Raw genomic sequence first — 171,420 nt, 5'->3', positions numbered from 1 at the left:
GAAGGAAATAGTCTAACCAAAACGGTTAACCCATAAAAAGAAGTAAAAACGGCTTCTTGTATTAAGTATGCCCAAAAAAGGGAAAAACAGCTTGGGACTTGACAGTTTTGTTCATATCAGCGGAACGAGGATCCGAACCCAAGCTTAAAACGAGGGTTTTTTAGGAAATAGCGGAATGAGGATCCGTCAAATCAGTAACCGGATCCTCATTCCATTAAAAAAGGGTCCTTCAACATAGGGGACTGAACTGCTTACTATCAGAATACACCTTTTAAAAAAGAAAAATGCAGGGAATTATAAGTAATAGAAGCTAGCGATTCTATCGAAAGGGGCAACATTAGAATGAAGCGGAATATTATATTAATGGTTTTATCAATTTTAATATTAACTGGCTGTGGGTCAGGGACTACGGAGGATCAATCAATGGGAGGAGAAAAGGAGACCACTAATCTTTCTTTCAAAACAATTAAAGTTGAAAATGCCCCGGATAGGGTTCAACAATGGATTTCTAAAAACAAATCAAAAAAGGCGGAAAAGGTATTCAATGTCGAAGGGATGACGTATGCAATTATCCTACTTGGTGAAAAGCCAACTGGCGGCTTTAATGTAGAAATTGAACAAATACAGAGGGTGAAAACTAATTCCTCACAATCAGATGGGCTTAACACTGTTAGCTACAAAGTGACAGAACCTGAAAAGGGAAGTATTAATATACAAACCCTTACGTATCCGGTGACAATAGCGGAAATGGAGGGTGAAACAAGTCGATCGTATCGGTTTCAAACATCAAAGCAAAAAGAATCTAAAGATACAGTTCTTATTGCGCCTCAAGAATTGACGAGTGATGGGGAAGTTAAATAAAAGTGACCATTGATAAAAGTGCAGGAGGAATTACATATGAATAGGCGAATTATCTTAGATTATGACCCAGGCCATGATGATGCGATGGCCATGATGATGCGATGGCCATGATGCTTGCTGCGTCAAAACTTAGCAACTTGAAGCTTGAGGCGATTACAACCGTAGCAGGTAATGTTGATGTGGAAAAGAATACAAAGAATGCTTTAAGGCTATGCGATCTTCTTGGATTAGATGATGTCCCTGTAGCAAAAGGAGCTGCACAGCCACTGATGCGTAAAATGAAAGCTGCTGCACATGTTCATGGTAAGAGTGGGCTGGATGGAACAAGTCTTCCCGAAGAGCCGATTAAACAAATAATTAATCAGCATGCTGTGGACTTAATCATTGAAAAAGTTACAGGCTCGGATGGAGATATTACAATTGTGCCAACCGGGCCATTGACGAATATTGCACTGGCAATTAGAAAAGCACCGCAAATCATTCCGAAAATAAAGGAAATCGTATTAATGGGTGGCGGAACATACGGCAATAGAACACCTGCAGCAGAATTCAATATATATGTCGATGCTGAGGCAGCTAAAATTGTCTTCGAAAGTGGTGTGCCAATTGAGATGTTTGGTCTTAACGTTACACACCAGGCGTTGGCAACTTCAGATAGAATGAAGGAAATGTCTGTTATCAACAATCCAGTTGCAAAAGCTGTTATGCAAATGATGAATTTCTATTCGCAAATATATCAAGGTAAACTTGGGTTTACTGGAGCTGCTGTACATGACCCTTGTCCTGTTGCTTATCTTATCGATCCCACAATGTTTGAAATGGAGCGCGTACGTGTAGACATTGAGACAAAAGGGGAATTCACCTACGGGATGACATGTGTGTACACAAACGGAATGACAGATAGGGAACAGAACGTGAATTTTGCTCGCACGTTGAATCAGGATAAGTTTTGGGATTTATTTATTCGTTCGTTAAAATCGTATTCCTAATTAAACATGCCCTGCATTTAGAGAAAAAATCAAGCCTTCTAAAATTATCTTTAGAAGGCTAACTAAATTAAATATGATGCGGTTTTAAGAAGTGCTAGTTCCAGCAAGCACTTCCTCGGCCTGTTGCAGTTGTTTACGAACCTGGTTTTCTGCCGTGCCGCCTGTGCTGTTTCTGGCATCTACAACATGCTTTGGCTCGAGTACAACAAAAATGTCTTCCTCAAATAGATTACTAAAGGACTGATATTCTTCTAGTGTCAACGCAAGTAAATATTTCTTATGCTCAATTGCATAAAGCACGATTTTTCCAATTATCTCGTGAGCCTGGCGAAATGGTAAGCCTTTCGTTACCAGGTAATCCGCAATATCAGTTGCATTGGAGTAATCCTGATCAACTGCATTGTACATGTTATCTTGTTTAACCTGCATCGTTTCAATCATTGGTGCAAGCAACCGCAACGATCCATCAATTGTCTTTACCGTATCAAGAAGACCTTCTTTATCTTCCTGCATATCCTTATTATAGGCGAGTGGGAGACCTTTCAGGACAGTTAATAACCCTAATAAGTTACCATGGACGCGTCCGGTTTTTCCACGTAATAGTTCCGGCACGTCAGGGTTTTTCTTTTGTGGCATAATACTTGATCCCGTACAAAAAGAGTCATCCAGCTCGATGAAATCAAACTCTTGACTCGACCATGTGACAAGTTCCTCTGATAACCGGGAAATATGCGTCATCATAATCGATGCAATGGATAGAAATTCCATGACAAAATCGCGGTCACTAACAGCGTCCAGGCTGTTTGGATAAACTGTGTCAAACCCTAGTAATTCTGCGGTACGTTCTCGATTAATAGGAAATGTCGTTCCAGCTAGCGCACCAGCGCCTAATGGCGACCAGTTAACCCGCTGTAAACTATCATTCAGGCGTTGTTTATCCCTTTCCAGCATCCAGAAATATGCAAGCAGATGGTGCGAAAATAATATGGGCTGTGCACGTTGCAAGTGTGTATACCCTGGCATAATGACAGCAATATTTGCTTTTGCTTGCTTGATAAAAGCTGCTTGGACGGATTCAACAAGTTTAATGATTTCTTTTGTTTTATTGTTAACGTAAAGATGGATATCTGTCGCAATTTGGTCATTACGGCTTCTTCCAGTGTGGAGTTTGCCGCCAACAGGTCCAATTTCGTCAATTAGCATTTGCTCAATGTTCATATGGATGTCTTCATTCTCAACCGCGTAATCGACCAGGCCGTTATTGATTTTCTCTTCAATGATTTTTAGGCCTCTAATAAGCTGGCTTGCTTCATCTCTGGTAATGATTTCACATTCGGCAAGCATGGTTACGTGGGCAATGCTCCCTTCAATATCTTCCATTGCAAACTGCTGATCAAACTCGATGGACGCTGTGAATTCTTCTACTAGTTCGTTGGTCGATTTAGTGAAACGTCCGCCCCATAGTTTTGACATTTGTAATCCTCCCTACTGCTTAACCGGATCAGTTGTTTTTTTATTGATTTCAGCGTGTACTTTCGTTGGTAATCCCCACAGTTTGATAAACCCAACTGCTGCTGTATGATCAAACATGTCCCCTTTTTCATAGGTAGCCAGCTCTTCGTTATATAAGCTATATTCGGACTTCCGGGCAACAACGAATTGATTTCCTTTAAAGAGCTTAACACGTACTTTTCCGGTTACAGTTTTTTGAGTCTCCAAAACAAATGCATCAATAGCGGGACGTAACGGTGAATACCACAGACCTTCATAAATCATCTTTGCATATTGCTGTTCAACTGTTTTTTTATATTGACTTACTTCTCTTGCATGTGTTAAAAACTCCATTTCCTGGTGGGCGTTGATAAGGATTAATGCTGCTGGGTTTTCGTAAACCTCTCGTGATTTAATCCCAATTAAGCGATTCTCAATATGATCAATTCGCCCAATACCATGTTTGCCACCAGCTTCGTTCAATGTCTCAATTATATCAACAAGTTCCATTGGTTCGTCATTTAGTGCTACTGGGATGCCGCCTTCAAAGGTGATATCAACATATTCAGATTCATCCGGAGTAGCCTCGATTGGATTGGTCCATGCAAATGCTTCCTCTGGTGCTTCGTTCCATGGGTTTTCCAGTACACCTGCTTCACAAGCTCTTCCCCAAATATTTGCATCAATCGAAAATGGATTGTCTAAATTAGCTGAGACCGGAATACCTTTTTCTTTTGCATAAGCAATTTCTTCATCCCGGGTCATTCCCCATTCTCTTACAGGTGCCACCACTTGGAGGTCAGGATTAAGCGCATTAATGGAGACCTCAAAACGTATCTGATCATTTCCTTTTCCGGTACAGCCGTGAGCAACAGCTACTGCGTTTTCCTGTTCTGCTATATCGACAAGTAACTTCGAAATTAATGGTCTGCTTAACGCTGAGGATAATGGGTACTTGCCTTCGTATAGTGCATTTGCTTGCAATGCTGGCATTAAATATTCTTTTGCAAGCATATCTTTAGCATCGATGACGATTGATTTAATGGCACCAACATTTAATGCCTTTTGACGAACTGTTTCTAAATCCTTTTCTTCTCCTAAATCAATTGCCAGTGCAATAACATCATAATTATATTTTTCCTGTAACCATTTAATCGATACAGATGTATCTAAACCACCTGAATATGCTAACACTATTTTTTCTTTAGTCATGGTTAATCCCTCCATCTTCTAATAATAATTTTAACAAAGCTTTTTGTGCATGCAGGCGATTTTCCGCTTCATCAAACACTACTGAATGCGGTCCATCAATGATGCCTGCTGTAACTTCTTCTCCGCGGTGGGCAGGTAAGCAATGTAAAAAAATGAAATCCGATTTTGCGTTTTCACACAGGCTTTCGTTTACCTGATAAGGTGTAAAAATTTTATTTCGCTGATCATTTTCATCTTCGTGCCCCATACTCGACCATACATCGGTAACAATAATATCTGCATCTTTTACCACTTCATATGGATCTTCACCGTATTCTACTTTCGTATCATTTTGCTCAGCTTCTTGCTTCATTTGCTCGAGTATCTCCTGATTCGGTTCATAACCGGTTGGACAGGTAATAGCGATATCCATTCCAACTTTTACTGCACCTTCGATTAATGAATGACACATGTTGTTATTTCCATCACCGAGGAAGGCAAGTTTTAATCCTGAAAGTTTCCCCTTATGTTCATAAATGGTTAAGAGGTCAGCAAGCACCTGTGTTGGATGATGCAAGTCGGTCAATCCATTAATAACAGGGACAGTTGCATGCTGTGCATAGGATTCAACAGTGTCGTGACTGAAGGTTCGGATCATCAAGCCGTCAACATAGCGAGATAACACGTTTGCCGTATCAAAAGTTGATTCTCCGCGACTAATCTGACTGTCATTGGAACTAAGGAAGATGGCCTCTCCTCCAAGCTGAAGCATGCCTACTTCAAATGAAACTCTTGTACGGGTAGATGCCTTTTCGAAGATCATTCCAAGAACTTTTCCTTTTAAATAGGGCTCCAGTGTTCCTTCCTTTGTCTGTTTTTTTAAAGCAACAGCCTCGTCTAACAGTCCAGTTATTTCTGCTTTACTTAACTGGTTTAACGTTAAAAAATCCTTTTCCTTTAATTGCGGTTTTGAAATTGTGCTGGCCACTAAAATCAAATCCTTTCCGGTTCATTATTAGATTATGTATCATTATACATAGTTGTGTATAAAAATACAACAGTTATTTTACAAAATTATTAATTTTTTTGATAAACTTGAATTAATCAAATATATGATGAGGTGAAGAGTGAATGGGAAGTGGCTTATATGAATGGGGGAACAGAGAAAATACGACATTGGTGTTTCTTCATGGAATGGGGAGCACGGGGTTAAGCTTTGGAGAATTGGCACAGTATTTAACTGACTATCATGTCGTTTCATTTGATCTTGTCAGGAATGGAAGAGATAAGTCTTTGTCAGAGGAAAAAGCGTTCTGGCCATCTTGTATGGCAGAAGAGGTTGAGAAAGTCGTTAAGGGCTTAGGGAAGTCGGAAATTTACCTTGGCAGATAAGAAAGTATAACTACTTTCTTACTGCATAAGTACAACTAAGGCAATTCGCCCAAAGGCTTGGCGAATGCCAAGTTTTCTAATCGGGCATTCATGGGGGGCACATCTTTCTTTGTATTATACGAAAGGCTATCCGAAGCAAGTTAAGGGTGTGATTTTGCTTGATGGGGGTTATATACAGGAAATAAAGAGTGACACGTTGGAGGATGAGCTTGTAAGTATAGAGAAATTCCATAATAGTGTTCGCTTTTCTTCGTGGGAGGCATTTATACAATCAGAGAAGAGTGAGATGTCAAGATGGTCACCTGAGATTGAGGCAGCAGCCAAGTCGCAGGTTACGGAGGTAAACGGAGAAATCCGGTTAGCTCTACCAGTTTCTGATGCGAAAGCAATTGTAAAAGGAATTTATGCCGAGCCAACAAGTAAGATTCTGCAACAGATTATATGTCCGGTACTGTTGTTCAGAAGTACGCTTCCGAAAGAAATGGAAGGTTTTCGGCAACAGCAAGCTAACCACTTTTTAGAAAACACACCGGATGTACAGGTTCGTCCGATACCCAATACAACGCATAATATTTATGTTGATGCTCCTGGTGAAGTGTCCAAGACTATTAAAGAATGGATTCAACATAAGTCTGACTAGACATGTAGGCGTCGTGTAGCGTGATTTCTTCCCCATTCTGATTAAATTTGTCGTTATCTTCATTATAAAAATAATCCATAATTAATAGATAAACCATTGAAGCGATGAACAAAAATAGTAGAATAATAGCGGTCCAAGCTACGGAGGTTGTAAAAATCTTGAAAAACCTTGAGTCTTTCATTAGTTTTAATAAATGCATATTACGTCCCTCAATTCAGGTTCTTATTTAATCCTATCAAATAATAGTTGATGAACGAAATGTTTTTGTTTTTTTTACGGTAATAAAAAACTGTTAGGGGAGAAATGATAAAAATGAATCAAACGAAAATTGGAATTGATGCTGGCGGCACACTTGTAAAAGTAGCCTATTGGGAAAATGATAATATTGTCTATCAAACATTCCCTTCACAAGCTATTGGCGATGCTATCTCATGGCTATATAATACCTTTAAGAATCCCGCTGTTTGTATCACTGGCGGGAAAAGCCAGTTATTTGCGGAAAAACTGACAGCTCCTGCTGAAATGGTGGTTGAATTTGACGCAACTAACCGTGGGATACAGTTTTTGGCTGATCAGCAACGATATGCAATCGAGAATAATTTTATGTTTGTAAACGTTGGTACTGGGACATCAATTCACCTTGTTAGTGATAGGGAACAACAGCGGATTGGAGGATCTGGTATTGGCGGTGGAACTTTAATCGGACTTGGCTACTTATTAACCGGAGTTGAGGATTATGCATGGATGGTACAGTTAGCTAGTAACGGTGACAGGGGCAACGCTGACCTTAAAGTGAAGGATATCTTCGAGGGGGCGCTATCGCCAATATCCGGAGACTTGACTGCCAGCAACTTTGGGAAAAAGGAGTCAATGATAGCGCAGCCCCCCTCAAATGCAGACAAGTTGGCAGCAGTAATTGGGATGATAGGTGAAGTAATCGTTACGATAAGCTTGCAAATGGCAGCCCAACATAACGTCGACTTCATCGTTTATATCGGTTCGTCGTTTCGGTCAAATCCTCTTCTGCAGGATATTATTGAAGAATACACTAGACTGGCAGGAACAGAGCCAGTGTTTCTGGGAAATGGTGAATATAGTGGAGCTATTGGAGCCTTGTTATCACCTGATTGAAAAAGAGCTTGGATCGTCGTCCAAGCTCTTGTATATAACTATTATTGATTACCCAGATACTGTTCCAGCGTAGTATTATTGCTGTCAATGTATTTGGCGGCTTTCTTGCCGACGTAACGAAGGTGCCAAGGTTCGTATTGATAACCGGTGATACTAGTTTTACCTTTTGGGTAGCGGATGATAAAACCGTACTCACTAGCATGTTGTTTAACCCATTGCCCTTCATCGGTATTTGCGAATTTTGTATTCAGACGGTAATTGATATCAGCGCTTGTGACATCCATTGTCAGTCCTGTTTGATGCTCACTTTCCCCGGCTTGTGCACTAAATTGGTTTGCTGCTTCGCGCCCGTGCTCACGAGCATTTGCCGCGAAAATTGCTTCTTGCCTATCGTATGAACGGTAACCAGACTGAGCGAAAAGGTCAACCCCTGCCTTATCTCCAGCATTAAACATATTCTCAAGTGCATTTGCTGCTACTTGTCGCATTTGTTTTTTGGGCAAGTCTTCTGTAAATGGAAACCTTACATTTGGATTAACGAGATTACCTGGGACATAGTCTGCTGGTAATTGGTTATTTTTATTAACCAAAGCAAGAATACTTGATGGGTTAGATACTATATTACTATTGTTTTCATTGTTGTCTTGCTTTTCTTTAGTATCGTTATTTTTTTCCAGACCAGTGCCCGGATCTATTTCTAATTCACCATCTATTGCTTTTTGTATATATTCACGTGTACCCTCCCCGTAAATACCGTCAATTTTCAAGGCAGATACCTGCGCTTGAAAATCTTTTATCGCCCAGACAGTGGTCCATCCTAGATCGCCATCAACTGTCAACGAATAACCTAATCGGTTTAGGGCTTCCTGCATCATACTAACTTTTTCGCCATTATCTCCATGTGATAATGTTCCGACAGGCAGGAGTCTTTCTTCAGTACTGCCATCATCTTCAATTTTCTGTTTTTCGGAAGAATCATCCTGTTCTTCTGATGAGTCATCTGACGAGTTATTATTTTTCTTATCATCTTTTTCTGGTTGGTTTTTTGTTTCTTTATCAGACTTGTTATCTCTCGGGGATTCATCCGACTTTTCTTTATCTTCCGTTACATTTTCCTGATTAGATTCATCCTGATCACTTGCAGATTCAGGCGAATCACCCTGGCTACAGGCCGTTAAAAATAGACATAACAATGATATAATAATTACTAATAACGCTTTTTTGTTAGACATGTAAATCTCCCCTATTACTTTTTTAACCCTTCATTTATATAGACGATATAAAAAGCTAAAACATTCATTATTTCCATAGAAAAGAACAGAAGAAATAAGAATTATCTATCTCTCCTGTTCCAATTTTTTAAAATACATAATGATTCCCCAGCATATTATGCCTAAAAGCCAGTAAATGGGGAATGAATAAATATGTTTCCAGTATATTGCTTTGTAAAGGCCTAGCCATACCATAATCGGCTCAGCAGCAAAGGCTAAAAAAGCAGCTAGCAGTCCTGAAAATATGAGGAATTTTTTAAAATTGTCACTCCACAGCTGATAACAAAACATATAGGAAATGATTACAACACCAACATCATAAGGATATAATTGCGGGCGTAAATATGGTGAAAGGATGTAAGGATAAGTCCAGGCTAGGGCGTTGCTTCCAATAGAATCAAGAATAATTGCTGCAACACCATAGAATAATCCGAATGCTGTAATCTCGATAATTCTTTTCTTATTAACTAACATCCACCAGATAATCGCGGGCAGTAAGCTGAGCATAACCAAGAACCACCATCTAGGTGTTAAATATACTTTCTGATGCCAATATGCTTTAAGTGTGTCATTGAATTCTCTGTGGTCTTCAATTAATTGGGACAATGAAACATTCAATAGGCTTAATTCGTAGAGTGGGATAAGATTTTGAATGATTATCACTACCATTAAACTCACCGCAATCCGTTTTTTACTAGTTGCTTTTCTGTATGTTTTACTGCTCTTTAACCCTCTGAGTTGCTATAAACTGCAACGTAACTGCTGGAATAATCTTTATAAACTCTCGTCCCACCGTTCGGGATCGCTACGGGCGGATGCTTTCCGCGGGAAGGGCCTTCATTTAGCTACTCTGCGGTGTCTTCGGACCGTGCTTTCACACATTTATTCTATAGCGAATCATACTCCAGTCAACAGCGGAGGAAATACACGTAGACTCCTGTGGGAACTAAGGCCTAGATGAGACTTCGCACCGACGTAGGAGCAAGAAGGCTGATCAGCCGCCCTTGGTGCGCGAAGTGTATTTCCGAAGCGGTATAACAGCGCTAAACTGTTTAAAAAGTATGTCGCAGTTTATAATCACTACGGTATGATTTCATTACTTTGATAAGGCAACAAACTTTTAGAAAACAGCCTTTATAGTAGTGTAACCCAACATCGATGAATTAATGTGCTGGTGATTATGTATTGAAATATCATGAAAATTCATATATACTTTATGTAAGTGAATAGCTATCAAGAGTGATCGAGAGAACTGGCTCAACGACGTCACAGCAACCTGCAAATGTAAGGTGCTCCCACCAGCAAGGCCTATGCTTTGAGTGATAAATCGGTAGAAAACCCCTTTATGCATCCAACGCATGAAGGGGTTTTTAATATGTGAAGGAGGAATTATTATGAAACATTTTATTGTCGAAAATGGCAAAGTAACATGGATGACAAAGGAGGAGTTTGATGAACTCCCGGGGCGTCATGTGTCGGAGGTAACGAAGGATATGACGCCAGAGGAATTAGAGAGATTCAAAAAGGAACGTTATGAGAAATTTGTTAAGCCTTTGATGGAGTATAATGTTGAGAGTATAGAAAGGAAGAGAGCATCTCAGAAATCTGACTTGAATCGTGAGTGAAATTTAATAGAGGTTAGCTTTTAAGAGTCTTTAAAGGCTGCGTATATAAATTTCCGCAGCAATAGGTAAGCTGAGTAAGAGGCATATGCCTTCTACTCAATTAATCTAGGCAAATAGTTCAGGAAATTGTTTTACTACTGCAGTTGAAATGGCGTCCGACATCGTTAAAGCTTGTTCCTCAATTTCATCATATATTTGAATATCTTTCTGGTAATCCATATTTATCATAAATACTGCTTCCTGTTTTGTTAAATCTAAGTGCTGATAAAACATATCTCTAACACCCTTCTCGGACAAATAAGGATTTACACTGCTCCAGAACCTGGCAATCTCATCTGCATTAGCGTACCATTTTTGTTCAGCGGCCATTGCTGCTTGCTGATCACCTGCTACTGCAGCTTTAACAAGGTCAGCGGCAAATAAGAGATGTTCTTTTATCAAATTAGCGTATATATCAGCTAGACGGTCACCATAGCAGGGTCTGATTGCATCCCCCATGTCTGTAGCATTTTGCAGAAGACGTGCGATAACAAATTCCACATCCGGTAGATTAAACGTCAAACTGATAATTGTCATTCTGGTCCAAGCAACATGCTCTTCCCAAAGTTTACGATTACTGCTTCTAAATTCGAATTCTGCTTGACTGATACAATCATCCTGCCTGAAAGTGGATTGTTTCACTGGAATAAGCAGGCGTTTCCCCACTCGAAGATTGTACGGGTCTATCCCGGGATTATCTTTGAAAATCTGTTCTGCTGGTGTACGGAATCGCTCAGCCAGCAACCCGAGATGATCACCTGGCTGAACAGTGTAATAAAATTCTCTATTCATGTTGGTCTTTCACTCCTCCGTTTTGAATATCGTAACAGCCTATTCACAGACAGAGGAATGGGTGAGTGTCATTGGAGTCCATTAATGGTATAATAATTCTGAAAATAATTATAAGAAGGGGAGTCACAGGAATGTTTAAAAAATTAGCTTCAGATGCACTGGGTTTATCCGATATTGGCAGGATTATTGGCCCCGAGGACTATGATAAGACAGACGCGGATGATTACGTCCGACACGAAGATGATGAAAAAATCTACTTCCTTATTAAGACAAAAGCAGATGAATATTGCTTCACCAACCTGGCACTAATTCATGTGAATGGGGAAAATGCTGCTTCTTCTAAACGAACGCTAAATCGTTATCCATACTCACAATACAAGATATCAGATGTATCCCTTGAGACAGCAGGGAAAATCGATTTGGATATCGAAATTAAATTTACGTTAGGAAAAGAACCGCTAAGCATTGATGTGCATAAAGACGAGATTGTTAAATTAAAAGATTTATATAAGGCGTTATTATTTATAGCTGAAACAACCCACGAAAATGCAATTATTACAGAAATGGCTGGGGAGAGCTTAAATAAAGCCGTGACAGTACTGCAACACTCAAGAACTTCTGAAACGAAACTTGCAGAACAGTATAAAGAGTTAACGGAGTTTGGATTCGACTGGCTGAAATCAATTCGTGAAGAATATCATGAGAAAGACTTCGGAGACGTTTTTGAGAAGTATATTAATAACTAGAGGTTGAGTGGAGCACTGTTCCGTCTTTCTTTTAGCTAAATGAGATGAGAATGTAAGTCAACAGAGAACTATCAAATAAAACAAAATGAGCGGCCGCCATAATAGCGGTCGCTCATTATTGATTCAGCTTCCTGTTTCCCGATATCCAGTATTTGCTTTTACCTTAACTTCAGCGTATCGTTTCGCACTGGTGTCTTTAGAGAATATAGTACCAAGGTAGCCTCCAAGGAAACCTAGTGGAACTGAAACAAGTGCAGGGTTTGAAATAGGGAAGATTGGATCCCCGACAAATAATGCTGCACCCTCTACCGGCGAAAACACACTTGGACTAATGGACACAAGGATTAACGCTGAGAACAAACCTGTTAACATTGCTGTAACGGCACCAGCTGTATTAAACTTCTTCCAGTATACCGTATAAAGAATGACTGGAAGGTTTGCACTTGCTGCAATACAGAAGGCTAGCGAAACAAGGAATGCCACGTTTAAGTATTGCGCAAATAATGCCAGAATAATTGCAAGCACAGATACTGCCAAAGAAGCATAACGTGCTGCCCGCATTTGCTGTAAATCAGACGCTTTTCCTTTTTTAATAATTTGTCCATATAAATCATGGGCGAATGCTGATGCACCTGATAGGACCAAACCGGCAACTACTGCCAGAATGGTGGCAAAAGCAACTGCAGATATGAATGCGAACAGGATTTCTCCGCCTAATGCTTCGGCCAGCAGTGGTGCCGCCATGTTACCGCCAGGATTCGCTGCAAGAATATTTGATTCGCCAACAAATGCAGCTGCACCAAACCCAAGGAATAAAGTCAGTACATAAAATATACCGATTACCCATGTTGCGGTAATTACAGAACTTCTTGCTGTTTTAGCATCTTTAACCGTGAAGAAACGCATAAGTATATGTGGTAAACCAGCCGTTCCAAGTACTAACGCAATCATTAGGGAAATGGTTCCCAGTGGGTTTGTATACTTGAGACCTGGCTTCAGATAATCTGCTCCATTACTCGTAACAGTTTTAACATCATTGAACATATCGACAATGTTAAAGTTAAACTTCAATAAAACAAGGAACGAAATAATGACCATTCCAGCCATAAGCAGAACAGCTTTTACGATTTGAACCCAACTGGTGGCAATCATTCCACCAAATAATACATAGATTGTCATCATAACACCAACAATCAGAACAGCTATCCAATAAGGTATGTCAAATAATAGCTGGATAAGGGCTCCTGCTCCAACAAGTTGTGCAATCATATAAAAGACAGAGATTGTTATCGTGTTAAGGGCTGCAGCTCCCCTGACTTTCTTTTCATCGAACCGTGCCTTAAGCATATCTGCAAGTGTATATTTTCCAAGATTCCGAAGCGGCTCTGCCACTAAGAATAGAACAACCAAATAGGCAATAAGGAAACCGATACTATAAAAGAACCCATCAAAGCCATATAATGCGATTGCGCCGGCAATTCCAAGGAAGGAAGCGGCTGATAAATAGTCACCTGCTATTGCAATCCCATTTTGCCAACCCTTCAATCCGCCGCCAGCTGTATAAAAGTCAGTAGTTGACTTGGTATTTTTAGCAGCATAGTACGTAATAATGAGTGTTAGTACGACAATAGCAAGAAAAAGAATTACGACAGTTGCATTCATCAGCTATTACCTCCTTTGTTGTTAATTTGCTCGTCAATGATTTCATCTGTCAGCCTGTCAAAGAATGCTGCTTTTTTTACATAGATCGTACAAAGAACCCACGTCATAACAAATTGCGCAAAGGCAAATATCCAAACCCATGAAATATCACCGATCACCGGTGTGTTCAGGAAAGTTGTATAGGATGTTAGAACGGGAAGTAAAAAATAAAAGACAAGGAAAAATATAGTTAAGGGAACGATGAACTTTTTCCTGTCGTTCATTAAACGTTGAAACTTCTCACTTTGCTCTATTTTCACAAAATCGATCTTGCCATCTGTCTGATCATCTGCCTTATAGTCGCTTACATTACTCATAATCACACTCCTCATCTGTAGTTAGAGAGGCTTTAGCTTCCCCGTGGAAACCTCTCCTGATTTTAAAACTATTCTTCCATTGTTGACAGGTCGCCGGTTGGAAGACCAAGATCCCATGCTTTTAAAACGCGACGCATTATTTTTCCGCTTCGAGTTTTTGGTAAAAAGTCGCGAATTTCAATTTCCCTTATTTACCTTGGATCTGCATGGGCTGCTAATCCTTTCTAACGAACAGCCTGCCAACTGATTAGCCGACTTGAATCACCTCCGCATTTATCTGAAAGCGCTTACTAAACAGTATAAATGACCGGAGTATTTTGGAGAGCAAAATTGTATCAATTGTAACTATTTGAGTCTGAATAGTCTAAAATCAATCATCAGTGGTTATTGTTTAAATACATCTAGAAGTACTTTTCTTGCTGAGCGACTTACAGGTAATGATGTGCCGTTTTTATCGTTAAGTGTTACATTACTCGACCCGTTAAACCATGGCGTAATTTCCCGGACGTGATTCAGGTTTACTAAATAGCTTCGATGTGTCCGAAAGAAAGAAAGTCCATGCAATTTTTCCTCCAATTCCTGTAATGTCATCCGGCTTTCGATCACTTCATCCTTTGTATGGATTTCAAGCATTCGTTTGAATGGGACCGCATAATAGATGGAATCCGGTGACAAAACAACCATTCGTTCCCCGTCATCAACGAGCAATTTTGATGCAGGGGAATGGACTTCAAGCTGGAGGGGCTTGTCTTCGTTGGTATCCAATTGTGCTATTTGTTTTCGGATTCGTTTCATCGTCTTTTGAAAACGCGTATCATCATAAGGCTTTAATAAATAATCGACAGCTTCAATTTCAAATGCGTCAATCGCATATTCATCGTAAGCGGTTGTGAAGACGAATAATGGTGGCTGAATATAGGAAAGTTCTTTAATTCGTTTTGCAGCTTCAACTCCAGCCATCCCCGGCATTTGAACATCAAGGAAAATAACGTCAGGTTCATGCTCCACGTATAGATCTATTAATTGCTGACCGTTCTCAGCACTTGGATATGTAGTGACATCCTGTTCTTTTTTCAGTAAGTCGATTAGTTCTTCACGGGTAAACTGTTCATCTTCAGCAATCAGGGCATGAATATTTTTCATGATAATAAGTACCTCCTCGTACCATTAATCTTTATACGGAATTTTAAAATAAACTTCACTTCCATTAGAGGGTAAGTTACGGATATGCAAACGTGCTGATTCTCCCAGTAAACGGGTTAAGCGCTGGTTAACATTATATAACCCCGCACCCCCATCTTGATTTGCCGACAATGAAGCATTCCCTGCTATGTCTATAATATCTTGAGGAAAGCCACAGCCATTGTCACTGACTGTTACTTGGATACATGTATCCAACTTTTCGATTGTCACATTTATGATTCCGTCTTTTGAAACATTTTTTAACCCATGCTGTACACTGTTTTCAACTAGTGGCTGAATCGTTGATGGTGGAATGAACACCTCTGAAATGCCATCCGTTTCTGAAAAAATAATTTGCAGCTGACTGGAGAAACGGGTTTGAACAATTTTAATATATGCTTTCACATGCTGGCATTCTTTTTCCAGATGTACTAGTGATGATGAAACAAGTCCGATATTAAATCGCATATAGTGTGCCAGGTTTACCGTGATTTGGCGTGCCTTTTCCGGATCTTTTCGAAATAATGCCGCAATCAAGTGAAGTGTATTAAATAGAAAGTGCGGATTAATCTGTGCTTGTAGATTTCTCAGTTCTGCATCTCGTATGTGTGTTTTCATCTTTTCCGTTGCAATCGTATTAAGCTGGTTGGATATTAACTGCCCCAATCCTTGTGCCAGCATTAGCTCTACCGGACGAATGTGCTGTGCTTTGCGAAAGTAAAATTTGATAAGTCCTGTTGCGTCATTTGCATCCATAATAGGAATAATGATGGCAGCTTCCAATGGGCAATTTCTGTGCTTACACTGAATTTCCGTACGTGAATGGGCAATTTGCATCTGTTTTGAATAAATTGCCTGGTGGGATAATGCGGTAATAATCTCATCCCCCACCTGGTGATGATCTTCAGCAAGCCCCTTATGTGCGAGAACTTCTTTTTCATTCGTTACGGATACTGCGGCTAGTTTCAAACGGTCATATAGTAAATTAGCTATTCCAGACGCCATATCGTGTGAAGAGTCTTTTTTTAAAAAAGGAAGAGCTTCTTCTGCGATGGTTAAAGCCTGTTTGGTTGCCAGTGCAGCCTCATTCTCCTGTTCACGCAGTACAATGCTGATCATCGCCGTAAATATGGCAATGGCAATACTGTTGGATAAAACAAGCGGCAGGCCAATCGTATTTACAATGGCGATGATATTATCTGAATGTGGCTCAAATATGAGCAGCAACTGCATCTGCAGAATTGGTGGAAATACGCCGATAAATAACGCCTTCCAAGGGGAAATTACTCGTTCGTTTGAAAAAAATTGCGCGGTTAATCCTGCAAGTAACCCTGTCAGTGGATTGACCAGACTATTTGCTAAAAAGCCGATACCCCCAAGGTAAAAAAGGTGGGTGCCGGCAATCAGTCCTGCCCCAAGTCCTACAATAGGTCCGCCTAACAATCCAGCTATAACGATAGCCACCAAGCTGGAACTGACCGCCATTTGGTCATCACCGACAGACCAGATAAATGCCCGGCTAACAACAACACCCTCTTCCATGACAATCCCGGTCACCGTGCCGGCAATTCCGAAAAGGCCAAACATACAGGCATGTACAAGTGACATTCGCTTCGAATATTCACGATAAAGTAATGACTTGAAACCAGGGATTCGTGTAAGCACGAAAGCAAATACCAGCAATAAGCCCAGTCGTTCAAACAAAGTAATTGTCAAGTACTTCACTGGTTGTCCTCCTTCGTATCAATCCCGGTCTGTGCTTTTACATGAAATCGTCTGAATTCACGGCTGCTATGCTGTGGCTCACGTGTAAATATAGAACCAAGATATGCACCTAAAAATCCAATGGGAATAGCAATGATGCCAGGATTATGCAAAGGGAAGAGAGGTTCGCTCGGTATCCAGCCACCATCCGGATTCATAATATGCGGGCCGAATATTAAAAGTATAAGAGATGCAGTTAATCCACATACCATCCCGGTAATTGCTCCTGATTGTGTAAAGCGCTTCCAATAGATCGTAAATAAAAGGATAGGCAAATTACTCGAAGCGGCAACAATGAATGTTAAGGAAACAAGGAATGTAACATTAATATTCCGCAGTCCAAGCGCAAATAATGTGGATATGAGCCCAACGACAAATGCTGTCCATCGCGCAGCACGTATTTGTTTATGTTCAGTAGTTTGTCCTTTTTTAATAATGTGGTAATAGATATCATGGGAAAAAGCAGTTGTAGCAGAAATCACCAAGCCAGCGACTACCGCAACAATGGTCGTAAACGATATTGCTGCAATGAAGGCCATTAGGAAGTCCCCGCCCAGCTCACCAGCTAATAATGGTGCAGCCAAATTCCCGGTTGTATCATGTGCAATCAGTTCCTCGTAACCGATAAGCGCAACCGTACCAAGTCCAAGAACAAGTGTAATGATATAAAATATCCCTATAATCCAGCTTGCAGTTAACAGTGACCGTCGAACCTCAAGCGTATTTCGAACGGTAAAAAAGCGTATTAAAATATGCGGGAGACCTGCCGTTCCAAGGACTAAAGCCAAATGAAGCGATAGCGTTTCCAGTGGATTGCCGAACAAATTACCGGGCATGAAAAATTGATCACCTAAAGGAGTACCTAGTTTAACTTGTGTAAGCAGCTCCGCAATGCTCCAATCAAAACGTGAGAATACAATTAATGAAAGCAGAAAAGTCCCTGACAAAAGCACAACCGTTTTCACGATTTGCACCCATGACGTCGCAAACATTCCTCCAAACACCACATACACTGTCATTAAACTCCCGATTATAAGTACCGAAGTGGAATAATCAATATCAAGAAGTAAGCGAATCAAAAGTCCAGCAGCAACCAGTTGCGGAATCATATACAAAATAGAAATGATAAACGCGCCAATCGCCATCATCCAGCGCATCTTATAACTTGGAAAACGTGAACAGACCACATCACCAAGCGAATAAGTCCCCAAATGATGTACAGGTTCTGCTATAAAAAACAACACTATTAAATAAGAGACTAAAAAACCAATCGCATACAGGAAACCATCAAAGCCATTGATTGCAATTGTACCCACAATCCCTAAAAAGGAAGCAGCACTTATGTAATCACCTGCAATCGCCATCCCATTCTGCACCCCTGTTAAGCTTCCAGCTGCAATATAAAATTGGTTTGTTGTCTTGCTTTGCTTTGCCGCCCAATAGGTAATAATTAATGTGCAAACAATAATACATGAGAAAAACAGGAAATAGGTAAGGTTCATGGAGCCACCTTCTTCTTTCAGAAATCTATATATGTCTATTTATATACTAATTGGAATAGTTTAAATTTAACAAATTTTGTTCTACTTTAAATAGTACTTTAATTGCCGTTATAAGTAAAGATTGAGGGAGGGTGTCTCTTCCTTCCATAACATGGTGCTTTATTCACACAGAAATTTAGGAATTATTTACGTACCATTAATACTAGATTAATAACTTACCTGTAGTGTAGACAACCAGTTGCAATAATTGAGTTAAATACTGGAGAAAAAATAAGTTGGGAAGAAGAATTTTATCTGGAACATCTAAACGGAGAATTTGATCCTGGGCAAGAGAAGACAGGAACGATGGGGTTTATTGTTGACGAAACGAATATTGAGGCTATCAAATCTTTTAAACTATCAACAAGCGAAATTCTTGATGTAAACAAAGATATTATTGAAAAACCAGAAACTGTACATATTGAATTTTAAACAAGAGTATGAAAATCAGTTGGATTAGTGAGAAGGTTAGGTGGATAGTGCTTCGTATTATGTTTTTAGTGACTTTTGTCATGCTACTAATCTCGTGGTTTTCTTTGCAAAAAATTATTTTTGCATTCATTCGAAATTAATAATCTCTCTTTAAAATGATAGATGACAGACAAATAAACGATAAGGGAGAGGATTATTAATGAGACTTATTTTTTCTACTTTTTTGATCGGAACAGTTTTTTTGAACGCGTTCGGTGCATCAGCTTATGCGATGGAGGATACTCCTTCCAAACAGCAAGAGGTTGCAAATGTTGCACACCGTGGTGCTTCTGCCCATGCACCTGAAAATACGATGGCCGCATTTGAAAAGGCAGTTGATATGAAGGCAGGTTACATCGAAATTGATGTTCAAATGACGGAGGATGAAGAATTGGTTGTAATCCATGATATAACAGTAAACCGTACTACTGATGGCAGAGGTTTTGTCGGGGATTTATCGCTTGAAGAAATTCAAGCACTGGATGCAGGAAGCTGGTTCGGGAAAGAATTTGCGAATGAACAGATTCCTACATTTGAAGAAGTCATCGATGCATATCGTGGGAAAATAGGGATTTTGATCGAACTGAAGTCACCGGAGTTATATCCTGGTATTGAAGAAAAAGTTGCAGATGTCTTAATCGAACGTAATATGCAACATCCTCAAAACGAGAAAATCATTATCCAATCATTCAATCATGAATCCATGCAAGTATCCAAGGAACTTTTACCGAATGTTCCTCATGGCGTACTAGCCGGTATGACTTGGGATGGAGTAACCGAGGAGCAGTTAGCCAACTTCGCAACCTATGCCGATTATTTTAATCCTAATTTGAATATAGTTACAGATGAGCTTGTGACAAGTGTACATGAAGAAGGTATGGAGATTTATCCTTACACGGTACGGGCGCAGAAAGAAGCTGATAAGTTAATCAATCTTGGTGTCGACGGGATTATTACCGATTATCCGGAATATGTGTATAAACATCCGGTAAATAATTAAATTTTAATAGGCATATAGAATCTGCCGAACTTGCGAGGGTTTGGCAGATTCTTTGTGGTTTCCAAGGGATATGAAGGAACTGTTACTCTGTTTAAGCTTCTTTGTTTGGATTAGTATAAAACGGGTATTATAAGGAAAATAGTCGAAAATAACGTATGTACATAGCAGCAGGGGAGGTTCTTGATATGAAAAAAATGACTGTAGGAATAATCCCAGCTCCGGAACTACCAGAATCGATTGCTTATAAATTAGTGGACAAATTGCCGGATGCATTCTCCGGCCATATTGATAAAGACCTCTCGTGGGAGGTTGAAATAGTTCGTGATCCACTAACAGGCGCTGCCGAAAAAGTGGACGAGATTATTAATAGAGCAGCTGATTTAAAACAGGAACATAATTGGGATTACGCTGTATGCCTGACAGATCTTCCTATCTTTTCGGGGAAAGATGTCGTACTAGGTGATGTTAATGATAAAGAAGGAGTAGCTCAAATTTCTATTCCAGCTTTCGGAATTTTGCCAGTTGGTAAACGTGTGGAAAAAGCAATCATTCAAATGGTTAGTGAATTATATTATCGAGTGAACGGTCATGGTAAGGTTTTAAATAAGGATATAGATAGTGCAGCCATAAATAATTTGCGTTTATTACGAAGTGATTCCGCTTTTTCTCCAATTCGTAAAGTCAATCCGCCTGATAGGATAGAAAAGGCTGATGTACGCTTTATTGTTGTTCCTAGAGTTAATGGACGGCAAAGATTACTCTTTGGGATGGCTCATGCGAACAGACCCTGGACAATTATTCCTGCATTTAAACGTGTAGTCGCCATAGCATTTGCCACTGGCGCTTATGGACTAGTATTTCCCTCCCTTTGGAATCTCAGCGTGGCTTACGGATCTACACGTTTCATCGTTTTAATGCTGGGAGCTATACTAGGTATGATTATTTGGGTAATTTTTGCACATAATTTATGGGAGAAGCCAACTAAGAAAAGTCACAGGAAATTAAGGCTGCTATATAATACAGCTACAGTAATAACCCTGGGGATTGCTGTATTGGTATACTATACAATGCTCTTTATACTGTTTCTGGTTGCGGTAGCCTTTTTTGTGCCACCAGAAGTATTTGCCGAAACAGTAGGACTGGAAGGAGAAGTCAGTTATAAATATTATTTTCATTTGACGTGGCTTGTTACCTCTGTTGCAACTGTAGTAGGCGCAATCGGCTCAGGACTTGAAAGTGATAAGGTTGTACGAAATATTATGTACGGTTATCGCCAACAGCAACGTTATAAGGAAATGGAGCATTACGATGATTTTTTAAAGGATGAAGAAGATTATAAATAATGTGGAAGGCTGAATGGTAGGTGGAGCGTACAATTTTAACTAAATTAATTGCAACCATTGCTGTTGTAAATAGATAGGAGCTATCTGCAAAATGCTTAGTAACATTTGTTACTAGGCATTTTTATGTTTATTTTAATAACCTATTAAATTTCTAATGAATCTAGAATACTATCTTGTTATAATTGAAGTAATTATAGTAACTGTAATTTAGAATAGCTTTAAATAAACCAAACGAAATGAGAGTGTCAAATGCCAACATACAACAAGCTAATACGAGACAAAATACCGGGAATCATCGCAATAACGGGAAAGAAGGCAAATACTGCAACGCTTTCTGATGAAGATTATATAAATGAACTTAGAAAGAAGACTAAAGAGGAACTGCAGGAATACTTAGCTGCTGAAAATGACGCAGATGCGTTAGAAGAGTTAGCTGATCTACTGGAATTAATGCACGCATTGACAAATGTGCATGGTAGCACGATAGAAGATGTTGAGAAGATCCGCGAGAAAAAAGCAGAACAACGTGGAGGGTTTAATGATAGAGTATACCTGGTCGATGTAGAGTAGCAAGAGGTTAAGACAGATTAAAAGAACACTATAAGTAGTTAAGTAGTATATATATAATGAATCCTTCAGAATACGGAGAAGGGTTCATATTTTTTTATTACCAACATGTTCTAACGAATAAATATTCATTAAAATACTAATTTAATGACCTTTACGCTTGCATTATTTATATTTATAAGGATTTATGTATAAAAACAGTGTTATTCAATTTGTTCTGTGATATAATATGGCATAAATCTTTTGAATATTTCTAAAAAGTGAATAATCCAGGGGGTAAAAAAATGAAGAAAAAATGGCTAACTTTTCTAATTATAGCTTTGATTAGCTTACTAACATTGGCTGCTTGTGGAACCAGTGAAGATGCTGAAGGTGAGCAAACTTCAGGATCAGGAGAAGCAACAGATCAAAATGCTGATCAGGAAGAGGAAAAGCAGTCCTATACAATAGGGGCTACTCAAATTGTTGAACATCCATCATTGGATGCTGCTTACAATGGATTTAAACAAGCGGTTGAAGAAGCGGGTTTGGATGTAGAGTTTGATCTGCAGAACGCACAGAATGATCAAAACAATGCAAGTCTTATAGCACAGAACTTTGTGGCAGATAATGTTGATTTAATCTTTGCAAATTCAACACCGAGTGCCCAAAGTGCATTGCAGGCGACACAGGACATTCCGATTATTTTTACATCTGTTACGGATGCAGTGGGAGCAGGTCTAGTAGATGGGATGGATCAACCCGGAGAAAATATCACGGGGGTACTTGACCTTCACCCGGATGCGATTAAGAACACGGTAAATTTTATCGATACGTACTTTGAGGGTTCAAAGGTTGGGCTTATTTACAACGCTGGTGAGCAAAACTCTGTATCTCAGATAGAAGCGGTGAAGGCAGAAATTGAAGGTTCAAGCTTGAGTGTAGCTGAGCGTACTGTTTCAACATCTGCTGAGGTACAACAGGCAGCGACAACACTTGTAGGTGAAGTCGATGTTATGTATATTATTACGGATAACACAGTTGTATCGGCATTAGATAGTGTCGTTGGTGTAGCAAATGATCAGGATATTCCATTGATTGTTGGTGAACCAAACTCACTCAAAAAAGGTGGTTTTGCCACATACGGAATCGACTATCATACAATTGGTACTCGTGCAGGTGAAATGGCGGTAGAAGTATTAACAGGCGAAAAGACAACTGCTGATATTCCGGTAGAATACCCAGCAGAAATGCAACTGTTTATAAATAAAGAAGCAGCAGAGGAACAAGGCATCGAGTGGAACGAAGAGTGGGATGAAAAAGCTCAGTTCGTTGAGCCTGAATAAAGAGATAGGAATTTGGCCCCTTTCTTAGAGGGGCCAATTGTATCCTTTGCTGTAGAGGGAGGACATCTTGTGTTTATATCAATGTTTGGAGCAGTTGAATCAGGAATAATATACGCGATAATGGCGCTTGGTGTATACCTATCTTTTCGTATTTTGGATTTTCCGGATTTAACAGTAGATGGAAGTTTTGTAACGGGCGGTGCTGTCGCTGCCATTTCAATTATAAATGGAACAGATCCTGTAACAGCTACGATTCTGGGTACAATAGCCGGATTTGTAGCAGGCAGTATAACAGGTGTTCTTCATACAAAGGGAAAAATAAATCCATTATTATCAGGTATTATCATGATGATTGCACTTTATTCTATTAATTTACGGATAATGGGTCGTCCAAATTTATCCCTTCTCAATGAAACAACCCTTTTTACACAGGTTGAAGGATTTTGGAAAGGAACGGGTTTTGATCAAGCGCTCAATGGTCTGATGAAAACGATAGGTTTAGCGCAAGTTCCCAGTACATGGGCTATTCTTATTTTCATGATATTCGTCAGTATTCTAATTAAGCTATTGACCGACTATTTTCTTAAAACAGAGGTTGGACTGGCGATCAGAGCTACTGGGGATAATCAAAAAATGATCCGAAGTTTATCGGCTAACACCGATACATTAATCATTCTGGGTCTTGGTGTTTCCAACGCATTTGTTGCCTTGTCCGGCGCATTAGTTGCCCAATACGGCGGTTTTGCCGATGTTGGTCTTGGAATTGGGATGATTATTACTGGTCTTGCCTCGGTCATTATTGGGGAAGCCCTATTTGGAAAACGAACAATCGCCATTACAACGATTGCCGTAATCGGTGGTGCAATTATTTATCGTATTGTGGTAACACTTGCTTTACGTGTTGAGTTTTTAGAAACGGGTGATATGAAATTAATAACCGCACTACTTGTTGTTGCTGCGTTAATTACACCAAAAATAATGAAGGCACAAAAAGAAAAAAAGCGGCGCCGGCAAAAACGAAAAGAACTAAACAGTTCCACGGCGGAGGGGGCTTAGTATGTTAGATCTTCATGATATTTCCTTAACATTTAATGAAAATACACCTGATGAAAAAAAGGCGTTGCAGCAGGTGAATTTAACAATGGATAAGGGTGAATTTGTTACTGTTATCGGTAGTAATGGAGCCGGAAAATCAACCCTGATGAATGTCATTTCCGGGACACTAATTCCAGATGTAGGATTTGTTACTATTGGGAATAAAAAAGTGACCGGTTTACCAGAATATAAACGGTCAAAATTAATTGGAAGGGTTTTTCAGGATCCGATGGCAGGTACAGCCCCAACCATGACAATTGAAGAAAACTTAGCCATGGCCTACGCACGTGATAAAAAACGCACACTTCGCATTGGGGTAACCAAAAAGCGAAAAGAATTGTTTCGTGACTACTTAAAAACACTCAATTTAGGCCTGGAAGATCGTCTGACAGCAAAGGTAGGATTACTTTCTGGGGGAGAACGACAAGCATTATCGCTGTTAATGGCTACGTTTACCGAGCCAAATATTCTTATGCTAGATGAGCATACTGCTGCACTTGACCCATCCCGTGCAGAGTTAATTAAAAATCTAACAAAAGATGTAGTGGATAAATTCAATTTAACTACATTAATGGTCACTCATAACATGCAACAAGCATTAGATCTAGGGAATCGTCTGATTATGATGGATAAGGGTCAAATCATTTTGGATGTAAAAGGGGAAGAAAAACAGAAACTGACAATCGAAAAGTTATTACATGAATTCAAGCGAATTAGAGGAGAACAATTTGAAAGTGATCGTGCAATCTTAGGATAAGTGAAAAGGTGGTTCAAATGCTCGCGGTAAATGCGGGCTATTGAACCACCTTATTTTTTTAAGGGTTAGTCATTGAGTTCCATGCGGATATATTTTCTTGTATTAGGCCCATAGATTCCGTCATTAGCGAGTGCTGCGTACATCGACTGGAATCGGCGGACAGCATCCTGCGTATTTGGTCCATAAATACCATCGATTACACCGGGATTAAAATTAATTTCTTTTAATGCACGTTGAACTTGTTTAACAGCCTCCCCTTCTGTTCCTTGTGACAATACTTTATCTGGTAATGGAAAATCTATAGCTGGAGAACTGGATCCAAGGACTTCTTTTAATTTGGCGAGTGTATTAGGTCCTACCAACCCATCAACTTGTAGTCCATAAGCGCTTTGGAACCGCATGACGGCACGCTGGGTTTCTTCACCATAGATTCCGTCTGCTCCAAAGACCGGTAAAGGGAACCCTGCTTGAATTAAATCCTGTTGAATTTCCTTCACAAATTGGCCCTCATCACCAATATCTAATGGTAATTCCACGGATGTCCCTTTTACTTCAGGTTCAGCAGGTTCAACTGTATCCCCACTGCCTGAGAACTCAGTTTGATAAACTTCTTTTACATCCTGGATAAATTCCCCCCATGAGATACCATGTTGATGCAAAGCATTTTGCGGATCTGTACGACGTTGGGGATCGAGCGTGCTATGGGCAACAATATCTGTGTCAGGGTTAAGTCCATATTTATCTACTAAATAGGCATGATACCAAACATAGCGGTTATAAGCCTCCTGAAAATCAATGTTACTTCCATAAGCCAACTCAACACCAATGGCAGCATCATTAGCGTCTTCACCGTAAAGTGTATTATCTTTTGGAGTATTTGATCTAACATGCCACGCCTTTTCCTCAAGTGGGATTATTTCCAAAATATAATTATCATCAATAAAGGTATGGGCAGAAGCTAAAGGCTGAATACGGTCAAAATAATTCCGATTGTTATAGGCTGTCGAACCAGGGTTCCCTGTATCGTGACTGACGATATATTCCACGTTATGAAGTTCTTCACCTGACCTTGAATCCCCGTAGTCGATATAATCTTGGGTAATATTATATTTCGCCATTTTGATTTATCACCTCGCTTTTTGTTTTCCCACAATCAATATATGTAGAAGAACGTGATATAGGAAGGGTTTTAAGCAAAATGGTCTGTCTAATTCATCACCACTTTCTGGGCGGATGCATAGCATAGTGCATGAGAGGTGGTGAGGATATGGGAAACAATCATTCAGCTGTTTCGCTTGAGCGTGCTGAGTGGCAAAAAAGGCAGCGTAATCAAAGGTTGAAGAGTTTATTAACAATCTCATCTCCTATATTTATTTTAATTCTATGGGAAATTTTATCACGAACAAGTGTTATGGATCCGCGCTTTTTCCCTCCACCTACCGAAATACTGACAACTTTAGTATCTATGGGAACAAGCGGCGAGTTATTCATGCACGTTAAAATTAGTTTGTATCGTATCTTTTCGGGATTTGTGCTTGGGGTAGCCCCAGCTATTGCTCTCGGGTTGTTAATGGGAATGTATTCACCGATCCGACATTTCTTCTCACCTTTAGTTATGGCATTAATGCCAATTCCAACACTGGCAATGTTACCAATTATTTTAATTATTTTTGGGATTGGTGAGTTTTCTAAAATGTTGATCATTGCAATAAGTGTCTTTTTTCCTGTTGTAATTAACACAGCTGCAGGGGTAACAAATATTGATCGGATTTATATCGATGTCGCCCGGAACTACGGTGCAAGTGCGAAAGACTTTTTCTTTAAAATTGCATTGCCCGGATCTTTACCAGTCATGCTGGAGGGAATTCAAATGGGGCAGGCGATTGCATTATTAACGATTGTGGCTGCTGAAATGGTTGCAGCAAATAGCGGGATTGGTTATCTGATTTGGGTAAATTATAAGGCCTTTTTATTAACCGAAATGTATGTAGGTCTTGTGCTCATTTCCTTCTTTGGCTACTTCTTCTCCTTACTGCTAAGGGGACTGCAAAGTAAATTGATTCCGTGGAGATAGCCAACTAAACAGTAAGGAGGGTAACTCTGACAATGGTACAGCCGAGTAAGATTACAATTAACCAGCTAACAAAAGTATTTTATAAACGAAATGAAAGTGTAACAGCGTTAAAGGATATATCACTTACTATTGGAGACGGTGAATTTGTCTGTTTGCTGGGGCCAAGTGGATGTGGGAAAACAACTTTACTAAGAATGTTAGCCGGATTGGAAAAACCGAGCACAGGAACATTTAAAATTCACCAGTCAGACGATGCGAAACCTCTCCAATCAATGGTATTTCAGGAACGTGGCGTAATTCCATGGCAGACAGTTGAAGAAAATGTTGCCTTTGGATTAAAGATGCGCCACCTTCCAAAGAAACTAGTGAAAGAGAAGACGGACTACTATTTGGAAAAGGTAGGATTAAAGCAGTTTGCAAAGTTGTTCCCAAAAGAATTATCGGGCGGAATGAAGCAGCGGGTAAGTATTGCTCGGGCTTTTGCAAACGACCCGGAAATATTATTAATGGATGAACCGTTTGCAGCATTGGATGAACAAAATAAGTTTATACTCCAGGAAGAGCTGCTAGCCATCTGGGCAGAAACAAAGAAAACCGTATTATTCATTACACATAGCATTGATGAAGCGCTATTATTAGGCGACAAAGTATTACTAATGAGCTCTCAACCGGGACAGATTTTGAGTGAAAAGAAGATAGATTTACCACGTCCAAGAACGATTGAGGATGTTCGCTCGAATCCGGAAATGGCAGAGCAGTTCGTTGATATATGGAAGCATCTACAAACAGAAGTACAAAATGATCGTAAAACTAAAGAACAGAAAGGTTGATTAATCATGAGGGGAAAATGGTTAAAGATAATTGGTGTCTTTTTCCTAATTGTTACGCTTGCCTTAGCAGGTTGTGCTAGTTCAGAGACGAAACCAAAAGAAGACACGCAAGATGACCAGAATTCAACGGATCAAACGAAGGAGCAAGAAAGTACGACTGAAGATACTAGTTCAGAAGGGGAGCTTGAACCACTTGAAGAGCCTGTCACGGTAACAATTGCTGAGGATGGTTCAGCTTCTGGTGCAGGTTTTTATATCGCAAAAGAAAGAGGTTATTTTGAGCAATACAATATAAATGTTGAATTCGTTAAATTTGGTAATAGTGACGAAATGCTGCCGGCACTAGCAGCAGGAAAAATTGATGTGGCTGGTGGTATATCGTCAGCATCATTTTTCAACTCCATTGCACAAGGTATTGATGTCCGCATGATTGCTGATAAAGGTCATAATGTGATGGGTGATTCTTATTTCACCTTTGTTCTCCGAAAAGACCTGCAAGATGAAATTAAGGATTATAAAGATTTAAAAGGAAAGCGAGTTGCGGTTTCTACAAAAAATGCAGTTGATGATTATATTTACGGGAAAATGCTGGAGCATGCCGGCTTAACAAGGGATGATGTGGAGTTCACATTAATGTCCGACTTCGGTAACATGATGTCTGCGATGGGTAATGACCAAATCGCTGCAGCCCTGCAAATAGAACCCTTGATTACGCAGGGAATTGAGGAGAACTTACATGTGAAATTTGGTGATGTTACTGACTTTGCACCAAAAGCTCAAATTGCGATGGTTTTAGGATCGCCAAAATTCCTTAATGAGCGCCGTGATGTTGCATTACGATTTATGGCAGGTTATTTGGAAGGTGTTCGTGATTATAATGATGTATTTGTCAAAGGTGAAGGTGAAAAGGAAGAGATCATCAACATTATGACAAACCATACAGCGCTTAAGGATCCAGCCATATGGAACAAGGTCGCCGTTACAGGCTTGAATCCAAATGGCCGTATGTTCATTGAAGATATCAAGAAACAATACGATATGTATAAAGAAAATGGTGCAATTAAAGGGGAAGTAGACTTCGATAAGGCTGTAGATCCGTCATTAGTAGAGGATGTACTGAAGATAATTGGAGAATATTAAATCAAGACCCTTCTAAACAGGAAGGGTTATTTTTTTGATCGTTTTTCGTCATGAAGAAGAGCGAACAGGGTAACAATAAGGCGTAGTATTCTTCTTTCGCAGTTAAGAAAGCATTTCCTACTTTCTTACTGCATAAGTGCAACTAAGGCTTTTGCCATAGGGCTTGACGATAAGCCAAGTTTTCTAAAAATAGGAGACGAATTAACGATGAAATTACAATTGCTTGAAATTTATGCACCACAGGACTTTTTAGATATTGAAGATATTGAGGATAATTTCTCTGTTGTTTCGTATTGGGTTTCTGAAAAATTTAAGGAGCAGAAACTGACTCGGATTCTTGTGGAGACAAATGATGTTGAAGAAATACTTAATTATTTGGAGAAGCTACCCAGTGAGGACGATACTTATCAAGTTATGCTGCTGCCTGTTCAAACGTATCTTCCCAGGGAAAAAAAGGAACCTCAAGAAGAAGAGAAAGATTTGCAGCGAGCAAGCCGGCACGAATTATTCACGACCATTACCGGAGCAAGCCATATGAGTGTCAGCTACATGTGGTTTATTATTTTTTCAGCATTTGTTGCGACGGTGGGTGTTATAAAGAGTAGTCCTGCTGTTGTGATCGGTGCTATGGTGATTGCACCGATTATTGGTCCTGTTACTGCTGTATCGTTTGCTTCTGTATTAGGTGATTTTAAGTTACTGCGCCGGTCTATATTGACATCGTTATTTGGGTTGGGCGTTCCGGTACTAGTTGCGGGTGTGTTCAGTTTTCTCTTTAATGCGCCGGTAAATAGTGATGAGTTTATTTCCAGGACAATAATTCAAATCATTGATGTGATTGCTGCCTTAGCTTCTGGTGCTGCAGGGGCGCTTTCTTTTATTAAAAGAAATGAGGGGGCTCTTGTTGGTGTTATGGTTTCAGTTGCTTTAGTACCCCCAGCTGTTGTATTAGGTATGAACCTTGGAGCGGCCAGATGGGAAGAGGCTCTTATTCCGTTCATTCTGTTAATGGTAAATGTTAATTCTATCATGCTCTCAGCTGTTATCGTGTTTTGGCTAAGTGGTATTAAACCAAATAATTGGCAGGATCTGCAAAAAGCAAATATTTCACGTAAGTATTCGCTCTTGTATGTTTCAATTATTGCTCTAGTGCTTATTACTGCTATTATTTTTATAAATTTTGTGTAATCAGTACGTTTAGTGCTTAACCTCGATTAATCGGTAACGCCCGTATTTATTAATCCTTGTGTTGTTGGGAAGCCAACTGAAGTATAAATTCTTTCATATCTACAAATCGCCGAAATTTTGGTTTAGCAGTGGTTCCTGCAATTAACAACGGTACAAGTGATTCTTGTTTATGCAATGAGCCATGTGCTGCACCACCGAGATGGAATGGTGTGGACTGGGCTTTAAATTCACAGCCCGGTTTTGCGTTAACCACAATAAAACGCCCAGAATGGGAATGTAATGCACTGGATAATCTTGCTAGTGCATCCGGATAATCACCATAGATTAACTTTTTGTCATCGGATACAGTCAAATCCAGTAGCTCTAGTTCTCCATCAATGCTCCATGTTTGTTCATACATATCCATATATGCCCCATCTGGACTATAATTTAATGATCCGCTTCTCATACCTGATTCGATGTGAATGTTATCTTCATTTTTCCAGGCAATGATATCGATTCGGTTATCACTTTTTAAACGTTCGACAATAGCGGGTTGCGAAAGGTTTTTATCAAGTATATAAACATAAGCCATACGCTGGTTTACACAAAAAACGAGCTGATCTTTTTTGTGGACGTGGCGTTGAATCCGGGCTATACGATATTTTTTTAGTATTTTGCGTAAGTCAATTATAAAGCTGCGGTACTTGGAACCCATTGGTGCATGACCGTTATCTCCCATAACCATCCATATATTTTGGTTAAGAGCTTCTTCCCAGCTTGAATATAAATTTAATGTTTTTTGGATTTCACGATCAATCTTGGCAATCCCTTTTAAATCCATTGGTCCTCTAAAATGAATGCGGGCATCCATATCCTGGAATATACAAAAGGTGAAACCTGGTAGTCTGTTCTTGCGAATTAAGTATTGTAGTTCCCGAGCGGTATACTTATAGTTTCCTGCAGCTATTTGTGTTGCGATACTTCGTGGACGCAGTTTGGAGAAAGATCCTAACGAGAATATAGATGTAGCTTCGGTTGTCCATGCGCCGTTTTCGAAGTGGGTTAATGTGCTAAGTAACTTGGGAGTGTGTAACCGCTTCGGTGTATTTCCACGATAGACAAATGCATTAATGGAAGCTGAAGGAGTTCCTGATTTAGCCAATTCCTCATAGATTGTCGTAACTTCATCACTCAAATGCACATTATTCAAATTGTAGAGCATGTTATGGATGGAACGCCGCATCCCTAATCTAAACGTTTCCCGGAAACCGGTACCGTAATTAATCACCTCTTGCTGGGAGTTGTCAAACCAGTTTAAGCCAGGTATGTGATGTTTATCCGCATATGTTCCTGTCAGAAGGGTGCTATCAATCGTTACCGACATTGTAGGAAATGAACTGACCATATTGGATAGATAGCTGCCGTTCTCCATCAGATATTGTAAGGCTGGGGCACGGCCGGTTTGGATAGCTATTTCCAGTGGTCTTGGCATCAATGAATCGATATTGAGTAAGATTACTGGTTTTGTTTGCTGTGTGTTCTGATTCATACTGTTTTTCATCCTCACTTATCTGTATCATTCTACCTGTTACGTAATTTTTCATATTCCTAATTATACTTTGATTGATTTACATAAATATACTATCTATTTTTTCCGAATGAACTACTTTGCAGTCAGCCATAATAAGAACAAATAAGGATAAGGAGTGATTGAGATGGGTGAATACAGTCATTTTCGTTTTGGGCAAAAAGCACCGAACAATGGTGTGTATAGAGAAATTGGGGAGACAGGCAGCAATGTTGCTGATCCGAAAAGAGTTGAGTTAAAGGCTGGAGAGAAGTTTCCGCAAAACTCGAACTTTGATCGTGTTTGGACAAATGAAAAACATTAAGGTAAAAAACTTACTGGTTCAGTTACTGGACACATTGAAAAGAGGTTTCAGCATATAGATCTTTCCATCTATATCATTGGATCTAATACGTAGTTGATATAAACTGCGAACTAGTGAAGTTTTCACTGGTTCTAATGATGGTTAAGCGCTTAAATTCGTTCCGGCAGAATACTTCGCTTTCCATGGGCACGATCTCAGCCCCGGCAAGGGGTATGCCGACGTTGTCCGCAAAGGACGGTTTTAGTCGGCCTTCATTTAGTTGCTTCTTCCGGGGTCTTCGGAACGTGCTCTTCCCATAGGACAAGGAAAGCCTCGGCAGCATTACATCGCACGAAGAAAATTGGTTTTTATTTTCGAGGGGTCTACGTATTCTGCCTCCACTGAAGAGACTTTCTTGATTAGAGGCTGTAGTGTTCCTTATGGCTAAGAAGATTAAGGTGAAAACAATCCTAGCGGAGGAAATACATGGAGACTCCCGCGGGAAAAGCAACAGCTGAAGATCCCGCAGGAAGCAATTTTGCTTCCGAGGAAGCTGAAGCGTTCCCGCGGAAAGCGAAGTGTATTTCCAGAGCGGCGTCATAGAACACTATGTCGCAGTTTATATCTAGCTAGCAACAAAAAAATCCGAACTAATTCAAATTCTGTTTCAAGAATTTTGAATGATAGTTCGGATTTTGCTTTGACTAAGTGGAAATTAACAAGCCTAGCACATTTACAAATAGTATGGATTTACTTCGTATATTTTTCTACTCGAGCCCTTGATTTGAAGACCAGATGAATCCTCATTCCGTTATTTCCTCCAAAACCCTCACTTTGGACCTGCTTTAGGATCCTCGTTCCGTTATTTGTCTTTTTAAACCTCCTATTCGATTGATTTTGTCTATTTAACGGAACGAGGATTCACTTCACCCCTGTTTGAGCAGGTTTTTGCCCCTTTAGCGGAATGAGGATCCACATACAAACGTGGATAATTATGACAGCCAAGCACTAAGATATGGTATAATAATGTTTTAAATATTTTGATAAAATAAAGCACGTTGCAGGGGGTTTTTCATTACTAGAAGTCCTTTTACCCTTCGCAGCCCATTCCCGATAATAGATAGAGGTGATATCTTGAACCATATGCAATCCCAACAGCGGCAGAAGATTGTAGAAGAAGAGCTGAAGAAGCTGGATGAGAAACAATACATAGATAAAGATACATATTTGGATGTTTTGCAAGCCCATAGTCAGTATTATACGGATCAGGAGAACAAGCAACAGCTATCGGAACAGAACGCGGAAAAGGTTAAAAAGCAGTCAGAACCAAAAGTACCGAAGCCAAAAAAGGTTAAAAAAGTATTGTCCTCACAGGAAATTCGTGACCGGAATATTACGTGGTCTCTAATTCTTGGGGTGGTTTTACTGCTGATTGGAGGACTGGTTCTTGCTACAAGCACTTGGGATACGTTGACGGACTGGAAGAAAACGGGGCTAATTGGTCTTGTATCTTTACTGTTTTTTGGTTTGGCGTATTTTACAACACGTGTCGTAAAAATTGAAAAGACTGCATTTGCATTTCATGTGCTTGGTAGTTTGTTTCTGCCGATTGTCATATTGTCTGCTGGCTATTTTGAATTGTTTGGCCCTTACTTTTCTTTTTCAGGTGAGGGACGCTACCTATATGGAGCAGCTGGGAGCCTAGTAATTCTGCCTGTGTACTTACTACTCTCTATAAAGTTAGCATCACGTTTATTTGTGTGGTTTTCTTTTGTAACCTTTACGGTGTTTGCCGGATTCCTTATAGCAACTTTAGAAATGCCTGTCGACGGGTTTTATTTAGGAATTATGGCATTTAATGCTGCGCTCATCGCAGGTTACCATTATGCAAATAAGCAGGGACGTTTTCCGTTGTTTACACAGGAATTTGTCCGCTACATTCAGGCGAGCTTAATATTATCTACCTTGCTCATGCTTGTATTTTATGAAAACGAACTTTTTTATAGCTTTAACCTGATGCTTACAGCGGTTATCTATTTTTCCATGATATTTGTTTCAAATCATAAGGAATATCACATCGTATTTAGTGCGATGTTAGTTTATGGTGCCTATCAATTGATTGAGTTCTCCGTACTGAATGAGGTTGGGGCTATTGTATATGCACTGCTTGGGATTGTATTTGTAGTGCTGCCGAATTTTATAAAGGATAGCAGTTCACTGCATAAAGCATTCCAGTATACGAGTGCAATCGTTTCTGCTGGTGCATTTCTTTTTATAAGTTTTAAAGGAATACTCTTGAACATGAATGAGCCATCGTTTGTGTTACTGATTGCGTATCTGATCATATCCTTGAATTTTGCATATTTAACATACAAGGTAAAACGGACGCTGTTTTCCTATCTAAGTCCAGTATTTTTTACGGCTGGGTTGTATGAAGTGGTTTTACTTGGCCGCGATCTGTTTGGTTATGCGTACATAGGTCTGCCAATGTTTATTGCAGGTCTTTTCTTATACATTGTTTTCGGTTGCTTCATGAAGCTTGGCTTTTTCCAACCGATTAAAAAGAGCTCCCGTGATATTGGTGTCGTTGTGATGGTGCTTTCTATCCTGCTCAATTTAGGAATCGTCAGCTTGTGGCAGATAGGTACTATGTTTGTGCTGCTAGCTGTAGCTGCACTATTCATGGACCGATTTGAACAACGAGCCATTTTTAAAGATACTGCGAGTGCATCTTGGATTCATGCACTATCAATAGGATGGGCATCCGTAGCGTATTTTACAAAGATTCAATTTTCCGATGCAGCCTTTTTTGTGGATGCCGGGCATCTTGTTATAGCAGGAATTATTATTCTGATTGTAAGTGTTTTATGGAAAAGGAATAAAAAGAAGTCCTTTTATGACAGCTCATTCTATGTTTCACAAGGATTTTACGCTATTGGAATGGTGAGGACTTTCTTATATGACTTTGATGATAATTTTCGTGCATTGATTGTCCTTGGTGGAGTTGGAATGGCCTATTTGCTGTACAGAAAGACAATGTGGATCGTCATGCCTTATCTGATCGGTGGAGTTTCGTTACTATTTTATTTTACCGTGTTATATGCAGTTCATACGCAATTTACTATCCAGTCTGATCTGTATCAATCGCTTCAATTTGTTGTTGGATCACTTCTGGTTTTAGGTACTGGAATAATTATCGGAAACAAGGACCGCAAACTCGTGAAAGGCTTTTGGTGGATAGGGCATATTTATTTGCCTTTCTCCTTATTAGTTACGTACATGTTTAATGGTGAGAAAGCATTTTGGGCCTTTCTTTTGGCTGCTGTAATCTATGGTGTAAGTGTTCTAAAGGTAAACGTTGGATGGAGGGTAAACACCTTTTTATACGCCAGCTTCACGTCTGGATGGATGACGGTTAGCCTAGCAATGCTTTTGTTGGATTTGGATAATCATGTTCATTATGCCTTCTTAATAACAAGCGGTGTGCTTGCTGTGGGATGGTATCTCAGTAATAGATCCTTGGGGCGAAGAATTGCCTTTTATATAGTACCTTTCTCTCTAATCGGAATCAGGGTTTTCATATCGGTAAACCCATTCGACTTACTGTTGTTCGTTGTAACAATTATATATGGAATTGGTCTGTTATGGATTTTGCATAAGGAAAAATGGGATGTTTTCAATGCAGTCCCCCTTCTTCTTTTATTCCAAGGATTGTTGTTATACAGCTTCGAGCAACTGGAATGGGAGTATACAATGCAGGTTACGGTGACAGGATTTGCGCTAATTGCTTTGCTAGTTGGAAGGCGGTTTTATCAGTTGGTTTTTCAAGGTGCAAAGGAAAAAGGAGAGCAGCTGTGTATTGATTGGTATACATTTGTTGGCTTCATTGCAGCAGGCAGTTTATATCTCTGGATGACAGAAGACTTATGGACCAAGCTGTTGCCAGGGCTGTTGCTAGTTGGAAGCTTGTTGCTGCAGCATAATCGTATTCCTTCTGTAGCGCCGAAATGGATTCTATTTGTTGCTTGTGCTTATTTACTGCAACCCTATTACACGATATTAGTTAATAGCGAGCTGCTGGAGCTGATAGAAAGGGAATTGTATGTTCTGCCGTGGATCGTTCTCGTTATTTCGCTTAAAAAGGTTGCGGATAAATCTTTAAAGACTCTCATCAACAATGTTCAGTGGGCAGTCCTGATTATCGTTTCCCTTCTTCTTATTCAGGATGGAATGGCAAGTTCAACGATTTACGACGCGTTGATTGTTGGGACACTCGCTCTTGTATCCATTATTGGTGGTATGGCCTATCAAATGAAATCCTTTTTCTTTGTTGGAACAGGAGTACTGCTATTAAATGTATTTCTGCAAACCAGACCATACTGGGGAAACCTTCCATGGTGGATGTATTTGCTCATTACAGGGTCCGTATTGATTGCAGTTGCGAGTTACAATGAATGGCACAAACAAAAGACATCTGATGGAAAAGAAACGCTAATTTCAGTTTTCAATAAAAAAGTTATTCAAAGGATCAAAAAATGGGATTAAAATTTTAAAAAGGGGTGTTGTTGATGAGATTAGTAAGCTATAAATTAAAAGGAAAACCAAGTGCATTACGGGTTGGGTTTATGCTGGATGAGAAGGTAATTGACCTACAGGAAGCCTATCGTCAGGTGCTTCTTTCAAGGCAGGATAAGGATCTTAGTAATGCTATAGAAAACGTGCTTCCCTCTGACCCAACGCACTTTTTTGCTGCAGGAAATAGAACTATTGATAAAGCAAAAGAAGCGTATACGTATGCTCAGAAGAATAGCACGGAAGGATTCAGCCTATTGTACGAGGAGGTATTACTATCCACACCTATTCCCGCACCAGCTAAAATTATTTGTGTAGGGAAGAATTATGCCGAGCATGCAGTTGAAATGCAGAGTGATGTTCCTGAGTTTCCTGTTCTTTTTGCAAAATTTTCAAACGCGTTGATTGGACCTGAAGATACTATTGAGAAAAGGGATGTTACCGAAAAACTCGATTATGAAGCTGAACTGACAGTTGTAATTGGAAAAGAAGCATCACAAGTCAAAAAAGAGGATGCCCTTGATTACATTGCCGGTTACACGATTGGCAATGATATATCTGCACGTGATCTGCAAAAAAGAACCCCCCAGTGGCTGCAGGGGAAAACACTGGATAAGAGTACTCCAGTTGGCCCATGGGTCGTTACAGCTGATGAAGTAGGGGATCCTGGTAACTTATCGATTCGTTCAACTGTGAATGGAGAGGAACGTCAATCTTCCAATACAAATAAGTTTATATTTAATATTCCGTATCTAATTGAATTTATTTCTAATCTCGTTACATTGGAGCCGGGAGATATTATCCTGACGGGAACGCCAAATGGTGTCGGTGTGGCGATGGACCCACCACAATTCTTGAAGGATGGGGATGTCGTTCAAATAGAAGTAGAAAAGGTTGGTCAGCTGAAAAATAAAATAACGGAACGGTAGATTTTTAAAGGATTAATCTTCTGGTAGTAGAATATAGTTAAATAAGTCATAAATTATATTTGGGAGGAATTTAAATGTCAAAAAGAGTTTTAATCATTGCCGGTGATGCTGTTGAGTCGTTAGAAATCTATTATCCTTATTTTCGCTGTCTAGAGGAAGGTTACGAAACAACGATTGCAGCGGGTTCGGCTAAAAAGCTCCATACCGTTGTCCATGACTTTATTGGTTGGGAAACATACACCGAGAAAGAAGGCTATATGATTGATGCAACAGCCAGTTTTGATGAAATCAATCCTGAAGAGTATGATGCATTAATAATTCCTGGTGGACGTGCCCCAGAGCATGTTCGCTTAAACGAGCATGTGCCAGCTATCGTGGGTCACTTTTTCGAGACGGAAAAGCCGATTGCAGCAGTCTGTCATGCCAGTCTCGTGTTAACGACGGTCAGGGAGCATCTGCAAGGTCGGGAGATGACGGCTTATATTGCCTGTAAACCCGAAGTGGAGGCTGCTGGCTCAACTTATATTGAAGAGCCGCTGCACACTGATGGGAACTTAATTTCAGGACATGCTTGGCCAGACCTGCCAGGGTTGATGAAAGAGTTTGTTCGGCAAGTTAACCAGGAATAGTATAGGGTAATCGCACCATTTAACTTAAAAACTCCATACATGCCCTTACAAAATAAGGTAACTGTCATACTATAAATGTAATCCTAATCATAAAGGAGGTATGACTGTAATGGGTTATGGATATGGTGGTAATAATGGATTTGCGTTAATTGTTGTACTCTTTATCTTGCTAATAATCGTCGGAGCAAGTGGATTTGTTCGTGGATTTGGCGGCGGATATTAAGAGAGGCATAAGAATGCCGTTGTGATTTACCACTCATTAATAATGCGTCTTAAGCCTCTTTCTAGAAAGGGCTTTAGGCGCTTTTTAACGGTTAAGATCTGCACAAGAACAATTAAGGCAATCACCATTAAGGCTGTGTATAAGGGATTCTAAAAAGTGAAACACGTTTTTATAAGAGTCCCTTTTACGAATCCCAATCTTTCTAAATTTTACTGTAATTAACTTCTGAAATTATTCGGTGAGTTTCCGGGGGACATTTTGGAAAGCTTTTTACGATCAGCAGCTGTTGGAGGTTCCTCTAACCAGCCATTATTAATGGTAATATTTATGCCTTCATTTGAGTATTTGGCAATACCTGCTGTAAGTGTAGCAAGTTTTGCATGGATATCATGTCTCATAATTTTGGAAACAGCCAGTCCATAGTATTGTATTCCGATTCCATTAGACAATGTTGTATGATAAAGCATTAATTTATCCGAAAATGGTGGTGTGGTAGAATCAGTCACGTGTGCGTCCATGAGTTTTGGAGAAGGCAAGTTATCTTCTATAAGGAAGGAACCCAGCTGTTTAATTTGCTTATCGGCTAATTGTGCACCTTGATAGAAGTATCTTCTTAATTTATCAGAAGAAGCAACTTGGCTAAATCCAAGCATGAAGGATTTACCTAGTGAATTTGAGTTAATATTAACTTGCAGATGCTTAATTTCCTGTGCAGATAAGGGTCTGTTCTTAGCGTTTATAGCTGAAGTAAAGGATTTCCTGTCAATAAAGTCGACTTTTGAAGGGTAAGGAATATTAGGTGGCAGTATATCCATCCCTTTTGCCAGTAATAACTCAATCCCTCTTTGGTAAGTTATAGAAGAGTCCTGGATGCACATATCAAAGTATTCGACGATATCTTGTCTAGATGAACTTGATAGCGCACCACCATACGTTAATAACCCGGCTCTTGTCATTTCCGTAATATAAAAAACCATAAACATATCACTAAACAACCGTGGTGCTTCTTTTCTAATATCTTGTTCCCCAAAGCCAACTGGAATAGGAATATTCTCCTTTGTATATATCTCTTTAATCATAGTCAGGTGTTTTGTTGATATATCCAAAGCAAACTCAATAAAATCCTTAATTTCCTCATCTTCTACAACTTGCAGATGGTGCTCAAATACACATTTAAACAGAGAATCTCCAAGGTAATTTTCAAATAAGTCGCCTAATTCTGATGCTGCCAGCTTTTTATGCTGTTGATGTTCTTCCATGCGTTTCTCCATTTTATCACGAGATGATCCTTCTGATTCCATCTTTAAACCTCCTTAACATATCTGCTGAGGTTTAGTTTGTGTAATTTAAATTATTTTATTATAAAAATTCAACTTTCGCAGCGTAGAACGAACGCATATACTTGAAGGAATAAAAGGCTGAAGATACACTACTTGAGTTGACTATGGATCAACGGTACGTAGTTGATACAATACTGCGAAGTACTTTTTAAGAAGTATGAGTGCTATAATACCACTCCGGAAATACACTTCGCGCACCTAGGGCGGCTGATGAGCCTCGTGGTGAGCCCACGGAAAGCGAGTATATTCCAACTGCGTGTTTAGAGAACTACACAAAATACTACGAATCGGTTACCTTCAGTTTACTTCGGAGTTGATATCTTATGTGTACAAAAAACTTTTATCAATGTTGTCAATGAAACGTTCTGAGATTAACAAGATAGCTGTTTGAGCTTTTTCTATAATGCGAAAGTTGAGTAGAAATATTAATAAAATAATTCATGCTATACTAGTAGAAAGGGAGGGTAAAACAGATGAAGCAGGAAGTAAAAAACGCAATTCAAGATGAGTATCCGTCTGATTTTTCTCATTGCTATGGCTGTGGTAGATTAAATGAAAAGGGTTATCAATTTCGGACTGGCTGGGATGGTGCTCAAACGATCACTGTATACATACCACGACCTGAGCATATGGCAATTCCGGGATTTGTATATGGTGGGTTAATTGCATCATTAATAGATTGTCATGGGACAGGCTCAGCATCATTGGCATTACACCGCAAGAATAGGCATGAACCTGGTGATGGTGCAGAACCACCACGTTTTGTAACTGCATCACTCGAGGTGAAATTCGTTAAACCTACGCCGCAGAATGTTCCGCTGAAAGCAGTTGGTAAAGTAGAAGAGATACATCCCAAGAAGTTCAAGATACATACGGAAGTTTATGCAGGCGAACTATGCTGTGCAAAAGGTGAAGTCGTTGCCGCACTTATGCCCGATACATTTGGTAAATAATAATATCTTGGTAAACCCGTTTTTAACTACTATCGATTTTGGGGGCGATTTGGCGGCATTAACATTGGAATTATATTAAATGGGATTAAAAATATTTGAAGAGAAGTTACATTGGCGGACATCAGGTACGCTATTTTACAGAAAACGAACAATATTAAAGTGTTAACGGACACCAGAGACCTTATTTAGCAGAAATGCTCCTATTTTATTTGGTGGATGTTAAATAAGGTCCTGTGTGTCCAGCCTATCCACTAAAAAGGCCACTTTTTGTTGAAATAATGGATCTAGAGTCCGCTTACTGAAGTTCAATACTAGTTTTTATGCAGCGGATATAGTTCATCGATCGTTTGAATATCTTCTGAAGAAAGTTTCACATCTGCTGCTTTTAGATTATTTACTACTTGTTTGGAATTTCTCGCTCCTGGAATAACAGAATCAATCTGATCACGGGATAAATAAAATGCCAGTACAACATGTGAAACGTCCACATTGTGTTTCACAGCAATCTCCCGGATTTTTTCAACTTTTTCTAAATGACGGATGTATGTTTCACCCTGGAATTGAGGTCGTTTCTTTTGTGATTCAGAAAGGACCGTATCTTTTGCATACTTTCCTGCTAATAGACCTGATGCTAAAGGGAAATATGGAACAAAGGATATTTGTTGTTCCGAAAAGTATGGGAAAAGTTCACTCTCTGCAGTGCGGTCAAGCAGGTTATAGTTCCCTTGTACAACATCTAAATAACCGTCCTGATTTGCTTCCTTTAACTGATCAATAGAAAAGTTGGAAACACCAATCGAGCGGATTTTCCCGGCTTCCTTTAATCGATTTAATGCTCCGATAGCTTCATATTTAGGTGTCTTATCATCAGGAAAGTGAATATAGAATAAGTCGATAACATCTGTTTGCAGGCGTTTGAGGCTATCTTCTACCGTTTGCTTTAAAAATTCGGGTGAGTTATCGGTGATTACCTGATCGCCGTTGTACTTATGAGCTCCTTTTGTTGCTAGTACAACGTTATTTCTCCAGTTATTTTCTTTTAATGTTTTTCCGATAATTTCTTCAGAAAGTCCTTTACCGTACATAAATGCAGTATCAATAAAATTCAAGCCGTTTTCAATTGCTGAAGAAACAATTTTACCGCCATATTCCGTATTCGATTCTTTATTTTCTTCCCCAATCTTGTTTGCTCCTAATCCAACCGGATGAATAGATAAACCTGTTTTACCTAACTCGACTTTAATACCCATTATAAACCACCTTTCTGATGTTCTGTTTTATAAATGCGGCGTTTTTAGGATTCGATGTATCCAGGACCATTCTCATTAGTATCAATTTCACGATCAGTAGTGTGATCATCGGTTTCTTTCGTCTCTTTAATGCTATAAGTTCCTGCTAGGATTAATAAAATACAAGGTATTACGTGAAAAAAATTAATAACTGCAATTCCTATGCCTGTCCATAAAAACCACAATCCAGTCAGCCTAGTCTCATTTTCCAGGTTCTCTGGTGTTGATTTAACTAAAGTAACGATGAAAAAGGAAATCGTTATGATACTTTGTATGAATGCAATTATTAAACCTGTTTTCATCGCTTTATCAGAGAGCTGAAAAGGGGTGGACTGTATGTCGCCATCAATCCATCCGCCAATAAAGGATGTCCCATAGTAAATCCAGCTTACTGATCCAAGAATCCCTATAATAGAGCCAATTAAAGCCATGAGGTATATATAATTTTTGTTCAATTCAACATCCCTCCATATGTATCTACCCAATCTGTATTTCATACTAACAGTATACTAAACTTACAATTATTTTGGCAGTAACTTTTTATTGATTGGGGTAATCACAGTATTCGATAATTGTTCCATCCGTGTCTGCCGGGTTCAAGTAAATTAGTCGTCTTCCATGCTTATTAGTGCGTAGGGAATCTTCTAATACACGGATATCCTTGTTTTTAAGGTCATCCAGTGCTTTATCAAGATCACCGACATGATAAGCAATATGATGAACACCTTTCCCTTTTTGTTTTAGAAAACGGGCAATCGGAGAAGTGGTGTTATTAGTTGGTGCCAGCAATTCGGTCCGATTTCCGCCAATTTCCAGAATAGCAATTTCACTTTCCACCCCTTTTGCATCGCTTTTATACCGGTCAATTAACGATCCGCCTAATATGGTTTTGTAGAAGTATATACTATCTTCTAAATTTCGAACGGCAATTCCAATGTGATCAAGCTTATAATCCATTACTATTCTCCTCCTGAAGATGATAGTATTATTTTAGCATATATAAGGCTGTGTAAATAAATACATGTTCGGGAGAAGTCTTTTGGGTTGTTTATATAAGTAAATTATTATATAGTTATGTTCGATTGTTAAGGGGGTGCTCCTTTGCTGAAAACAGAGATTGAAATAGATAGTGCTGCATTAATATTAAAGTTATTGGGTGATAAAACAAGGCTGACCATGGTTAAAATACTTGATAATCATGACTGCTGTGTTTGTGAGTTTGTTGAAATTTTTAACGCAAGCCAGCCAGCTATTAGTCAACATCTTCGTAAACTGCGAGATGTAGGGTTGGTAAAAGAAGAAAGAAGAGGCCAATGGATTTTTTACTCGATCAATAAAAGTAATGATTATTATCCATTTGTTGAGCAGCTTCTCAATCAGCTGCCTGACCAGGATTTCAGATTAAAAGAATTAGAAGAACGAGGTACACGAATTACATGTTGTTAATTGGAGGGAAAGTGTTTTGTTATCATCGGTTATACTAGCATCACTAATCTTTTTGGTAACGCTTGTTTTAGTTATTTGGCAGCCAAAAGGGTTATCAATCGGATGGTCCGCATGTGGCGGAGCTGTTCTAGCTTTACTAGTAGGAGTAGTTGGTTTTAGTGATGTAATAGAAGTTACACAAATAGTATGGAACGCAACATTAGCATTTGTTGCTGTTATTCTTATTTCATTAATATTAGACGAAATTGGTTTCTTTGAATGGGCCGCTCTTCACATGGCAAGAGCTGCAAATGGCAACGGGGTCAAGATGTTCGTATATGTGAGTTTGTTAGGTGCAATTGTTGCTGCACTTTTCGCTAATGATGGTGCAGCTTTAATACTGACACCAATTGTTTTAGCAATGGTCCGCAATTTAAATTTTCAGGAAAAGATGATATTTCCGTTTATTATGGCAAGTGGATTTATTGCAGATACAACATCATTACCGTTTATAGTAAGTAACTTAGTTAACATTGTGTCAGCAGATTTCTTTGATATTGGATTTGTGGAATATGCTTCCAGAATGATAATCCCGAACTTATTTTCACTAACTGCAACCATAGTAGTATTATTAATTTATTTCAGAAAGAATATCCCGGATAAATACGACCTGTCCCAGCTAAGAGAACCAGTTGAAGCGATAAAGGATCAAAAGATGTTTCGTTTGTCATGGTATGTTCTTGGTGTATTACTGATTGGTTATTTTATCAGTGAGTTTATTAATGTGCCTGTTTCGATCGTTGCTGGTGTAATCGCAATTTTCTTTATCCTAATGGCTAGAAGAAGTAAAGCTGTTAATACAACATCAGTAATTAAAGGCGCACCATGGGATATCGTTTTTTTCTCAATTGGTATGTACGTTGTTGTATACGGATTGAGAAATGCAGGGCTTACTGATTTATTAGCTCAGGCCCTTCAGGCAAGCGCTGAACAAGGATTATTTGTAGCTACCATTTCAATGGGCTTTATTGCTGCTATCCTGTCGTCAATTATGAACAATATGCCAACGGTGATGATTGATGCGCTGGCAATTGCCGAAACGAGTACTTCCGGTGTGATGCGTGAAGCACTTATTTACGCGAACGTCATTGGTTCTGACCTAGGGCCGAAGATTACACCGATTGGTTCTCTGGCAACGTTGTTATGGCTGCATGTTTTGTCCCAAAAGGGAGTCAAAATCTCATGGGGAACATACTTTAAAACGGGAATTATATTAACTATTCCAATTCTGCTGGTAACCTTAGTAGGACTATATCTAACGTTATTGATATTTTAAATTAGGAGAGTGAGCAGTTATGTCTAAAAAAACGATTTACTTCCTATGCACTGGGAATTCCTGTCGAAGCCAAATGGCAGAAGGCTGGGCCAAAAAATACTTAAGTGAAGAATGGGAAGTGAAGAGTGCAGGAATTGAAGCACATGGATTAAATCCAAAAGCAGTTAAAGCAATGAATGAGGTGGATATCGATATTTCTGAGCAGAAGTCAGAAATTATTGATACGGAAGTTTTAAATAATGCTGCAATGGCAATAACGCTTTGTGGAGATGCTGCAGATAAATGCCCAATGACTCCACCCCATGTGAAGCGAGAACATTGGGGATTTGATGACCCGGCAAAAGCGGAAGGAACAGAAGCGGAACAGTGGCAAGTTTTTCAGTGTGTCCGCGACCAAATTGGCGAGCGAATCAAACGTTTTGCCGATATAGGTGAATAATAACAATCCTGCTTAAAGGGGTACAATCGAACGTCGATTAGTACCTCTTCTTTTTGGCCAAACTCCTAAGACGGAATGAGATCCGACATAGGCCAGCACAGTGAATCCTCATTCCGCTAAATGGGCCAAAATCTGCTCTAACAGGGGTGAAGCGGATCCTCATTCCGCTAATAGCACAAAATCAAGTGGAAACGAGGTATAAATGGTCAAATAACGGAACGAGGATCCTATGCTATGCTCCAAACAAGTAATTTACAGGAAATAACGGAACGAGGATCCGTCAGACAGCAAAAATTACCCTGGCCTATGTCGTAAGCATTGAAAAGCCAACTGCAACTAGTTTGTTCTTTAACCGAAAAGATCTTCTCACAACAGGATTATGTTCTGTTGATAACCTTCTGCCGGAAAGACTCACTTGTCAGCATCATTTCTACCTGTCTCCCCCAAGTATTTACCGCCTCAGTAGTGGTGTTTTCCTGGATGGCAAGTTCACTTACGGTGATACCACCGATAATGTGGTAATAGATCCACTTCCATTGATTTAGCGTAAGACTTGCTCTAAGCTGGTACCATAACCCTGGATCATGTAAGATGACAGGCAGCGATACGTATGTGTAGGATGTTTTTTCGAATAGTAGTTTCATAGTATTTTCCTCCTAGTAATTGTTTTCACAATTACTATCGTTTGCGGGAGGACCGAGGTGGCATCGAAATTAAAAAAACTTAAAGTTGTTATGCCTGGAACGTAAATTTGACAAAAATGAAAGTAAATTGTAAAATGAATGATAGTCAGTCATCAACGGAGGGCTTATAAATGGATAATAAAAAAGAAAGTATTATACAATCAGCTATCGAGGTTTTTCGCGAGAAAGGTGTAGAGAATACCAAGGTCTCAGATATCGTTAAAGGCGCCGGTATTGCTCAAGGTACCTTTTATTTATATTTCTCATCTAAACTATCTGTAATGCTATCAATTGCGGAAGTTTTGACAGAAAAAATACTCACAAAAATAAATGACAATGTTCAGGATGACTCACCTTTTACGGAAAAATTGGAGGTAGCAATTGATATCGTTTTCGACGTAACCAATGAATACCGTGATTTGTTTGCTTTAACATATGCAGGGCTTGCGTCAACCGAGTATTTGCAGGAATGGGAAACGATATATGAACCATATTATGAGTGGCTTAGCAAACAGCTGCAAAAAGCGCAAGCGGATGGTGTCGTTCGAGAATCGTTACATCCACAGCGCACGGCAGAGATATTAATCGGATTAATTGAAGCTGCAGCAGAACAGTCTTATATGTATGGCAATGAAGATGAGAAGGTTGCTGATCTCAAGAAAAAAGAAGTATTGGAATTTGCGGGGCATGCACTCGGACTCTAATCGGATGCAATGTCCTTTTACATTATTCTGGGCAAAAATGACTGAACGTCAGTCAAAAGAGGAGGTGCTCGTGATGAATAAAGCTTGGATCTATGTATTATTAACATGCTTATTTGAGATGCTTTGGGTTCTTGGGTTTAATTTTGCTGTGAGCTGGTGGCAATGGGGATTGGTGGTTATGGTAATTATAATGGATTTTCAATTCCTAAGAAAAGCTTGTGAAGAACTACCGACTGGCACTGTTTATGCGATTTTTGCATCAACGGGTACAATCGGAACAGCGTTAATGGACGTGTACTTGTTTAATGGCAGCTTAAATTTGGGGAAAATGTTTTTCATCATGCTCCTGATTGCAGGTGTAGTAGGATTGAAACTTGCAGATACGGCAGATGAAAAACGTACTAAAGGAGGTTCTCATTTATGGGAGTAATCTTAGTATTGTTAGCTTCTGCTTTTGAAATTTGTGGTGTCATTGGTTTGAAGTTGTTCAGTCAAAAGAGCACATTTCGAAATGGGATTTTGTATATTGGCGGTTTCAGCACATCACTGGGAATGCTTTTAGTTTCCTTCTCGTTTTTACAAGTTAGTGTTGCATATGCCATGTGGGTAGGCGCTGGTACTGCTGGTGCAGTGTTGGTAAACATGATTTTTTTCGGCGAATCCAAGAGCCTGTCTCGTGTTTTAAGTCTTGTTGCGATTATTATCGGTGTGGTCGGATTGAAGGCATTATCATAAAAACCTGTTGCGGAATACTCATGTCCACAACAGGTAGTTTAATATGGATTATTCTGCTTCACCTACAACGGTAAAACGTTCATTAACATGCTTTGGACCTTCTATTTCATCGACAACCGCGGTTGCGTAATCTGCATAGCTGATATAGCTGTCGCCTTTTGAATTTACAAGTAAATGATCTTTACCGGACTGATAGGAACCAGTTCTATTTCCTTCAGGGTCAAAGAATGCAGAAGGGCTGATAAAAGTCCAAGTGATATCAGGTGTCTCCTGTAATTCCTGTAAGTTTCGGGCTTGCCCGTTCGCTGTCCCTTTTAATGCATCAGGAAAATCGGGTGTATCGACTACTTGAGTAGTTTTATTTTCGTCGACAAAAAGGCTTCCTGCTCCCCCAACAATAATTGCTGTCGTATTAATACCTTTAAGCGATTCGATTAGTGCATGTCCTGCGTCAACATGAGGCTGTTCTTCACCAAGTGGTGCGCCGAATGCATTTACTACGACATCAAATTGCTTTATATCATCTGCAGTTAGATCGTATATGTTTTTTTCAATAACTGGTACGTTTTTGTCTGCAATTTTTGCTGCATCGCGTACAATCGCTGTAACTTCGTGTCCTCTATTGGCAGCTTCATTTAAAATAAAATTGCCCGCTTTTCCACTTGCTCCAATAATTCCTACTTTCATAAAAGGTCATCCTCCTAAAAGTATAATTGTAACAACGACGGTTACATTATGGTGATGAAAAAATCCCTTTTAATCAAAGAGATCGTGAATTACAGCCATTAATGTTTCGTTAGCTAATTCATTTTCCATTGCTTGTTGTGCAGCATTGAATTTTTTCTCCAATGTGAACTGAATATTGCTTCCAACTGGGCATTTAGGGTTGGGGTTTTCATGCATTGCGAAAGTTCCTTCGTCTTTTCCTTGAACCGCCTTATATATATCCAGCAAGGAAATTTCGGTTGGATCTTTTGTTATACCAACACCAGGGATTCCTGCTTGAGACGTTAACATTCCGGCTTTCTTCAGCATACTGCTTATTCGTCGTATGACTACCGGGTTTGTATTTACACTGCTGGCAATATATTCAGATGTAAGTTGTTCCCTTGGTTGAACAGACGTTAGAGCAAGGATATGAATTGCAATAGCAAATCGGCTATTTTTCATATAATCACCACCATTTGTAACCATTATAGTTACATTTAGTTTCAGAATCAAGTTCCATGCCTTAAAAAAATCGGGCAACCCTTTAAGGGACTGCCCGATCGTTCATTTTAGTGTCGTTTATTTAGCCACAGGATACCGGATTTTGCAACACGTGGTAAATAACCGGTTAATGACTGTGACATCATTTCTCCAAAGCCTTCGGAACTTCCGAGTGAACCGAGCGTTCCTTTGAGTTTAAGTTTCTTTGGCTTACTTGGTTTATTTCCTTTGAATACATCCATTAAAACTTCCACGACCTGCTCACCTTGCTGGCGTGCAAGCTGGGCACTTGGGGAGTGTTCGGAGGAAGCACAATCACCTACTACATATGTGTTTGGCTGTTCAGGTACCTGGTAAAAGTCATTAATAACAATCTTCTCCTGCTCATCCTTTTTAAAAGGCAATTCACGTACCAGATAATTCGGCCGTACACCGGCAGTCCAGATGGTGACGTCATTAACAAAACAAACGCCATTATTGCACACCCCATCTTTTTCCACGTACTCAACGTTAGCGCCATGTACTATTTCAACGTCATTTTTCAAAAACCAGTCTTCCACATAGTTTTGAATTTTTGTATCAAACGCTTTTAATACTGTGTTACCACGATCGAGCAGTCGAACATTCAGGTCTGGTCTGCTTTCACGTATTTCAGCTGCTGCTTCTATACCACTCAATCCTGCACCAACGATTGTAGCTTTACCATAGGCTTTCAAATTACCAATAGCCATTCCAGTATGACGGGAGCGGCCAAATGTCTGGATGCTTTCTGTAAACTCTGGTGCACCTTCAATTCCATGATAGTTGTCTTCACAGCCAAGCCCAATCACAAGATAGTCATATGCTACCGGTTCACTTCTTTTTTCAAAAAGAATTTGCTGGTTTTCGGTATCTATTTTACTGACTTCAGCATAGACATAATCCACTTTTTCATGCTCAGGGAAATCAATACGGACATCCTTATCAGCGGAAGTCCCAGCTGCTATTGTATAAAATTCTGTTTTAACTGAGTGGTAAGGGTTACGATCGATAACGGTAATCCGCACATCCTCAGGCAGGTTCTGATCAATTAAACCCAATACAATATTAATTCCACCATAGCCGCCACCTAAAATGACTAAATTTTTCATAGTAAAAACCCCTTATGTACGTATAAATAGTTCTATTAATAAGATTACCAAAAGTTGCCCATGAAAACTAGGAAAAGCATGGAATTGTTGTTTTTCGTTTGATAATGATACATTATGTAAAGAAAATCAACGGTAAGAAAGGTGCTTACACAATGCACGTTTGGCTATTTTTGTAACAAAATCTATTGCTAAAAATGGCGACATCTCAAGTATTGTTCCGTTCGCCTCCCATATCGACCACACGGATCATGATGTCGGTGTTGTTGTAACTGAGCAGGGCTATGCAGATTTACGTGGGCTCGTCCCACGCGAACGTGTGCCGTTGATTATCGAAAACTGTGCACATCCAATGTATCGCGAGCAATTGTGGGGATATTATCAGGAAGCACTTGAACGTGGTGGACAAACACCGCATGTACTGGAAAAAGCATTATCATGGCATACAAATTTTAAAGAAGATGGTACAATGCGAAAGCTTTCTGCTGAAACAGTATGAAAAGTGGCTGGAACAAAAGTGTTATAGTAAAAGTGAAATCCGAACTATGATTCAAAATTCTTGAAATAGAATTCGAATTAGTTCGGATTTATTTTGCTTATTAGATATAAACTACGTGGTCTTTTTAAAAGTTTGAGTACTACTATGCCGCTCCGGAAATACACTTCGCGCACCTAGGGTGGCTGATGAGCCTCCTTGCTCCTACGTCGCTGCGTAGTCTCATCTCCCACAGGAGTCTACGTGTATTTCCTCCGCTGTATTTTGCTCACTATACCACTAAACTAGTAGTTGTAATATGTGAGACTCCTGTGGGACAGCAATCCTAAGATATCCCACGGAAAGCGAGTATATTCCAACTGTGTGGTTACAGAACTACACTAAATACGACGAACAGTTACCTTCAGTCTACTTCGCAGCAGTTTTATATAAACTACGTAATCGATCCAACATTGAAAACGTTCTAAACATCCTATACCTTGTTATTGCTCGTCTTTAAAGTAGAGATTTTTTAGCTATTTCCCAGCTTCTTTTAATACTTTCATACCCTCATAAGTACGGCCATGTTAAAGAAGCTATTTAGTTTCGATAACTCTTTCCATCGCATGAATTTGTCCTAGATGATTGGCCTCGTGATATGTTGTCATAACTGCCAATTCACCATATGTTTCATTACCCATCATTGGTTTTGGCAGTGTTTCATTGAACTTTTCCGGTGGTATTTCTTTAATACGATTGAGCTGGTCCGTTAATTGACTTATTAGCTCCTCAACTGATGGAACATCATCTGACCAATCGGCAGGATTTGTCCCATAAGCAAATAGTTCTTTGTAATGGGAAGGTAGATGCTGGGATTTGCTTGGGAAACCAAATAAAATCTGCTCCGTTACTGTTAGTACATGACCGATATGCCAATGAATCGTGTTATTGAAACCAGCAGGCTGAATATCGGCAAGGTCCTTATCCAAACCGTCTATTTTCTTTATAAAGGCTTTTCGCGTTTTATCAAACTGTGTATACATTAATTCATTCATATACGTATCCTCCTCTAATGTAGTTAACCTAATTATACCAATTTGATATCCAATTCTAAAATCCGAAACATTGCGAAGATGAATCCGTAATTTGGAGGCTGAGTTTTCATACTTAATTTAGAAAAGTTTAATATGGACTGGCTATCAAAAGCGGGTGTAGGTGAAATGGGCTCGGCTTAATGACAAGATAAATCCCTGCCAAACTCAGCAGGGGTACTTCGATTAATATTTCTTTTTAGGGTGCCAGTCTGCTTCTTCTTCTGGTAAAAGATCCAGGAAGGACCACATACCACAGAAGTCATCACCCGGACCGAAATTGGCCTTGGAATAATGATATATCGTGCCATCATCTTTAATTTTTAAAATTGAGACCCCAGGCTGTGGTGAACCTGGTTTTGGCTCAAAGTCCAATGATTGCTTAAACTCGGATCCTGCTGTTGAAATTAAGTGGAATTTCCAGTTTCTGCTTTTAGCAAATTCAGCCATCACAGAAGGCTCATCAGGTGATGCTAACACTACTGGTGCTATGCTTTCCATATGGTGGAGTATTCCATTGATTTCATCAGCCCACAATGTGCAATAACTACAGCCTTTACCCATATTTTGAATGACGAATAATGTTTTATGATCACCGAATAATTTGTTTAGCTGAACTTTTCTGCCGTCTGCTTCGCGCAGTTCATAATTAGTAATATATTTTTGCTCATCTTTCTTTCGCAACTCTGCTAAAGCCCTTTTCTTTCTAAAAATCTCCTGTTCCAATTCTTTGATTTGCTGTTTAATTACTGTGGTCATACCGTTCATCCTTTCTATTAACAAACCTCATTTTGAAATCACGTAATAAAAATGTCCCTACTTAAATAAAGTTCGATGTGAGTTGTTAATTTCCTTTCAAAAAATAAAAAAACCACCAATTTATGGTGGGTAGTACAATTTATGAATGAGCGTTTGAACGTTTGTGCCTCCACATCATGTAGCGGTAACGAATCGTGCAGCCGATACAATACCCCATTAATGCAACTCCTGAAGCAACTAGAACCATCAGACTAAATACGAATCCAAGTACAGTTAGATTGACGTAAAAGAATATGATGGAGAGACCTAAGCAAACTGTTGCAATCCATTGGTTGAAAAGCTGCTGATCTTTATCTTCTTGTCTATATTTTTCAAAAGGCTTGCGTAAAAACCGCTTACTAAATGAAATAATTGGATTTTGCTTTGTAAGCAACGTGTAAACACCAATAGCAAATGGTATGAATAAAATCGCTAGGTGAAAAATAAGCCCTGATAAAACAGAAATTACAATAAATGACTGATTGACTTGAACAAGTGGTTTTGGAATAAACATGTTCATCCCCTTCCATGTTAATGCTTATTATACACAGTAGTTTACTCAGAATAAAGTTATTTGTGTTTAATTTGGTTTGTTGTCCATTGAAAAGCTTTCTGGGTAATAAATATTAGTAATTGGGTAAGATAAATATAAATATGGGATCGGTTTGAAAGGTAGGGATGAAATTGACCGAAGAACATGCGCCATTAGCATCCTCTGAGCTCGCAACTCTTTGGGTTGTTTACCAAAAGAAAACGATGTTAGTAAGAGTTATGGACCATTTTTTAATAACAAATAAAGATTCAGAAGCACTAGAGATATTAAGGAATTTTCACGAAAGAGAACAGGGCTTTGTAAATGAAATCAGGGATATTTTTAAGCGGGAAGGGGTCGCAGTTCCAGTTGCCTTTACAGAGAACGATGTGAACTATAATGCCCCGCAGTTGTATGATGATATCTTTGATATTATGTATTTGCGAATGATGATGAAAATCGCTACTGGTCTCCATGCTTTGCATATGACGATGGCCTATCGAAAAGATATTATTGACTTATACAAAAGGTGTTCTGCATTCTCAGAAGATTATTATGAAAAAACGACAACGTATTTATTGGAGAAAGGTGTTCTTCCTAGATCTCCGGCTGTTACATTACCAAATCATGTAGCTTTTGCAAATGATAAGGAATACCGTGCAGGATTTAAGTTTGCCGGTAACAGGAGGGTATTAAACACTGTTGAAGTTTCCTATATTTATCAAGGTATTGAATCTAATGTTGTAGGGATGAAATTAATGACAGGCTTCGCTCAAGTGGCTCAAGAAAAAGATGTTATAAAGTACTTTTTCCGAGGAAAAGAGTTGGCGAAAAAAATTATATCAAGATTTGGTGAAATATTAATGGATAGCGATATCAATATTCCATCGACATCGTCTGGGAGGGTTACAAACTCAACTACATCTCCTTTCTCAGATAAACTTATGATGTATAATACATCATTATTAAGCACTTTCGGTTTAGGAAGTAATGCGTTAGGAACCTCCTTTAGCCTAAGAAATGACTTACCGTTTAAGATGGCGATGTCCGCTAAAGATATAATTAACTTTGCAAGCGATGGAGGTAATCTTATGATAACACATGGCTGGACAGAGGAGCCTCCTCAAATGGAGGATAGAGGGAAGTTATCAAATAGATAGGTAAATAAAAGTATCAAGGGTTCACTTTAAATGTGCAAACATTAATAAATACACACGGGATTTCGATTGTGAAATCCCGTGTGTGTTTTTATTGGCAGATAAGAAAGTATTAATCCTTTCTTACTGCATAAGTTTAACTAAGGCTTGGCGATAAGCCAAGTTTTCTAATGATGTCCTCTATTTGATCTAATGATGTCCTCTATTTGACTAACGGTAAATCCAGGTGTACACTATAAACAAATGTTTAAATGACAAACAAGTGTTTAAGGAGGTGAATTCATCACATGAATGAAAATGAACAGAAGATTATTGATTTAATTAAGAAAAATGCGTACATATCTCAGCAGGAACTGGCAGACTCCCTTGGACTTTCACGCCCATCTGTGGCTAATCTCATTTCAGGTTTAGTTAAAACAGGATATATCCGGGGTAAAGCATATGTACTGAATGACTTAAAACAGGTTGTCTGTATTGGCGGTGCAAACTTGGACCGAAAAGTTTATGTCAAAGACAAAATGCAATTGGGGACATCCAATCCAATCCGGACAACAAAAAATGCAGGTGGAGTTGCGCGTAATATCGCTGAAAACCTGGGAAGGTTAGGTTTGGATACTACATTACTTACTGTCAGTGGATCGGATTCGGAGTGGGACTACATTGGAGAGCAATCACTTCCATATATGAACCTGGAAGATGTAACTCATTTTTCAAATGCAACAACTGGGTCGTACACTGCTGTTCTTGATGAGGGTGGTGACCTTGTTGTGGGTCTTGCTGATATGGAAGCATTCGATTTAATGATTCCTGAGTGGATACAGCAGCATGTTTCACTATTGCAGCAGGCAAAATGCATTCTTGCTGATCTAAACTGTCCCAAAGAAACACTTCAATTTTTATGCAATTTTACCAAAAGCCAGGATATAGCACTTATATTAGTTGCAGTTTCAGCCCCGAAAATGAAGCATATTCCAGATAAGCTTGATGGGCTGAGCTGGATGATCACAAATCTTGATGAGTCAGAGGCATATTTCCATTGTGACCTTACACCGACAGAAGCTGTTGGAAAATGGCTGGATTTAGGTATAGAAAATGTAGTAATTACAAAAGGAAAAGAAGGTGCTGTAGTTGGAAATAAAACCGAGGGTATTTCCCATGTAGCAGCAATTGAAACAAGCGAGATTATCGATGTGACTGGGGCAGGTGATGCCTTCTCGTCAGCTGTCACGTATGCATGGCTGGAAGGGAAAAGCCTAATTGATACGACAAAGGCTGGAATTGTCAATGCAACGAAAACATTACAGACAGCATATACGGTTCGCCGTGATTTAACGGAGATACAACTACAAGATGACATGGAGGAGCTATTATGAAAAATTATATTGTATTATCGGAAGAGGTCCGCACAGCAAAAGAACAGGGAAAACCCGTCGTAGCACTGGAGTCGACAATTATTTCACATGGAATGCCATATCCGCAAAATGTCCAGACGGCTCGTGAAGTGGAACAAATTATTCGTGATCATGGAGCAGCGCCTGCGACTATCGCAATCATGGATGGGAAAATCAAAATAGGCTTAAGTGATGAAGAACTGGAGAACTTCGGTAGTAGTAAAGATATTGCAAAGACTTCCAGACGTGACTTGCCTTATTTATTAGCTACTTGCAAAAAGGGTGCAACGACAGTGGCGGCAACAATGATTTGCGCTGAAGCAGCTGATATCAAAACGTTTGTTACAGGTGGTATTGGCGGTGTTCATCGTGGAGCGGAAACGTCAATGGATATCTCAGCAGACCTTGAGGAACTCGCAAAAACGAATGTTGCTGTTATTTGCGCAGGGGCGAAGTCAATCCTGGATCTTGGGTTAACAATGGAATATCTTGAAACAAAAGGGGTTCCTGTGATGGGATATCAAACAGATGTACTTCCGGCATTTTATACACGGACAAGCCCATTCCCGGTTAATTTTCGGACAGATGATGCGGATACAGTTGCTGCCACATTAAAAGCGAAGTGGGATATGAATCTGACAGGAGGGGCTGTAATTGCTAATCCGATCCCAGAAGAATATGCGATAGCTGAAAAAGATATCACCGCGGTGATAGAAACAGCATTAAAGGAAGCCCGGGAAAATAATATATTCGGCAGGGATGTAACACCATTTTTGTTAGGCGAAGTAAAAGAATTAACTGATGGCAAAAGCCTGGATGCTAATATTGCATTGGTGAAACATAATGCACATGTTGGAGCTGAAATAGCAGTAAAATTAGCCGAAATGGAATAGCCATTAAAATATGTTTTCAAAACCTTCTGTTCACAATCGTTAAATCCAAAAAAAGCCTCATATTTAATACTGATTTAGTAAATGGTACTAATGAGGTGAAGATATGAACAAGGAAAGATTAAAACTCACATCCTCTGAAATAGGATCATTGTGGGGACAGTATATGAACGGAACGATGACTGATATGGTAAACAGATATATGATAACTATTATAGAGGATAAGGCCATAAAGGCCACTTTTCAGGATGCTATTAAAACTTTTGCTAAACAAAAGAAACAATTAGTATCTTTTATAGAGAATGAAGGCTTTCCAGTGCCAATTGGGTTTAATGAATCTGACCTTAATAAAGGTACGAAGAGATTGTTCAGTGATATTTTTTGTCTGAATTATTTACATATCATGACGATACACGGTTTAGTTGGTCACGCAACTTCATTTGGAATCGCCGTTAGAGAGGATTTACGGTATTTTTATGATTCATGTGATACAGATGGTAAAAGGATGTACCATCAAACAATTGATTTATTACTTAAAAAAGGAGCCTTTCAGAGAGATCCGTACTGTTATCCTGGAGAATCCCCGGAGTTTATTACAACTAAAGATTTTACGGATGGATTTTTTGGAAAAGGAAGGCGATTAGCTTCAACAGAAATCATAAGTATGTCACTTAATATTAAAAAAAGCATTTTAGCCAAGACACTTTGTGTTGCATTCAGTCAGGTTGCTCAATCAAAAGATGTAAGAAAGTTTATTACTGATTCCCAAAAAGTTGCCGAGGCTAACATAAAATCTTTCTCAAAAATTTTGGACGATGACAATTTATCGGTTCCAAAATCGTGGGAGACAGAGGTGACAACTTCAACTGCATCTCCTTTTTCCGATAAATTACTGATGTATCATATTGGCTTTTTGTCTCAAGTTGCACAGGGTTATTATGGTAAGGGCTTAGCCTCAGCAATGCGAACAGATATTTTAACCGCTTATGAACGTGTTATTTTAAGAAATCTGAGGGTAACCCAAAAGTGGTTTAATATTATGGTGGAAAATAAGTGGCTGGAGCAACAGCCTCTGGTTCCAAATAGACAGGAACTTGCGAAAGAAAAGTAATGAAGAAATTATTATATGGCTGATAAATCTATAGGATTTGTCAGCCATTCTTTTAGTTTACATCGTATTCAGGATATTTGTGTTAAGCTAATATAAAGATTGTGTGAGATGCCAGTTAAGGTGGTGGATTCCATGAGAAGTAAGATTTTTATTAGTGTCGTAGTAGTTGTCTTATTTGTTATTGTTGTAATTTTCACTACCAATGATGAGGATAAGGTTGCCAATTCCGAAACACAGGCCTTAATAACAAGCAGGGCAATTGATGTGGCTAGAGATTTTAAGAAGGAGCAATTTACGATTGATTATGATGAAAGTTCTGATTATTTTAGTTACGACAATCTGTCTGACAGGCGGAAGCAAGCGGAAGAAAAGTATAGTGAGTATGTTACAGAATCTCATATGACAAAAATCTTGATGACGGCATTAGACATCATTGGCCCCAATCTAGCTCAGGATTCAAAGAGTAATTTATCAGTTAAGGATATTTCATTTAAAATTGGCAATATGGAAACAGAATCAGAAGTTAGCCTTGACTATGATATTGAAATTGAATTTGAACGAATTGAACAGGGTAGTGAAAATAAAATTATATCGAATTTTGGACAGTTACGTGTCATTAAAACAGATGACGGCTGGAAAGTGAGTAAAGATATACAACGAATAGAAGGTTTGCATGAGGTGAGGTAAGAAAGAAATCTAAGGAGTCAATGTATGAGAGCTAGTAATCCAGCTCGTGACTTCATAACGGGAACCGTAAGTGACAGACTACCTTCCAGAAAAATTATAATAAAATAATTTACAGTAAAATAGCTCAGTTGGTGCTGGGTTATTTTTAGTGAACGACTTTCGGAATTCCATAGTTGACATTATTAGTAATTCGAGATAATATAGTTACATAAAGTAAGTTAGTGATTAATTATTACTTTACATACTCTTTAAGCAGTTAAGAAAGTATAAATCCTTTCTTACTGCATAAGTGCAACTAAGGCATTCGCCATTAAGGCTTGCACTCCAGAGTATAAGGGGTTCTAAGAAAGTAAATGACGCTTTCATAAGAAATCCTTTAGCGAATGCCAAGTTTTCTAATAATAAAGGAGTGTTTGAGACAGAATATATAAGTGAGAGGATTGGGAACATATGGGCTTCTTAGAAAAAATATTAGGTAAGTCAACTACAACTACAAAGGAGACAAAAAACATGACAAACGTAAATTTGGCAGTTATTTATTACAGCTCTACAGGAACAAACTATCAAATGGCTCAATGGGCGGAAGCTGCAGCGGCAGAAGCAGGTGCTGAAGTGAAAGTAGTCAAAGCACCCGAACTTGCGCCAGAAGAAGCAATCGCTTCTAACCCAGCATGGAAAGCTCATGCTGATGCAACCAAAGACGTGCCGGAAGCAACTTCAGAAGATGTTGAATGGGCAGATGCAATTATCTTTAGTGTTCCAACTCGCTTTGGAAACCTTCCTGCTCAAATGAAACAATTCATTGACTCGCAGGGTGGGCTTTGGGCTTCTGGTAAGACAGTTAACAAAGTAGTAAGTGGAATGACGTCTGCACAAAACCCTCATGGGGGACAAGAGGCAACAATGCTTAATTTATATACTTCCATGATGCATTGGGGTATGATTATCGCTACGCCAGGATACACTGACCCAGTATTATTCGGTGCTGGTGGTAACCCATACGGTACAAGCGTATCTGTCGACCAGGACGGCAATATGGTAGAAGATGTAGAAGGCGCAGTCAAGCATCAGGCAAAACGTACTGTAGATATTGCAACACGTATTAAATCAGGAAGCTAATTTCAATTTAAAAAAAGCACTCATTCGTAGTTAAGTACGAATGAGTGCTTTTTAATTGAGAGACAAAAAATACCTACAAGTCAACTTTAAAGCCAAATTCCGGGTGTTTATATATTTGTCTGAAGCGGTTGTCACTTTGAAGGGTTGTAGCGAGGTCCTCTGGTGCAAAAAGGAAGAAATCATTATCAAATGTTATATTAGCCCCTTGGTAATAACTATGCCAGACAAGTTTTGAACAGTAGAGACCTGTCTCCAGATCATCCAAGGGAATTTGGCTGCTGAAAGTGAAGGGTGGAACAGCTAATCCATTATCTAATTTATCATTATAGCTCTGCAGGAAATCTTCAGCAAAATTTGCTGCTTTATTTCCTGAATCCGGGTCTTTACTTCGATAATGAACATGGATTGGATGGATAGTTAGAAACTCGTCAATGGGACTTTTTTTAACCTGAGGATAAGAGGTTACAGCTTCAATAATAGAGTCTTGATCAACTACTATAGCGGAGTGCCCCATATATCCTGGCGGCAGGAAGTCCCCATAATTATCACTGGCACATAAGATGTCACCAGGTTTAAATGCCCTACCAGCTGTATCGACTTCAGGCTGTCTGAAATCAGGGGCGAAGGCAGTAGAATGCTTGTAGCCACTGACAAATACACAAACAATTGTTAGAAGAAGTGGTTCATTCTTGCTTTGCAATTGAATCATAGGGGTGGGCGGATATGTTCCAACTAAATGGCTGCCACGATACACCTGAATATATTGAATTGAATAACTTAAATCTATATAAATGTTGATCTTATTACCATTAGTGAATCCTGTTACAACAAGATTATTCATAGAAAACACCTCTATTTGCTTTTAATACAACATATAGGTGTTTGACTGTATTTGTGCTTAATTTAATGAATTTTTGCAGGTAAGAAACCACATGGCTTCCGATTGCACAGCCGCCATCTATCATGAAATGAATTTGTATTCGAATTAGCGAGGTAATTTCAGATAGAGGTTTGGGGTTTTGCGGACACCAGAGACATTATTTGGGACAAATGACCTCTAAACTCTATTAACCATGATATGGGTAAAATAAGGGCTTCTGTGTCTGCTCATTAAGATTTTTATAGAAGTTCAAAGTACTCGCGCCTCTGCAGCAGTATAGTTTGTTTATTTAGCTGCAAGTGAAAATTCAGACTTTATCCACAGAGCACCAATCAAAATTGATGGTGGATGGACAGTTAAATAATATATTAAAATGCCCCCTCAATGTAATAGTTGAAGGGGCATTCTATCGTTTTAGTCCATCAATTCTCCAACGATCTCGTAAGAACGTTTCCGGGCTTCTTGATCAAAAATTTGTGAGTTAATAATCATTTCATCAGCTTGGGTTTCTTCCAGGAACTTTTCGAGTCCTTGTCGTACCGTTTCCTTACTTCCGACAATGGTTGAGCGTGAATTAATTGATTGTTCGACTGCAGCTTTTTCCATTTCGGTCCAAACGCTCTCAATATCGTCAATTGGACGTTGCAGTTTTGTAGGTTTTCCCTGCCTTATACTTAAGAATTGTTGCTGCTGTGATGTTGCCAGGTACTCTGCCTGTTCATCTGTGTCGGCTGCTATTACATTTACACCGACCATTGCATAAGGTTTTGCTAGTGTGTCGGATGGTTTGAAATTGTCACGGTAAAGGTTCAATGCTGGGATCGTGTAATCTGGTGCAAAGTGACTTGCAAATGAAAATGACAAGCCTTTTTTAGCAGCTAATTGTGCACTGAATCCACTTGAGCCTAATAACCAAATTGGAATATTTAATCCTTCTCCTGGAACAGATCTGACGCTGGCGGTCCCCTCGAAATATGCTTCAAGTTCATCAACTTGTAGCGGAAAATCCTCTACACGTTGATTCAATGTACGGCGCAAGGCATATGCTGTTGCCTGATCACTACCAGGTGCCCGGCCTAGTCCTAAATCAATTCGTCCAGGATACATGGATTCCAGTGTACCGAATTGTTCTGCAATAACTAATGTTGCGTGGTTTGGTAGCATTACTCCACCTGCGCCGACACGCATGTGGTTGGTTGCTCCAGCGATATGCCCTATTATTACTGATGTTGCTGAACTCGCAATCCCAGGCATGTTGTGATGTTCTGCAAGCCAAAAACGGCTAAAGCCGTATTCTTCAACATTTTGAGCTAAGTCAACACTATTTTTAAATGATTCGGCTGGATTGCTGCCCTCCAATACAGGGGCAAGGTCCAAAACAGATAGCGGTATATTGTTAAATGTTTTATTAGTCATGTTATTCACTCCTTATTGAGAAATGATACGACGATATGAAAAGAACGTCCAATTATTAGCTTAAACAAGCTTCTCTTTTTCTATTAGAAAACTTGGCTTTTCGCCAAGCCTTAGTTGCATTTAAACATTATCATCTCCCTAATAGGGTGGCTGCGCATTTGGCAGCCATGTTGACTTTTTATCTGCTAAAAAAGCCATCAAAAGCTCTTAACTTTTGATGGCAACTATTTAATGTTTTAAGGTTTCCTTTATTTCCTTATACTCCTCTAGACTAACCTCGCCTTTAGCGAGTCGATTATCCAAGGTTGCCATTGCGTTGGGGCTACTACTATTATAATAGCACTTCTCACTGTTTCTGCGCTTCCAGATGATAATATTTGTAATGAAAAATGTGATTAGTAATATAAAGAGAAAAAAACCGATTGGATGAAAATATTCTCCATACATAATGATCAACTCCTATTGTTTCTTATTTTTTTGTATCATTTCCATAGTTGCTTTTACAGTAACAAGCGATCTCCAGAATAATACCATGGCTATGACTGGATGGATTGCGGCTACAAAGGGTGCGCTTGCAGTTAACTGTGTTGTCACATATTGCATAATGATTAAGAGGTAAAGACCGGCATAATCCCACCGTATTTCTTTAGGGAGACTTACAAAGAATGAAAGAAACAGCATGATAATTGGAGTAAATTCAAAGTAATGAATGAAAGTTGTATGCAGCTCCCAATTACCATAATTAACAAAGGTTGCAATGCCAGCAAGAAATACCTGAATAACTACACAAATGAAAAATAACAGTGAAAGTACTACTAAGATTCCTCGAACTAAACGATTGGTACTCGAAAGTGTTTCAGTTTTCATGAATTCCCTCCTTTTTTATATTCATTTAGAAACTGTAGTACGCTTTCCCCATGGCTTAAATACAGATAGTCCAAACATAAGAAGTAGTGAAATGAGTTGGATGATTATCCCTATCCATAGCTCTGCCTGTACGATAAAAACATCTGTACGAGCGCCTGAAGATTCCATAAGCTTAAATGCTTGTAATGTCCAGTAGTACATTCCCCACAAATTTAACGCGAATACTGGAATTGTTAATAACTCTTTTGCGATAATCCAATAAAAATTAAATAGCCCCCATTTTGTCCAGATAGAAAGAAGGATGCCGGTGATAATCGTTCCGAAAGTCGATGCTTTAACGGATGTTTTGGATAATAAATGCATGACTTGGTAACTGCTTTCGATAAGCTGTCCATTTTCGGAAATAGCTATGGTTATACTCAAGAGCAAGAAGGTTACCATATTACCTAGCATGATTGCCGCAAACAGGATATGGCCAGTTAATAACCACCTTTTAGGCGTAATTGAGAGTTTCATTTTTTCACCACCTGTTAAGGAAATGTTCTACTATTCTAATGTAACAAGCAGATATAAACCCCAACTAAAGCATTTATAAATTTTTTATAAACACTTGATGAAAAAACGAGAAAGAACAAAAGCGCAAGCGCCTGTTCAGTTTTCCCTGAGATAAAGGATACACGAAGAGCGTAAGCTGCCCCACAGGATGTGGTGGTTTTAGTCGAACATCCTTAATTTCTTGTCGTAGACACGGGGAAGGAAGTCCACTAGGCACTAGTACGTCCTGTACGTCGGAGCTGGACGTGGCTGATTCGGGCGTCCAGTTATCCAAAGCACTTAAAATTTAGAGTTTCCTAAACAACAAAAAAACCACCCCGTAACGGAATGGTTTAGCCTTTAAAACGATATCCGGATCCCCACACTGTTTGAATAAATTGTGGATTAGCAGTATCCTTTTCAATTTTCTTTCGTATTTTTTTCACGTGAACGGTTACGGTAGCTGTGTCACCAATTGATTCGATCCCCCATATTTTTTCAAATAAGTGCTCTTTACTAAAAACCTGGTTCGGGTGCTTAGCCAGGAATGTTAATAAGTCGAATTCGCGAGTGGTAAATGGAACTTCCTTTTCGTGGATAAAGACTTGTCGGGATGCTATATTTATTCGAAGCTCGCCTTTATGAATATCCTCGGTAGTGTCGTTCGTCTTAATCAAGCGTTCATATCTGGCTAGATGCGCTTTTACTCGTGCCACCAATTCGCTGGGACTAAACGGTTTTACAATATAATCATCAGCACCAAGTCCAAGACCGCGTACCTTGTCAATATCTTCATCCTTAGCTGTAACCATGAGTATAGGAATATCGGAATTTTTTCGTATTTTTTTACATAATTCAAAACCACTTATATTAGGAAGCATTAGATCTAGCAAAATAAGGTTATAGTGCTGTCGCGATGATACAGCTTCTAAACCGGTTTCTCCATCTGAAGCAATTACGACTTCAAAACCTTCTATTTCAAGGTAATCCTGTTCCAATGCTGCAATGCTTTTGTCATCTTCAATGATTAATATCCTACGCATGTTTATCACCTTCAGTTTTATTAAGGGTGAAGCAAATAGTTAATCCCCTATTTTGAGGGCTTGTAGCACTGATTGAACCACCATGTGCTTTAATAATTTGTGAAGCTATCGCAAGACCAAGTCCACTTCCCCCTTTATTTCGTGATGGATCTGTTTGGTAAAATCGGTTAAAAATGTTGGCAAGGTTGCCTTCCGAAACTCCTGGACCGTTATCACTAATACATACTTCCACCATATTACCAATATCCTTAAGTGAAATTTGTATGATACATTCGCTTTTGTCGATATATTTTATACTGTTATAAATAATATTGTTCATCACACGAATGAGTTTGTCTCTATCCAATGAAACAGTTGTTTGCGAAGCTGTAATCTCGTTAAATGTTAATTGAACTTTGTTGTCTAAAAGTTCTGGCTTCATTTCTTCCAGATAATCTTTCATAAATGCTTTAATATTTACTTCCTCAAAATGAAACGGTAGGCTTTTTACATCCAGTTTGGAATATAGGGATAGTTCTTTAATCAACATATCCATATATTCAGCTTTTGCATGTATGGTTTCCAAATACCTTCCTCGTTTCTCTGTTGTATTGGCAACACCATCCTGTATGCCCTCCACGTAGCCCATTATTGAAGTGATAGGGGTTTTCAAATCATGTGAAATATTAGCAATCAATTCTTTACGGTTATTTTCATAATTATCACGTAGCTCCATTGATTCCTTCAATTGTAACCGCATGTCATCAAAAGATTTCACTAATTCACCTAACTCATCCTTGCTTACTGGTTTTACAGAAAAATCCAGATTTCCATTGCGGATATTTGCCGCAGCATTTGATAGTTGACGGACCGGATTTAGGATGCCTTTAGACATAAAATAAGATAACAGCACATTAGTAAGGATTAGCAGGAGTATTAAGCTAATAAATAATAGCGGAAAAAATGTTTTGGCGAATTGTGCGAATGATGAAGATTCACTTAATAGAAATATAGAACCTTCTGTGCCATTGTCAAAATAAAAATCATACTGCTTAACAGTATATCTATCATGCCCAAATGGAGGTCTGGTGTTGAACTCATTTTGACCAAATCGCGGCAAATCATGATATGAGATATCTCCTATATGATTTGACGTGTAAGAAAGCTCTGAACCCTTTCGAATAATTATTCCGCTTTCATCGCCTTCTAGCTGATTTGTTAGTGATTGGAGATAGGCAGGGTCATCTAATTTTCCCTGTTCTAATGATGCCATTTTTTTTAAGTTATTAAATATTTCTATATTATTTCCCTCCGCCGAATTCCATCCTCCTTGCTGAGATTGATTAAAACCGCCGCTAGTGACGACGTTTAATAAAATAACGATAACTATAATAAAAATGATTGGCATAACAATCATTGCTGCATTTGACAGAAATAGCCGTTTACGTATTGACATAATATCCACCTTCAGTTGTTATATTCATTAGCATAACTCAAAAATCTAAACAAGTTCTAAAAAAATCTAAAATTTTTATAAAAAAATTTCAATTTTAGTTACAGTTCACTCTCAATCCCTTGTCATTAATGCATTAAAGATGCATAAAAAGTTTTGTAAATACTAAAATGACAGCGTTTACAATCATCTGTTTTGCATACTTATGTATGTAAATAACTTATCTGAATATTGAGGTAAAATTGGATTTATGATATACTGAAGGACACCGTTTTAAAAGAAACATGAACAATGCTCGGTAAATATCGAACAAAAACCGGGTGATAAAGGCACTGCAAAAGAGAGGAGTTGTTGTGATGACAAGAACTAAAAATGGATTTCCTGAAGCACAGGGACTGTATCATCCAGATATGGAACACGAAGCTTGTGGTATTGGGATGATTGCGAATATAAATGGAGAAAAGACACATAACATCGTACAAAATGCGATCAACATTCTGTGTAATTTAGAGCATCGAGGTGGTCAGTCAGCTGATACAAGTACAGGCGATGGTGCTGGTATACTTACACAGATCCCACATCGTTTTTTCCAAAAGCAATGCGAAAAAGAAAATATCACTTTACCTGAGGCTGGTGAATACGGCATTGGGATGACCTTTCTCCCGCAGGATCGTGAGACCAGATTAAAGAGTAAAGAAATATTTGAAAATATAATCCGTGAAGAGGGGCAAACCTTTCTAGGCTGGAGGCCAGTGCCAATAAACGAATCATTTATTGGAAAAGTAGCGGCAAAGCGGAAGCCGTTTATCCGGCAAGTGTTCATTCAAAAATCGGATGACCTGACAGATCAAATGGCATTTGAACGTAAATTGTATGTGATTCGTAAACGGGTGGAAAAGGAACTTGCCAGCCTAACAGGATTTGAGGACGTTTACGTTAGTAGCTTGTCAACACGCACAATCGTTTATAAGGGCATGCTAATACCTGAGCAGCTGGATTCCTTCTATATTGATTTAAACCATCCGAATTTTAAGTCCGCGTTAGCATTAGTACACTCTCGATTTAGTACGAACACCTTCCCAAGCTGGAAACGGTCACATCCAAACCGATATACCATTCATAATGGTGAGTTTAATACATTGCGAGGAAACGTAAATTGGATGCATGCACGTGAAAAGCTTTGTTCATCAACGTATTTTAGTGATGAAGATATAGAAAAGATATTGCCCGTTATTGATGACGATGGCAGTGACTCATCGATTTTTGATAATACATTTGAATACTTACATTTATCAGGTCGTTCACTTGCTCATACTGCAATGATGATGGTGCCTGAGCCATGGGCGAATGATGAAGCAATGAATCAGGAAAAACGTGACTTTTATGAGTATCACAGTACATTAATGGAACCATGGGATGGACCTGCAGCACTTGTGTATACGGATGGTAATCAGATTGGTGCATGTTTGGACCGAAACGGGCTAAGACCGGCTCGTTATTATGTTACAAAAGGTGGCATGATTGTACTTGGATCAGAAGTAGGTGCTCTGGACATTTTTTCTGATGAGGTCCTGTATAAGGAACGACTGCATCCAGGGAAAATGCTGCTGGTTGATCTGGAAAAAGGAACTATTATTCCAGATGAACAAATTAAAATGGAAATTGCAGCTGAAGAGCCATATAAAGACTGGCTTAAAAATATGAAAGATCTCGAGGATATTCCTGAAACTAAGGTGCAGCAACCACCGTATCGTGATGATTCCTTATTGGAACAACAGCTTGCGTTTGGCTATACACGTGAAGAGCTCAATAAGATTATCAAGCCACTTGTCAGTGATGGAAAAGATCCGATCGGGTCAATGGGGTATGATTCGCCACTTGCTGTTCTTTCACAAAAACCACAGCTCTTGTATAACTATTTCAAGCAGCTTTTTGCCCAAGTAACAAATCCGCCAATCGATGCAATCCGCGAAAAGATTGTGACGATGGCACAAACGACGATTGGTGCTGAAGGGGACCTTGTTAATCCAGGGCCGGAGAGCTGTAAGCATATTAGGTTAGAAACACCTATTGTAACGAATGCCCAGTTGGAGAAGCTCCGTGCAGAACATGTGCCTGGGTTCAAGGCGGCAACGCTATCCACGCTATTTGATGCAAAAGAAGGCAGTTTGGAAACTTCACTTGATCTTCTTTTCGATAAGGCAGATGAAGCAATAGCTGATGGTACGACCCTGCTCATTTTATCTGACCGTGGCGTGCAGAATGATAAAGCAGCTATACCAGCATTATTGGCAGTTTCCGGATTACATCACCATCTGATTCGTAAAGGCATCAGAACGAAAGTTAGTCTGTTGTTAGAGTCAGGTGAACCAAGAGAGGTACATCACTTTGCTACATTAATAGGTTATGGAGCAGAAGTGATAAATCCTTATTTGGCATTTGACACAATTAGTGATCTTGTTGAAAAAAATGATATGGAAACTGTTTCATCTAAGCATAAAGCAATTGAACAATATATTTCCTCTGTTACGGATGGCATTATTAAAGTTTTATCCAAGATGGGAATCTCTACAATTCAAAGTTATCGTGGTGCCCAGATTTTTGAAGCGGTTGGTATCAGAAACGATGTAATAGATAAGTACTTCACTCGGACAGCATCAAGACTTGGTGGTATCGGGTTGAGTACAATTGAACAAGAAGTCTTGCTCCGTCATCAGATAGCTTATACCGAGAATCGCGGCGGTAACAAGGCATTAGCTGCTGGAGATGAATTTCAGTTTCGAGGCGACGGGGAGGATCATCAATATAACCCTAGCACCATTCATATGCTGCAGCATGCATGCCGGACGAACAGCTATGATGTTTTCAAGAAATATTCCAAGCTTCTGACTGATGAACGAAACAATTTGCAGTCACTTCGCGGATTAATGCAATATAAAAAACAATCATCAATCCCGATTGAAGAAGTTGAATCGGTTGAAGCGATTTGCGCAAGGTTTAAAACTGGTGCAATGTCATACGGGGCAATAAGTCAGGAAGCCCATGAAGCACTGGCCGTTGCCATGAACCGGATTGGCGGAAAAAGTAATTCCGGTGAAGGTGGGGAAGATCCGAATCGTTTTACACCTGATGCTAACGGCGATACAAGACGGAGTGCAATTAAACAGGTAGCATCCGGCCGGTTTGGTGTGAATAGTCATTACCTTGTCAATGCAGATGAAATTCAAATCAAGGTAGCTCAAGGTGCGAAGCCCGGTGAAGGTGGACATCTTCCAGGTAAAAAAGTTTATCCGTGGATTGCCGAGGTTCGTGGGTCGACACCTGGCGTTGAATTAATTTCGCCGCCGCCGCATCACGATATTTATTCAATTGAGGATTTGGCCGAGTTAATTCATAATTTGAAAAATACGAATCCGGATGCACGGATTAGTGTAAAACTTGTATCGGCAGTTGGTGTTGGCACGATCGCAGCTGGTGTAGCAAAAGGTCGTGCGGATCATGTGTTAATAAGTGGATATGATGGTGGAACCGGTGCAGCTCCAAGAACCAGCCTAAAGCATACAGGGCTGCCATGGGAAATCGGACTTGCTGAAACCCATCAGACTCTTTTATTGAACGGTTTACGTGACCGTATTGCTGTAGAAGCTGACGGAAAAATGATGACCGGTCATGATGTTGTTTATGCAACATTACTTGGAGCAGAAGAGTATGGATTTTCAACAGCACCACTCGTTGTACTAGGCTGTGTAATGATGCGGGTTTGCCATTTGGATACGTGTCCAGTTGGCGTGGCAACACAAAATCCCGAATTACGTAAAAAGTTCACAGGCGAAGCAGAACATGTTGCTAACTTCATGCGGTTTATCGCACAGGAAACACGTGAGATTATGGCAGAATTAGGATTTAGAACTATAAATGAAATGGTTGGTAATACCGATTCGCTGGAGAGAAATGAAAACATTGATCACTGGAAAGCCAAGGATGTTGATTTATCTGCGCTTTTATACCAGCCAGATTTGCCAGCAAAGGTCGGTAGATATAACAAGATTAAGCAAGATCACGGAATAGAGAAAACCCTTGATTATCAAGAACTTATTCCAAGCTGTCAGCGGGCAATAGATAAGAAGGAGCCTGTGCAGTTCACAACAGCGATTCGTAATATTAACCGGGTAACTGGAACGCTGCTGGGAAGTGAAATCACCCGTCGATACGGTGAGGAAGGCCTGCCTGAAGACACGATTGATCTAACCCTTAAAGGTTCTGCTGGTCAAAGCTTTGGTGGATTTATTCCACGGGGTATGACATTACGCCTTATTGGCGATGCCAATGACTTTGTTGGAAAAGGGTTATCAGGCGGAAAAATCATCGTACACCCTGATACAGTTGCAACATTCCAGCCAAAAGATAATATCATTGTCGGAAATGTTGCTTTTTATGGAGCATCAGCCGGTGAAGCATATATTGAAGGAATTGCTGGAGAACGCTTTTGTGTTCGGAATAGTGGTGCTAACGTAGTTGTAGAAGGAGTCGGTGGACATGGTTGTGAGTATATGACTGGCGGGAAAGTAGTCGTATTAGGCCAAACTGGTCGTAATTTTGCAGCGGGTATGTCTGGTGGCGTCGCATATATTTTTGATGAAGAAGGTACTTTTGATGACAACGTGAATCCTGAGCTGGTAAGCGTAGATCCACTAACAAATCAGTCAGAAATAAATGATGTTCGGGAAATGATTGAACGGCATACCCTTTATACTGGAAGTAAACATGCTAAACGAATACTTGCATATTGGGAGACATACGCAGCAAGTTTTGTCCGTGTTATCCCTAAATCATACGTTAAGATACAAAATCGGATTCAGGAACTTAAAAATAGCGGGTTAACAAAATTTGATGCTGAAATGAAGGCATTTGAAGAAAGTAAAAATGGAGTAAGTATAGTGAAAACAGAAATAGAAAAACTGGAACCTGTTATGAAGTGATTCTTGTTAAAGACATATAGAAGGAGGAGTCTAATGGGGAAACAAACGGGATTTATGGAATATAGCCGACAAGCACAAAAAGAACGCGACCCAGCCGAACGTACGAAAGACTGGGTCGACTATACAAAACCATTGTCAGAGCAAGAAGTCCAGGAGCAAGGAGCACGCTGTATGGATTGCGGTGTTCCAACATGCCATACCGGGATGGAAATCAATGGTGTAACAACCGGTTGCCCTGTTTATCACCTTATTCCTGAATGGAATCATCTTGTTTACGAGGGTAAATGGAAAGAAGCATTAGAACGTGAACATGAAATGAACAATTTCCCTGAATTCACAGGAATCGCTTGTCCTGCTCCATGCGAAGGAGCATGTGTATTAGGTATAAATGAACCTCCTGTGGCAATTAAAACGATTGAACGCTCGATTATCGAAAAGGGTTTCGACGAAGGATGGGTGGTGCCAAACCCTCCCGAGAAAAGAACAGGGAAGAAAGTAGCAGTCGTTGGATCTGGACCAGCCGGACTTGCTGCGGCTGCACAGTTGAATAAAGCAGGACATACCGTTACGGTATTTGAACGTAGTGACCGTGTAGGTGGATTACTGACATACGGAATCCCTGAGATGAAACTATCATACGAGATTGTAAAACGCCGTGTGGATATTTTGGAACAGGAAGGTATAACATTTGTAACAAACACCGAAGTTGGTAAGGATATAACAGTTTCTGAGCTTGAATCAGATTACGATTCTACTATTCTATGTGGTGGCGCGGCAGTTCACCGAGATATCGAGGTAGAGGGCAGTAAATTAACAGGCGTTCACCATGCGATGGATTTTCTGCACGCAAATTCAAAAAGCTTACTAGACTCAAATTTGACGGATGGCAATTATATCTCTGCAACTGATAAAGACGTTATTGTCATTGGTGGCGGTGATACTGGAACTGACTGCCTTGCAACATCAGTTCGTCACAACTGTAAGAGTCTTACTCAGTTTGACATTTACGATAAAAAAGGGTCAACACGCGATGTGGAAACAAACCCATGGCCGCAATATCCTGTCATTCACCGAGTTGAGTACGGGCATAAGGAAGCAGCAAGTACACTTGGAGAGGATCCTCGCGCATATGCCGTTATGACTAAGAAGTTTGTTGGCGATGATAATGGCCATATTAAAGAAGTTCATACGGTGAACGTCAAACTTCGCTATGAAGGCGGGAAGAAGATTCGTGACGAAATACCAGGTACCGAAAAAGTATGGCCAGCAGATCTTGTTTTGATTGCAATCGGTTTTACCGGTCCAGAACAAGACTTGTTGAATCAGCTTGATGTTGAGCGTAGCCCAAATTCAACCATCAAAGCTGAGTATGGCGAATACACAACCAACGTTGATGGCGTATTCGCTGCTGGTGACATGCGCCGCGGCCAAAGCCTGATTGTATGGGCTATTAATGAGGGCCGTGAAGCTGCACGTGAATGTGATCGATATTTAATGGGTGAAACTGTATTACCTTAGAATAAAAATGGCTGGGACAAAAGTGTTTTAGTCAAAGTAAAATCCGAACTATGATTCAAATTCTTGAGAAAGAATTCGAATTAGTTCGGATTTTTGCAGTTAAGAATGTATAACTACCTTCTTTCTGCAAAAGTACAACTATGGCATTCACCAAAAGGCTTGGTGAATGCCTGGTTTTCTAATGTTGCAGATTAGATATATGATGCGACGTACTGTGGAAAAATAATTTCAGTCTAGGACACCGCTGCGGAAATACACTTCGCTTTCCGTGGGCGGCTGATGAGCCTCCTTGCTCCTACGTCGCTGCGAAGTCTCATCTAGGCCTCAGCTGGCCTCAGCTCCCACAGGAGTCTACGTGTATTTCCTCCACTGGTGACTGGAGTAGAAATCGCTATAGAATAAATGTGCGAAAGCTACACTAGTCCGGGTGAGCGGAGGGCGGTGACTCCTGCGGGAACCGGCTAAAACCGGTCACGTCCTGTGACCAACGCCGGCACTAGAACGTCCTGTTCGTCGAAGCAACAGCTGAAGATCCCGCAGGAAGCGGTTTTGGCTTCCGAGGAAGCTGAAGCGTTGCCCTAAGGTGCGCATACGCCCGCAGCGACCCCGGACGGCGTGACGAGAGGTTTTAAGAGATTATTCTAGCAGTTACTTCGCAGTTTATATCAACTACGTAATAAATCCAACTATTGAAAATGAATGTTATATACATTCTGCCTGTTATTTCGTCCCAGCCTCTTTTATTTTCGTTAAAAACATAATAAACAAGATGGTACGGGCATATGTTCTTTATTGAGTGTAATTTAGCAAAAAAATTTGTATAATTTTTTAAAAAACTGTTGACTTGTTCATTATAAAGAACTAAACTAAGTAATAATAACAAAAATCATATCCTCACAGGTGGGGAGAATTTTTTTGGAATAAATGTTCTTTATAAAGAATATAATGTGCTTTATGCAATATACATTAAATTTCAGGTGAAGGTGGTTGGTCTATTGAGCAGATTAAAACAAAATCGTTACACAGATCGAAGAGCAGCTAAAGAGGTGAATTTAAAAGATTTTATTATTCTAATCAAAAAAAGGTTTTGGATTATTGTCTTGATTACCATTATCACTACCTTGGCTGGACATTTTTATGCAAGTAACAATAGTACTCCCATTTATCAAACATCAACAGATGTCATTATTGGTTCAGAGGCTAAATCTATGAGTACGATTATGGTTATGGTTACAGATCCACTTGTTATGAATAAGGTGAAAGAAGACTTGGGAATATCACAGCCACCGGGGAGTATCAAAAGTCAGATAGAAGTACAAAGAGTGGATGATTCCCAGATTATTAATATAGCTGTTACGAATACTGATCCGCAGTTGGCTGCTGCAATTGCCGATTCAACAGCAGTGGCATTTAAAAACAGAGTAGCAAACATACTTGAGTTTAGAGATGTACAGATATTAAATGAAGCGGCAGTGAATTCTGTTCCAATAAATGGAGGTCAAAATAAAACCGTCATCATTACATTTGTATTTGGAATCATTGCTGGAACGGGACTGGTGTTTTTACTGGACTCCATGGATGACACAATCAATAAAGAACTTGAAATTGAAGAGGTTTTAGGAGTACATGTACTTGGAACTGTTTCCAATATGAATAAAAAGAAATTAACGGCCCAGCAAACGAAACATAAACAACTTGAAGTTAGAGGTGAAACAGTTGATGTTAAATAAAAGGACGCAAACAGCCAAGTTAAAAAAACAAAATCTAATCACATATACTAGTTCTAATTCCATTATTTCCGACCAATTTAGAACAATACGCACTAATATTAAATTCTTAACGGAAGAGAAAGAAAAAAAGACCTTTCTTATTACCTCTCCAGAATCAGGTGAGGGAAAAACAACATTAATTGCAAATCTGGCAGTTTCCATGGCCCAGCATAAAGAGAAAGTATTATTAATTGATGCCAATCTGCGAGATCCGAATATCCATAATGTATTTAAAACATCAAATGAAATTGGCTTAACTGATGTACTTATTGGGAAGATATTGCTTGAAGAAGCAACGTACATTCCGGGAATCGGGAAACTGAAGGTGCTTACAAGTGGTTCCACACTGGTTAATCCTGCTGAATTACTAGGAAATGAGATGATGACAGACCTATTAAAGAAAGTCAAAAATGAGTACGATATGGTGCTGATCGACTCTCCCACAGTTTTAGGTTCTACTGAAACCAGGATATTGGCGAATCTATTGGATGGTGTTGTTTTAATTTTGCAGCGTGGTAAGACTGGGATGGAGAAAGCCATTGAAGCAAGAAGGGTATTGGACCTTGCCCATGCAGAAATAGTAGGTGTGATTGTAAATAAGTAGTTTCATAAAATATTTTTTTACTCTAAATGTTCGTTATTAAGAATTAAGTGACTATTATTATTTTTTATTAAGAATTTTTGGCGATGTCTACTAGCCATTATCGATGTAGGCACTCGATCATGCTGTGGGTTTATCCAATATAAACCTTAGACGCCAGTCGTCGGTGGTGTGGTGTGAGGACGGGTTAAATGCCCATACATACATAACTTTAGCAGTTAAGAAAGTATAAATACTTTCTTACTGCATAAGCGCAACTAAGGCTTGGCGATAAGCCAAGTTTTCTAAAATTTATCATCCTTAATAGAAAGGAGGACATGTATGACGTACCGGCAGCGATTATCTCTGTTTATCATTATTGACTCGTGTATTGTATTATCAGCTATATTTATTAGCAGCTTCCTCGTTAATGCCAGTATTCATGTTATAACCTTACCGTTAACGGTAATTTCACTAGCAATATTGCTGTGTCATTACTTTTTCTCTATAAAATACAAACTCTACAAAAAAGTCTGGGAATATGCCAGTACCAAAGAATTACTGATTATCTTTAAAATTGTATCTTACTCTATTCTCACCGCTGTTATTATTCAGCTAACTTTTCTGCAAGAAATTTCTTTTAGACTATTAGCTGTTACATGGCTGCTTGATATGTTCCTAATAGGTGGTTCACGATTTGTATGGCGATTATACCGTGACACGGTTATGAATAAGCAGGACAATAAAACCAGGACATTAATTATTGGAGCAGGATCAGCAGGGACAATGGTTGCAAGACAGCTGTTAAAGCATAATGAGGGTAACCTTTTACCAATTGCTTTTATTGATGATGATATTAGAAAACATCAGCTTGACATTCTCGGACTCCCAGTTGTAGGTGGAGTGAAACGGATAGCAGAATGTGTGGAAGAATTTGAGATTGATAATATCATTATCTCGATTCCCTCCCTTAGTAAAAAAGACCTGAACATCATTTTTCAGGAGTGTGCCAAGACAAAAGCCCAAACGAAAATTCTTCCACTACTGGAGGATTTGATCACAGGGAAAGTTTCCGTTAATCAATTTCGTGATGTTCAGGTAGAAGACTTGCTCGGGCGAGAGTCTGTGGAAATGGATATCGAGAGCATTTCAGACAGCATTAGAGATAAAGTTGTAATGGTAACAGGTGCTGGAGGTTCTATCGGATCTGAAATTTCTAGACAAATTTCGGAATTTAACCCAAGACAGCTTATTTTGCTTGGTCATGGTGAGAACAGCATCTATACGATTGAAATGGAGCTCAAGGATAAATTTAAAAATGGGAGAATAGATTTTGTAACAGAAATAGCTGAGATACAGGATGCTAAAAAGATGATGTCGGTTGTCAGTACATATAATCCTGATGTTATCTATCATGCTGCAGCACATAAACATGTTCCTCTAATGGAACGTAACCCCGAAGAAGCCGTTAAGAATAATATAATCGGAACAACAAATATTGCGCAGGCCGCTCATTTAAATAAGGTTGACACATTCGTAATGGTGTCAACAGATAAAGCCGTTAATCCAACAAGTGTTATGGGTGCATCAAAAAGACTTGCTGAAATGGTCATCCAAAACATGGATCAAAATAGCAATACAAAGTTTGTTGCGGTCAGGTTCGGCAATGTATTAGGAAGTCGCGGAAGTGTTATTCCACTATTTAAAAAGCAAATTGAAAAAGGTGGCCCGGTTACAGTTACCCACCCTGAAATGGTTCGATATTTCATGACGATCCCTGAAGCATCGAGATTGGTTATTCAAGCCGGTGCATTGGCAAGAGGAGGAGAAATCTTTGTTCTGGATATGGGAGATCCTGTGAAGATAGTTGAGCTTGCCAGAAATCTTATCAAACTATCGGGTAATTCCATTGCTGAAATTGGAATAGAATTTACTGGGATAAGACCAGGTGAGAAACTTTTTGAAGAATTATTAAAGGAAGATGAAGTTAACGAGAAGCAAGTGTATTCCAAGATTTATATCGGAAAAACCACAAGTGTTTATGTAGAAGATATTGAAGAGATTGTTTCAAGTTATTCCAAATTAGAAAGAGATATGCTCAGGAAGAAATTAATAAATCTCGCAAATAATGATGTTGTTCAGCAACAAAGAAAAGCTATTTCATTATAAAGGGGGCAAAACAAAATGAAAGTAAAAAAAGCCATTATACCAGCGGCAGGATTAGGAACAAGATTTCTCCCGGCAACGAAGGCAATGCCAAAAGAAATGCTGCCAATTGTTGATAAGCCAACGATTCAATACATTGTTGAAGAAGCCATTGAATCAGGAATTGAAGATATTATTATCGTAACAGGTAAAGGCAAAAGAGCTATTGAGGATCACTTTGATAATTCGTTTGAACTGGAGCAAAATTTGTTCGAAAAAGGGAAGTTCGACTTATTAAGTGAAGTACAAAAATCCTCCAAAATGGTGGGTATTCATTATATTCGTCAAAAGGAACCAAAAGGCCTTGGCCACGCAATCTGGTGTGCACGTAAATTCATCGGAAATGAACCTTTTGCCGTTCTGTTGGGAGATGACATCGTTAAATCTGAAACACCATGCCTCAAGCAATTAATGAATCAGTATAATCGCTACAGCGCCTCCATCTTAGGCGTACAAACCGTTAAAGATGAAGATGTCTCCAGGTATGGAATAGTAGACGGGAGCATGATAGAAAACCATCTCTATAATATTCATAGCCTAGTTGAGAAACCAAAACAGGAAAATGCGCCATCCAATCTGGCTATCTTAGGCCGATACATACTAAGCCCGCAAATCTTCGAAATTCTCGGTAACCAAAAGCCAGGAACCGGCGATGAGATACAGCTGACAGATGCTATCGCAGAGCTTAATAAGCACGAGACGGTTTATGCATATGATTTTGAAGGGAAGCGCTATGATGTTGGAGAAAAGATGGGATTTATCCAAACAACTCTAGAATTAGCATTGGACCGGGAAGATTTGCGTAAAGACTTATTGGATTATCTTTCAACAGTTGTCGAAACAGAATTAACAAAATAGAAACAATAGCGAAAGGGGGGATGTTCATGACGAAAAAAATACTGTACTGTGCGACAGTTGATTATCATTTCAAAGCTTTTCATTTGCCTTATATGAAGTGGTTTAAAGAACAGGGGTGGGATGTTGATGTTGCTGCAGCGGGAAACATAAATTTACCTTACACGGATAATCAATATAATATTCCAATTGAACGATCCCCTTTTAGCAAATTAAACATTGAAGCCTATAAGCAGTTAAAGAAGGTTATGAGTAAGAATAAATATTCCATTATTCATTGTCACACCCCCTTAGGAGGAGTGCTGACCCGGCTCGCTGCTAAGCAGACAAGAAAACAAGGAACAAAGGTGATCTATACAGCACATGGATTTCATTTCTGTAAAGGTGCACCACTTATTAACTGGCTTATCTATTATCCAATTGAAAAGTATTTATCTCGTTACACGGATAGTTTAATCACTATTAATCAGGAAGATTATAATATTGCCACTAAACATCGTTTTAAAGCAGAACGAACAGAACAAATTCATGGTGTAGGAGTAGATACCGTACGTTATAAACCAATCGATGAAAATAAACGGACAGAACTGAAAAAGTCATTTGGCTATCATGCCGATGACTTTTTGTTATTTTATGCTGCTGAGTTTAATAAAAATAAAAATCAGCAATTTCTCCTTCGCTCATTAGCTTTACTAAAAGAGAAAGTTCCAAATGCAAAGCTACTGCTTGCTGGAGAAGGAGCTTTATTAGAGGACTGCCAGCAATTAGCAAATACCCTTGGAATAAGCCATATGGTTGATTTCCTTGGCTTTCGAAAGGATATTGATCAGCTGCTGCCAATGTGTGATATAGCAGTTGCATCAAGCTACAGAGAAGGCCTCCCCGTCAATGTCATGGAGGCAATGGCCTGTGGTCTTCCTGTCGTAGCAGTTGACAATAGAGGACATAGAGAACTTGTTCAAAATAATAAAACAGGCTGGTTATTAGCTGATTGGGAGCCGCTGGCATTTGCTAATAAAATAATAGCCCTGTCAAGCGCGGTCAATATGAAGGGTCAGCTCGGACAAAATGGAAGGAATGCAATTATCTCGAAGTATTCTATAAATAAGGTATTGGCTGAGAAGGAAATAATTTATCGATCCTATATGGAGGAAGAGGGGGAACCTGTATGGGCAGCCCATTAAGGGTATTACATGTTGTCGTTAATATGAACAGAGGTGGAGCTGAAACCCTAATCATGAACCTCTACCGAAACATAGATCGCACAAAGGTACAATTTGATTTTTTAACGTGCAAAAAGGGGGCCTTTGATTCCGAAATAATAAGCATGGGTGGAAAGATTCATCGTATCCCATATGTTACGGAGGTTGGGCATATTGGTTTTAATCGTGCATTAAAACAATTTCTGAAAAAACACCATGAGTACAAAATTATCCATTCCCACATGGATAAGATGAGCGGATTTGTGTTAAGAGCTGCTAAAAAAGTGAACATCCCGGTAAGAATTGCTCATAGTCATAGTACGGAGAGTGAGGGGGGATTTGCATCAAGGTTTTATAAGTGGTACGCAGGGAGCCACATTAATTCATGCGCGAATCATTTGTATGCTTGTTCTCATGCTGCTGCTAACTGGTTATTTAAAAATAAATCTGAAAAGGCATATATCCTGAAAAATGGCATTGAAACAGAAAAATATCACTATACACAGAAAACTTATTACAACATCAGAAAAGAGTTTCAAATTGAGAAAGACACGTTGGTTCTGGGCCATGTTGGAAGATTTTCAGCACCTAAAAACCACCTTTTTTTATTAGAAATTTTTGCTGGAATAAATAAAAAAGTGCCAAACTCAGTTTTATTATTAGCTGGAGATGGACCCTTAAAACCAAAGATTGAGGAAAAAATAAGAGCATTAAATTTGGATGGAAAAGTGAAATTACTTGGAGTAAGGCAGGATATACATCGATTGCTTAAAGCTTTTGATATGTTTATTTTTCCTTCTTTATATGAAGGCTTACCTGTAACTCTAATAGAGGCACAGGGTACAGGACTGCCATGTTTGATTTCTGATACGATAACAAAGGAAGTTGATATGGATGTCGGTCTTGTGGAACGTCTTCCTTTAACTGATAAAAATAATTGGATGAATTGTATATTAAAGATAAAAGCAGGGGTTAAAACGAGAGTTATAGATCAAAATGCCTTATCTAAAAAAGGCTATGACATAAGGGAGACAGCTAGGCAGACACAAGCATCCTATCTGGCATTAGGAGATGAGGTTATATGAAACAGCTAACTGTATTCACTCCTTCCTATAACCGAGCATATTGTCTCCATGTTTGTTACGAAAGTCTGAAACGACAGTCATGTAAAGACTTTATTTGGCTAATTGTTGATGACGGATCAACGGATGATACGGAAGGGCTGGTTAAGACGTGGATCAAGGAAGGCATCCTTGAAATAAACTATTACCGTCAAGAAAATCAAGGAATGCATGGTGCACATAACACCGCATATGAACTGATAAAGACGGAATTAAATGTTTGTATTGATTCAGATGATTACATGCCAGATGATGCGGTTGAAAAGGTTCTATCATTCTGGAAAAAGTATGGAAGTAATAAAGTTAGTGGCATTATTGGTCTGGATGTCTTCAACAATAATAAAATAGTCGGTACTAAATTACCGAAGCATATAAAATATTCAACGTTATTTGACCTGTATAACAAATATGGTGTAACAGGTGACAAAAAGTTGGTTTATAGGACAACATTAACAAAAAATTACCCATATCCTATCTTTAGGGGCGAGAAATATGTTGGGCTTGCATACAAATATTATATGCTCGATAAGGATTACCGAATGTTACTGATGAATGAAGCCATCTGCTCTGTTGAATATCTTCCAGATGGATCTTCCCGCAATATGTTTCATCAATACAGGAATAATCCAAATGGCTTTTCCTTTTATCGTAAAGAATTAATGAACCTACCATTTACGAGTTTTGTATTTAAATTTAAGCAAGCAATCCATTATGTATCCAGCAGTTTATTAGGCCGAAATTGGTCATTTTTACAAGAAACGCCAAGTAAAATGCTTACTATCCCGGCGTTGCCAATAGGAATTCTATTATATCTATATATAAAAACCAAAACGAGAACAGTTTAATGTTTTAGATTGAAAGGAAACTTAAGATGACAATTCTATGGATAAACCTTGCCATTGTATTCAGTTTTTCTCTATTTGCACGTCACTTTGCGTCCCCTGCACGAAGAATTGAATCACCTGTTCCTATCAAACCGAATAAAGTACTGATGTTTGGTGCATTAGCATCATTAGTGCTTGTTTCAGGGCTTCGCTCAAATATTGGAGATACATTTGTTTATAGGAGAATATTCGAGGAAAGTGATTTTTCATGGGAATATATCAAATCCCATGGTGATATGGGGTTTGGCGTATTACAGAGAATGCTGAAGAACTATATATCAGAAGATCCGCAAATTATGATCTTTACTGCAGCTTTAATAACAAACGTGCTTATTGTAATGGTTTTATATAATTATTCCAGGATGATAGAGATTAGCCTATACGTTTATATAACCGGTGGGCTATTTTTAGTATCAATGAATGGAATAAGACAGGTGCTTGCAGCAGCAATTGCCTTCACAGCCACAAAGTTTTTAATTGAAGGAAGCTTTGTAAAGTATGCGTTGATTATTATTTTGGCTTCTTTATTTCATCAGAGTGCACTTATTTTATTGCCAATCTACTTTTTAGTAAGGTATAAAGCATGGTCAAAAGCTACCGTAGCATTGCTGATAATTTCTGTGTTTATTGTTGTTGGATTTGAGTACTTTTCATCATTATTGTTTTCAGCGCTGGAAGATACGCAGTACGGTCATTACCAAAGCTTTTCTGAAGGTGGAGCTAACTTTCTGAGGGTTGCGGTAGCAGCAGCCCCAATAGGTATTGCCTATTTAGGCAGAGATAAACTGAGGCGCATATTCCCTGAAAGTGATTATATCGTAAATATGGCGATACTTGGATTGGTATTTATGATTATATCAACCCAAAATTGGATTTTTGCCAGGGTTTCCATTTACTTTGATCTATACCATATAATTCTTATTTCATGGGTTGTAAAAGTGTTTACTAAAAAGGATCAGAAATTTATCTATTTTGGAATTGTTGCATGTTACCTTGCTTATTATTTCTTTGAGAATGTTATTAACCTCAATATTATGTATAGAAGTGACTACCTAATTTGGTAGCTGAAAGGGGGAGAGTTTAATGGCTATTCTTGTAACAGGTGGAGCAGGATATATCGGAAGTCATACTTGTGTGGAGCTTCTTAATGAGGGTTACGAAATCATTGTCCTGGATAATTTATCGAATAGTAATGATGAAGCGTTAAGGCGGGTAAAAGAAATTACAGGAAAACAGTTTAAAGCATACAATATTGATTTACTGGATAAAGAACACGTTACGAATGTGTTTAAGGAAAACAAAATTGATTCAGTCATTCATTTTGCGGGTTTAAAAGCAGTTGGTGAGTCAGTTAGCGACCCGCTTCGCTATTATAAAAACAATGTTACAGGAACTATTACATTGTGTGAAGTGATGCAACAATTTGAAGTAAAAAAACTTGTGTTCAGTTCATCAGCGACTGTATACGGAGCTTCGGGTAACAACATACCTATTACAGAAGAAGCAAGGATTGGAGCGACAAATCCATACGGTCGTACAAAGCACATGATTGAGGAAATTTTGCAGGATGTATATCGTTCAGACAACGAATGGAGTATTGCTTTACTAAGATACTTTAATCCAATTGGAGCTCATAAGACTGGTCGTATTGGAGAAGATCCGAGTGGTATTCCAAACAATTTAATGCCATATATAGCACAGGTTGCGGTTGGGAAAAGACAGGAACTACAGGTGTTTGGGAATGATTATCCAACAAGAGATGGAACAGGAGTCAGAGATTATATCCATGTAGATGATTTAGCTGCTGGTCACATAAAAGCCTTGAAAAAAATTCAGATTACCAATGGTGTAGATGCGTTCAATCTTGGGACCGGTAAAGGTTATAGCGTACTGGAAATGGTCAATGCATTTGAAAGGGCTACAAATCAGAAAGTCCCGTACCGTATGGAAGAAAGGCGTCCAGGTGATGCTGCAATATGTTATGCAAACCCTTCAAAGGCAAGGAAACTACTCGGCTGGCAGCCAACCCGAGACATAGATGTTATGTGTGAAGATACATGGCGGTGGCAATATAATAATCCGAATGGTTACGAAATAGTTAAGGAAACAAATAAAGCAAGTAAATCTCCGGTGCAGCAACATGCAGCGGATTTTTTAATGCCTAAATAATCTCCTGGGAGTGAGAGGTGAATGAAACGTCTGTTGGATAGTGTCATGTCGATAGTGATTGTTACATTGTTTTCTCCATTAATTATTGTATTGGCGATAGTTATTCGGATTCGAATGGGAAAACCGATATTGTTTAAACAAAAGCGTCCCGGATTAAACGGCAAACCCTTTTATCTTTATAAATTCAGGACAATGACGAACGGATTTTATCATAATAGTAAGCAATTATCTGATGATGTCAGGCTAACACCACTAGGGAAATTTCTTAGGAAGTATAGCCTGGATGAATTCCCGCAGTTGTTCAATGTTTTAAAAGGAGATATGAGCTTAGTTGGACCCAGGCCATTATTGATGGAGTACTTACCGCTTTACACGAAGGAGCAATCCTTACGTCACACCGTGAAACCAGGCATTACTGGCTGGGCGCAAATAAATGGCAGAAATGCAATCACCTGGGAAGAAAAGTTCAGACTTGATGCGTGGTATGTCGTAAACCGAACACTATTTCTTGACTGCAGAATTCTGCTGAAAACTTTTTTGAAAGTAGTCAAAAAAGAAGGTATCACAGGCAGGGATTCTGTTACGATGGAAAAATTTAATGGCACGAAAGAGGTGCTTTAGCATGAGTGTCATTATTATAGGCGATGGTGGACATAGCAGAGTCATACAGGAGATGTTATTTCCTAATGTGAAGTATCAAGTCACTGCTATTTTAGATGATAAGCAAAAACGCGGATTTAAACAAAATGGCATTATTTATGCACCGATAGCGTACTTAGCTAAATTACTTCAACAGGATACCCGAGTCGTGGTTGCTATTGGAGGAAATAAGATAAGAAAGAAGATAGCAGACCAAGTAAATTTACTTCCAGAGCAATTTTTATCAGTAATTCATTCAACAGCGGTTGTCAGCAGGTCTGCTGCAATTGGCTATGGAACTGTGATTATGCCAAATGCAGTTATTAATGCAAATGCCAAAATAGGGATGCACTGTATTATCAACACAGGAGCAGTGATTGAACATGACAACAATATCGGTGACTACACACATATTTCACCAAACGCAACGTTGACAGGGAATGTTACATCAGGTGAAGGGGTTCATGTTGGGTCAACGGCTACAATAATCCCTGGAAAGCATCTTGGCAGCTGGTCCGTAATTGGTGCAGGATCTACAGTGATAGAACATATACCAGCATATAGTAAGGCTGTAGGAAGCCCGACAAGAATAATCGAACGGATTATGATTTAGAAAAGGTGGTGGTTGTTTGACTAAGTCGAGAATTAATTTATCTCTCCCACACATGAGTGGCAGGGAGCAACAGTATATCAATGAAGCATTTGAAACAAATTGGATAGCGCCTTTAGGGCCTAACGTGGATGCGTTTGAAAAAGAAATAGCAGAAAAAGTTGGAGTCAAAGATGCTGCAGCCGTAAGTTCGGGCACTGCTGCTATTCATTTGGCTCTTTCTTTATTAGATGTAACAAAGGATGATTATGTTTTTTGTTCAACTTTTACATTTGTAGCAAGTGCAAATCCGATTTTGTATCAAGGAGCAAATCCAGTTTTTATTGATTCAGAACCTGAGTCATGGAACATGTCACCACAAGCACTTGAAAGGGCGATGCAAGAAGCATCACTTGCTGGAAGGCTGCCAAAGGCCGTAATTGTAGTGAATTTGTATGGCCAAAGCTCTAAGATGGATGAACTTCTGGAGATTTGTGACGCATATGATGTGCCTATTATCGAGGATGCAGCTGAATCACTTGGAACGACCTATAAAGGAAAAGCCAGTGGTACATTCGGCAAATTTGGCATCTATTCCTTTAATGGGAATAAGATTATTACCACATCAGGTGGAGGCATGCTTATATCGAATGATGCTGAGGCCATACAGCGATCAAGATTCCTGGCAAGTCAGGCACGTGATCACGCTCCACACTATCAGCATAGCACGGTCGGATTTAATTATCGGATGAGTAACCTATTAGCCGGGGTTGGCAGGACACAGTTACAAGTACTTGACGACCGCGTTTCTGCAAGAAGAAGCATTTATGAAATCTACAATCAGGGGCTTGCTAACCTTCCAGGGATTTCGTTTATGCCGGAATTGGAAGAAACCAGGATGAATCGTTGGCTTACAACCTTAACCATTGATGAACAAGAAGCAGGGGTTACGGTAAAAGAATTGTTAGCTGCCCTTCATCATGAAAACATCGAAGCCCGTCCTGTATGGAAGCCACTTCATATGCAGCCACTCTTCAAAGAAGCAAATTACTATCCTCACGAGGGAAATGAACATGTAGCTGAACAGCTATTTTCCACAGGGATTTGTCTCCCGTCCGGGTCAAACCTGACAGATGACGATCAGCAGCGAGTTATACGATGCGTTCAGGATAAGCTTCGTAAAACCGACCGAAATAAACATTATTTTATCTTAGGAAAACATGAGGTATAAACTATGATAGGAGCAAAAATTCAAAGCATACGTAAACAGAAAGGACTCAGTTTATCTGAGTGTGCCCAGCGAGCAACAATATCAAAATCATATTTAAGTAATATTGAGCGAGGTCTCAATCAAAACCCTTCAATCCAGATTATTGAACGAATCGCAACCGTTTTGGACGCAGACCTTCGAACATTATTAGGCACAAAACCAGTTGATGATCTATTACCGGAAAATGAATGGCTGGAGTTTGTTGAGGAACTGAAGGAGTCAGGAGTTGATAAAGGTGAGCTCCAGAAATATAAGACAGTTATTGAATTTGCTAAATGGCAGAATGACAAATTTGGAAAGAAGACGTGAAAAGAGGATAACAAAATGAGGATTCTTCACGTTGTCGGGGCAATGAACAGAGCAGGAACAGAAACAATGCTGATGAATATTTACAGAAATGTAGACCACGAGAAAGTACAGTTTGATTTTATTTCATATAGTAATCAAGATGCTCACTATGACGATGAAATCAAAAATCGCGGCGGAAGAGTTATTAAGCTATCAAAGACCAATTCGATAAAAGAAATCTATCATGCCATTAAAAAATATGGACCATATGACGCTGTTCATGCACATACATTGTTTCATTGTGGAATTGCTGTAATTGCTGCCTATTTAGCTGGTGTCAAAATCAGGATTTCACACGCACATACAACGATGGACAGCAGTAACAGTCTTACAAGAAAGGTCTATATAACAGCAATGCAATTCACCATCAATCGTTTCTCTACAAATTTACTGGCTTGCAGCAGTGGAGCAGGTACGTATTTATTTGGGAACAAGGGGTTAGCGAAATCGAAGTATTCGTACTTCCCTAATGCGATCGAGTATTTAAGATTCCTGGTAAATCCGCAAAAGAAGGTCACGACATTTAAAGTAAAGGAAGGCTTAGGAAAGAGCATCGTAATTGGTCATATTGGCAGGTTTATAGAAGCAAAGAATCACATGTTTATAGTGGAAATTATGAAGCATGTCATCAAAAGAGACCCCACTATTAAACTATTATTAGTAGGAGATGGAGATTTAAGACAGCAAATAGAAGAAAAGGCCGAACAGGAAGGAATCCTTGAAAATATACGATTTACAGGGATAAGAAATGACATATCCACCATATTGCATAGCATGGATGTATTTATTTTTCCATCCCATTATGAAGGATTGGGTCTGGTGTTGCTTGAAGCGCAAGCATGTGGATTGCCCGCCGTGGTATCAGAAGCTATCCAGCCAGAAGCGGATTTGGGAATAGGTTTACTAGCAAAGCTTTCATTAGCTGATGGACCTGATATTTGGGCAGGCAGAATAGTTGAATTGGCAGGTCAGAAAGAAAAGAACACCTATAATATCATAAATGGATTTGAAAAAAGCGGGTATTCCTTAAAACGAGCAATAGACACGTTGACAGCTATATATCAATCCAGCTCAGGAGGACAATATGAAAGAGATATTAATCGCCAGCTTTGATATGGAGGTTGGAGGCGTTGAAAGAAGTCTGATAAGCATGTTAGATAATTTTGATTACAGCAGAAGCCATATCGATCTTATGCTATACAGTCATACTGGTGACTTAATCGATCTGCTCCCTGATGAAGCAAATTTACTGGAAGAGTCAAATGCCTATAAGACCTTTCGAATGCCGATTGGGCAAATCTTAAAATCTGGCAAAGTAACACTAGGTCTGACAAGGCTAATGGCAAAGTATAAAGCAAATAAGAGCAGCGTGTCAGAACCAGGATATAGGCAAATGCAATTTATGTGGAAATACGCATTGCCATTTCTGCCAAGCTTGGAAAAGAAATACGATACTGCAATCAGCTATTTATGGCCGCATTACGTTGTAGCAGAGAAGGTAGAAGCCAAGACAAAGATAGCCTGGATACATACTGATTTTTCAACAGTAGAAACGGATATAAACATGGATTTAAACATGTGGCGCAAATTTAACTATATTGCAGCAGTATCCGTAGCGTGTAAAAACGCATTTATCAAAAAATACCCCAGCTTAAAAGAGAGGGTTATTGTTATCGAGAACATCGCATCACCAGAGATTGTGAAAGCATTATCCAATGAGAAAGTTGAAAATCCGATGACAGCTGATCCGCGATTCAAACTGATAACAGTAGCAAGACTTTCGCATGCAAAAGGAATTGATAATGCAGTGAGGGCTTTAAAGCTACTTAAGGATAGAGGTTATGTTGATATTTCCTGGTATGTTGTTGGTTATGGTGGCGATCAGGAAATGCTGGAGAAGTTAATTGCGGAAAATGGTTTACAAGACAGTTTCATTTTATTGGGGAAACAAACCAATCCATATACTTATTTAAAAGAAGCAGATCTTTATGTTCAGCCATCCCGATATGAAGGAAAGGCCGTAACGGTTGGGGAAGCTCAGATACTTAGTATGCCGGTGCTAATAACCAATTATCCAACCGCGGAAAGCCAGGTGAATGATGGGGTTGACGGAATGATTTGCGACTTATCAGTTGAAGGTATAGCAGATGGAATAGAAATGTTATACAGCGATAAGGCATTGCGAGATAGACTCGCAGCGAACTGTAGCAGCATCAATTTTCATAATGGCAAGGAACTCGAAAAACTATACGAATTAATATAGAGGGGGCAATACAGGATGCAAAAGGGAAAAGTTAGCGTTATTGTCCCAATCTATAAGGTGGAAAAATATATCCATCGCTGCATCGAAAGTATTCTTAACCAAACATACTTTAACTTAGAGGTCATCCTTGTAGATGATGGTTCTCCAGATAATTGTGGAGCTATTGCAGCTAATTATAAAAAATCAGACCCCCGGATAAAGGTGATTCACAAGGAAAACGGAGGTTTATCTGACGCAAGAAATCATGGAATGAAGCATGCGACAGGTGAATTTACTATGTTTGTTGATAGTGATGATTGGCTGGAAAATAACATGGTTGAAAACCTGATTAACTGTAGCCTGGCATATCAAGCTGATGTTGTTCAATCAGCTTTTTATTATGCTCATAACGATAAATTACTTTTGGATAATAGGCATCATCACAAAAATGATACTCCAACACAACTGGATAATAGAAAGCTAATGTATGAGTTAGTTATTAATGAACGGGTGAAGAATTTTGCCTGGGGTAAGCTTTATAAAACAAAGCTGATCAACGATATTCCATTTCAAAAAGGGGTATTATTTGAAGATGTATTTTGGGCACACCAAGTGATGCATCGGGTTGAAAAATTTGTGCTTTTGCATAAGCCACTATATTACTATTATCACCGGGATGATAGCATCGTAGCAACCTACACCCCAAGAAACCTCGATCTCATTATGGGGTTAAAGGAAAGGCATCTATTTATCGAGAAGTTTCATCAGGGGCTAACAGATGAGTCCTATAAGGCTATATTAAAAATGAGCTTTATTCATTATAATCTGTTGCTGTTTAACAGAGAGAAGGATAAAAACGGGGTGCATCGAAAAGAAATACAATCCTACATAACTGACAACTACAAAGAGCTGAGAAGAGCAGTAATAGACGACAAAGCGTTAAAAAAGCAATTATATTTATTTTCCCTCCATCCTTATTTAAATGTTCTTTTTCCTGGAGTAAGGAAAGTGATGAGGACGGCGAGAATATTGCCTAAACCAGTTGGACTAAAGCAGGAGGTGTCATCTGAATGAAGAAATGGATCGCGTTAATCATTATTTATCTATGTAACTATCTTCCGATTAAACAGAACAAGGTATTCTTATTTAGTTATTATGGAAGTCAGTATGGATGCAGTCCAAAGTATATTACCGATTATATGATGCGGTATTACCCAAAAGGTCGATTTGACGTTGTCTGGGCCTTTAATGACCCGGATTCCAAAAAACACCTGGACCATGTGAAAAAAGTGAAGATCATGTCATTACAATATTTTTATGAATTGTGCACATCAAAAGTGGTCATTACAAATTATCGAACCACCGGCTTATTTATTAAGCGAAAGAAGCAGTATTACATTCAAACCTGGCACAGCTCACTTCGATTGAAGCATATTGAAAAAGATGCGGAATCTGTGCTCCCATCAAGCTATGTCAAAATGGCGAAGAAAGACTCGGTAAAATGTGATCTATTATTATCCGGGTGTAAGTACAGCACAGCTATTTTCAAACGTTCCTTCTGGTATGGTGGAGAAATTTTCGAGCATGGAACACCAAGGAATGACTTATTATTTCAGCGTAATCCAGACAAGAGAGCGGATGTGTTGGAAAAGTTACATGTAAATCCTGATTCTAAAGTATTGTTATATGCACCAACATTTAGAAAAAATAAAAGCCTGGAAGCTTATAATATTGACTGGTCCCGGTTAGTACGCCAGCTCGAAAGCAGATTTGGTAATGAGTGGACAATATTGGTTAAACTCCATCCACACTTAACCGCAGAATCAGGCAAACTTATTTATGGAGATCATGTGAAGGATGTTACGTCATACGACGATATACAGGAGTTACTGCTAACAGCAGATGTGCTAATTTCCGACTACTCTTCACTAATATTTGATTATTCGATAACCAAACGGCCATGTTTTCTCTATGTACCGGATTTAGAGGAATATACAAGACAGGACAGAAAGCTGTATTTTGATATAACAGACCTTCCGTTTATTAGTGCAACAAGCAACAATGACCTTTTAGAAAAAGTTGCAACATTTGATTACGTAACATATCGAAAAGAAATAGAAAAGTTCCTCTATAAGATTGGCAGTTTCGAGGACGGAAATGCAAGCAAACAATTGGTGAAACGGATCGATCGTATTTGCCATGGCCAAAAAGGGAAAAGGAGTGAAGAAATATATGAAGCAGTATAAAGTCGGCTATACAACAGGGGTATTTGATTTATTTCATGTTGGCCACCTGAACATTTTAAAGAAGGCAAAAGAAAAATGCGAATTTCTCATTGTAGGGGTAAGTACAGATGAGTTAGTAAGGGACTACAAAAATAAGCAACCCATTATCCCTTATGAGGAAAGAATAGAAATTGTAGAAGGAATTAAATATGTCGATGAAGCAGTACCACAGAAAGACAGAGATAAATATCGAGCTTGGGAGCATTTACTTTTTGACGTCATGTTTGTCGGTGACGATTGGAAAGGAAATGCTCTTTTTAATGAACTGGAAAAAAAGTTTAACAAAAAAGGGGTCGACATCGTCTATTTTCCCTATACAAAGGGTGTCTCGTCGACGATTGTGAAGCAGAAGGTTGAGTTGTAAGGGGGATGAAATGAAACCGACTATTAGTATTATTGTCCCTGTTTATAATATTGAGTTGTATATAGGTAAATGCCTGGACAGTATCATTAAACAAACCTTTACAGACTTTGAAGTTATTGTTGTAAATGATGGTTCTACTGATGAAAGTGGAGTTATTTGCGATGAGTATGCAGGAAGAGATAAGCGAATCAAAGTTTTGCACAAGGGTTATGGTGGGGTTAGTTCAGCTAGAAATGCTGGGGTTGAAACGGCAAGTGGAGATTATATTGGTTTTGTTGATGGTGATGATTATATAGATGTAAATATGTATAAATGTCTTTATACATTATGTCAAAAACAAAATAGTGACATCTCCATTTGCCATCTTGGAAGGGAAATTAAAGGAAAATTAGTAAACAGAACGAATGAGGAATTTACGGAAGAGATGGATAACGTAGAGGCAATGAAGCAGCTGTTTAAGGGGGTATTATATAGATTTTCTTTATGTAACAAACTATTTAAAAAAAATTGTTTTGATCAAATTTGTTTTCCAGAGGGAAGAATTCATGAAGACTTATCAACGACATATAAGCTTTTTTCAAAAGCAAATACTGTATTCTTTATAAATTATACAGGATATATATATGTGAAGAGGAATAATAGCATTCTAAGTTCAGATTACTATGAAAAGAGACTAGACGCGTTTGTTGGCTGGGATGAAATATTGCCGTTTATGAAGAAGCATTATCCGCAACTGTCTGAAGAAACAAATGCTTGTTTTACCTATGTTTGCGTAGACCATATTTATTATATTTTAAATCAAGTAGAAGATAAAAAAGAAAGAGAAAAATACTTAAGATCAGTTCGCACATACGTCAGAAAGTATTATAAGCAAATACGTGGGAACGGTACAGTAGCTGTTAATTGCACATTAATAACTACAATATTATATTATAACGTTAAATTACTAATTTTAGCCAATAGTGTAAAGAATATTCGTAAAGGATTTATTGTTAGGAGTTGAAATAAATGAGCCCTAAAATTAGTATTATTGTTCCGATTTATAAAGTGGAGCAATACATAAATAAATGCATTGATTCTATTCTAGCCCAAACATTTACTGATTTTGAACTTATTCTTGTTAACGATGGATCTCCTGACATATGTGGCGAAATTTGTGATAGTTACTCGGAAGCCGATAGTAGAATAAAAGTAATTCATAAAGGAAATGGCGGGCTATCAGATGCAAGGAATGCCGGAATAAACGTCTCTGAAGGTGAGTACATAGGTTTCGTTGATAGTGACGACTATATTCATGAAAAAATGTATGAAACGATGTTAAACAACGCCTTGACATATTCATCCGATGTAGTTATTTGCGATTTCTTTGATGTTAATGAAAATGAATCGACTAATAAATTAAATCTTGATGAAAAGTACCAATTAATGCACTTAACAAATTTAGAAGCTTTAGAGCAATTGTATAAATCTAAACCAGGTATTTATGTCTACGCATGGAATAAGCTATACAAAAAGCACCTGTTTAACAATATTAGGTTTGATAAAGGAAGAATTTATGAGGATGAATTTATTACTCATAAGATTTTGTTCAAAAGCAATTTAATAACTTATATTTCTTGTTGTTTGTATTATTATGTTAAGAGAACAGATAGTATTTTAAATTCCCCATTTACTATAAAAAGATTTGATAAGGTTTATGCACTAAAAGAAAGGGCTGAGTATTTCAAAAATAAAAAACAACCTTATTTATTTTATTTAACTTCTAAAAAATATTTAGAAGTTTTTTTCTGGAACTATTTTGCAGCAAAGTCAAGCTTGACCAATGTTAAGAAGGACTTAAGGGTACTTAAAAGAACTCTATATTTTAGTTTAATTGATCTAATACGAAATCCTCTATTAGGATGGAAATCTAAAGTTGCATTAATAATATTTGTAGTAAATCCTTTTATATTTGAGTTGTTTAAAGATTTTAAAAATAGATAAATAAATTTCAAACTAGGGGGAATGGGTAATGGATGTAAAAATTTCTAAGGTAATGGCTGAATTGAAGAAAAAACTAAATGTCATAAATTCAGTAATACCCACGGGTTCTACGGTATATTATTTTGATTATCCAGTATATGGAAATTTAGGGGATTTGCTTATTTGGAAAGGAACTGAAAAATTTTTTAGTGAGAATAATATTATTGTTAAAAAAAGATACAGTAATTATGAATCAATCAGAAAACTGGAATCAAACATAAAAATTAAAATACCAAGAGATGCTACTATTGTATGCCAAGGAGGTGGAAATTTTGGAGACTTATATAATGACTTTCAAAAGCTTAGAAAATTATTGGTTTCTAATTATCCTTCACATCGAATTGTTTTTCTTCCACAAACAATTTATTATATGGACCCCAAAAAAATGGAAGAGGACTTCAAATTGTTTAGATCACATAAGGACTTGCACGTTTATACAAGAGATGAAAAAAGTTTTACTCTAGCAAAAAGTTCTTTGATGAATACGTACTTATGCCCGGACATGGCACATTCCTTATACCCAATTATAGAAACATCACAGCCTGTGCCTATGTCTAATAAATTATATTTTATTAGACAGGATAAAGAACGTGTTGAGAGTCAAGTCAGCTTGGTAGAGAAGCATTCGTCTATCTTCGATTGGCATTTACTTTTCAGTCCAAAGGAAAAGAAAATATTGAATATGTATAAAATAATTCATAGGTCTTCTAAGGTTGCAAAAGTAACTCCTAATTTTTTAATACCAAGACTTTGGTCATTGTATGTTAGTTACCTTATTAAAAAAGCAATAGTACTTTATAGCCAACACAAAACAATAATCACCTCTAGGTTACATGGTCATATCCTTGCTTGTCTTATGAATAAGAGTAACGTTTTGATTGATAATTCTTATGGAAAAAATCTCAGCTATTATCAATGCTGGACGAAATACGAAGAAAACGTTACTTTTATAGATCACTTTGAATTCGAGAAAAAATATGGTAATGGAGGATCACCAAATGACTGATAAATCTGAACTCTATGTTGACAAAATTGAAGTGCTGAAGAACAAAGTGTCTGTGTATTATCATAGCACGGGAGAAATTGCGAGATGTTTGAAAGGAAATGTTTTTTGGGTTGAATATGATTTTAATATTCAGGAAGTACCAGAAAGTATTTTAGTTATTCCGTTTTTAGCAAATATTTGCCCAATCGCATGGATTACAGATAGTTATGTTTATTGTAATGAAATAGATACTCGTTTTTCAAAATCTATTGAGAAAATACGGAGATCATTTCAATCGATGTATCCCGAAAAGGAATGGAAAGGTGAATTAATACCAGAAAGGTTTATAAATAATCAGGAAAAATTTGAAGCTGACAAATCAAAGTCAGCTCTTTTCTTTAGCGGAGGTGTTGACTCCTTAGCATCTTATATAATGGCTAAGAGAGAAAAACCTATGTTAATTACTGTTTGGGGAGCAGATGTAGAGACAAACAATGATAATGGATGGAGTAGAGTTGAGAATAGTATAAAAAAATTTGCAAATTCAGTTGATTCTGAAACAGCCGTAATAAAGTCGAACTTTAGAGAATTTTTAAACTATCAATACCTAGATTTTTTTGGTTTTGTAAAACGTAATTGGTGGCAGAATGTGCAACATGGTTTAGGATTTATTGGATTGGCTGGACCTTTAACTTATGATAGTCAAATAAGCAATTTGTATTTTGCTGCCTCTCATAACTTTTTAATCCAGGTACCATATGGTTCTCATCCGACTATAGACAATAACATATCATGGGGGAGTGATGTATTTCGAGTATATCACCATTATTATGTCTTAAGATACCAAAAAGTGGCTCTAATTAGTGACTACATAAAAGAATATAATCCGAATTTAAAGATAAGAGTGTGCTTTAGAACTAAGGATGGAAGAAATTGCTCAAACTGCTTGAAGTGTACAACTTTAATAATTTACATGATGTTAGCGGGTCTGGTTCCAAGTAATCATGGCTTCAAACCAATTGATGAACAAGTTTTAAATGAAATTCGCTATAGTCTAGAAAACAGGGGTTGGGTGAACAAAAACACTAAACATAGGCTTAACATTATGAAAGAGCTTATACCCAAAAGAAAAGATTCATTACCTGATTTTTCATTGGATTTTTTCAATTGGCTTGAGAAAGCCGATTTAAATAAGATTGAAAAAAGGAACGAAATAAAAAGGAAATGGATTTACCTTAAAGGAAAAGTAAAAACAAAATTTAGTAACTAGTGTTTTGTCAACCTAATTATATAAAAGTGGATGTTATTTATTAACCCAATTGTTGCAATTAACTACGAGGAGGTAAAAGTATGCAACCAAAGATAAGTATAATAGTACCAGTATACATGGTGGAGCAATACTTGGAAAAATGTATTGATTCAATATTGTTACAGACATTTACAGATTTTGAACTTATTTTAGTTAATGATGGATCCCCGGATAATTGTAGAAGTATTTGTGATTCCTATGCAATGAAGGACCAAAGGATTAAAGTGATTCATAAAGAAAATGGAGGGCCCTCTTCAGCAAGGAATGCTGGTATAGAAATTGCTTGTGGGGAATATATTGGATTCGTGGATAGTGACGATTATATACACGAGAGAATGTATGAAATACTATTTGATATAGCTTCTAAAAACTTATCAGATATAGTAGTTTGTGATTACTATAAAGTCAAAAATAGCGAAACGCATGAAGATGGGTTAAATCCAGGTTATACAGAAACTAAAGGTTTTGTAAATTATACAAACTTACAGGTTTTAAATTTATTAATTGATTCAAATCTGGGAACTTTCATTGTTGCTTGGAATAAATTATATAGAAGTAGTTTATTTAATTATTTAAAATATATTGAGGGCAGAGTCTATGAAGATTTATTTTTAGCACATAAAATTATACATAAATGTACCAAAATAACATACACTCCTTTTAAATTATATTATTACCTTCAAAGGGAAGGCAGTATAGTAAACTCTCAATATACTGTTGAGAAATTTGATAAACTGTATGCTATGAAGGATAGGGCTAATTTCTTTAGAAATATAAAGGAGTATCAACTGTATGAAGAAGCCATCAGGCAATATACAGAAGTATTTTTTTGGAACTATTATAAAGCAAAACAGGAGTTACCTCATATAAGAGATGAGCTAAATCTATTAAAAAAAACAATGGATGAGAGTATCCTTTTAATTATGAAGAACAAACTAATAAGTTGGAAACAAAAAATAATGATATTATTATTTGTAATAAATCCTTCACTTCATGAATTCTGCAAGAAGGCTTCAGAAAATAACTAAAATGGGGTTCTTATTATGAGAAAAAAAATACTGTTTTCTATAGACTCACTAGATTGTGCCGGTGCAGAAAAAAGCCTTGTAACTTTACTATCACTTATTGATTACTCAAGATATTCGGTGGACTTAATGTTATTTGCACATGGCACAGTATTAGAAAAATTAGTACCAAAAGAAGTCAATATACTAAAACCGCTAAGGTATACTGAATTTTCAAACCTAAGTCTAAAAGAGGCTATTTTTGTCACTTTAAAGGATAAGGACCTACTACTTCTTCTTTCTCGGTTAAAATACTCTTATGAATTAAGAAAAAACAACAATTCTAATATCCAAAAGGCTCGACTATTTTGGGAAAGTGTTTCTAATGTAGTTGAAACAAATAGTAAAGAATACGATATTGCTATAAGTTATGCACAGGGGGTACCCAGTTTCTACATAGCAGAGAAGGTAAAAGCTAAGAAAAAGTTTACATGGGTAAATGTGAGTTATCGCTTGGATGAAAGAGAAAGGGAGTTTCAAAAAAATTTCTATGATCATTATGACAAAATTGTTGCTGTATCTGATTCAACCAAAGAAATATTTTCTCAGAATTTCCCTGGCATTTCAGAAAAAATGCAAGTTATATATGATATAAATAATCCTCATTTTATTTCCCGTATGGCTGATATTGGAAAGAGTTATGAGGATTCTTTTAATGGGATTAAAATCTTAACTATAGGCAGGTTAGCTAGGCAGAAAGGGTATGAAATTGCTTTAGAAGCTTGCAAGAAAATGAAAGATAACAATGTTAATTTTAGATGGTATGTACTAGGAAAAGGACCATTGGAAGAAGAAATTAAACAAAATATTAAAGAAAACAATTTAACTCATAATTTCGTTCTATTAGGAGTGAAAGCAAATCCGTACCCCTTCATTAAAAATGCAGATATTTATGTTCAGACATCCAAGTTTGAAGGTTTTGGCCTGGCTATTGCAGAAGCAAGGATGTTAAACATACCAGTCGTAACAACCAGGTTTGATGCTGTCTACAATCAAATGGTTCATAAAAAGAATGGTCTAGTGGTAGATATGAATGCCGACGCTGTCTATGAAGGTATTACTGAATTAATAAATAATAAGGAATTAAGAGAGAGTATTGTTCAATACTTATACTCTGAGAAAAAAGGGAATATTGAGGAAATTACTAACTTTTATAAATTAATTGATGAAAGAGAGCAGGAATATGAAGAAAAAAATCTTATTCATGACTATTAACATGAACGTAGGTGGAACAGAAAAAGCATTACTCAACATGATCGATGAAATACCTGAGGAGAAATATGAAATAACCATATTAATGTTAGAGGAAAGGGGTGGTTTTCTGAAGTACATCCCTAATGGTGTAAAAATAGAATACCTTAAGGAATATAATGAAATTAATGAAATTCTTAATAATTCGCCTCGTAAAACTGTATTAGACCTATTTAATAATCATAATGTAGAAAAAGGATTTAGCTTTGCTTTGTACCATTTAGTATCTAAAATTACCAAAGACAAAACGTATTTATTTAAGTATATTTTTAGGAAAACCCCAAAATTAAAGGGTGAGTATGATGTCGCTATTGCTTATGCTGGTCCCATGGATTTCATAAGCTATTTTATTGCAAATAAAGTGACTGCTAAGAAAAAAGTGCAATGGATTCACTTTGACATTAATAAAATTGGGTTTAATAAATTATTTATATCTAAGCTTTACAAAAAATTCAATAAGGTATTTGTTGTGTCAAAAGAAGGCAAGGATAAATTACTTCATCAACTACCTGATTTAACAAACAAAACAGAAGTTTTCTCAAATATAATATCATCTAAACTAATTACTCAAGAGGCTGAGTCTGGAATAGGTTTTCAGGATGATTTTAAAGGGGTGCGAATACTGACTGTTGGGAGGCTATCAGATGAAAAGGGGCAGGACATTGCCATCAGGGCATTGTCAAAGTTAATTACTGACGGATTTAATGTTAAATGGTACTGCATAGGAGAGGGGAAATCCAGAAAAAAATATGAAATGATGCGGGATGAGCTTAATTTAACAGATAAATTTATGTTGCTGGGGGAGGAACTTAACCCTTACAACTATATAAAACATTGTGATATTTATGTGCAGCCATCTAGACATGAGGGTTATTGCATTACATTAGCTGAGGCAAGAGCTTTACAAAAGCCAATTGTTACAACTAATTTCACGGGGGCAAAAGAACAAATAGTTAACAATAAAACGGGGTTAATTGTAAGAATAGATGAACATGATATTTATCAAGCTGTAAAAAAAGTAATTAAAGATCCTTTACTGGGTGGGAAATTCAGCGAAAATTTAGGTGAACAACCAATAGAGTATAATTTTGAAATGGAAAAACTATATGAACTTTTATAATTTACCTGGAAGGATTGACCAATGACCTAATCAATTATAGTTCTATATTGTATAATCTACTGGTTTTCCGTATTTTTATAACCGTACTGGTCTCCTTTAGTACAGATGTTTATGTGAATATCAGGGATGGCTAAAATATGATATTTAAGTTTGAAAACTAATGTGTATTGAAGTATCCATCTGTTTCTGCAATATTAGATGGCAAATACATAATTTCTGATTTAAAGTGACTTATGGAGGTTAAGAAATGAAGAAAGTTTTGTTCATGTTAAGTAGTATGAATATTGGTGGTGTGGAAAAGTCTCTATTATCTCTTCTGTCAGTTATGCCAGTGGAGAAGTATGATATTACGGTATTGTTATTGGAGAAAAAAGGCGGTTTTATAAAGCATATCCCTCAATTTGTAAAGGTGGAGGAAGTTTCATGGTATGGAACAGTGAAACCTATAATCATGCAACCACCGCAGCAAACCATAATGAATTACATGAACAGAAGAGAGTTTGTCAGGATTCCTTCCTTCCTAAATTCATATATTCTCTCTGAAAAAATTTTAAAAGATAGATATATATATTATAAAAATATTTTCAAGCGTATACCCCTTCATTCTAAAGAATATGACATTGCTATCTCTTTCCAGGGGCCGACAGATATAATAGATTTTTATATTGCTGAAAAGGTGACTGCTAGAAAGAAAATATCCTGGGTCCATTTTGATATATCCCAACACACGATTAATGAAAAACTATATAACAGGTTGTACAGAAAATTCGATAAGATATTTGTTGTTTCCAACGAAGCACGTAAGCGATTGATAGATAAAATACCGAATATCAAGGCTAAATCAGAAGTGATTAAGAATATAATTTCTAAAAAGGTGATTAACAATATGGCTAGAATGCCTGTAGAATTTGACGGGAATTCTAAAGGTATGAGAATTATAACAGTTGGCAGGCTTTCCAAGGAAAAAGGCCAGGATATGGCAATTAAAGCGTTATCTCGATTACGGAAGGATGGATATGAAGTGAGGTGGTATTGCATTGGTGAAGGAAAACAAAGGAAAGAATATGAACGCCTAATAGAAACGCATGGTTTAAAAGACCATTTTATTTTAATGGGTTCCATCCCAAACCCATATCCATTTATTGCAGAGGCAGATTTATATGTTCAGCCCTCAAGGCATGAAGGGTACTGTTTAACTTTAGCTGAAGCAAAATGTTTAGATAAACCAATAGTTACAACAGATTTTATTGGAGCAAAGGAGCAGATTAACGATGGATATAACGGATGGATAGTTAAAACAAATGAAGACGATTTATATGAAAAAATAAAATTTCTTATTGATAACCCCAATCAAACCAATGAGTTAAAAATAAAATTATCCGAATCTGATTTGGATACAACGACAGAGGTAGATAAATTATTAAAATATATTAGTTAGGAAAGGTATGAGAATGTTGAAGGAAGCAATTAAAAAATTACTAAAGCTTTTCAATAAAAGAGAAAAGAAAAAGTTAATTATATTATTCTTCATGATGGTAGTAGCAGCCTTATTTGAAGCGATAGGTATAGGTCTAATTGTTCCATTTGTAGGAATTGTAACAGATCCTGATATTATTCAAGAACAAGCAGTTTTATCTTTTATGTACGATTTGTTTAACTTCCGGTCAACAACTTCATTTGTTATATTCTCTGTTGTGATGCTACTGGTAGTATTTCTTTTTAAAAACCTATACTTATTGCTTTTCAACTATGCACAGTTTAGAGTGATTTTAAATCAACAAGTTAAGTTATCTCGTGATTTATTTAGAGAATATTTAACAAAACCATATACTTTCCACTTGCAACGAAATACGGCAGAGTTATTACGTAATGTAAATGGAGAAGTGTCTAAGGTGTTCCGGGGAATTGTGATGTCAGGATTTCAGTTAATTACAGAGGTCCTCGTTACTACTTGTATTTTGATTTTACTATTAGTGACAGCCCCAGTTGCAACTACAGTAGCTTCTATCTTATTAGGTGGAAGTGTTTTTTTGTTTTTTACATTACTTCGTAAAAAAATTAGTCGTTTAGGAAAAGAGCAGCAAGAAGTGAGCGGTACAATGATTAAATGGGTTAACCAAGGTCTAGGAGCAAGCAAAGAAGTTAAAGTATCAGGTAAAGAAAGTTTCTTTATTAATTCTTATACTGGCCAAAGCCAAATTAAAGCAAATAATAGCAGATATATGAAAATGTTAGAACTAGTTCCTAGGCTATTTATTGAAACATTGTTGGTATCTATTGTTTTAATTACGATGCTTATTCTCGTTTTTCAAGGAACAAGTACAACAGAGGTTGTTTCAACGATGGCACTGTTTGCTATGGCTGCTTTTAGGCTGATGCCGTCCATTACAAGAGTCACATCATTGATAACCGCTATTAGATATAATCAACCTGCGTTATCAGTTGTTTACGATGATTTATTTTTAAATAAAGATGAGAACACAAAAATTACGAGTAATAAATATTCAGTAATAATTAATCGTGGTGAAAGAGTGTTTAAAGAATCAATCAGACTAGATGATATTTCTTTTCGTTATCCTAACCAAAAAGACTATGCAGTGAAGGATGTATCGCTAACTATACCTATTGGACATTCAGTTGCATTTGTTGGGGAATCTGGTGCCGGAAAAACAACGATTGTTGATGTTATTTTGGGCCTGTTTAAACCAGAACAAGGTATTGTTTCACTAGATGGAAAAAATTTACTTGATCAGAAAGCAATGTGGCAGCAAAAAATTGGCTACATTCCACAATTCATATTTCTTTCAGATGATACTATAAGGGGTAATATAGCTTTTGGTATAAACCAAGATAAGATTGAAGATGAGGAAGTTTGGAGGGCATTGGAACAAGCGCAATTGAAAGAGTTTGTAGAAGAGCTTCCAGATAAACTAGAGACTACAGTAGGAGAGCGAGGAGTGAGACTTTCTGGTGGTCAAAGGCAGCGAATAGGTATAGCCCGTGCCTTATATCATAATCCAGAAATATTATTTATGGATGAAGCAACATCAGCATTAGATAATGAAACAGAAAAAGAAATTATGAAAGGTATTGATGGCTTAAAAGGTGAAAAAACATTAATTATCATAGCGCATAGATTAAGTACTATAGAAAACTGTGATACTGTATTTAGAATAAGTAATGGTAGATTGGCCTCAATTGATCATGATTTTAAACGTTCAGTTATGTAATAAGGGGGTAAGTGTAAATTGAAATTAGAAAATAACCTAAAATATGTGAAAGTAAAGGGTTTATTTATTTGCTTAGATAAGAATTATGTTATTTTAGCATGGTTGCTTCTATTTAAAACAAGGCCATTTAATTTACATTTACCTGCTCATAATAAGTATTTAAGGATCTTTCCAGGGAAATTTATAAAGGTTTTAAGGGTTTTTAATATAATTCAAAGACTTTTGGTATTTAAGAATAAAAAATATGAATCAAATGACGATGATATTATTAGCGTTCCTTATAATGGTCATATACTTATAAAGAAGTCAGGAGGATATAAAGTTTTTAATCTTAAAGAGGGCATCGTTGCTACTCAATACAATTTAGATGTAGAAGAAGACGATTTCTGTAGTATAACTAAAAATTTAAAGTACATTTCACAATTAAGCTTTGTCCCTCTTATTAAAGCTGTGGATTATCAAAATAAGTGCGTTTATGAAGAATATATAAACCTACGTAAAGCGAAAGGGTTTTATCCCATTTCGGCTTATTTTTACGATCGAATATTACCGGTTTGGGAAAGAAATATTACAGCATTGCCTAATAAAAATAAAAGTTTAGAAGAGTATATTTCGAATCAGAAAGCCATCATTTTAGGAAATATAAGTTATCTTACAAAAGGGAGCAGTAATGATGAATTAATATATATAGAAACATTTGTAAAGATGCTTTTAAAAAAGATTAGTTTTAATTACAACGAGAAAAACATACAACTTACATTATCACATGGGGACCTTCATGCATGGAATATCTTATTAGATGGCAAAGATTCTAAACTCATTGATTGGGATACACTCAAAGAAAGAACTGTGCTTCATGATTTGTTTTATATGTTATTTTATAACCTATTTGGAATGGAAACAAAAAATTATAATGAGTTCCTGAAGCAGTTAGACAAAGTCCTTAGTAGATCTTGTTTAAAATTAGACATAAATGAGAACGGACTCACTAAACCGAATCAAGATTTATACAGAATGCTATTTTATTTAGAGTATATAACTCTCTATATTGAAAAGAAAATCAATACTTATCCTAATAGGAAACTGATTCAAGATGGTATAAAGAAGTTAAATAATGATATTTTAGTTTTTAAAGAAGTAGAAGAGTATATATTCCATTATCAATAGCAAACTGTGAGTTAGAAGTTGTTTTAATCTAGTATACAAAATGGAACAATATATGGTAAAACATACCATAATGTAACACTAGTAAGTATTCGTATAGTGGATCTGAGGAAGTGAGCCTTATCGAAACAAGAATTCCAAATGATGGTAAATAGGCTAGATATAAAAAATAACCATCAGCGAAATACAAATATTGACTCGGTTTGGAGGGAAGTTATGTACATTGAAATAAGTATTATTGTCCCCATATATAATCTTGAACATTTACTACAAAAGTGTGTTGATTCGATACTAACTCAAACTTTTGTCGATTTTGAATTAATACTTGTTGATGATGGATCTACAGATAGAAGTGGTGAGCTTTGTGATGAGTATGCTAATCGTGACAATAGGGTAAAAGTTATTCATAAAAAAAATGGAGGAGTTGCATCCTCACGAAATGCGGGTTTAGAGATTGCGGCAGGTAATTATATTGGATTTGTTGATAACGATGACTATATCAATAAATATATGTTTGAAAGATTGTATAACAAGGCAATCGTTCATTCTTCAGATATAGTAGTTTGTGATTACAAAAATGTTGACGAAACTGAGTTACTTGATCCAGAAACAATTAATACAGACTATAAAGTACAACATTTTAATAATATAGAGGCATTAAATTATATTTACATTAATAAGAATAAACCCACATTTATATATCCGTGGAATAAATTGTATAAAAGAGATTTGTTCGAAAATATAAAGTATGAAGATGGAAACATATATGATGATGAGACTGTAGCTCATAAACTCCTTTATAGAAGTGATAAGATAACATATATTCATATTGAATTATATTACTATGTTAAAAGAAAAGGTAGTATGGTAAATTCGCCATTCCATATTAAAAAGTTCGATAGAATATACGCCCTTAAAAACAGAGAAGTTTTCTTTAGAGAAAAAAAGGAATTTGAATTACAACAAAAAGCACTTATGCATTATATGGAAACATTTTTTTGGTACTATTATTTGGCGAAGTCAAATCTGGATGGGGTCGACAAGGAGTTGAAAGAGTTAAAATGTACTTTCGATAAAAGTTTGATTCATCTGTTTAACCATAGGGCAATTGGTTGGAAACAAAAAGTCATGTGTGCATTGTTCAGTGTGAATCCATCTTTATTCGAGGTAGCCAAAAATACTGTAACAAAAGAGGTTGAGAAATAGAATAGTGCAGAAGGAGTTCAGTTACAGATGGTGAGGCTCAGTATTAATACTTAAGTCTAGATTTTAATATTAGTCAGGAAAATATAATCTTTGATAATTCCCCTAAAAATTATGAAATTCCTTATTGATTGAGGACTTATGAGTATTGGACCTTCATGGTGTGATATAGCTGGATTTTTAGGAGAGTCAAAGTATTCATTTGAAAGAATTCATACAGAATATATAAACAGTGAGGTCAGCAGTCATTTGGAGCCAATCGAAAAGTTATTTCTTGTATATACCATAATTGTTTTGTGGTTTACAGAGTTTAGTAAAGAGGAGTTTGATAATAGTCACGATATTTATCTTCGTCCAGCAATTGAGCTTCTGGAAGAGATGGCAACAGAATTAAACGAGAACCGATTAAAAGATGCTACGCCTACACAATTATATCTTACATAGAGCAGCAACTCATTCTAATTTGAGATGCTGTTTTTTTGTTTTTATTTTATTAAAAAAGGTGGTCTACTATGAAAGGAATTATTCTGGCAGGTGGAAGCGGAACGCGGTTATATCCATTAACAAGATCAATATCCAAACAGTTGCTGCCGATTTATGATAAGCCGATGATTTATTATCCTATTTCGGTATTAATGTTGGCTGGGATCAGGGATATCCTGATCATATCGACGCTGGAAGATACACCACGGTTTGAGCAGTTATTAGGTGATGGTGCGGAGTTAGGAATTAATTTATCTTACACCATTCAAGATGAACCCAATGGGTTAGCGGAGGCTTTTATTATTGGAGAAGAATTTATTGGCGATGACGATGTTTCCTTAATTTTAGGTGATAATATTTTCTATGGTCATGAATTCACTTCCCACCTCGAAAGGGTAACGAAGCAGCTAAGTGGTGCTACTGTTTTCGGATATAACGTTAAAGATCCTGAACGGTTTGGCGTAGTGGAGTTTGATCCGAATGGGAAGGCGCTTTCTATTGTAGAGAAGCCTAAGACGCCTAAATCTAATTATGCGATAACAGGCTTATATTTCTTTGATAATCAGGTTGTAGATATAGCCAAAAGAGTAAAGCCATCTGCAAGAGGTGAACTGGAAATAACTGATATTCTTCAAGAGTACTTAGAGCGAGATCAACTAAAAGTAGATTTACTCGGCCGAGGATTTGCCTGGCTAGATACTGGAACACATGAGTCATTGTTAGAAGCGTCACAGTTTATTGAAATTATCGAAAAGCGACAGCGATTAAAAGTGGCATGCTTGGAGGAAATTTCCTTTAATAAAGGTTATATTTCTGAGTCTAAGTTATTAGAGTTAGCGGAGCCTCTTAGGAAGAGTGAGTACGGTCAATATTTGATTCGGTTAGTGGAGATGAACAGGAATAAGGAGAGAGAAGGATTACATCTGATGAAGTAAATTAATAAATATCTTGGGGGAAAAAAATGAAACTAATTGATACAAAGCTTGATGGTGTGAAAGTTATTGAGCCAAAGGTTTTTAAGGATAATCGGGGTTTTTTCATGGAAAGCTTTAATTTTAAAAGGTTTGAAGAACTCGGGTTAGAATTTGATTTTATTCAGGATAATCATTCGCTTTCAGTAGATAAGGACGTTATTCGAGGGCTTCATTATCAGTTAAATCCAATGGCCCAAACCAAACTTGTTAGGGTAATTACTGGAGCAATTTATGATGTAGCAGTAGATATTCGTCAAGGTTCCCCAACATTTGGTCAATGGGTAGGGGTTACGTTGAGTGAGGATAATCACCGGATGTTTGTCGTTCCAAAAGGGTTTGCTCACGGATTTTGTACATTGAAGGAAAACACACATGTTCAGTATAAGGTAGATGACTATTACTCGGCGGAGAATGATAAGGGCATACTTTGGAATGACTCTGCATTTGGAATTGACTGGCCTGCTTCTAACCCAATTTTATCCGAAAAAGATGCTAAGCAGCCCTTGTTAAACGATGCGGAGATTAACTTCCAGTATCAGTTTAAAGAAGGTGTTGATCATGGAGTCTTATGATTACTTGATTGTCGGGGGTGGCATCATAGGACTGTCGATTGCAAGGGAATTGAAGAATAGATTTCCAGATGAATCTGTTTGTATTTTAGAGAAGGAATCTGATGTAGCTCATCACTCCAGCGGTAGGAATAGTGGCGTGTTACATGCTGGGTTTTATTATACTGCTAATAGCTTGAAAGCAAAGTTTACGAGAGAAGGCACCAAGGAATTGACGACGTATTGTGATGAACATGGTCTGAAGATAAATAAGTGTGGAAAGCTTGTGGTAGCCACAAATGAGGAAGAGTTACAGGGATTAAAAGAATTAAAAAAGCGGGCAGAGAAAAACGGCGTTAAACTTAAGTGGCTCAAAGAACAGGAAGCACAGTTGATTGATCCTAATGTAAAGACCTGCAAGTGGGCACTTTATTCACCAACAACCTCTTCTGTAGATCCAATTGAGGTATGTCAGGCAGTTAAAGCTGAAGTCATAAAAAAGGGCGTGGACATCAGGTGCAACACCCAATATAAGGGGAAAGTAAATAAAGATATTCGAACAAATAATGGAACCTTCACATGTGATTATTTTATAAATGCAGCTGGGTTATATGCAGATAAAATTGCTAAGGATTATCAGTTCGGTGAGAAGTATACAATTATTCCGTTTAAAGGAATCTATCTTATGTATGCCAAGAATAAATCGGATGTGAAGACAAATATATATCCGGTTCCGAACTTAGCTAATCCTTTTTTAGGTGTACATTATACGAAGACAGTTAATGATTCGATAAAAATAGGCCCAACAGCTATCCCTGCTTTATGGCGGGAAAACTACAATGGACTTCAGAATTTCAAATTTAACGAGTTTTTCAACATATTATTTTATGAGGCAAAGTTGTTTTTAACCAATTCGTTTAACTTCCGATCATTGGCATTTGAAGAAATAAAAAAGTATAAGAAAGCTTATTTTATAAACTTATCCTTAAAGATGGTTAAGGATTTAAATCCTAAAAACTTTGGTGAATTTATGAGACCCGGAATTCGTGCTCAACTATTGAACAAGGATACATTAGAGCTCGTACAGGATTTTGTTGTTGAAGGAGATAGTTGTTCCTTTCATATATTAAATGCAGTTTCACCAGGTTTTACCTGTGCATTTCCAATTTCACGATATGTTGTAGATGAAATTGTTAAAAAACAGGGGAAAAAGCTAGAGAAGGATAAAATCTCGTAAGGGGGAAGAAAGAGTGAAAAATGTGCTCGTAACTGGTGCTGGTGGATATATTGGAAGTATTTTAGTACCGAAGCTATTAGAAAATAATTATACAGTTACGGTAATCGATCGTTTCTTTTTTGGAGTTGATAAATTGCAACCTCATTCCAACTTAACAATTATTCATGAGGATTGCCGGCGGTTAAAAGAAGAGCATTTCTTAGATATTGATGCAGTTATTGATCTAGTAGCTATCTCAAATGATCCAAGTGGTGAGTTATTTAAAGAAGTTACGTATCAAGTTAACTATTCGGCAAGAGTGAACACGGCTATGCTTGCAAAAAAAATGGGTGTACAACGGTACATATTACCTTCTTCCTGCAGCATTTATGGGTTTCAGGATAAGGATACAATCGTTGATGAGTATGCTGAAACAAATCCATTAACAGTCTATGCAAAAGCAAATGAGAAGGCTGAGAATGGGGTTCTTCCATTAGCTGAGGATAATTTTATAGTGACTGTGATGCGGCAAGCAACTGTTTATGGCTATTCACCAAGAATGAGGTTCGATCTAGCGGTAAATGGGATGACTTATGGTGCATGGGAAAATGGAATTATTCCTTTAATGCGGGATGGATCACAATGGCGGCCAATGGTACATGTGGAAGATACGACTGATGTAATGTGCCTGTTGTTAGAAGCGGATGCTCATATCGTTAATGGTGAGATTTTTAATGTAGGATCTCAGCGAAATAATTATCAATTAGGGCCACTAGCGGAGGAAATTGCTGACGCATTGCCAGTTGATGTAAAGATTGAGTGGTATGGCGAACCAGACCAGCGCTCTTATCGCGTTAATTTTGAGAAGATCGAGAGCGCTCTGAATTGGGAGGCTAACTATACAGCGGCAGATGGGGCTCTTCAAATTTATAAAAAGTTGGAAGCTGGAACACTCGAAAAGACGGAGCAGACGATAACGCTAGATTGGTATAAGGAACTAATTAAATGGCAGGAGATAATGAAGCAGGTTAATATGTATGGAGGCGTTTTAGAAATACCAAAAAATGACCAGTTAAGTATAGCTCACCGGAGTCGGGGAGTGTTTTTTTAAGTTTGATTGTTCTTTATTGAGAAAGGTACTTTTATTAGGAGGCTAATGAATGGATAAAATAACGCGAGTTGGTATTGCTGGAACAGGGCTGATTGGTAAAGGAATAGCGTTGGAGGTTGAAAAGCAATCTGAATTAAGTTTAGCAAAAGTTCTCACGCGCCGTGATATTACTACTATGAATGATTATCCCTTTCCTGAAACACTTACAAATTCCGTAGAGGATTTTATTGGAAATTGTGACTTAGTAGTCGAATGCAGTGGTGATGTTATTTATGGAACTGAAGTTATCGATCAGGCAATTAAAGCTTCCTTACCTGTTATAACAATGAATGCTGAACTTCAAGTGACAACTGGTTCATATTTTGCAAAGAGAGGATTCATTACTGAAGCAGAGGGAGATCAACCAGGATGCCTGGCATCATTACATGAGAATGTCGTAGGAATGGGATTCAAACCATTAGTATATGGAAATATAAAAGGGTTTCTAAAACTTGATCCGATACTTGAGGATATGGAGTATTTTTCAAAAAGGAATGGTGTTCGTCTTGACATGACAATATCGTTTACGGATGGCACAAAGGTTCAAGTAGAACAGGCGTTAGTTGCTAACGGTTTGGGTGCTGGGATTGCTGTTGATGGTCTTCTTGCACCCAGTTCAAATGACTTAAACGAAACAGGTGCTGAATTAGCTGAAGAGGCTAAACAGTTAGGGTATCCTATCTCTGAATTTTTATTAGCACCAAAAGCTCCTCCGGGTGTATTTATCACAGCGGAACACGACAGCCGTCAAAAAGATGCACTTCGTTATTTTAAGATGGGAGCAGGACCGTATTATACAATTCTGCAAAACTTTCATCTCTGCCACCTGGAAGTTGTAAAAACAATCAAACGGGTTATTAATGGGGGTGGTGTTCTCTTAAACAATGGAGAAAATCCTTCTGTAGGAGTCGCTGCTATTGCAAAGAGAATACTTGAACCTGGGGAGAAAATCGAAAAGGGAATTGGCAGTTTTCAGGTAAGAGGAGAAGCCGTTAGAATGACTTCAAATCAAAATCACGTTCCAATTGGTTTGCTGGTAAATGCAGTCATGAAAAGAACAGTTGAAGAAGGGCAAATCATTACGTTCGATGATGTTGAACTACCCGAGAGTTTAGCTTTAACAGCATGGCTGGAGACGATTGAAAAGTTGCCAATTAATAGTTAATAAATAGCCCCTTTTAGCGGCGAGATAAAATTGATTTATATATGAAGGAGGTGCTCTCACTTGGAAAGAAACACTACAATTGATGTTGTAAAATGTTTTGCCGTTTTTATAGTTGTCTGTTTGCACACCGTTACTTTTGGCTACGATTGGCAAAGCAGTCAACATATCGCCTTTATAATAGGTGTTTTTCCAAGATGGGTGATACCCTTCTTTTTTATTGTTTCAGGATACTACTTTGGCCAAAAAGTGATGAATAACCTTACCTCAAAAGCCTATTTTGGCCGCTATATGTTTAAGCTAATTGGTCTGTTTCTTACTTGGTACATATTTTATTTGGTTTATGATCTTATGTTACAAACTGTGCTAGCTATTTATATGGGTTCAAACATCAGCTCTGAATTGAGCCAATACATAAAAACTTTCGTAAATATAGATGCTATTTATTATGGAGAAGGAATGACGTCCTATCATTTGTGGTACTTGACAGCGTTGATTTGGTCGATTGTTATCTTATATGTATTTATCAGACTTCGGAAGATAGGTGTGCTACTGATTTTAGGTGGTGTCTTAAATCTAATTGGTCTCTTTGGACAAATATACTCCAGTATATTCCACCTGCCAATACAAACAACAGACGCTTTATTTTTTGGGCTATTTTATACAACAATTGGCTGTTACATTGCCTATCATTATAAATGGATAATGCAGAAAGTCAGTGGAATTAAAGCAAGATACTTCATTTACTTGATCCTCCTGTTTTCAATAATTCAGGTTGTGGAGAGATTAATTACTGTATTTGTGCTGGAAGGTGAACGGACCTTTGGGGATTATTACTTATCAACTGCCCCTCTAACATTATGTCTTTTATTTATAACATTGAAAAACACATCGATAGGTCAAAATACATTTATAGCAAAACTGGGGAAAAATGCGGTTGGAATTTACGTTGCTCATTTGTTTGTAATAAGTGTATTGGCTTTATCTATTAACTTTGTCGGACTGGATTTTTTGAGAAGTGATATTTTATTTAATCTTCTATTTTCACTTGTGGTGTTTTTTACCTCTTATCAATTCTTTATACTATTTAATAAATTTATTCTTGGAATAAGATTACTATTTTCAAGGGTCCGGTATAGTAACTATATTTTTAGAACGAAGAAACAAGTGGATCAAGGTAAAAAAACTGCTATTTAATATATTAGAGGAGAGATGTAATGAAGAAGAGGTTAACTCAAATTGATATGGTTAGAGGAATGTCAATTATAGTAGTTGTAGCCGCTCATACTGACATGCCTTCAGCTTTAGGAAAGGTTTTAAGTTTATTTTGTATACCTCTTTTTTTCATGGTTAATGGTTACTTGTTTAGCCCCTCTAGATATTTATATAATTTTTCCGTCCTGGTTAAGAGGCGTCTGGTAAATTTAATAGTTCCGTATTTTTCTGCCTGTCTGCTTTCTTATATTTATTGGCTTACTGCTAGCCAAATTGGTTTTAAAGAAAAGATTATTTGGTATGAACCTCTGTTAGGCTCGCTAAACGGTAATGTAGGTCAACTTATTAATTTTCCACTTTGGTATTTGACCTGTTTGTTCTCCGCCCAATTATTATTTTGTTTAACTCAAAGAGTTTTAACGAGGTATAAGTGCAGTTTAAGTGTTCAAGTAGGCGTTTACTTTATATTAGGCTTGATTGGCTATTTAATAAGTAAGCTTGTGTTTTTACCGTGGGGATTAGATATAGCATTTACTGTACAATTGTTTCTATTTATAGGTTTAAAGTTTAAGGAGCATAAAGTGTTGGAAAATATGAAACCTGTAAGCATGTACACAATAGGAATTGCACTCATATTCATTTTTACTTTGGTTATTGACTATAATGAAATAGTAAGCGTAGCTACAAGGGATTATAATAATCTTCTAATGTTCTATGTTGGAGGGATAACTGGTAGTATTCTAATATTAAATCTAGTAAGAATGGCATCTAAATACCGGCTTATTGTAAATACACTTACTTCTATTGGCAGTAGATCATTGTCAATATTGATATTCCATGTCGGTGTTTCGTTTATTTTCTTAAGCTACGTAAATCGTTTTCTGTTTGGAGGAATTGAATTTAATTGGATCGTTAATACGATTGGTGGTGTATTAATTTCAATTATTCTAGGGGAATTGCTACGAAAACACCCTGTATCAAATTTGTTATTTAATGGGAGAAGAGAAAGTTACAAAACAATTGAGAATAAATCTGTTGAATTAAAAAGTCATACCGTGTAATGAAAATATAGAAGAGGTGATAACAGTGAAACTAGCATTTATTTCAGATATCCATGGCAATGCACTTGCTTTGGATGCCGTGTTGAAAGACATAGAGCAGAAAGAAATTGATAAGATTTATGTCCTTGGCGATCTGTGCTATAGAGGACCAGAGCCAAAGCGTTCACTTGATCTAGTCAGGTCACTGAAAACGGATGTCATCAAAGGAAATGCCGATGAATGGGTAGTTCGTGGTGTTCAAAACGGGGAAGTACCTGATCAGGCATTCGAAATAATGACTAAGGAAAGAGACTGGACTTACTCTAAGCTTAATTCGGATAGCATCGATTATCTTAGTCAGCTTCCAACAGAGTTAAACCTAGATTACAGTAACTTCAAAATTCATGCATTCCATGCGACGCCGTTAAGTTTGTTTGATGTGGTTCAACCACATGAGCTTGATGATGTCACAGAGGAAAAATTAATGAAACGAGATGCTGATTTATATATATATGGGCACATTCATAAGCCTTATATTCGGAATGTAAACGGGAAATGTATTGTGAATACGGGGAGTATTGGCTTGCCGTTTGACGGCCTGAGTATGGCTTCATACGTTGTGGTGAATGTTGAAAAGAATAGTTTTCAAGTGTCTATTGTTAGAGTTAAGTATAACGAACATGATGTGATTAACCAGTTTAGAGAATCAGATTACCCAAATAATAATATGATGGAAAATATTTTAGCAAACGCCAGAGTTTAAGGTAAATAGTAAGCTCTACAACGCCATTAATGATATTAATTTTAAAAATACGTTGTGTTTTGGGTGTGATCATTCTGGTTATTTTGATAACAACTTTAGAAGACGTAAAGTTTCTTAAAAAAATAACGACAATTTGGCTGTTGCATTTAATAAATAGTTGTAGTATTGTTCTTTATAAGGAACAATACTACAACTATATTGGGCGTTTTGGGATTAAAAATGATTTGTATGTACTTGATTAAGAATAAATGTACTGGAGGACGTTATGAGTGCAATTGCTGGAATTTATAATATAAATAAAGAACCAGTAACACAAGAGCATAGTCTTAGCATGATGAATTCACTGCAAAAATTCCCCGCTGATGATATTCAAATATGGCAAAAAGAGAATATTTTTTTAGGCTGTCATGCCCAGTGGATAACACCTGAATCAGTTGGGGAGCAGCTACCTTACTATGACTATGAACGGCAATTATCAATAACAGCAGATGCTATTATTGACAATCGCCAAGAATTGTTTCAGAAATTGCAAATTGATAAAGAAGAAGGAAAAATCATGCCTGATAGCAAGTTAATTTTACTTGCCTACTATAAATGGGGGGAGGATACTCCTAAGCATTTAATTGGTGATTTTACATTTATGATTTGGGATGAGAGAGAGCAAAAACTATTTGGTGCTAGAGACTTTTCTGGTTCTAGAACCCTATACTATTCCGCAAATGGTCAGAAGTTTGCATTCTGCACGGTAATACAGCCATTATTAACGTTACCTTATATAGAAAAGCGTATAAATGAACAGTGGCTTGCGGAATACCTTGCTATACCTAATATGATAGATGTTGTGGATAACTCATTAACCGTCATTGAAAATATTCATCAAATTCCTCCATCACACTCGATTTCAGTAGAGGATGGAAAGGTAAGTATAACAAGGTATAATATACTGTTCTCAGTTAAAAATCTCAGCTATAAAAAGGATGAAGATTACGTTGAAGCATTTAAAGAAGTATTTCAAACAGCGGTAAACTCACGCTTACGTACATTCCACTCAGTAGGATCTCAGCTAAGTGGTGGTTTAGATTCGGGTGCAGTCGCTAGTTTTGCAGCAAAGTCTTTGCAAAAAGAAAATAAACAATTACATACATATAGTTATATTCCAGAGAAAGACTTTATAGATTGGACACCTACTCACAGAATGGCTAATGAACAGGATTATATTAAATCAACTGTTAAATATGCTGGTAATATAGAGGGTCACTATATGCGTTTCGAAGGCAGAAGCTCCATTTCAGAAATCGATGAATGGCTTGAAATAATGGAAATGCCCTATAAATTCTTTGAAAACTCTCTCTGGGTAAAAGGAATATATGAGGAAGCAAGCCGGCAAGGGATTGGAGTGCTTTTAAATGGTGCAAGGGGGAATTTTTCAATATCTTGGGGACCGGCATTGGACTATTATGGACTCCTCCTGAAACAGATGAAATGGGTTCGCCTTCGTGACGAATTGCGTCATTATAGCTTAAACACAGGAATAACTAATAAATCCCGGTTACTTTCGGTTATTGGGAAGAAGGCATTTCCGTTAATGAGTCGATTGGGTGGATCACAAGAAGTTTATCAATTGCCGATGCTAATAAATCCTGAATTTGCAAATAAATATAATGTCTCTAACAGGCTTCAAGAAAACGGGATTGATATGGATGGAGTCTCTAAATATAACATTTATGAAATAAGAAAAAGACACTTTGAAAAGGAATTTATGTGGAATGCAACTGGAACTTCTGGAACGAAATTATCGTTGCGTTATGGGGTTTGGAACCGAGATCCGACCAATGATATTAGAGTAATTCGCTTTTGTTTATCATTACCGGAAGAACAGTTTGTGAAAGATGGATTAGACCGAGCACTTATTCGCAGGGCAACCGATGGATTTCTTCCTGATAAAGTTAGATTGAATCAAAAACTAAGAGGGATTCAAGGGGCTGATTGGATTCATCGAGCAGCTCCATCTTGGGATTTGTTTTTAGAAGAATTAAAAGAACTTGTGAAGGACCCTATAGTCTTGGATTTCCTAAATGTAGAAGTTCTCGAAATAGCTATTTCCAAGGCTGAGAAAGGACCACGACCGGAATATGCGTTTGATCCAGAACTCAGGGTTTTAGTACGCGCCTTAATTGTTTATCGGTTCTTAAAGACATTTTACTTTGAGGGGGGTGATATTTATGCAAAAAGAATGGCAGAGGCCAAAGTTGGAAGTATTAGACATTAACAATACAATGCAGGGGCCAGGAGTTAGAGATGTAGATGCTACATTTGAAGACGACGATGAGTTAGTTCAGCTTCATGAAAGTTAAATCTGGTTTTTACAGCAAGATGATGGATATACAGCCCTTATACATATAGGTAGGTATGAGGGCTGATTTCATACTTTAATCTTATTAATTGATTGACACTGTAACCGAAGAGTGGTAATTTTATGTTAATATTGTATTTTATAAAGAACAAAAATTCTTATAGTAGGGATTCCCGCATATATTTTTAAATCATTTGTTCTTTTGTGAGAACAAAGCCTTGGTGTGATTGATAAGGAGGACCCAATGAGTGCAATAACCGGAATTTTCCATGCTAATAGAGATCCCATACCATTTGACCATACGAATAACTTGATGAAATCCCTCTTACAATACCCCTCCGACGATATTAATACATGGAAAAACGATACTATTTTCTTAGGGTGCCATGCCCAGTGGATAACACCAGAGTCAATAGGTGAGCCCCTGCCATATTATGATTATGAAAGACAGCTAGCAATTACAGCTGATGCCATTATCGATAATCGGGATGAATTGTTAACTATGCTACAGGTTGATCGAGAACAAAGGAAGTCAATGCCTGATAGCCAATTAATTTTATTGGCATATTACAAATGGGGAGAAGAAATGCCGGAGAGGCTGCTCGGTGACTTTGCATTTATGATATGGGATGAAAAAGAACAAAAGTTATTTGGGGCCAGAGATTTTTCAGGTGCCAGGACTCTTTATTTCTACCGTAACGAGAGCAGGTTTGCGTTTTCTACGACGATGGAGCCATTATTCACATTGCCGTATGTTGACAAAGATCTGAATGAAGAGTGGCTTGCTGAGTTTATAGCAATCCCAACGATGGTTGAAGCGGTTGATATGTTCTCAACAGTTTACAAATCCATCCAACAAATTCCGCCTTCACATCGTATAACGGTTAAGCATGGTAAGGTTTCGTTTTCAAGATATTGCACAATTGAAGTGAATGAAACACTAAAGCTTAAGTCCAACGAAGAATATGAGGAAGCATTCCGGGACGTGTTTCAGAAGGCAGTAAAAGCTAGAGTTCGTACGCATGGTGAGGTCGGTTCACACTTAAGTGGAGGACTGGATTCTGGCTCTGTTGTCAGCTTTGCAGCACCAGAACTTAAAAAGGAAAACAAACAATTACATACTTTTAGTTATATTCCTGAGGATTCTTTTGAAGATTGGACTCCTAATTACTATGTAGCTAATGAAAGTTCGTATATAAAGGAAACTGTAAATCATGTAGGTAATATATCGGATAACTATTTAAGTTTCGATGGCATCAGCCCATTATCAGAAGTCGATGATTTTCTCGAAATTATGGAGATGCCTTATAAGTTCTTTGAAAATGCTTTTTGGTTAAAAGGAATAAATGAACATGCCCAGAAAAAAGAGATAAAAGTAATGTTAAACGGGGCAAGAGGAAATCACTCTGTTTCATGGGGGTCCATGAAATTAACGTACGATTTTTATACAGATTTGTTTAAGAGGTTAAGGTGGGTCAGACTTTATAACGAATTAGATGCATACTGTACTAATCATAATACTGGAAAGTCAGTAGTATTCCCATTTGTAGCTAAAAGAGCTATGCGGTCATTCGTGACAAAGAAGAAACAACATAATGACAATTTCCCTGTATTTATAAATCCTTCGTTCGCAAAAAAGACGAATGTTTTTGAAAAGCTTGAAGCTAATGGATTCAATTTGAACAGCAATCCTACTAATCTAACGAAATACAGAAATAATTATTATAAGCAGCTATTTACTTGGAATAAAAGTGGGGTGGCTGAAACAAAGTTGTCTTTACGATATGGAATATGGAATCGTGACCCAACCAACGATCTAAACGTCATACAATTTTGCCTGGCGCTACCAACTGAGCAATATGTAACAGGTGGTATGGAAAGGTCGATCATTCGGAGGTCAATGAAGGATTTCCTGCCTGATGAGGTAAGGCTGAACCAGAGAAAACGCGGGATACAAGGAGCAGATATCATCCACCGAATGAAAGCAGATTGGAATAGTTTAATTAACGAATTACATGCGCTTTCTAAAGACAGTAAAGTTAACGAGTTTATTAACGGGAAGGCGATTAAAGAAGCATTATCAAATATAGGGAGTGACCCAAAGCAAGAATTATTGTTTGATACAGATTTTAAATTTTTGACGCGGGGTTTGGTCTTTTCCCGCTTTATTAAACGTTTTGAATAAGAAGGAGGTGATAAGGTGAAAAAAGTATGGAAACAACCAATGCTTGAGGTGCTCGACGTTAGCATGACCATGAATGGACCAGGAAACGCAAATGCTGATTGTTTTGATGTTTCGGATGGGAAAGAGGAAACACATGAAGGTATGTCCAATGCTAGTTGTTTGGGTAGTTAACCGCACTACTTAAGAAAGTCGGCCCTTATACTTTAATAGGTATAAGGGCCACCATAAAAATGGGGGAACCGACATGATGATTAATACGCTAAAAAAATTCACATACAGAGCTTTTGGCTTAAGCATATTCAGTGAATTTTTTTTACCGGAATTGCCGCAAATAGACATGGAAGAACATTTAGCTAGTGTGAAAGTTCATAAGGCTGATTTAACAGGGCTGTGGTCTGAACTTTCCGAGGGTGCTAGATATTTTGTGGTGGAGAAGGACTTCACTATGTTTCATGTGCCGGATACCGCTATCTATTTAGTTAAAAACGGGCGGGAGATTTTCGTTTCACCCATCGAGGGTTCCGAGGAAGATCAGATACGTCTTTATATTCTCGGCACATGTATGGGGGCATTACTCATGCAAAGAATGGTTCTCCCATTACACGGCAGCGCATTAGTAATCTATGGAAAGGCATATGCAATTGTTGGTGATTCTGGTGCTGGAAAATCAACACTTGCTTCAGCATTATTAAAGCGGGGGTATCAGCTTTTAAGTGATGACGTGATTCCAGTCACCCTTTCTGAAAAGAATGTCCCGATAGTTACCCCAGCATATCCGCAGCAGAAATTGTGGCAGGAGAGTCTGGATCAGTTTGGAATTGAATCAAAACAGCTTCGGCCAATAATAGACAGAGAGACTAAATTTGCTGTTCCAGTTCTTGAACAGTTTGCTGAAGAGTCAGTTCCTTTAGCAGGTGTTTTTGAACTAATCAGATCAGATGTTAATGAGATTGAGGTTACTCCGATTCAGAAACTGGAACGGTTTCATACATTATTTCACCATACATATCGCAACTTCATCATTTCTCGTTCAGGGATGATGGATTGGCATTTCAGTACTTCTGCAAGCATGGTTAATAAAATAGATTTCCACCGGTTGATTCGGCCGACAACTCACTTTACAGCCGATAATCTAGCCGATTTAATTTTAACTAGGGTTAACAAGAAGGAGGAGATTGTATGATTAAAAACCAAAGTCTTTCCGTTCAACATCTGGTTAGTCAAAAAGAAGGAAACATCGTGAGTGATATGGATGGAGAAAAAGTGATGCTGAGCATTCACAATGGCAAGTATTATAATTTAGGCGAAATGGGCGGCGAGATATGGGAGCTACTAAAGGAGCCAATCACCATTCAGAATCTGGTTGCTGCTTTAACCGAACAATATGATGTCGAACATAGTGAATGTGAAGAGCAGGTCCTGTCTTTTTTAACCCTTTTACTAGAGGAAGGCATAGTAGACGCTACCTAATTAAGAAAGGAAAGACCCTTATGAAAAAGTTAGGTGTTTTTTTAAAATTAAATAGACAGTCGAAGCTGCTCTTATTTGAGTCTTATTTTTATTTAGGATGGGCACGTATTATTAAAGCCCTTCCATTTGCTAAAGTTGCACCTTCACTGGGGGATATTATGGTGGAGACACCGTTTACGCTGCAGACAGACAATAAAGTACTTCTGGCACATATATCCCAGACTATTCAAATTACCAGCCGTTACACGTTATGGGAGAGTCAGTGTCTTGTTAAAGCAATCGCTGCAATGAAAATGCTGGAACGAAGGAAAATCGCAAGCACGCTTTATCTTGGTACTGCCAAGGATGAGACCGGCCAGTTAATCGCACATGCATGGTTACGAAGTGGTCCATTTTATATTACCGGTTCTGAAGGAATGGAACGCTTTACTGTCATCAGTAAGTTTGCCAAAAGTGTTTGAGCAGGGAGGATAACTGCCAATGATTGATAAGTTCAAACTTGATCTAATAGATATACCAAAAGAATTACAGCTTATTTTTATGATGCTGAAGAGTGATTCACCTGCTCACCTTATAACACAACACCCTGAACTGTTAACAGATATTGATTGGGAAGAGTTCATTGATTTAACGATGCATCACCGTGTCTATCCAGTGTTAAGTCCCAAGTTAAAACAGATGGATAACGATATAATTCCTCAATATGTGAAAGAATTTCTCCACAAACAATATAAACGAAATACGTTTCAGATGCTTTATTTAAGTAGTGAAATGGAACAGGTAGGTAGGATGTTTGCTGACGACGAAATTCCACTGATTTTCCTGAAAGGGCCTATTCTTGCGCATGAGCTATACGGAGACATTTCGCTTCGTACTTCTAGTGACTTGGATATGCTGATTCCGATCAATCAATTGGAAAAGGCGGAAACCCTTCTTGCAGAACAAGGGTATGAAAAGGATGATTATATTCAAACGGTGCTAAATGACTGGAAGTGGCGGCATCATCATGTTACCTATTTTCACCCGCAAAAGAAGATTAAGCTTGAAGTGCATTGGAGGCTGAATCCTGGACCAGGAAAGGAACCGAGTTTTAATAACTTGTGGAAGCGAAAGTGCATTAGTAATCTTACCAGCTTTCCAGTTCATGTTCTCAGTAAAGAAGACATGTTTTTATTCCTTGTGTCTCACGGGGCACGCCATGGCTGGTCCCGTATGCGGTGGCTGCTCGATATTCGTGAATTACTCCATCAGCAAATGGATTGGCAGCTAACCAAACGTTTATTAAAAAAATACCAACTATATCAAACTGGAGGGCAAGCGTTAATTTTAGTAGAACAGCTGCTAGATAAAAAGCTTACTAGAGGGATGAAAGCATTAACCAATCATACCTGCCCAAAGGAACTAGCGCAAAAGGCACTATTTTATTATAAACAACAGGTCAACTTACATACCGATCCTGTACCTGGATCCATTGCCAGCTATCATAAACATTATTTATTTTCGTTAATGAGTACACAGCATAAGTTAATTTTTATAATGAGCTTTCTTTATCCATATCCAGAAGATGAGAGCACTTTACCATTACCAAAGGCAGTCCATTTTCTCTATTTTCCGTTGCGGCCATTTTTGTGGGCCTGGAGAAAAACAAGAAAGCATGCTTTATCCTAGGGGGATTATAATTGAAACATGTATTTTATTTTTTAAAACAAATTCATGCGTATTCCGGCAAAATCCTGTATATTAACCTTTTTGCAATGATAGGCATCGGGTTGCTTGAAGGGATTGGGATAATTTTACTGATTCCCTTAATTAGCATGAGTGGGATAGTCGATATGGATGCTGGAGGATCGCCATTGCTAAGTATGTTTAGTTTTCTGCAGGATATTCCTAGTTCGTTTGGTTTGCCGTTAATTTTAGCGATATTTGTGCTTGTTGTTGTTGGACAAAATGTTATGAACAGGCAGTTAACCGTAAGAAATACAGTTATACAGCAAAGGTTTTTAAGGCATATGCGAATGGAGACTTATCGGTCGTTACTTCATGCAAACTGGGATTTTTTCATTAAGCAGCGAAAATCTGACCTTATCAATATATTAACAGCTGAAATAGCTCGTGCCAGTGCGGGTACATACTCATTTTTACAATTTGCTGCTTCACTTGTATTTACGTTAATCCAGATCGGGCTTGCATTCTGGCTATCACCGAATATAACTGTATTTGTATTACTTTGTGGATTAGTACTTATCTTTTTTAACAGGAAGTTTCTTAAAAGGTCGCTTGCACTAGGAAAAATGAACTTTGAACTGGGAAGAAGTTATCTTTCGGGTATTACCGATCAGGTTAATGGAATCAAGGATATCAAAAGTAATACATTGGAAGACTCCAGATTAGATTGGTTTGGCTCGATAACGGAAAAAATGCAGAAGCAGCAGGTGGATTATACGAAATTGAAATCAACCTCGCAATTATATTATAAAATTGCATCTGCAGTTCTAATTGCTGTATTTATTTATATTGCGGTAACCATGTTTAGTGCGCAGGCAGCTCAACTAATGTTAGTTATCGTCATTTTTTCAAGGCTTTGGCCCAGAGTTGCAGGGATTCAGTCTTCTATGGAACAGATTGCAACAACGATCCCATCCTTTAAATCTGTAAATGCGCTTCAAAATGAATGTGAGACAGCTAGAGAATTTTCGATGGGTGGGAATCAGAATGTCCAGCCGCTTGCTATTAGAGAAGGCTTGCAATGTGATGGTGTTTATTTCCGATATAACCAAAATGAACCTCATTATGCGTTGCAAAATATCAACTTAAGCATCCCTTCCAATCAAATGACCGCATTTGTCGGACGTTCTGGTGCAGGTAAAAGCACATTAATCGATATACTGATGGGACTTAATCAAGCCGAAAAAGGGCAGGTGTTAATTGATGGAACCCCCTTAACGAGTGACAATCTTCTATCATTAAGGCGGTCGATTAGCTATGTGCCACAGGATCCGTTTCTATTTAATACGAGTATAAGGGAAAATTTGTTGTTAGTAGAATCAGACGCGAACGAACAGCAAATGTGGGATGCTTTGAAGTTCTCCTCAGCAGCTGAATTCGTCAAAGGACTTCCGGACGGTATTGATACATTGATTGGTGATCGTGGGATTAAGTTATCAGGCGGCGAAAGGCAACGTCTTGTATTGGCTCGTGCAATTCTGCGTAACCCGTCCATTCTTGTGCTGGATGAAGCGACAAGTGCACTTGATACGGAAAATGAAGCGAAAATCCAGGAAGCGCTGGATAGGCTAAAAGGGAAGATGACCATTATCGTGATCGCGCATCGTTTATCGACCATTCGGAATGCGGATCAGGTTGTTGTACTCGACGAGGGGGAAGTTATTCAAAAGGGTGGATTTACGGAGCTGGCCAGAGAAAAAAGAAGCACATTCAGCTATTTATTGCGAAATCAGACAGAAGTAACACAATAATGAGCATTGGGGTGGGTTATCATTGAAGAAGATTGGAGGCAGAATTTTACTAGGGGCTTTACTCGGTATTTTCATCTTTATTGGTTATATAGTTTGGGATAACAATCGAATTACCGTCACAGAGGAAGATATCGCAATTTATGATATGCCAAAAGAGCTTGAAGGCTTCCGGATTCTTCAGGTTTCTGATCTGCAGGAAAAAGAATTCGGTAACAACCAGAAGCGCTTGGTCGGTGCTATTAATGATATTGACTATGATGCGATTGTGTTTACAGGAGATATCCTCGACAATACAGAAAGCACTAATTATAAGTCCTTTTATTCGATAATTGATGGGCTAAGAGATAAAGAAAATGCCTGGTTCGTGCCAGGGAATGATGACCCCTATAGTTATCAACTTACCCCTGACATAGAAAAAAGTGAGTTTATTAAAGGTATGGAACAAAGAGGCGTTGAATTATTAGAGTCTGTTGAAACGGTTAAACTGGAAGGGACGAATATTCATTTTGTAAACTTCGAGTTGTCGATAATAAGCAGTCCTGAATATGTGGGCACAAGTGAGGGGATCGTCACACCACCGTATAATTCAAATCAGAACTATCTTACATATCAAAAAAAGTTATGGCAGGACATGAAATTCCTTGACGATATCAATGAAACAGATGTTGTAATTGCTCTTAACCATTATCCAGTGGCAGATAACCGGATTGATTTCATCCAAAAAAATGATAAAACAATTTGGAGGGATTATGACCTGATAATGGCAGGACATTATCATGGGGGGCAATTTCGACTGCCATTTGTTGGAGCAGTTTTCGTGCCGGAACCATGGAATAGAAGCAGTTTTTTCCCATCAAACAATCGTGTGAAGGGACTGTGGGAGTATGAACAAACGAAACAATATGTCAGTGCAGGCTTAGGAAGCAGTGATGCATTATCCTTTTTAAAGTTTCGATTGTTTAATCCGCCAGAAATTAATCTTTTAACGTTGAAGTGATGATTGATTATCAGGTTTGTATTTGCGACGTTGCGATTGATGCAGTAATATAGTACAATATAAGAATTGCAATGTTTGAAATGAGGGTACAAAATGAGTAAAACATCCATTTATGGACTAACATATGAACAATTAACAGACTGGTTAATGGATAATGGTCAACTGCGATTCCGTGCTGATCAGGTGTGGAACTGGCTTTATAAAAAACGCGTCACTGCGTTCTCTGAGATGAAAAATGTGAACAAGGAAACGATCGCACTTCTGGAAGAGAATTTCGTTCTTCACACATTGTCAGAGGAAATCAAGCAAGAATCAGCTGATGGTACGATTAAATATTTATTCAAGCTGTCAGATGGTAACATAATTGAAACGGTCTTAATGCGTTTCAATTATGGATTGTCTGTTTGTGTAACGACACAAGTAGGCTGTAACATTGGCTGCACATTTTGTGCGAGTGGTCTATTGAAGAAAAGTCGCGACTTGAATGGTGGCGAAATTGTTGAACAGATCATGAATGTACAAAAGCATCTTGATGAAAAAGATGAAGGTGAGCGCGTTAGTCATATCGTTGTTATGGGAATTGGTGAGCCATTTGATAACTTCACAAATCTGATGGACTTTATTAATGTCGTGAACGATGACAAAGGTCTATGCATTGGTGCAAGACATATCACTGTATCAACAAGTGGTATTGCAAACAAAATCTATGATTGGGCTGATGCTGGCACACAGGTCAACCTCGCCATCTCATTACATGCACCAAATAACGAACTCAGAACACGAATTATGAAAATAAACAGGGCATTTCCAATTGAGAAGCTCATGGATTCTGTCGATTACTACCTGGAAAAAATAAATCGCCGCATAACGTATGAGTATATCATGCTGAAGGATGTAAACGATCATCAGACAGAAGCAAGACAGCTTGCTAAACTGCTTGGTGATAAGAAGCACCTGACATATGTGAATCTGATTCCATATAATTCAGTTGATGATAATCAATATCAGCGAAGTGATTCAGAAACTATTCAGGCGTTTTATGAAACATTGAAACAAAACGGCATTAACTGTGGTGTTCGCTGGGAAAACGGAGCAGACATTGACGCAGCATGCGGACAACTTCGAAGCAAACAAATTAAGAAAAATAAAGAAAAGAAAACAGTATAGTTGCTAAGCAAAAAACCAATCGTCATTTTCAGCGATTGGTTTTTTTATGCTATTCAAAAATGCTATGTCCTAGTCACTTGTTGAGTGTTTTCTAATGGAAAACCGCATACTCCCTAATTCATTCAAGATAATAGCGACAATAATCAACGACGTTCCTAGCCATTGGACAAGTGTGATGGATTCGGAGAGGATGATACTTGCCGATATAATAGCGACTGGTAATTCAAACGAACTAAGAATATTTACGAGACCACCTGAAATCAGATGCGCTCCAAGCGCGAAAAATAATGGAGGCATAACAGATCCAAATAAGGCAACCCCTGCAGTTACCATCCATAGAGACCCATCAGTCACTGGGATAGACGGTATATCCCTTATAAAAATCAAAAGTACCAGTACGGTAGAACCTGTAACCATCAACGAACTACGGACCCAGGGGTCAACCTCTGTTGCTACTTTTCCGCTGAAATTAATAAATCCTGCATATGTGAATGCCGCAAGAATCCCATATACAAATCCCATCGCAGGCAACTTTTCCAGACTGCCATTTAGAATATTTGAGGCAAAAAATACACCTATTAATATAAGAGCCATTGCCGATAATGTCACCATTCCTGGTCTTACTTTACTTAAAATCCATTCAAATAGGATACCAATCCAAACGAATTGAAATAATAATATAATTGCTAATGAAGCTGGAAGGTATATCATCGATCCATAGTAAAAAATGCTTGTTAGTCCGACAAATGAGCCTGTTATCATAATTTGTTTCATGTTCTTTTTGTTTAATCCCCTGAATGAAGAGCGCTTTACGATGACGATAGCCCAAAGTAAAACAAGGGATATAAGCATTTGAACAATATTAATTTGCCCGAGTGTGTATCCATTGCTGAATCCTAGTTTGGCAAAAACAGGCGTGAACCCAAAACTGCCTGCACCTATTAATACAAATAAAATTCCCTTTTTGTCACCCATCTGCTACGCCTCCTGCTATAAACATAACAATGATAACATAGTTGATTAATCTATGGCGATTGAGGTTTTATGATTCTTCTATAAAGATGTATGAATAGGGTTATTGCAGGAAAGAATGCTAGCAGAATAGAGGCTGATAAAGGGGGGGGGGGATCGCCATGCTGGATACAGTAAAAGAATTACTTATTATTCTTGGCAGGATTGTTACTATTTCGCCGTTATTACTCTTCTTAACAATTTTTATGGGTAAACGTGCGATAGGGGAGTTACCAATATTTGATTTTCTGATTATCGTAACCTTATGTGCGGTGGTAGGTGCTGATATAGCAGATCGGAATATACACCATCTTCCAACTGCAGTAGCAATTATTGCTATTGCTGTACTTCAAAGAATTGTAGCTAAATGGAAAATTTCCAATCGAAAAATTGGCAGACTACTGACATTCGAACCTACCATCGTTGTCCAAAGTGGCAAACGGTTGCATAACAATATGAAGCAGATACGTTATTCCATTGACAATATCCTGGAGATGCTCCGCGAAAAGAATGTATTTGACTTAAATGAAGTTGAGACGGCTATTATTGAAGCGAATGGTTCACTAAGTGTGTTGAAAAAAGCATCCAGTAATCCACTTACTGCACAGGATTTGGACATCGTCAAAACAACCTCATCGATAACCTTTCCTGTTATTGTAGAGGGAAATATATATTCTGATGTGCTGCACCGTTTAAATCTGGATAAAAGCTGGTTGATGAGGCAATTATCCAACAGGAATATTGACAACATAGACGACGTTTTTTATGCCTCGATTAATTATGCACACGAGCTTCAAATCTCACTATTAGATGAACAGGGTGGAGAACCCCCCCATTCGGCATTAGGTTCTTCACTCCGAGTATCTCACAGACAGTGGCAGATCGACCATGCCATTCTTTACTGAAACAAGATTTTTACCGAGTTCCTTTGAACGAAGTAATAGGTGGTCGGCATAGATATAACCTTTTTCAATTGGTAAGTACTTACTAGTTTTATAGAAATATAATCCAAATGAAGCGGTATATGATATAGATACATTTTTTGAATGAAATTCTGCATGTACCGGGCTTTTCACCACACCATCTCGCATTTGTTCAACAAGTACCGAGCATTCTTCAAATGTTCTGTTTCTCAAGAATATCGTAAATTCTTCACCACCTGTTCTGAACAGGAAGTCTTCCTCGTCTAGGTATCTATGCAAAGTGGTAGCAAAACTCTGAATAACCTTATCCCCGACAGCATGATTATAATTATCATTATATTGCTTGAATTTATCTATGTCCGCAACAATTATCCCCAAATATTCACCAGATAAATTAAATTCCTTCATTTTCTTATCCATAAAGGCACGGTTGTAAACCTCTGTCATAAAGTCGGTATACGCCATTTGTTCAAACTTGTCACGCTCTACTTTATGTTGAATACTAAGCGACTTATCGACAAATGAACGACTAACCAAATAGTTTAAGATAAATAGGGCGATAACCATTTGCCAGCTTTCTGATTGTAAGAATACGAACAGGAACCCGTTTGAGAAAGCTATTTTACCCAAATCCGTTATACTGCGGCTCTTAATGAAGTTAATTGCTTCTTTGGGTGATCTAATATCACCGAAAAAATAGGATATGGTTATTAGATATATATCTGAAAGAAGGGCAACAACCATTGCTAGTATAATAATTAGCAGCCAAAATCCAAATGGTATGCTTTGAAATTTGGGATAGAGATAAAAAAATAAGTAGAAGGCAATGGTGTTATTAAGTGCAAACGAGCCTATATTATAAAATGTATGTAAAAATTCATCCGGATCACCGGTTTTCGTTACTCTTCGAATGATATATACAGAAAAACCGTAAAGAGCTTCATAGATAAATAGTCCAAGCGGTCCAGCGAAAAGTCCAATTGACATGCTATAGGAAACACCGTAATCCATACTTAACTTTCCGCTCGATGATTTCACTCTCAGGTGTGTGTAAAGGGTTGAGAAGAGCCAATACAATGCAAGGGCCTTCATAAATGTAGAGGATTCTATGGAAAGTGGTCCTGACATTAAAGCCAGAACGAAGGAAGTTAAAAATAGCATTATGATGAAGATTTTGACTCGCAACATAGAGAGGCCTCCCTTTGTAGATGCATAGGCCATACAACCTATATAATAATCTTTATCATACCATAACTGTCTTTTTTATGGCAGATAATTATAAAAATAGCGTAATCAGTAGCTTGAGTTTTAAAAGTACACAATATTGTATACATGTTTGCAAAATGAATTCAAAACGTTTGCATTTACGTTTTCTTGTACACAAAAACGTGTTCAAGTTGTTGTGAAGGTGTTTGCAATAGTGAAAACATGTATACAAGAAAGAATACGATAAAAGTCCGATTGCGTAATTCCAGCAAATCTATTAACGTTATAGTTGTAAGTCATTTTCACGAGAGGAGAAATACAAACATGACAAAATCTAGAATTGCAGCAGTCGATGTAGGAAATGATGCATTAAAGGCAAACTTTGGGAAAATGGAAAGTAATTGCTACATACCAAATGTAATTGCGAGGGATATGGAGGACAGGCCGGTTATTGGTATTGAAGACCTTGATAAAAAGGATCCAATAGATAACCTGCATATTCGTGTCCACTCCCCTGCCCTGGAAGAAAACAATGCGGTATATCGAGTCGGTAACCTTGCGACGAAAACGAATAATTCAACAGAACTTGATCCAGGAAGCAGCAAATCAGAGGAAGACCAGACATTAATAATGCTATTTGCTTCTATCGCTTATGACGCAGTAAGCAGTGATGCATTTAAGGCAACAAAAAAAGATGTAATTGATGCAAACTATACACTTGGGACAGGTCTTCCATTACGAGAAGTAAAGGAAGGGAAAGATGTAGGGTACCGTTCCCAGTTACTTGGTTCCGTCCATCAGGTTGAGTTCTTAGTAACCCCGCAACACCAAGGGAAAAAGGTAAATATTAAATTTGATGAAGTAAAAGTTTATCCGGAAGGCTTTGCAGCATATGTGAACCTGATTATGGATAATGATCTTAACGTAATTAATAAGGAATTAATTGATAAACAAATTCTGATTCAAGATATTGGCGGACTTTCAACGGATATCGCTGTTATTCGCGACCGAAATGTTGACGATGATAAAGCACAAGGATTCCATCTTGGTGTGGCCGAGTCTCTAGAGGAGATCCGTGAAGAAATTCGTACCAGACATGGTGTTGAACTCGACAGCCGCCGTGATGTGGTTGATATAATTACACGGAAAAATGACCGTCATCACATTATGGTGAAAGGAAGTCGGACAAACGTCCATGACATTACCGATCGAATTTTGCTTGAGCTTGCTAAAAAAGAATATCGTTATCTGCGTAATGTATGGCAAAAAAATTCCCAATCGGAAATCTGTTATTTTGTTGGTGGCGGATCAGCGGTTCTGAAGGATTATCTGAAGGCGCTTAATAACAAACTTGATGGTTATAACCTGGACTTTTTTGAAGATGAAAATGAGAGTATCTGGATGATGGCTAATGCGTACTACAAGTTAATTACTGAGTTTACAAATAAAAATGCTCCAAAAGAAGTAAAGGAACAAGAAACAACGAAAGAAAAGTAGGGTGATAGTATGCGAGATTCCAAAAAAAGCATCGAACGCGGGCAATCCATCACATTTCGTGTCCCGTCAGATACACCTGATTACTTATTAAAGCAACTACAGCGACTCAAGGAAACGGAACGCCGGAATTTTTCGAGCGAAATCGCACAATATGTGCTTAGAGGCGTTAACGAGACCTTTGCAAGAGAACGGGAAACATTAACGGTTCCACTTCCAAAACAATTGACCAAAGAGCAGAAAAGCTGGTTGAAGCATGAGCATTCCGAAGCTTTAATTGGCAGTATTTTATACCAGCTGCTTCAGGACCCGATGCGGGCAACAACCTTGCTAGCGTCGTTAAACAGTAATTCCCGTGATGTGGAAGAGGCACTTTATTTACAGGAAGAAGAAACTGCTGCCTCAAATGAAGAACAGGAAATTAATTTAGACGCGGTGGATTTGGATAAATTAGATGATCTTCATCAGGAAAAAGAAGAGCCTAAGGAAAATGAGGAAGACCCATTAGGTGATTTTTTCTCTAAAATGAATAAATAGTGGAAGAGGCCGGGAGATAACTAAAACTCTAATCTCTATAAACTCCCGTTCCGCCGTCAGGGGTCGCTACGGGCGGATGCGCACCTTAGGGCAACGCTTCAGCTTCCTCGGAAGCAAAAACCGCTTCCTGCGGGATCTTCAGCTGTTGCTACGACGAACAGGACGTTTTAGCCGGTTCCCGCAGGGAGTCACCGTCCTTGGTGCGTGGAGTGTATTTCCGGAGCGGTGTCATTGCATTCAGCTTTTTTCTAGGTTACGTCGCATTTTATGTCTAATTAGCAACAAATAAATCCGAACTGATTCGAATTCTATTTCAGGGATTTGAATCTTAGTTCGGATTTTACTTTTACTGAAACACTTTTGTTACTGTCTTCTTTCGTATAATAATCGCCAATCATGTCAAACTAAGCCTATCAAATGATAAAGGAGTTTGGTTGATGGAGCTTGATTGGATTTGGAAGGCAGTACTCATCGTTCTAGGCGGAACATTCCTATTAAGGTTCGCGGGGAGAAAGTCTATTTCACAAATGACGCTTCCGCAAACAGTAATTATGATTGGTATTGGCTCACTGCTTATACAACCGGTCTCTGGGAATAACATATGGGAGACGCTTGCTGTAGGGGCAGTACTGGTTTTCACATTATTTCTAATGGAATATGCACAAGTTAAAGGAAATATATTTGAAAAGATTATTACCGGAAAATCCAAGGTTCTAATTAAAAATGGTCAGTTGCAGGAAAAAAACCTTAAAAAATTAAGGCTAACCGTTGACCAGCTTGAGATGAACCTCCGACTTAAAAATGTGTTAAATATAAGTGACGTAGAATGGGCAACATTGGAGCCGAATGGTCAGGTAGGATTCACATTAAAAAAAGAAGCGCAGCCAGTAACAAAGAAAGAATTTCAGCAGCTGGCAACTGATATCCAGGGAACATTGAATCAGTTAGCGCCAAGTAAAGAACTTCAGCAGCTTAATCAGCAATTAACACAACTCAATAACCAACTGACACAAGTAACCAACCAGAAAGATATTTTTAACGAATTGGATGACGATAGTCCGAAAACACCCTCGCCAAAACATTTACAATAAGGCGGGGGTGTTTTACTGTCTATACAAAAAAGAATCCGGCAGCAAGATATATTCCAACAGCAATTCCTACACCTATTGAACAAATCTTTAATTTATAACGCGCATAATCGACTAAAGGCATTTCCAGGATGGAGGCAGTTGTTATGGTTGTGTCCCCAAGTGGAGATGTCATGGCTCCAAATGAACCACTTGCAAATACAGCCCCAACCGTCAAAGGAATTGACGCGCCTGTCGATACTGCCAGCGCTATTCCGAGTGGCATGAATAACCCCCAAGTCCCCCAAGATGATCCAATAAAATAGGCAACAACCGATCCGAGGAGAAATATGATAGCCGGAATAGTAAAGCTTGGTAAAAAAGAGCCGAGCGTCGAGCTGATGAACTGGGAAAACCCAAGATCCTCTGCAACGAGCGACAATGCCCAAACGAGTACAAGCAGAATAATTGCTTGCATCAATTGGTTTCCTCCGTCAAAGAAGTGGAAGATTGTTTCCCCCAATTCCTGCTTACGTAGCATGTAAAAAACAAAGGTGATTATTAGTGTGATAAATACCGCCAGCAGCATGACGAACGTTGCATCAGCCTCTGAAAACGCCTGGAAAATAGTGTCCGCCCCTTTTGCAACGCCATCTTGCCATAAAAGGAATAATGACAAGCCCAGCAATAAAAATAAAGGCACAATCAGGTTCCAAGGCTGTGCTTCTACCATCGATAACTCCTTTTTAATTCCTTTACGATGATAGCTTTCTTCCTCATTTGATTTCTTTTTTTCCACTTCTTTCTCAGAAGATGACCAGAATGTTCGGATCAGACCAATGATCAGCATAACGATGGCGAAAAAGTTAAACGGAATACTAAGCAGGAAAACTTGATATGGATCCATATCCAGATTATGTTTCTGAATTCCACCTTCCACAAGTGAGACCATAAAACCGACAAATGCAGTCGCTACAGGTAACAGGACAATTACCGAACTGGTCGATACATCCATCGTGAAACCGACCTTTCGCTTGGATATCTTCATTTCACTCATTAGCGATTTTACCACTGGACCGATCATCATAATCCGAAACATTGGCATCATGAACGTAAATGGAAGTGTAAGCCAAATCAGGCTGAGCAATCCACGCTGCGAGTCTATTTTATCGCCAATCCACTCAGAAAATCCCTTAATTCCACCTGAGATGTTCATCATGCCTATAAGGCCACCAAATAAATAAAGAAAGGCGATAATCTTAATGTTATTTTCGTCTGATAAAGTCGTTACGATGTAATTGACCGTTTCCTGGGATCCACCTAACACACTAAATTCAATAAGCAACGCTCCGACAAGGAGGCCAAGCACTAGTCCAGGCAGGATTCTTTTAAGCCAAATGGACAATCCGATAACGATTATAAATGGAATTAAAGATAGCCAAGCATGTTCCATTGTAACTGCCTCCTTCCAAGTTACGTTTTCCAATAGACATTATTTGATTCTGTGTTACTTAACGTATTAGTTGTACTTGGGTATTCAAACAACCAATCGTTTTTTCCTCACATAAACTAGATATTATTCATAGTTAGTTAGGAGGCAAATATATGGAAAAAAAGCATAGGAATTTACGTCCGCGGATTTGCCTTTTTCCAGGATACAGATGGTGCGGGCCACGCTGCAGCGGACCAGGTTCCCCGATTAACGCTGTTGATGCTGCCTGTAAAGAACATGATATGTGCTATAGACGGTATGGTCCCTCATGTAAATGTGATGAGGAATTTCTTTGCCGTCTCCGCCCTCTAATCAACCCTTATACCCAACAAGGAAGACATGCAAGAACACTTTATTACGTCATGAAAATACAAACAATATTTTGCTAATTTAAGAACACTTACCCATTGAAAGGATAGTAGCTGTAAATCATGCTGAGAAATCGCCTCTGCATGACAATGGTCTATTTATCACGATTATTATCTTTATTTATATCCTTACCTTCCAGGGCTTCCAGCGCAGATCGCCGTTCTTTTCTTTTTCTTCGGCTAAGCTCTTTTGTTTCACGATGATCAATGTGAATTGTTGGTGGCTCATAATCCTTGGATGCCCTTATGTCTTCATTGGACGCTTTCATAAATGACCAGGCCATCAGGGCCATGATGAAAATGACTGGAAAACCGGCTACAATACTGGCTGTTTGCAGCGTCTGGAGGTCCCCGGCAATCATCAGAACAAGTGGCATTAGACAAAGTGTGAATGCCCAGAACAGGCGATTCCAGCGGAGGGGTTCTCCCTTCACTTCCTTCTGTACAACAGCAGACAATATATAGGATGATGAATCGAAAGTCGTTGCCAGGAAAATAATTGCAAGAATGGTGAAAAGGGTAACCATTATGCCGGACATTGGAAGCTGGTTCATAATGGCAATGATAGCTGCAGGTGCACTATTTTCATTCATAAAACCAATAACATCAAAGCTTCCAGTCAGCTGCAAATGCAGTCCATAGTTCCCCATAATTCCAAAGAACAGGATACAGCCTATCGTGCCATACATCATCGTGCCAAAAATCATTTCCTGTATGGTTCTCCCACGGGATATACGAGCGACAAACAAACCAACAAATGGTGCATAAACAACCCACCAAGCCCAGTAAAATACAGTCCAAGCTTCAGGGAATTCGGTTTCGGTAAATCCGTTTATATTTCCAAATGGTTCTAGCCATGTCGCCATTTTAAAGAAGTTATCGAATATAAGACCGATGCTTGTCAATGTCGTTTCACTAATAAACAGGGTTGGACCAAAGATAAAAATAAATAAAAGAATGAAGATGGCAAGCCATAAGTTGATATCACTCAACACTTTGATGCCGCGACGCAAACCGGAATAGGCGCTTACAGCAAAAATAGCAGTACAAATCAGCATAATCACAGCTTTTAAGGTTAGATTTACTGGTAAGCCGGTGATAGAATTGACACCTTCAGCAATCATCGGGGTCCCGAGGGCGAGTGTAGTTCCTGCACCACCCATTAGTCCAAACATGAAAAGGACATCAATAACTACTCCTAGTGGTGTATCAACTAATCGTCCGAGGACAGGTCTTACTGCTTCACTTATTTTCAAAACAGGTTTTTTTCTCACATAATAAAAGTATGCAATCGGTAGAGCTGGAAGCGTATAAATTGCCCAAGCGATTGGGCCCCAGTGGAAGATACCATATGCAGGTGCCCAGTTGATCGCTTCACGAGAGTTTCCCTCTATGCCAAATGGCGGACCTTGATAGTAGTAAGCCCATTCAATCATCCCCCAGTAAAGAATACTCGAACCTATTCCCGCAGCAAAAAGCATTGCCGCCCATGAAATGGTACCAAATTCCCTTTCATCATCTTCGTCTCCAAGTTTAATACGGCCGTTTTTGCTGAACGCAACAAAGATCAGAAATGCGAAAGCTGCGAGTCCGCCTAATAAATAGAGCACACCAAAATTCCCTGTCATGAATTCATTTGCAGCACTTACAATCTCTTTGCCCGCTTCAGGGAAAACGGCAAGTGGAATGGAAACAGCGAGGAGTAATATTAGTGCACCTATAAATGTTGGCCAGTCAATCAAATTTTTGTTCATATCGATATCACCCTTTCTAAAGATAGCTTTTCTATAACGGAGTAAGATATACACAATCATTAATCTTTCTTAGCAGTTTGCAGAAGACATACAGTACTGTGTGAGTCGATGTGGAGATAATAAAAAAGTGTTTTTAGTAAACAGTAAGCAGGAAAGAAAACTTATTAAAATGGACAACTGTTAGGAGGGATTTATATGAATAAAAACGTTATCTTATCATGTGCGGTAACAGGTGCGGGGGATACTACTTCAAAAAACCCGGATGTACCTGTAACACCAAAGGAAATTGCGGATTCATCCATTAAAGCGGCAAAAGCAGGTGCAACGATTGCTCATGTTCATGTACGCGATCCTAAGACAGGACAGCTAAGTCATGATGTGGAACTTTTTAAAGAAGTAGTGGAACGAATACGTGAAGCAGATACTGATGTAATTATTAACATTACTGCTGGTGGTGGTGGCGACTGGGTTCCGAGTGATACTAATCCTGCTAAGGGCGGTGAGGGTACCGACATGCAAACCCCTGAACAGCGCCATGAGCCTGTGGGGATGCTGCTGCCTGAAATTTGTACGCTTGATTGCGGAAGTGTTAATTTTGGAAATCAGGTTTATGTCAGCCCTACAGATTGGCTGCGAAAACAAGCAAAGCTAATTCAGGAAAGTGGTGTTAAACCAGAACTGGAGTGCTTTGATACCGGTCATGTTCGATTTGCCAATCAATTGGTGGAAGAGGGGTTGATTGATGGTGATCCAATGTTCCAATTTTGCCTAGGAATTCCGTGGGGAGCAGAAGCTGATGCAGAGACACTGGCATATATGAAAAGCCGCGTCGCGGAAAATGCTAGCTGGGCAGCGTTTGGTATCGGACGAATGCAAATGCCAATGGTAGCTGAATCAATCCTTCAGGGAGGTAACATACGGGTTGGATTGGAAGATAATATGTATTTGAAAAAGGGCACTCTGGCAACCAATGAACAATTGGTCGATAAGGCAGTTGGAATTGTCCATAGTTTAGGATCAAAAATCATGAATCCACAGGATGCGCGAGAATTATTAAATCTACGTAAACAAGACGGGAAGACGGTTTAACATGGGCGGGCAGAATACATCACAAATTAAAAACATTACAATCGTCGGAACTGGTGTCATTGGAAATGGCTGGATCACACGATTATTAGCGAACGGCTATCATGTTACAGCAACAGACCCTGACCCTGCAGCAGAAGGGCGGATGCGTGATGTAGTAGAACAAGCCTGGCCAGCAATCGAAAAAATGGGGTTAACAGATAAGGCTTCGCTGCATGACTTATCATTTGATACAGACCTTGAACGTGCTTTGCGTCATGCTGATTTTGTTCAGGAAAATGTACCGGAGCGTGAACAGCTTAAGCGAAAAGTTATTGCTGAAATAGACCAATTCGCGCCTGAAGAAGCAGTGATTGCGTCAAGTACATCCGGTATATTGCCAAGCATACTCCAGGCCGATTGCACCCATCATCCGGAACGCATTATGGTTGCCCACCCGTTTAACCCTGTTTACTTAATACCTTTAGTAGAACTGGTTGGCGGCAATAAAACAGCGTTATTTTTTATCCAAAAAGCAAAAGATTTTTATGATAAGATTAATATGAAACCACTTGTTGTTCAAAAAGAAATCGAAGGACATGTCGCCGATCGATTAATGGAAGCTATTTGGCGTGAATCACTTCATATTGTTAACGAAGGTATTGCTACAACGGAAGAGGTCGATGCCTCTATCATCTACGGACCAGGTTTACGCTGGGCATTGATGGGACCGTTTCTAACATTACATATGGGAGGCGGAAAGCAGGGCATGCGTCATTTGCTCCACCAATTCGGACCTTCGTTAAAGCTGCCGTGGACAAAACTTGTAGCACCAGAGTTAACCGATGAACTGGCTGAGAAGGTCATCACCGGATGTGAAAAACAAACGGAAGGCGTTGACATGGGTAAACTTGAAGAACGCAGGGACCAATTTTTAATTGAATTGCAGCAATTACTGGAAAAATACTGGCCGTGTGCAAATCTTACCGGTAAACTTTAATAGAAAGAGGGAGTAACATATGGGAGAAGCAAAAGTAATTATTAATGATCAGGTTCGAGAAGATTGGATTGACTATAATGGGCATATGAATGATGCTGAATATGTCCGCGCATTTAGCTGGGGTGTCGATCGATTTATGAAATTGGTTGGAATAACAGATGACTTTCGCGAAAATAATCACTATACGGTCTTTACAATGGAAAATCATGTTTGTTATCTGGCTGAAATGAAGCTTGGAGAGCCATTTGAAGTACATCTGCAAATGCTTGATTATGACGAAAAGCGTGCACATGTATTTTATGAGTTGTATGGAGAAAATGGAAAACGTGCTGCAACAAGCGAGCAAATGCTGATGGGGATTGACCAAACGTCAGGCAGACCTGCACCTTTTCCAGATGATATTTTTGCAAAGGTTAAAGATTTAGCAGCTAATCATACTCCAGTCGAAAAGCCTAAAGAAGCTGGGCGAGTAATTGGGATTCGAAGCAAGAAGAAGTAAATGTTGTGGACGTTGCTCATCGAGTGACGTCTTATTTTGGCAGTTAAAAATGCTGTTTTTACTGCGTAAGTGCAACTAAGGCTTATCTATATTAGCTTGGCTAACTAATACAAAGGGAGAGTGGCCTCTTTGAGAAAATACCTTCTTCTTACATTTGCACTAACATATTCAATACATACATCGTATAACATCGAGGTTTTGCCAGTTCCACCTGAGGAATCAAGGGAAGAATTATACCATGATTTGTTTATTACGTTACTTTTACCATACATTGATAAAGGTGTTGAGGATTATTACTCAGAATTATTAACTGATTCTCCAATTGATTACCCTTATATGGTAAAGGTTGTCAGTGCTGAAAGAAATTATGGTTATCGGTCTTTCAGGTTTTCGGCCATCTAGAAGTGACACTAGTTGTTGGTCCTCATATATCAGTTGGGAAAGATGAATTAACCTTTGATATTAGTTCAAAAACACCAAGATTAATTGAATATAATCATATAGAAACACACCAGTTTCCTGAGCATTGGAGGCACCTTGTTTAACCTTAGACCCTTTTGCCAAAGAGAAAATAATAAGATAGAAAAGGATAGAAGTATAAATGACGAATAAAAATTATCAAGCACCTATTAATAGGTTAAATTTGTATGCAAAAGTTAAAATTGTTAAAGGTGAAAACTTTGTCACGATTGAGGAGACAAAGGGATTAACTACTGAGGAAATGATTGCATTTATAACAAATTTTATTGATGACCTTGAACTCGGGGAAATCCCCAATGTGAACATTATGGTGAACAGTAAATTCACTGAAGAGGTCTATGAAGTGCTTCAAGACAATAATTTTCAGTTTCATGATGAAATGGTTACAGTTTATAAGAAACTTGATGAGGTAGTTTGGCAGGAATCTAATTTAACATTTAAGTCACTACATAGTATGTCGCAACATGAATTTCGGGAAATATGGGCAGAATCCATGGCCGATTCACTTAATGCCCCTTCATCCTTAACCCTTGATGAACAAATGAAAAGCCTGGAAATAGAGTTAGGGCCTGACTATAAAGGTTCCTGTTTAGTTGCTTATGAGGATGGTAGGCCAATCGGCGTTGTTATCCCTCATATTGAACCAGGCACACGCGATGAAGGAAGGCTTTTTTATTTTGGATTGATTCCAAGTGAACGTGGCAAAGGGAAAAGCATGCCCCTTCATAGGATTGCTTTACAGCTATTAAATGATGAATTTAATGCTTCCTGCTATATTGGCGGCACGAGTGAAAGTAACCAGCCAATGTTAAAAACTTTTATGGCCAATGGGTGTCATGTGATTGAGCGGAATAAGGTTTATAAGAAAATCAAGCGAGTGATTTAAACGAAATTGTTCACAAAAACCAGGGGAAATCACCAAAAACGCCTAAATTCACATCTGCGGGGTCTTAGGACACGTGCACGTGCTATTTCCGCTGGAATCACCGCGGATCATAGCACTCAAACTTTTTAAAAGGTACTTTGCAGGTTATGACTTATGTGTACATCAAGGCAACAATTAAAAATATCCTAAGATTATCAAGATAGCCGTTTGAGATTATTCTTAGGTGCGAAAGTTAAGTAATTATATTAAAACTTAAATCCTCCATTAAGACTATTTTTACATATCAATATTGCAAGAAGTAATATTCTGTGATAGTCTTTCAATACAATATATTGGTATAAAAAAGAAAGAAAACAACTATATATAGTATTACAAGTTAAGGTGACATCCATTGTCATAATAGGGAATCCAGTGAAAAACTGGAGCTGTCCCCGCAACTGTAAGTGTGGACGAACGAGTAACCCACTGTATCGAAAGCTTCACGGCTACGGTACGGGAAGGACTCTAGTAGACAGAAGCACGAGCCAGGAGACCTGCCATAGCTTGTAGTTTCAATTCCTCGGGGTAAGAGAAGGTGAAACGATAGAGAGAGCTAGATACATATCTTCTGTCGTTCTAACCGTTCATCCCCTGGGTGAACGGTTTATTTGTTTTGGATATAAAAGGAGGAAAAAACATGGTAATGACCGCAACTGGGCAAATTCCGCAATTGATTGACTATGCAACAAAAGGATTGAATATAAACAAGGAAATTTTGTTGGAAAAGGCCAATCAGACTGGAACCGCGGATAACCTGATAAAAATAGCGCTTGAAAATATCGATGAAGCCAACCCCGATTGGACCTATGCTGCAAGCCGTATTTATTTACAGGAATTATACAAAACTGCGGCAGAAAACAGGGGATACGATGCGAATTTACAGTATGGAAACTTCTATGAACTTATTACAACACTTACGGAAAAAGGTATCTACTCAGATCATTTGCTAAACATGTATAAGAAAGAAGAAATAGATTATTTTGCAAAAGTGATTGAACCAGAGAGGGACTTATTATTTAACTACTTGGGGCTTTACACGCTGGCAACTCGCTACCTTGCAGCAGACCATAACAAGAATACATATGAGCTTCCACAGGAAAGGTGGATGGTTATTGCGATGTATTTAATGCAGGACGAGGCGCAAGTAAATCGCAGTCATTATGTCGCAGAAGCATACTGGGCATTGAGTAATTTATATATGACCGTTGCCACACCAACCTTAACAAATGCAGGTAAATCGCACGGCCAGCTGTCCAGTTGTTTTATTGACACAGTGGATGACAGTTTGCAGTCTATCTATGACAGTAATACTGATATTGCTAAGCTTTCCAAAAATGGTGGTGGAATTGGCGTTTACATGGGGAAAATCCGTAGCCGTGGAAGTTCAATTAAGGGATACAAGAGTATGTCCAGTGGTGTTGTTCCATGGATTAAGCAGCTCAACAATACTGCTGTTAACGTAGACCAGTTGGGAACACGAAAAGGCGCAATCGCTATTTATCTGGATGTATGGCATAAAGATATCGAACCATTTCTCGATCTGAAATTAAACAATGGTGATGATCGGATGCGTGCCCACGATATTTTCACAGGTGTCAACTTACCGGACTATTTTATGGAACAGGTAGAGAATCGCGGTGATTGGCATTTATTTGATCCACATGAAGTTCGTCAGGTGATGGGTTATTCGCTGGAAGATTTTTATGATGAGGAAAAAGGTGATGGCACGTGGCGTCAAAAGTATCTGGAATGCGTGCAATCGACGGAGCTATCGAGTAAAGTCGTACCGGCAATAGATATTATCAAGCGGATTATGAAGTCACAGCTTGAGTCGGGAACACCATTCATGTTCTACCGTGATGAAGTGAACCGGAAAAATAATAATCCACATAACGGGATGATTTATTGCTCGAATTTATGTACTGAGATTACTCAGAATCAATCACCAACTGAATTTCTGGAGGAGTATGTGGAAGCGGAAAATACGATTGTGAAAAAATACAAAGCAGGCGATTATGTTGTTTGCAATTTAAGCTCGATTAACCTGGGACAAGCAGTCCCTAACGGTGTACTTGAGCGGCTTATTACCATACAGGTTCGTATGCTGGATAACGTGATTGATATCAACACATTACCAATCAAGCAAACACAGATGACGAATCAAAAATATCGTGCTATTGGTCTGGGGACATTCGGTTGGCACCATCTTCTGGCAAAAGAACATATTCATTGGGAATCAGATGAGGCAGTATCCTATGCCGATAACTTATATGAAAAAATTGCCTACCTGACCATAAAAAACAGTATGGAACTTAGTAAAGAAAAAGGGCACTATCCAGCTTTTGAAGGGAGTAAATGGCAGAAAGGGAGTTATTTTACCGAAAAGGGCTACTCCGATGAAAAGTGGATGAATCTGAAGCGTGATGTAGCAGAAAACGGAATTCGAAATGGCTATCTCATGGCGGTTGCACCAAATTCATCAACATCCATGATTGCTGGTTCCACTGCAAGTATCGATCCAATTTTCCAACCGTTTTACTATGAGGAAAAAAAGGATTTCAAGATTGCAGTCACTGCACCAGAACTAGATTACCAGTCCTATGATATTTACCGACGTTCTGCATATATTCTTGACCAGCGCTGGTCGATTAGACAAAACGCTGCCAGACAAAAACATATTGATCAAAGTATCTCGTTCAACTTTTATGTCCCGCACACTATTAAAGCATCAGTCATGCTTGATTTACACCTGCAGGCATGGAAGGAAGGTTTGAAAACGACCTATTATGTACGTTCAACAGCCAATGATGTCGAAGAATGTGTGTGGTGTGAGAGTTGAGAAGTTTAATAGCTTATCTATCATACAGTGGGAACACAAAGGAAGTAGCGGAAATAATTGCTGAGCAAGCACGATCAGATGGTATAACAGCAGAGATGCATCGTATTGGAATTGATCCTCCAACCGATGCATCTGAATACGATTATATTTTTCTCGGAACGTTCACGTGGGATATGGGCTATACGCCAGATGAAGTGAAAGATTTTGTGCTGGAGGTTGGCTACAAGCCTGAGCATGTTGCTGTATTTGGAACTGGTGACACGCAATTTGGCGGGGATAAGCTTTTTTGCAGTTCGGTGGATAAATTAACGACTTTTTATCATAGCCGGTGGCCCGGATTAAAAATTGAACAGTCACCGCGTGGCTCACAGGAGCATGCAATAGAAAAATGGGTAGAAGGAGTGTTGCACGATGTCAAAATCTTTGCTTAAAAAAGCCAAAACCTTGGAACCATTACACCCTAACAAATCAACAGCACTGTTCGGAGGGGAAGCAAGCGGAATCTTGAATTGGAATGATATCGCATATCCCCATTGGTATAAAATGTACAAGCGGCTTATCGGAAATTACTGGCAGGCTGATGAAGTAAATATGTCTGGTGACGTTCGCCAGTTTCCGTTGCTTACGAAAAGCGACCAGGATGCGTATTTAAAAATTATTGGACTGCTATCGACGCTTGATGCACCTCAGACGAGAACGGCGCTGCTCTTTTCCCTGTATGCAAGTGACCCGTCCGTCCAATCGATTATGGCAGTAATTGCCCAGCAGGAGGCCGTCCATAATGAGAGTTATTCCTATGTGCTGTCGTCTGTCGTATCACTGGATGAACAAAATGAAGCATTCCAACTCGGACGAAATGATTCGATATTGCTTAAACGAAATGATAAGCTCATGCAGCAATACAATACATTTGTGGACGAGCCATCGATGGAAAATATACTAAAAACAATGGTGTATACGGGATTGCTTGAAGGCATGTTTTTCTACTCGGGATTTGCGTTCTTTTATAATTTGGCCAGGCAAAATAAAATGGTCGGCACTTCAACAATGATAAGCTACATTAATAGGGATGAACTTGAGCATGGCCGGTTTATTGCTGAATTATTCCGGGCAACCTTGGATGAGAATCCGGATTTGAATACGCCTGCATTTACTGAATGGGTTTATGAGCAGTTCACGGATTCGGTCGAACTGGAAATAGAGTGGTCCCGTTATGTACTGGCAGATGTTGAAGGCATTGATTTAGACGAAATGTCTGGCTACGTTAAATACCGTGCGAATAAGATGCTGCGTATGATGGGGCTGAGTGAAATTTATCCTGATCATACCGACAACCCAATGAAATGGATCCGTGCTTATGTCGATAACTTCGATGGAACCAAAACTGACTTTTTTGAGCAGAAGTCAAGACAATATACGAAGACGAGCGATTTAAATGGATTTGATGATCTTTAGTTTGGCGTGAGAAAGGCTGATTGGCTTAAGTTGTCACAGAATCGGCTGAAATAAACACGAATTCGGCTCAAGTTGTCACAAAATCGGCTCAAGTTCACAAATTTCCGGCTCAAATGTTCACAATTAGCAAGTCTTAGGGTTCAATATATACAACAAACGGTGTGCTCCCTCCAGAGCACACCGTTTCCCCCTTATAATCCAGCCAATAAGACTATATCACCGGTAATAGCATTCACGCCATATGGGCAATCAAGCTTCCCGCACATAATATAGCTTTTTTGCTCCTGATCATATACATACACAGGTTCTGCTTCTACATATTCGCGAAGTTTTTCAAATGCTTCCTCCTGTGACACAGCAGGTTCAACCGCATCTTTAAAATGCTTGAACATATCAAGCAGCATATCATTATCAACATAATGAACCGCATGATAATTCTCCCGATCAATCATCAGTTTTATTTTGCGATCAAAGGCACGGTTTGTAAACTTCGTTGGTTTTAGTTCCGCGAAAATATAACCATTATCCAGATATAATCCGGTTAATTTCCATTCACCGCTTTCGTCTGGAAATTCAAGCTGTAAGAACCGTAACACCTCTTGCTCACATGTCGCTGCTTCTGTATTTGTAATCGGTATTGTGTCCGGATGTTGCTCATTCTCCAGTGCCTGGTCGAGCGTAACTTCAATCGATAAATCAATATCTTGTTGTGTGAATTCTCCCTCGATTGACTTCACCCATTTCAGGATCATGTCTTTGTGTATATAGGAAATTAGGCCCTTATCAAATGGAATTGTTCTTTCCCCATTATTTACTAGATAAATCTCTTCCATCCCGTAGATTGGCAGCCACTTTTCCTGATCCTTATCAGGAACTTCTATCAATTTACATTGCTCGCTTGCTATGGGTTCATACTTATCGGGGGTCAGTCCAAACGGTTCCCATTGTATTTGGTCCTCATCTGGAAAATCACCATCAATTGTAAATAGGGATAGCTGCCCCTCGTCATTAAACCCAATTTCAATGGTCCCAGTTGGTGCCACGGGGATATTGTCTACAGCTGCACCGAAGCTTAACATGTCATCTTCCTCGTGAACAATCAAAAACTGTCTGCCAAACGTTAAATCTGTCACTTCTTCAATCCATTCAATCGCACTCTCTTTTTCTGGAGTTGGATACAAGTTGCTATCAGCATATGAAACATCCTCCACAAAAATAATGCGCTTTAACGCTTTTGTGTGGAAATTAATATCAATTACCGCTGTCCCGGACGGGTTATAATCCTCATCAGATTGGGTTAGCTCTTTCGGAAACCATTCCATATTCAAAATATATGCTGTTTCATTTAAGTTATTTATCTCGCGAAAAAAATGATGTCTTTTCAGATAGTAATCATTTAGTCCAAGTTTTTCACGGGTATAGTCAATTAGATTCTGAAGCTGTTCATTCATTGTAAAACCTCTCTTTTTTCAAATTATGTCCATTATAACATTTCAATTAGTTCTTTCTATCCATATTAATTTAAACTGTATATGTTAGCCTAAATAACAGCATTATAAGTAAAAACAACATAGAAAAAAAGGAGTGTAACATATGGGTATTGAACATAATCCTACTTTGCTTTGGTTTGTGGGAGCCTATGGACTTATCATGATTATAATGGGTATTTACTATTCACGAAAAATATCCAATAGTGAGGACTTCATTTTAGCAGGAAAAGGGTTAGGAACGATAGTCTTAACAGGTACATTGCTTGCTACGTGGACAGGCAGTGGAAGTATTTCTGGCGGAGAAACATCAATGGCATTCACCTATGGGATTATCCCTGCACTAATGATGATGATTCCTACTCTTGTGGGTATTGGAATACTTTATTTAATTGCACCAAAAATTCGTGAATTCGGTAAGTATACCGTATCGGGGATTTTAGAAGAAAAATACGGTTCAACTGCCAGAATGATTGCAAGTATCATTATTATTCTTGCCTTCGTTGGAATCGTTTCGTACCAAATGACAGGTCTTGGATTTATTTTAAACTTAACAACTGGAATGTCAGTAGAAGTGGGTACCATTATTGGAGCAGTTCTCATCGTGTTTCTGGCATCAATCGGTGGCCTCCGTTCAGTCGCACCAACCGATGCATTAAGTGCATTTTTGGCAATCGCAGCATTGTTTATTACACTGCCAACGATTTATGTGATAGCAGGTGGCTGGGAAGGCGTAACGAATAATGTTCCGGCTGAACACTTAACTGCAACAGGTGAATTAAACAACATCCAACTACTCGGGTTCTTGTTACCGTCCTTATTTCTACTGTTAGGTGACCAGAATATGTACCAGCGTCTGGCATCATCGACAGGTGGTAAATCAGCAAAAAGAGCCCAAATTGGCTGGCTGATTGGAATGCTGCTTATTTCTCCAGCAATTTCGTTTATTGCTTTTGCATCAAGTTCCATGTTCCCAAATATCGATCCTGGGATGGCATTAATGGCTACAACCACTGTTATGCCGACAGTAATTGGCGGAATCCTGCTGGCTGCTGCAACAGCATTTATTGTAACCACAGGTAATTCTTATCTTTTGTCAGCAGCGACAAATGTGACATATGACATCGTCGGAAAATATATCAAAAAAGAAGCCTCGGACAAGCAATTATTAGGAATGACAAAATTTTTCATCATCCTGCTTGGTGTGGTGTCGTATATTTTGATCAGATTCTTCCCAACAGTCCTCGAAGTACAAATGTACGCATACACAGTTTACGGAGCAGGTCTTACCCCAGCATTACTCGCCGTTTTCTTCTGGAAGCGGGTAAATATGGCGGGTGGTATATCCTCGATGGTTGCTGGTGTCGTAACGACGTTAACCTGGGAAATTCTGCTTGGAAAGCCGTTTGAACTAAATAGTGTTATCGTAGCGCTTCCGGTAGCTGTAATCGTACTGATTGTCGTCACACTGATGACTTCCGATGACCGAAATAAATAAAGATCTATTCACCCTATAATCGAATCTCAATCCAATTAGGTGTCATAAATATATAAATAATTTATGGCACTTTTTCGGTTAGAGGTTCGATTATATAGTGACAACAATATTTTTATAATTGCTCCTTTACATTTACGTAACGTTAACGTTTATAGTAGTAATAGAAAGGGGTTAAAACACATGCAAATTAAAGAAGTTGCAAAACAGTTAAACACAACACCAAGAGCAATTCGATTTTATGAGCAAAAGGGACTGATTTCACCAAAGAAGGACAAAGAAAATCATTACAGAATCTTTTCTGAAAAAGATCTTCTGCACCTAAGTACGATTCTTGCCTTACGGGAAATTGGCATGCGTATTGAAAGTATAAAAGGAATTCTGGATGAACCTAATATGAGTATGAAAGATTATTTGAACGTTCAGCGCTCAGCTCTCTTTGAAAAATGGATTGAAATGAAGGATATGATCAATACTATTGATAAAATGGTAGAACAGACAGCAGATGATAACTACCAGGAACAAGATATCTTCATTCTTTCCCAGCACTTGAAAAACATGAAAAACCTGCGGAAAAACTGGGAGGACAAATGGAATTTTGATAAGCAGGCTGCAGGATATGATCAGAATATCAAAATGGCTGGCTATCGATTTAATGTTCATCAGCATTATGATAAGGCATTATCCAGAATTGCGGATACAATCAAGCTACAGCCAAATGATGTATGTGTGGATATTGGAGTCGGCACGGGTAACTTAGGATCGAGATTTCTTGAAAAGCGTGTAAATGTAATCGGTGTTGACCAATCAGAAGAAATGCTTAACGTTTGCAGCAAAAAACACCCGACAATTGAAACTCGGAAAGGACACTTTTTGGCGCTCCCGTTATTGGATAACCATGCTGACGCAATTGTATCAAGCTATGCATTGCACCATATCCCAGATAATGAAAAGTTGCTTGCATTAGAAGAAATGTCCCGTGTCCTGAAAGAATATGGGCAGATTTGTATTGTGGATTTGATGTTTAAGGATGAACAGCACCGAAAAGAAGTGATAGAAAGCTTCCGTACACAGGGTAATACCGAAGCAATCGAAGCAATAGAGGATGAATTTTATGCTAATCAAGCAAAGCTGGTAGAATGGCTGAATACTAACAATTACCACGTGGAGACATATCAGTTTAACGATATTTTGAGTATGATTTATGGGAAGAAAAGGTAGTGGAAAATTACACTTATGCTATCAATTGTTAAAAAAAGCGAGGCTGGGATATAACTAAAAATCTCTACTTTTAAGACGAATAATAACAGGATAGGTTGTTTAGAACGTTCATTATCAATTGCTGAATCTAAAACGTAATTGATATAAACTGCGAACTAACAGCTGGAGTAATCTTTATAAACTCTCGTCCCGCCGTACGGGATTGCTCCGGGCCGATGCGCACCTTAGGGCAACGCTTCAGCTTCCTCGGAAGCCAAAACCGCTTCCAGCGGGATCTTAAGCTGTGGCTTTGCCCGCAGGAGTCACCGCCCTTTGCTCGCCCAGACTAGTGTAGTGCTGTTACAGATTTATTCTATAGCAATTCCTACTCGAGTCAACAGCGATTTCCGAAGCGGTGTCATAGCACTCAGCTTTTTCTAGGTTACGTCGCATTTTTTATCTAGTCTGCAACATCAGAAAACTAGGCATTCACCAAACCTTTTGGTGAATGCCATAGTTGCACTCACTTTAACTAAAACACTTTTGTCCCAGCCACGCCTCCACTTTACTCATCAAAGTAATTCTTTAAACCTTCTACAATACCTGCTGCTACATTATTATGATAATCCGCTGTCCGAGCTGTATCTAAATCATAAGGGTTGGTGATGAATCCCAGTTCAATTAACACAGACAAATCATTATTCTCCCGCAGCACATGATATCCTTTTTGCATAATACCTCGATTTTTTAATGGAACTCTTTGTGCAATGGCAGATTGAATTTCACTTGCCAGAACACGATTATCCCCACCGGAATGAAAATAAGTGCTCACACCATTTATCGCCAGTGATGGATATGCATTATAGTGAAGACTGATAAAGGCATGTGTATTATAAGCATTACTGATCCTCACGCGTTCTTCAAGTGGGATAAAATAATCGTCTTTCCGAGTCAGGATAACGGTCGCTCCAGCATCACGTAACTGCTCTGCAACGTTATCAGCAGTATCCATGATGATACCTTTTTCAAACGTTCCGCCAATCCCAATAGCACCAGGATCTTTACCGCCATGACCAGGGTCAAGGACGATGTTGTATCCTGCTAAAGAGCCGCTGGATTGCTTTGTTGCATGATTGTCATTTTCGCTAGTTTTGGCTGGATGATTGCTCCTATTGGTATCCGTAAGCCATGAAGCAATCCATGCGACAGATCCATCGTTGAGCATAATCTTATTCCACTTATTTTCTGTTTTAATCATGGGGTATGTATCTCCAGAAGAAGCATATCCTAGTATCTCATGTTGTGTACCTGGACCTGTTCTGAGCCTCACCTCGTCAGCAGTAACTGTAATTTCCTTTTGGTTAACAGAAGTAACCCCATTAGCGGCAAACAAATAATCCGACGCCACCCATGCTTCTTGTCCGTTGTAATATGTTTGTACCCAACCAAAAGCTTTGTCGAAAACAACTACTCGGTCACCATCATCAAGCTGACCGATTACTTCAGCACTGTGGGCTGGAGCGGATCTGACATTCAGTGAATCAGTGCCAACCTCATATGTTTGGCCGGTACCGGCATGAACGGAGGGGATAAATACAAAGAATAATAGCAGAAAACTACCAGAAATCGTGAGAAATCGCTTTTGTTTCATGAAATCCTCCTTAAACGTAGTCGTTATTTTATTTCCTTTATTAAAAATAATAAACATTTTTTCTGCAAAATCAATCAAAAGAACTAGCAAAAAATGAAGGATTTATTTGGGAAATAGAGAATTAATTAATAGAGTAGAAAGGAGAATCATGATGAACCGAATCAATCTATTAACACTTGGTGTCGCAAATATAAGTGAATCGCTAAAGTTCTACCGTGATGGACTGGGCTTTCAGACTTCAGTAACGGACGATAATCCTGGGATTGCTTTTTTCGATAATAACGGGACAAAGCTGGCATTATACCCGCTGGAAGAATTAAAGAAGGATATAAATGCTGAACAGCCTCCTGTAAAACAAGGGTTCTCTGGGATCACCCTTGCTTATAACGCAAAATCAACTGAGGAAGTTGATGACGTTATAAAAAAGGCTGAACAAGCTGGAGGTACTGTAGTTAAATATCCTGTGCGTGTTTTTTGGGGAGGGTATAGTGGTTATTTCTCGGATCCAGATGGCTATATGTGGGAAGTTGCCTATGGCGAAGATTGGAAATTCGATGAGAATGATATGTTAATTATTGATTAGATAATGGGGTGTTGGGAGCGTTATGAATACAAATATATATTTAGTTCGTCACGCCCACTCGACTTATACGCCTGATGAGCGAAAACGGCCTTTATCTCAGAAAGGATGTATTGCAGCTGAAAAGGTTACGGAATTGCTCCAATCTGAAAACATTGATGTAGTGGTATCTAGCCCTTATATGCGTGCGATTCAGACGGTTGAAGGAATAGCAGAATACATAGAACAGGAAGTTATTATAGAGGAAGGGCTCAAGGAGCGGAAGTTAGCTGGAAAGCCTGTTAATGATTTTGATGATGCTATAACGAAAGTTTGGCAAGATTATAATTTTGCGTGGACCGGGGGAGAGTCAAATTACCATGCTCAACAAAGAGGCTTAAAGGCGATTAAGCATTTGTTGGAACAGTATAAAGGGGGAAAAATTGCCGTTGGAACACATGGCAATATTATGGCGATAATCATGAACTATTTTGATAATAAATATGATTTTTATTTTTGGAAAGAGCTAAGTATGCCGGATATCTATAAATTAACGTTCGATGAAAAAGCTTTGGTGGAAGTGAAAAGAGTATGGGAGGATTAAGGTAGATTAAAAAACGTAGCATTAGGCAGGAGATTAATAGGAGAAAGTTGTATGCAGCAATTACCATCATCTTAATTGTTATATTAGGTGTTGTTTCTTTCAATCAATATGAAACAAACAAAGATATGGAGAGTGAGCTGTATCGTAAGGAGTTATTAATTTTTCAAAATCATATAACAGGGACTGTGAGAGCTATAGAAAAGAGAGACAGTACCCTTATGGAGAATGTTTTGTTACAGATATCTACCTTGGAAACGTTTCACTCTACATCTTCTGATTTAAACGCTAACAGGCTTCTCTCAAATTATGAACAGGGCGTTCGTAATTTACTAAATAGTGATGCCGATTCATATAATAAAGTTAAAGGTACTCTGAATGAGATTTTCAATTCGCTAATTATATACAGTGATAAGGAAATGAACCAGGAATTATTCTACCGTATGACTAATGAACTGATGCCATTGGTGGAACAATTCCGGGAAGAAACTGAAAAATTTATTAAATAACTATCAAAAAGAGATTGAGCCGTACTTGGGGAGCATGAATAAGGGAGGACTTCTGTGGAGTTTATTATTAGCGTTTTGCTCGGTATCGGCCTGATCTATTTTGTTATGTTATCTTTTTATCTGTTCGTAATTTTTCGCAGTAAGAAGAAATAGCTTTTTGTTAATTAAACATAGAGGGGAGTCAATCATTATGAATCTATTAAAAAGCCAGTACGACTTAATTAAATATACCAGAGAGCAGCTCTTTAGCTTATGTGAACAGTTGGATCATGATGATTATGTAAAGGAAATTGAAGGGTTTGGCTGGGGGTCTGTACGAAATCTCCATGCCCATGTAGCTGAATGCTATCAGTCCTGGCTGGGTAAGTTCGGACTAAAGAAAAATATAACACCAGTGAACCCTGAAAATGTACGTAACGTTAAATATATGAGAGAAGTCTTTAATGAAATAGATACCCTAGTCTGCAGTTTTATAGATGAATACGAAGGTAAGTATGAATATAAACTGACAGGACGAGTTCCTTGGCAGGAAGATCACGAGGAACTCTCTGTATTATGGCTTTTCACACATACAACCACCCACGAGTTTCATCATAAAGGCCAAATTGTATCAATGGCTAGGCAGTTAGGATATATTCCATCTGATACGGATCTTTTAACCCCAACAGATATGAAAAATCTATTAAATAGGAGTGACACAAATGTATGAACTGAAAACAAAGGAAAATGACAATAGTGTGATAGAGTTCATCGAAAGCGTTGACAGCATTAAAAAGCGTGATGATGCATATAAGTTGCTGGATATATTTACGGAAACGACAGGCTATCCCGCGAAGATGTGGGGGCCGAGTATTATTGGCTTTGATTCCTATCATTATAAATACGCATCAGGCCACGAAGGCGATGCACCGCTTGTTGGTTTCTCACCACGTAAGGCGAAAATCAGTTTGTATTTTGCAACAGGTGACACGGAACGAGAGGAATTCCTTAAAGATTTAGGAAAGCATACAACAGGAAAAGCGTGTGTGTATATCAATAAAGTAGCTGATATTGATGTTAATGTGTTAAAAGCACTCATCAACCGTTCAATAGCATTTTTAAGAGAAATGTATCCAAATGAGAAGGGTGAATAACTTGCAATGCCGATTTGTCAAAACTGTGAGAACGAATGGACGTGGATTCAATCAATTATGGCTTTTAGGATGAAATGTCCTCATTGTGGTGAAAAACAATATGAGACAACCAAGTCAAAACAGAGAAGGTCATGGTTAGATTTCTTGCCGTTAGCTGTGTTCCAATTACTGTGTTACTTGACTTTAGTATGTGGCCGACATTGGTGATCATAATAGCGGTAATAATTGCTTCGTTGTTTCTAAACCCATTTATGTTAAAGCTGTCCAATGAACAGGAACCATTTTGGTGAAATGGGGAGCTTTAAAATTATGTACGTGTAAGTAAGGCGCATTTCTTTGCATAAAGAAATGCGTTTTTTAGGCAGGTATTTTATCGAATGAGTAGAAATTGTCAATAAGACTTTTTCATAAAGGACAAACCAATATTAATAAGTATAAACATAAGCTGATTAAATATCTATCAACTAAACTGTCCGGATAATGTGTGGTTGCAGCAGCAGGGTTAGAAAAGTCGGTGAAGCTAATCAAAAAGAGGGGGAATGTGGAGGGGCGCGATATATTAATGATTACACCGGTTTCTTCTATTGCCAGGGAATATTTTATGGAAAAATAATTCATTCATAAGTAAGTGACTGGAGGTATTTGTAATGCTGCAGCGCATTGTTTATTTTTTTAAAGAAAATAGCTGGGAAACTGTTTGCTTCACTCAAAATCTGGAGGAGTACGGAAGAGTTAAAGGTAATCTTAATGACGCAGGAATAATCACGAAAACAAAATCAGCCACACCAATGAATGGGAATTTAGGAAGTGTAAACTTTTCATCAACCTATGATATTAAGGTTAAACAGAAGTATCTGCATAAAGCACAGGAAGCTATTCATAAGAGCCGATATTAGAAGTATTTGAGCGGGGAGCATTTAAATAATCAACAAAAATGGCGCATACCTTCCATAAAGGATGCGTCTTTTTGCAGGACTTTTAATGATTAAAATAGAAGTTATCAAAAGGGAGGAGCGGTAATTGTTCAATGGCACGAAAAAGCGGAGGAGTTTAGGTATCTTAGTTGGATGACTCCCGGAATGTAATATCGATAACTTTTTCTGTTTCGGAATTAAATTCTATGTTAATGAAGACGCCGAACTCTTTGTCATTTTCCTTTAACCACAACTTGAATTTTTCAATTGTGGAGCTATCTTTCGTTTCACTTCCTATGTGAAGGTAATCGATGATATCAGCATTAGGGTATTTTGCTTGTGTCTCCTTCATAGCCATTCTTCCCCATTTAGCATAAGAAGGGATATCTTTTTCCGCAACTGCAATTTGTTGAACCGGAAATGCTTCTAGGTTGGTTGAGAATAGTAATAGAAATACACTGAGTAAAATGAGTAATAATCGCATGTACAAGCCTCCAATCTAACGTTTATTGTGTCATTACGACTGATTTTTATACGAAACATGAAGGGGGATAAACGATCTATGATGGAAAAAATAGATTTTGGAGTAAAACTGCTACTAGTTAGCGCAATCATATATGGATCAGCACTGATTGCATCTGCAATTTATGCTGCCGAATTTCATAATTTTAGCATGGCATTAAAAGAAATTGGCACAATCCCCCTTACAATAGCTTGTGTTACAGCGCTGGCAGGTATATATGTTATTATTTACGCAATAAAAAAATCATAAGGTAACGTTTCAGAGAAGGAGAGTCGTGCATGAACAAGACACTCACAGTCTATCTTATAAGCGCAATTGTTACTGTTGTGTTTTTTATAGGTATTGAATTTATGAACAATAAGGATGAGACTATGGAGATTGATCCTTCTTTTCAATCTGATGGAAAGATAGAACAGCTGTCATCAAAAGATAAAACCCGTATAAATGAACAGAAGGAAATGGAAGAGAAACTTCAAAATGAGTATGCGGCGGGAACCTATTCCTTTGATGATCCTCTTATTAAGGTTAATCCTTATGGAGTAACCCCATTAACAGCGTTGACTATGTTTGAAACAGATGAGCCAGTACAAATTACTGTAACAGTTGAGGGGAAAGATGAAAACGGGGATGTTCAGCATATATATGATCAGTTTAAAAAAGAACATTCCGTATCTGTTCTTGGCTTATATCCGGATTATGAAAATACGGTGACCATCGAAGCGACTGCTGAATCTGGTGAAACGATAAGCAGTACCGTGACAATCCAAACAAAGCCATTACCAGATGATTTCTTAACAACCAATGTTGTTGAGTCCGATCCAGAAAAAATGGAAAATGGAATGACATTTATTGTTCCAAGCTCACGGTATGTATATGCAGTCGATCATAATGCAGAGGTGAGATGGTACTCAACCTTATGGAATTCACATGTTTTTGAACGGCTTGAGAACGGAAATCTGTTATACATTACCAAGGAAGAGGGACAGGAAAAATACAATGAAATGCTGGAAATGGACATGCTTGGGAAAGTTTATAATTCCTATATAATCCAGCTTGGCAATTATGAAGATACAAACTTGGTCCACCACGGTGCGATAGAGTTACCTAATGGAAATTTTCTGGCGACGGTTCATGATACAGAATCGGAATATATTGAAGATGAAATGATTGAGATTGACCGGGAAACAGGGGAAACAGTACGTGAGTTTAGTTATCGGGATGTATTTCCGGAATCCATCTACCAGGACTATGAAGGTCCAAGCTCTGACGAGGGGGATTGGCTTCACCAAAATGCAGTCTGGTATGATGAGAAGGACGATTCGATTCTAATTTCCAGCCGTCATCAGGATCTTATAATGAAGCAGTCATACCCACAAGGTGACATACAATGGATTCTTGCTGCTGATGAAAAATGGCCAGACTCGTATGAGAAATATTTATTGACTCCAAAGGGAGAGGACTTCAAGTTTCCTGGTGGGCCACATGCGATGATGACAATGCCTGATCAGGATAATAACAAACAGACAGAGGACATTCTCTTGTTTGACAATAATATTGTGATCACAAGAGGTGAAGATCCACTTAGTGAAGATTTCAGCCGCATGGTACAGTATCGTATCAATCCAGAAAAAATGACGGTTGAAGAGGTCTGGGCATTTGGTGAAGAACGTGGGGAGGCATTATATTCACGCATTGTAGGAGACGCAAACTATCACTATGATACAGGAAATCGAATGCTCACATCAGGATATATTGAGGTAGAGGATGGCATGAATAGCAGAGTAATCGAGGTAAACAATGAGCAGCCTGCAGATGTAATCTATGAAATTGTTATATCAGATTTTGAAAAGGAAAGCCATCGCCAAGCCTATCGGGCCTTCCGATTACCATTACATCCAGAGGAAAAATAAAAAGGGACAGGGGGACAGGTTCCTTGTCCCAAATTACGTTTTACCTGGGACAAGGAACCTGTCCCTCCATCCCTCTAGCTGCCAAATTGCGTAAATAGTCCGCTTGGGTCGCTAATTACAGGCCCAATAAATACATATGGTAAAAACGGCATCATCATAACCATACCCTGAAAGTTATTATTATAAGTTCACATCTCCGTCATAACTTTGCGTCTAAAATGTGAAACACTGAACAAGCCAACCACAATTAAAAAAATCCATGTTATTATATAAGTGTAGTAAAGAGATTCACTCAAGTTAACTTGTGAAATACTGAGCAAACCAAAAAACATTAAGGAGATGGATATCATGTTTGTAAATTTCATTCGCAATAATAAAGTAGTTGCTGGCGTATTGGCATTTCTTAGAATATATATTGGGTACCAATGGCTGACTGGAGGATATGGAAAAATAACAGGAGGCAGTTTTGATGCAAGTGGTTTTATGCAGGGAGCAATAGCTGGTGCAGGTGGGGAACATCCAGCAGTTCAAGGCTGGTGGGCAAATTTCCTTGAAACATTCGCATTGCCAAACGCTGAATTATTCAGCTTCATGGTTATGTGGGGCGAGTTCTTAGTTGGATTAGCGCTAATCTTAGGTATTTTTACAAACTTCGCAGCTCTAATGGCGATCACAATGAACTTTGCATTCTTATTTAGTGGTACAGTTAGCACAAATGCTCAAATGGTATTAATTACAGTGTTCATCCTGGTAGCTGGATATAACGCAGGTCGATTTGGATTAGACCGCTGGGTTGTACCATTCCTGAAAGCACATTATCCTAATCAAAAACATAAAAATGAGACAGTGACTGCCTAAGTATTAAAAATATAGTGCATTGAAAAAAATACACACGTTAAACAAGCGTGTGTATTTTTTTTTGCTAATTCCAATACAGATCGGTGGCAATGTGAATCCTCGTTCGGCTAAATGCAGGAAAAGGAGTTCCAAGAGGTATGAAGAGGATCCTGATTCCGCTAAATGAACAAGATCAATGGAATATGCGCCTTCACAAGCGAAATAACGGAATGAGGATCCTAAACTAAATCTAAATGATGGATTTGTTGAAAATAACGGAACATAGTTCACCAAGTTCTTTTTCCACGTCTTTTGCATCAACTTCAGATGCGTTACCCATCATGCCATCAAAAATTCCCATAAGATAAACCTCCTATATATATTCCGTTTATTATAACAAATTTTACTACACTTTCATTAAATGTTTAAGTTTTCCAGTTTTGTGCAGAATAAGGTTTGAGAAAAGAACTTCACCAAAACAGAAAGGAGCTTGCTAAACATGAAGAGGTGGGTTGTTTTAGTAGCTGCTTTGATACTTTTTATGGTATTGGGCGGTTGTGCTGATAATGATGATGAAATGGAGAATACCCAGCACCATGGAAGCAAAACGAGTGTAGAAACGCTAGGTAGCCTAAGTGAAGAAACGACAAAGGTTGATGTAACAATGTATAATAGTGACATGGAAGAAATCGGTATGGCAACAATCAGACAGGTGCATGATGGAACTAACATTACGCTTGATGCCTCGAACTTGCCGCCAGGTACTCACGGATTTCATATTCATGAAAAAGGAGTATGTGAGGCGCCTGATTTTAAATCGGCTGGTGGTCACTTCAATCCTACCGATGCGAAACATGGGTTTGACCATCCAAAGGGTCCACATGCAGGAGATTTGCCGAACATAGTAGTAGAAGAAGATGGAACAGTACGAGCAGCAGGTGTAAATGATATGGTAACACTGATAAAAGGTAAAAAGAATTCCCTGCTTGGAAATGATGGAACTGCATTAATGATCCATGCGAAACCAGATGATTATAAGTCACAGCCATCAGGTGATGCAGGTGATCGGATAGCGTGTGGTGTAATTGGCGAATAGATCATAACCCGGGATAATGCCCGGGTTTTTCACATGGTTTATTAATATTATAGAAAAAAACATCTCATTGGCTTCTATCTGTTAAACAGGGTGTTAGTAAACGATATAGAAGGTGTTTTTTTGGCTGAGATTATTCTATTTTCAATAATTGTTCTGATTGCCTCAATCTTGCAAACAAGCACCGGTTTTGGCTTTTCAATAATGGCAACACCTTTTTTACTTCTATTATTTGACCCACGTGAGGCGATTCAGATTAATTTGGTTCTGTCACTAATAATCTCCATTTCGCTCATTATGAAAATAAAAAAGGATATCGATATGGAAATACTTAAACGATTCATAATCGGTAGCCTAGTTCGATAAGCGTTGCTGCAAGTAGGATTCCTTGGCGTAAACCTTGATAACCTGTGACATGAGTAAGTACTGCAAGAGCTAATAAAATAGCTGATATCGCGGTAATATGGTTTTTGTATTTGTTAATAATTTTAATCATTTTTATCCTCTCTTTTCTTGGGTGTTCTTTTAAACAAGATTGAAATACAAACGTTGATATTGTCTTTTCGAACTGATCCTCATGGCCTTTGGTTGGATCAAGTTCCCACCGAGTGGTGTACATGCTAAGACTGTCTTCATCATTGCCTACCTCTTCTGCAACTGTTTATCTTGTTTTCTTTATACTTTTATTATAGAACTCTTTACTCCTAAATAAATTGATCGCCGTCAAGCTTTGAAAACTTTTATTGAATCTAAGCATTCATAAAGAAGTCCTGTTGAATGCAAAATCCTAAAATATACTACCAGAAAAATTAAATATTTATTCGATGCCACTTTTTGCTGCTGAGGTTCGATAGTAGTGGTGAAAGGAGGGGATCGAGATGGCCGTATCGCAAATAGTTACAACACGGTTGACGTTAACGCTGGATGATGGCAACGATATTTTAACAGGCAAAATCATCTATAAAACCAAAAGTTTTAATAACGTTAAACCAGCTGCAACTGCTGATCAGTTGTATGCAATTGCTACAGCTTTTGCAGGACTTCAGGAACGCCCGCTTTATAATATTGAACGTAATGACAGCTCAGAAATCAGTCAGGCATAATTTTAAAAAATAATGGGGAGGAGGAAACAAAATGAAGAAGCTTGAACTTAAATTTTTAAATGAGGATGGTAAAACTGTGACATATTCATTGGACAACCCAGTTGAGCCCGTTGATTCAGCTGCTGTCACAAGTGCAATGGACGAAATTATCACACAAGACGCATTCTCATCATCAGGCGGCAATCTGGTTTCAAAAAAGAGTGCGCGTATTGTAGAACGTAATGTCGTTGAAGTTGACTTAGCATAATAGCTAAGGGTAATCCTTATTAACTGTTCAAAAGACCAGTGGCAAAGAGCCCTGGTCTTTTCTAACAGATAACTACTTTCTCACTGCATAAGTGCAACTAAGGCAATTTTTAAACAGATATGTCTTTCTCAAGAATTCAAATCAGACAGGAGTGATTTCAGTGGAAACATGGCTATCCTTTGTGACAGAAGTTGGATTTCCGATTGTGGTAACATTTTATTTGTTACACCGTATCGAAGGTAAACTTAATGATCTAATCGTATCCATCCAGGCACTGCCAAGTAAGATGAAATAAGAGCTCTCGCATGAGAGTTCTTTTTTAAGGTATAAATTCCCTCAGAATATCCCATCCTTGTAAAAGTATTTAGTTTAAAAAACAGTACGTGTCATATACAATAATAGATAAAGAGATGGTAGAAGGTAGGGTACTTGTGTTTTGAAAAGTTTTCGTGATATCAATATACAAAAAATGTTTCCATCCGTTATCTATAGACGCGGTTTGGAGTATTACAACAAAAATCTAGTTAGTGAATTACTGTATGACATAAATTATCAAGTTTGGACTGCAACTGTACACGGAACTGAGGATTATTTTGTTGAAATTAATACGTCCGATTTTTCGAAGGGTTCCGTTGATGCATATTGTGATTGTCCAGCATTTGACACGTATGGCTCGTGTAAGCATATTGTTGCTACATTAATTTCAATCACTGCTAAAGAAACAAATAATCCACCCCGGAAAATGAGTGATAACTATCAAACTACTAATTGGCTGATTGATTCCATATCCTCATTAGCCGATTATCAGCCGACATCCGAAGTGTTATCACAAAAAATACCACTTCATGTTGAGTATTATGGCAAGTGGTCGTTTGAACGTAATCTGTTATTAGAGCTTAAAGTCGGTGAGAAACGGTGCCTTGTTGTTAAAAATGCACACGATTTTCTGGACGACGTATTACAAGGAAACGAGCATTATTTTACCAAAACATTTACATACAGTCCGGAAACACATTATTTCCTGCAGCAGGATATGGAAATTTTCGAGCTGCTGTATTCTATATTACGTAATGAAAAAATATACCTTGAACGTGGTATTTATCATTACCAGGACTCACCAGAGCGGTCAGTTGTTATTCCGCCATTACTTGCCAAGCAGCTATTGCATATGCTGATTAAACGGGACTTTACTGTCGAGACAAGGGATCAGAGCTTTCAGCACATTGATGTTGTGGAGGATGAATTGCCATTCCATTTTGACCTTGCGAAAAACGAACAGGGGGAACTGGTTTTGTCCATGGACGATATGGCTTCCATGACTTATTTCAAGCTATATCAGATGCTGTTTTCACATGGAGCGTTTTTCTTTCCAGCAAAAGAACAGATTCCAATAATCGAGCAGATCACCCAGGTGGGAAGAGAAAACGAAAGACTTCCTATTCCTAAAAAACAGGCTGATTCTTTTATTTCCGAAGTCCTCCCATCACTCAAAAAGGTCGGCGAGGTACAAATAGATGAAAATGTTGCAGCAGAAATTATTCAGGTGCCATTACGCGCAAAGTTATATCTGGAAGTGCAGGCAGATTGGATTGTTGGCAAACTCGAATACCATTATGGTGACTACCAGATTGATCCGTTTAGCGGCCGTGAACAGGATGATGTCATCATTATTCGTGATGTTGAAAAAGAACAGCAGATTATGCGTCTGGTTGAGCACGCAAATTTTCACTACAATGGTAAAGAATTATATATCGAAGCAGATGAAGAAAGTCTATATGAATTTCTATATAATGTACTGCCATTGCTTGATAAGTATGTTGAGCTATTTCTTACTTCGGAGATACGGAACTTCATCGTAGAAAACGAGCCATCCCCGAGTACAAGTGTAAGGCATGAATCATCTTCAAATCTGCTCGAAATCGGCTTTAATATTGATGGTGTGGATGATTCGGAAATCAGCCAGATTCTTAATGCTGTCATGGAGAAGAAGCGTTACTACCGAATGGAAAGCGGTGCATTACTTTCTCTTGAGGGAGACGAATTTTCCTCAATGAAGCAGCTTTTCGATGATCTGGATATTCAAAAAGATGACTTACAGGATGGAAATGTTCAAATGCCTGTCTACCGTGGTGCACAGGTTGATGAGTTAATCGACACAAAAAAGAGTTACGACCCGTCTTTTCGTAAGCTTCTGCATCAGCTGAAATCCCCGGAGGAACAAGTGTATCCACTGCCGGAAAATCTCAATGCAACATTACGAGGTTACCAGATGACAGGGTATCAATGGTTTAAGTCATTAAGTGCCTATTATCTTGGAGGTATTTTGGCTGACGACATGGGGCTTGGAAAGACGCTCCAGAGTATCGCTTATATCCTATCAGAGCCTAGTGAAAAGCCGCATTTGATTGTTGCACCATCATCAGTTGTATATAATTGGAAAAATGAATGTGATAAGTTTGCGCCTGATTTGAATGTGGCAATTTTAACTGGAGCACCATTGGAACGTGCGAAGAAGATTGAGGAATTAACTGATATGGATGTCTGGATCACATCCTATGCTACACTGCGCCAGGATATAGAGCTTTATCGCGAGCAATCGTTCCAAACATTGATTTTAGATGAATCGCAGTACATCAAAAATTATGCAACAAAAACGTCGCGAGCAATTCGTGAAATTAAAGCAAGTAGAAGGTTCGCTTTAAGTGGAACACCAATTGAAAATTCGATTGATGAGCTATGGGCAATTTTTCAGGTTATTTTACCGGGATTAATGCCAAATCAACGTAGTTTCAAAAAATTATCACATGAAAAAATTGCCCAGCTGACAAAGCCGTTTATTTTGCGCCGTCTGAAAAAAGATGTATTGAAAGAACTGCCAGATAAAATTGAAACAGTACATGTATCAGAATTAACAAAGGACCAAAAGGATCTGTATGTAGGTTACTGGCGCGAGGTGCAGCAAGAAGCAGCACAGTCTATGAAAGAAAGTGGCTTCAACCAAAATCGGATGAAGATTCTGGCGGGGTTGACTAGGTTGCGTCAGATTTGCTGCCATCCATCCGTTTTTGTGGAAAATTACCAAGGAGAATCAGGTAAGTTGAACCAGTTAATGGATACCGTTCGAAATGCAATTGCAAACGGGAAGCGGATGCTGATATTCTCACAATTCACAAGCATGCACGAGATTATTATTGAGAAACTGAAACAAGAGGAAATTGATTATTTTTATTTGCATGGGCAAACAGCTTCAGAGGACCGCGTAAAGATGAGTGAGCGTTTTAATAATGGTGAAAATAATGTATTTCTCATCTCACTTAAAGCAGGTGGAACAGGGTTAAACTTAACTGGTGCAGATACCGTTATCTTATACGACTTATGGTGGAATCCAGCTGTGGAGGACCAGGCTACAGGGCGTGCGCACCGTTTTGGCCAAAAAAATGTTGTTCAAGTAATTCGCCTCATTACAGAGGGGACAATCGAAGAAAAAATATATGACCTCCAGCAGAAAAAACGTGAGCTGATTGATCAAGTAATTCAGCCGGGCGAAACGATGCTGTCTAGCCTAAGTGAAGATGATGTCCGGGAACTTCTCAATATTTAAGGGTTGAATCCTTTTAATTTCTTTTGATTTACGCACGTTTGATGAAAATTTAAATAGGTTATTATAATTATAGAAGCTTCATAGAATCCATAAAGGGGATGGTGAGATTGGTTGGTGTGCTTAAAGGATTTGTGAAATTTTTTGTATCCAACCTAGCAGTAGTACTAGCCATAATACTCCTACCTATATTTCTAATAACCGATTCAGTAACATTCTTCGATGATATAATGAATTATTTATTTAACAACAAAAAATCTTAACACAAAAAACCAGATAGCCTATATCTGGTTATTTGTTGCTGATTAGCTGTGTGATGGACGTACTGCAATAAATACTTGAGTGCTTCACACCGCTTCGGTAATACATTTCGCTTTCCGCGGGCAACGCTTTAGCTTCCTCGGTAGTAAAAGCCACTTCCTGCGGGATCTTCAGCTGTTGCTATTCCCGCTGGAGTCTTCATGTATTTCCTACGCCGGGTGTTGCTGTCACTATATCCTTATCGTGACATTGCTTCTTAGCCATAGGGATACTTCACGTGCCTGAGGACCCCGGAAGAAGTGATCTTAGCGTCACGAGGAGGCTGGAGGGCGTGCCTGTGACTAAGAAGAAACTGTGAAAACATCAGATTGAGCAGATGCAGCCTTGGTATCCGGCCGGATCGGTGAAAGTGAATATTTCCCTGCAGTTCGATTTATAAAGAACTGCGCATTTCTTTGAGTTGCTAATTTAAATGATTTAGAGTTTTTCTTTTACTATCACAATAACATTCGTTTATTTTTAGGTTTGTAATACACAATCCAGCGAAGTGTATTTCCGCAGCGGTGCCCTAGACCGAAATTATTTTTCCACAGTACGTCGCATCATATATCAACTACTTATTGAACAATTGATAATGAATGTTATAAACATCCTGCCCAAATATTATACATCTTTAAAGTGGAAATTTTTAGTTATGTCCCAGCCACTTTTTGCTGGTATTCAACTTAAGAGAGTAGCAGTTTCATTACAAAAAATAGAGAAGGTGTCAGAGCAACTACGCATTACCCGGCTGATTACTGATCCAATTGAAATAATTTCCGTGGTCGTCCTTTTAAATATGGTTTTTCCTCGCCTACTACTTTAATGACTTCGCCTGACAATAGTTTTTTAACAGTACGTTCTGCACTCCGTTTTGTGACACGGTAATAACTTGCAATGTCATTGGATGAGAAAGGCTCATTATTTCTAATCTCTATAAATTCAATAAAGTTATAGGATAGCTCATTGTTCAGTTTTGCCTGATGAATTAAGGAACGGTACAATTCCGATGTATTAAATTCCTTTTCCACTCCAAGTGGGCCAATGGTGTCCTGTCGTTCGTTTACGATATAACATGTTCCGTCGTTTGACTGATTACAAGCTTCCAATGCTGACTTTGCGTTATCTTCGGCTTGTTTAGCAGTAAGGCCTAGTCCGAATCCGATATCTACCGAGGTGTTTAAGGCGCGTTCCATTTCCTTCAGTAGCGGGAAATCGCGATAGTGGTTAGTGATGTGATCTAAGATTCCTCTTGTTCCAAATATAACAAACTTATCGTTGCCATTTGATAGAACAGAAGCATATGTTTTTTGGGAGTATCTTAATAGAATTTGGTGTAGCTTTAACTGTAATTGCTGTGCCTGAAAGTCACCTTTTTCAGCTTTTATTTGATCAAATTGTTTTATTTGGACGTATCCAGCAACGATTTGAGCACTTTTAGATTGGTTTAGGGTTGCGAACGATACGGCTTGTTCAACTGCGCGTTCAATATTTAATAAGGGGATTCTCATGCAGCTTGTGGGAATACCTTTATCCACTAAAATAGACTCAACCTCTTCAATCGATGTTAAGGCGTAATCAATTTTACCCTCATTCCACAGGTTTTCATGATATTTGGCAATCCGTTCAATATCTACAGGTTGATCATTTCCATAACTATACGTGTATATTTCCTCGTTGTTTAATTCCATCTCATCGAGTACTTTATCGATATTTCTTTGACTCATCACATCGATTGAAAATCTATTCAGTTCTTGCCTGTGATGATTTCTGACTCGGTAAAAAGATGTTAAAATCATGTATTCATCAAAATCAACCTGAACAGCTGGAAGTCTTTTCTTCTCTACCTTATCCTTTGCGTATAAGTACGGCAATGACCCTGCAAATAAATAGATATCACACATAAATGCTTTTTCAACTAATTCTGCAGTTTCCTTTGATTCTGAATAAACAAATGGGAAAATTTCAATGTCCTCTTGTTTTTCAACATATTTAGTAATTCGATCAACTAGTTTTTCGCGCCCAAAAACAGCAATTTTTACCTTCACTATTACTCCTCCTCAAGATTGGATGTTATGTAATCAATTAATAGCTTTCCAATGTCTGCAATATGTCTTTTTCCTATTCCATTATTTTCCCAGCCTTCACTCATAACAACAGCCTCAACACGTTTGTTCTGATATTCAAGAATAGCAGCATCATGCTCAACACCGTTTAATTCTCCAGATTTATGGTATAGCTTTACATTTGAATCAAATGGTAGATAACTAGCAAGCTTACCATTGAGTTGCTGGTTTGATAATATTTCAAGAATTTGTGATCTGCTGTTGTCATTTATCGTCTTGCCGCGATTAGCAATAATCGTTAGGAAATGACACATATCGGATGCACTTGTGTAATTCTCAAATCCAGCTGCCTGTGATACTGTATCCATAAAATTGCGTTGAATCAGTGTGTGCTCGCATTTCAAATGTTTTGCCAATATATTAACCTGATCCATCTCTATCTTATCTAGGATAAGGTTGGCTGCCGTATTGTCTGAAATGATAATCATTAATTCCATCAGATTTTTATAACTATATACATTCGAACTAGTAAGGTGATTTATTACTCCTGCCCCTCCGACTTTCATATCTTGCTCAATATATACTAAAGTGTCAGCGCGGAACAGATCAGCTTCGAGTTGGCGAAAGGCTTCAATTAGGATAGGTAGTTTTACCAAGCTAGCTGCTTTTCTGGGTTCATAGGCATTGATAGCAATAGTGCCATCATCAGTACGTATGAAAATAGAGAATTTGTCTATCGTTTTGCTGATAATAGTACGAATACCAGCTTCCAATTGCGCATGATTCACGTTTACCTCCACATCCTTATACTAAATTTCACAAATTACGGTATATTTAGCGACACTATTCGTTAACACTAACATATTACGAAATTTTCACAATATTGTCAAGAAGGAAAGTTAGGAAAGTTTTAGGAGCTATTACTAAATATGGTATTCTTGTAAGAGGAATAAATAGAATAGGAGGGGTTTTGTTTGAATGATTTACTTAAAAAGCTGAGTATTGAAGTTCCTATAGTGCAGGCAGGAATGGCTGGAGGAATTACAACTCCAGAAATGGTAGCAGCTGTCACTAAGAATGGAGCACTTGGCACGATTGGAGCTGGATATATGAGTGCGTCAGCATTAAAAGAAAACATTCAGCAAGTGAAAATCCTAACCAATAATCCATTTGCAGTTAATTTATTTGCCACCAACCTGGAGACGTTCTCCACTGATATTCAGAAAATGCAACATTTATTAAATAACTATAGAAATGAATTGGATATTGACCCAGGAGAAGATTCGGTTAAAGTGAAAGACAATTTAGAAGAAAAAATTTATGTCATACTGGAGGAAAATATTCCTATAGTAAGCACAGCATTTGGTGTTTTGTCTTCTGTTTTGATTAAACGCTTAAAGGGAAATAGCGTCACCCTAATTGGGATGGCTACAAATCTTGATGAGGCTAAACAATTGGAGGATGCAGGATACGACGCAATTGTCGCCCAGGGGAATGAAGCCGGCGGGCACCGTGGCACATTTGATATGAAAAAATATCCGAATGGAAGCAATATTGGTTTGCATGTGCTGCTGCAGGAAATATCGGACAACGTCTCATTGCCGGTTATAGCAGCTGGAGGAATACATAAAAAGAATCAAATCGAAGCATTATTGGCTATGGGTGCAGCTGGAGTTCAGCTAGGCACACGGTTTCTGATGGCAAAAGAAGCTGGAACAAATGAAGCATATCGAAGAGCACTCATTAAGGCGCAAACAAATGATACCAAAATTACCAAAGTCTTCTCTGGCCGACCCGCACGCGCTATCAATAATAGATTCATAGCAGAAGTGGAGGCGAGTGGAATTCCGCCATTGCCTTTTCCAATCCAAAACCAGCTTACAAAGGATGTTCGGAATGCCGGAAAAGAATTCGCTGTTGGTGATGTCCAATCACTTTGGGCAGGGCAGGGTGTTGGAAATATTGAAAAAGAAGAAACAGTTGCTGAAATTATTCAGTCGTTAGTATAACCTCCTTAGTATGAGTTGACAATTTCTGGATCAGGTTGATAACCAGAAACTCAGGTCGATAACTCCTGATAAGAAGAACATTTCTCTACAAATAATAAAAGAAATCGGCGTTTTAGCCGATTTCCTCATAACCTAATTAACCTTGCATATTATAATGTTCTTTTACCTGTTCACGCAACTGGCGCTTCAGGAATTTACCCACTGATGTTTTAGGGATCTCATCGAAGAACAGTACATCATCTGGCAGCCACCATTTTGCGAATTGTGGACGGATAAATTCAAGCATATCATCCTTACCGACTTTGTCTGCGAACCCTTCGTGTAAAACTACGCATGCAACTGGTCGCTCCTGCCATTCAGTATCTGGAATTGCTATAACACTAGCCTCGAAGACAGCATCGTGTGCCATAAGGGCGTTCTCCAAATCAACGGAAGAAATCCATTCTCCGCCACTTTTGATCAGGTCCTTCGTACGATCGACAATTTTAAGTGTACCTTCTTCGTCTACTGTTACCACATCACCAGTATGGAACCAACCATCAACGAACGTATTCTCGCTTCGTTCATCCTTGTAGTATTCATCGGCTATCCATGGCCCGCGAAGGAGTAACTCACCCATTTGTTCACCATCCCAGGCAACTTCGCCATCATTACCCATGATTTTCATATCGAGACCAGGTATCAGTGCGCCTTGTTTTGCACGTTGATCCAATTTATCATCGTCACTTAGTTCTTCCTCCTGGTAGCTCTTCAGTCTGGAAAGCGTCACGAGTGGTGTTGTTTCAGTTGCGCCATAGGCATGGATGAATGGAATCTTATACTTTTGCTCGAATGCTTGGATAAGTCCCTTCGGAGCGGCTGAACCGCCGCAAAGTACTGCACGTAAACTTGACGTGTCATAATCCCCTTGTTCCAGTTCCCGCAGTAATCCTAACCATATAGTTGGAACTCCTGCAGTAATAGTGACTTTAAATTTTTCTATGAATTCGGCAAGTCGTTTTGGCGTGAACCGTGGTCCAGGCATGACTTGTGTAGATCCAAACCAAGTACATGCAAAGGGAGTCCCCCAAGCATTAACGTGAAACTGTGGTACGACAGCCATTGATACATCAGATTCTGATACCGCGGCTGAATCAGCTAGTCCGAGAGCATAACTGTGCAGGACTATCCCGCGATGCGAGTAGACAACACCTTTAGGTTTACCTGTTGTAGCGGATGTATAGCACATTCCAGCTGGGTCATTTTCATCGATTGTTTTTGAAAATTCATGTGTAGGATCTCCTGCATGCAGTAATTCTTCATAGGAATAAAGTGGTTGTAAAGTAGATTCTGGAAGTTCGGACTTGTCAGTCATAACGACAAATGCTTCAACTGTTTGAAGCTTATCCTGTACGGCTTCGATGAGGGGTAAAACGTCTTCGTCAATAAATAAAATCTTATCTTCCGCATGATTTATAATGTAAATAATGTGCTCAGGGGATAATCGAATATTAATGGTGTGCAACACTGCCCCCATACCTGGTGCGGCAAAATATATCTCCAAATGCCGGTGATGGTTCCAGGCTAGTGTACCAACTCGATCACCTTTTTGTATGCCCAAACCTTCGAGAACACTCATTAAGCGCCTTGTTCTTTCTCCGATATCGGCATATGTAAGCCGGTGAAGCTTATCGTGCGTTTGCGAGATGACTTGTTTTTTTGAGAAAAATTTCTCTGCATGTTCAAGCATGGGTCCAACTGTTAATGGGACTTGCATCATACGAAACATCTCCTTTTATATATTATACAAGCATACTTCTATAATATCATATTATTCGGATTATTAGAAAAACATTGTAAATAAGTTTCGCAAAAGGAGGAGATCATTGATCCGTGGTAAAATGAGAATGGAAATTATGAGAAGTTCTCGATATTAAGTTGAAGATCCCGAAACGATGTAAAGGATCCTGAATAAGGTTGAAGTAAGAAAGGCTGACATTTATGAAGAAACAGCATGATTTCACACAAGGGTATATTCTAAAGCAGTTGATTATATTTTCAGGGCCGATTATGCTGACTAATTTGCTGCAAACATCCTACCAGTTTGCCGACAGTTTATGGGTTGGTAACTTGCTTGGAGCAAATGCACTTGGTTCTGTTGCTGTTTCGAGCACCATTATTTTCACGGTATTATCATTTGTAATCGGGGTAAATAATGCTGCGTTAACAATTCTTTCTCAGCAAAAAGGTAAAAATGAAGATACGGGATTAAAACGTTATCTTAATGCGTTCGTCGTAATTTTGGTGTTGCTTTCAGTTTTATTAGGAGCTGTTGGTTATTTTATGGCAGAGCAGCTTTTACAGTTATTGGGCACACCGGAAGGCATGATGAGTGAGGCGAAGACATATCTGCAAGTAAACTTCCTAGGGATATTGTTTTTGTTTGGATATAACTTTATAAACACCGTTCTTCGTGCGCTTGGTGATAGTAAAACACCACTCCGGTTTGTAATGCTGGCGGTAGCGTTGAATATTGTGCTTGATCCATTGTTCATAGCTGGCTTTAATTTGGGTATTGATGGAGCGGCATATGCAACAATAGTAGCACAGGGAAGTGCATTTCTTTATGGGATTATCCATGTTTTGTACCGTAAGCTGGCCCCGTTCACTATGCCGTCACTTCCATCGAAAAAGGAAGCAGGCCTAATTTTAAATCTCGGCATTCCATCAGGGCTGCAAATGGCTGTTATTTCTGCAGGAGTAGCGGCTATAATGAGTGTTGTAACAATATACGGAGAAGGTGTAGTCGCTGGGTTTGGTGCTGCGCAGCGTTTAGATAGTATTTTGATGCTGCCGGCACACGCGCTTGGGACAGCTGTTAGCAGTATGGCTGGTCAGAATATTGGTGTTCAGAATTGGGCACGTGTAAAAAGCATAGCAAGGTATGGGGTCCTCTATAATTTTTCTGTTATGCTTATTGTAGGAATTCTAGTTGTATTTTTTGCTGAATACGGAATACGACTATTTATTCAGGATGAAGCAGCGATAGCATTCGGAACAAGATATCTGCAGATTATCGCATTATGCTATCCATTCCTTGGGATAAATTTTATATTAAATGGAATTGTTAGGGCGTCTGGAGCAATGTATCAGGTACTCGCTCTAAATGTTATTTCATTGTGGGTGCTGCGTTATCCGTTAACCGCTCTCTTTTCCAATTGGTTTGGCGAAACTGGTATTGCGATTGGTATGGGATCAAGCTTTTTGGTAAGCAGTTTGTTTGCATTTATGTATTATCGTTTTGGAAAATGGCGGGAGAAGGAATTATTCGCGAAAAAACACTAAAGTTAATCTAGGAAACTAGCAAAAGAATGACAGAGGGATTCTATGAAAACGAAAACCAAAAAAGCAATTAAACAAACGTTTGTAATAGCAGCTGTATTAATTGGTGCGTTCATTGTCGTGTCGATTCTTTCGTTTGAAAGGACAAGCAGCCAGCAATTTGAAGTTTCACGCCCGTCAATCAGTAAGCAGGTATGGGAATATAAACCGACTGTTGAAAAGTATGCAAAACAATTTGGTGTAACACAATATGTTGATGTCATGCTTGCAATGATGATGCAGGAATCTGGTGGGCGTGGGAATGATCCAATGCAGTCATCTGAAAGCTATTGCGGGGAGAGAGGTTGCATAGATGAGCCGGAACTTTCCATTAAGCAAGGAGTCTATTATTTTTCTCAAACTATTAAACAAGCAAATGGAGATTTGAAATTAGCTATTCAGTCATACAATTTTGGGAAAGGTTTTATAGATTACATCAACGATAATTCGGGTACGTATACTCAGGAAGCAGCTATTAATTTTTCTCAAAAAATGTATAATACTTCATCAAATAAATCGATATATACATGTTTGCGGGAAGAAGCAAAGCAATATAATGCCTGCTATGGTGATATATATTACGTTCGGGATGTGATGGAATATAGGGATGTACTTGCAAAAGAGTAGTAAGACTGAATATGGAAATGATAAAATTAAATTATAGAGGTTGTTCAAAAAGTCCGATAAAAATGACGCAACGATTTTCGTCGTTAGCAAGACATCGTTGGAAAAGTAAAGCCCTTTTCCTGCGTGCGATGCGGGTTCAGGGTAGCTATCCTTGTGCTCATGTTAAAACTACGCTGCCTCGGAATTTCGACTCACAGGGCGTTGCTAACTTAGCCGACTCGGTCATTTTATCCTCTTTTGAACACGCACTTATAGGGAGGAATTAACATGGTAAAAGCAATACATACTGCTTATGCGCCGGCTGCAATTGGACCGTATTCACAGGCGATTCAGGCGGGGGATTTCATTTATGTTTCAGGACAGATCGGAATTGATCCAGGTAATAGTGAGGTAGTTGAAGGGATAGAAAAGCAAACAGAACAAGTGCTGGCAAATCTGCAGGCGATACTGACTGAAGCTGGTGCGAATTTTTCCCAGGTGGTAAAATTTACAATCTACCTTAATTCAATGGATGATTTTGCAACAGTAAATGAAATATATGGCGGTTTTTTAACGGAACCATATCCGGCACGAGCAACGGTTGAGGTCAGCCGGTTGCCAAAAGATGTACTAGTAGAAATGGATGTAGTCGTATATACAAAATAACAGCAGGAGGCAATACGAATGGACAATTTTACATTTTATAATCCGGTCAAATTAATCTTTGGAAAAGGTCAATTGGAAGCACTTCCGAATGAAGTTGCTGCTTACGGCAAAAAAGTACTGGTTGTATATGGTGGTGGGAGCATAAAGCGAAACGGCGTATATGATGAAGTCATGAATCAATTAAGTAAAATAAATGCCGATGTAGTGGAACTTGCAGGAGTTGAGCCTAATCCACGTCTTTCAACAGTCCGAAAAGGTGTTGAAATTTGTAAGAATGAAGGTGTTGAATTTGTGCTTGCTGTTGGTGGAGGCAGCACGATTGATGCGACAAAGGCAATTGTAACAGGTGCTAAAACGGATATTGACATATGGGATATTGTCACGAAAAAAGAAAAGGTAAACGACGCGCTGCCATTCGGAACAGTCCTGACCATTGCTGCAACAGGATCTGAAATGAATGCAGGTTCGGTTATTACCAATTGGGAAACACATGAAAAACATGGCTGGGGAACACCATCAACATTCCCTGAATTTTCCATTCTCGATCCAGCAAATACATTTTCTGTTCCACGCGATCAAACAGTATATGGCAGTGTAGATATAATGTCGCATGTATTGGAACATTATTTTCACCAGACAGGAAACACGCCGGTACAGGATCAATTTTGTGAATCAATACTGCGAACAGTTATCGAAACAGCACCTAAATTATTGGATGACCTGGAAAACTATGAGTATCGTGAAACAATGATGTTAAGTGGTACCTTGGCATTAAACGGAATGCTGAATATGGGCTATCGTGGTGACTGGGCAACACATAATCTTGAGCATGCCGTATCAGCCGTACATGATATCCCGCATGGTGGCGGGCTTGCAATTATTTTTCCGAACTGGATGAAGCATGTAGTGGATGAAACAAATACAGATCGCTTCAAGCAGCTTGCAGTTCGTGTATTTAATGTTGACGCAGAAGGAAAAAGTGATCGTGATGTTGCACTTGAAGGAATAAGTAAGTTACGTGAATTCTGGAATGATATTGGGGCGCCGGCTACATTAGCCGATTATGACATCGGTGAAAACACAGTTGAAGAGATGGCCGATAAAACCGTTATTGCTCGTCCTGAGTATGGTAACTTTAAAAAATTATCTCGCCAGGATTCAGTAGAAATTTTCAAAGCTAGCCTGTAAATGGCAGTTTCCGACAAAAAATTTCCCGGGAAATAACAAAAAGTATGCACCTCAATAGGACGTTTCGACACTGCATTGCAAATAGGCATACTTAGTCGGATATTAATTCTAACAAAAAGAACTAGCTGTTATTGATAAACAGCTAGTTCTTCTTTTATGGCTGATCTTATTTTATTTAAACATTCTTCAGGTGTGTTACCGAAAACGCGTTTGTTGTTTACTAGTGCATATGGTTTAACCCGACATAGCCCGCAAAATGATAAGCATTCATTCATAAGCACGGCTACCTCTGGAAATTCCTTTTCGATGATGCCTTCTATATCTATAGTAGTGATCGCATTTCCGTCACAAA

165 protein-coding genes, 4 pseudogenes and 2 riboswitches (1 of these 171 only partly in view) are annotated in these 171,420 nt (G+C 38.4%); of the genes and pseudogenes, 124 read left to right on the top strand and 45 right to left on the bottom strand.

All coding sequences use genetic code 11. From position 1 onward, the window contains the following. Positions 1 to 342: 342 nt before the first annotated feature. Both ACTWQM_RS05035 and ACTWQM_RS05030 read left to right on the top strand, forming a co-directional pair. Entirely contained in the window at positions 343 to 861 is a 519-nt protein-coding gene (locus tag ACTWQM_RS05035; protein ID WP_443257059.1) for a protease complex subunit PrcB family protein, read from the top strand. A gap of 101 nt (positions 862 to 962) precedes the next feature. Then, positions 963 to 1,850 (top strand): nucleoside hydrolase, encoded by an 888-nt coding sequence (locus ACTWQM_RS05030; protein ID WP_443257058.1) that lies wholly within the window; start codon positions 963 to 965, stop codon positions 1,848 to 1,850. Between the two features lie 84 nt (positions 1,851 to 1,934). Here the strand turns inward: ACTWQM_RS05030 and argH are convergent, their stop codons facing one another. Genes argH through argF form a run of 3 tightly spaced genes read right to left on the bottom strand, consistent with a single transcriptional unit; the run spans position 1,935 to position 5,526 of the window. Next, positions 1,935 to 3,323, bottom strand: a complete 1,389-nt coding sequence (argH, locus tag ACTWQM_RS05025) for an argininosuccinate lyase (RefSeq protein ID WP_443257057.1) — start codon at positions 3,321 to 3,323, stop codon at positions 1,935 to 1,937. Positions 3,324 to 3,335: 12 nt separating this feature from the next. Next, positions 3,336 to 4,553: an argininosuccinate synthase gene (locus ACTWQM_RS05020; RefSeq protein WP_443257056.1), complete on the bottom strand. Its 1,218-nt coding sequence runs from the start codon at positions 4,551 to 4,553 to the stop codon at positions 3,336 to 3,338. Further along, on the bottom strand, positions 4,546 to 5,526 hold the full coding sequence (gene argF / locus ACTWQM_RS05015; RefSeq protein WP_443257095.1) for an ornithine carbamoyltransferase: 981 nt from the start codon (positions 5,524 to 5,526) through the stop codon (positions 4,546 to 4,548). Before argF ends, ACTWQM_RS05020 begins: the two co-directional genes overlap by 8 nt. A gap of 137 nt (positions 5,527 to 5,663) precedes the next feature. Here argF and ACTWQM_RS05010 point away from each other — a divergent pair, with 137 nt between their 5' ends. Together ACTWQM_RS05010 and ACTWQM_RS05005 are read left to right on the top strand one after the other, a co-directional pair. Further along, entirely contained in the window at positions 5,664 to 5,924 is a 261-nt protein-coding gene (locus ACTWQM_RS05010) for an alpha/beta fold hydrolase (protein WP_443257055.1), read from the top strand. Between the two features lie 25 nt (positions 5,925 to 5,949). Further along, positions 5,950 to 6,564 (top strand): alpha/beta fold hydrolase, encoded by a 615-nt coding sequence (locus ACTWQM_RS05005; RefSeq protein WP_443257094.1) that lies wholly within the window; start codon positions 5,950 to 5,952, stop codon positions 6,562 to 6,564. On the opposite strand, the gene ACTWQM_RS05000 is transcribed toward ACTWQM_RS05005, so the two are convergent. Continuing rightward, a complete protein-coding gene (locus ACTWQM_RS05000; protein WP_443257054.1) occupies positions 6,533 to 6,763 on the bottom strand; it encodes a hypothetical protein in 231 nt (76 codons plus the stop codon). The two genes, ACTWQM_RS05005 and ACTWQM_RS05000, sit on opposite strands and share 32 nt — an antisense overlap. Positions 6,764 to 6,876: 113 nt before the next feature. Between ACTWQM_RS05000 and coaW the strand changes: the two genes are divergently transcribed. Next, the gene (gene coaW, locus ACTWQM_RS04995) at positions 6,877 to 7,695 is read left to right on the top strand and encodes a type II pantothenate kinase (RefSeq protein ID WP_443257053.1); all 819 of its coding nucleotides are present in this window, start codon (positions 6,877 to 6,879) and stop codon (positions 7,693 to 7,695) included. Positions 7,696 to 7,736: 41 nt separating this feature from the next. On the opposite strand, the gene ACTWQM_RS04990 is transcribed toward coaW, so the two are convergent. Beyond that, positions 7,737 to 8,927 carry a D-alanyl-D-alanine carboxypeptidase family protein gene (locus tag ACTWQM_RS04990; protein ID WP_443257052.1) on the bottom strand — a complete coding sequence of 397 codons (1,191 nt, stop codon included), beginning with the start codon at positions 8,925 to 8,927 and terminating at the stop codon, positions 7,737 to 7,739. Between the two features lie 105 nt (positions 8,928 to 9,032). Next, on the bottom strand, positions 9,033 to 9,635 hold the full coding sequence (locus tag ACTWQM_RS04985; protein WP_443257051.1) for a CBO0543 family protein: 603 nt from the start codon (positions 9,633 to 9,635) through the stop codon (positions 9,033 to 9,035). 558 nt (positions 9,636 to 10,193) lie between these two features. Beyond that, positions 10,194 to 10,295, top strand: a riboswitch (SAM riboswitch). A gap of 65 nt (positions 10,296 to 10,360) precedes the next feature. Here ACTWQM_RS04985 and ACTWQM_RS04980 point away from each other — a divergent pair. Continuing rightward, the gene (locus tag ACTWQM_RS04980) at positions 10,361 to 10,591 is read left to right on the top strand and encodes a hypothetical protein (RefSeq protein WP_443257050.1); all 231 of its coding nucleotides are present in this window, start codon (positions 10,361 to 10,363) and stop codon (positions 10,589 to 10,591) included. A 105-nt stretch (positions 10,592 to 10,696) separates the two neighbouring features. Here ACTWQM_RS04980 and ACTWQM_RS04975 read toward each other — a convergent pair whose 3' ends face one another. Then, the gene (locus ACTWQM_RS04975; protein ID WP_443257049.1) at positions 10,697 to 11,422 is read right to left on the bottom strand and encodes a LysM peptidoglycan-binding domain-containing protein; all 726 of its coding nucleotides are present in this window, start codon (positions 11,420 to 11,422) and stop codon (positions 10,697 to 10,699) included. A 131-nt stretch (positions 11,423 to 11,553) separates the two neighbouring features. Between ACTWQM_RS04975 and ACTWQM_RS04970 the strand changes: the two genes are divergently transcribed. Beyond that, positions 11,554 to 12,168, top strand: a complete 615-nt coding sequence (locus tag ACTWQM_RS04970; RefSeq protein ID WP_443257048.1) for a PH domain-containing protein — start codon at positions 11,554 to 11,556, stop codon at positions 12,166 to 12,168. A gap of 123 nt (positions 12,169 to 12,291) precedes the next feature. Here the strand turns inward: ACTWQM_RS04970 and ACTWQM_RS04965 are convergent, their stop codons facing one another. From ACTWQM_RS04965 to ACTWQM_RS04945, 5 genes are all read right to left on the bottom strand, one after another. Continuing rightward, positions 12,292 to 13,830: a solute symporter family protein gene (locus tag ACTWQM_RS04965; RefSeq protein ID WP_443257047.1), complete on the bottom strand. Its 1,539-nt coding sequence runs from the start codon at positions 13,828 to 13,830 to the stop codon at positions 12,292 to 12,294. Beyond that, on the bottom strand, positions 13,830 to 14,186 hold the full coding sequence (locus ACTWQM_RS04960) for a DUF485 domain-containing protein (protein WP_443257046.1): 357 nt from the start codon (positions 14,184 to 14,186) through the stop codon (positions 13,830 to 13,832). Before ACTWQM_RS04960 ends, ACTWQM_RS04965 begins: the two co-directional genes overlap by 1 nt. Before the next feature lie 384 nt (positions 14,187 to 14,570). After that, the gene (locus ACTWQM_RS04955) at positions 14,571 to 15,329 is read right to left on the bottom strand and encodes a LytR/AlgR family response regulator transcription factor (RefSeq protein WP_443257044.1); all 759 of its coding nucleotides are present in this window, start codon (positions 15,327 to 15,329) and stop codon (positions 14,571 to 14,573) included. Positions 15,330 to 15,353: 24 nt separating this feature from the next. Then, the gene (locus ACTWQM_RS04950) at positions 15,354 to 17,093 is read right to left on the bottom strand and encodes a LytS/YhcK type 5TM receptor domain-containing protein (protein WP_443257043.1); all 1,740 of its coding nucleotides are present in this window, start codon (positions 17,091 to 17,093) and stop codon (positions 15,354 to 15,356) included. Then, complete coding sequence (locus tag ACTWQM_RS04945) at positions 17,090 to 18,634, bottom strand: solute symporter family protein (protein ID WP_443257042.1); 1,545 nt, start codon at positions 18,632 to 18,634, stop codon at positions 17,090 to 17,092. The genes ACTWQM_RS04950 and ACTWQM_RS04945 overlap by 4 nt, the downstream gene beginning before the upstream one ends. A gap of 345 nt (positions 18,635 to 18,979) precedes the next feature. Between ACTWQM_RS04945 and ACTWQM_RS04940 the strand changes: the two genes are divergently transcribed. From ACTWQM_RS04940 to ACTWQM_RS04910, 7 genes are all read left to right on the top strand, one after another. Beyond that, positions 18,980 to 19,105 (top strand): hypothetical protein, encoded by a 126-nt coding sequence (locus ACTWQM_RS04940; RefSeq protein ID WP_443257041.1) that lies wholly within the window; start codon positions 18,980 to 18,982, stop codon positions 19,103 to 19,105. Positions 19,106 to 19,304: 199 nt separating this feature from the next. Next, the gene (locus tag ACTWQM_RS04935; protein ID WP_443257040.1) at positions 19,305 to 20,144 is read left to right on the top strand and encodes a glycerophosphodiester phosphodiesterase; all 840 of its coding nucleotides are present in this window, start codon (positions 19,305 to 19,307) and stop codon (positions 20,142 to 20,144) included. 185 nt (positions 20,145 to 20,329) lie between these two features. Then, positions 20,330 to 21,487, top strand: a complete 1,158-nt coding sequence (locus ACTWQM_RS04930; RefSeq protein ID WP_443257039.1) for a hypothetical protein — start codon at positions 20,330 to 20,332, stop codon at positions 21,485 to 21,487. Positions 21,488 to 21,736: 249 nt separating this feature from the next. After that, positions 21,737 to 22,057: a nucleoside triphosphate pyrophosphohydrolase gene (locus tag ACTWQM_RS04925; RefSeq protein WP_443257038.1), complete on the top strand. Its 321-nt coding sequence runs from the start codon at positions 21,737 to 21,739 to the stop codon at positions 22,055 to 22,057. Between the two features lie 281 nt (positions 22,058 to 22,338). Further along, positions 22,339 to 23,379 carry an ABC transporter substrate binding protein gene (locus ACTWQM_RS04920; RefSeq protein ID WP_443257037.1) on the top strand — a complete coding sequence of 347 codons (1,041 nt, stop codon included), beginning with the start codon at positions 22,339 to 22,341 and terminating at the stop codon, positions 23,377 to 23,379. Between the two features lie 69 nt (positions 23,380 to 23,448). Beyond that, positions 23,449 to 24,435: an ABC transporter permease gene (locus ACTWQM_RS04915; protein ID WP_443257036.1), complete on the top strand. Its 987-nt coding sequence runs from the start codon at positions 23,449 to 23,451 to the stop codon at positions 24,433 to 24,435. A gap of 1 nt (position 24,436) precedes the next feature. Next, positions 24,437 to 25,231 carry an ABC transporter ATP-binding protein gene (locus ACTWQM_RS04910; protein WP_443257035.1) on the top strand — a complete coding sequence of 265 codons (795 nt, stop codon included), beginning with the start codon at positions 24,437 to 24,439 and terminating at the stop codon, positions 25,229 to 25,231. Between the two features lie 65 nt (positions 25,232 to 25,296). Here the strand turns inward: ACTWQM_RS04910 and ACTWQM_RS04905 are convergent, their stop codons facing one another. Both ACTWQM_RS04905 and ACTWQM_RS04900 read right to left on the bottom strand, forming a co-directional pair. Continuing rightward, positions 25,297 to 25,728, bottom strand: coding sequence for a peptidoglycan-binding domain-containing protein (locus ACTWQM_RS04905; protein ID WP_443257093.1), 432 nt, complete (start codon positions 25,726 to 25,728; stop codon positions 25,297 to 25,299). Between the two features lie 105 nt (positions 25,729 to 25,833). Further along, a pseudogene (locus ACTWQM_RS04900) lies at positions 25,834 to 26,349 on the bottom strand (peptidoglycan recognition protein family protein); the annotation flags it as partial. 149 nt (positions 26,350 to 26,498) lie between these two features. On the opposite strand from ACTWQM_RS04900, the gene ACTWQM_RS04895 reads away from it, so the two are divergent. The 4 genes from ACTWQM_RS04895 (at position 26,499) to ACTWQM_RS04880 (ending at position 30,463) form a co-directional block, all read left to right on the top strand. Further along, positions 26,499 to 27,305, top strand: coding sequence for an ABC transporter permease (locus tag ACTWQM_RS04895; RefSeq protein ID WP_443257034.1), 807 nt, complete (start codon positions 26,499 to 26,501; stop codon positions 27,303 to 27,305). A gap of 32 nt (positions 27,306 to 27,337) precedes the next feature. Beyond that, positions 27,338 to 28,135 (top strand): ABC transporter ATP-binding protein, encoded by a 798-nt coding sequence (locus tag ACTWQM_RS04890; RefSeq protein WP_443257033.1) that lies wholly within the window; start codon positions 27,338 to 27,340, stop codon positions 28,133 to 28,135. Positions 28,136 to 28,141: 6 nt separating this feature from the next. Then, a complete protein-coding gene (locus ACTWQM_RS04885) occupies positions 28,142 to 29,275 on the top strand; it encodes an ABC transporter substrate-binding protein (RefSeq protein WP_443257032.1) in 1,134 nt (377 codons plus the stop codon). 207 nt (positions 29,276 to 29,482) lie between these two features. After that, positions 29,483 to 30,463 carry a TIGR00341 family protein gene (locus ACTWQM_RS04880; protein ID WP_443257031.1) on the top strand — a complete coding sequence of 327 codons (981 nt, stop codon included), beginning with the start codon at positions 29,483 to 29,485 and terminating at the stop codon, positions 30,461 to 30,463. 49 nt (positions 30,464 to 30,512) lie between these two features. Here the strand turns inward: ACTWQM_RS04880 and ACTWQM_RS04875 are convergent, their stop codons facing one another. Beyond that, complete coding sequence (locus tag ACTWQM_RS04875) at positions 30,513 to 31,994, bottom strand: alkaline phosphatase family protein (protein WP_443257030.1); 1,482 nt, start codon at positions 31,992 to 31,994, stop codon at positions 30,513 to 30,515. 166 nt (positions 31,995 to 32,160) lie between these two features. Between ACTWQM_RS04875 and ACTWQM_RS04870 the strand changes: the two genes are divergently transcribed. The 5 genes from ACTWQM_RS04870 to ACTWQM_RS04850 all read left to right on the top strand — a co-directional run bounded on the left by ACTWQM_RS04870 (position 32,161) and on the right by ACTWQM_RS04850 (position 38,669). After that, positions 32,161 to 32,337, top strand: a complete 177-nt coding sequence (locus tag ACTWQM_RS04870) for a YjzC family protein (RefSeq protein WP_443257029.1) — start codon at positions 32,161 to 32,163, stop codon at positions 32,335 to 32,337. 1,113 nt (positions 32,338 to 33,450) lie between these two features. Beyond that, a complete protein-coding gene (locus ACTWQM_RS04865) occupies positions 33,451 to 36,861 on the top strand; it encodes a hypothetical protein (RefSeq protein ID WP_443257028.1) in 3,411 nt (1,136 codons plus the stop codon). 23 nt (positions 36,862 to 36,884) lie between these two features. Further along, positions 36,885 to 37,817 (top strand): fumarylacetoacetate hydrolase family protein, encoded by a 933-nt coding sequence (locus tag ACTWQM_RS04860; protein ID WP_443257027.1) that lies wholly within the window; start codon positions 36,885 to 36,887, stop codon positions 37,815 to 37,817. A gap of 74 nt (positions 37,818 to 37,891) precedes the next feature. Further along, entirely contained in the window at positions 37,892 to 38,446 is a 555-nt protein-coding gene (locus ACTWQM_RS04855) for a DJ-1/PfpI family protein (protein ID WP_443257026.1), read from the top strand. Positions 38,447 to 38,555: 109 nt separating this feature from the next. After that, positions 38,556 to 38,669, top strand: coding sequence for a YjcZ family sporulation protein (locus ACTWQM_RS04850; RefSeq protein ID WP_443257025.1), 114 nt, complete (start codon positions 38,556 to 38,558; stop codon positions 38,667 to 38,669). A 218-nt stretch (positions 38,670 to 38,887) separates the two neighbouring features. Here the strand turns inward: ACTWQM_RS04850 and ACTWQM_RS04845 are convergent, their stop codons facing one another. Beyond that, positions 38,888 to 39,970, bottom strand: a complete 1,083-nt coding sequence (locus ACTWQM_RS04845) for a DUF3231 family protein (RefSeq protein WP_443257024.1) — start codon at positions 39,968 to 39,970, stop codon at positions 38,888 to 38,890. A 512-nt stretch (positions 39,971 to 40,482) separates the two neighbouring features. Between ACTWQM_RS04845 and ACTWQM_RS04840 the strand changes: the two genes are divergently transcribed. Further along, positions 40,483 to 40,962, top strand: a complete 480-nt coding sequence (locus ACTWQM_RS04840) for a PaaI family thioesterase (protein WP_443257023.1) — start codon at positions 40,483 to 40,485, stop codon at positions 40,960 to 40,962. Positions 40,963 to 41,273: 311 nt separating this feature from the next. Here ACTWQM_RS04840 and ACTWQM_RS04835 read toward each other — a convergent pair whose 3' ends face one another. From ACTWQM_RS04835 to ACTWQM_RS04825, 3 genes are all read right to left on the bottom strand, one after another. Next, the gene (locus ACTWQM_RS04835; protein ID WP_443257022.1) at positions 41,274 to 42,212 is read right to left on the bottom strand and encodes an aldo/keto reductase; all 939 of its coding nucleotides are present in this window, start codon (positions 42,210 to 42,212) and stop codon (positions 41,274 to 41,276) included. Between the two features lie 44 nt (positions 42,213 to 42,256). After that, on the bottom strand, positions 42,257 to 42,706 hold the full coding sequence (locus ACTWQM_RS04830) for a hypothetical protein (RefSeq protein ID WP_443257021.1): 450 nt from the start codon (positions 42,704 to 42,706) through the stop codon (positions 42,257 to 42,259). A gap of 85 nt (positions 42,707 to 42,791) precedes the next feature. Beyond that, positions 42,792 to 43,208, bottom strand: a complete 417-nt coding sequence (locus ACTWQM_RS04825; RefSeq protein ID WP_443257020.1) for a VOC family protein — start codon at positions 43,206 to 43,208, stop codon at positions 42,792 to 42,794. Between the two features lie 144 nt (positions 43,209 to 43,352). Here ACTWQM_RS04825 and ACTWQM_RS04820 point away from each other — a divergent pair, with 144 nt between their 5' ends. The 3 genes from ACTWQM_RS04820 to arsC are packed head-to-tail and all read left to right on the top strand — an operon-like array spanning position 43,353 to position 45,451. Beyond that, positions 43,353 to 43,697: an ArsR/SmtB family transcription factor gene (locus ACTWQM_RS04820; protein WP_443257019.1), complete on the top strand. Its 345-nt coding sequence runs from the start codon at positions 43,353 to 43,355 to the stop codon at positions 43,695 to 43,697. Between the two features lie 16 nt (positions 43,698 to 43,713). After that, a complete protein-coding gene (locus ACTWQM_RS04815; RefSeq protein WP_443257018.1) occupies positions 43,714 to 45,012 on the top strand; it encodes an arsenic transporter in 1,299 nt (432 codons plus the stop codon). Between the two features lie 19 nt (positions 45,013 to 45,031). Then, positions 45,032 to 45,451, top strand: coding sequence for an arsenate reductase (thioredoxin) (gene arsC, locus ACTWQM_RS04810; RefSeq protein ID WP_443257017.1), 420 nt, complete (start codon positions 45,032 to 45,034; stop codon positions 45,449 to 45,451). Between the two features lie 377 nt (positions 45,452 to 45,828). Here the strand turns inward: arsC and ACTWQM_RS04805 are convergent, their stop codons facing one another. Continuing rightward, entirely contained in the window at positions 45,829 to 46,095 is a 267-nt protein-coding gene (locus tag ACTWQM_RS04805) for a hypothetical protein (protein WP_443257016.1), read from the bottom strand. 170 nt (positions 46,096 to 46,265) lie between these two features. Here ACTWQM_RS04805 and ACTWQM_RS04800 point away from each other — a divergent pair, with 170 nt between their 5' ends. The 3 genes from ACTWQM_RS04800 to ACTWQM_RS04790 all read left to right on the top strand — a co-directional run bounded on the left by ACTWQM_RS04800 (position 46,266) and on the right by ACTWQM_RS04790 (position 47,573). Continuing rightward, positions 46,266 to 46,838, top strand: a complete 573-nt coding sequence (locus ACTWQM_RS04800; RefSeq protein WP_443257015.1) for a TetR family transcriptional regulator — start codon at positions 46,266 to 46,268, stop codon at positions 46,836 to 46,838. 73 nt (positions 46,839 to 46,911) lie between these two features. After that, the gene (locus ACTWQM_RS04795) at positions 46,912 to 47,268 is read left to right on the top strand and encodes a DMT family transporter (RefSeq protein ID WP_443257014.1); all 357 of its coding nucleotides are present in this window, start codon (positions 46,912 to 46,914) and stop codon (positions 47,266 to 47,268) included. Next, the gene (locus ACTWQM_RS04790) at positions 47,259 to 47,573 is read left to right on the top strand and encodes a DMT family transporter (protein ID WP_443257013.1); all 315 of its coding nucleotides are present in this window, start codon (positions 47,259 to 47,261) and stop codon (positions 47,571 to 47,573) included. The genes ACTWQM_RS04795 and ACTWQM_RS04790 overlap by 10 nt, the downstream gene beginning before the upstream one ends. 48 nt (positions 47,574 to 47,621) lie before the next feature. Here the strand turns inward: ACTWQM_RS04790 and ACTWQM_RS04785 are convergent, their stop codons facing one another. The 3 genes from ACTWQM_RS04785 to ACTWQM_RS04775 all read right to left on the bottom strand — a co-directional run bounded on the left by ACTWQM_RS04785 (position 47,622) and on the right by ACTWQM_RS04775 (position 49,912). Continuing rightward, on the bottom strand, positions 47,622 to 48,260 hold the full coding sequence (locus tag ACTWQM_RS04785) for an NAD(P)-dependent oxidoreductase (RefSeq protein WP_443257012.1): 639 nt from the start codon (positions 48,258 to 48,260) through the stop codon (positions 47,622 to 47,624). A gap of 69 nt (positions 48,261 to 48,329) precedes the next feature. Further along, on the bottom strand, positions 48,330 to 48,743 hold the full coding sequence (locus tag ACTWQM_RS04780; RefSeq protein ID WP_443257011.1) for an Rrf2 family transcriptional regulator: 414 nt from the start codon (positions 48,741 to 48,743) through the stop codon (positions 48,330 to 48,332). 107 nt (positions 48,744 to 48,850) lie between these two features. Then, positions 48,851 to 49,912, bottom strand: coding sequence for an NAD(P)/FAD-dependent oxidoreductase (locus ACTWQM_RS04775; RefSeq protein WP_443257010.1), 1,062 nt, complete (start codon positions 49,910 to 49,912; stop codon positions 48,851 to 48,853). A 151-nt stretch (positions 49,913 to 50,063) separates the two neighbouring features. On the opposite strand from ACTWQM_RS04775, the pseudogene ACTWQM_RS04770 reads away from it, so the two are divergent. Then, a pseudogene (locus ACTWQM_RS04770) lies at positions 50,064 to 50,408 on the top strand (acetyl-CoA hydrolase/transferase C-terminal domain-containing protein); the annotation flags it as partial. 572 nt (positions 50,409 to 50,980) lie between these two features. Here the strand turns inward: ACTWQM_RS04770 and ACTWQM_RS04765 are convergent. The 3 genes from ACTWQM_RS04765 to ACTWQM_RS04755 all read right to left on the bottom strand — a co-directional run bounded on the left by ACTWQM_RS04765 (position 50,981) and on the right by ACTWQM_RS04755 (position 52,787). After that, positions 50,981 to 51,439, bottom strand: coding sequence for a DinB family protein (locus tag ACTWQM_RS04765; protein ID WP_443257009.1), 459 nt, complete (start codon positions 51,437 to 51,439; stop codon positions 50,981 to 50,983). A gap of 222 nt (positions 51,440 to 51,661) precedes the next feature. Further along, the gene (locus tag ACTWQM_RS04760) at positions 51,662 to 52,234 is read right to left on the bottom strand and encodes a DUF899 family protein (RefSeq protein ID WP_443257008.1); all 573 of its coding nucleotides are present in this window, start codon (positions 52,232 to 52,234) and stop codon (positions 51,662 to 51,664) included. Positions 52,235 to 52,373: 139 nt separating this feature from the next. Next, positions 52,374 to 52,787: a DUF4395 domain-containing protein gene (locus ACTWQM_RS04755; protein ID WP_443257007.1), complete on the bottom strand. Its 414-nt coding sequence runs from the start codon at positions 52,785 to 52,787 to the stop codon at positions 52,374 to 52,376. Positions 52,788 to 52,951: 164 nt separating this feature from the next. Here ACTWQM_RS04755 and ACTWQM_RS04750 point away from each other — a divergent pair, with 164 nt between their 5' ends. The 6 genes from ACTWQM_RS04750 to wrbA all read left to right on the top strand — a co-directional run bounded on the left by ACTWQM_RS04750 (position 52,952) and on the right by wrbA (position 59,160). Continuing rightward, positions 52,952 to 53,965: a DUF3231 family protein gene (locus ACTWQM_RS04750; protein WP_443257006.1), complete on the top strand. Its 1,014-nt coding sequence runs from the start codon at positions 52,952 to 52,954 to the stop codon at positions 53,963 to 53,965. A 284-nt stretch (positions 53,966 to 54,249) separates the two neighbouring features. After that, entirely contained in the window at positions 54,250 to 55,335 is a 1,086-nt protein-coding gene (locus tag ACTWQM_RS04745; protein ID WP_443257005.1) for a carbohydrate kinase, read from the top strand. Next, positions 55,332 to 56,246 (top strand): pseudouridine-5'-phosphate glycosidase, encoded by a 915-nt coding sequence (locus tag ACTWQM_RS04740; RefSeq protein WP_443257004.1) that lies wholly within the window; start codon positions 55,332 to 55,334, stop codon positions 56,244 to 56,246. Before ACTWQM_RS04745 ends, ACTWQM_RS04740 begins: the two co-directional genes overlap by 4 nt. A gap of 103 nt (positions 56,247 to 56,349) precedes the next feature. Next, a complete protein-coding gene (locus ACTWQM_RS04735) occupies positions 56,350 to 57,354 on the top strand; it encodes a DUF3231 family protein (RefSeq protein ID WP_443257003.1) in 1,005 nt (334 codons plus the stop codon). A 132-nt stretch (positions 57,355 to 57,486) separates the two neighbouring features. Beyond that, entirely contained in the window at positions 57,487 to 58,041 is a 555-nt protein-coding gene (locus tag ACTWQM_RS04730) for a hypothetical protein (RefSeq protein WP_443257002.1), read from the top strand. 450 nt (positions 58,042 to 58,491) lie between these two features. Continuing rightward, the gene (wrbA, locus tag ACTWQM_RS04725) at positions 58,492 to 59,160 is read left to right on the top strand and encodes an NAD(P)H:quinone oxidoreductase (RefSeq protein WP_443257001.1); all 669 of its coding nucleotides are present in this window, start codon (positions 58,492 to 58,494) and stop codon (positions 59,158 to 59,160) included. A gap of 73 nt (positions 59,161 to 59,233) precedes the next feature. On the opposite strand, the gene ACTWQM_RS04720 is transcribed toward wrbA, so the two are convergent. The 7 genes from ACTWQM_RS04720 to ACTWQM_RS04690 all read right to left on the bottom strand — a co-directional run bounded on the left by ACTWQM_RS04720 (position 59,234) and on the right by ACTWQM_RS04690 (position 65,335). After that, entirely contained in the window at positions 59,234 to 60,001 is a 768-nt protein-coding gene (locus ACTWQM_RS04720; protein WP_443257000.1) for a hypothetical protein, read from the bottom strand. A 453-nt stretch (positions 60,002 to 60,454) separates the two neighbouring features. Then, positions 60,455 to 61,456, bottom strand: a complete 1,002-nt coding sequence (locus ACTWQM_RS04715) for an LLM class flavin-dependent oxidoreductase (protein ID WP_443256999.1) — start codon at positions 61,454 to 61,456, stop codon at positions 60,455 to 60,457. A 228-nt stretch (positions 61,457 to 61,684) separates the two neighbouring features. Continuing rightward, a complete protein-coding gene (locus tag ACTWQM_RS04710; RefSeq protein ID WP_443256998.1) occupies positions 61,685 to 61,903 on the bottom strand; it encodes a hypothetical protein in 219 nt (72 codons plus the stop codon). 12 nt (positions 61,904 to 61,915) lie between these two features. Next, complete coding sequence (locus tag ACTWQM_RS04705; RefSeq protein WP_443256997.1) at positions 61,916 to 62,323, bottom strand: DUF6220 domain-containing protein; 408 nt, start codon at positions 62,321 to 62,323, stop codon at positions 61,916 to 61,918. Positions 62,324 to 62,344: 21 nt separating this feature from the next. Next, positions 62,345 to 62,839 carry a hypothetical protein gene (locus ACTWQM_RS04700; RefSeq protein WP_443256996.1) on the bottom strand — a complete coding sequence of 165 codons (495 nt, stop codon included), beginning with the start codon at positions 62,837 to 62,839 and terminating at the stop codon, positions 62,345 to 62,347. A gap of 371 nt (positions 62,840 to 63,210) precedes the next feature. Next, positions 63,211 to 63,900, bottom strand: a complete 690-nt coding sequence (locus tag ACTWQM_RS04695; RefSeq protein ID WP_443256995.1) for a response regulator — start codon at positions 63,898 to 63,900, stop codon at positions 63,211 to 63,213. Further along, complete coding sequence (locus tag ACTWQM_RS04690) at positions 63,893 to 65,335, bottom strand: HAMP domain-containing sensor histidine kinase (RefSeq protein WP_443256994.1); 1,443 nt, start codon at positions 65,333 to 65,335, stop codon at positions 63,893 to 63,895. Before ACTWQM_RS04690 ends, ACTWQM_RS04695 begins: the two co-directional genes overlap by 8 nt. 353 nt (positions 65,336 to 65,688) lie before the next feature. On the opposite strand from ACTWQM_RS04690, the gene gltB reads away from it, so the two are divergent. From gltB to rlmN, 51 genes are all read left to right on the top strand, one after another. Beyond that, a complete protein-coding gene (gene gltB, locus ACTWQM_RS04685) occupies positions 65,689 to 70,311 on the top strand; it encodes a glutamate synthase large subunit (RefSeq protein ID WP_443256993.1) in 4,623 nt (1,540 codons plus the stop codon). Positions 70,312 to 70,344: 33 nt separating this feature from the next. Further along, entirely contained in the window at positions 70,345 to 71,829 is a 1,485-nt protein-coding gene (locus ACTWQM_RS04680) for a glutamate synthase subunit beta (protein WP_443256992.1), read from the top strand. Positions 71,830 to 72,824: 995 nt separating this feature from the next. Next, positions 72,825 to 73,559 carry a YveK family protein gene (locus ACTWQM_RS04675; protein ID WP_443256991.1) on the top strand — a complete coding sequence of 245 codons (735 nt, stop codon included), beginning with the start codon at positions 72,825 to 72,827 and terminating at the stop codon, positions 73,557 to 73,559. Continuing rightward, positions 73,549 to 74,202, top strand: coding sequence for a CpsD/CapB family tyrosine-protein kinase (locus tag ACTWQM_RS04670; protein WP_443256990.1), 654 nt, complete (start codon positions 73,549 to 73,551; stop codon positions 74,200 to 74,202). Before ACTWQM_RS04675 ends, ACTWQM_RS04670 begins: the two co-directional genes overlap by 11 nt. 318 nt (positions 74,203 to 74,520) lie before the next feature. Continuing rightward, positions 74,521 to 76,347 (top strand): polysaccharide biosynthesis protein, encoded by a 1,827-nt coding sequence (locus ACTWQM_RS04665; RefSeq protein WP_443256989.1) that lies wholly within the window; start codon positions 74,521 to 74,523, stop codon positions 76,345 to 76,347. 15 nt (positions 76,348 to 76,362) lie between these two features. Beyond that, on the top strand, positions 76,363 to 77,241 hold the full coding sequence (gene galU / locus ACTWQM_RS04660) for a UTP--glucose-1-phosphate uridylyltransferase GalU (RefSeq protein ID WP_443256988.1): 879 nt from the start codon (positions 76,363 to 76,365) through the stop codon (positions 77,239 to 77,241). 26 nt (positions 77,242 to 77,267) lie between these two features. Then, positions 77,268 to 78,422 (top strand): glycosyltransferase family 4 protein, encoded by a 1,155-nt coding sequence (locus ACTWQM_RS04655; protein WP_443256987.1) that lies wholly within the window; start codon positions 77,268 to 77,270, stop codon positions 78,420 to 78,422. Further along, positions 78,407 to 79,525, top strand: a complete 1,119-nt coding sequence (locus ACTWQM_RS04650) for a glycosyltransferase family 1 protein (RefSeq protein ID WP_443256986.1) — start codon at positions 78,407 to 78,409, stop codon at positions 79,523 to 79,525. Before ACTWQM_RS04655 ends, ACTWQM_RS04650 begins: the two co-directional genes overlap by 16 nt. Continuing rightward, complete coding sequence (locus ACTWQM_RS04645) at positions 79,522 to 80,406, top strand: glycosyltransferase family 2 protein (protein WP_443256985.1); 885 nt, start codon at positions 79,522 to 79,524, stop codon at positions 80,404 to 80,406. Before ACTWQM_RS04650 ends, ACTWQM_RS04645 begins: the two co-directional genes overlap by 4 nt. Positions 80,407 to 80,432: 26 nt before the next feature. Next, entirely contained in the window at positions 80,433 to 81,509 is a 1,077-nt protein-coding gene (locus ACTWQM_RS04640) for an EpsG family protein (RefSeq protein WP_443256984.1), read from the top strand. A 19-nt stretch (positions 81,510 to 81,528) separates the two neighbouring features. Continuing rightward, entirely contained in the window at positions 81,529 to 82,614 is a 1,086-nt protein-coding gene (gene galE / locus ACTWQM_RS04635) for a UDP-glucose 4-epimerase GalE (protein WP_443256983.1), read from the top strand. A 21-nt stretch (positions 82,615 to 82,635) separates the two neighbouring features. Beyond that, positions 82,636 to 83,235: a sugar transferase gene (locus tag ACTWQM_RS04630; RefSeq protein WP_443256982.1), complete on the top strand. Its 600-nt coding sequence runs from the start codon at positions 82,636 to 82,638 to the stop codon at positions 83,233 to 83,235. A 1-nt stretch (position 83,236) separates the two neighbouring features. After that, positions 83,237 to 83,866, top strand: a complete 630-nt coding sequence (locus tag ACTWQM_RS04625) for an acetyltransferase (RefSeq protein WP_443256981.1) — start codon at positions 83,237 to 83,239, stop codon at positions 83,864 to 83,866. A gap of 52 nt (positions 83,867 to 83,918) precedes the next feature. Then, entirely contained in the window at positions 83,919 to 85,073 is a 1,155-nt protein-coding gene (locus tag ACTWQM_RS04620) for a DegT/DnrJ/EryC1/StrS family aminotransferase (protein WP_443257092.1), read from the top strand. 3 nt (positions 85,074 to 85,076) lie between these two features. Continuing rightward, positions 85,077 to 85,421, top strand: coding sequence for a helix-turn-helix domain-containing protein (locus ACTWQM_RS04615; RefSeq protein ID WP_443256980.1), 345 nt, complete (start codon positions 85,077 to 85,079; stop codon positions 85,419 to 85,421). Positions 85,422 to 85,436: 15 nt separating this feature from the next. Further along, entirely contained in the window at positions 85,437 to 86,573 is a 1,137-nt protein-coding gene (locus tag ACTWQM_RS04610) for a glycosyltransferase family 1 protein (protein WP_443256979.1), read from the top strand. After that, positions 86,545 to 87,723: a glycosyltransferase gene (locus ACTWQM_RS04605; protein ID WP_443256978.1), complete on the top strand. Its 1,179-nt coding sequence runs from the start codon at positions 86,545 to 86,547 to the stop codon at positions 87,721 to 87,723. The genes ACTWQM_RS04610 and ACTWQM_RS04605 overlap by 29 nt, the downstream gene beginning before the upstream one ends. Positions 87,724 to 87,738: 15 nt before the next feature. Then, positions 87,739 to 88,776 (top strand): glycosyltransferase family 2 protein, encoded by a 1,038-nt coding sequence (locus ACTWQM_RS04600; RefSeq protein ID WP_443256977.1) that lies wholly within the window; start codon positions 87,739 to 87,741, stop codon positions 88,774 to 88,776. Continuing rightward, complete coding sequence (locus tag ACTWQM_RS04595) at positions 88,773 to 89,948, top strand: CDP-glycerol glycerophosphotransferase family protein (RefSeq protein ID WP_443256976.1); 1,176 nt, start codon at positions 88,773 to 88,775, stop codon at positions 89,946 to 89,948. Before ACTWQM_RS04600 ends, ACTWQM_RS04595 begins: the two co-directional genes overlap by 4 nt. Continuing rightward, a complete protein-coding gene (locus ACTWQM_RS04590; protein ID WP_443256975.1) occupies positions 89,935 to 90,351 on the top strand; it encodes an adenylyltransferase/cytidyltransferase family protein in 417 nt (138 codons plus the stop codon). The genes ACTWQM_RS04595 and ACTWQM_RS04590 overlap by 14 nt, the downstream gene beginning before the upstream one ends. A 10-nt stretch (positions 90,352 to 90,361) precedes the next feature. Beyond that, entirely contained in the window at positions 90,362 to 91,354 is a 993-nt protein-coding gene (locus tag ACTWQM_RS04585) for a glycosyltransferase family 2 protein (protein ID WP_443256974.1), read from the top strand. 5 nt (positions 91,355 to 91,359) lie between these two features. Continuing rightward, on the top strand, positions 91,360 to 92,334 hold the full coding sequence (locus ACTWQM_RS04580) for a glycosyltransferase family 2 protein (RefSeq protein WP_443256973.1): 975 nt from the start codon (positions 91,360 to 91,362) through the stop codon (positions 92,332 to 92,334). A 28-nt stretch (positions 92,335 to 92,362) separates the two neighbouring features. Next, positions 92,363 to 93,379 carry a polysaccharide pyruvyl transferase family protein gene (locus tag ACTWQM_RS04575; protein ID WP_443256972.1) on the top strand — a complete coding sequence of 339 codons (1,017 nt, stop codon included), beginning with the start codon at positions 92,363 to 92,365 and terminating at the stop codon, positions 93,377 to 93,379. Next, a complete protein-coding gene (locus ACTWQM_RS04570; RefSeq protein ID WP_443256971.1) occupies positions 93,372 to 94,628 on the top strand; it encodes a hypothetical protein in 1,257 nt (418 codons plus the stop codon). The genes ACTWQM_RS04575 and ACTWQM_RS04570 overlap by 8 nt, the downstream gene beginning before the upstream one ends. Before the next feature lie 80 nt (positions 94,629 to 94,708). Further along, a complete protein-coding gene (locus ACTWQM_RS04565) occupies positions 94,709 to 95,695 on the top strand; it encodes a glycosyltransferase family 2 protein (RefSeq protein ID WP_443256970.1) in 987 nt (328 codons plus the stop codon). Positions 95,696 to 95,710: 15 nt separating this feature from the next. After that, complete coding sequence (locus ACTWQM_RS04560; RefSeq protein WP_443256969.1) at positions 95,711 to 96,946, top strand: glycosyltransferase; 1,236 nt, start codon at positions 95,711 to 95,713, stop codon at positions 96,944 to 96,946. Next, positions 96,915 to 98,102: a glycosyltransferase gene (locus ACTWQM_RS04555; RefSeq protein WP_443256968.1), complete on the top strand. Its 1,188-nt coding sequence runs from the start codon at positions 96,915 to 96,917 to the stop codon at positions 98,100 to 98,102. Before ACTWQM_RS04560 ends, ACTWQM_RS04555 begins: the two co-directional genes overlap by 32 nt. A gap of 247 nt (positions 98,103 to 98,349) precedes the next feature. After that, complete coding sequence (locus tag ACTWQM_RS04550) at positions 98,350 to 99,540, top strand: glycosyltransferase (RefSeq protein ID WP_443256967.1); 1,191 nt, start codon at positions 98,350 to 98,352, stop codon at positions 99,538 to 99,540. Between the two features lie 13 nt (positions 99,541 to 99,553). Beyond that, on the top strand, positions 99,554 to 101,332 hold the full coding sequence (locus ACTWQM_RS04545) for an ABC transporter ATP-binding protein (protein ID WP_443256966.1): 1,779 nt from the start codon (positions 99,554 to 99,556) through the stop codon (positions 101,330 to 101,332). Between the two features lie 18 nt (positions 101,333 to 101,350). Further along, positions 101,351 to 102,499: a phosphotransferase gene (locus ACTWQM_RS04540; RefSeq protein WP_443256965.1), complete on the top strand. Its 1,149-nt coding sequence runs from the start codon at positions 101,351 to 101,353 to the stop codon at positions 102,497 to 102,499. Between the two features lie 213 nt (positions 102,500 to 102,712). After that, on the top strand, positions 102,713 to 103,702 hold the full coding sequence (locus ACTWQM_RS04535) for a glycosyltransferase family 2 protein (protein WP_443256964.1): 990 nt from the start codon (positions 102,713 to 102,715) through the stop codon (positions 103,700 to 103,702). Between the two features lie 138 nt (positions 103,703 to 103,840). Next, complete coding sequence (locus ACTWQM_RS04530; RefSeq protein ID WP_443256963.1) at positions 103,841 to 104,143, top strand: hypothetical protein; 303 nt, start codon at positions 103,841 to 103,843, stop codon at positions 104,141 to 104,143. Between the two features lie 68 nt (positions 104,144 to 104,211). Continuing rightward, positions 104,212 to 105,117: a glucose-1-phosphate thymidylyltransferase RfbA gene (rfbA, locus tag ACTWQM_RS04525; RefSeq protein WP_443256962.1), complete on the top strand. Its 906-nt coding sequence runs from the start codon at positions 104,212 to 104,214 to the stop codon at positions 105,115 to 105,117. Positions 105,118 to 105,143: 26 nt separating this feature from the next. Beyond that, a complete protein-coding gene (gene rfbC, locus ACTWQM_RS04520; RefSeq protein WP_443256961.1) occupies positions 105,144 to 105,728 on the top strand; it encodes a dTDP-4-dehydrorhamnose 3,5-epimerase in 585 nt (194 codons plus the stop codon). Next, entirely contained in the window at positions 105,715 to 106,941 is a 1,227-nt protein-coding gene (lhgO, locus tag ACTWQM_RS04515) for an L-2-hydroxyglutarate oxidase (RefSeq protein ID WP_443256960.1), read from the top strand. Before rfbC ends, lhgO begins: the two co-directional genes overlap by 14 nt. A gap of 13 nt (positions 106,942 to 106,954) precedes the next feature. Next, on the top strand, positions 106,955 to 108,031 hold the full coding sequence (locus ACTWQM_RS04510; RefSeq protein ID WP_443256959.1) for an NAD-dependent epimerase/dehydratase family protein: 1,077 nt from the start codon (positions 106,955 to 106,957) through the stop codon (positions 108,029 to 108,031). A gap of 49 nt (positions 108,032 to 108,080) precedes the next feature. Then, positions 108,081 to 109,235: an NAD(P)-dependent oxidoreductase gene (locus ACTWQM_RS04505; protein ID WP_443256958.1), complete on the top strand. Its 1,155-nt coding sequence runs from the start codon at positions 108,081 to 108,083 to the stop codon at positions 109,233 to 109,235. A gap of 60 nt (positions 109,236 to 109,295) precedes the next feature. Then, positions 109,296 to 110,429, top strand: coding sequence for an acyltransferase (locus tag ACTWQM_RS04500; RefSeq protein WP_443256957.1), 1,134 nt, complete (start codon positions 109,296 to 109,298; stop codon positions 110,427 to 110,429). 20 nt (positions 110,430 to 110,449) lie between these two features. Next, positions 110,450 to 111,508 carry an acyltransferase family protein gene (locus tag ACTWQM_RS04495; RefSeq protein WP_443256956.1) on the top strand — a complete coding sequence of 353 codons (1,059 nt, stop codon included), beginning with the start codon at positions 110,450 to 110,452 and terminating at the stop codon, positions 111,506 to 111,508. A gap of 25 nt (positions 111,509 to 111,533) precedes the next feature. Then, a complete protein-coding gene (locus ACTWQM_RS04490; RefSeq protein ID WP_443256955.1) occupies positions 111,534 to 112,250 on the top strand; it encodes a metallophosphoesterase family protein in 717 nt (238 codons plus the stop codon). A 265-nt stretch (positions 112,251 to 112,515) separates the two neighbouring features. After that, a complete protein-coding gene (locus ACTWQM_RS04485; RefSeq protein ID WP_443256954.1) occupies positions 112,516 to 114,519 on the top strand; it encodes a lasso peptide isopeptide bond-forming cyclase in 2,004 nt (667 codons plus the stop codon). Next, positions 114,473 to 114,604 carry a paeninodin family lasso peptide gene (locus tag ACTWQM_RS04480; RefSeq protein ID WP_443256953.1) on the top strand — a complete coding sequence of 44 codons (132 nt, stop codon included), beginning with the start codon at positions 114,473 to 114,475 and terminating at the stop codon, positions 114,602 to 114,604. Before ACTWQM_RS04485 ends, ACTWQM_RS04480 begins: the two co-directional genes overlap by 47 nt. A gap of 243 nt (positions 114,605 to 114,847) precedes the next feature. Then, entirely contained in the window at positions 114,848 to 116,788 is a 1,941-nt protein-coding gene (locus ACTWQM_RS04475; RefSeq protein ID WP_443256952.1) for an asparagine synthase-related protein, read from the top strand. 15 nt (positions 116,789 to 116,803) lie between these two features. After that, a complete protein-coding gene (locus ACTWQM_RS04470) occupies positions 116,804 to 116,959 on the top strand; it encodes a paeninodin family lasso peptide (RefSeq protein ID WP_443256951.1) in 156 nt (51 codons plus the stop codon). A 76-nt stretch (positions 116,960 to 117,035) separates the two neighbouring features. After that, positions 117,036 to 117,971, top strand: a complete 936-nt coding sequence (locus ACTWQM_RS04465; protein ID WP_443257091.1) for an HPr kinase/phosphorylase — start codon at positions 117,036 to 117,038, stop codon at positions 117,969 to 117,971. Next, a complete protein-coding gene (locus ACTWQM_RS04460; RefSeq protein WP_443256950.1) occupies positions 117,968 to 118,258 on the top strand; it encodes a lasso peptide biosynthesis PqqD family chaperone in 291 nt (96 codons plus the stop codon). The genes ACTWQM_RS04465 and ACTWQM_RS04460 overlap by 4 nt, the downstream gene beginning before the upstream one ends. A 20-nt stretch (positions 118,259 to 118,278) precedes the next feature. Next, entirely contained in the window at positions 118,279 to 118,719 is a 441-nt protein-coding gene (locus tag ACTWQM_RS04455; RefSeq protein WP_443256949.1) for a lasso peptide biosynthesis B2 protein, read from the top strand. A 19-nt stretch (positions 118,720 to 118,738) separates the two neighbouring features. Next, complete coding sequence (locus tag ACTWQM_RS04450) at positions 118,739 to 119,926, top strand: nucleotidyltransferase domain-containing protein (RefSeq protein ID WP_443256948.1); 1,188 nt, start codon at positions 118,739 to 118,741, stop codon at positions 119,924 to 119,926. 11 nt (positions 119,927 to 119,937) lie between these two features. Then, positions 119,938 to 121,734, top strand: coding sequence for an ABC transporter ATP-binding protein (locus ACTWQM_RS04445; RefSeq protein ID WP_443256947.1), 1,797 nt, complete (start codon positions 119,938 to 119,940; stop codon positions 121,732 to 121,734). A gap of 22 nt (positions 121,735 to 121,756) precedes the next feature. Continuing rightward, the gene (locus tag ACTWQM_RS04440) at positions 121,757 to 122,731 is read left to right on the top strand and encodes a metallophosphoesterase (protein ID WP_443256946.1); all 975 of its coding nucleotides are present in this window, start codon (positions 121,757 to 121,759) and stop codon (positions 122,729 to 122,731) included. A 93-nt stretch (positions 122,732 to 122,824) separates the two neighbouring features. Continuing rightward, on the top strand, positions 122,825 to 123,898 hold the full coding sequence (gene rlmN / locus ACTWQM_RS04435) for a 23S rRNA (adenine(2503)-C(2))-methyltransferase RlmN (protein ID WP_443256945.1): 1,074 nt from the start codon (positions 122,825 to 122,827) through the stop codon (positions 123,896 to 123,898). Positions 123,899 to 123,967: 69 nt separating this feature from the next. Here rlmN and ACTWQM_RS04430 read toward each other — a convergent pair whose 3' ends face one another. Beyond that, the gene (locus ACTWQM_RS04430; RefSeq protein ID WP_443256944.1) at positions 123,968 to 124,873 is read right to left on the bottom strand and encodes an EamA family transporter; all 906 of its coding nucleotides are present in this window, start codon (positions 124,871 to 124,873) and stop codon (positions 123,968 to 123,970) included. A gap of 158 nt (positions 124,874 to 125,031) precedes the next feature. On the opposite strand from ACTWQM_RS04430, the pseudogene ACTWQM_RS04425 reads away from it, so the two are divergent. Beyond that, positions 125,032 to 125,755 (top strand): annotated as a pseudogene (locus ACTWQM_RS04425) (DUF421 domain-containing protein). Positions 125,756 to 125,760: 5 nt separating this feature from the next. Here the strand turns inward: ACTWQM_RS04425 and ACTWQM_RS04420 are convergent. After that, positions 125,761 to 127,020, bottom strand: coding sequence for a GGDEF domain-containing protein (locus tag ACTWQM_RS04420; protein WP_443256943.1), 1,260 nt, complete (start codon positions 127,018 to 127,020; stop codon positions 125,761 to 125,763). A gap of 342 nt (positions 127,021 to 127,362) precedes the next feature. On the opposite strand from ACTWQM_RS04420, the gene ACTWQM_RS04415 reads away from it, so the two are divergent. The 3 genes from ACTWQM_RS04415 to ACTWQM_RS04405 all read left to right on the top strand — a co-directional run bounded on the left by ACTWQM_RS04415 (position 127,363) and on the right by ACTWQM_RS04405 (position 130,160). Beyond that, on the top strand, positions 127,363 to 128,535 hold the full coding sequence (locus tag ACTWQM_RS04415) for an Alp7A family actin-like protein (RefSeq protein WP_443256942.1): 1,173 nt from the start codon (positions 127,363 to 127,365) through the stop codon (positions 128,533 to 128,535). Positions 128,536 to 128,544: 9 nt separating this feature from the next. Next, positions 128,545 to 129,069: a hypothetical protein gene (locus ACTWQM_RS04410; protein WP_443256941.1), complete on the top strand. Its 525-nt coding sequence runs from the start codon at positions 128,545 to 128,547 to the stop codon at positions 129,067 to 129,069. 437 nt (positions 129,070 to 129,506) lie between these two features. After that, positions 129,507 to 130,160, top strand: coding sequence for a DUF421 domain-containing protein (locus ACTWQM_RS04405; protein WP_443256940.1), 654 nt, complete (start codon positions 129,507 to 129,509; stop codon positions 130,158 to 130,160). A 19-nt stretch (positions 130,161 to 130,179) separates the two neighbouring features. Here ACTWQM_RS04405 and ACTWQM_RS04400 read toward each other — a convergent pair whose 3' ends face one another. Beyond that, positions 130,180 to 131,589, bottom strand: a complete 1,410-nt coding sequence (locus ACTWQM_RS04400) for a Na+/H+ antiporter NhaC family protein (protein ID WP_443256939.1) — start codon at positions 131,587 to 131,589, stop codon at positions 130,180 to 130,182. Between the two features lie 152 nt (positions 131,590 to 131,741). Here ACTWQM_RS04400 and ACTWQM_RS04395 point away from each other — a divergent pair, with 152 nt between their 5' ends. Beyond that, entirely contained in the window at positions 131,742 to 132,017 is a 276-nt protein-coding gene (locus tag ACTWQM_RS04395; RefSeq protein WP_443256938.1) for a phospholipase, read from the top strand. A gap of 74 nt (positions 132,018 to 132,091) precedes the next feature. Here ACTWQM_RS04395 and ACTWQM_RS04390 read toward each other — a convergent pair whose 3' ends face one another. Continuing rightward, positions 132,092 to 133,750 carry a BCCT family transporter gene (locus tag ACTWQM_RS04390; RefSeq protein WP_443256937.1) on the bottom strand — a complete coding sequence of 553 codons (1,659 nt, stop codon included), beginning with the start codon at positions 133,748 to 133,750 and terminating at the stop codon, positions 132,092 to 132,094. A 195-nt stretch (positions 133,751 to 133,945) separates the two neighbouring features. On the opposite strand from ACTWQM_RS04390, the gene ACTWQM_RS04385 reads away from it, so the two are divergent. From ACTWQM_RS04385 to ACTWQM_RS04345, 9 genes are all read left to right on the top strand, one after another. Then, positions 133,946 to 134,839: a 3-keto-5-aminohexanoate cleavage protein gene (locus tag ACTWQM_RS04385; RefSeq protein ID WP_443256936.1), complete on the top strand. Its 894-nt coding sequence runs from the start codon at positions 133,946 to 133,948 to the stop codon at positions 134,837 to 134,839. Between the two features lies 1 nt (position 134,840). Next, positions 134,841 to 135,815, top strand: coding sequence for a 3-hydroxyacyl-CoA dehydrogenase NAD-binding domain-containing protein (locus tag ACTWQM_RS04380; protein ID WP_443256935.1), 975 nt, complete (start codon positions 134,841 to 134,843; stop codon positions 135,813 to 135,815). Positions 135,816 to 135,834: 19 nt separating this feature from the next. Further along, positions 135,835 to 136,314, top strand: a complete 480-nt coding sequence (locus ACTWQM_RS04375) for a thioesterase family protein (protein WP_443256934.1) — start codon at positions 135,835 to 135,837, stop codon at positions 136,312 to 136,314. 129 nt (positions 136,315 to 136,443) lie between these two features. Next, positions 136,444 to 136,716 (top strand): DUF3888 domain-containing protein, encoded by a 273-nt coding sequence (locus tag ACTWQM_RS04370; RefSeq protein WP_443256933.1) that lies wholly within the window; start codon positions 136,444 to 136,446, stop codon positions 136,714 to 136,716. 2 nt (positions 136,717 to 136,718) lie between these two features. After that, on the top strand, positions 136,719 to 136,859 hold the full coding sequence (locus ACTWQM_RS04365; RefSeq protein ID WP_443256932.1) for a hypothetical protein: 141 nt from the start codon (positions 136,719 to 136,721) through the stop codon (positions 136,857 to 136,859). A 56-nt stretch (positions 136,860 to 136,915) separates the two neighbouring features. Next, positions 136,916 to 137,680, top strand: a complete 765-nt coding sequence (locus tag ACTWQM_RS04360; protein WP_443256931.1) for a GNAT family N-acetyltransferase — start codon at positions 136,916 to 136,918, stop codon at positions 137,678 to 137,680. 362 nt (positions 137,681 to 138,042) lie between these two features. Beyond that, positions 138,043 to 138,235, top strand: a riboswitch (cobalamin riboswitch). A gap of 121 nt (positions 138,236 to 138,356) precedes the next feature. After that, positions 138,357 to 140,558 carry a ribonucleoside-diphosphate reductase subunit alpha gene (locus ACTWQM_RS04355; protein ID WP_443256930.1) on the top strand — a complete coding sequence of 734 codons (2,202 nt, stop codon included), beginning with the start codon at positions 138,357 to 138,359 and terminating at the stop codon, positions 140,556 to 140,558. Next, positions 140,555 to 140,989 (top strand): flavodoxin, encoded by a 435-nt coding sequence (locus tag ACTWQM_RS04350; protein ID WP_443256929.1) that lies wholly within the window; start codon positions 140,555 to 140,557, stop codon positions 140,987 to 140,989. Before ACTWQM_RS04355 ends, ACTWQM_RS04350 begins: the two co-directional genes overlap by 4 nt. Next, complete coding sequence (locus ACTWQM_RS04345) at positions 140,970 to 142,013, top strand: ribonucleotide-diphosphate reductase subunit beta (protein WP_443256928.1); 1,044 nt, start codon at positions 140,970 to 140,972, stop codon at positions 142,011 to 142,013. The genes ACTWQM_RS04350 and ACTWQM_RS04345 overlap by 20 nt, the downstream gene beginning before the upstream one ends. Before the next feature lie 191 nt (positions 142,014 to 142,204). On the opposite strand, the gene ACTWQM_RS04340 is transcribed toward ACTWQM_RS04345, so the two are convergent. Continuing rightward, positions 142,205 to 143,464: a hypothetical protein gene (locus ACTWQM_RS04340; RefSeq protein ID WP_443256927.1), complete on the bottom strand. Its 1,260-nt coding sequence runs from the start codon at positions 143,462 to 143,464 to the stop codon at positions 142,205 to 142,207. A gap of 142 nt (positions 143,465 to 143,606) precedes the next feature. Here ACTWQM_RS04340 and ACTWQM_RS04335 point away from each other — a divergent pair, with 142 nt between their 5' ends. Further along, positions 143,607 to 144,998, top strand: a complete 1,392-nt coding sequence (locus ACTWQM_RS04335; RefSeq protein WP_443256926.1) for a sodium:solute symporter family protein — start codon at positions 143,607 to 143,609, stop codon at positions 144,996 to 144,998. A 180-nt stretch (positions 144,999 to 145,178) separates the two neighbouring features. Then, positions 145,179 to 146,216, top strand: a complete 1,038-nt coding sequence (locus ACTWQM_RS04330; RefSeq protein WP_443256925.1) for a methyltransferase domain-containing protein — start codon at positions 145,179 to 145,181, stop codon at positions 146,214 to 146,216. A 544-nt stretch (positions 146,217 to 146,760) separates the two neighbouring features. Here ACTWQM_RS04330 and ACTWQM_RS04325 read toward each other — a convergent pair. Continuing rightward, a complete protein-coding gene (locus ACTWQM_RS04325) occupies positions 146,761 to 147,846 on the bottom strand; it encodes an N-acetylmuramoyl-L-alanine amidase (protein ID WP_443256924.1) in 1,086 nt (361 codons plus the stop codon). Between the two features lie 151 nt (positions 147,847 to 147,997). On the opposite strand from ACTWQM_RS04325, the gene ACTWQM_RS04320 reads away from it, so the two are divergent. The 6 genes from ACTWQM_RS04320 (at position 147,998) to ACTWQM_RS04295 (ending at position 151,544) form a co-directional block, all read left to right on the top strand. Beyond that, complete coding sequence (locus ACTWQM_RS04320) at positions 147,998 to 148,429, top strand: VOC family protein (RefSeq protein ID WP_443256923.1); 432 nt, start codon at positions 147,998 to 148,000, stop codon at positions 148,427 to 148,429. A gap of 22 nt (positions 148,430 to 148,451) precedes the next feature. Continuing rightward, positions 148,452 to 149,009 carry a histidine phosphatase family protein gene (locus ACTWQM_RS04315; RefSeq protein WP_443256922.1) on the top strand — a complete coding sequence of 186 codons (558 nt, stop codon included), beginning with the start codon at positions 148,452 to 148,454 and terminating at the stop codon, positions 149,007 to 149,009. Between the two features lie 47 nt (positions 149,010 to 149,056). Continuing rightward, positions 149,057 to 149,515 (top strand): hypothetical protein, encoded by a 459-nt coding sequence (locus ACTWQM_RS04310; protein WP_443256921.1) that lies wholly within the window; start codon positions 149,057 to 149,059, stop codon positions 149,513 to 149,515. Positions 149,516 to 149,705: 190 nt separating this feature from the next. Then, positions 149,706 to 150,224, top strand: a complete 519-nt coding sequence (locus ACTWQM_RS04305; RefSeq protein WP_443256920.1) for a DinB family protein — start codon at positions 149,706 to 149,708, stop codon at positions 150,222 to 150,224. Next, positions 150,217 to 150,648, top strand: coding sequence for a DUF1801 domain-containing protein (locus ACTWQM_RS04300; protein ID WP_443256919.1), 432 nt, complete (start codon positions 150,217 to 150,219; stop codon positions 150,646 to 150,648). Before ACTWQM_RS04305 ends, ACTWQM_RS04300 begins: the two co-directional genes overlap by 8 nt. 647 nt (positions 150,649 to 151,295) lie before the next feature. Next, on the top strand, positions 151,296 to 151,544 hold the full coding sequence (locus ACTWQM_RS04295; protein ID WP_443256918.1) for a hypothetical protein: 249 nt from the start codon (positions 151,296 to 151,298) through the stop codon (positions 151,542 to 151,544). A 163-nt stretch (positions 151,545 to 151,707) separates the two neighbouring features. Here ACTWQM_RS04295 and ACTWQM_RS04290 read toward each other — a convergent pair whose 3' ends face one another. After that, positions 151,708 to 152,046 carry a DUF3889 domain-containing protein gene (locus ACTWQM_RS04290; RefSeq protein ID WP_443256917.1) on the bottom strand — a complete coding sequence of 113 codons (339 nt, stop codon included), beginning with the start codon at positions 152,044 to 152,046 and terminating at the stop codon, positions 151,708 to 151,710. A 78-nt stretch (positions 152,047 to 152,124) separates the two neighbouring features. On the opposite strand from ACTWQM_RS04290, the gene ACTWQM_RS04285 reads away from it, so the two are divergent. From ACTWQM_RS04285 to ACTWQM_RS04265, 5 genes and pseudogenes are all read left to right on the top strand, one after another. Further along, positions 152,125 to 152,334: a hypothetical protein gene (locus ACTWQM_RS04285; protein WP_443256916.1), complete on the top strand. Its 210-nt coding sequence runs from the start codon at positions 152,125 to 152,127 to the stop codon at positions 152,332 to 152,334. A 29-nt stretch (positions 152,335 to 152,363) separates the two neighbouring features. Beyond that, a complete protein-coding gene (locus ACTWQM_RS04280) occupies positions 152,364 to 153,995 on the top strand; it encodes an aryl-sulfate sulfotransferase (RefSeq protein ID WP_443256915.1) in 1,632 nt (543 codons plus the stop codon). 348 nt (positions 153,996 to 154,343) lie between these two features. Continuing rightward, positions 154,344 to 154,853 (top strand): DoxX family protein, encoded by a 510-nt coding sequence (locus ACTWQM_RS04275; protein ID WP_443256914.1) that lies wholly within the window; start codon positions 154,344 to 154,346, stop codon positions 154,851 to 154,853. 478 nt (positions 154,854 to 155,331) lie between these two features. Beyond that, complete coding sequence (locus tag ACTWQM_RS04270; RefSeq protein ID WP_443256913.1) at positions 155,332 to 155,928, top strand: superoxide dismutase family protein; 597 nt, start codon at positions 155,332 to 155,334, stop codon at positions 155,926 to 155,928. A 120-nt stretch (positions 155,929 to 156,048) separates the two neighbouring features. Beyond that, a pseudogene (locus ACTWQM_RS04265) lies at positions 156,049 to 156,279 on the top strand (TSUP family transporter); the annotation flags it as partial. Here ACTWQM_RS04265 and ACTWQM_RS04260 read toward each other — a convergent pair. After that, entirely contained in the window at positions 156,266 to 156,544 is a 279-nt protein-coding gene (locus ACTWQM_RS04260; protein WP_443256912.1) for a hypothetical protein, read from the bottom strand. The pseudogene ACTWQM_RS04265 and the gene ACTWQM_RS04260 sit on opposite strands and share 14 nt — an antisense overlap. A gap of 259 nt (positions 156,545 to 156,803) precedes the next feature. Here ACTWQM_RS04260 and ACTWQM_RS04255 point away from each other — a divergent pair, with 259 nt between their 5' ends. The 4 genes from ACTWQM_RS04255 to ACTWQM_RS04240 all read left to right on the top strand — a co-directional run bounded on the left by ACTWQM_RS04255 (position 156,804) and on the right by ACTWQM_RS04240 (position 160,876). After that, positions 156,804 to 157,028, top strand: a complete 225-nt coding sequence (locus tag ACTWQM_RS04255; RefSeq protein ID WP_443256911.1) for a DUF1659 domain-containing protein — start codon at positions 156,804 to 156,806, stop codon at positions 157,026 to 157,028. 31 nt (positions 157,029 to 157,059) lie between these two features. Then, positions 157,060 to 157,275, top strand: a complete 216-nt coding sequence (locus ACTWQM_RS04250; RefSeq protein WP_443256910.1) for a DUF2922 domain-containing protein — start codon at positions 157,060 to 157,062, stop codon at positions 157,273 to 157,275. A 160-nt stretch (positions 157,276 to 157,435) separates the two neighbouring features. Further along, on the top strand, positions 157,436 to 157,570 hold the full coding sequence (locus ACTWQM_RS04245) for a YvrJ family protein (RefSeq protein ID WP_443256909.1): 135 nt from the start codon (positions 157,436 to 157,438) through the stop codon (positions 157,568 to 157,570). 141 nt (positions 157,571 to 157,711) lie between these two features. Continuing rightward, positions 157,712 to 160,876 carry a DEAD/DEAH box helicase gene (locus tag ACTWQM_RS04240; protein WP_443256908.1) on the top strand — a complete coding sequence of 1,055 codons (3,165 nt, stop codon included), beginning with the start codon at positions 157,712 to 157,714 and terminating at the stop codon, positions 160,874 to 160,876. A 1,052-nt stretch (positions 160,877 to 161,928) separates the two neighbouring features. Here the strand turns inward: ACTWQM_RS04240 and ACTWQM_RS04235 are convergent. Continuing rightward, entirely contained in the window at positions 161,929 to 163,221 is a 1,293-nt protein-coding gene (locus tag ACTWQM_RS04235) for a hypothetical protein (RefSeq protein ID WP_443256907.1), read from the bottom strand. Positions 163,222 to 163,223: 2 nt separating this feature from the next. Next, on the bottom strand, positions 163,224 to 164,027 hold the full coding sequence (locus ACTWQM_RS04230) for a serine hydrolase (protein WP_443256906.1): 804 nt from the start codon (positions 164,025 to 164,027) through the stop codon (positions 163,224 to 163,226). A gap of 186 nt (positions 164,028 to 164,213) precedes the next feature. Here ACTWQM_RS04230 and ACTWQM_RS04225 point away from each other — a divergent pair, with 186 nt between their 5' ends. Further along, the gene (locus tag ACTWQM_RS04225; protein ID WP_443256905.1) at positions 164,214 to 165,248 is read left to right on the top strand and encodes an NAD(P)H-dependent flavin oxidoreductase; all 1,035 of its coding nucleotides are present in this window, start codon (positions 164,214 to 164,216) and stop codon (positions 165,246 to 165,248) included. A gap of 136 nt (positions 165,249 to 165,384) precedes the next feature. On the opposite strand, the gene ACTWQM_RS04220 is transcribed toward ACTWQM_RS04225, so the two are convergent. After that, the gene (locus ACTWQM_RS04220) at positions 165,385 to 167,007 is read right to left on the bottom strand and encodes a long-chain fatty acid--CoA ligase (RefSeq protein WP_443256904.1); all 1,623 of its coding nucleotides are present in this window, start codon (positions 167,005 to 167,007) and stop codon (positions 165,385 to 165,387) included. A 221-nt stretch (positions 167,008 to 167,228) separates the two neighbouring features. Between ACTWQM_RS04220 and ACTWQM_RS04215 the strand changes: the two genes are divergently transcribed. The 4 genes from ACTWQM_RS04215 to ACTWQM_RS04200 all read left to right on the top strand — a co-directional run bounded on the left by ACTWQM_RS04215 (position 167,229) and on the right by ACTWQM_RS04200 (position 171,068). Further along, positions 167,229 to 168,572, top strand: coding sequence for an MATE family efflux transporter (locus tag ACTWQM_RS04215; protein ID WP_443256903.1), 1,344 nt, complete (start codon positions 167,229 to 167,231; stop codon positions 168,570 to 168,572). Positions 168,573 to 168,614: 42 nt separating this feature from the next. Continuing rightward, positions 168,615 to 169,235, top strand: a complete 621-nt coding sequence (locus ACTWQM_RS04210; RefSeq protein ID WP_443256902.1) for a lysozyme family protein — start codon at positions 168,615 to 168,617, stop codon at positions 169,233 to 169,235. A gap of 267 nt (positions 169,236 to 169,502) precedes the next feature. After that, positions 169,503 to 169,880 carry a RidA family protein gene (locus ACTWQM_RS04205; RefSeq protein ID WP_443256901.1) on the top strand — a complete coding sequence of 126 codons (378 nt, stop codon included), beginning with the start codon at positions 169,503 to 169,505 and terminating at the stop codon, positions 169,878 to 169,880. Between the two features lie 18 nt (positions 169,881 to 169,898). Next, complete coding sequence (locus ACTWQM_RS04200) at positions 169,899 to 171,068, top strand: iron-containing alcohol dehydrogenase (protein ID WP_443256900.1); 1,170 nt, start codon at positions 169,899 to 169,901, stop codon at positions 171,066 to 171,068. Positions 171,069 to 171,196: 128 nt separating this feature from the next. On the opposite strand, the gene ACTWQM_RS04195 is transcribed toward ACTWQM_RS04200, so the two are convergent. After that, on the bottom strand, positions 171,197 to 171,420 hold the 3' portion of the coding sequence (locus ACTWQM_RS04195) for a DUF1450 domain-containing protein (RefSeq protein ID WP_443257090.1). The gene runs 22 nt beyond the window's last position; the window shows 224 of its 246 coding nt (coding positions 23-246); its start codon lies off the right edge, out of view — the gene reads right to left on this strand; it ends in the stop codon at positions 171,197 to 171,199.

The organism is Virgibacillus sp. L01, assembly GCF_052246775.1.
Lineage (GTDB): Bacteria > Bacillota > Bacilli > Bacillales > Amphibacillaceae > Lentibacillus.
Note: the sequence above shows the minus strand (reverse complement) of the source record. Positions and strands in the feature narration are given on the sequence as shown.

What these genes read in the sequence shown, in the direction of transcription:
- ACTWQM_RS04295 (WP_443256918.1), top strand. Translation starts at nt 151,296, where the DNA reads ATGCTGCAGCGCATTGTTTATTTTTTTAAAGAAAATAGCTGGGAAACT.
- ACTWQM_RS04880 (WP_443257031.1), top strand. Translation starts at nt 29,483, where the DNA reads ATGAAATTACAATTGCTTGAAATTTATGCACCACAGGACTTTTTAGAT.
- ACTWQM_RS04410 (WP_443256941.1), top strand. Translation starts at nt 128,545, where the DNA reads ATGCGAGATTCCAAAAAAAGCATCGAACGCGGGCAATCCATCACATTT.
- ACTWQM_RS04400 (WP_443256939.1), bottom strand. Translation starts at nt 131,589, where the DNA reads ATGGAACATGCTTGGCTATCTTTAATTCCATTTATAATCGTTATCGGA.
- rfbC (WP_443256961.1), top strand. Translation starts at nt 105,144, where the DNA reads ATGAAACTAATTGATACAAAGCTTGATGGTGTGAAAGTTATTGAGCCA.
- ACTWQM_RS05010 (WP_443257055.1), top strand. Translation starts at nt 5,664, where the DNA reads ATGGGAAGTGGCTTATATGAATGGGGGAACAGAGAAAATACGACATTG.
- ACTWQM_RS04640 (WP_443256984.1), top strand. Translation starts at nt 80,433, where the DNA reads ATGACAATTCTATGGATAAACCTTGCCATTGTATTCAGTTTTTCTCTA.
- ACTWQM_RS04695 (WP_443256995.1), bottom strand. Translation starts at nt 63,900, where the DNA reads ATGCGTAGGATATTAATCATTGAAGATGACAAAAGCATTGCAGCATTG.
- ACTWQM_RS04990 (WP_443257052.1), bottom strand. Translation starts at nt 8,927, where the DNA reads ATGTCTAACAAAAAAGCGTTATTAGTAATTATTATATCATTGTTATGT.
- ACTWQM_RS04800 (WP_443257015.1), top strand. Translation starts at nt 46,266, where the DNA reads ATGGATAATAAAAAAGAAAGTATTATACAATCAGCTATCGAGGTTTTT.
- ACTWQM_RS04955 (WP_443257044.1), bottom strand. Translation starts at nt 15,329, where the DNA reads ATGAAAAATATTCATGCCCTGATTGCTGAAGATGAACAGTTTACCCGT.
- ACTWQM_RS04665 (WP_443256989.1), top strand. Translation starts at nt 74,521, where the DNA reads ATGACGTACCGGCAGCGATTATCTCTGTTTATCATTATTGACTCGTGT.
- ACTWQM_RS04335 (WP_443256926.1), top strand. Translation starts at nt 143,607, where the DNA reads ATGGGTATTGAACATAATCCTACTTTGCTTTGGTTTGTGGGAGCCTAT.
- ACTWQM_RS04630 (WP_443256982.1), top strand. Translation starts at nt 82,636, where the DNA reads ATGAAACGTCTGTTGGATAGTGTCATGTCGATAGTGATTGTTACATTG.
- ACTWQM_RS04315 (WP_443256922.1), top strand. Translation starts at nt 148,452, where the DNA reads ATGAATACAAATATATATTTAGTTCGTCACGCCCACTCGACTTATACG.
- galU (WP_443256988.1), top strand. Translation starts at nt 76,363, where the DNA reads ATGAAAGTAAAAAAAGCCATTATACCAGCGGCAGGATTAGGAACAAGA.
- ACTWQM_RS04875 (WP_443257030.1), bottom strand. Translation starts at nt 31,994, where the DNA reads ATGAATCAGAACACACAGCAAACAAAACCAGTAATCTTACTCAATATC.
- ACTWQM_RS04890 (WP_443257033.1), top strand. Translation starts at nt 27,338, where the DNA reads ATGGTACAGCCGAGTAAGATTACAATTAACCAGCTAACAAAAGTATTT.
- arsC (WP_443257017.1), top strand. Translation starts at nt 45,032, where the DNA reads ATGTCTAAAAAAACGATTTACTTCCTATGCACTGGGAATTCCTGTCGA.
- ACTWQM_RS04545 (WP_443256966.1), top strand. Translation starts at nt 99,554, where the DNA reads ATGTTGAAGGAAGCAATTAAAAAATTACTAAAGCTTTTCAATAAAAGA.
- ACTWQM_RS05000 (WP_443257054.1), bottom strand. Translation starts at nt 6,763, where the DNA reads ATGCATTTATTAAAACTAATGAAAGACTCAAGGTTTTTCAAGATTTTT.
- ACTWQM_RS04305 (WP_443256920.1), top strand. Translation starts at nt 149,706, where the DNA reads ATGAATCTATTAAAAAGCCAGTACGACTTAATTAAATATACCAGAGAG.
- ACTWQM_RS05030 (WP_443257058.1), top strand. Translation starts at nt 963, where the DNA reads ATGGCCATGATGCTTGCTGCGTCAAAACTTAGCAACTTGAAGCTTGAG.
- ACTWQM_RS04485 (WP_443256954.1), top strand. Translation starts at nt 112,516, where the DNA reads ATGAGTGCAATTGCTGGAATTTATAATATAAATAAAGAACCAGTAACA.
- ACTWQM_RS04325 (WP_443256924.1), bottom strand. Translation starts at nt 147,846, where the DNA reads ATGAAACAAAAGCGATTTCTCACGATTTCTGGTAGTTTTCTGCTATTA.
- ACTWQM_RS04395 (WP_443256938.1), top strand. Translation starts at nt 131,742, where the DNA reads ATGGAAAAAAAGCATAGGAATTTACGTCCGCGGATTTGCCTTTTTCCA.
- ACTWQM_RS04710 (WP_443256998.1), bottom strand. Translation starts at nt 61,903, where the DNA reads ATGTATGGAGAATATTTTCATCCAATCGGTTTTTTTCTCTTTATATTA.
- ACTWQM_RS04600 (WP_443256977.1), top strand. Translation starts at nt 87,739, where the DNA reads ATGCAAAAGGGAAAAGTTAGCGTTATTGTCCCAATCTATAAGGTGGAA.
- ACTWQM_RS04850 (WP_443257025.1), top strand. Translation starts at nt 38,556, where the DNA reads ATGGGTTATGGATATGGTGGTAATAATGGATTTGCGTTAATTGTTGTA.
- ACTWQM_RS04920 (WP_443257037.1), top strand. Translation starts at nt 22,339, where the DNA reads ATGAAGAAAAAATGGCTAACTTTTCTAATTATAGCTTTGATTAGCTTA.
- ACTWQM_RS04560 (WP_443256969.1), top strand. Translation starts at nt 95,711, where the DNA reads ATGAGAAAAAAAATACTGTTTTCTATAGACTCACTAGATTGTGCCGGT.
- ACTWQM_RS04730 (WP_443257002.1), top strand. Translation starts at nt 57,487, where the DNA reads ATGAGAAGTAAGATTTTTATTAGTGTCGTAGTAGTTGTCTTATTTGTT.
- ACTWQM_RS04385 (WP_443256936.1), top strand. Translation starts at nt 133,946, where the DNA reads ATGAATAAAAACGTTATCTTATCATGTGCGGTAACAGGTGCGGGGGAT.
- ACTWQM_RS04785 (WP_443257012.1), bottom strand. Translation starts at nt 48,260, where the DNA reads ATGAAAGTAGGAATTATTGGAGCAAGTGGAAAAGCGGGCAATTTTATT.
- ACTWQM_RS04885 (WP_443257032.1), top strand. Translation starts at nt 28,142, where the DNA reads ATGAGGGGAAAATGGTTAAAGATAATTGGTGTCTTTTTCCTAATTGTT.
- ACTWQM_RS04430 (WP_443256944.1), bottom strand. Translation starts at nt 124,873, where the DNA reads ATGGGTGACAAAAAGGGAATTTTATTTGTATTAATAGGTGCAGGCAGT.
- ACTWQM_RS04580 (WP_443256973.1), top strand. Translation starts at nt 91,360, where the DNA reads ATGAGCCCTAAAATTAGTATTATTGTTCCGATTTATAAAGTGGAGCAA.
- ACTWQM_RS04745 (WP_443257005.1), top strand. Translation starts at nt 54,250, where the DNA reads ATGAATGAAAATGAACAGAAGATTATTGATTTAATTAAGAAAAATGCG.
- ACTWQM_RS04790 (WP_443257013.1), top strand. Translation starts at nt 47,259, where the DNA reads ATGGGAGTAATCTTAGTATTGTTAGCTTCTGCTTTTGAAATTTGTGGT.
- ACTWQM_RS04605 (WP_443256978.1), top strand. Translation starts at nt 86,545, where the DNA reads ATGAAAGAGATATTAATCGCCAGCTTTGATATGGAGGTTGGAGGCGTT.
- ACTWQM_RS04780 (WP_443257011.1), bottom strand. Translation starts at nt 48,743, where the DNA reads ATGAAAAATAGCCGATTTGCTATTGCAATTCATATCCTTGCTCTAACG.
- ACTWQM_RS04390 (WP_443256937.1), bottom strand. Translation starts at nt 133,750, where the DNA reads ATGAACAAAAATTTGATTGACTGGCCAACATTTATAGGTGCACTAATA.
- ACTWQM_RS04775 (WP_443257010.1), bottom strand. Translation starts at nt 49,912, where the DNA reads ATGAAAAATTTAGTCATTTTAGGTGGCGGCTATGGTGGAATTAATATT.
- rfbA (WP_443256962.1), top strand. Translation starts at nt 104,212, where the DNA reads ATGAAAGGAATTATTCTGGCAGGTGGAAGCGGAACGCGGTTATATCCA.
- wrbA (WP_443257001.1), top strand. Translation starts at nt 58,492, where the DNA reads ATGGGCTTCTTAGAAAAAATATTAGGTAAGTCAACTACAACTACAAAG.
- ACTWQM_RS04740 (WP_443257004.1), top strand. Translation starts at nt 55,332, where the DNA reads ATGAAAAATTATATTGTATTATCGGAAGAGGTCCGCACAGCAAAAGAA.
- ACTWQM_RS04255 (WP_443256911.1), top strand. Translation starts at nt 156,804, where the DNA reads ATGGCCGTATCGCAAATAGTTACAACACGGTTGACGTTAACGCTGGAT.
- ACTWQM_RS04970 (WP_443257048.1), top strand. Translation starts at nt 11,554, where the DNA reads ATGTTTAAAAAATTAGCTTCAGATGCACTGGGTTTATCCGATATTGGC.
- ACTWQM_RS04455 (WP_443256949.1), top strand. Translation starts at nt 118,279, where the DNA reads ATGAAAAAGTTAGGTGTTTTTTTAAAATTAAATAGACAGTCGAAGCTG.
- ACTWQM_RS04840 (WP_443257023.1), top strand. Translation starts at nt 40,483, where the DNA reads ATGAAGCAGGAAGTAAAAAACGCAATTCAAGATGAGTATCCGTCTGAT.
- ACTWQM_RS04585 (WP_443256974.1), top strand. Translation starts at nt 90,362, where the DNA reads ATGAAACCGACTATTAGTATTATTGTCCCTGTTTATAATATTGAGTTG.
- ACTWQM_RS04595 (WP_443256976.1), top strand. Translation starts at nt 88,773, where the DNA reads ATGAAGAAATGGATCGCGTTAATCATTATTTATCTATGTAACTATCTT.
- ACTWQM_RS04720 (WP_443257000.1), bottom strand. Translation starts at nt 60,001, where the DNA reads ATGAATAATCTTGTTGTAACAGGATTCACTAATGGTAATAAGATCAAC.
- ACTWQM_RS04590 (WP_443256975.1), top strand. Translation starts at nt 89,935, where the DNA reads ATGAAGCAGTATAAAGTCGGCTATACAACAGGGGTATTTGATTTATTT.
- ACTWQM_RS04465 (WP_443257091.1), top strand. Translation starts at nt 117,036, where the DNA reads ATGATTAATACGCTAAAAAAATTCACATACAGAGCTTTTGGCTTAAGC.
- ACTWQM_RS04855 (WP_443257026.1), top strand. Translation starts at nt 37,892, where the DNA reads ATGTCAAAAAGAGTTTTAATCATTGCCGGTGATGCTGTTGAGTCGTTA.
- ACTWQM_RS04620 (WP_443257092.1), top strand. Translation starts at nt 83,919, where the DNA reads ATGAGTGGCAGGGAGCAACAGTATATCAATGAAGCATTTGAAACAAAT.
- ACTWQM_RS04760 (WP_443257008.1), bottom strand. Translation starts at nt 52,234, where the DNA reads ATGACCACAGTAATTAAACAGCAAATCAAAGAATTGGAACAGGAGATT.
- ACTWQM_RS04845 (WP_443257024.1), bottom strand. Translation starts at nt 39,970, where the DNA reads ATGGAATCAGAAGGATCATCTCGTGATAAAATGGAGAAACGCATGGAA.
- ACTWQM_RS04930 (WP_443257039.1), top strand. Translation starts at nt 20,330, where the DNA reads ATGAAAAAAATGACTGTAGGAATAATCCCAGCTCCGGAACTACCAGAA.
- ACTWQM_RS04570 (WP_443256971.1), top strand. Translation starts at nt 93,372, where the DNA reads ATGACTGATAAATCTGAACTCTATGTTGACAAAATTGAAGTGCTGAAG.
- ACTWQM_RS04645 (WP_443256985.1), top strand. Translation starts at nt 79,522, where the DNA reads ATGAAACAGCTAACTGTATTCACTCCTTCCTATAACCGAGCATATTGT.
- ACTWQM_RS04450 (WP_443256948.1), top strand. Translation starts at nt 118,739, where the DNA reads ATGATTGATAAGTTCAAACTTGATCTAATAGATATACCAAAAGAATTA.
- lhgO (WP_443256960.1), top strand. Translation starts at nt 105,715, where the DNA reads ATGGAGTCTTATGATTACTTGATTGTCGGGGGTGGCATCATAGGACTG.
- ACTWQM_RS04215 (WP_443256903.1), top strand. Translation starts at nt 167,229, where the DNA reads ATGAAGAAACAGCATGATTTCACACAAGGGTATATTCTAAAGCAGTTG.
- ACTWQM_RS04715 (WP_443256999.1), bottom strand. Translation starts at nt 61,456, where the DNA reads ATGACTAATAAAACATTTAACAATATACCGCTATCTGTTTTGGACCTT.
- ACTWQM_RS05035 (WP_443257059.1), top strand. Translation starts at nt 343, where the DNA reads ATGAAGCGGAATATTATATTAATGGTTTTATCAATTTTAATATTAACT.
- ACTWQM_RS04960 (WP_443257046.1), bottom strand. Translation starts at nt 14,186, where the DNA reads ATGAGTAATGTAAGCGACTATAAGGCAGATGATCAGACAGATGGCAAG.
- ACTWQM_RS04690 (WP_443256994.1), bottom strand. Translation starts at nt 65,335, where the DNA reads ATGTCAATACGTAAACGGCTATTTCTGTCAAATGCAGCAATGATTGTT.
- ACTWQM_RS04250 (WP_443256910.1), top strand. Translation starts at nt 157,060, where the DNA reads ATGAAGAAGCTTGAACTTAAATTTTTAAATGAGGATGGTAAAACTGTG.
- ACTWQM_RS04460 (WP_443256950.1), top strand. Translation starts at nt 117,968, where the DNA reads ATGATTAAAAACCAAAGTCTTTCCGTTCAACATCTGGTTAGTCAAAAA.
- ACTWQM_RS04910 (WP_443257035.1), top strand. Translation starts at nt 24,437, where the DNA reads ATGTTAGATCTTCATGATATTTCCTTAACATTTAATGAAAATACACCT.
- ACTWQM_RS04940 (WP_443257041.1), top strand. Translation starts at nt 18,980, where the DNA reads ATGGGGTTTATTGTTGACGAAACGAATATTGAGGCTATCAAATCTTTT.
- ACTWQM_RS04795 (WP_443257014.1), top strand. Translation starts at nt 46,912, where the DNA reads ATGAATAAAGCTTGGATCTATGTATTATTAACATGCTTATTTGAGATG.
- ACTWQM_RS04320 (WP_443256923.1), top strand. Translation starts at nt 147,998, where the DNA reads ATGAACCGAATCAATCTATTAACACTTGGTGTCGCAAATATAAGTGAA.
- ACTWQM_RS04475 (WP_443256952.1), top strand. Translation starts at nt 114,848, where the DNA reads ATGAGTGCAATAACCGGAATTTTCCATGCTAATAGAGATCCCATACCA.
- ACTWQM_RS04220 (WP_443256904.1), bottom strand. Translation starts at nt 167,007, where the DNA reads ATGATGCAAGTCCCATTAACAGTTGGACCCATGCTTGAACATGCAGAG.
- ACTWQM_RS04925 (WP_443257038.1), top strand. Translation starts at nt 21,737, where the DNA reads ATGCCAACATACAACAAGCTAATACGAGACAAAATACCGGGAATCATC.
- ACTWQM_RS04765 (WP_443257009.1), bottom strand. Translation starts at nt 51,439, where the DNA reads ATGAATGAATTAATGTATACACAGTTTGATAAAACGCGAAAAGCCTTT.
- ACTWQM_RS04805 (WP_443257016.1), bottom strand. Translation starts at nt 46,095, where the DNA reads ATGAAACTACTATTCGAAAAAACATCCTACACATACGTATCGCTGCCT.
- rlmN (WP_443256945.1), top strand. Translation starts at nt 122,825, where the DNA reads ATGAGTAAAACATCCATTTATGGACTAACATATGAACAATTAACAGAC.
- ACTWQM_RS04650 (WP_443256986.1), top strand. Translation starts at nt 78,407, where the DNA reads ATGGGCAGCCCATTAAGGGTATTACATGTTGTCGTTAATATGAACAGA.
- ACTWQM_RS04205 (WP_443256901.1), top strand. Translation starts at nt 169,503, where the DNA reads ATGGTAAAAGCAATACATACTGCTTATGCGCCGGCTGCAATTGGACCG.
- ACTWQM_RS04270 (WP_443256913.1), top strand. Translation starts at nt 155,332, where the DNA reads ATGAAGAGGTGGGTTGTTTTAGTAGCTGCTTTGATACTTTTTATGGTA.
- ACTWQM_RS04735 (WP_443257003.1), top strand. Translation starts at nt 56,350, where the DNA reads ATGAACAAGGAAAGATTAAAACTCACATCCTCTGAAATAGGATCATTG.
- ACTWQM_RS04380 (WP_443256935.1), top strand. Translation starts at nt 134,841, where the DNA reads ATGGGCGGGCAGAATACATCACAAATTAAAAACATTACAATCGTCGGA.
- ACTWQM_RS04290 (WP_443256917.1), bottom strand. Translation starts at nt 152,046, where the DNA reads ATGCGATTATTACTCATTTTACTCAGTGTATTTCTATTACTATTCTCA.
- ACTWQM_RS04375 (WP_443256934.1), top strand. Translation starts at nt 135,835, where the DNA reads ATGGGAGAAGCAAAAGTAATTATTAATGATCAGGTTCGAGAAGATTGG.
- ACTWQM_RS04200 (WP_443256900.1), top strand. Translation starts at nt 169,899, where the DNA reads ATGGACAATTTTACATTTTATAATCCGGTCAAATTAATCTTTGGAAAA.
- coaW (WP_443257053.1), top strand. Translation starts at nt 6,877, where the DNA reads ATGAATCAAACGAAAATTGGAATTGATGCTGGCGGCACACTTGTAAAA.
- ACTWQM_RS04340 (WP_443256927.1), bottom strand. Translation starts at nt 143,464, where the DNA reads ATGAATGAACAGCTTCAGAATCTAATTGACTATACCCGTGAAAAACTT.
- ACTWQM_RS04345 (WP_443256928.1), top strand. Translation starts at nt 140,970, where the DNA reads ATGTCAAAATCTTTGCTTAAAAAAGCCAAAACCTTGGAACCATTACAC.
- ACTWQM_RS04935 (WP_443257040.1), top strand. Translation starts at nt 19,305, where the DNA reads ATGAGACTTATTTTTTCTACTTTTTTGATCGGAACAGTTTTTTTGAAC.
- gltB (WP_443256993.1), top strand. Translation starts at nt 65,689, where the DNA reads ATGACAAGAACTAAAAATGGATTTCCTGAAGCACAGGGACTGTATCAT.
- ACTWQM_RS04210 (WP_443256902.1), top strand. Translation starts at nt 168,615, where the DNA reads ATGAAAACGAAAACCAAAAAAGCAATTAAACAAACGTTTGTAATAGCA.
- ACTWQM_RS04870 (WP_443257029.1), top strand. Translation starts at nt 32,161, where the DNA reads ATGGGTGAATACAGTCATTTTCGTTTTGGGCAAAAAGCACCGAACAAT.
- ACTWQM_RS04355 (WP_443256930.1), top strand. Translation starts at nt 138,357, where the DNA reads ATGGTAATGACCGCAACTGGGCAAATTCCGCAATTGATTGACTATGCA.
- ACTWQM_RS04945 (WP_443257042.1), bottom strand. Translation starts at nt 18,634, where the DNA reads ATGAACCTTACCTATTTCCTGTTTTTCTCATGTATTATTGTTTGCACA.
- ACTWQM_RS04575 (WP_443256972.1), top strand. Translation starts at nt 92,363, where the DNA reads ATGGATGTAAAAATTTCTAAGGTAATGGCTGAATTGAAGAAAAAACTA.
- ACTWQM_RS04565 (WP_443256970.1), top strand. Translation starts at nt 94,709, where the DNA reads ATGCAACCAAAGATAAGTATAATAGTACCAGTATACATGGTGGAGCAA.
- ACTWQM_RS04275 (WP_443256914.1), top strand. Translation starts at nt 154,344, where the DNA reads ATGTTTGTAAATTTCATTCGCAATAATAAAGTAGTTGCTGGCGTATTG.
- ACTWQM_RS04755 (WP_443257007.1), bottom strand. Translation starts at nt 52,787, where the DNA reads ATGTTTATTCCAAAACCACTTGTTCAAGTCAATCAGTCATTTATTGTA.
- ACTWQM_RS04985 (WP_443257051.1), bottom strand. Translation starts at nt 9,635, where the DNA reads ATGGTAGTGATAATCATTCAAAATCTTATCCCACTCTACGAATTAAGC.
- galE (WP_443256983.1), top strand. Translation starts at nt 81,529, where the DNA reads ATGGCTATTCTTGTAACAGGTGGAGCAGGATATATCGGAAGTCATACT.
- ACTWQM_RS04615 (WP_443256980.1), top strand. Translation starts at nt 85,077, where the DNA reads ATGATAGGAGCAAAAATTCAAAGCATACGTAAACAGAAAGGACTCAGT.
- ACTWQM_RS04670 (WP_443256990.1), top strand. Translation starts at nt 73,549, where the DNA reads ATGTTAAATAAAAGGACGCAAACAGCCAAGTTAAAAAAACAAAATCTA.
- ACTWQM_RS04750 (WP_443257006.1), top strand. Translation starts at nt 52,952, where the DNA reads ATGAAATTGACCGAAGAACATGCGCCATTAGCATCCTCTGAGCTCGCA.
- ACTWQM_RS04860 (WP_443257027.1), top strand. Translation starts at nt 36,885, where the DNA reads ATGAGATTAGTAAGCTATAAATTAAAAGGAAAACCAAGTGCATTACGG.
- ACTWQM_RS04415 (WP_443256942.1), top strand. Translation starts at nt 127,363, where the DNA reads ATGACAAAATCTAGAATTGCAGCAGTCGATGTAGGAAATGATGCATTA.
- ACTWQM_RS04835 (WP_443257022.1), bottom strand. Translation starts at nt 42,212, where the DNA reads ATGGGTATTAAAGTCGAGTTAGGTAAAACAGGTTTATCTATTCATCCG.
- ACTWQM_RS04420 (WP_443256943.1), bottom strand. Translation starts at nt 127,020, where the DNA reads ATGTTGCGAGTCAAAATCTTCATCATAATGCTATTTTTAACTTCCTTC.
- ACTWQM_RS04300 (WP_443256919.1), top strand. Translation starts at nt 150,217, where the DNA reads ATGTATGAACTGAAAACAAAGGAAAATGACAATAGTGTGATAGAGTTC.
- ACTWQM_RS04700 (WP_443256996.1), bottom strand. Translation starts at nt 62,839, where the DNA reads ATGAAACTCTCAATTACGCCTAAAAGGTGGTTATTAACTGGCCATATC.
- ACTWQM_RS04535 (WP_443256964.1), top strand. Translation starts at nt 102,713, where the DNA reads ATGTACATTGAAATAAGTATTATTGTCCCCATATATAATCTTGAACAT.
- ACTWQM_RS04505 (WP_443256958.1), top strand. Translation starts at nt 108,081, where the DNA reads ATGGATAAAATAACGCGAGTTGGTATTGCTGGAACAGGGCTGATTGGT.
- ACTWQM_RS05020 (WP_443257056.1), bottom strand. Translation starts at nt 4,553, where the DNA reads ATGACTAAAGAAAAAATAGTGTTAGCATATTCAGGTGGTTTAGATACA.
- ACTWQM_RS04825 (WP_443257020.1), bottom strand. Translation starts at nt 43,208, where the DNA reads ATGGATTATAAGCTTGATCACATTGGAATTGCCGTTCGAAATTTAGAA.
- ACTWQM_RS04555 (WP_443256968.1), top strand. Translation starts at nt 96,915, where the DNA reads ATGAAGAAAAAAATCTTATTCATGACTATTAACATGAACGTAGGTGGA.
- ACTWQM_RS04980 (WP_443257050.1), top strand. Translation starts at nt 10,361, where the DNA reads ATGAAACATTTTATTGTCGAAAATGGCAAAGTAACATGGATGACAAAG.
- ACTWQM_RS04530 (WP_443256963.1), top strand. Translation starts at nt 103,841, where the DNA reads ATGAGTATTGGACCTTCATGGTGTGATATAGCTGGATTTTTAGGAGAG.
- ACTWQM_RS04610 (WP_443256979.1), top strand. Translation starts at nt 85,437, where the DNA reads ATGAGGATTCTTCACGTTGTCGGGGCAATGAACAGAGCAGGAACAGAA.
- ACTWQM_RS04330 (WP_443256925.1), top strand. Translation starts at nt 145,179, where the DNA reads ATGCAAATTAAAGAAGTTGCAAAACAGTTAAACACAACACCAAGAGCA.
- ACTWQM_RS04280 (WP_443256915.1), top strand. Translation starts at nt 152,364, where the DNA reads ATGAACAAGACACTCACAGTCTATCTTATAAGCGCAATTGTTACTGTT.
- argH (WP_443257057.1), bottom strand. Translation starts at nt 3,323, where the DNA reads ATGTCAAAACTATGGGGCGGACGTTTCACTAAATCGACCAACGAACTA.
- ACTWQM_RS04260 (WP_443256912.1), bottom strand. Translation starts at nt 156,544, where the DNA reads ATGTACACCACTCGGTGGGAACTTGATCCAACCAAAGGCCATGAGGAT.
- ACTWQM_RS04285 (WP_443256916.1), top strand. Translation starts at nt 152,125, where the DNA reads ATGATGGAAAAAATAGATTTTGGAGTAAAACTGCTACTAGTTAGCGCA.
- ACTWQM_RS04360 (WP_443256931.1), top strand. Translation starts at nt 136,916, where the DNA reads ATGACGAATAAAAATTATCAAGCACCTATTAATAGGTTAAATTTGTAT.
- ACTWQM_RS04965 (WP_443257047.1), bottom strand. Translation starts at nt 13,830, where the DNA reads ATGAATGCAACTGTCGTAATTCTTTTTCTTGCTATTGTCGTACTAACA.
- ACTWQM_RS04975 (WP_443257049.1), bottom strand. Translation starts at nt 11,422, where the DNA reads ATGAATAGAGAATTTTATTACACTGTTCAGCCAGGTGATCATCTCGGG.
- ACTWQM_RS04495 (WP_443256956.1), top strand. Translation starts at nt 110,450, where the DNA reads ATGAAGAAGAGGTTAACTCAAATTGATATGGTTAGAGGAATGTCAATT.
- ACTWQM_RS04405 (WP_443256940.1), top strand. Translation starts at nt 129,507, where the DNA reads ATGGAGCTTGATTGGATTTGGAAGGCAGTACTCATCGTTCTAGGCGGA.
- ACTWQM_RS04655 (WP_443256987.1), top strand. Translation starts at nt 77,268, where the DNA reads ATGACGAAAAAAATACTGTACTGTGCGACAGTTGATTATCATTTCAAA.
- ACTWQM_RS04625 (WP_443256981.1), top strand. Translation starts at nt 83,237, where the DNA reads ATGAGTGTCATTATTATAGGCGATGGTGGACATAGCAGAGTCATACAG.
- ACTWQM_RS04705 (WP_443256997.1), bottom strand. Translation starts at nt 62,323, where the DNA reads ATGAAAACTGAAACACTTTCGAGTACCAATCGTTTAGTTCGAGGAATC.
- ACTWQM_RS04480 (WP_443256953.1), top strand. Translation starts at nt 114,473, where the DNA reads ATGCAAAAAGAATGGCAGAGGCCAAAGTTGGAAGTATTAGACATTAAC.
- ACTWQM_RS04550 (WP_443256967.1), top strand. Translation starts at nt 98,350, where the DNA reads ATGAAGAAAGTTTTGTTCATGTTAAGTAGTATGAATATTGGTGGTGTG.
- ACTWQM_RS04895 (WP_443257034.1), top strand. Translation starts at nt 26,499, where the DNA reads ATGGGAAACAATCATTCAGCTGTTTCGCTTGAGCGTGCTGAGTGGCAA.
- ACTWQM_RS04680 (WP_443256992.1), top strand. Translation starts at nt 70,345, where the DNA reads ATGGGGAAACAAACGGGATTTATGGAATATAGCCGACAAGCACAAAAA.